The sequence below is a fragment of the Winogradskyella sp. KYW1333 genome (genome assembly GCF_003335675.1).
GTDB lineage: Bacteria > Bacteroidota > Bacteroidia > Flavobacteriales > Flavobacteriaceae > Winogradskyella.
The window spans coordinates 1-230,686 of record NZ_QPHL01000017.1; the positions used below are offsets into that span (position 1 = coordinate 1).

Genomic DNA, 230,686 nt, shown 5'->3' on the forward strand with positions numbered 1-230,686 from the left:
ATCTATGGTAGCACCATCCGTTGGTGCAGGATTGAACGTGAACAAACCGCCAGGTGTCGCCAATGGCTGGTCCACCAATGCGCCATCGCAGGTCACAGTGACAGTAAAGGATGAATCGTCTATGTCTAATACAGTCACATTTTGTATAGATGATTCAGGGCAAGCTCCTCCAGTAGTATATTCAACAAAATAAGTTGATCCAGGTACACCATTTGTTATTTCTCCTGTTGTGTTATTTATTATGGCGCCATCCCCTAAGTCAGGATTGAAAATAAAACTTCCACCAATGTCTCCTGTAATATTCGCAGTAGCACCATTACAATTAGCATCAAAAGTAAAAGAAGCATCTTCAGGTGGAATTAAATTTGCATTTACAGCTATTCTTGTAACTGAAACACAACCATTCGATAAATTAACTGCCTCTGCAAAATAAGTCCCTTGAGATGTTACCGTTAATACATTACTGCTTGATTGCAACAACATCCCATTATTTGGGGCATCATACCAATCCACAGAAATTCCTGTTGGCACCGAAACTTCTAATGTAGCATTGTTCAAACCACAACCAAAATCTACATCTCCACCACTTACAGGTACCGATGGGCTTTGTAAAACTTGTATGTCGTATATATCTGAATAGGTAATACAATCTAAGTTTGTTAAGTTGCTTGCAAATTCAGCAACTTTTGCTCGAAAAGAAGTAGTCACCGTTAATCCCGTAATACTTAAATCTTCATTCGTTTCTCCAGAAATATCAAACCAATTTACACCATCTGTAGTGCTTTGCCATTGGTAAAAATGAGAATTAAAAACAGTATTGTCTGGTATTGCAGTAATAATTTCCGAATAAGGCGTTTCTGAAGTACATATTGTCTCTGAGTTATTACCGCTACTATCTTCAGTAATTATTAAATCCCCACAACTTTTAAATACAATATCATCAATGGCAAGGTCATTACCACAGCCCCCGACACCATTATTTTTCATTTTTAGTATAACTGATGTCTGACCAGATAACGTTTGAAAAACTAATCCATATTGTTCCCAAGCAGGTGTGACCGAACTAAATATATTTCCTGTATCTCCACTTGCTAGCAGATTAGAATCCGTAATATCCCAAATCTCAAATTTTACATTTACCGGAATACCATTACCACCACATCCAGAAAGAGGTAAAATATTTATAAGCCATGAAGAAAATTCATAGGTTGTGTTTTCGCATAACCCTGTGATATTTGTTTTATAAAACTCGCCTGGAGTGGTACTTGCATTAACAATTAAAGCTTTACCATTTGTATCTCCAGGAGTATGATCACTAGGTAAATTCCATCCAAATAAAAAAGTACTACTTGCCAATGTATACTGTCCGTCCTGAGGGTTACTCTGTCCCCAGTAACCATAAGTAGTAGTACCAACTGGCAAAGGCGGGCCATTTGAAAGACCAGTTCCAAAGGTTTCCTCAAAAATTGGAGCCCCAGAATTACCTTGGCAGAATCCTAGTTGCGCATTGCTATATTTTGATAGAAAAATAAAACATGCCAGAATTAGATATTTTGCATGAGATAGCTTAATCATTAATATCTTTTCTAATATTTTTATAATTGAAAGGGGATAGATTTATAAGAACACCCTACAATATTTAATTCTAATTTTCTTAATTATATACTAAGTCTTTATAAAATTTATCTATTAAGATAAACCCAACCTGTTTTTGTTTTTGTCCCATTATTGTAAACAAAAGTATAATAATAAGTACCTACAGGTAGTTCTTCTCCATCATTAGTTTGACCTTCCCACTCATTGATATAATTTCTTTTTGTGTAAACTAAACGCCCGTACCTGTTAAATATTTTAAGATCATCAACTTCAAATCCACTTAAATCAAAGGTATCATTCAAACCTGGAGATACTCCAGGAGAAATACCTTGAGGGATGATACAATCACCAGTTTTTAGCTCCTCTAATACACTTATACTAACTCTAGTTAAAGAGGCACAACCTGATACTATATCAACAGCTTCAGCATAATAAGTCCCTAATTGATTTACTATTAACGATGTACTATTTGCTAAAATTAAATTACCGTCTTCAGCTTCGTCATACCAATTTACAGTTTCACCTGAAGAAACAGTAGCTATCAATTGAGCTTCATTTGTTTGGCAATCTATACCCGTATCACCATCAACTATGGGTGGATTTGGACTTTCAATTAACGCACTAACCTCAGTTCTAGTTTCTGAAATACAACCCGTTATTTCATTAACAGATTCGGCATAATAGTCTCCTATTTCACTTACACTCAAAATAGGGCTATTTACGCTAAGAATATTTCCCCCGGTTTCAGAATCATACCAATTCACAGAAATACCATTTGGTACTGAAACTTCTAGCGTAGCATTATTCAAATTACAGTCAAAATTACCACTCTGCGTAAACTCAGGTGGATCTGGTATTTCTATAATTACACTTACTTCTGTTCGATTAAGAGATATACAGCCCGTTATTTCATTGATTGCTTCTGCGTAGTAAAATCCCTCTTGATCAGCAATAAAAACATTTGAATTTACTTGTAGTATGTTACCACCACTAGGGGAATCATACCAATTGACAGCAATTCCTGAAGGAACTTGGACTTCCAAATTTGCCTCATTCAAATTACAGTTGTAGATGGATTCTCCAATACCTACAGGTGCATCTGGACTAATATTTACAGAAGCTTGAAAATTTTCAGAAAATAAAACACACTGATTATTTATTAAGTTATTTGCGAATTCAGCCACTTTAGTTCTATAGTAAGTTTGTGCATCTATGGACACATTAATACTCTGACTTGTTTCACCTATAATATCCTCCCAATTTGTACCATCATTACTCTTCTGCCATTGATAAAAATGAGAGTTAAAAACAGAGAAGTCTGGAATAGCTGTTAAAGTGGTTGAATAAGGAATTTCATTTTCACAAACCGAGACAGACGTATTGTTAAATTCATCATTAATAACTACCGAATCACCACAGGTTTTAAATTGAATATCATCAATTGCTAAATCATTACCACATCCTCCAACTCCATTATTTAACATTTTTAAAATTAGTGTTGTTTGCCCTGGTAGAGTTTGAAAAACTAAACCATATTCGTCCCACAAGGGAGATGCGGTTGCAAAAACATCACCAGTGTCGCCAGATGCCAAAAGATTTGTTCCCGACTCGTCCCAGATTTGAAATGTCACATTTATTGGAATTTCTATTCCCTGATCTATGCAAAAACCGGGGACTTTTAGAAAATTTAATACCCATGCTGAAAACTCATATGTTGTAGATTCACATAAACCGTTAATTGTTGTGGTGTAAAACTCACCCGGTGTAAAACCAGCATTGACTATCAAGAATTTACCATTGTTATCATCAGGAGTATGATCTTCAATTTCATGCCAATCATAAGGATTATTAAAGGAGCCGTTTGAAACTGAGTAAAACCCATCATCAGGGTATCCGGCTATGTAATTATAGGTAGTAGTTCCAGAGGGTAGTTGGGAAAAAGAATTTCCAGTTCCAAAATTTTCTTCAAAGATTGGTGCTCCTGAATTTCCCTGACAAAAGCTTAATTGCGCGCTTGTCGTTCTTGATAAAATAAAAACACAAAAAAATATGACTAATTTATGATCTAATTTTAAATTTTGCACGTTTAATATTTAATAGTTATGGTTGAATATATAATAATAACTCTAGAAGAGAAATAAAAACTACAATTGTATAGTAAATGTATAGGTCATTGAGATATATCAGACAACATAAAATGAAATCTGTAGTCATTTTACTCATGCTTATTGCCTATTATTTCTGTTTACCTCAACAATTATTTAAAGACCCGACAGCTACGGTTTTAACTAGTAGAACTAATGAACTATTAGGAGCACGAATTGCAGATGACGGCCAATGGAGATTTCCATCAAATGACAGCATCCCAGTAAAATTTAAAATTTGTATTCTTCTTTTTGAAGACGAATACTTTTATAAACACCCAGGTTTTAATCCTATTTCAATTTTAAAAGCGCTTAAACAAAATTTAGGCTCTGGGGCAGTTAAACGCGGTGGAAGTACAATAACACAACAAGTTATTAGACTTTCTCGAAAAGGACAACCAAGAAGTTATTTTGAGAAATTAAAAGAGTTGATTCTGGCAACACGTTTGGAATTTAGATATTCCAAGGATTACATATTACATCTTTATGCCAGTAATGCACCGTTTGGAGGTAATGTGGTTGGTATAGAAGCCGCATCATGGCGATATTTTAATCGTGATGCTTCAAATTTATCTTGGGCCGAGAGCGCAACTTTAGCTGTGTTACCAAATGCTCCAAGTTTAATCTATCCTGGCAAAAACCAGAAAAGATTATTTGAAAAAAGAAATCGCTTGCTAAAGAAACTATTTGAAAATGGTACAATTGATAAACTTACCTACGAGCTTTCTATTGAAGAAGAGTTGCCTGTAAAGCCTTATCCTTTGCCTCAAATAACACCTCATCTATTGCAAAAAACAGTTAATGAGCATAAAGGTAAACGTATAAAAAGCACCATAAATTTGGATATTCAGTCTCAAACTAATGGAATTATAAGACAACACTACAACAGATTAAGACAAAATGAAATCCATAATATTTCTGTTTTAATTTTAGATGTAAATTCTCGTGAAGTATTGACTTATGTAGGTAACTCACCAACAGATAAAGCACATCAAAACTATGTTGACATTGTAAATAAACCCAGAAGTACTGGGAGTATTTTAAAACCATTTTTATATGCCTCTATGCTGGATGCTGGTGATTTATTATCTCATACATTAGTTCCAGATGTGCCAACTCAATTTGGTAGTTATCATCCAGAAAATTTCAATAAATCGTATGATGGCGCCGTACCAGCAAACGAAGCTTTATCAAGATCTTTGAACGTTCCAGCAGTTAGAATGTTACAAGATTTTGGTCTAGATAGGTTTTATCATTATCTCAAACAACTTAATCTAAAAGACTTAAAATATAATGCTAATCATTATGGGTTATCTTTGATTCTAGGAGGAGCTGAAAGTAACCTTTGGGATTTATGTAGCAAATACGCATCTATGTCTTCAACCCTAAACCATTTTAATAATAATTCTAGCCAGTATTTCTCAAACGAATTTTGTGAACCTATTTATTTAAAAAACAAAGCTGTTGATTTTGGTCAGTTACAAAATGAAAAATCAATTTTTGATGCTGCTTCTATATATCTGACTTATGAAAGTATGAAACAGGTTAACCGTCCCGAAGAAGATGAAAGTTGGGAGATTTATGACTCATCACAAGAAATAGCATGGAAAACAGGCACAAGTTTTGGATTTAGGGATGCGTGGGCAATTGGCACTACAAAAGACCATGTCGTAGGTGTTTGGGTTGGTAATGCAGATGGTGAAGGTAGACCAGGATTAATAGGTGTACAAACTGCTGCTCCAATATTATTTGATATTTTTGATATTCTGCCTAAAAGTAAGTGGTTTGCAAAACCGTTTGATGACATGTTGGAAGTGAAAATTTGTAATAAAAGTGGTTACAGAGCATCGTCAATTTGCGAAGAAACCGAGTTAAGATACATTCAAATAAGTGGTAAAAAAACCAGACCTTGCCCGTATCATAGGTTAGTTCATGTTGATACACAAGAAAAATACCAGGTTAATTCTTCATGTGAGCCTATAGAAAATATTAAAAACAAACCTTGGTTTGTATTACCTCCATTGCAAGCTTTTTATTACAAGAATAAGAATCCGTTTTATAAACCAATTCCACCCTTTAGAGAAGGTTGTCTTAGCGACTCTGATATTTCAATGGAGTTTATTTATCCTAACCAGCATTCCACCGTTTTTCTTCCAAAGGACTTTAATGGCAAGACGAATGATCTAGTTTTAAAAGTAGCTCATTCAAAACCAGAACTAGAACTCTTTTGGTACGTAGATAATGTTTATATTGGCAGTACAAAAGAAATTCACGACATGGCAATTTTACCAAATCCAGGTGAGTATACCTTAACTGTTGTAGATGAATTAGGTAATGAGTTAAAACATAAAATAACGGTTGCAGATTAAAACGATTACTTCTCAAATCATTATTTTTGTAGTCAATCGAACTTAAAAAATTTATGGAAACCGTTCAGTTTATACATTCATATTGGGCCTATTTAGTATTATTTGTACTAATAATTGCAACTTTTAATGCAGTGTTCAAGTTTTTTGGTAATAAAGAATTTGACGCCAAAGACTTTAGGATTTCACTTTTTACTTTAATTACAATACACATACAATTATTGATTGGCATTATACTATTTTTCATGAAAGATTACTTTTCAACTATTGAACAAGTTGGTGGCATGGGTGAAGTAATGAAAAATTCAGATTTAAGAAATCTAATAGTTGAGCACCCAACCACTATGATTATTGCAGTGGCTCTTGTTACAATTGGTTATTCAAAACACAAGAAGAAATTAGTGTCTAAACCAAAATTTAAAATGCTAGCTATTTTTTACACATTAGCATTAATACTGGTGCTAGCTAAAATACCATGGAACCTTTGGTTCAGTTAAACAAAAAAGCATCTTAAATAGAGATGCTTTTTTGTTTTTGTAAATAATTTTATTCCGCCTCTTTAATGAGATAGACATAAACCGGAAAATGGTCACTAAATCCGTTGGTGAAACCACCATTAGCAAAACTTCTAAACGGATAGCCTTCCCATCGGCCTCTTTTATTAGATAAATAAGATTTATTATAAATACCTGCTTTCCAAAAACGATAAGATGTATAATCAGTTTCAATAAGAGGTTTCGTAACCATTATTTGATCAAATAAACTCCATGCATCTCTATATGCTGTAGTACCATATCCCTTTTCCGCAAACATTTTCTCAAATGGATTATAAATACCTTTTAATGGTACTTTTTTCTTGTCTTTTTTTGCCTTTAAAACCTTTTTTACACTTTCATTAGTTGGATCGTCATTAAGATCGCCCATAGTTAAAATTTTAGCATAAGGATTTATGGATTGTAACGAATCAATAATTCGCTTGTTTAATTTGGCTGCACCAACTCTTTTAGACCTACTTCTTGCCTCACCACCACTTCTTGATGGCCAGTGATTTACTATGATGTAAATTAAGTCACCATCTAACTTGCCACTCACTAAAAGCTGATCTCTCGTAAATACACGCTTTCTAGTTAAGTCATCATAAATTAATAATTCATGAGAACTTGATTCTACCGGTTGAAATAATGCTTTCTGGTATAATAATGCAACGTCTATACTTCTCCTGTCTGGACCTTCAAAATGAACTATACCGTAATCTTTAGAAAGTAAAAGTGGGTCATTAACTAAATCTTCTAAAACCTTACGGTTTTCAATCTCGCATACTCCAATTACAGCTGGCGAGTTGTTTACCATATCAGTTCCAATATTAGAAATAACACGAGCCATATTCTTAATTTTCTTCTCGTAAATTTCAGAACGATTGGCCTTAAGTTCCATTATAGGACTGGCCTCATCATACTTGAGTGGGTCATTAATTGTATCAAACAAGTTTTCTAAATTGTAAAAAGCGACGGTGTGAATTTTAAATCGTTTTTTATCTTGTGCGTTTACATTAAAAAAGCTTGTGAAAACAATTAAAAGTAGAAGCGTTTTTATTAAATTCATAGGATATTATTAACTTATTGTTATATGGTAAACAAATTGCCTGCCAAAATTATATAATAATTATAAATATAGTACATTTGAACGCCTTAAATAACTATAATTTAATCTAACATAAAAATCAATTTAAAATTAGGCATGAAAAAAAGTTTTTTACTATTTCTGTTTGGAATTGCCTTTACATTTTCAAGTTTTTCACAACAAACTATTGTAAAGGGAAGTGTTCTAGATGGAACTACAGGAGAACCTATTCCTGATGTAACGATTTCTATTGAAGAGACCGGACAAACAACTAAAACAGACGCTAAAGGTGAATTCAGTTTTACTGAAAATGTTCCCCTTGGTGAACAAGTTTTAAAGGTTGAAAAAATAGGCTACGTTACAAAACGTTACCCGATTATTGTAAATGAAGGACAAACCGTAGACATAAGCGGTATGACTTTAGATTTTGATGCGAGTGACAAAAAAGATCTTTTCATTATTTCAATTTCAGATGATAATTTAAATAGTGAAGATGATGGATTAACAGATAATATCTCAGGTTTATTACAAGCCTCTAGGGATGTATTTCTCAATGCGGCTGCTTTTGATTTCAGTGCAACCTTTTTTAGACCACGCGGTTTAGATAATGCCAATGGTAAAGTGCTTATCAATGGTGTTGAAATGAACAAGCAGTTTAGCGGAAGACCACAATGGGGAAATTGGGGTGGTTTAAATGATGTACAACGCAACCAAGAATTTTCAATGGGTATATCTGCAAATGATTATACTTTTGGAGATTTAGCTGGCACAAATAATATTATTATGCGTGCATCTATGTACAGAAGGGGTGGTCGAATTTCTTATGCTTCAGCAAATAGAAGTTATCAAGGAAGAGTAATGGCAAGTTATAGCTCTGGTTTGTTAGAGGGCGGATGGTCATACTCCGTTCTTGGATCTAGAAGATTTGGTGAGAATGGTTATATAGATGGTACATTGTACGATGCTAACTCTTTCTTTGTTGCAGTAGAAAAACAAATTAATGATAAGCACAGTTTGAACTTCACAGGTATCTATGCAAAAAATAGACGTGGACGATCAACAGCAATTACAGAAGAAGTGTACAATCTAAAAGGGCGCCAATACAATCCGTTTTGGGGAGATTTAAACGATGGGCAGCGCAATTCTCGAATGAGAGAAATTAATGAGCCAATATTGATGTTAAATCACTTTTGGGATGTTTCTAATAAGGTTAAGTTAAACACCAATATTGCATACCAATTTGGACAAATTGGAAACACGAGAATAGACAATGGTGGAACAAGGCTTGTCGAATTTAATGGTGAAGACACTTACATTGGTGGTGCACGAAATACTGATCCAACATATTATCAGAGACTACCAAGTTATTTTCTAAATAGAGATGATGCTCCAACTTCATATGATTTTGAACAAGCATACTTAGCAGAACAAGCATTTATTAATAATGGACAATTTAATTGGTTGGACGTTTACTCTGCAAATTTAATTTCTACAGCCAACGGTGATAATGCTATTTATGCGTTACAAGAGGATAGAATTGATGATCAGCAACTAACAGCAAATATTTTATTAGATGCTGAATTAGCAGAAAACATAAAACTTAATGGGGCAGTAAACTTAAGAAGTTTAAAAAGTGAGAACTTTGCTTCAATTAAAGATTTATTTGGAGCCAATGGTTATTTGGATGTTGACTTCTTCGCTGAGGAAACTGATCCAAATCAAAACCTGAGTAATTTGGCACAATCAGATACTAGAAACCCAAACCGTCTTGCTAGAGAAGGCGACCGTTATAAATATAATTACGAAATAGATGCTAACGTTATAAGTGCTTTTGCACAAGCTCAATTTAAGTACAATAAAATTGACTTTTATGTTGCGGCCAACGTTTCAAGTACGGATTACCAGAGAAATGGTTTATATCAAAATGGATATTTCGCAGATAACTCATTTGGTAAAAGTGAAAAAGCAGAATTCTCAAACTATGGATTAAAAGCTGGAGGTACGTATAAATTAAGTGGTAAACACTTAATAGATTTCAATGCAGGGTATTTAACCAAAGCACCATCCATTAGAAATACTTTTGAAAACGCGAGACAAAACAATGAGTTAATTAATGAATTAAATAGCGAGGTAATTACGACGTTAGATGCAAGTTATATTTTTAGATCACCAATAGTTAAAGCACGTATTACTGGTTATTATTCAACCTTTCAGGACGGCACAGATATAGGCTTCTATTTTACCGAAGGAAGTTCTGGAGCTTTCGTGCAAGAGGTCTTAACTAATGTAGATCGCAGACATATTGGCGGTGAGCTAGGTATTGAAGCGCAAGTGACTCCAACTATTAAATTAAAAGGCGCTGCCTCCGTTGGCCAATATATATTTACCAATAACCCTAATATGTATTTGTCAGGAGATGATTTTGAAAATGATCTTACCTATGGAGATGGAACTGTAGCCTTAAAAAATTACCATGTTGCAGGAGGTCCAGAGAGAGCATTTCAAATTGGATTTGAATATAGAGATCCGGATTTTTGGAATATTGGTGTAACTGCTAATCATTTCTCAAATGCCTATGTAGATGTAAATAATTTGAAAAGGTCAGGTCGTTTTAATACAAACTTAGATTTAATAACAGAGGAAAGATATAGAGAGGGAGGGAATATTTCTGGATATGGCTTTAGTGATTATGACCCTATAATCGCTCGAGAGTTGCTAAAGCAAGAACAATTTGACGATTATATGCTTGTGAATGTTATCGGTGGTAAATCTTGGAAAGTTGGAGATTATTTTCTTGGTTTCTTTGCTACTATTAATAATATTTTTAATCAAGAATATAGAACTGGTGGTTTTGAACAAGCTAGACGTGTGGACTATAGAAGTCAAAAACAAGAGCAGACAAATAAATACGGCCCAGTTTTTGGAAATCGTTATTTCTACGGTAATGGTACCACTTATTATTTAAACCTATACGTAAGATTCTAAAAAAATAAAATACAATCTTTAACTCTATAAAGAAAATTAAAATGAAAACAAATAAAATTAATAAATTAACGCTTTTACTAATTAGTCTATTAGTGTTTACATCCTGTGTAGATGATGACGAATATGATCTTCCTAATCTTTCAGTAGGTGAGGTAGAATTAGGTCCAAATGATCAAGTGATTGATATTGATGCTGTACAAGGTTTCTTTAATCAAGATAACGAACCCTATACATTTGAAGATAATCCGGATTTTGATATATATACTTCTGGTTATGTAATATCCAGTGATGAAGGTGGAAATTTTTTCGAAGAAATCGTAATACAAGATAAAGCTGAGAATCCTACAGCAGGTATAGTGGTTCAAATAGACGTCAATCCTTTATATACTTTATATGAATTTGGTCGAAAAGTATTTATTAAGCTTGATGGATTGACCATAGCTGAAGATAATGGTGTATTACAATTGGGGAGAGCTGCTGGTAACAGCATAGATAAAATTGCGGCCTCACAAAGAGCCGAACATCTAATATTAGCACCAGAAGTAGCAACCATAGTACCTTTAGATGTTGAGATTTCAGACTTTTCAAATGATTTAGAAAATCTGTTTATCCGAATAAATGATATGCAATTTAATCGTAACGATGTATTAGGTGATAATCCTTTAACTTTCGCGGCTGAAGATACAGATGAGTTTGATGGTGAGCGTACGGTTGAAAGTTGTGCTAATGGAACAACTGTTATTATGAGCACGAGTACATTTTCAGATTTCAAAGGCTTAACATTACCAGCAAATCGTGGTTCTATATCTGCTGTTCTAACTAGAGATTTCTTTGATGATTTTTATACTATCGTTATTAATTCACCTGAGGATATAGTTTTTGATAATGAGAATCGATGTGATCCTGATTTCTTAGAATGTACTGGCTCCTCTGGTGGAGGTGCCGTAATTTTTGAGGAAGATTTTGAGGGTTTTGGGACATATGCTTCCGAAGGCTGGGATAACATAAACATCAGTGGCACAAGCACGGATTGGTTTATCAGTAGCTTTAGCGGTAACTTCTATTCTCGTATCTCAGCATTTAGTTCGGGTAATACCGAAGCTAGTGTTTGGCTAGTAACACCACCTATTGACATGGACTCCACTACAGGTGAAGAAATTTCATTTGATATTCAATCTAATTTTGATAATGGTACTAACCTATCTGTTTGGGTTTCTACAGATTATGCTGGTGATCCGACTACCGCAACTTGGTCGCTTTTAGATGCAACTATACCTGTTGGGCCATCAAGTACATTTGGAGATTTTGAATCTGTTGGGCCAGTTAATATTTCATGTGTTGAAGGTACTGCAGTATTTGGTTTCTTTTATGAAGGATCAGATCCAAGTGCTACAACCAGATATCATTTAGATAACATAGTTGTTACCGGTAATTAAAATAAACCATATAAAATAGATTTAAAACCACATCTTTGTAATTAAAGATGTGGTTTTTAATTTAATGAGACATGCTTGATAATTATTACATATCGATACTACGACATTACAAAGAAAGATTGGGAAGGCGAAGTCTCTCTTTGGCCCTGTTTTATATTAATCTTTTAGAACTTTCTCTACTTTTATTATTAGGCACCTTCTTTATGGCCTTTGCTCGTCAAATGAAGTTAATAACCATGTCTTCTTTTAAATTCTGGACCTTATTTCTTTTAGTGAGTATTTTTGTGCTTTTTAAGAATTGGATGCGCTTTAATGGCAAAAAACGAAATGTGCTTAATGCAAAATTTAAGTCTAAGCCAATGTCTATATATTTAATCTGGACATTACCATTTGCTTGCTTAATCTTGGCCTTTGTTCTTTATCAAGTAAAATAAAAATGCCCTCCTAAAAAAAGGAAGGCATTTCAATTATAATGTTAAGGGTTATGTTACTTACCCTGTTTTTCTTTGGCACAACATGCTTTGTTGCAATCTTCTTTACACGCTTTCTTTTCAGCTTCCGTTTTATTAGCACAACATGCTTTGTCGCAGTCTTCTTTACAAGAAGCTTTCTTTTCACCTTCAAAGTTGTCCACCTTTTTCATGTCTTTAACTTTGTAAATATCGGCTACACTTGTAACTGTTTCTTCTAATGACTCCGGTGAAACTTTAGCCTCATCGTACTCTACCATAGCTAAACGCTTATCAAAATCTACTTTTGCAGACTTTACACCTTCCATTTTAGCCATTTTATTTTCTATGGTCTTTGCACATCCCATAGCGCAGGTCATACCATCAATACCAAACTCTACCTTGGCATAAGTGGCATTTGGATCCAATGTCTCTGAAACCTCTTTTTTGGCAACTTCAACATCAACAGTTTTAACTTCTGGCTGGGCATCGTTCTTACAAGCTGTAATAATAAAAGCCAGAATTAAAACGACAGAAAGATTCTTAAATGTGTCCATAAATTGCAAATCTTAAATTTGCGCTAAAACTAATAAATCTTGTGCTTACTTGGTAAAGAATTAACGATTTTTGTGATTCATTTACCTTGTTTTTGTATGAAAAACCCTAATACCAAGTGGATTTACCTTCTCATCCTGTCAATAATTTGGGGTAGCTCATTTATTTTAATAAAAAAAGCGTTGCTGGGTTTAACAGCATATCAGCTTGGAGCCTTACGAACAATAATCACAGGTTTGATTTTACTTTCTGTGGGTTACTACAAATTAAAAGAAATACCAAAGTACAAATGGAAATGGCTTTTGATTTCTGGTTTACTAGGCTCGTTTATACCAGCCTTCTTCTTTGCAATTGCAGAGACTGAAATAGATAGTGCAGTAACATCTATTCTCAATTCGCTTGTGCCACTTAATACAATACTATTAGGCTTTGCAGTTTTTAAAATCGCCTCAACCAAAAGGCAAATTCTTGGTGTAATAATTGGTTTTATTGGCACTGCAATATTGATTTCAAAAGGAGCTGAACTCAATCCCAATCAAAATTATTTATACGCATTTTTTGTAATCGCATCTACTTTAATGTATGCAGCAAATGTCAATATTATTAAGCGTTATCTTCAAGATGTAAAACCGCTTGCAATTGCTACTGGAAACTATGTGTTTATAATTATACCAGCTTTTATTATTCTAATGTTTACTAACTTCTTTACTGATGATACATTTCATCATCCTCATTTTGTTAGTTCATTAATATTTGTGACCATACTTTCTTTTTTTGGTACTGCGCTAGCAAAGGTGGTATTTAATAAATTAGTGCAAATATCAACACCTGTTTTTGCATCTTCTGTGACATATATTATGCCAATTATAGCATTGATTTGGGGTGTTTTAGATGGAGAATCATTTAGCTTTATACAAGGAATGGCTGCAATTTTAATATTGGTTGGTGTTTACTTAGCTAATAAACGAAATAAAGCATAAAAAAAGCCGGAGTATAACTCCGGCTTTTCATTATTATTTAATTAAAGAATTAATCAAAATCCTGGTCTGATACACCTTCGTTAATTTTCACTTCTTTCAATTTAAATTCAACCGACTGCCCCATCATTGTTGCAGCACGCGTTTCTGGGAATTTTAATCCGCTATATTCTTTATAGTCTTTTAACACAGCATCCTGACTCTGTGTTTGACCACCCATAGATGTTGTTTGTACCTCTTTAACTTTCAACCCAGACTCCACATCATAGTATAATGTATATGAGATTACTTCACCTGACACTTGTACAACATAGGCGTCTTTATCTTCAACCTTTTCAATGCCTGTTAATTTAGCATAATCAGAATTTAGTAGGTTAATTTCCATAAATAAACCAGCATTGATTTTAACATCATTAGTCATGTTTGCTGGTAAAGGTTGGTTGTTTGCCGTAGCACCTTCTTGAGTCATAGTCATTGACATCATTTTATTTCCACTCACGTAAATACTTTGATTGGTTTTACCATCAATACGCTTTTCTTCTTGCATTACTGCTCCCATGGGTGTAGTTGCCTCGTATTGGGTCATTACGGAAGTAATACTTTCCAAATTATCTTTCACACCGACCGCAGAAAGATAATTCTCAAGTACAGACTTTGCTGTTAACCCTTCAGGTAAAACAATTGTTTCGGGTCTATCTGTAGGATTTGCTTCCTTATCAAAATATTTAACTGGAAGTTTCTTCCCGTTCCATTCTATCTTCTCAACATTTTCTAAAACATCTGCTGCTTTACCAACAAGAACAATTCTTGCTTTATCATCCGATAAATACTTATTAGCCACGCGTTGAACATCTTCAATTGTAACTTTATCGATATTAGCGATATAGTTTTTATAAAAATCCTCTGGTAATTTATTTGTTCTAATACTTAAAGCACGTCTAGCTGCAACTGCCTTATCCTCTGATTCTAAAATAAAGCTTCCTAAAAATTTAGCTTTTGCATTTGCCAAAATTTCTTCATCTACTGGCTCAGTTTTAATACGCTTAATCTCTTTCAGGGTTTCTACAACAGCACTATCGGTAACCTCATTTCTAACTTTAGTTGTAGCTCTGAATGAAGAGTTATAGTATCTTCCTGTGCCTAGTGAAGATCTTGCCCCATATGTATAACCATTTGCCTCTCTTAAATTCATATTTAAATAAGAACCAAAAGCGCCTCCTAAAATATAGTTTGTAACTAAAGCTGCATGATAGTCTTCATCTGTCATTTTTAATGGAGAAACACTCATAACCGCTAATTCTGTTTGTACTGCATTTGGTACATCTACAAAATTGATTTCTGTAGTTGGTACATCGTAAAACGAAGGATATTCAGGTGTTTCTACACTTCCTTTATCCCAATCCCCAAAATATTTCTTAAGTAATGATTTTGCTTGTTTTTCAGAAATGTCTCCCGAGAATAAAATATAGCCATTTGATGGCTTAAATCTCTCTTTGTAAAAGTTGTTTACATCTTCTAATGTTACATTATTTACGGTTTCTTCTGTAATTATCTCGCCTGCCGCATGGTTTTTACCATATAATAATGCGCTTCTTACATTACCAGCAATAGCCGCAGCACTATTTTCACCAGACTTAATGCCTTCTATCAATTGTTCTTTTTCAAAATCTAATTCCTCTTGTGTGAATTTTGGCTGTAAAGTCGCCTCAGCAAATAAACTGAAAACTTGGTCTGTATATTTAGACAGACAAAATCCAAATCCACCATTTGGACTAACGTTCATGCTTGCGCCCAAGAAATCAATTTTTTCACTAAAATCATCTTTAGAAGTCAATTGAGTTTCCTTACCCATTAAAGCGCTAGTCAATGACTGAACACCAGCTTTATCTCCCTCATAAACAGGTGGGTTGTTAAGATTTAAATTCCAATTTAATGATGGTAGTTTTGAATCTGTAACTACCAAAACTGTTAAGCCATTCTTTAATTTAAATTCTTTAGCCTCACCAAGATTAACCTCAGGCATTGGTCCAGATTCAGGAATTTTTGTTCTGTCAACTTGAGCAGTTACGGTAGCTCCCATAAATACTGCTAAAAGTGTAAATATTATATATTTTTTCATGTTTATAATCTTATTATTTTATTTATCGCTTTCTGGTTCTGAACCTGCTAAATATTTTATTTCAACACGTTGATTAGGGTTTAAATATTTGTTGGCAACAGCTATTATATCTTCACGAGTAATGCTGTTGTAGATATCTAACTCCTTATTGATGCGACTAGCATCGCCTTGTAACATTTGGTATGTTGCAAGCGAGGAAGCGATACCTTCAATACGCGAATTTGCATTAACAAATCTAGTTTCAAATTGATTTTTTAATTTCTGATACTCTTTCTCTGAAATTAATTCGGTTTGAAGTTTTTTAATTTCTTCGTCCATTGTTGCCTTAAGGCTATCCCAGTCTGGTTCACCCTTAATTAAGGCTCCCATAGTATAAGTTCCGTAGTCTTGACTTGCTTGATTAAAAGCTAAAACTTGTAACGCAACTTTATCTTGATCTACCATTCTCTTGTACATTCTAGAACTATTTCCACCAGTTAATATTGAAGAAATATAGTCTAATACATAAGCATCCTTATCTACAGATTTTGGTGTAATATATGAAAATATGTACGCTGGTATTTGAATATTAGCATCATACTCTGTTGCATAACGTGTCTCCGTAATTGGATCTTCAACAACAGGCTTCCTAACATTAGCTTCAGCTTTATTTTCTATTGGACCAAAATAGTCCTGGATCATTTTTTTTGTTGCCTCAACATCAATATCGCCAGCTACAACCAATGTTGCATTATTAGGATTATAATATTGATCATTAAATGAAATAAACTCATCTAGTTTGGCAGCATTCAAATCATCCATTGAGCCAATTACTGACCTTCCGTATGGATGTTTCTTAAATAAGTGATTGTTCACACCTGTTCTGTAAATGATTTTACCATATGGTGCATTATCAATACGTTGTCTCTTTTCTTCTTTTACAACCTCATTTTGCGTGTCTACACCAACCTGTTCAATAATTGGGTGAAGCATGCGCTCACTTTCCATCCAAAGACCAATCTCTAATTTATTTGATGGGAAGGTTTCGTAATAATATGTACGATCTTGAGTTGTATTTGCGTTATTTCTTCCACCATTTGCAGAAACGATATTAAACCATTCTCCTCTTTCGATATTCTCAGTACCTTCAAATAAAAGGTGTTCGAAAAAATGAGCGAATCCTGTTCTTCCCTCTACCTCGTCTTTTGCACCTACTTGATACATCACACCTACAGTTACAATTGGTGCCGCATTTTCCTGATGTAAGATAACATGCAAGCCATTATCTAATTTGTACTCTTCAAATTCGACTTTCTGGGCTGTAGAATATAATCCTACAAACATAAAAAGCGCTAGAGTAAATAAGCTTTTTTTCATTATTTAATGATTTTTAAAATTAAATTATTTTAGTGTTTGTCTTCGTTTGAGTTGCTTTGTTACACAAAGCTCAACAAAAATAAAGAATCATTTCGCTGCAAGTACTAAATAAAATGTGAAAAGTGTGAGAATTAATTGACTTATTTTACTGGAATTAAATACTAGTACTTAAAATACTCTTGAAATCCCCTAAAACGTTTGTAGATTAAGAATTTAGGATTATATTTGCATCCGCTTTCTGAAAAAGAAGGCTATTTAATTTTTAAACAAAATAATAAAAACGTTACGCTATGTACGCAATTGTAGAGATAGCAGGGCATCAATTCAAAGTTGAAAAAGACCAAAAAGTTTTTGTTAATCGTTTATCTACAGAAGAAGGTAAGAAAGTTTCTTTCGATAATGTTCTTTTAATAGGAAACGGTAGCGATGTTACTTTAGGCGCCCCAGCTATAGACGGTGCACAAGTAAGTGCAAAAGTCTTAAAGCACCTTAAAGGTGATAAGGTAATCGTTTTCAAAAAGAAAAGACGTAAAGGTTACCGAGTTAAAAATGGCCACAGACAATCATTAACAGAAATTGTTATTGAAGGTATTACAGCTTCAGGTGCTAAGAAAGCCGCTCCAAAAAAAGAGGTAAAGAAAGTAGAACCAAAAGTTAAGGTTAAGGAAGAAGCAACTCAAGATTTGAGTAAAATGACAGTTGCTCAATTAAAAGAATTGGCCAAAGCTAAGGGTATTTCAGGTATTTCTTCAATGAAAAAGGCTGATTTAATTGCAGCGTTAAGTTAATATTAAAACTAGAATAAAATGGCACATAAAAAAGGAGTTGGTAGTTCTAAAAACGGTAGAGAATCAGAATCGAAACGATTAGGTGTTAAGATTTTTGGTGGACAAGCTGCCGTTGCAGGAAATATCCTCGTAAGACAAAGAGGTAACACGCACCATCCGGGTGAAAACGTATACCAAGGAAAAGACCATACTTTACATGCTAAAGTTGATGGTATAGTACAGTTTACTAAAAAGAAGGACAATAAGTCTTATGTTTCTATAGAGCCTTTTCAGGCTTAAGAAATAACTATAAATTATTCAAGACCCTTACTATTTTAGTGAGGGTTTTTTATTTATAATATTTCCATTTTTTTAAGTAAAAAGCTTGCATTCATGTTTTGACAAACGCCTTTTTTAAGTTTGTAATCAAAGTGTAATTCGTCATCTATAATCTGAGCATCAAAGAAGTAATTTTTAATTGGTTCGATCTCTGTTTCTATTTCTGTTAGACTTAAATCGTGTGTAGCAATTATTCCGGTCGCCTTAAGTTTAACCAAACGTTCAACAAACTTTTTTGACCCAAGTGCCTTGTCTGTGCTATTGGTTCCTTTTAAAATCTCATCTAAGATTACAAAATAATCGGAATCGTTCTCAATTGTATCTACGATAAATTTTAACCGTTTTAATTCACTAAAAAAGTACGAGCTGTCATCTTTTAATGAATCGGTTGTGCGCATACTCGTAACTAACTTAATAGGTTTATAGTTAGACTTTTCCACACATACAGGTAAACCCACATTTGCCATTACAATGTGAAGACCTACTGTTCTCAAAAATGTGCTTTTACCAGCCATATTGGCTCCTGTAACAATAAAGAACTGTTCCTTTAATAGTTCTAAATCACTATCTATCCTTTTCTCAGGGTGTATTAAAGGATGTCCCAAAGACTTTGAATAAATGGTGGTTGAATTATTAGTTATAGTTGGATATACAAATTCCTGGTGATTAAAAGCATATGTGCCTAAACTGTTATATGCATCAAAAAAGATAACAACATCAAACCAATCCTCGACCTTGCTTGAATATTCAGCTATCCATTGCTCTACATGGTAACTTTGCTTGATATCCCAAAGCAAATAACCATTACCAAAAATCGCAGAAATGAAATTATTTCTATTATCTAATAGATCCAAGGATTTGGTAAACTTTGTAAAGATTGCAGAAGCTTTAACTTCATCAACCTTAATTCTTTCTTGTTGTTTTTTAAGTAATACAGATTGAAAATCAAAATTTTCAATTTGATCTAACAGTAGTGCATATTGTTTAAAGGTATTCTTTGTTCGTTCAGTATTTTGAGTCAGATTGTTAATTTTCTTTAGGTAACGACCTGTTATTCCTAATCCAATTAGCAACCAGTAACCTGCAAATTCAATAGGTGCTATTTCCAGAACAACTAAACATAAAACTAGTATAGACAGAATACTAAATGATATTGATAACCAAAAATGAACCCCAGTTAAAAAAGGCGTGTAATTGTTTAGCCATTTAATAATATCGCCTGCCGAATATTCAACTGAAAATCCTTTTGCAATACCTGTATAGTATTGTCTCCATTCTGGAAGTTTAGCCAATTCTTTAACTGCCTCTTGGCGCAATTGGATATTATTAATGTTATTAGCCAACAGATTCTGAACAAGTTTATCCTTTGCTTCCGGAATTGTAGTTCTATTAATGTATTGAAAAAACGAACCATTCCCAAACATATCTATATCAAGGCTAAAATGATGTTTAGGATTTTGATATTTGATTCCGTTTGGTCTATGATAAAAATCTCCAGAGGCAATTCTTAATTCATCTTCATTAATTTTTACCAGTCGATTATATAGTGCTCTTTTATTTTTTAAATCAGTATATTTTGATAATAAGAATAAAAAAATACCTGTCCCTAACATGCCTATTCCGAGAGCTGACTTCCAATGGTTTCTTAGTAAGTAAATACCTATAACAGTTAATAAGAATGTTACGACTCTCAAAGTACTGAAAAGACTTAATTTCTTAAATACCTGTTTTGACAAAGTCTTATACTTCCTAATTTGATTTTCATAAAACTCTAGTGCATTCTCCATTTGAAATTTGATAAAAATAAAAATCCCAAGATAAGACATTACCTTGGGATAAAATGTTTAATATACCTGCAACAGCAGGCACTAGTTACCCTTTAAAACTTGCAACTAGGTATTCTCTATTCATCCTAGCAATATTCTCTAATGATATTCCTTTAGGACATTCTACCTCACAAGCACCTGTATTTGTACAGTTTCCAAATCCTTCATCATCCATTTGCTTAACCATATTCAATACACGATCTGTTGCCTCAACCTGTCCTTGTGGTAATAATGCAAATTGAGAGACTTTAGCAGATACAAATAACATTGCAGAAGAATTTTTACAGCTTGCAACACAGGCACCACAACCAATACAAGTTGCCGCATCAAATGCTTTATCTGCATTCTCCTTCTCAATTGGAATAGCATTGGCATCTTGGGTATTACCCGAAGTATTAACTGATATAAACCCACCTGCTTGTTGAATACGATCAAACGAGGTGCGATCAACAATTAAATCTTTAATGACAGGAAAGGCTTTTGCCCTCCAAGGCTCTATATAAATTGTGTCGCCATCCTTAAAACTTCTCATGTGAAGCTGACATGCAGTAATTTTAGTCTCAGGACCATGAGCTCTTCCATTGATATAAAGGGAACATGTTCCGCAAATTCCTTCTCTACAATCGTGATCAAATGCAACTGGTTGTTCTCCCTTTTCAATTAACTCCTGATTTAAAACATCTAACATTTCTAAAAAAGACATGTCAGGAGAAATATTACTTATTGGATAATCAACGATTTTTCCTTTATCATTTGCGTCTTTTTGACGCCATATTTTTAATGTTAAATTCATCATAGCTCTTTATTTGTAACTTCTCTCTTTCACTTCTATATTTTCGTATTCTAAGATTTCTTTATGGTGAACTGCTTCACTAGGTTGCCCTTTATATTCCCAAGCCGAAACATACTGGAATTCTTTTCGTCTCATGGCTTCACCAGTTTCTGTCTGAAATTCATCTCTAAAGTGCCCACCAGCAGATTCTTCGCGTTCTAAGGCATCCTTAGCAAATAACTCGCCTAATTCAAGGAAGTCAGCAACACGGCCAGCTTTAGCTAATTCTTCATTGTATTCATTCTCTGTTCCAGGAACAAATACATCTTTGTAAAATTCAACTCTTAGTTCTGCTATTTCTTGAATGGCCTCTTTTAAATCTTTTTCATTTCTTGCCATACCACATTTATTCCACATGATTTTACCAAGACGCTTATGGAAATGGTCTACGGATTTTGTTCCTTCATTATTGATTAATTTATCAATATCTCCTTTAACCTTTTGTTCTGCATCATCGAATTCTTTAGAGTCTGTAGGTATTGGACCCGTTCTAATATCATCAGCTAAGTAATCTCCAATTGTATAAGGTAATACAAAATAGCCATCTGCTAGACCTTGCATTAAGGCAGATGCCCCAAGTCTATTAGCACCATGATCTGAGAAATTTGCTTCACCAATAGCATAAAGACCAGGTACATTTGTCATGAGGTTGTAATCTACCCATAATCCACCCATTGTGTAATGCACAGCAGGATAAATCATCATAGGTGTTTCATATGGATTTTGATCTACAATTTTCTCATACATCTGGAAAAGGTTACCATATTTATTCTCAACTACCTCTTTTCCAAGTTTTGTAATAACGGCTTTGTCCTCAACATTTAATCCTTTTACAAATGCTTGCTCTTTCCCGTAGCGTTCAATTGCAGATGCAAAATCTAAGTATACAGCTTCACCTGTTTGATTAACTCCATATCCAGCATCACATCGTTCTTTTGCTGCGCGCGAAGCAACATCCCTAGGTACTAAGTTACCAAATGCCGGATAACGTCTTTCTAGGTAGTAATCTCTATCTTCTTCAGCAAGATCAGTTGGTTTTAAACTACCATTTCTTATTGCCTCAACGTCTTTTTTATGTTTTGGTACCCAGATGCGTCCATCGTTACGTAAAGATTCTGACATTAAAGTCAATTTAGATTGATGATTACCAGAAACTGGAATACATGTTGGGTGAATTTGAGTATAACAAGGGTTTGCAAAGAAGGCTCCTCGTTTATGTGCTTTCCATGCGGCAGTAACATTACTGCCCATAGCATATGTTGAAAGATAGAATGCATTTCCATAACCACCTGTGCCAAGCACAACAGCATGTGCGCTATGTCTCTCTATTTCACCTGTTACAAGGTTACGTGCAATTATACCTCTTGCTTTACCATCTACAATCACAACGTCTAGCATTTCGTGTCGCGTATACATCTTTATCTTACCACGACCTATTTGACGGTTCATTGCAGCATAAGCTCCTAAAAGCAATTGCTGTCCCGTTTGCCCTTTTGCATAAAACGTACGCGATACCAATACACCACCAAAAGAGCGATTGTCAAGTAAACCACCATACTCTCTCGCAAATGGTACACCTTGAGCAACACACTGATCAATGATATTCGTAGATACCTCAGCCAATCTGTAAACATTGGCTTCACGAGATCTGTAATCTCCGCCTTTTACAGTGTCATAAAATAATCTGTATGTAGAATCACCATCTCCTTGGTAATTTTTTGCTGCATTAATACCACCTTGTGCCGCAATTGAGTGTGCGCGTCTTGGTGAATCTTGAAAACAAAATGCCTTAACGTTATAACCTAATTCTGCAAGGGTTGCCGCTGCTGAACCACCAGCTAATCCAGTCCCTACAATTATCACATCTATTAAACGCTTGTTTGCAGGATTAACCAGGTTGATATCATTTTTATGTTTTGTCCACTTGTCCGCTAATGGACCTTCTGGAATTTTAGAATCTAATTTTGACATAGTGATTTTTTTTAGTGTGTAAAGTGATGGTAAACTGCGATGAAAATAAATAAAGCAGGAATACCAATAGAATAAACCTTACTAAAACCATTTAAACTCCGAACATACTTGTTATTGGCTCCAATTGATTGAAAAGCTGAGTTAAATCCGTGCAATAGGTGCAATGCTAATAACACAAATGCTACAACGTAAATACCAACTCTTACTGGGCTTACAAATTTTTCTCTTAACTCTTCATAATATCTGAAACCTGACTCAGCGTTGTTTGGGTCAATTAACCCACTCATGTCGCCTTCAACATACTTGACCGTCATTTCATGTACCCAAAAATCATACATGTGTAATCCTAAAAAGGCAAGGACTACTACTCCAGTTAATAACATATTTCTTGATACCCAAGTAGAATTATCTGATGCCGTATTACTGGCATATTTTATACTTCGGGATGACTTATTTTTTGCTTCTAGTATAATACCCATAACGAAGTGAAAAATCACTCCAATTATTAATATAGGTTGCATTAATCCTTGAACTAAAGGATTTGTTCCCATAAAATGGGACATTTCATTAAACAGCTCTTCGCTAAAAACTGAAGTGAAGTTGATGGAAACATGCATTACAAGAAAAATCATGAGGAAGAGTGCCGAAAGTGCCATGGCAAACTTTCTTCCAATCGACGAATTTAGAATTCCGCTCATTGTAGGTCTAATCTTTTTGTTAGTTGCACAAAAATACAGTAGAATCCACGCATTAGCAACTGACGTATGTTATAATTATTTATTTAGAATGATTATAATCTACATATCACAACAAGGATTGACAATTATATTATAATAAAAATATCGTTAAACGAAAGTTGTCTATTTTAGCTAAATAATATGTTGATTTCGAGTTCAATAAAATTGATGAAATTCATCTAAATTTAAATATATTACCTAATCTCCAATTTAGATATAGTGCTTCCTATTTGAACTTTATACCTTCCTTTTGGTAAGTAGTATTTTCCGTTGCTAGCCTTATTGATATCTATACTGGTATTTTCTTTCATTAAAGCTTTCCTACCTTTTTCAGTAATGTCTAAATTATAATAAACGTAGTTGAAGCCTTTATCTGAATTGATTGACAAACTATTTAATTCAGCACCTTTCTCAGATAATACCTTAAGGGTCTTACTACCAGAAGTATTACTATAAAACTGAATGGCCTTTTCAGGCTCAAAAGCGTCTAACCACTTACTCCAAGAGCTTCCCCAACGATCAGATTTACGTACAGGGCTTAAATCGAAAATTGTTATAGAATTGGATTTTAATTTTCCATTCATTTTTTGGAGGGGCGCAATATTTGCCTTATAAATACTACGACCATGCGTACCCAATAATAAATCTTTAGCTTCAGGTTGAACGACAATGTCATGAAAAGCTACATTAGGTAATCCATGAGAAAATATTTCCCAAGAATTCCCCATATCAAAAGATACGTATGCTCCATTATCAGTTCCAACATAAAGTAGTTTTTCGTTTTCAGGATCTTCCTTTATCACGTTTACCGGTGAAGCAGGAATATTATTGCTAATATCTTTCCAGTTCTGACCATAATCATCACTCATATAAACATATACCTTAAAATCATCCCAACGGTAACCATTTAACGTAACATAAACACGTTCTTTCTTATGCTGAGACGCAACAACTCGACTTACCCAAAGGTCCTTTGGAAATGAACTCGAAATGTTTGTCCAGCTAGCACCTGCATTCTTAGTTACTTGCACTAGACCATCATCTGATCCTGTATAAATCAGTCCAAATTGATATGGACTCTCACTAATAGAAGTTATAGTGCCATAGGCAACATTTCCTTTTTTGCCTCCGTTTGTTAAATCAACGCTTATAGCCTCCCAATCGTTACCTTGATTCATAGAACGCATTAATTTATTGCCTCCCAAATACAAAATATCTTGATTGTGCGGAGAAAGCAAAATTGGCGTTTGCCAATTAAATCGGTATGGGTTTTCTCCCAAAGTATGCTTAGGTTGTATATAAACTCTATCACCTGTCTCTAAATTGAGTCTGAAATAATTTCCAAACTGATAACCTGTATATACAATATTTGAATTTCTATTGTCAATTTGTACTTGCATGCCATCACCTCCCATAATAGATTCCCATGGATACTGACCACGCTGATGCCAGCCTTTATCTTCGCGGGCATTATTAGCACCCTTCCAAACCCCATTATCTTGCAAGCCACCATAGATATTATATGGTTTTTCATTATCAACATTGATGGCATAAAACTGTCCAACTGATGGTGAGTTGTTTTTTATCCAATTTTCACCATCGTCATATGTAATATTAACACCTCCATCATTTCCATCTATTAAGTGATTTGGATTTTTAGGATTTATCCATAATGCATGATGGTCTGCATGAACATTTTCTGCACTAATAGAAGACCAAGATTTTCCGCCATCTTTTGATTTTACAATCGGAACACCGTAAATGTAAATATCATTCTCATTTGTTGGAGAGACATGTATATGACCAAAATAATACCCATAACTAAAGTATATACCATCTAAATAATCCTCATGAGTTTTCTTCCATGTTTTACCTCCATCTGTACTTTTATAAACCTCAGCTCCTACAACAGGTGTGTCAAATAACATAGAATTTGCATCTTCAAGATACTTGGCTAAATCTACAGGTTTTACATTACCTGAGCGCACCATCTGTTTTACATTTTCAGCTCTATACTTTTCTTGAAAACCATTTGTTTTAAGAAATGTGTTAAGCTTTTTATCATCTAAGGCTAAAAAGTCTTTATTTGACATGGTTTTAAAATCTTCTTTGGTTAAACCACGCTTATCAGATTTCTTCTTTTCGTCCGGCCTTCTGAATTGACTATCATGTACAGCGTAAATAATATCATCATTAAAGACTGCAACACCAATTCTACCAACACCTTCGCCTGTTGGGAAACCACTATTCTCAGTTGATACTTTAGTCCAAGTTGCACCAGCATCTGTACTTTTATAAATGCCAGAATTTGAACCATTTCCTGTAAAGTTCCATGCTTTCCTGTCTTTTGTCCAAGAGGTAGCAAACATAACATTATAGTTGTTTGGGCTATGTTGTAAATCAATAATTCCACTCATATCATCAACATATAATGTTTGTTCCCAAGTTTTTCCACCATCTGTAGTTTTATATACTCCTCTTTCAGTATTTGGAGAATATAAATGACCCGTTACTCCTACAGTAACAACATTTGGATCGTCTGGATGAATAAGAATTGGTGCGAAATGGTGGGCATCCATCAAACCAACATTTTTCCATGATTCCCCATTGTTTGTTGATTTTAAAAGTCCTATCCCAGCATAAGAAGATCTCGACGCATTATTTTCACCTGTCCCAACATATATGGTTCTTGACGGCCAGTGCACTGCTATATCACCAACATTTTGAGTGTCAGAACTATCTAGGATTGGTGTAAATGTTGTTCCATTATTTGTAGTATGCCAAATACCACCAGAAGCATACCCAACATAAAATTCTGAAGGCATGTTAGGGTTAACATCCAAATCTACTACACGACCACTCATAATGGTTGGACCTATATTTTTAAAAGGTACGTTTTTAACTAATGACGTTTGTGTCATTGCTCTTTTTTGCTCTAAGGCATTTTTTATTGTCTCAGCAGAAGTTGCAGGCTGTTGTGCTTTTAAAAAAAGTGTCCAAAATATAAAGGCTAATGAAAGAAATTTTGAATAAGACATGATGGTTGGTTTTTACAAGATGAAAATTAACTAATCTAATATCCTGAACAAAATTTGCTAACAAAGTTTAACAGATTCTTGTACCTTTAAAGTTCTAAATTTTTTGAAAATGAAATACGATTCAATAGACTCTAAACTCTTTATAAAAAACCGCAAAAACTTCATGTCACAAATGAAGCCAAGTAGTTTAGCCGTGTTCAATTCTAATGATATTTATCCAATAAGTGCTGACAGTACCTTACCCTTTGCCCAACATAGAGATATCTTCTATTTAAGTGGTGTTGACCAAGAGGAAAGTATTTTAGTTTTATTCCCTGACTGTCCTAAAGAAAAGCATCGAGAAATTTTATTCTTAAAAGAAACCAGCGATCACATTGCAGTTTGGGAAGGAGAAAAGTTGACTAAAGAAAAAGCCTTTGAGACTTCTGGTATTAAGACAGTATACTGGTTGCAGGATATGGAAAAGGTCATGTTTGAATTAATGACGCAATGTGATACAGTATACATTAATACCAATGAACATTATAGAGCCAATGTAGAAACGGAAACTCGTGAGGATCGTTTTACAAAATGGTTGAAGGATAAATACCCAGCGCATTCAGTAGCAAAGAGCAATCCTATTTTACAGCGCTTACGCTCGGTAAAAGATCAAATTGAACTAGACTTAATGCAAAAAGCCTGTGATATTACCGAAAAAGGTTTTAAACGAATTTTAAATTTTGTAGAACCTGGAGTTTGGGAGTATAATATCGAGGCTGAGTATATGCATGAATTTTTGAATAATCGTTCTAAAGGATTTGCTTATACACCAATTATTGCATCTGGGAACAATGCTAACGTTTTGCATTATATAGAAAACAATCAACAGTGTAAAGCAGGCGATTTAATTCTTATGGACGTTGGAGCAGAATATGCCAATTATTCTAGTGATATGACAAGGACAATCCCTGTATCAGGTAAATTCACTGATAGACAAAGAGCCGTGTATAATGCAGTCAATAGAGTTAAAGACAATGCCACAAAAATGTTGGTCCCAGGAACCTTATGGGAAAAATACCATGTTGAAGTTGGGAAACTTATGACTTCTGAACTTTTGGATTTGGGCTTAATTGATAAGGCAGATGTGCAAAATGAAAATCCTGATTGGCCTGCCTATAAAAAGTATTTTATGCACGGAACGTCTCATCATATTGGTTTAGACACACATGACTATGGGTTATTACATGAACCAATGAAAGCAAATATGGTATTTACCGTTGAACCTGGAATATATATACCAGATGAAGGTTTTGGTATAAGGCTAGAGGATGATGTTGTGATTCAAGATTCGGGCGAACCATTCAATTTAATGCGCAATATCCCAATTGAAGCAGATGAGATTGAAGATTTAATGAACAGTTAGTAAGGATAACTTCATTATCTTAGCGTTCGATCTAAAAAAAATAGTTTGATTACAGAATTTTTAAAACATACAGGTGAATATCTTAGGCAATACCCACAAATTAGATTGTCAATGAAAGAAGAGTTCGCTGTAAGAGATTCTGTTTTGAATTCCTTAGGATTAAAAAACCTAAATCAACTTAGAGACCGTTACGAAGGACAAACATTTCTTGATAAAACTTTAAAAAATTACGGAGGTTTAGTATCGTGCCAAAAGCATTTAAACCTGGCGATCACAACAATTAATGAGCTTAACATAAAAGATTTTAAGCCACAACTTCTTGGCAAAGATGGTGTTTACGACATTAAAGTCTTCGATTTTGGCTCATTACCCGTTCTAGAGTTTAAAACTATACTAAACCCAATAGTCTTTGTGATTCAAAAAGACAAATCTACTTTTAGCATTTGCGGCTATGGTGATAAAGAAATGATTTTAAACAATTTGGTAGATTCTAGTAATGAAACTGTAAATTCTGTTAACCTAAAAAACTTTATTGGGTTCAGTGATCTAAAACCAATTGAGGAAATTATTTAACTGATGAGTACGTCTTATACGGTAGGGAGTTTATATGCTGGTGTTGGAGGTATCTGCATGGGATTTAAAAACAACGGATTCAGACTCTCTTGGGCCAATGAATTTGACAAAAATGCCTGCAAAACTTATCGCAATAATTTTAAACATCAACTAATTGAAGGTGATGTAATGGAATTAGATATTTCTGCTTTAGATGAGATTGATGTTTTAACAGCAGGTTTTCCTTGTCAACCATTTTCCGTTGCTGGCTACAGACAGGGCTTTGATGATAAGCGTGGTAATCATTTTTTTAAAATCTTAGATTTTGTTGATGAGATGCGACCAAAAGTGTTGTTTCTAGAAAACGTGAAGAATCTCGTTGGCCACGATAAGGGAAGAACTTTTAAAATTATAAAAGAACTTATTGAAAAACGCAATTATACGTTTGATGCCAGGGTATTAAACACCAAAGATTATGGTAACGTACCTCATAATAGAGAGCGCATCTTTATTGTCGCATTTGATAAGGAAATGGACACTTCATTTTTTAATGATTTTGAATTTCGATTTCCTGAAAAGGAGGAACTAACACAAACAGTACAAGATGTAGTATTGACAGAAAAAGTAGATGACAGATACTACTATGGTGAAGATAAGTATATGTACCCTATGCTCAAAGATGCTATGAAACGAGATGATACAGTGTATCAATTTAGACGCCAATATGTGCGCGAAAACAAGTCTAATGTTTGCCCAACACTCACAGCCAATATGGGTACTGGTGGTCATAATGTCCCTTTGATAAAAACACCTTATGGATTTAGAAAGCTAACACCACGAGAGTGTTTTAGATTTCAAGGGTTTGATGACAATTATAAACTACCAAATATCGCGATTTCTCATCTCTACAAACAAGCAGGAAATTCCGTGAGTGTTCCTGTGATTAATCGACTATCAAAGTATATTCTAGAAGTTCTTAATACGGTAGAGATAAAAACTGTAGATGACACATTAGAGACTGTTACAATATAAATCCATATCATCTTAAAGGTCTTATACTACCGCTGTTGTGTTTTCAAAAATATAACGTTGTAACTTTTGTAATGTTTCTAATTTATCACTCGTATTTACTAGTAAAGAAATATTATTATTACTGCCCCCATATGCAATCATTCTAACATTAACATCCTGAAGAACCTGAAACAATTCTGGAGTATCAGGATGATAAATTATCTGATTTCCCACTAGGCAAACAATACTCATATAATCATCAACCTCAACAGTTGCAAATTTTTGAAGTTCTTCAACTATTTGCCCTAAATATGTAATGTCATCAATAGTTAGTGATATCGCTATTTCTGAAGTTGTTACCATATCAATTGGCGTCTCATACTTCTCAAATACCTCAAAAACCTTCTTTAAAAAACCATGAGCCAATAGCATCCTTACCGACTTTATCTTTATCGCTGTAATATTATCCTTGGCAGCCATTGCTTTTATTCCTTCACCATGGATTTTATTAGTTATTAAAGTACCATGAGCGTCTGGTGCCATTGTGTTTTTTAATCGTAATGGAATATCAAGATTTCTTACCGGTAAGACAGTAAGAGGATGTAAAATTTTTGCTCCAAAATAGGCTAATTCTGCAGCTTCATCATAGGATAGTTTTGATATAGCAGAAGTTTCATTAACATATCTAGGATCATTGTTATGAAATCCATCAATATCAGTCCAGATTTGAACTTCATTAGCTTCAATTGCTGCTCCTATAATTGTTGCGGTATAATCACTGCCTCCACGTTGTAAATTGGTAATTGCTCCATCAGCATCTAAGCAAATAAACCCTTGTGTAACATATACATCAGCTTTATCTGAAGATTCTATCAAGCGATTTAGATTTTGTTTTATATAAAATAGGTCTGGTTCATTATTTCTATCAATTCTCATAAAATCTAATGCTGGTAATAATTGAGCATTTTTCCCTTCCTGCCTTAAAAACCGAGTGAACATATATGTTGAAAGCAATTCGCCATTAGCAAGTATCATATTATGAAGTGGCAAACTATAGTCTTGATCTACAGCATCTTTCAAACCTTTGAAAATATGATTAACATATGTTGTAACTTCATTTCGTAATTCGACATTACTTAATAAATCATATACCGTTTCATTATACTTTTCATGTAATACATCAATCTTTTCTTTAGCTCTTGAGCATTGCTCATTTTTAAAAAGCATCGAAATTTCGATCAGTGCATTTGTGGTCCCAGACATCGCCGAAAGAACCACTATTTTAGTCTGTTCTGAATCTATAATTTCCTTAACATGATTCATGTTAATAACAGATCCTACTGAAGTACCGCCAAACTTATAAACCAACATAATTCTACTTTTATAAAGCAAAAGTATAATGCGCTTGAAAGACAACTAAAAAAATAAAAGAAATAGTTTACTTTTACACAAATTGTTAATTAAATAACAAAATGAAAACAATAGCGTCTTGCGTAGAGGAAATTTTAATCACGCAACCATTTTTAGAAGAAGCTCTATTTAGAGAGATCATTAATTTCTCAGCATTGTCAGAGGAATTACAAGAACCAATAAGCAAAATGCTAAGGAAACCTGTAAAGACAGGTGCTATTATGATGGCATTAAGACGCTATAATCCACCCAGACATTTGAGGCAATCGCAACAACTTAAATTGGTTTTAAAGGAACTTGGAGATATTACTGTTCGTTCTAATTTATTGGATTTTACTTTTCAAAATTCTGCTACTTTAATAGAAAGCCATGCTAAGGTATTGGAAAACCTAAATCCAAAAGCTTTCTATGGTTTTTCTAGAGGAATATATGAGAGCAATATTGTGGTTTCAGAATCGGAAAAACAAATAGTACTTGACAGTTTTAAACAAGAAAATATGATAGGATCTCAAAACAATCTTTCTGCAATAAGCATCAGGTTACCCGAAAATAATTCAAAAATTTCAGGTTTATATTATCAGATTTTTAAGCGATTCGCATGGGAAAATATTTCACTATATGAAGTAATTTCTACGACAAACGAATTTACCGTCTTGGTAGAAAATCATTTGGTAGATAAAGCATTTTCTGCTATTAAGAGTTTGAATTCTTTTTAAGATTAACTAATACATTTCCAATTATAAATGCAATAATTGCTGGCAATATCCAACCAAGACTTTGGTCTGCTAAGGGTAATAGTTCTGTGATTGGTCTAAGCGAATTCTCAGGCAGGAAATACTTCAGGAAATCTGGAATACTAAAAATAAAAGTCACACTAACTACGATTCTAAATATGGTAATGCCTGCATATCCATCTGGTAAAATATTGAGTAGTATTAGTACAATTGAAATAGGATAAATAAACATTAATGCTGGCAAAGCAATATCAATGATAAATCTAACTTCATAGCTGCCAACAATTATTCCAGTAACACAACATATAATAGTTGTAATTACATATACTTTGCGATTGTTATTAAACAATTCCTCAAAAAAATCAGCAATAGATACAGTGATAGCAACAGCCGTTGTAAAACAGGCAAGTCCCACCAAAACACTTACAAATGTTGCACCAATGTTGCCTAAAGTCTTCACCGCAAGTCCAAACAATAAATCCGTTCTACTGACATCAGTAGGAAACTCGCCATTATAAATTGCGCCAATTGAGATAAGACCAGCATAAATAATGAATAAACCTAACATTGCCACAAATCCTGATTTGGCAATGATTTTCTTCTTTTCAGAATATGAAAATGAATTGTTTTTATTCAGTGAAATAATAATTACTCCACCCATAACCATACCTGCAAGTGCATCATAAGTTTGGTAGCCCTCCAACAAACCATCTACAAATGGTGTTTCAAATATTGGAGGATTCATATCTGAACTAGTTGAAACTAAACCTAAAATAATGATTAATAAAACCATTATTACAATTATTGGAGTCAAGTACTTACCCAAAATATTCAATGCCTTAGAACGGTTAATTACAAAAAGAAAAACTAAGGAGAAATAAATCAGGCTCGTCCAAATTGCAGGTGTGCCCAAAATTGGTTCAATGACCATTTCGTGGGTTACGGCAGCTGTTCTTGGTGAGGGTAATGCAACAATAATAAGATACATGACAATGCAATAAATCAAACTAAAAAGTGGTGATACCTTATTGCCAAATGCAAGCATTGTTCCTTGAAGTTTTGCATGTGCGAACAAAGACAAAAATGGAATTACTGTAGTTGTAATAATGAACCCAAAAGCAACTAACCACCAATCTGGACCAGAATTATATCCTAAAAGTGGTGGAAGAATTAAATTGCCAGCTCCAAAAAAACCTGCGAATAGCACAAAACCGAAAAGAAAAATTCGTTTTGTATTGTTCATTAATCTGTTTTTACGAGTTCTAAATCATGAAAATCGAAACTAAAATCAGTTATTGGTGCAATGTATTTCATAGATGCCGTAACTGCCTTTCCATTTTCGTTAAAAGTGAACTGAACAAAAACATCTGCATCATAACTTCTATCTTTCCATTTTGCAACAAAGGTGGTTGCATTATATGGTAATAATTCACCGAACAATCTTGGTGATCGTATACATTTTATCTCATAACCTTGTCCGTCATGACTAACTACAATATTACCAAACCAATCATCTGTATAAGTCCCAACTATTTGATCTGGTTTTGGAAGAATAGGATTCGCTTTAATTTTATCAACTTTTAAATACACCTCAGCTTTGATACTATCATTGTATTTTAAATATTTTGAATTTCTCTCTCTATAAAACTTTAACCAGTTTCTATCTTCATATCCTAAATAAGAATCTTTAATTGTATTGGTAATAGCATTGAAAGCTGATCCATTCATTTGGTTTGTAAGGACAACAATTGCCAATTCTAAGTCTGGTATCATGGTAAACTGTGTTACCGTACCTATTAGACCACCAGTGTGATAGACTTGTTTAAAACCACCTTTCACATCTGTAACAAACCAACCCAATCCATAGCCTCTAAAATTAGAATTATACCAATCTCCTGGTCTTACTTTGAGTGGCGTTTGTAATTGCCACAATTCATGAAACTGTTCTTTGCTTAACAAGCGCTCACCTTCTTCTGTTACAGCATCATTCATTAAAAAATTTGCCCAAGTAAGCATATCATTTACATTACTAACAATACCACCTGCAGCATTTGCGGTTTCACTCCAATCATGGGGAATCTGAATTACTTTGCCATCAGCTCTAGTATGTGCATCAATAATATTAGATCTATCCGAAACTCGATTATAAGAGGCTTTACTATTGGTCATACCAACAGGTTTCATGATTTTTTGTTCAATAAATTCTTCCCAGGTGAGGCCACTGACACGTTTTAATACTTCTCCTGCTATTATAAACATGTTGTTGTTATAAGCAAACTTACTTCTAAAGGAACTTTCTGGTTCTAAAAATTTTACGTTGTTTATAATATCATCAACCGTGAAATCATTCCCTTCTGGGAAAAACATTAAATCTCCTGCTCCTAGTCCCATACCACTTCTATGTGTTACCAAATCTCTAACAGTTAAATTTTCAGTCACCCATGAATCGTGTAACTGAAATTCTGGAATATGTTTTCTAACAGGATCTTCCCAATTCAATTTTCCCTCATCAATCATCATGGCCAACGCAAAACAAGTGAAACCTTTACTGTTTGAAGCAACACCTACTAAAGTATTATCATTCATATTTCCATTCTTAGTCAAAGATCTGACACCGTGACCACTTGCATAGACAACTTCACCCTCTTTTAATATCCCAACTGAAATCCCAGGAACTTCAAAAGTTTTAAGTGATTCATTAATTAATTGATCTAGTTCCGCTTCTTGTAGCTGAGCATTTAAAAAAAAGCTAATAGGGATAACCAACAGCAGTAATGATAGTTTTAAAAATTTCATTGAAGATTGATTTGGTTTGAAATCTCTCAAATATAACAAAATTGTATAGGATTGGTATTATATAAAATGGATAGCAAAATCTATATTTGCCTTAGTGATTTTACATTATAAAAACATTGATATACATTTTAAGGTTACAGGGGAAGGTAAACCTTTATTACTACTGCATGGTTTTCTTGAAAGTAAAGAAATGTGGGAGGAATTGATACCTCTCTTTTCTTCAAAGAATAAAGTAATTTCTATTGATTTATTGGGTCATGGAAAAACAGACTCAATAGGTTACATACACACTATGGAAGATATGGCCGGATGCGTTTTTACTGTTTTAAAACATGTAAAAGTTAAAAGTGTAAAAGTTATTGGTCACTCCATGGGTGGCTATGTGGCACTTGCATTGTCAGATCTTTATCCCAATCTTGTTTCAGATTTATGTTTGATGAATTCCACCTTTGAAGATGATTCTGAAGAGAGAATAAAACTGAGACTTCGAGCAGTAGAAATGGTATGTAAAAATTATAAACAATTAGTAAGAACTTCATTCGCAAATCTTTTTGCACCTGAGAGCAAAGAGAGATTCAAGTCTAAATATAATGATGCTCTTAAAGTAGCTCTAAAAACTCCTGTTCAAGGATATATTGCTGCTCAACGAGGTATGGCTCAGCGCAATCGCAGATTAAATGTTTTTAAAAACATACAGGGTAAAAAGGTAATACTAATTGGTAAAAAAGACAATCTTATTAATCCTAAGGCTTTAGCTAAATTAATCAAAAACACACCTATTAAATTGGTTGAATTATCTGGAGGGCATATGAGCCATATTGAAAATAAAACAGATTTATCTTACTTTTTAAAACATTTTATCGAAAAATAACACATTTTAGCGTTTTTATGTTGTTTTTTTATCTAAGTTTATTGTCCCAAAACAAATAATGAGATATAACACAAATCTACCATGACGCCTACCAAACTTTATTGTGATTTTTTTGGTCATAATTACCAACTATCTAAAAAGGTCACAAACCACGTGAAAGAGTATACATGTAAATGTTGTAAAAAACAATTGACAACCAATAGTAACGGTAAATTAATTGAGCTTACCCCAAAATATCAAGACATAAATTCCGCATTAGAACGTATCTATACAAGCAGATTAATACGTTTAAAGCAAAAAACATTCAGTTCATCGATTTATTAATTGTTAATAACCTGTGAATAACTAGTTTTTATATATTAGAACTCCCTATTTATCCTTAATCTACATAAAGAAAAAGACTACTAGTTAAATGAAAAACGTTTACTGCTCATTATTTGGCCACAACTACGTAGTGTCAAAAAACGTGACTTACCACGTTAAAGAATACAAGTGCAAACACTGCAAATCTGAAATGACAATTGATGGCAACGGAAAGTTTATCCCATTAACTCCAAAGTTCAAAGAAATAAATTCTGTTTTAAACCGTATACATAACAAACGATTAGAACGAAGTCAAAAAATATTTATGATTAGCTCGTAAGAGCATTCCATCCTTTTGCAATAATTGGAATTTTTTGTTCAGCTCTTGTAACTAAATACATTCCATTATTTTGATCTGTTATATATCCAATCACTGTTAAATTTGGATTTCCTTTTATTTTGGGATGGTCTTCTTGAGAAATTGTCATAAGCAATTCATAATCCTCTCCTCCATTTAAAGCAATAGTAGTACTATCAATATCAAACTCCTCACAAGTTGAAATAACCTGCGGGTCTAAAGGAATCTTATTTTCATATAGAGCAACACCAACATTACTTTGCTTACACAGGTGAATTATTTCAGACGAAAGACCATCACTTATATCAATCATACTGGTGGGTTTTACCTCAAGCTTTTCTAATAATTCTACGATGTCTTTTCTTGCTTCTGGTTTTAATTGGCGCTCAACAATATAAGCATACATAGATAAGTCTGGTTGATTATTTGGATTAACCTTAAAAACCTCCTTCTCACGTTCCAATACCTGAAGTCCCATATAGGCACCTCCAACATCTCCAGTTACTACCAAAAGGTCATTTGGTTTAGCACCAGACCTCAATACTTCATTGCCTTCTTCTACTTCTCCTATTGCAGTCACGGAAATAATTAATCCAGATGTTGATGAGGTTGTATCTCCACCAACTACATCAATGTTATAGATTTTTGCTGCAGTTTCAATCCCAGCATACAACTCTTCTAAAGCTTCAACAGGGAATCTGTTGGAAACGGCAATAGATACTGTAATTTGTTTGGCAATTGCATTCATTGCATAAACATCCGAAAGATTTACAATCACTGCCTTATACCCTAGATGCTTCAATGGCACATAGCTCAAATCAAAATGAACACCCTCAACCAACAAATCAGTTGTAATAACAATCTGTTTATTCTTAAAACTTAAAACAGCAGCATCATCACCAATTCCTTTTATTGTAGATTTTTGAGTTATACTAAAGTTTTGAGTAAGGTGTTCAATTAATTTAAATTCTCCTAATTCACTTAATTGCGTACGATGTGGATTCTTATCTTCTAACATATTGCAAAAATATTATGTTTTTTAAATACGTTAGGTATTTATGTCAATAATTAAGATGTTCTTTCTAACAAATGTAAAATTTACTGTAAATTGCTAAAAAAAGATTATGAAACGCTCCATAAAAATCACGACTAGCATGCTAGTTGTTTTAACCTTAACATTTCATTTATTTAGTTGTTCAGATGATGACACAACGTCTGATAATCCGATAAATTTTACTCCTCAATTTCCTTGTGAAAATGGTTTTGCAAATGGGCATCCATGTAATGGGGTTGATTTAATGAGTCTAATTCCTGTTGAAGAACTCGGTGGCGATGGTGCAGAAGGAAATGATTCTTGGGGTTGGACAGACCCTGAGACTGGAAAGGAATATGCTTTAGTTGGGACAACTACAAGTGCTGCCTTTGTAGATATTTCAGACCCGACACAACCTATATATTTAGGCAGAATTCCTACAGAAACCGTGAACAGTATTTGGCGCGATATAAAAGTTTATAATAATTATGCATTCATTGTAGCTGATTTTACTTCTAGTGTTCCTTTAGCAGACAGGCAACATGGCATGCAAGTATTTGACCTAACGAGACTGCGAAATGTTGCTAACCCACCTCAAATCTTTTCTCCAGATGTTATATATAACGGCTTTGGTAAAGCCCATAATATTGTAATTAATGAAGAAAGTGGCTTTGCATATGCTGTAGGTACTGAGACATTTTCTGGAGGTCCACATTTTGTAAACATTCAAAACCCATTAAATCCTCTTTCAGCCGGTGGTTATGCAGATGATGCTTATTCTCATGATGCCCAAGTAGTAACATACAATGGGCCAGATGTCGACTATACTGGAAGAGAAATATTAATTGGCAGTAACGTTAATGAAGTAGTTCTAGTAGATGTAACTGATAAGAATGCACCTACCCAAATTTCAACAATGAATTATAGTAACATTGGTTATACGCATCAAGGTTGGTTTACTGATGATATGACTTACTTCTTGTTGGGTGACGAAGTGGACGAAATTAATTTTGGTTTAAATACCAGAACAGTAGTTTTTGATTTTACTGATTTAGACAATCCTACATTTCAAATGGACTATTATGGTCCAACAGGAGCAATTGACCACAATGGTTATGTGGTAGGTGACAATTTCTACATTGCAAATTACTCGGCTGGCTTAAGAATAGTTGATATTTCTAATATTGCATCAGGTGTAATGACAGAATTTGCTTTTTTTGACACCTTCATCCCTAATGATAATACAGCTTTTAATGGCGCATGGAATATCTATCCATACTTTGAAAGTGGCAATATCATAATAAGTGATATTGAAGGTGGACTATTTGTGGTAAAACCAGATTAATATTATGAAATTAGGTAAGCTAAAATACTTGCTTGGTTTTTGCCTTCTCTTTAATTGTTCTGACGACGATCCATCTTCATTTCCGAATAATTTTGAAGTTGTGGTTGAAACTTTAGGCGGCTCTAATAACGATAGTGCTCAGTCAGTAACAGCTACAGTTGATGGAGGGTATATCATCTTGGGATACACGCAAAGTAATGATGGTGATTTAACTGATAAACAAGATACAAGTTTTGATTTCTGGGTAATTAAATATAGCTCGCAAAACACTGTTGAATGGCAAAAAACTTATGGCGGTTCTGGTGACGATAGAGGCAATAGTATTGTTCAAACCCAAGATGGTGGGTATGCGATTTTGGGATTCAGTTTTAGTGAAGATGGTGACGTTACTAATAATGAAGGACTTCAAGATTTCTGGTTACTCCGTTTAGATGCTTCTGGCAACCTAATTTGGCAAAATTCATTTGGCTTTGAAGGTTCAGATTCCGGCATTTCTTTAATTGAAACAAGTGATCTAGGATTTTTACTCTCTGGTATTATAGATATCTCTGCATCTGGAGGCCAAGGTGTAACCAACCGCAACGATAATAGACATGCAGGCGGAGATTATTGGTTGATTAAGGTTAATCAATTAGGAGAACTTGAATGGAGCAATTTCTATGGTGGAAATTTTACCGATACACCTTTCGGAATTGTACAAAAAGATAATAATGGCTTTTTGGTTGTTGGAAGTTCCGATAGTAGTGATACCGATATTTCAAATAATAAAGGCACTTACGATTTTTGGATATTAGATATATCACCTGAAGGTGCGCTTCTTAATGAAAAATCCCTAGGTGGAACACAAATAGATGAAGGTAGATCAATCATTGCTTCAGGAGATGGCAATTTTTTAATTACTGGTGATATCAGAAGTGATGATGTTGACGTTTCAAACAATAAAGGTGGCGCAGATTTATGGTTGGTAAAGATTACTCCTCAAGGCGAACTGATATGGGAAAAGTCTATTGGAGGTTCAAATTTTGATGTCGCCAGATCAATTAAATCTTCTCAAGATGGTAATTTTATTCTGTCTGGAAGTTCTCGTAGTAATGATTTTGATGTTAACAACAATAAAGGTCAAAATGATGCTTGGGTTTTAAAAATTAATGCAAACGGCGAAGTTCTCTGGGAAACGACCATTGGCGGTTCAAATATTGATTTTGCATATGATATTGCAGAATTAAATGACGGTTCAATAATCGCAGTTGGTGACACCTCTAGCATTGATGGAGACATAATTATTAATAAAGGATTTTCTGATTTACTTTTAATAAAAATAGAGGATTAATGAAAAAAATATTGGCTTTACTTGGTCTTATAGTATTGGTATTGTATTCCTGTGGAGAGGACAATGATGATAACCAGGAACCTCAAGTCTATACAACTTTTGAGTTTACCCATAATTGGGATGGTACCCTAATTACCAGCATTAATTTTAATGCAATTCAATATATTAATGAAAATGGTGATTTATTAAGTATCGAAAGATTAAGGTATGTTGTGTCAGATATTATTTTTTCAAATGAAGAAAGAACTATTGAATTAGACATTTACAATCTAATTGATGTTACAAATAATGATATGAGTTTTACTCCTCAAGAGCCCGTTCCAACTGGCACATATAATGTGTCATTTACTTTTGGATTGGATAATGAGGATAATTCTGAGAATTTGATTGACCTAAATTCTGAATCTTTCAATGTTCCTGATAATTTAGGTGGAGGTTACCACTACATGCAATTAGATGGAAAGTTTATAAACTCCAGTATGGAAGAACAAGGATACAACTACCATGCTATAAGAGCAGTGGAGAATCTAGGTCCAAATGCAACGTTTCCTCAAGACACGTTCTTTAGTGTTGATTTAGGGAATATTGTTATTAACGACAATGTTGAGGTTGAGGTTGAAATGAATATTGCAGAATGGTTTAAAACTCCTAATCTTTGGGATTTAAACGAATTGAATCAAATGCTTATGCCGAACACTTCCGCACAGATTCTTATGTATCAAAATGGTCAAAATGTATTTAGTTTAGGTAATGTTAACTAATAAAGGAACGCGACATATTATTTTCTTTTTCGGGCTATTAATTCTAAATTATAATTGTTCGAGTGATGATAGGACTCATATACCAAAATTACAACCATTAGAAATTCCTGAAATATTTTCAGATAATATTATTGATCCAATAATCCCATCTGATAACCCTCAGACCAAAGAGGGAATTGCCTTGGGTAAAAGATTATTTTTTGACAATATTTTATCAGCCAATGGAACAAAATCTTGTGCATCTTGTCATTCTCCTCAAAATGCATTTACAGATAATGCCCCAACAAGTTTAGGCATTGACGGAATTGCCGGAACACGCAATTCTATGCCTCTATTTAATATGGCTTGGAACTATAATGAAAGGTTTAATTGGGATGGTAAGGCATTAAGTCTCGAAACACAAGCAATCGAACCAGTTGAAAACCCAATTGAACTTCATAGTGATTGGGACAATGTTGTGGCGAGATTACAAGCTCATCCAGATTACCCTGAGTTATTTGATCTTGCATTTAATACACCTACAATAACAAAAGAGCTTACGACCAAAGCCATTTCACAATTTGAAAGAACATTGATTTCTGCCAATTCAAAATTTGATAACTACTTGCAAAATCAAGCAGTTTTATCACCACAAGAACTCAATGGACTAGATATTTTTATGCGTGAAGATAAGGGTGATTGCTTTCATTGTCATGGAAACCCTAATAATCCTTTATGGACTGATAATGATTTTCACAACAACGGTTTAGATAGTCAATTTACTGATTTAGGTCTTGGCGCAGTTACTGGTGACCCATCGGACAATGGTAAATTTAAATCACCTTCACTTCGCAATTTAGCCTATTCTCCACCATATATGCATGACGGTAGATTTTCTACATTAGATGAAGTTATTAATCATTACAGTGAAGGACTTCAGAACTCTCCAACAATTGATCCTTTAATGAAAAAAGTTGATGAAGGTGGTGTACAACTAACAGATCAAGAAAAAGCAGATTTAAAGCTATTTTTACTCACATTAACCGACCCTTCTTTTATTGCCAATCCGGATTTCCAGAATTAATTTTAAAGGTTTTTCTAAATATTTAGTGTCTTTCATCGAATATTTATGTATTTCAACCGTTAAAGGCTGAATTTTCACTACATTGTCTGCTCCCAAAGAAACTAATATTATGAAAACCTACCCAAATACAGCGCTACCATGTACAGCGTTTGGTCATAATTACATTAAAACTAAAATTAATAACGACCAAACTTCCGAATTAACTTGTAATCACTGCGGAATTGTAGTAAATACAGACACCAAAGGAAATTTTGAACACATTAGTAATCCCAACACTCACATTAAAAGAGTATTAAGAAAATTGTATCATTTAAGACTACAATCCGTTAAGGCAAAATTATCCGCATAGCTTATAGTCAAATCCTATGAAATCATATGCTAATATAATGTTAGCAATTATGGTTTAAGCCTTGTTATATCGTATATTTGCATTCAATTTAGAACGAATCTAGTTAAACGATATGATTAAAGTTTCTGAACAAGCGAAGAAAAAAGTCATGGAACTTATGACTGTTGACGGCTATAATCCAGATACTGATTTCATCAGAGTTGGTGTTAAAAGTGGTGGATGCTCTGGGCTTTCTTATGATCTTAAATTCGATAAAGAACATGCCCAAGACGATAAGATTTTTGAAGACAATGGTATCAAAATCATAGTTGACAAGAAAAGCTTTCTTTACTTAATTGGGACCACCCTAGAATATTCAGGAGGACTTAACGGAACTGGCTTTGTTTTTAATAATCCTAATGCCAATCGCACTTGTGGGTGTGGAGAATCATTTTCACTTTAAAATATACTAATGAGTAAATATACTGAAGACGATTTAAGAGAGGAGTTAAAAACCAAAGAGTATGAATATGGTTTTTACACAGATATTGAATCTGAAACATTCTCGAAAGGTTTAAATGAAGATATTGTAAAAGCGATATCCAAGAAAAAAGAAGAGCCAGAGTGGATGACAGAGTGGAGACTTGAAGCTTTTAGAGTATGGAAAGAAATGACTGAGCCAGACTGGGCAAATGTTCTTTACGAAAAACCAGATTTTCAGGCCATCTCATATTATTCTGCCCCGAATAGCAAGCCTAAGTACGATAGCCTAGATGAAGTAGACCCTGAACTTTTGGAAACTTTTGAGAAATTAGGGATTTCCCTAGATGAGCAAAAGAAATTAGCTGGTGTTGCTATGGATGTTGTAGTAGATTCCGTGTCTGTAGCCACAACATTTAAAAAGACATTGGCAGAAAAGGGTATCATATTCATGAGTATTTCTGAAGCCATTCAGAAGTATCCGGAATTAGTCAAAAAATATATAGGCACCGTTGTACCTCAAAAAGATAACTTCTATGCTGCATTAAACAGTGCTGTTTTTAGTGATGGTTCATTTTGCTACATCCCGAAAGGGGTTAAATGCCCTATGGAATTGTCTACTTATTTTAGAATAAATCAGGCTGGAACAGGTCAATTTGAAAGAACTTTGGTGATTGCAGATGAAGGTAGCTATGTAAGTTATCTAGAAGGTTGTACGGCTCCAAGTAGAGACGAAAACCAACTTCATGCAGCCGTTGTAGAATTGATTGCACTTGATAACGCGGAGATAAAATACTCAACTGTTCAAAACTGGTTCCCAGGAAATGCCGAAGGTAAAGGTGGCGTATACAATTTTGTTACAAAACGTGGATTGTGTGAAAAGAATGCTAAAATTTCTTGGACCCAAGTTGAGACAGGAAGTGCCGTAACTTGGAAATATCCTTCTTGTATATTAAAAGGAGACAACTCAGTAGGTGAATTTTATTCAATTGCCGTAACAAACAATTATCAACAAGCAGATACTGGAACAAAAATGATTCACCTTGGCGATAATACAAAATCAACCATTATTTCTAAAGGTATTTCTGCAGGTAAGTCACAAAATTCGTATCGTGGATTAGTTCAAATAAGCTCAAGAGCAAATAATGCTCGTAATTTTTCACAGTGTGATAGTTTACTAATGGGTAATGAGTGTGGTGCACATACCTTCCCATATATCGAAGCAAACAACAAATCGGCACAAATAGAGCATGAAGCTACTACAAGTAAAATTGGTGAAGATCAGATTTTCTATTGTAACCAAAGAGGAATTGATACAGAAAAGGCAATAGCTCTTATTGTCAATGGCTTTAGTAAAGAAGTTCTTAACAAATTACCTATGGAATTTGCTGTAGAGGCTCAGAAATTATTAGAAATTAGTCTAGAGGGATCAGTAGGTTAATACATAAAAAAGATGAAAAAAATTGTATTCATTCTAATTGCGATAATCAGTTTTTCAAGTTGTAAAAACGATGCTAAGCAAAATATAAATCTTGAGGAAAATAGAGCAAAATCATACGATGCAAATGATGGTTTTATTACAATGAAAGGTGATTTTGTGTACGATGCAAATAAAAATGCAGCGGTATTTCAAACAGGAAATGACATTTATGGCGTTATCGTAGACGATAATATGAAGGCCTTAAATGAAAAAGTAAAACCATTTAAGGAAGATGAATATACCTCTGTCCCAATTACGGTAAGAGTTAAGAGAATTAAAAATTCAAATAAGGCTAGCCTATGGACATATAATATTGAAATAAAGGAAATTTTAAAGGTGGAAGCACCTGACCCAAATAAAGACGACGTTATAAAACTAGCAAATTAAAGACAATGTTAAAAATAAAGAATTTACATGCGAGTGTAGAAGATAAGGCAATCTTAAAAGGTATAGATCTACATGTAAGACCAGGTGAAGTACATGCTATTATGGGACCAAACGGTTCAGGAAAAAGTACTTTGGCATCAGTAGTAGCTGGTAAAGAAGAATATGAAGTAGATGAGGGTGAAATCATTTTAGATGGAGAAAATATTGACGAACTTGGACCAGAAGAGCGTGCTCATAAAGGAGTATTTATGTCCTTTCAATATCCTGTTGAAATTCCCGGAGTTAGTGTTACGAACTTTATTAAAACAGCGATTAACGAGACGCGTAAGGCGAAAGGTTTAGAAGATATGCCCGCAAATGAAATGCTAAAGCTTATAAGAGAAAAATCTGAGCTTTTAGACATTGATCGTAAGTTCTTATCGCGCTCGCTAAACGAAGGTTTTTCTGGTGGTGAGAAAAAGCGAAATGAAATTTTTCAAATGGCAATGCTAGAGCCGAAATTAGCTATTTTAGATGAAACTGATTCTGGTTTAGATATTGATGCGCTAAGAATTGTAGCTAATGGCGTAAATAAACTTAAGTCTGAGGACAATGCTGTTATTGTAATAACACATTACCAAAGATTGTTAGACTATATAGTACCGGATTATGTACATGTTTTACACAACGGGAGAATTGTAAAAACAGGAACAAAAGATTTAGCTCACGAATTAGAAGCTAAAGGTTACGACTGGGTTAAGGAAGAAGTAAACGCTTAATATTAAGCAAATGGAATTAAAAGAAAAGTTAGTATCCTCATTCATGGCATTTGAAAATATGGTAGACATAGATTCACCAGTACATGATATTAGGACTGAAGCTATAAAGACTTTCGAAGTTGAAGGTTTCCCTACGAAGCGACAAGAAGCTTGGAAATACACCTCATTAAATTCGGTTTTAAAGCACGATTATAGTGTTTTCCCTAAGCATGAAAAAGCTCTTGAATTCAAGGATGTAAAGAAGTATTTTCTTCATGAAATTGATTCTTATAAAATCATCTTTATTGATGGGAAGTACTCATCACACTTGTCTCAAACGACACATGATGGAATTGATGTTTGTTTAATGTCTTCTGCACTTACGAAGCCAAAGTATCGTTTAATCATTGAGAATTATTTCAATAAAATAGCGTCTAATGATGGTTTATCTTCTTTAAATACGGCGTTTTCGGCAGAAGGAGCTTACATCCATATTCCAAAAAACAAGTTGGTAGAAAAACCTATCCAGATATTACATTTTTCTACTGGTAATGAATCTGCTTTAATGCTTCAACCACGTAATTTAGTTGTGGTAGATGAGAACTCTCATGTTCAAATTATTGAGCGTCATCAAAGCTTAACAGATAATCCAATATTAACAAATAGTGTAACAGAGATTTTTGCCAATAAAAGAGCGATTGTAGATTATTACAAGATTCAAAATGATAAATCCACTGCATCATTGATTGATAATACGTTTATAAATCAAAAACAAGAAAGTATTGCTAAAGTTCATACGTTTTCATTTGGTGGTAAACTAACACGAAATAATTTAAACTATTATCAAAACGGTGAACGTATTGACTCTACCATGAAGGGTATTACTATTATTGGAGATAAACAACACGTAGATCATAATACACTTGTTCACCATATTAAACCAAACTGTGAAAGCCATCAGGACTATAAGGGTATATTTGATGATAGGGCTACTGGTGTTTTTAATGGTAAGGTTGTCGTAGAGAAAGAAGCGCAAAAAACGAATGCTTTTCAGGCTAACAATAATGTTTTAATTAGCGATAAAGCGAGTATTAACACAAAACCACAACTAGAAATTTTTGCTGATGATGTAAAATGTTCTCATGGTTGTACCATTGGTCAATTGGATGAAAGTGCAATGTTTTATCTTAGATCTAGAGGCATTCCTGAAAAGGAAGCGAAAGCATTATTGATGTTTGCTTTTAGTAATAATGTACTTGACTCAGTAAAAATTCCTGTACTTAAAAATCGTATAACTAGAATTATCGCCAACAAACTGGGTGTTGACATTGGTTTTGATCTTTAAATAAAGTTGTTAGGAGAAGAAATGATATTTGATGTTAAGAGCATAAGAGAAGATTTCCCAATTCTTTATAGAAAGGTTAACGGCAAACCACTAGTTTATTTAGATAATGCAGCGACCTCTCAAACACCTCAGCAGGTGATTGACGTTATTGTAGATTACTATTCTAAGTACAACGCAAATATTCATCGAGGTGTACATACCTTAAGCCAAGAAGCAACTGATGCCTATGAGAATGCACGTAGGACAATTCAATCGCATTTCAATGCCAAACATCCTCATGAGATAATTTTCACTTCGGGCACAACCCACAGTATAAATATGATCGCAAATGGGTTTGCTTCGCTGTTAAAAAAAGGTGATGAAATTATCGTTTCTGCCTTAGAACATCATAGTAACATAGTACCATGGCAAATGCTCTGTGAAAAAACAGGGGCGACGCTGAAGGTAATCCCCATGAATTCAGAAGGGGAGCTGATAATTTCAGAATATGATATGCTCCTCAATGAAAATACAAAGTTGGTCTTTGTGAATCATATTTCTAATGCATTAGGCACAATTAACCCAATAGAAAACATTATTACTAAAGCACATGATGTTGGAGCGGCTGTTTTAATTGATGGTGCCCAAGCATGTCCACATTTAAAGCCAGATGTTCAGAAATTAAATGTAGATTTTTATGTGTGTTCTGCTCACAAAATTTGTGGACCTACTGGAATTGGTATGCTATATGGAAAAGAAGAATGGCTTCAAAAATTACCGCCTTATCAAGGTGGTGGTGAAATGATAGCTGAAGTCTCCTTCGACAAAACCACCTATGCAGATTTACCTCATAAATTTGAGGCTGGTACGCCTAATGTGTGTGGTGGAATTGCCTTTGGTGCCGCCATAGATTATATGAATACTATTGGATTCGAAACCATAGCACAATATGAGGGTGAACTTTTAGAATATGCAACAACAGAATTGCTCTATATAGATGGCTTAAAAATTTATGGCACTTCAGCTAATAAAACTTCTGTAATATCATTTAACGTAGGCAACATTCACCCATACGATTTAGGCACTCTACTTGACAAAATGGGTATTGCCGTCCGCACTGGACATCATTGTGCACAACCAATTATGGACTTTTATAAAATTCCAGGTACTGTCCGTGCATCATTTATGTTCTACAATACAAAGGAAGAAATTGACTTATTTATTTCTGCACTTAAAAAGTCAATTATGATGTTATCTTAAAAATTTGGCATTAAAAGTGTAACTTACATTCTCAACACTTTTATAATGAAAATACTACTATCTATATTCAGTTTTTTACTTCTTACCAATTCTTGTAACTCCAATAAAAATTCAATGAAAACCAAAAGCTTGGATCAAGAATCATTAGCAGGCACATATATAATTAAAGAAATGTATAATGAAATGATCAAAGGTCAAATATTAAAAATCACCTTTGAATCTAATTCTAATAGAGTGACTGGATTTGGCGGTTGTAATAGTTTTTTTGGTACTTACACCCTTGAAGACAATAAAATTAGTTTTGGTGATATTGCGTCTTCCAAAAAGTTCTGTGGTAAAGCTATTGGTGATTTAGAACGCAATTTCTTTTCAACACTGAATGGTTCAACTAAAATAGAATTGGATGAAAACTATCTCTTGTTTCATGTGGATGACAACGTTGTTGTAAAAGGGGAAAAGGCCGTTGCTGAAAAAAGTATGAAAAAAGCAGTTCCAAATCCTAGTTTAGTTTTGATTTATAAAGCTATATCTAGAGGGTACTTCGGATATATAAAAATCTCAAATTCTAAAATCAGTGTTTCTCAAGATAGAAATTTAAAAGTGTTTAGCGACTATAATTGTACGGAGGAGGAACAAAATCAGCTAATATCAATATTTGATCAATTAAATCTTGATGAATTAGAAAACCTGAGGGCTCCTACTGACAAACGCCTTTTTGATGGAGCACCAATTGCAACCTTAACAATTATTAAAAATGGTATTGAAAAAACAACTCCAAGTTTTGATCATGGCCATCCACCGAAAGAAATAGAAGCATTAGTTAATAAAGTGTTATCTATAAAAGAAAATATAGCTAAACAGTAGGGTTTTTGTAATTTTACGACAAAATAATTGATGATGACAATTGCAGAATTACAAAACGAAATTATTGACGAATTCTCAATGTTTGAAGACTGGGAAGAACGATATCAATACATGATAGACCTGGGTAAGACATTACCTCTTATAGACGAAATATATAAAACTGACGACCATATAATAAAAGGTTGCCAAAGTAAGGTTTGGGTACATGCAGAAATGGAAAATGACAAAGTCAATTTTACTGCCGACAGTGATGCTATTATAACTAAGGGAATAATAGCCATTTTAATTCGAGTTTTTTCCGGTCAACATCCAAAAGATATCATTGATGCTGATACTGATTTTATAGATAAAATAAGTTTAAAAGAGCACTTATCACCAACTAGAGCAAACGGTTTAGTTAGTATGATAAAACAACTTAAAATGTATGCTATAGCATACCAAACACAATTAAATTAAAATGAGCGAGACAACTATAGATACAAATGTGCTAGGAGAAAAGATTGTTAGAGTTTTAAAAACAATATACGATCCTGAAATCCCTGTAGATATATATGAACTAGGGTTAATTTATGATGTTTTTGTTAATGAGGATTACGATGTAAAAATCCTAATGACATTAACCACACCTAATTGTCCTGTAGCAGAAACACTTCCATTAGAGGTAGAAGAAAAAGTTAAGTCAATTAATGAGGTAAAAGACGCTGTGGTGGAAATAACTTTTGATCCTCCTTGGTCACAAGATTTAATGAGTGAGGAAGCAAAATTAGAACTAGGTATGCTTTAAATGGCAGAGGAAATTATAAATAGAGTTGCAAATAGTAAACTCAAAGTGATTGACTTAGAGGATTATTATCCAGACGGAAAACGAATCTTGTTTGATATTAAGGATTGGTTGCTCAAAGGACTTGTATTAAGAGAAAAAGAATTTAGAGCTTCTGTTTTGGGGCATGATTGGTCTCAATATAAGGATTGCTACGTAGCATTACATTGCTCAACAGAAGCAATTGTACCAGATTGGGCATATATGTTAATCACTATTCAATTAAATAATTTCGCTAAAAAAGTTGTTATTGGTAACCTAGACCATTTAGAGTCTATACTCTTTGCCTCTATTATTTCAAACCTTAATATTCGGTTATATGAGGATATGCCAGTTATAATTAAAGGTTGTTCTCATAAACCCGTTCCTTCGAATGCAATGGTAATGCTCACAGAAAGACTGCAACCCGTTGCTAAATCTATAATGTTCGGTGAAGCTTGTTCTTCTGTACCCCTTTATAAAAGAACATAATTCTGCAATATTTATGACTTAAACTAATTTTTTTGATCTAATTGATACAAGATGAGTGCCTTTTTAAATATAAAAAATACTATATTAAGTTATATTTGTAATAGAATCGACTAAACTTTATTAAATACACTTTAACTATGAAAAAAAAATTAATCTTTATGGCAGTTTTGATGCTAGCCATTTCTTTTGGTTTTTCACAAACCAAAGAAGAATTAGAAGCGCAAAAAGCTGAGAAACAAGCCGAGGCTGACAAATTTCAAGGAGAAGCAGATGCTTTACAAGCCCAAATTGATGCATTACCTGGTTGGCGTGTTGGTGCTTTTGGTACTATTGGTGGTAGTCTTTCCAACTTTAACAATTGGTATGCACAGGGCACACCTAACAACGCTTCCGGTAATATTGGTTTTACAGTCAATGCATATGCTAATAAAATTGAAGACAAGTATTTTTGGAGAAATACACTAACCACTAATCTTAACTGGGTAAAACTAGATGATAAAGACGATCCCTCAGACAAAGATAGTTTTGAAGCAACAACAGATGTTTTTAATCTTTCATCTCTTTATGGATATAAATTAAGCAAAAAATGGGCAGTCTCTGGATTGTTGGAATATAGAACTACATTATTAGATAACTTCAATGATCCCGGTTATTTAGATTTGGGTGTCGGTGCTACATGGACTCCAATTGAGAATATGATTGTTGTAATACATCCTTTAAACTACAACTTTGTTTTTGCTGATGACGACAGCGTATTTGAATCTTCTGCAGGTGCAAAAATAGTAGCAGATTATACGAAATCTATAGGTGCTGTTAATTTTAAAACTAACTTCTCTACATTTCAAAGTTATGAATCAGGAGACTTATCAAACTGGACATGGACTAACTCTTTTAGCTATACATTATGGAAAATGATTGGTGTTGGTTTTGATTTCGCATTGAGAAGCAACAAACAAGAAGCAGCAAATTTCCAAGGAGTTGATTTAGAAGATGCAGACAATGACCTGCAATCCTATTACACTATTGGTTTAAGTTATAAGTTCTAAGATAGAACTAATATTCATAAAAAAGAGGGCTAAAATAGCTCTCTTTTTTATGTAATATCTTCAACATCAGGATAAAGAAAATGATTGTATGGAAATCTTGTTATGTGTATTTCTCTTATTTCTTTATATACACGTTTTCTAAATTCTTCTAAGTTTTCCTTATTGAGAGCAGATATAAATAATACATTATCGCCTAGTTTCGCCATCCATGTGTTTTTCCAATCTTCAATTGTGTAATTGGCTTTTGTCCCTTCTAGTTCACCTTCGTCCTCATCAAGTGGTTCAGGTTTATAGGCGTCTATTTTATTAAATACCATAATAGTTGGCTTGTCTTTACTCTGAATTTCATCTAATATTTGATTTACAGATTCTATATGCTCTTCAAAATTGGAATGCGAAATATCTACCACATGTAATAACAAATCAGCTTCTCTCACCTCATCTAAAGTGGATTTAAAAGACTCTACCAATTGTGTAGGTAGCTTTCTTATAAAACCAACGGTATCACTTACTAAAAATGGCAAGTTTCCTATTACAACCTTCCTAACTGTGGTGTCTAGGGTAGCAAACAATTTATTCTCGGCAAAAACCTCACTCTTACTAATTACATTCATAAGAGTAGATTTACCAACATTAGTATATCCAACTAAAGCAACTCTAACCATTTTACCACGGTTGCCTCTCTGTACTGCCATTTGCTTATCTATGGTCTTAATCTTGGCCTTTAACAATGCAATCTTATCACGTACAATACGTCTATCCGTTTCAATTTCTGTTTCACCAGGACCACGCATGCCAATACCACCTTTTTGTCTCTCTAAGTGTGTCCACATTCCTTTTAATCGAGGAAGCAAATATTCACATTGAGCCAGCTCTACCTGTGTCCTAGCATAACTTGTTTGGGCTCGCTGGGCAAAAATATCCAATATAAGATTTGTTCTGTCTAATATTTTACAATTAAGAATCTTACTGATATTGCGTTCTTGTGCAGGTGATAATTCGTCATCAAAGATAACTGTGCCAACCTCATTTTCTTTAACAAAGTGCATAACATCCTCCATCTTACCAGATCCGATAAATGTTTTTGGATTTGGCACGTTCATTTTTTGAGTATAACGCCTTACAACTTCTCCACCAGCAGTAAAGGTCAAAAACTCTAGTTCATCTAAATACTCTTTAGATTTTTCTTGATCTTGATCTTGGGTGATAATACCAACGAGCGCAACTTTTTCTAGAGCTATATCTTTTTTTTCAATCATATATTCAATAAAGTACAAAGTTAAGCAAATGCTATATTCCAAATAATCTTTTAAAATCATATATTTATTGCCATGACTAATAAGCAAAAGCAGTATACCATTGCCTTTTATAATATCGAAAACTTATTTGATACTGTGAATGATCCTATGAGTGATGACGATGATTTTTTACCAACTTCCAGAAAACGTTAGACTAAAAAACGCTATTACAATAAATTGCGGAAAATTGGGTCCGTAATTTCGAAAATTGGGAATGATGATTCTGACGAAGCTCCTGTTATAGTAGGACTATCGAAAGTTGAAAATAAATTGGTGCTTTCTGATTTAATAAGCAGTGAAAATCTAAGAGATGAAGACTACAATTATGTTCACTATAATTCTTCTGACGAGCGCGGTATTGATGTAGCTCTTTTATATAAGAACGATATATTTGAAGTAGAACATTCTGATACTTTTTCAATCTATCTAGAAAATGAAGAGGGTTTAAGAGATTATACAAGAGATATTTTATTAGTCCAAGGGAAATTAAATGGAGAAACCATATCAATTATTGTAAATCATTGGTCCTCTAGAAGGGAGGGTAAAAAAGAAACTGAATACAAACGTATTGCAGCTGCAGAAAAGGTTAATTCAATAATTAACACCATTAAAGAAGACAGTCCTAATATGAAAATAATTGTTATGGGTGATTTTAATGACAACCCAAATAATAATAGTATGGAACTCATTGAAAAGGAAAGCAGTCTTTTCAATCCATTTAAAACGGTTTGGTCTAGAGATGTTGGAAGCCTAAACCATAATTTCCAGTGGAATCTATTTGATCATATTTTATTCTCAATAAACTTTTTTGATAACAATATTTCTTCCCTGTCTTTTGATGAAGCGGATGTATTTGATGTAAAGTCTTTAACACAATACCATGGAAAGTATAAGGGACAGCCATTTAGAACTAATGTAGGCAAAAAATATAAGGGTGGATATAGTGATGATTTTCCTGTTTTTATCAACCTAAAAGCTTCTTAATAGAGCAATTCCCTTTTATCGATTATAATTGTACTTAATCTATTAAAACACTGTTAACATAGTGTTGATAACCAATTTTTATATATTCGAATGAATATCAAAATTTCGGCTGTAAACCGAAATTTTTGTTCCCTATAGCCCCTTCATTTTTTTAAATAATTCAAATCCTTTGTAATCAATATTTTACAAAGGATTAAATAAGTTCTAACAAACCAATTAATAATGAAAAAAAGTACTTTACTACTATTTTCACTTTTTTTAATTTTATTCCAAATCAACGCCCAAGTGGCCATTGGTTCCGGTAATTTACAGGGTGAAAATGCGCCTTTTGAAGCTTATTATGGATACTCGTATACTCAAACGGTATACTTAGCTTCAGAAATCAATGCTTCTGGTGAAATCACTGATGTACAGTGGTATTACAGTGGTACGTCAGACCTAGCAAATAGTCAAGATTTAGTTATATACATGGCAGAATCTACCCGTACTGATTTTGCAAATACTGATGACTGGGAACCATCAACCTCTCTTGCTCAAGTTTATGCTGGTGGAATAAGTGTTACTCCTGGTGTTGAAGGATGGGTGACATTAACCTTAGATACACCTTTTACATATTCTGGAATAGACAATTTGATTATTGCTGTCGAAGAAAATAGTGCAGGGTATGATTCCTTTGGTGATGATTTTTACAATTCTCAAGTAAGTGCTAATCGAACTATTTCTTATTTCAGCGATTTTACAAACCCAGATCCTGTTGCTCCGCCTTCAGCAAGTAACATTGACGACACCATTCCTAATATTATAATAGGCGGTATTACTCAAGCCTGTGCCACTCCAAGTGACTTAGCTGCTTCTGGAATTACATCAAATGAAGCTCAGATTTCATGGACTGAGAACGGAACATCTACTTCTTGGAATATTGAAATTGTATTATCTGGAGATGCTCCAACAGGGACTCCTACAGCAACCGGAGTTTCAAATCCATATACAGTTATGGGTTTATCTGCAGTTACAACTTATGATGTTTACGTCCAGGCAGATTGTGGTACTGAACAAAGTGCTTTCGCTGGTCCCTTAACGTTTGAAACATTATGTGATATATTTATACCTGACTACTTAGAGAACTTTACAACTATAATACCAGATTGTTGGGATGAAGCTGATAGTGGTGATCCTACAACTGGACCATCAGACTTAGGTGCTGGTTCTTGGACAGCAGATGAATTTTTAAATACTGGAACTGGTGATGGCGCTTATAAAATAAATTTATTTACAACAGGTAAGAGTGATTGGATTATTTCTCCACAATTTGATTTAACAGGAGGCCCTTTCCAAGTTGAGTTTGATTTTGCTATTACAAACTGGAACAGTAGTACTGTTGCAGGGACTTTAGGTTCTGATGATGTTGTACAATTTTTAATGACGACTGATAATGGTGTGACATGGACCACCTTGCTAACATATGACAGTACCTCTGTTGTACCTATCCCTGGAATTCATCCAGTGGTAGACTTAACAGGGAATAGTGGGCAAACAGTACAATTTGCAATTTACGCAACAGAAGGAACAACTGATGACCCTCAAGATGTTGATGTATTTGTCGATAATTTTCAGGTAAGAAATATTCCTTCATGTCCAGAACCAACGGATTTAACAGTATCTAGCCCAACACCAGATGGTGCTGAAGTAGCTTGGACAGAATCAGGAACTTCTACTGTTTGGAATATTGAAATTGTTCCAGCCGGAGATACTCCAACAGGGACTCCTACAGCAACAAATGTTACTAACCCGTATTTCGCAACCGGTCTTAATGCTATTACAGCCTATGACGTATATGTACAATCTGATTGTGGTGGTACTGGCTTAAGTTCATGGACTGGTCCTGCAACTTTTTCAACATTGTGTGACATTTTTGTGCCAGATTATATAGAAAACTTTACAACCATAATACCGGATTGTTGGGATGAGGCTAGCAACGGAGATGCCACGACAGGTCCGACCGACTTAGGTGCTGGTTCTTGGGTTGCAGATGAATTTTTAAATATAGGTACTGGAGACGGTGCGTACAAAATTAATTTGTTTTCAACAGGTAAAAGCGATTGGATAATTTCTCCGCAATTCGATTTAACAGGCGGACCTTTCCAAGTAGAATTCGACTTTGCAATTACCAATTGGAACAGTAGTACTGTTGCCGGAACATTAGGTTCTGACGATACAGTACAGCTTTTAATGACTACAGATGGTGGTGCGACCTGGATTGAATTATTATTATACGATAACAGCTCTGTAGTACCAATCCCAGGTATTCATCCTGTAGTAGATTTAACAGCGTACAGTGGGCAGATTGTTCAATTTGGTGTTCTGGGTTCTGAAGGTACAGTTAATGACACTGAAGATGTAGATGTATTTGTAGATAATTTCCAAGTAAGAAATGTTCCTACGTGTCCAGAACCAAGTGATTTAACATCAACAAACCTCTCATTAACGTCTACCGAAATTGCCTGGACTGAGGCTGGCACCTCCACTGTTTGGAATATAGAATACGGACCTGCTGGCTTTGCTCAAGGCAGTGGTACTGTTGTTAATGGTGTTACAAACCCATTCGTTCTCACAGGATTGCTTCCTGATACATTATATGATTGGTATGTGCAAGCAGAATGTGATCCGTCAAATTTAAGTTCTTGGTCTGGTCCTAGTCAATTCTTTACTGGTTACTGTGAATCGATACCAACAAGTAATGATGGGCAAGGTGTTACTAATGTTACAATAGGTATTGTTGACTTTCCAAGTTTAGGAGACGTTACTTATGAAAATCAAACCTCACCGGTGGTTAATGTATTCCAAGGTGTAGATACTACAATAGAAATAACTTTCGCTACAGGATTTACATATGATTCCAATATCTGGATTGATTTTAATGATGATTTAGTCTTTGATGCTTCAGAATTAGTATTTCAAGGAGAATCTACAAATGCTAACCCAACAATATTAGATGCTTCTTTTGTTATGCCGGCTGCGGCTCCTTTGGGTGAACATAGAATGCGTATTGGTACAGCAGATTCTGGACAAGCAACACCAAATCCATGTTATAATGGTTCTTGGGGTGTTACCTTAGATTTCACAGTTAATGTTATTGAATTGACATGTACATTGCCAGAGGCTAGTTATACGACAGTACCAGATTGCGACAACGACCAGTTCTTTATTGATGTTGATATTACAAGTTTAGGTGATGCAACTTCTTTAGAGATTTCTAATAGCTTAGATATAATAACTATACAGGCAACTGCTATCGGTGTTTATCAAGCTGGTCCATTCCCTTTTGGTAGCACGGCAAAAGTGTTTGTTATGAACGAACAAGACAATAACTGTATTATCAGTAGCGATAATTTTACTGTTTTAGCCTGTCCACCTGATAATGACGAATGTGATATGGCGACTATCGCGGTTGTTAACGATATTGATCTATGTGAGCAAGTAACACCTGGAACAATCCTGGCCGCTACGCCTTCAGGCTTAGATCCTGGGTCTTGTACAGGAAATCCTAATGATGATGTTTGGTTTGAGTTCACAGCACTCGATGAAGTAGAATTCATTTCTTTAGGCAATATTCAAGGAGGAACAACTAATTTAGATCATGCAGTTTATGAGGGAACGTGTGGTAGTTTAACTGAACTTTATTGTTCAACTGAATCCGCAAGTATTACTCCATCTTTAATTGTTGGTAATACGTATTATATTAGAGTATTTAGTTCAGGTAGTGTTTCAGAGACCTCTACATTTGATTTATGTATCAGGGAAGCACCAACTAATGTGATTTGTGAAAATGCAGAAAATTTCTGTTCTGTTGGTGACGCCTTAGTAGGTTCAAATATCATTGGCCTTCCTGATCCAACAGATATTGCATGTTTATTCAGTGCGCCAAATCCAACTTGGAATATTATCCAAATTGGTGAGCCTGGTCTTATAGAAATAGAAATAAATCAATGGCAAGATAATAACAATAATGGAGTTCAAGATGGCGGAGAACCTGGCTTAGATGTTGATTTTGTCCTTTGGGGGCCGTTTTCAGACCCAGTTGATGCCTGCGATAATTTAGATAATGGTTGTCCAGACCCTAATGATTGCCCAAATAATACTACGAGTCCAGACTTTTATCCATTTGGTAATATTGTAGATTGCAGTTATTCTTTTATTTCTACTGAGAATCTAACTATTGATAATGCTCAAACTGGAGAAATATATATTTTATTAGTAACTAACTTCTCTAATGATCCCGGGACAATTTCAATTAATCAAACAAATATAGGGGGTACAGGAGATGGAACAATTGAGGCAGATATTTCTGCTGAGATTACAAGTAATGAAGTTGTTTTTGTAGATACAGATTCTGATCCAAGTACACCTGTTGAAGCTTCAGTTTGTGGTTTTGACACAGTAACAATTATAGCAGATTCACCATTTGCCGATAGCTATGTTTGGTATAAAAATGGTTTCGTAGTGCCAGGAGAAACAACAGACACATTGGTAGTTACAGAATCTGATCTTTACCAAGTACAGGCATTTGACGAACAATGTGGTGCAGATGCATTCTCACAATTTGTGGTAATAAATATGTACAATGACCCTGGTTCATTAGGCCCACAGGTTATAGAAGTTTGTGACGGACCTGAAAGTAATGGTAGTGAATCATTTGATCTTGATGCATTAACCACATCTCTAGGTTATGGACCAGATTTCACAGTTACCTATTATACTAGTACAGCAGATGCCAACCAGGCAATAAATGCAGTAAGTTCACCTTATGATTCATCTGGTGAAATACTTGTTATAAGAGTAGAAGATACAGATGCATTTAATAATGGTTTCTTAGGCTGTAGACAACTTTCAGAAGTGGAGTTGGTAGTTCTGGCAATACCCGTAATTAATCAACCTGCAGATTTTGTTGTATGTGATGATATCGATGGCAACGTTGATGGTATTACTGATTTTGATTTAACATCTATTGATGGCGAAATTACAACTGATACAGATGTAGCAATTACTTATCATGCTTCTCAGGCAGATGCTGATGCTGGAACTGCTCCTATTGCAAGTCCATATTCAAGTGGTGATGCTACCGTATACATACGAGCTGAAAATGCTCTTACAGGATGTTTTGTTACTACATCATTCAATTTAGTTGTAAATGTAGTGCCATTAGGTTCTATTGATACAAATCTATTTTATTATGATACAGATACCAATGAGTTTTTACTCTGTCCTGCCGCAGAATCTGGAGTAGTCCTTACAATAATTCCTCAAGGATTTAATACTTCTGATGTAACAGTTCAATGGGTATTAGATGGAAACGATGTTTCTGGTGCTAACGGTATTTCATATGAAGCATTTGAAGGAGGTGATTATTCAGCTATAATTACCTTTAATGCAACAGGGTGTTCAAATACAATTTCAAACATTATTGTTACAGAAATTGAAAACTGTGCGATTCCACAAGGGATTTCACCAGGAGTTTCAGCCGGATTTAATGATACTCTAGATTTAAGGTATTTTAATGTAACAAAACTTGAAATATTCAACAGAAATGGAACTTTAGTTTATTCAAAGAATAATTATTCTAATGAATGGGCAGGGCAAACCGATGATGGTGAAGAGCTTCCAGTAGGAACATATTTCTACACCATGGTATATGAGGGAGGAACAAAGTCTAAATCTGGATGGATTTATATTAATAGATAAAATTAACTGAATCAACTTATTATAATGAAAAAACTCACTATTATTGCGGTTTTGCTCCTAGCGCTACAAACCTATGGGCAACAAGACCCTCAGTACACTCAGTACATGTATAATATGAATATTATTAACCCTGCCTATGCGGGTTCAAGAGAAAACTTATCATTTGGGTTATTATATAGAAATCAATGGACGGCAATAGATGGAGGCCCTGAAACGGGTACTTTCTTTGGCCACTCACCAATTGGAAACAACCTAGGGTTAGGATTATCTGTAATTGCAGATCAAATTGGGCCGGTAAAAGAAACTAATACTTACGTAGATGTTTCTTATACACTTAAATTGGGAGGGGCACATAGACTCGCTTTCGGAGTTAAAGCAGGTGCTACATTCCACGATATTAATTTAACGAGTTCAAATGTTTCAGTAATAGATCAAAATGACCCATTCTTTGGAATTGGGATAAATGAGACAACACCTAATTTTGGTGCTGGTTTCTTCTATTATACTGATAATTATTACTTATCACTATCTGTACCTAATTTTTTGTCATCAGTTCATTTAGACGCTAATGGAAATAAAATAGGTTCAGAAACACAGCACTACTTTTTAACTGGTGGATATGTGTTTAATGTATCTCCTAACACAGAATTGAAACCTTCTTTTATGCTTAAGTCGGCATTTGATGCACCATCATCATTTGATATTAATTTAAATGCCCGGTTTTTTAAGAAGTTTGAAATCGGAGCTTCGTACCGTTTAGACGATTCCTTCTCTGGTTTAGTAAACTTTGCAGTTACACCATCAATTAGATTAGGGTATGCTTACGATGCTATTTCGTCAGATATTAAGGCCTATGCTCCAGCATCTCATGAAGTAATGCTGTTATTCGATCTTAATTTCCCTAAGAAAGTTTCACGTTCACCAAGATATTTCTAATCAGTTAAGCTAAACAAAAATGAAAAACTTAAAAACACTATTATTTATTACGTTGATGAGTAGCTTGTGCTTAACTGCTCAAAACAGCGACACAAAAAAAGCAGATAAACAATTTGCTAGGTATGAATTTGTAAAGGCTGCTGAAAGCTATAACAAACTTATAGAAAAAGGCAAAGGTGATACTTATGTATACGGTCAGCTAGCCGAATGTTATTACAACGTTTTTAGTACCATAGATGCAGAAAAATGGTATGCAAAGGCCTTAGATTCCTCTAGCGATCCAGAAATGATTTACAAGTATTCAGAAATGCTGAAAGCTAATGGTAAATACGACGAATCGAATACACAAATGGAAAAATTTGCTTCCATGCGTCCTTCTGATGATAGAGCTACTGCATTTAGAAAAAATCCAAACTATTTGCCTAAAATACTAGAACAGGGTAAAAAGTTTAATGTTCAAAATGCAGATTTCAATTCTGAGCAATCAGATTTTGGAGGCACTATGAACAATGGAAAACTGTATATAACTTCAAGTAGAAATGATAACCGCAAAACTTATGGTTGGAATCAAGAACCCTTTCTAGACATCTATTCTTTATCGAAAAATTCAGATGGTTCATACCAAGGGGCGACACTAATGAACGATAAGATAAATACAAGATATCATGAAGGCCTCGTGTCTTTTTCACCCGATGGAGAAACAATGTACTTTTCGAGAGAGAGCTATTTTGAAAAAGATTTTGAAAAGGACTCCCTTTCAAAAGTGAGATATAGTCAATTATATTTATTTAAAGCAGCAAAACTTGGATCTGATTGGGACATGGTTGAAAGTTTGTCAGTGAATAGCAAAAATTACTCTGTAAAGAACCCATCAGTTAGTTCAGATGGTAAGACTATATATTTTGCATCAAACATGCCAGGTGGTTATGGTAACTTTGATATTTACAAGGCATCTATTAATGATGATGGTTCAATCGGTGAACCTCAAAATCTTGGGCAAAAAGTAAATACGGAAGGCCAAGAAATGTTCCCGTATATAAGTAGTAATGGTACACTTTACTTTTCATCTAATGGTCATTTAGGCCTTGGTGGAATGGATGTTTTCTTTACTAAAGAAATTGACGGTAAAGTAGCACCTATTAGAAATGTTGGTATCCCAATAAACAGTAATGGAGATGATTTTGCATTTACTATTGATGAAGAAGCAGAAGAGGGATTTGTTTCATCTAACAGAGACGGAGGAAAAGGAAGCGATGATGTTTATGCCTTCAAAAAATTACAGCCATTATGTGATGTGCTTGTATTAGCTACAGTATTAGATGATAAGACACGTGAGCCTGTTAATGGTGCAAATGTAACATTGTTAGATTCTGAAAGGAATGTAGTTGTATCAAAAAGTTCAAATTCAGATGGATTAGCAGAATTCATAGTAGAATGCGAGCAAGATTTTGAATTGGAGATAACTATGGAAGATTACGACAGTAAAAAGGTATCTGTTAGTGGTACGAACGAGGAAGAGTTAGCTGTTCAAATCTCACTTGATCCAATTGAAAAATTAATTGTTGAAGATAAAATTGAACTACAACCAATTTATTTTGATTTCGACAAGTCTAATATTACAGCACAAGCTGCTTTTGAATTAGATAAACTGGTTCAAATAATGACTAAATATCCTGAGTTAGTTATAAAAGCAACCTCTCATACAGATACTCGTGGGCCTGCATCATATAATAACAGATTGTCAGAACGTAGAGCAAAATCTACTGTACAATATGTTATTTCAAAAGGTGTTGCCCAAGCAAGGATTTCTGCTGAAGGTAAAGGTGAATCTGAACTTAAAGTAGAATGCGGTGGAAGATGTACGGAAGAACAACATCAAGAAAATAGAAGATCAGAGTTTATTATTGTTAGTGGAGGACCACAAGGATAATAACTGATAAATAAATGTGCTAATGAAGAAAGCTCTGAAATTTATTCAGAGCTTTTTTTATCTTAATAGGAAACCTTTGGCTGCCCACCATGGATGTATTTCAATTACACATCTTCCTGCTTTTACCATTGGATTCGCATTGGTAAGGCTGTCTGCCATTTGCATATTTAGCACATTATATATTGTAATTCCTCTAATTTCACCATCGTCACCAAAAGGACCAGATTATATCAGCAAAAGTCTTTTTTTCATAATCTCCATTCTTTATATGGATGTTTACTTAACTGAGAGTTGTAGTATTTTATATTACCTGTTACTTCTTTGCCCAACCACAGTGGTTTCTCAAACTTTTCATCGATAGAATTTAATTCTATCTCAGCAATTGTCAACCCATCATTTTCACCAAAGAATTCATCTACTTCAATAATATGTTCTCCAGCCTTAATCTCATATCTTATTTTGTCAATGATCCCCTTTTCGCACAATCCTAAAAGAGACATCGCCTCTTCCTTTTTAATTTCTTTTTCCCATTCATAACGTGTTAAACCATCATCAGAAGATAATCCCTTAACTGTCAAAATCCCTTTATCGCCAACTAATCTTACCCTAACTGTCCTTTCTGGGTCAGAATTCAAAAACCCTTGTTTAATGCTGTAGTTATTATAGGCTTCCTCTTTATAATTAGAGGATTTCACTAAATATTTTCGTTCAATTTCTATCATGGTATTGCGTAAATTTACAGTATGCATAATGATTTACCAATAAGAAAAATAATTCATGTTGATATGGATGCCTTTTATGCATCTGTTGAACAGCTCGACAATCCGGATCTTAAAGGTAAACCAATTGCAGTTGGTGGTGGTGGTGCAAGAGGCGTAATAAGTGCGGCAAGTTACGAAGCTCGCAAATTTGGGGTTAAGAGCGCCATGTCTGGCAGGTTGGCAGAAAAATTATGCCCTAATTTAATTTTTGTAAAACACCGATTTGAGAGATATAAAGAAATCTCAAACAAAATCAGAAAAATATTTTTGGATTACACTGATTTAGTTGAACCATTATCACTAGATGAGGCATATTTGGATGTAACCGAAAATAAAATAGGGCTCCCTAGCGCAACATTAATAGCGCAGAAAATAAGAGATCGAATATTTAGTGAAGTTGGTTTAACAGCCTCTGCAGGCATCTCAATAAATAAATTTGTAGCGAAGATAGCTAGTGATTATAACAAACCTAATGGCCAAAAAACGGTTAATCCAGAAGATGTACTTCAATTTCTTGAAGAATTGGATATTCGAAAATTCTATGGTGTTGGCAAAGTAACTGCAGAGAAAATGTACCAGAAAGGCATTTTTACAGGTAAAGATTTAAAATCAAAGAATATTGAATATCTAGAAGACAATTTTGGTAAATCGGGTAAACAGTATTATTATATAGTGAGAGGTATTCATAACAATGAAGTAAGTCCAAATAGGATAAGAAAGTCATTAGCTGCAGAACGAACATTCAGTGAGAACCTGTCATCAGAAATCTTTATGCTTGAAAAATTAAATCAGATCGCAGAAGAGGTTTCTAACCGCCTAAATAAAAGTAAGGTGTCGGGTAAAACAATCACTTTAAAAATAAAGTATAGTGATTTTACACTTCAAACTCGTAGTAAAACTTTACCTTTTTTTATTAACGATAAATCAATTATTCTAGAGATTGCAAAGGAGTTACTATATCAAGATAGTTTAAAAAACTCTGTTAGGTTACTAGGAATTTCCTTATCAAATTTAAATACAGACAAAAAATTATCTGAAGACCCTATAGACAAGGAGAAGAAATCCGTTAGTGTTCAGTTAAAATTTGATTTTTAGATTAAAAACTACAGCTTTTAATTTCAGTTACCCGTAATGTATTTACCATACCTTTGTCTTGAATTGGCATTGCTGCTAAACTAATAAGCATATCACCAACTTCTAGGTAACCTTTTTTACAAGCAATTGCATTTACATCTTCAATAGTTTTATCTGTACTTACAAATCTATCATAGTAGAATGCTTTTACACCCCAAAGCAAATTCAATTGCGTTAAAATTCGCTTATTTGAAGTAAATACCAATATGTGAGCGTCTGGTCGCCAAGCAGATATTTGAAATGCAGTATAGCCACTATTTGTCAATGTAGAAATAGCTTTTGCATTTATCTCATTTGCCATATTTGCAGCATGGTAGCAAATAGCTTTTGTAATATACCTTTTAGTTCTAATATGTGGTGGTGATTGTGGTACCTCAATTAAATGAGAATCTTCTACGCTTCTAATTATGTTGGCCATTTGCCGTATTACTTGTACAGGATATTGCCCAACTGAAGTCTCACCTGAGAGCATTACAGCATCAGCACCATCCATCACAGAGTTAGCAACATCATTTACCTCTGCTCTAGTTGGTGTTAAACTTGTAATCATTGTTTCCATCATTTGAGTTGCAATAATTACAGGGATTCTGGCACGTTTAGCACGTAACACTAATTTCTTTTGAATTAGAGGAACCTCTTCTGCAGGTATTTCTACACCTAGATCACCACGAGCTACCATTAAACCATCACAATAGGCCACAATCTTGTCTATGTTTTCAACAGCTTCAGGCTTTTCAATTTTCGCAATTATTGGAATTTTATAATCACTATGTTCCTTAATTAACTCCTCTAACTGCATTAAATCTTCAGCATGTCTTACAAATGAAAGTGCAATCCAATCTACCTTTTGGCTTATAGCAAAAATTGCATCTTCAATATCCTTTTCAGTTAATGCTGGTTGCGAAATATTGGTATTGGGTAGATTTACTCCTTTTTTTGATTTTAAAGGACCTCCTTGTATAACCTTTGCTTTAACCTCACTCTTTTTATCGGTAGAAACAACCTCAAAAATTAACTTACCATCATCTAATAATATTCTTTCGCCTGGTTTTGCATCTTGAGGAAAGTTATCATAGGTCATATATACCCTTTCCTTGGTTCCTTCAAAACGGTCTCCTGTGGCAAAAATTATTTCATCTCCTTCATTTACAATCACCTCACCTTTCATTACTCCAACTCTCAACTTTGGCCCTTGCAGGTCTCCCAAAATCGCTGCGTTGTACCCAAATTCATCATTGAGTTCTCTAATAATGTTTATGCGTTCCTTCACTGCATCGTAATCTGCGTGAGAAAAGTTAATTCTAAATACATTTGCACCTTCATCAAGCATCTGTTTCAATATTTCCTTTGTGCTTGTCGCTGGTCCAAGAGTAGCTACTATTTTTGTTTTTTTATTTGACATCAATTTAAAAAATTAAATGGTTTTTAGATCTCAATTTCATTGGGTTTACAATGTAACTTGTAATTATCTGGGGAATATTTTGCAATTTGCTTAATATAGCCCTTTCACTAATATTTTGTATTTCCTCTGAGATCTTAATAAAATAATCAACTTTTTTATATTCAGATATTAAGTGAAATGTTTTTAAAACCTTGTTGGTGCTTTCAAATAATGTTCCTGAACTATATAAACTTGTTTCTTCCTTTTTACATACATTTGAAATTAAATTCCAAGTAACGTATTCTGTTTCATTCTTCCACTCAAAGAGACTATAAGAAGATTCCAAATATTTAAGATCTATATCCTCTTCTTTGCGCTTTAATTTTAAATCTAAATTTTTATTGAGTATATATGCTAGTCGATAATCTTCCAAACTACAATGAATAGCAATTAGCTTATAGGAGTCATCATAGAAATCATCAACTAGTAGTTTGTGCAAAGCCATATAATTATAACTTTTAACCGTAAATATAGGACAATAATAGGTTACATAGATTAACTTTTAATTAATCTTAACCCTGAAAAATTACGAAAACGTTGTAGTCCAAGTTAAATTTGAGATGCCTTAATTTCGGCTTTAGATTAATTTTGTCATTTGCTTTTGAAAGGCAAAAAATGCACGCTTTGATGCCTTTTCTTCTGCTTTTTTCTTTGAAGTTGCGCGTGCCTTTGAAACTACTTTATTGTTAATACTTAATTTAACAGAAAAATGCTTTAGTTCATCTTTTCCTGTGTCTTCATAAACCTGGTAATCAAAGGTGTTTTTTTCCTTTTGACACCACTCTATTAGCAAGCTTTTATAACTTATAACCTTACCTTCTAAAGTTTCAATATCTACGTACGGATAAATAACTCTTTTATATATAAATCGTTCACAAAACTTGTATCCCTTATCCAAATAAATAGCACCTAATAGGGCTTCAAAAAGATTACCATGAATGTTATTCCCAAAGCTTGATTTGGGTATTCGACTTTGAACCAAATCAATTAGATCAAGGTCTTTACCAAGTTCATTTAAGTGCTCTCTACTTACCACCTTTGAGCGCATTTTTGTAAGATACCCTTCATCACCGTGAGGCACCTGTTCGTACAAGTATGAAGCAATTACAGAGCTTAACATTGCATCGCCAACAAATTCTAGACGCTCATAATTTATGGCATTACCCATCTTGTCCTTAATATTCATTGAACGATGTGTAAATGCCTTAATGTAAAGTGATTTAGATTTTGGCTTAAAGCCCAAAATACTTTTAAGTTTCAAAAAAAAATCCCCGTCTCCATGAGAACGGGAATTTAGTATGTTACGAATGAAACCCATTCGGGATTTAATCTAATTTTTTAAATAATACACAAGCGTTGTGACCTCCAAATCCAAATGTATTACTCATTGCGACTTTAATATCTCGTTTCTGAGCTTTATTCAACGTTAAATTTAATTCTGGGTCAATATCTTCATCAACAGTTTCGTGATTAATTGTGGGTGGTATTACACCATTTTTCAAAGCTAAAATTGAAGCAATAGCCTCAATAGCCCCGGCAGCACCTAACAAATGACCTGTCATTGATTTAGTAGAATTAATATTTATATTCTTAGCATGGTTGCCAAATACTTCAGATATAGCCTTGAGTTCAGCAACATCTCCTAATGGTGTCGATGTACCGTGTGTATTAATATGATCTACATCTTCTGGATTTAAACCGGCATTTTCTAAACAATTTTTCATTACTGCAACAACACCGATGCCATCTGGATGAGGGGCTGTCATGTGATAAGCATCTGAAGATAATCCTCCTCCAACTACTTCAGCATAAATTTTAGCTCCTCTTGATATAGCATGTTCGTATTCTTCTAAAATGATTGATCCCGCTCCTTCTCCCAATACAAAACCGTCTCGGTTTGCATCGAAGGGTCTTGAAGCCGTTTTTGGATTGTCATTTCTTGTACTCATGGCGTGCATAGCATTAAAACCACCCATACCAGCTATTGTGACAGCCGCTTCGCTACCACCAGTAATTACAACATCACAATGTCCTAATCTTATAGTGTTTAGAGCATCAATCATTGAATTTGCTGAAGACGCACATGCGGATACTGTAGTATAGTTTGGGCCCATAAAACCATATTTAATGGATATGTTTCCAGGTGCTATATCAGCTATCATTTTTGGAATGAAGAAAGGATTAAAACGTGGACTGCCGTCTCCTGCGGCAAAATTTAACACCTCATCTTGAAATGTTTTTAAACCACCTATTCCGGCTCCCCAAATTACTCCTACTCTATATTTATTTAGTGAATCTATGTCAAGTTTTGAGTCTGCAATAGCCTCATCTGAAGCTACCATGGCATACTGTGAAAACTTATCCATTTTCCTTGCTAACTTCCTGTCAATAAAGTCAGTAACTTCAAAGTTTTTTACTTCACAAGCGAACTGTGTTTTAAATTTTTCCGCATCAAAATGCGTAACTGGCGCAGCACCACTTTTACCACTAATTAGTGCATCCCAATATTCATCTTTGGTGTTGCCTATTGGCGTAAGTGCTCCTAAACCAGTAACTACAACTCGCTTTAGCTCCATAAAAACGTTATTATTTTGCTTCTTCTATATAAGAAATAGCTTGACCAACTGTTGCAATATTTTCAGCTTGATCATCTGGTATTTGAATATCAAATTCCTTTTCAAATTCCATTATTAATTCAACAGTGTCTAAAGAATCAGCTCCTAAATCATTAGTGAAGCTTGCCTCTGTTACAACCTCGTTTTCATCAACACCTAATTTGTCTACGATAATCGCTTTTACTCTTGATGCAATGTCTGACATAATCTTTTAATTTTAAGTTTTTATTAGACCGCAAAAATAAAAAACTTTATTATAAAAAACATCTTTACCGATAAAATGTGCACATAGATGGCAAAATTCGATATATCTGTTAATGAATTGCGTCTAATTGTTAATTATTATTCTTTTTTTTGTTTCGAATAATAGTACATTGAATAGTAGTATATGAAACGTGTAGTAATTTTTGCGTCCGGTAGCGGATCTAATGCTGAAAATTTAATTAAGTTTTTTCACAACATTGATAATGTGTCTGTTATTCAGGTATTGACTAACAATCCTCATGCCAAAGTTTTAGACAGGTGTAAAAGACTAAATATTAGTGCTTTATCATTCAATAGAGTCGCTTTTTCTAAGTCGGAAGATGTATTAAATATTTTAAAAAAACAGAAACCAGATCTTATTATACTCGCTGGCTTTCTATGGAAATTTCCTAAATTTATTCTTAACCACTATGAAAATAAGGTGATAAACATTCATCCTGCGCTGCTTCCTAAATATGGAGGAAAAGGTATGTATGGTATGCACGTCCACAATGCTGTTGTAGCTAATAATGAAAAAAAAACAGGCATAACAATTCATTATGTGAATGAAAACTATGATGAAGGTTCAATAATCTTTCAAGCAAAATGCGACGTCTTGCCAACAGACACGCCTGAGGATTTAGCTTCTAAAATCCATCTTTTAGAAATGGAATATTTTCCTAAGGTTGTTAATGATTTGCTCAATGAGTAAGAAAAAGAAATACTATACGGTTTGGAAAGGTCATAATACAGGAGTATTTGAGACTTGGGAAGATTGTAAAGCTCAGATAAAAAACTTTAAAGGTGCTCAATACAAATCTTTTACATCTTTTGAGGCCGCCAAAAAAGCATACCAGGAAGGCTCTAAGGAGTATATTGGCAAATCTAAAACCTTTAAAAGTGAACTGTCAGAAGAACAGCTGAAAAAAATTGGTGAACCTAATCTAAATTCGATATGTGTTGATGCTGCTGTTAGCGGAAATCCGGGTAAAATGGAATATCGTGGTGTAGTGACAAAAACAAAAAAGCAATTATTTATTCAAGGGCCATTTGAAGAGGGCACTAATAATATTGGTGAATTTTTAGCTATTGTTCATGGATTAGCATTTTTAAAACAGAAGAAAAGTAACCGTATAATCTATACAGACTCTAGAACAGCCATGAGCTGGGTCAAAAAGAAAAAATGCAACACAAAACTCAACCGAAGCGATAAGAATAAATCTCTTTTTGAATTAGTGGATAGGGCAATAAAGTGGTTAAATGAAAATAAATATTCAACTACCGTTGTAAAATGGGAAACCAAGGCTTGGGGAGAAATTCCAGCTGATTTTGGAAGGAAATAAAATCTAATGGATTCTAATTATTACGATATTATTATAATAGGTGCTGGTCTATCTGGGATCGGTGCAGCATGTCACTTAACAAGAAAAAGTCAAGAAAAGTCTTATTTAATATTAGAATCACGAGAAACTCTTGGTGGTACTTGGGACTTATTTAAATATCCTGGTGTCAGATCTGATTCTGACATGTATACTTTTGGATATTCTTTTAAAACTTGGGATGATGCAAGGTCCTTTGCGGATGCGCCATCAATATTAAAATATCTCAACGAAGCATCAAGAGAATATAATGTTATTGACAATATTGCTTTTAACCAGCGTGCAATTTCTTATAACTATAGCTCTAAAGATAAACTTTGGCGTATAACATCGGCTGACACCAAAACTGAAGCTAAAATTACCTATTCAACTAGATTTATTTTTAATTGTAGCGGCTACTATAGTTATGATGAAGGCTACACACCTAAATATAAAGGTTTGGAAAATTATAAAGGAGATTTTGTTCATCCCCAAAAATGGCCAAAAAATCTAAAGTTGAATAATAAAAAGGTGGTCGTTATTGGTAGTGGAGCAACCGCAGTTACAATTGTTCCTAAAATTGCAAAAACTGTCAGTCATGTAACAATGCTACAGAGGTCGCCAACATATATCGGTGCACTACCTAATAAGGATGTAATAGCTAAGTTCTTAAAATTTATTTTGCCTAAAAAAATAGCGCATAAGGCCATTAGAATAAAGAATGTACTTTTAGATATGGCTTTTTTTAATGCTTGCAGGAAATGGCCAAATACCATGAAAAAGTATATTATTAAAAAGGCGCAAAAAGAATTAGGAGATGTCCCTGTGTACCCACATTTTACACCAAATTACAACCCATGGGAACAACGCTTTTGTTTGGCTCCTGATGGCGATTTATTTAAATCTATTAGAGAAGGTAGCGCTTCCATTGAGACGGCTAAAATAAATCACTTTAATCAAACTGGTATTGTATTAGATTCTGGAAAAGAACTTACGGCAGATATAATTGTAAGTGCCACAGGTTTAAGAATATTACCGTTAGGTGGAGTTTCAATTTCTATAGATCAACAACCTTTTGATATCTCTAAACTTTATGTGTACAAGGGTTGTATGCTAAGTGACCTTCCTAATTTATTCCTCTTTGTAGGATATACAAATGCATCTTGGACTTTAAAAAGTGATTTAACAAGTGAATACATTACACGGGTTTTTAGATATTTGAATAAACACAATTTTCAATCTATTTGCCCAAAAACTAAAGATGCCAGTCTTAAATCAACACCATTACTTAATTTAAATTCAGGCTATATTCATCGAGCAAAAAATATTCTGCCTAATCAGGGAGATAAAGCGCCATGGAGGGTTTATCAGAATTATATACTTGACTATAAGATGTTAAGAATTGATAATATAAATGACTCATTTGCATCATTCAATTAATGAAGAGAGTAATAATTTTTAAAGGAATATTTTTTACTTAAATTTGCGTCTTAATCAAACTTACTTTAATGGGTAAATTAGTGATTGTCGGTACTGTGGCATTTGATGCTATAGAAACTCCTTTTGGTAAAACCGATAAAATCCTTGGAGGTGCAGGAACATTCATTGGCCTTGCCGCTTCAAAATTCAATATAAATTCTGCCATAGTTTCTGTGGTAGGTGGTGACTTTCCTCAAGAATATTTAGACTATATGTCTGGTCAAAATATTGACGTATCGGGTATTGAAATTGTAGATAATGGCAAAACTTTTTTCTGGAGTGGAAAATATCACAACGACATGAACTCTAGAGATACTTTGGTAACAGAACTTAATGTGCTAGCAAATTTTGAACCTAAGGTGCCTGAAAATTATAAAGATGCTGATGTTGTAATGCTCGGTAATCTTCACCCATTAACTCAAATGAGTGTATTAAATCAAATGACTAGAAAACCAAAATTAGTGGTGCTTGATACTATGAATTTTTGGATGGACTGTGCATTAGAAGATTTACACAACACAATTAAACATATTGATGTTATCACAATAAATGATGAAGAAGCACGGCAACTAACAGGTGAATATTCATTAGTTGTTGCTGCAAGAAAGATCCATGATATGGGGCCAAAATTTGTAGTTATTAAAAAAGGTGAACATGGAGCCCTTTTGTTTCATCAAGACAGTGTTTTTTATGCACCTGCCCTTCCATTAGAAGAGGTTTTTGATCCAACGGGCGCAGGTGACACATTCGCAGGAGGCTTTACCGGCTATCTTGCAAAAACAGAGGACTATTCATTTGAAAATATGAAAAACGCTGTTATTTATGGATCTACTTTGGCTTCTTTTTGTGTTGAAAAATTTGGTACAGAGCGAATGCAGAATTTAGAAGATACCGAAATTTATAATCGTTTAGACCAATTTAAAAGTCTAACACAATTTGATATAGAATTAACGTAACTTGACGCGCTCGAAATTGAGCGCGTTTTTTATTACATAGAATGAGTGATGCAATTAAACATGAGTGCGGTATAGCACTTATAAGGCTTTTAAAACCATTAGAATACTATAAAGAAAAATATGGTAGTGCATTTTATGGTGTGAATAAAATGTATTTAATGATGGAGAAACAGCACAATAGAGGTCAAGATGGTGCTGGTTTTGCAAGTATTAAATTAGATACTAATCCAGGCGAACGTTATATTAGTCGGGTTAGATCTATTGCTCAACAGCCTATTCAGGATATTTTCTCCCAAATTAATGATCGCATCAATTCTGAGATTTCTCAAAATCCAGAGTATCAGAATAACGTCGAGCTTCAGAAAAAGAATATCCCCTATTTAGGAGAACTTTTACTTGGTCATGTACGTTATGGAACATTTGGAAAAAATAGTGTAGAAAGTGTTCATCCTTTTTTAAGACAAAACAACTGGATGCACAGAAATCTTATTGTTGCGGGCAATTTTAATATGACCAATGTAACTGAACTATTTAACAACTTAGTTGAGATAGGTCAGCATCCTAAGGAAAAGGCAGACACCATTACCGTAATGGAAAAAATAGGCCATTTTTTGGATGATGCGGTATCAAAAATCTATAGAGACCTAAAAAAAGAAGGTTATTCAAAAATTGAATGTTCTCCTTTAATTGCTGAGCGTTTAAAAGTTGGAAAAATTTTAAAACGTGCTGCAAAAAATTGGGATGGCGGTTATGCAATGGCAGGTTTATTAGGCCATGGAGATTCATTTGTTTTAAGAGATCCTGCAGGAATACGACCAGCATATTATTATAAAGACGATGAGGTAGTTGTTGTGGCGTCAGAAAGACCTGTAATTCAGACTGTATTCAATGTGCCCTTTGAAGAGGTCATTGAATTAGATCCTGGGCATGCAATAATTACAAAAAAATCTGGTCACATTCAAATTAAAAAAATTCTAGAACCATTAGAGCGCAAAGCATGTTCTTTTGAACGTATTTATTTTTCTAGAGGAAGTGATGCAGAAATTTATCAGGAAAGAAAAGAATTGGGAAGGCTACTTATGCCAAAGGTTCTTGAAGCAATTGAAAATGACACAAGAAATACCGTTTTCTCATATATACCAAATACCGCAGAAACTTCTTTCTACGGAATGATTGACACGGTAGAAGAACACCTCAATCATAAAAAAACTCAAGTAATCTTAACCGGTAAAAGAAGTCTTTCGGCTGATAAGGTTGAAGAAATTCTGTCTGAACGACCACGTATTGAAAAGATTGCGATAAAAGATGTAAAACTCAGAACCTTTATTACTGAAGATAGTGGTAGGGATGATTTGGTAGCCCATGTTTATGATGTAACCTATGGTGTTATTAAACCGACTGACAACCTTGTAATAATTGACGATAGTATTGTTCGTGGTACTACCTTAAAAAAGAGTATTATTAAAATGATGGACCGACTAGGTCCAAAAAAGATAATCGTTGTTTCATCAGCACCTCAAATAAGATATCCTGATTGTTATGGAATTGACATGGCAAACTTAGAAAGTTTAGTAGCTTTTAGAGCGGCACTTGAATTGTTAAAAGAAAACAACCAGTATAATATTGTTGATGAAGTTTACAACAAATGTATTAAGCAAGTAGGTATCAATGACAACAATGTTAAAAACTTTGTCAAAGAAATCTACAACAATTTCACAGACGAACAGATTTCAGATAAAATCTCAGAGTTATTAAGTGAGAACATTGTTAAAGCTGAGGTTAAAATAATATTTCAACCAGTAGAGAACCTTCACAAAGCATGTCCTAAAAATTTAGGCGATTGGTACTTTACTGGTAATTACCCAACCCCTGGAGGAAACAGAGTCGTAAATAAAGCCTTTATAAACTTCTATGAAGGTAATAAGGAGCGTGCGTATTAATTTCGATAAAATGGTGATTTTATCGGATAAAACCAGTATTTCATCTATAATTTACGCCGTTTATCCAATATTTGTTTCGTTTTAACAAATAAAATATACATTGGTACCACCATAACATAAGTAGGTTAAGTTCATGGTAGATTTGGGGCAAAAAAAGGTGAACGATGTTCACCTTTTTTTATGGGTCTAATTAAAGTTTTACTTTAAGTTGTGTCATTAATTAAATGAAAAGTGCGATTAACATATGCAAATATTGTTAGCGTTTTCCACTCTTAGACTAATATATAGGTCGTTTATCCAAAAAATTCATTTGTTAAATTATAGTCCACTTATATTTGAGTCACCATAACATAAGTAGGTTAAGTTTATGGTAGATTTGGGGCAAAAAAGGTGAACTCTCTGTTCACCTTTTTTCATTTTGTACATCTTCAAAAATATCCTAGTCCCAAACAAAAAACCCAAGCCTTAAAAGACTTGGGTAAATTGAAAAAGAATATTCTATTTATTTCGCTTCTGCGTATCTTCTTTCTATTTCGTTCCAGTTAATTACTTTAAAAAATGCCGCAATATAATCTGGTCTTCTATTTTGGTAATTTAAATAGTAAGCGTGTTCCCAAACATCCAATCCTAATATTGGTGCCCCTCCACAACTAACTCCTGGCATTAATGGGTTGTCTTGGTTAGGTGTTGAACAAACCTCTACCTTACCTCCTTTATGAACGCACAACCACGCCCAACCAGAGCCAAATTGAGTTGTAGCCGCCTTACTAAATGCCTCAATAAAGGCATCTTTAGATCCAAACTCTGCTTCAACAGCATCTTTTAGTTCTCCTGATAAATAGCCTCTATCTTCAGGATTCATTGCTTCCCAAAACAAACTATGATTGTAAAATCCTCCTCCGTTATTTCTAACCGCAGAATTAGACATATCCAGGTTTATTAATATATCTTCAATAGACTTTTCATCTAAATCAGTTCCTTCTATTGCTGCATTTAACTTTGTGGTGTATCCGTTGTGGTGTTTTGAGTGGTGAATCTCCATTGTACGTGCATCAATGTGCGGTTCTAGAGCGTCATAATCATATTTTAATTTCGGTAATTCAAAAGCCATAATTATTGATTTTAGATTAATAATACATTATTAACAAAATTACGATAATGAGAATAAGAAAATCTAAATTAATTATTAAGATTCCCTATTTTGGTATAAAATTAATCTTTTGCAATATTCTACGTTTAAAATATATAATGCTTCGGCTGGAAGTGGCAAAACATTTACACTCACTAAATCTTACTTAAAAATATTAATTGCCTCTGAGAATCCTGAATATTTCAAACACTTGTTAGCCATTACCTTTACCAATAAAGCTGTTGCGGAAATGAAAGAGCGTATAATAAAAATGCTTAAGCTTTTTTCATCACAAGATCCATCAGCAAAATCACATGAAATGTTTACTGCTATCTGTGATGAATTAAAAATTACTCCAATTGATTTAGAGATTAAGGCTCAAAAAATTTTAAAACGAATCATCCATAACTATGGCGCATTTGATATTTCAACAATAGATGGTTTTACACATCGTGTTATAAGAACATTTGCGAGAGATCTAAAGCTGCCTATAAATTTCGAAGTTGAATTAGATCAGGAGAGACTATTGGCCGAAGCTGTTGATAGTTTAATAAACAAAGCAGGAACCGATAAGGGCTTGACAAAAATTTTAGTTGACTTCGCTATTGAAAAGGCAGACGAAGACAAAAGTTGGGATGTAAGCTATGATTTTAATAACATTTCCAAATTACTTGTAAACGAGAATGACTTACAGGGAATTGAAGGTCTAAAAAATAAAACACTAGACGATTTCAAAAGGCTAAAGGATAGCGTTTACAACGACAAACAAAGTTTAGAAAATGACATTAAAAAGATTGCAAATAAAACCCTAACCTTAATTGACGAGTCTGGGTTAAGTTTTGAAGATTTTACCAGAAAAACTCTGCCAAATCATTTTTTGAAAGCGTCTAAATTAAATCTCAAGGATTTATACAAAAATAAACTTGAAGAAAATATTGAAAATGGCACTGGTCTATATTCTAGCAAATTAGAAAATCATATTGCTGAAACTATTCAAGCAATTCTTCCAGAAATAGAGCTTAACTACAAAAAACAGAAAAATTTAATTTATAATCTTAAGCTACTAAACGAAATACTTCGGAATATAACACCCTTATCTGTTTTAAACGCAATTAAATATGAACTCAAAACGATCCAAGAGGAAAAAAATATATTACTGATTTCAGAATTTAATACACTTATTAGCAATGAAGTTAAAGACCAACCTACTCCATTTATTTATGAGCGTCTAGGTGAAAAATTCAGACATTATTTCATCGATGAATTCCAAGACACATCTGTACTACAGTGGAACAATTTAATTCCGTTAGTTGATAATGCTCTTTCAACAAATAATGGGTCTTTAATGCTGGTAGGAGACGCCAAACAGGCAATATATAGATGGCGAGGCGGAAAAGTAGAGCAATTCATAGACCTTTACAACAAAAAGGGGAACCCGTTTCACGTTGATGCCAGAGTAGAGTCATTGGATACGAACTATCGAAGTTGTATTGAAATTGTAAAATTTAACAACGGATTGTTCAATTATTTAAGTCATTCTTATTTAGCCAGTGAAACTTATTCTGAACTGTTTCAAAATTCAAAACAGAATATAGCGATTAATAAATCTGGTTATGTTAATCTCAGTTTTATAGATGATTCTGAAAATGAAGAGGATAAGTCAGTAATGTACTCTCAGAAAGTCCTAGAAAAAATTCAAACTTGTCTTAAAAATGGATATGAATTGAGAGACATCTGTGTATTGGTTAGAAAACATAAAGAGGGTGTAGCCGTTTCAGATTATTTGACAAATAATTCTATTGAAATTACATCATCTGAAACCCTGCTCATTAAAAATTCTAAAAAAGTTGTATTTATTAATAATCTCATCAAGTTATTAATACAACCTGAGAATACCAGTGCCAAAATTGAATTCCTAACATTTATTTCTGAATTAAAAAACCTTTCTGACAAGCATTCATTTTACCTAACGCACAATAAATCTAATTTAAAAAATAGTCTCAACAGTCTAATATCAATTGGCTATTTTGTTAATCTTAAGGAATTATTACAGTTGCCTCTGTATGAATTAATTGAAGAAATAATAAGAACTTTTGAACTTAATAATGAACCTGATGCATTTTTGCAATACTACCTCGATTTTGTATTAGAATTTACTCAAAAGCAAAACTCTGGTCTAGGCCAATTTCTAGATTATTTTGAGCAAAAAAAAGATAAGTTAAGCATCTCTTCTCCAGCTAATTTAAACGCGGTAAGAGTTATGACAATTCACAAGTCTAAAGGTCTTGAGTTTCCTGTAGTTATTTTCCCATTTGCAGAGTTAAATATATATAAGGAAATCAATCCAAAAGTTTGGTTTCCTCTAGATAGAATTGAATCTGAAGGTTTTGATTCTCTATTAATCAATTATAACAATGATATTGAACAATTTGGAGAAACAGGTAAATCCATTTATGATACTCACCAACATCAATTAGAATTGGACAATATTAACCTACTCTATGTTGCCCTTACCAGACCAATTGAACAATTGTATGTAATCTCTAAAAAAGACTTCAATTCAAAAGGAGAGTTAAATACTAAGACATATTCAGGTATGCTTATTTCTTATCTTCAATCTATTGGACAATGGTCCGACAAAAAGACTGAATATAACTTTGGGCTAAACGAACAAAAAGATCATTCAATACAAATTGAGTCTGTAGATAAATCTATTTCATTAAACTTAATCTCCTCAAGAAAAGAGGACCATAATCTGCAAATTATAACTAAATCTGGCCTACTTTGGGATACAAAGCAACAAAAGGCTATTGAGAGAGGAAATTTAATTCATGAATTACTTTCTAAAATCAAAACACCTAATGACATTTCCTTCGCATTAGAGGATATGGTACTATCAGGCAATTTAACTAAAGAAGAATTAAAATCGCTCTCGTTAGTTATTGATGAAGTGATTAACCATGACGCATTGAAGCGTTATTTCTCTAATGAATATAATATCTTCAATGAAGTAGATATAATCACTAAGACAGGACGACAAATAAGGCCAGACCGATTAAATATAAACAAAAAAAATGAGGTTATAATAATTGACTATAAAACAGGTGAGCATAAGTCGTCTTACTCAAAACAATTGATTGATTATGAGTCTATTTTAAATGAAATGAATTATAAGGTAATTAATAAAATTCTGGTTTACATAAATGAAGAAGTGGGTGTTATTGAAGTCTAATCTATTGCTTGTATCTTTGACTCATAAAAAATTAAAATATGTACGGTTCTATAAAACACTATTTACAAAAAGAAATTGAATCAATTAAAGAGGCTGGCTTGTTCAAAGAAGAAAGAATTATAACGTCACCTCAGGGTGCAGAAATTACACTGAATACAGGAGAAAAAGTTTTAAACTTTTGCGCAAATAATTACTTGGGTTTGTCCTCACACCCAGAAGTAATTGAAGCAGCAAAAAAAACATTAGACTCACATGGTTTTGGTATGTCTTCTGTTAGATTTATATGCGGTACACAAGACATCCACAAAGAACTAGAGCAGAAAATTGCAAATTTTTACGGCACAGAAGATACCATTTTATATGCTGCAGCTTTTGATGCTAATGGTGGAGTTTTTGAGCCCCTTTTAGGAAAGGAAGATGCCATTATCTCAGATTCTTTGAATCATGCATCTATTATTGATGGCGTTAGATTGTGTAAAGCAGCCAGATATCGTTACCAGAATAATGATATGGGCGATTTAGAAAAACAACTTGTCACTGCAAATAAAAATGGAGCAAGGCATAAAATAATTGTTACGGATGGTGTTTTCTCAATGGATGGGTTAGTCGCTCCATTAGATAAGATTTGTGATTTGGCTGAAAAGTATGATGCTATGGTTATGATTGACGAATGCCATGCTACTGGATTTATTGGTAAAACCGGAATTGGTACACTAGAAGATAAAGGTGTTTTAGGAAGAATTGACATAATTACGGGTACGCTTGGTAAAGCAATGGGGGGAGCAATGGGAGGCTATACCACCGCAAAAAAGGAAATCATTGAAATATTAAGACAGCGCTCAAGACCTTATTTGTTTTCTAATTCTCTCGCCCCAGCAATTGTAGGTGCGTCAATAAAGGTTTTTGATATGTTAAAAAACGATACAACCTTAAGAGACAAGCTAGATTGGAATACGAAATACTTTAAGAAAAACATGAAAGAAGCTGGCTTTGATATAATAGATGGTGATTCGGCTATTGTTCCGGTTATGTTATATGATGCCAAATTAGCTCAAAAAATGGCAAATATGCTACTTGAAGAAGGCATTTATGTTATCGGATTTTTCTATCCCGTTGTTCCAAAAGGAAAAGCCAGGATAAGAGTACAATTATCAGCGGCGCACGGGGTAAATCAACTAGATAAAGCCATATCCGCTTTTGTTAAGGTTGGGACAGCTCTAAATATTATTTAAAATGGTTACAAACTCACTATTTTAGGGCATTTTTACAATATTTTTATATATTTGTCTTTGTTAATAAAATTTAACAACTTACTTTTGACGACAATTAACACTTAAAATTAAATTAATTAGAATATGAAAAATCTTAGCAGATTATTGTTTGTTACCGTGCTTTTAGTATGTTTTAGCACATCAAATGCGCAAGATAAAAACAATCCATGGGCCATTAGCTTAGGGACAAATGCAGTAGATGCATATCCTGTAGGTGAGGATTTACCTCAAGGGCCTTATTTCGATGAGTTTTTTAATGTATCAGATCACTGGAATATATTTCCAACTATTTCTAGAGTTGCAGTATCTAGATATTTAAGTGATGGATTTACTTTTACTGCGGGTGGTACTCTAAATACTATTGATAAATTTGGTACTAGATTAAACGCAACAACTGGAGAGGAAGAAACTAATCCTGTTAATGATTTATCATATTTCAGTTTAGATGGTACAATTTCTTACAGCTTTCAAGAAGTTTTAAATTCTAACAAATTTGAACCTTATTTAGGTGTTGGTGGTGGTTACACTTGGTTAGACAATGTAGGTGCTGGTACGCTTAATGGTAACTTAGGCTTGAGATATTGGTTTAATGAAAAGTTAGGTGTAGAAGTGCAAACTATGTATAAGCACGCTTTTGAAGATTACATACCAAAACACTTCCAGCATTCAGTTGGTTTAGTATTTAAATTCGGTGGTACTGACACTGACAATGATGGCATTTATGACCAAGATGATGCTTGCCCAGAAGAAGCTGGTTTAGAAATGTTCAATGGATGTCCTGATTCTGATAACGACGGTATACAAGATTCTAAGGACGATTGTCCTAACACTCCAGGTTTAGCTGAATTTAATGGTTGTCCTGATAGTGATGGAGACGGTGTTGTTGATAAAGATGATAAATGTCCAAATGTTGCTGGTCTTAAGGCATTAATGGGTTGTCCAGATGCTGATGGTGATGGTGTTGCAGATGGAGATGATAACTGTCCTAATGAAGCTGGTCCTGCAGCTAACAATGGATGTCCTTGGCCAGATACTGATGGTGATGGTGTTTTAGATAAAGATGACAAGTGTCCTAATGAAGCTGGTGAAGTTGCATTAGATGGATGTCCAAGACAAGCGCCTACTCCAGCAATAATGAAAACGTTGAACGATTACGCTAAAACTATTTTGTTTGATACAGGTAAATCATCCATAAAGGATCAATCCGAACAAGTATTACAAAATATAACGGCAATCTTAAAAGAATACCCAAATTCAAGATTTTCAATTGACGGACATACCGATAGTACTGGTTCGGCTTCATTGAATCAAAAATTATCTGAAAGCAGAGCTAATGCAGTAATAGATTTTCTAGTTGCTAATGGAATCGACGTAAGTAGATTAGAAGGAAAGGGTTATGGAGAAAATAGTCCTATTGCTGACAATAAAACTAGAGAAGGTAGAAGAGCAAATAGACGTGTTGAAGTTGTTCTTTTAAAGGAAGAATAGAATAATACGTTTTATTGGTTAAAAAAATAAAAAACGCTCCGTTTTATACGGAGCGTTTTTTATTTTTAAAACATGGTAAGTTTTATTGAGTCTGTACTAATTGATCTTAGGGATAAAAAATTGAATTTTGAAGATCTTCAATTCATCCTACCAAGTAAACGCGCAGGCGTATTTTTAAAACATCAATTAGCCGGATTAATTGATAAACCTATTTTCTCGCCAGAAATAAAAAGTATTGAGGAGTTTGTTGAGGAGTTGTCAGGATTAAAGGTATTATCTAATATAGATTTACTATTTAGTCTATATAGTACTTATAAAAGCATAACAAGAGATGGCGAAGTTGAACCTTTCGAATCATTTTCAAAATGGGCCCAAATCCTACTACAAGATTTTAACGAAATTGACAGGCATCTTGTAGAACAAAATCAAATTTTTGATTATTTAACTGCGATTGTTGAACTTAACCATTGGTCTAAGGAAGAAAACCAAACAGATCTTATAAAAATACACCTTAAATTTTGGCACAAACTCAAGGAATATTACTCTAAGTTTACAGAAAACCTGCTAAATTCAAAATTTGGATACCAGGGATTAATTTATAGAGAGGCATGTGATAATCTAGAGGTTTATATTGAAAACAAACCTTCTAAAACACATGTTTTTCTTGGTTTTAATGCTTTAAACAGAGCGGAATCAATAATTATCCAAGGTCTTCTTGAAAACGATCTAGCACATATTTATTGGGACGTAGACGAGACTTTCATTAATGATCCGATTCATGATGCAGGATTATTTTTTAGACATCACAAAAACTCATGGAATTATTTTAAAAAAGCACCTTTCAATTGGTTGCACAACAACTATAAAGAAAGTAAAAAAATCAAAGTAATTGGTGTCCCAAAACTAATAGGACAAGCAAAATATATAGGTCAGATATTAGAAGGCTTACAAATAAAGAATAAGACATTGTCTGATATTGCGATTGTTTTAGGTGAAGAAAATCTATTAATGCCTGTTTTAAATTCACTGCCAAAATCCATTGAAAAACTAAATGTTACAATGGGACTTGCATTAAAATATGTGCCGTTAGCATCTGCATTTGATGCATTATTTACAATTCATAAAAAAGGAGCTAGTTCCTATTATCATAAAGACGTGGCCCGCATACTATCACACCCATCCTTTTACCAATTATTTGAAACCGCCTCTGGCAACACGGCAAATGATATTTTAAAACATATACAAACTAATAACCTAACTTATTTATCTACCTTAAAGCTTAAGGAAATTTCGAAAGGAAACACTGATTTAATTAGCTTATTTTTTGATAGTTGGGAAAATAGCCCAGCTAAAGCATTGAAGAAATGCTCCGAAATTATTTTTGAAATTAAAAGTGTAATCGACAAAGAGAAAAAAAGAAATGGCCTTGAATTAGAATATCTATATAAATTCAATACACTTTTCAATCAATTAAAAGCCCTAAATGATAACCATAAACATCTCATTTCGGTTGCGGCACTTAACCCAATTTATAGAGAATTATTAAGTTCTGAAAGTATTGATTTTAGGGGTGAACCTTTAGAAGGCTTACAAATAATGGGGGTGTTAGAGTCTAGAGTATTAGATTTTGAAACTGTTATTATAAGCTCTGTTAATGAAGGTGTTTTACCCGCTGGTAAAAGTAATAATTCATTTATCCCATTTGATGTTAAAATCGAAAACGGTTTGCCCACTTTTAAAGAAAAGGATGCTGTTTATACTTACCATTTTTATCATTTATTACAACGTGCTAATAATGTTTATATACTTTATAACACGGAGAGTGATGCATTAAATGGTGGTGAGAAAAGTAGATTTGTCACCCAGTTGGAAATTGAAGGTATTCATAATATCGAACATTTTATTGCTTCTCCACATGTCCCGAAAATCGAAAATAAGTTACTGGAGATTCCAAAAACCGATATGGTTATACGGGAGGTCCATGCATTTGCGACAAAAGGATTTTCTCCGTCTTCTTTAAGCAACTACATAAGAAATCCGATAGATTTTTATTATCAAAAAATTCTTGGAATTAAGGAATTCGAAGATGTTGAAGAAAATATAGCATTCAATACCTTGGGATCTGTAATTCATGAGACCTTAAAAGATTTTTATGACCCAATAATTAATCAATACTTAACCCTCGATTATTTAGATTCATTATTTGCGTTAATTGAAGCGACCGTCACAAAACATTTTAAATTATTATATAAAGAAGGTGATTTTACGAAAGGCAAGAATCTTATCATATTCAATATTGCACAACATTATATCAAAACATTTATTGAAGATGAAAAAGAAAGTCTAAAGACAGGAAACAAAATAAAAATAAAGGCAATTGAAATAGAATCATCAATTGATATACAAGTAGATGGGTATGTCTTTCCTGTTAAATTGAAAGGAACTGTTGATAGGGTAGACGAATTTAATGGTGTTACAAGAATAATAGATTATAAAACCGGAAAGGTTGACCAAGGAAAAGTTGAAATAGTTGAGTGGTCCGACATAACATCAGACTATGATAAATACAGCAAATCCTTCCAGATTTTGTGTTATGCCTATATGTTGCACAAACAAAATGTAATTGAACTTCCAGTGGAAGCTGGCATAATATCATTTAAAAATCTTAAAAAAGGGTTTTTAAAATTTGGCACCAAATCATCTGCTAAATCCAGAACAAAAAACCAAGAAATAACCTTTGAAACTCTATCTAAATTCGAAGTTGAATTAAAGAAGTTGATGTCTGAAATTTGTAATCCAAAATTAAATTTTGTTGAAAAAGAACTAAATCAATGAAGATTTTAAAAAATATAGTATTAGAGAGAAACGGCAAAAAACCAATTTTATTAGATGTATTTAATTCAACGACTGAAAAGGAGTGTCCAATAGTTGTTTTTTGTCATGGATATAAGGGTTTTAAAGATTGGGGTGCATGGAACTTAATGGCAACACATTTTGCGAACACTGGTTACTGTTTCATTAAGTTTAATTTTTCTCATAACGGTGGCACGATTAAAAATCCTATAGACTTTCCAGATCTTGAAGCTTTTGGCAATAACAATTACACAAAGGAACTAGACGATTTAAATGATGTATTAAATTGGATTGAACATCATTTTCAAGATAATTCCAAAGTCAATTTAAATGAAATCACCCTCATTGGACATAGCCGAGGAGGTGGTATTGCCATAATAAAAGCTTCTGAGGACTCCAGGATCAAAAAATTAATTACTCTAGCCAGTGTCTGTGATTTTGGTAAACGAACTACTATAATTGGAAATTTACAGGAGTGGAGAAAATCTGGTGTTAAATACGTTATGAACGGAAGAACAAAACAGCAAATGCCACATTACTACCAGTTTTACGAAGATTTCAAAGTAAATGAGGAAAGACTCAATATAAAATCAGCTGTAAAAAAACTGACAATCCCTCACTTAATAATTCATGGTAACAATGATACCTCGGTAAGTTTAAAAGAAGGTAAAAATCTACACAAATGGAACCCGAATTGCGAATTAAATATTATTGATGGTGCAGATCACGTCTTCAACACAAAACATCCTTGGGAAAAGGGAATTTTATCTGCCCAATTAAAAGATGTAGCAAAATTAATTGAAGAATTCATAAATAAAAAAGCATAATTAAAATTACCCTTTAGTGGAGAAGAGCGGACTCGAACCGCCGACCTCTTGACTGCCAGTCAAGCGCTCTAGCCAACTGAGCTACATCCCCAAATATTATTTCATACCGCTTAAAACAAGGACAGGAATTTTTGAGCTATGAAAGTCTTTTTTCAAAATAATATTATTTTCCCAAAGTTTGGAGAAAAAACCACGTTTTCGTCTTACCACACACAATAAATCAGGGCTATGATTTTTATAGTGTTCTAAAACCGCTTGAAATGTTGTTGGGCTTTCTGCATAAGTAATGTTTGTGAGCATACCCTTTAATTCATCCTTTAATATAAAATCATCCTCTTTGTGATAAGGTGTTTTAACTAATAACGCATTAGTAACCGCCTTAAATTGATTCTTAATAGATTTTACAGGATTTAAAACACCCTCCTTTTTTATAATAGCAGACTTCATTGCTATTAATATTTTAACAATAGGTTTATACACATAGTTTTCTGGTACGATCAAAATCGGTATTTGGGTTCGTTTTACTATTTTTCCAGAGGTATTTCCTAAATAAACTTCATCCTTAATTGAATTTGTTCTTGGTTCTATAAGCATTAGATCTACATCTAAGGCGTTACAAATTTTTCTTAATGTATCAATTAATTTGCCTTTAAATGTTCTTGTGCTTAAGTCTACGCCTTTAGTGTCAATAGAAGAAACAAGGTCATCTAAAAAGTCTTTCGATTCTCTTTCAAGAATATGATCAATTTTTATCATGGTTCCTGCTTTGGTATAAACATTATATATTTGAACAACGTATAATTTAGCGCCAAATGCTTTTGCAAAATCTACAGCATATTGCAAATGAGATTTTGCATGTTTTGAAGACCCTACAGGAACAAGTATCGTTTTCATTGAATATAGAATTTAGGCAAAAGTACAATTTATTAATGATTAGAAAGGCTACACTAAAAGACATATCAACTATACTGCTAATAACTAAAGCATGTGCTAAATCAATGATAGAAAAGGGGATTTATCAGTGGAATGAACACTACCCGAATAAAAATGCCTTCATAAATGATGTAGCGCGTAATGAATTGTATGTGCTAGAGGTTAATGAAAACATTATAGGCTCTATTGTAATCTCCAATCTTATGGATGGTGAATATGAATCAATAAAATGGTTAACAAAAAATGAGAATAACATTTATATTCATAGATTGGCAATTCATCCAGGTAATCAGAGGAAGGGCTTTGCTCAAGTTCTCATGGATTTTGCGGAAAAATTTGCCATAGAAAACAACTATAGCTCTATTAGATTAGATACCTTTTCACAGAACAAGAGAAACCAAAAGTTTTACGAACTTCGTGGCTATAAAAGATTAGGGGATATTTTCTTTCCAAAACAAAGCAAATACCCTTTTCATTGTTACGAATTAGTCCTTTGAGCACCAAAATCACACTAAAGCAAATCAATAAATTGGCAATACCAGCTCTAATTTCTGGTATTTCAGAACCCATATTGTCCTTAACAGACGCTGCTATTATTGGTAATATGAATTTAAATGCCACTGAGTCATTGGCTGCGGTTGGTATAGTTACAACCTTTTTATCAATGCTTATTTGGGTTTTAGGGCAAACGCGTAGCGCTATTTCATCAATTGTGTCCCAATATTTAGGAGCAGACAAATTAGGTGAAATAAAAAATTTGCCAGCACAAGCTATTTTTTTAATAACATCATTAAGTGTCATTATTATTTTAGCTACTTATCCTTTTGCCTCCCAAATTTTCAAGCTTTATAATGCATCAGATCTTATTTTAAATTATAGTATTGTGTACTACCAAATTAGAGTTTTTGGCTTTCCATTTACCCTATTTACGATTGCTGTTTTTGGTACATTTAGAGGATTACAAAACACATTTTATCCAATGATAATCGCAATTGCAGGCTCTGTATCGAATATCATATTGGACATTGCCCTAATTTATGGTATTGAAGGCATAATACCTGCACTACATATTGAAGGTGCTGCATATGCTAGTGTTATAGCACAAATTATTATGGCAGGTTTATCTGTTTATTACTTATTAATCAAAACAGATATTCCTTTATTGGTAAGGTTCCCGTTTAACCCAGAGATTAAAAGCTTTGCTTTAATGATTGTTAATCTGTTTATACGAACCATTGCATTAAATGTAGCGCTATATTTTGGGACAAGCTTTGCTACAAAATATGGCCCAACCTATATTGCTGCATATACAATCGCAATTAATCTTTGGTTTTTAGGCGCATTTTTAATTGATGGTTATGCTAGTGCGGGAAATATATTATCAGGTAAGCTTTATGGTGCAAAAGAATATAAAAGCTTAATAGATTTGAGCAATAAGCTGATTAAATATGGAATATTAATAGGCTTAACGATTGCTATTATTGGAGGGTTGCTATACTTTCCAATAGGAAGTGTTTTTACGGATGATCAAAACGTTCTCAATGAGTTCTATAACATATTTTGGACTGTACTTGCAATGCAACCACTTTGTGCCCTAGCTTTTATATTTGATGGTGTTTTTAAAGGGCTTGGTAAAATGCAATATTTAAGAAATGTTCTGTTATTTTCAACTCTTCTAGTATTTATACCTGTGATTATTGCTGCTGATAATTTAGGCTATAAACTATATGGTATTTTCATGGCTTTCACAGTGTGGATTATTGCACGGGGGCTTCCTTTAATTATTAAATTCAGAAAAATATTCAGAACACTAGCCGAAAACACTTAAATTTGAACCAATCATTATTGGGTTAAATGAATAGGCTACTATTTATTACAACAAGTTGATATTACACAAAAAATCAAGGAAGCACCAGACGATAGTTACAGTATTGGTATTTTCATTGGAAGCATGTTACCTTTTATAATACTTGTGATAATTGTCTATTTAATTTACCGACATAACAAAAACAGAATAAAGAAAAAATAGATGGGAAATTATCTTTTTTTAATACTAGCAATTGTATTAATTGTTATTTATTTTATCAATAGAAATAAAAGACGCTAATGACTAACATTCGTATTACAAAACAGTTTTCTTTTGAAACTGGTCACGCACTTTACGGCTATGATGGTAAATGTAAAAATGTACATGGCCACAGTTACAGGTTAGATGTTACCGTTATTGGTGTTCCTATTTCAGATAATACCAATGTAAAATTTGGTATGGTGATTGACTTTGGTGATTTAAAGAAAATAGTCAAAGAAGAAATTGTAAATGTTTTTGACCACGCTACAGTTTTCAATAAAAACACACCTCATGTTGAACTGGCAAAAGAATTAGAAGATCGAGGGCATAATGTTTTGTTAGTGGATTATCAACCCACCAGTGAAATGATGGTTATTGATTTTGCAGACAAGATTAAAAAGCGACTTCCAGAAAACATAAAATTACATTCTTTAAAACTACAAGAAACTGCAACAAGCTTTGCTGAGTGGTTTGCTTCAGACAATGAGTAATTCAATTCACATAGAAGTTCCTTCTGGCAAGAAGGTTTATTTTGCTTCAGACAATCATTTAGGTGCTCCTACCAAAGAAGAATCACTCCCGAGAGAAAAAAAATTTGTGTCTTGGTTAAATGCTGTGAAAAAAGATGCTGCGGCCATTTTTTTAATTGGTGATTTATTTGATTTTTGGTTTGAATATAAAACAGTTGTGCCAAAAGGTTTTACTAGAACTCTAGGTAAATTAGCTGAGATAAGTGATTCTGGTATTCCAGTTTATTATTTTGTAGGCAACCACGATTTATGGATGAACGGCTATTTTGAAGAAGAACTTGGTATTCCAGTCTATCATAAAGCTCAAGAATTTATAATTAAAGATTCAAAGGTTTTTATAGGGCATGGCGATGGTCTTGGGCCAGGCGACAAAGGTTATAAACGAATGAAAAAGGTTTTTACAAATCCTTTTTTCAAATGGCTTTTTAAATGGCTCCATCCTGATATAGGTGTTAAAATAGCACAATACTTATCAGTAAAGAACAAATTGATTTCAGGCGACGAAGATGCTAAGTTTTTGGGAGAGGAAAATGAATGGCTTGTAAAATATAGTAAACGAAAATTGGAAAACAAACACCGTGATTTTTTCGTGTTTGGTCACAGACACCTGCCTCTTGAAATTGAATTAACAGACAGCTCTAAATACGTGAATTTAGGGGATTGGATTCAGTATTACACCTACGGTGAGTTTGATGGTAAAGAATTAAAACTAAAGACTTATGACGATTTAATATCTTCATAATGATCCTCAACATCCTTTCTTAAATCTAATTCTCTTAAAGGTTTATTCTTCAAGCCTATAGCCGTAACTGTTATTAGGGTAACTATTCCTCCTAATACTACAGCTAAAGGCGCTCCAAATATCCTCGCAGCAACTCCACTCTCCAAAGCTCCCAATTCATTTGATGACCCAACAAACATTGAATTAACTGCACCAACTCTACCTCTCATTTCATCAGGTGTTTTAATTTGTAAAATAGTTTGTCTCACCACCATAGAAATTCCATCAAAAACACCAGAAAAAAACAGCGCTAAAACACTCAACCACAATAGTTTTGAAGCGCCAAAAATTATCATAAATATACCAAATCCAAATACGGAGACGAGTAACTTCTTACCTGTACTCTTTGTAATAGGAATATAGGTTGTTGCCAGCATAGTAATAATGCTACCTGAAGATAACGCGGCATTTAATAATCCAAATCCTTCTGGTCCTGCTTTTAAAATGTCTTTTGCAAATACTGCAAATATTGCAACGGCACCACCAAAAAGAACTGCAATCATATCTAGTGTTAAAGCACCTAAAATAACCTTGTCATTAAACACAAACTTTAACCCAACCTTTAAGCTTTCCTTTACTGACTCATTAGTCTTTTTGTTCATGATTGGTTTTTTGTCAATTTGCATAACAAGCAACAACGCAAATAGTACCAGTAAAAATATTATGCCTAATGTTGCATTAATTCCTATCCAAGCAATAAAAACCCCGCCAAAAAGAGCTCCAAATACGGCTGCGCCTTTCCATGTACTGCTACTCCATGTTGCTGCATTTGGATATGTCTTTTTAGGAACTAACAGAGCGATAAGTGAAAAAATTGTAGGACCAAAAAAAGCTCTCAACACACCTCCAAAAAATACTAAACTGTAAATCCCAATAAGGATATAATTTGTACTCCATATGTCAGAAATATATTCTGATGACAACCAAAACAGACCAAAACTAATTAATGAAAATAAGGTTATGCATAGCGCAAAGAGGTTCCGTTTTTCTTTTCTATCCACAATATGTCCAGCAAATGGTGCCAAGAAAAAAGCGGGCAAAAACTCACACAAACCAATTATTCCTAAACTCAACTCATCATTAGTCAGAGAATACACCTGCCACTCTATAACTACAAATTGCATAGACCAACCAAATACCAAGGCAAAGCGTGCTAAAAGAAATACTTTGAACTCTTTAAATCTTAATGCTTCATACGGATCATTCTTTCCCAAAATCTACTCTTTTAAATCTTTTAGTTTTAATTGAATACTAATTCTACCATTCCAATGGTTTTCATCAATTGTATAGGCCACATTAAATAAATTGTTGTTCTTAATGACATCTAACTTGTCACCAAGACCAAAACCAATACAAACAATGTTTTCAGAACTATTTTGGGTTGCCGTAAGTCGAAGATGTTTATTGTCTTCGCCTACACATTTTCCCCAACCTGTATACTTAATATTTTGTGTCATAAAAACAGGCTTCATATTTCCAGGGCCAAATGGTGCAAATTGTTTTAAAATTCGTATTAATCTATTGTCTACCTGATGTAAATCAATTTCTAAATCAACTTTAAGTTCTGGTGTTAATAATTTTAGGTCTATTGATTCCTTTACAACTCTTTCAAAATTTATTTTAAAAGCCTCATAATTTTCAGGCAACAATGTTAAACCTGCAGCGTACTTATGCCCACCAAACTGTTCAATATATTGTGAGCAGGCTTCTAATGCATTGTAGACGTCAAATCCCTTCACGGATCTAGCAGATGCAGCTAGTTTGTTTCCGCTTTTAGTAAAAACCAGAGTAGGTCTGTAATATGTTTCTGTTAATCTTGATGCAACAATACCAATAACTCCTTTATGCCAGTTTTCATCATAAACAACCGTGGTGAACTTTTCTTGTTCGCTATTGTCCTCAATTTGAAGTAGGGCTTCTTCGGTTATTCTCTTGTCTGTTTCTTTTCTATCTGTATTAAATTGATCGATTTCTACAGCATAGGTCGCGGCTAGATTAAAATCTGTCTCAGTCAGCAATGTAACTGCATGATTTCCATGCCTCATTCTACCCGCTGCATTTATTCGAGGTGCAATAATAAAAACAACATCTGTAATTGTGAGTTCTTCTTTTTTTACCTCTGCTATTATAGCCTTCATTCCGGGTCGTGGATTAGCATTAATAACCTGTAACCCCAAATAAGCCAGAGCCCTATTCTCTCCAATTATAGGCACAATGTCTGCTCCAATAGCAGTTGCTACTAAATCTAAATATTCAATTAATTCTTCAACAGATTGTCCCTGATTGGCAGCTAAGGCAGAAATCAACTTAAATCCTACACCACAACCACATAATTCCTTGAAAGGATAATCACAATCCTCTCGTTTTGGGTCTAACACCGCAACGGCATCAGGAATTTGTTCTCCTGGTCTATGGTGATCACATATTATGAAATCAATACCCTTTCCTTTGGCATAATCAATCTTATCTATAGCTTTTATTCCACAATCTAAGGCAATAATTAAACTGAAATCATTGTCATCAGCAAAGTCAATTCCTTTAAAAGAAATACCATATCCTTCTTCATATCTATCAGGTATATAAGTGGCTACAGAATCTGTTCTTGTCTTGAGATAAGAAGACATTAAAGCCACAGCCGTTGTACCATCTACATCATAATCACCGTAGACCAAAATATTTTCACTATTTGCTATGGCTTCTTCAATTCTAGAAACTGCACATGCCATATCCATCATTAGATAAGGATCATGCAAATCATCAAAGCTTGGCCTAAAAAATGTTTTAGCATCTTCAAAAGTCTCAATACCTCGCTGCAACAATAGTGTGGCAACTATATCATCAACATTTAAGGCCTCTTTCAACGAATTGATTTTTGAAGCTTCAGGTTTTGGTTTTAAGGTCCAGCGCATAAAAAAGTGTAGGTATGGCTAATATTTTAGGTGTTGTGTATAGTAGCTATATGATAGATTACATTAGTTCTAATTTTTGCAAATTGTCTAAACATTTCCATTACACCGCAATACTTTTCCACTGATAAATCAACTGCACGTTGACATTTTTTCTTGTTTAGATGAGCTCCATAGAAATGGTATTCTAACTCAACTGAATGGTAATACCTAGGATGCTCATCCGTTAATTCTCCAGATACTTCAATTTTAAAATCATCTATTTCTTCATTCATTTTATTTAGAATTGATATGACATCCAAAGCTGAACAACCTGCTAATGAAGACAACATCATTGCTTTTGGTGATAACCCAAATCGTTCTGATTGGCCCTCAATATTAGTGTCCATTATTACAGATTTACCACTTGGATTATCTGATTCAAATATTAAATCACCTTGCCAGTGAGTTGTGACTTTATCAACCATATTTCTTAGATTAAATATTAGAACTCTTATCTTGTACATTCAAAAATACCACTAAAAAAACACATATGGCATTAGTATCTCCGTTATCTCCAGAACACGATATAGAAACCAAAAAACTTGCTGAATTCTTTAATGAAACGCTTGGATTTTGTCCTAATTCTGTATTAACAATGCAGAGAAGACCTGCAATTAGCAAGGCATTTATAAATTTGAATAAAGCAGTGATGGCAAATGAAGGTAGAGTTACCTCTGCATTAAAAAGAATGATTGCTTGGGTTAGTAGCAACTCAACCGGTTGTCGCTATTGCCAAGCCCATGCCATAAGAGCAGCTGAACGTTACGGTGCTGAGCAAGAGCAATTAGACAATATTTGGGAATACAGAACACATCCTGCTTTTTCTGAGGCAGAGCGCGCTGCTTTAGATTTCAGCCTTGCCGCTAGTCAAGTTCCAAATGCCGTCAATGCCGAAATTAAAGAACGCTTAAACAAACATTGGGATGAAGGTGAAATTGTTGAAATGTTAGGTGTAATATCTTTATTTGGATACCTAAATCGTTGGAATGATTCTATGGGAACAACAATGGAAGAAGGAGCTATAGAAAGTGGTAATCAGTTTCTTGGAAAACACGGTTTTGAAGTTGGCAAGCACGATGGATCTCAATATTAGGTGTTCTTTATTCTAAGATTCTCCTTATTATCAATTTAATTTCTGGCACAATGGATTCTTCAAACCACGGGTTTTTTGCACGCCAAAACCTATTTGTTGGTGGAGGATGTGGTATGGGAAAATATTTTGGTAAATAGCTTTGATAATCACCCACTCGCATTGTTAAGGTCTTTTTGTCTTTTAAATAATATTTCTGAGTATATGCACCAACTAAAATCACCAATTCAATATGAGGCATATTTTCTAAAAGCTTTTCATGCCACTGTGGCGCACACTCAGGTCTTGGTGGTAAATCACCCGTTTTTCCTTTTCCTGGATAACAAAAACCCATTGGTACAATAGCAAAGTTTTGGGTGTTATAAAACTGCTCATCGGTAACATTCAGCCATTGTCTTAACTTTTTACCGCTTTGATTATCTCAAGGAATTCCAGACTGATGAACCTTCGTCCCTGGTGCTTGGCCTATAATTACAATTTTAGAATTGGATTGTCCGGTTACAACTGGTCTAGGACCACGTGGAAGGTGTTGTTTGCAAATTGTGCACTGTTCGATGTCTTGAAATAAACCTTTCACCACTTCTTGCCTTCAACAATAACAACAATTTCGCCTTTTGGTGGTTTGCTAGTGTAATGATCTAATACTTCTTTTGCTGCACCCCTAACAGTTTCTTCATATATCTTGGTAAGTTCACGAGAAACTGAAACTAAACGTTGTTCTCCAAAGTATTCACAGAAATGACCTAGTGTTTTAACCAATTTATGTGGACTCTCATAAAAGACCATTGTCCTAGATTCTTCAGCTAAAAGCTTTAGCCTAGTTTGGCGTCCTTTCTTTACAGGAAGAAAACCCTCAAACACAAATTTGTCATTCGGAAGCCCACTATTGACTAAAGCCGGAACAAAAGCGGTTGCGCCAGGTAGGCATTCTACTTCGATCTCCTCTTCAATGCAAGCTCTAACCAATAAAAACCCAGGATCTGATATCGCAGGTGTACCAGCATCACTAATTATAGCTATAGTCATACCAGATTTTAATTTTTCAATTACATTGCCTACAGTTTTATGCTCATTGTGCATATGGTGGCTTTGCATTGGCGTATTGATTTCAAAATGCTTTAAAAGTTTACCAGATGTTCTTGTATCTTCCGCTAAAATCAAATCAGCTTCCTTCAAAACCTCAATAGCTCTTAATGTAATATCTTTAAGGTTTCCAATTGGTGTTGGCGCTATGAATAATTTTCCCATTCGATTTTAATTTAAAAATAGGAAATCCCAAATTATAACAAATTGAAATATTAAGAAAAATAGACTGCCCATCATTTGATACGAAATAACCGATTTAGCTATAGTTTAAATATTAATTGAATTTTCCCTCTAAAAGTTCCATAAATCGCTCTTCATACTCTTCTTTGCCAAGCCAATTATTATAATCTGGCTTAATGAAATCACCGATTAACTTTTGGGCTTCTTTTAATGACTTAGTGGTGTTTAATTGAGATATTACACGGTCATAGTCTTCACTACTTCCTTCAAACAAGTGCTTTATAAAGGCCAGCTTATCGTTTAATCCTATTTGAAGATTCTTGCCCTTCAATTTATCGTTTAGGGATTTGCGCTTCTGAGCTTCTTCAATGGGTTCAAATTCTGGTATTTCTGCGAAATCTGCAGCAATATTTTCAAATTCAATAGTTTTCGGTGTTTCTGGAATTATAGAATTCCCCAACAACGCATCCGTTTCATTAGAATCGTCAGCAGGCATGTGAGCAACCATGTCTTTAATTTTATTCATTACAGGCTCCATAATTCCATCGTCCTCTACCTCATCTAAATTGATATATGTCTTGTTTTCAATTTCAATATTATCACTCACTTTATTATTAAAAGCTGTGTCTAACATATCAAAAAAAGAAGAGTCATTACCTATAGTTGGCATTTTGTCTTCGAAATTTTCTTGAGCAAACTTCAGTACGGTTAACTTTTCATAAAGTTTCGATACTTCCTCGTGCATTCTGTCTACATCTTCTCTTCCTTTAAGCTTCAGAATTCGATGTGCGATACTTATTAATTCTGATTCTAATTTCTTTTTCATGACTTACTAATTGTGTGTTTTTTAAAGCCATCTGAAGCATCTTCATCTTGCTCCAATAAATAATTAGAATTAAATGATAGATGTTTCATTTTTACTTTTGATTTTTAATATTTTTGATTGACCTTTATACAAACGAATTATTACTACGTTTAGTGCTAAAATTACGAAATGTTTCTTGAAAATACAGTAAATCATAAAGAACAATTTGGGTGGATTGAAGTGATTTGTGGATCGATGTTCTCTGGTAAGACTGAAGAATTAATTCGAAGATTAAAACGCGCAAAATTTGCCCGTCAAAAAGTTGAAATTTTTAAACCAGCCGTGGATGTTCGCTACGATGACGATATGGTAGTTTCTCACGATGATAATGAAATTAGATCTACTCCTGTGCCTGCTGCGGCAAATATTCCAATATTAGCAGACGGATGCGATGTTGTTGGTATTGACGAGGCTCAGTTTTTTGACGACGAAATTATACGTGTTTGCAACGATTTGGCAAATAGCGGAATACGAGTTATTGTTGCTGGTTTAGATATGGATTTTAAAGGCAACCCGTTTGGACCTATGCCATATTTAATGGCTACTGCAGAATATGTCACAAAAGTACACGCTATATGCACTAAAACTGGTAATCTAGCACAATACAGCTACAGAAAGGCAAAAAGTGACGACCTTGTGTTACTTGGTGAGGTAGATGAATATGAACCATTAAGCAGAGCCGCATATTATAAAAGTATGTTACGAGATAAGGTAAGGCAAATGAATGTTAATGATGCTCAAGAAATTAATTCCAAACAACAAAAACCTGATGCCTAAAGCTCAAGAAACTGTTTTAGAAATTAATTTAGGTGCGCTCAGTCATAACTTCAATTATCTCAAATCTAAATTAAAACCAAATACTAAATTTTTAGCTGTTGTTAAAGCTTTTGCCTATGGTAGCGATGCCATAAGAATAGCTAAACATTTAGAAGAATTGGGTGTGGATTATTTTGCCGTTGCCTATGGAAATGAAGGGGTCTTACTTAGAGAAAATGGGATTAAAACCCCAATCTTAGTATTGCATCCTCAACCTGTAAATTTTAAATCTCTTATTGATCATTGCCTAGAACCAAGTTTATACAATGCTAAAGTCCTAAAAGGATTTGCAGATGTTGCTGAGGAGCAAAAGCAAAAAGACTATCCGGTTCATATTAAATTTAATACAGGGTTAAATAGATTGGGGTTTTGGGAAAGTGATGTAGATTATATCTCGTCTCAATTAAACGTTACTAATAGCGTTATGGTAAAATCCGTTTTCTCTCATTTAGCGGCAAGTGAAGATATAAATGAAAAATCATTTACTGGAAATCAAATTAATAAATTTAAGGCAATTGCAATGCATATTGAAACTAACCTCGGGTTTAAACCATGGTTGCATATATGCAATACATCAGGTGTTTTAAATTATCCTGAAGCTCATTTTGATATGGTTAGGTGTGGAATTGGTCTTTATGGTTTTGGAAACTCTGTTGTAGAAGACAAAAAGCTAAAACCAATTGCTAGTTTAAAATCCATTATTTCACAAATTCATAAAATTGAAAAAAACGAAACGGTAGGCTATAATCGTGGCTATAAAGCGTTAGGGTTTGAAAAAACAGCTACCATACCTATTGGACATGCAGATGGGATTAGTAGGATTTACGGGGGTGGAAATGGTTTTGTAATAATTAATAATCAAAAAGCTCCTATCGTTGGCAATGTTTGTATGGATATGTTAATGGTCAATGTTACTAATATTGAATGTAAAGAAGGAGATGAGGTTATAGTTTTTGATTCCAATTATAAAGCTTCTGAATTGGCTGAATCTGCTAACACAATTTCTTATGAAATTTTAACTGCAATATCCAATCGTGTGAAACGATTGTACATTAAATAGTTTGTGAATGTTAAAATTTATGACTTTTTAATTAAATTAGTGTCAAACTAACATATTTCACTAACTATTAATACACTACTATTATGTTAAAAGAATTCAAGGATTTTATTATGACTGGCAATGTGATTGATTTCGCAGTTGCAGTAATCATGGCTGGTGCTATAGGCGCGGTTATTAACGGATTTGTTTCAAACATCGCAATGCCATTCGCTGGATATTTTGCTGGAGGGATGAATTTTGAAGACCTTCATTATGCAATGGACGGTAAAGAGTATGCTACCTTAGCGGCGGCAAAAGAAGCTGGTGCAGCGGTAATTGCTTACGGTGCATGGATTAACACTATCATTAATTTATTAATCGTTGGATTAGTTATGTTTATAATTGTTAAAGCATATAACAAGACTAAGAAGCCAGCAGAGGCTCCAGCTCCAGCAGGACCATCTGAAGTTGATTTATTAACTGAGATTAGAGATGCTTTAAAAAAGTAATCTAAGTTTAGCGACACCGCTACACTATAATTAACAATCAAACCCAGGCTAAATAGTCTGGGTTCTTTTTTAAAATAAAGTTAATTAATTAACATCTCGATTTTTTTTGTTAAAAGCCTTGATATTATTTAAAAGAAGGAATTGTTTTTGTTTAATTTTACGGCATAATTATTAATTATAAAAAATGAAAGTAGCTGTTGTTGGTGCAACCGGATTAGTAGGTAATGTAATGCTAAAAGTGCTAGAAGAGCGTAATTTCCCAGTAGATGAATTATTGCTGGTGGCTTCTGAGCGTTCTGTTGGTAAGAAAATTGACTTTAAAGGAAATCCTATTGAGGTTATTAGCATTCCAACAGCAATTAAAGAAAAACCTGATATTGCATTATTTTCTGCTGGAGGTGGTACGTCATTAGAGTGGGCTCCAAAATTTGCAAAAGTTGGAACAACAGTAATAGATAATTCTTCCGCATGGCGAATGGACCAAACTAAAAAATTAGTAGTTCCAGAAATTAATGCAACTGAATTAGGTAAAGAAGATAAAATAATTGCAAATCCTAATTGTTCTACCATACAAATGGTTATGGCGTTAGCGCCACTTCATAAAAAATACAAGATTAGACGTATAGTTGTTTCAACCTATCAATCCGTTTCAGGAACAGGTGTAAAAGCTGTGGAACAACTAGAAAATGAAATTGCCGGCAAAAAAGGAGATATGGCCTATCATTATCCTATACATAAAAACGCTATTCCTCATTGTGATGTATTTGAAGATAATGGTTATACCAAAGAAGAAATGAAATTGGTAAGAGAGACTCAAAAAATCTTAGACGATAGAACAATTGCCGTAACTGCTACAGCAGTACGGATACCAACTGCAGGCGGACACAGTGAAGCTGTCAATGTAGAATTTGAAAACGATTTTAATCTAGATGAGGTTAGATCATTATTAAACAACACAGAGGGTGTAACCATACAAGACAATCTTGATGTGAATGTCTATCCAATGCCAATGTTCGCAAATGGTAAAGATGATGTATTCGTAGGCAGAATAAGAAGAGACACCTCTCAGCCTAACAGCTTAAATCTTTGGGTGGTTAGCGACAATCTTAGAAAAGGCGCAGCAACCAATACAGTGCAAATTGCAGAGTATCTTGTTAATAATCGCCTGGTGTAACTAAATCCCTTAAACCCTTAGTGTTCTTTTATAACGAACCCAAAAGGTGAGTTGTTTTTCTCATTCAGCATTTATGAGTTTTGCTATTGATTAAAAGTTAGTAAATGGTTATATTGTCTGTTAGCATTTTTAATCAATTGAAATTCTGAAGTATGAAAAAAACACTCTTTTTCTCTGCCCTAGTATTTATTTTTGTATCATGCAAAAATGAATCTAAATCTTTGAAAACCGTAAGTGTAAATTATCCTGAAACCAAAAAAGTCGATACCATTGACACTTATTTCGGCGAGCAAGTTGCCGATCCTTATCGTTGGTTAGAAGACGACAGAAGTGAAGAAACAGAAAAATGGGTTAGCCAACAAAACGAAGCAGCCTTTGGGTTTTTGGATAACATTCCTTATCGCGAAGAATTAAAGGAACGTCTAACGAAATTATGGAACTATGAAAAAATTGGTGCTCCATATACAGAGGGAGATTATACCTATTTTTCAAAAAACGATGGTCTTCAAAATCAATCAGTAATTTTTAGATATAAAAAAGGAACCGATGCCGAAACTGCAGAAATTTTCATTGATCCTAATAAGTTTAAGGATGATGGCACTATTTCACTTGGAAGCTTAAGTTTTTCTAAAAACGGGCAAATACTTGCTTATTCAATTTCCGAGGGCGGAAGTGATTGGAGAAAAATTTTGGTGATGGACGTTGAATCTAAAGAGATTATGGAGGATACCTTAGTTGATATTAAATTCAGCGGTATGTCTTGGTATAAGGATGAGGGGTTCTATTATTCTAGCTATGACAAACCAAAGGGAAGTGAGCTTTCCGCAAAGACAGATCAGCATAAAGTATATTATCATAAGTTAGGAACAAAACAGTCTGAAGACCAATTAATTTATGGTGGTACACCTGAAGAAAAACACCGTTATATCTATGCTGGTGTAACTGAAGATGATAAATATTTAGTAATTACGCCTAGAGTTTCTACTTCTGGTAATAAGCTTTATATAAAAGACCTTTCAGAAGCAAATGCACCTTTAGTTGAAATATTGGGGCATACTGATTCAGATTCTAATATTATTGAAAATGAGGGCTCTAAGTTATTTATAATGACAAACCTTAACGCACCTAATCAAAGAGTGGTTACTGTTGATGCTTCAAATCCTTCACCTGAAAACTGGATGGATTTTATTCCAGAAACAGAAAACGTGTTAAGACCTTCAACTGCTGGCGGATATTTCTTTGCCGTATATATGATAGATGCGGTTTCAAAGGTTTTTCAATATGACTATAAGGGTAGTTTGGTGAGAGAGGTTGAATTACCTGGTGTGGGTTCGGCAGGAGGTTTTGGTGCAAAAAGAAAAGAAAAAGAACTTTACTTTTCCTTTACAAATTATACCACACCTGGAAGCATTTATAAATACAATATTTCAAATGGTACTTCAAAACTATTTAGAAAACCAAATATAGATTTTGATTCTGAAAATTATGAAAGTACGCAAGTATTTTATTCGTCTAAGGACGGAACAAAGGTCCCTATGATAATTACTCATAAAAAAGGGTTAGAATTAAATGGCAAAAACCCAACAATACTATATGGTTATGGAGGATTTAATATTTCTCTTACTCCTAGTTTTAGAATTACTAATGCGGTTTGGATGGAGCAGGGTGGTATTTATGCGGTACCTAATTTACGTGGTGGTGGTGAATACGGTAAAGCGTGGCATGATGCAGGAACCCAAATGAAAAAACAAAACGTATTTGATGATTTTATAGCCGCTGCAGAATATCTTATTGATAACAATTACACATCTTCGGAATATTTAGCAATAAGAGGTGGTTCTAACGGTGGTTTGCTAGTTGGTGCTACGATGACCCAAAGACCGGATTTAATGAAAGTAGCTTTACCTGCGGTTGGCGTTTTAGACATGTTGCGTTATCATACATTTACCGCGGGTGCTGGTTGGGCCTATGATTATGGTACAGCACAAGACAGTAAGGAAATGTTTAATTATTTAAAAGGGTATTCTCCGGTACATAATGTAAAGAAGGGTGCTGAATATCCAGCTACATTGGTAACAACTGGCGATCATGACGATAGAGTTGTGCCGGCACATAGTTTTAAGTTCGTTGCAGAATTACAAAGCAAACAAGCAGGGAAATCACCAACACTTATTAGAATTGAAACTGATGCTGGTCATGGAGCAGGAACTCCTGTCTCAAAACAAATTGAGCAAGCAGTTGATATTTTTGGCTTCACGTTATATAATATGGGCTTTGATGTGCTCCCAGGTAAATTAAACAAGAAGATTAAAGGATAGGTTTAAATAGGGCCCATATACTTGAGCTATTAGCAATTTAGCAAAAAATGATTAGCTTTATAAGCTTGTTCCCTAGCAATAATTAGGGATATTATGGTTAATCCTGTTTAATTATTTTGCTATTGTCTTTCTTTACATGAAAAATAAATACGATATATTTTTATTTTCGATCCTAACCCTTTTGCTGCTTACGTGTGGTACAGATGATGGTAATAGCGTATTAGAGATAGAAACAAATTCAGACACTGTAGTAATTGAGCAAAATTCACAAATTGAAATATTTATTTTTCAAAATGACAGTAATATTCCTAATTCAGGACAATTAACTATTACAAGCCCAAGCAAGGGAAATGCACAAATTAATAATAATGCTACTCCTAGTGACTTAAGTGATGATAGCATAATTTTTAGTACAATTGCAAATTTGGTTGGTGAAGATAGTTTTCAATACACTATATGCGATGAATCTGGTAATTGTCAGACAGAAAATGTTTCCGTTACAATTACATCGTTATCTGTAGTTAATGTTTTTGAAGATACACCTCATCAAACATTATCAGAATATAACTTTTTTGAAGGTAATTTACGTGAGCTGAACCCATCATTTGGCGTTATCCCTTATGATTTAATATCACCTTTATTTTCAGACTACGCCAAGAAAAAACGGTTTATATGGATGCCTAACGGAGTAAGCGCCAATTATGTTGAAGATATTTCGCCTATTCGGTTTCCAGAGGGAACATTCTTAATTAAAAACTTTTACTACAATTCAATTCAACCAAATAATACAACTCGGATTCTAGAAACGAGAATAATGTTTAAAACAAGTGATGGATGGGATTTCGCTAATTACTTGTGGAACGACGATCAATCCGAAGCTTTTTTCAGTAACGAAGGTGATTTGGTGGATTTAACATGGCTACAAGGTGAAACTATAAAAAGCACAACTTATAGAATACCATCCAGAGCCGAGTGCTTTACTTGTCACAATCAATCTGATAGTCCAACACCGATTGGATTAAAGCCTCAGAATATTAATAAAAATTACAATTATTCAACAGGAATAGAAAACCAGATTAGAAAATTAATTGATGTTGGGTATTTAAATTCTGATATTCCAGGCAATATTAATTCCACAGTTGGATGGGATGATGACTCACAGCCATTGGAGCTAAGAGTAAGATCTTATTTAGATATTAATTGTGCACATTGTCACTCTGACAATGGTTATTGTAATTATAGACCAATGCGTTTTGCTTATGGTTTAACCGATAATCGTGAAAATATTGGTGTTTGTGTAGAACCTGAGACTCAATTCATTCCAAATTCTGATATTGTAAAACCTAACGATACTGATCTTTCAATTTTATATTTTAGATTGAGTACAACTGATGAGTCATTTAGAATGCCTTTATTAGGCAGAACAATAAACCATGACGAAGGTGTAGAGCTTATTGAAGAGTGGATAAACTCACTGACGGATTGTGAATAACTATATAACTATGAAAAAAATTACTTTAATAATTGTTGTATTCACCACATTATTCTCTGTAAACGCGCAAGTTTTAAATGAGTCTGCAGATTGGCCAAATTCTAATTGGTCAATCACAGGAACGTATGATGCAACTTATCTTTACGAAGACCCTACAACAACTTCGTCTAATTTCTCCTTTGACGATGATGACGCCAATAGTGGATCAAATAATGACTTGGCTGCTGAATCACCTGTTATTAATTTAACCAATGCTTTTAATGCTGGGGAAATATGGATATCAATGGACACAGATTATGTGTTAAATATATTTCAAACAGAAACGCTTACAATTCAATATTGGGATGCTGACACCTCACAGTGGGAAAATTGGAGTAATGTCTATGACACAAGTACTGCTGGAGCGCCAAATCAAAACTTCTGTTCCGGACCATTTGTTTCATTAAATCACCCAATCTTAAATATTGCAGCATTTAGTGAAAACCAATTAACAAACTTTAGGTATAGGATCTATTATCAAGATAATACGTCTTGGGGGTGGGGATTCTGTATAACTTCTCCTGTTTTAACTTCTGCGACACCACCTACTTGTCCTGAGCCTATAAATTTAAATGCAATTAATATCACCGAAACGACGGCTGATTTGCAATGGACAGAAAATGGAACAGCAAGCTTATGGAACCTAGAATGGGGGCCCGCGGGCTTTACTCCTAGCACTGGAACCATGGTTAATGGTTTAACAAGTACAATTTATAATTTAACTGGATTATCTCAAGGTGTTACATACGATTTTTATGTGCAAGCTGATTGTGGTGGGGGTGACACTTCTTCTCTAGTTGGGCCATTTAATTTTATCACTAGTGCGCCAGGAGCTACCTGTAGTTCTGCATTTAATATATCTGTTAATGTAGATTGCAACAGTGCTGCACCAACTTCTTTTGATTTTAGTACTGCCACTGATATTGATGCAAACAACGAAAACCCAACCTGTGACGGGTCAGGGAATTATGGTTACTTTATCAGTTTTCAAGCTCCTGCAATTGGATCAGTGGTTGTAAGGTTTAGTGGCGCTGCTAATAGTATAGGATTAGAGGTTTATGACTCTTGTGGCGGTAATTCAGTATCAACTTGTACCAACAATGATTTTAACTCAGGCGACAGTTCAGGAGAAATAACAGGATTAACAGCTGGCAATACTTATTATGCTGTAATATGGAGAGATCAACAAAACGGCACGGCAGATATCTGTATTGAACAAGGATCTACTTGCCCTTCACCAAGTAACTTAAATGCTTCAAGTGTTACTATTGATTCCGCTACGTTAAATTGGGTTGAAAACGGTTCAGCACCAGCATGGAATCTAGAATGGGGAACTTCTGGATTTACACTTGGAACAGGTACAGCAATCAACGATTTAAGTGCTACAAGTTATGCCCTTTCTGCATTAAGTTCGGGTACCTCCTACGATTTTTATGTACTGGCTAACTGTGGTAGCGAAACTTCAAATTTCACTGGTCCATTTACTTTTACAACTCAATCTCCTGCGAGAATTAATTTTAACCCACAACCTATAACCGTGAGTGGTACTTATGATATGGCTATTGTTGATATGGACGGTGATTTTTTAGATGATATAGTTACAGTTTCAGCTTCAAATATTAATATTCAGAAACAAAATAGTGATGGTTCATTTACCAATATCAATATTGCAACTCCAAACGCAAATTTTTTACCAAGTTGGAGTATTGCTGCGGCAGATTTTGATGCTAATGGTAAAACAGATTTGCTTTATGGTGCTGGTAGTGGTGTTTCGTTTATGCAGGCCAGTAATGATGGTATGAGTTTTACTCAGCAGGCAACCACTCAATATACTTTCTCTCAACGTTCTAATTTCGTAGATATTAATAATGATGGAAATTTAGATGCCTTTGTATGTCATGATGTAGAACCAAACGTTTACTTCATAAATGACGGAACAGGAAACTTGACATTCTATCAGTCAGATATCACAACTGGCGCGCCATATTCATTGGGTAATTTTCCTTCTGGAGGTGACTATGGGTCTATCTGGATTGATTACAATAACGACAGAAATATAGATTTGTTTATTGCAAAATGTGGAGGGTCTGAAGAAAGACGTACGAATATGATGTTAACTAACAATGGTAATGATTCATATAGTGAAAATGCTGCCGCAATTGGACTAGCCGACCCAATGCAAACATGGTCATCAGCTTGGGGTGATTTTGATAATGATGGTGATATGGATGTTTTTGTTGGCGCAAGTTCTGGTGATCACAAATTGATGAGGAATAATGGATTTACTGATGACGGCAACCCAAATAATGATTACACATTTACTGATGTAACTATTGGCGCTGGAGTATCAACTGCTCCAACTGGCTGGGAAAGCTCTGCCTTTGATATAGATAATGACGGATACTTGGATATTATTGCAAATGGCACAATACTTTATGGGAAAGGCGATTTAACTTTTGAAGATGCCGACCCAAATCAAATAAATTATAAAAATGGTGCCTTTGGCGACTTAAATAATGATGGGTTTATAGATACTTTTTATAACGGAATTAGATACTATAATCAAGGTAATTCTAACAACTGGGTAAAAATTAATACAGTTGGAAACGTAAGTAATATCAATGGTATTGGCGCTCGAGTTGAAGTACACACTCCTAATGGTGTACAGATTAGAGATGTGCGTAGTGGTGAAGGATTTGAGTTTATGAGTAGTCTGAACACACATTTTGGACTAGGCTCCGAAACACAGATTGACAATATCATTATTTATTGGCCTTCAGGTATAATTGATAATATACCTAACCCAACTAGTAATACAACACATAATATCATTGAGGGCGCTTTCTTAAGTGTGGATGACGAAACAATTACTGATTTCACAGTTTATCCAAATCCTGTTGATGATGTTTTGAATATTAATTCTATCAATGATCTTTCTGAAGGTGTCGTTACAATATTTGATATTCAAGGCAAGGTTGTTTTGAATCAAAAACATGAAATAGATAAATTGGATGTGTCAAATCTTGAAGCAGGTATTTATGTCCTTAGACTTGAAAACCATGGTAAACTGAGCATTCAGAAGTTTGTGAAAAAATAATATTTATACACTTATTCTTAAAACCGTTTGAGAAATCAAGCGGTTTTTTTGTGGTATTTTTGCAATATGCTTCAAGTTAAAAATGTCTCTTTCACTTATACCAAAAGCAAGGTTTTAAATAATATAAGCTTTGATCTTGCTAAGGGTAAAACTTTAGCTATTATCGGAGAAAGTGGTTCTGGGAAAAGCACCTTATTAAAGCTAATTTATGGTGAATTTGATTTAAAAGAAGGTGAAGTGTGGTGGAATAATAAACAGGTCTTAGGTCCAGCATTCAATCTTATTGTAGGTTATGATTTTATGAAATATGTTACCCAAGAATTCGACTTGATGCCTTACACCACAGTTGAAGAAAATGTTGGGAAGCACCTTTCGCGCTTTTATCCAGAACAAAAAGAAAAACGAACTAAAGAATTGCTCAGAGTTGTAGAACTTGAAGCTTTTGCCAATACCAAAGTGAAAAATCTAAGTGGTGGACAAAAACAACGTGTGGCCTTAGCTAGGGCATTAGCAAAAGAACCCGAAATATTGTTATTAGATGAACCCTTCAGCCATATAGACAATTTTAAAAAACAATCTTTGCGAAGAAGTATTTTCAGTTACTTAAGAAAAAACAGTATCAGCTGTCTGATTGCTACCCACGATAAAAATGATGTTTTAGGGTTCGCTGATGACATGATTGTTCTAGATGAGAAAAAAATTGTAATAAAAGATACACCACAGAACGTATATCGTAATCCAAAACTACCTCTGGTGGCTTCGTTTTTTGAGGAATTTTCAATCATTGACGGAGTAATATATTATGCTCATCAACTACAAATTGTAGAAAATTCCAAACATGAAGCTGAGGTTAAAAGATCCTATTTTAATGGGAAGAATTGGTTGATTGAGGCTACGCACCAATCCAATTCTATTTTTATTGAACACCATTGCAAATTAAAACCGAATAGCTCCTTATTTTTTAAAATATTCCAGTAGATTATTTATCCAACTTCTTCAATAGAGCAGGTAAATAAAAGGTGTCTGTAATTAAGGCCATGGCAACTGTTACGGTACAAAGCAAGCCAAAATCCTGAACAGAAGGTGTTGCGCTAGACGCTATAATTAAAAACCCTCCAACCAAAGCAATCGTTGTTGATATTAAAGCACTACCTGTATAGCGCATAGCATTGTCCATGCGTTCTTTTGGCGAGCCAGTAATATATTTACTTCGCCTGTATTTATGTACTAAGTGAATCGTGTCATCCATAGCAATTCCCAACATAATAGGTGTTATCATTGCTGTTGTAACATCTAAGGGAATGTCTAGCAAACTCATAAATATAGCAAGTATAGCTAGTGGTAAAATATTTGGTATGAGTACTAATATGGTAGTTCTCAGATTCTTTATAAACACCCAAAGACATAGAAATGCCACAAAAAATGCTGCAAAGAAGGACTTAAACTGAGTCTCTAAAATAAAGTTGTTCAATTGCGCAAAGACAACTGCAAAACCATTTATTTTCAAATCATAATTATCAGTATCGAATGACGATTTAAAGGCTTGTTTAATATCATCAAGCGCTTGTTCTAATTCTGATGTTCGCATTTCCATAAGGGTTAGCGTAAAACCGGCTGTTGATAGGTCTTCTGAAAATAATTTAAAAAAACTGTTTTCTCTAGCATCAACATCTTTAAGTGTATTCTTTAGTTTCACCTCTGATATATCAGATTGAAATAAAACAGGTGTGCGTTGTTCTAGGAAGGATTTTATGGTAACCACCGAAACTGGATTTGATATCAGTGGGTTTGCTTCAAGCTTATTCTGAAAATCCTCTAATCTTTTAATAGCATCTTTATTCAATATTGCGCGGCCATCTTTTGTAGCTATATTTATTTGAAGTCGGTTACTTCCGCCCAGCTCTACTTCAACTGCTCTTAAGTCTTGTTTTGCCTTGCCTTCTGCCAATAAATCTCTGGAATTGGTGTCGATCTTTACCTGAAATACAGAATAAATACCAAATATTAGCACAGCTGTAAATGATACAATCAGGGTGTTCTTATATTGGCTTGTAAAACCATTTAACCATTCAATAAAGCCAGATTGAGAAAAAGTTTTAAAACTTAAAATTGGTTTAGCTTTTTCAAAATTTAAATTCATAAAACTAAAGCCGATAATAGTAATTACATATACCAATAAAAAACTCAGAATTAATCCAATACATGTAAAAACACCCATGTTTTTAAATGCAGGTAAAGGCGATAAATAAAGTGCAAAATAGCCCACAAGGGTTGTAAGGGTTGTATAGAAACAAGGTGTTAAACTCTTTCGTATTGAAATTGCCAACAAATCAACCTCTGAAAAATTGGTGTTAACAAGTCCTTCTTTGTGGTAAATGTTTATAATATGAACCGCATCACTAACGCTATACACCATTAGAATAGTTGGGATAAGCATAGAAATCATATTCAATGCAAAACCAAGAGAAGTAATTAATCCAAAAAGTAAACTAACCGGAATCGCAACCGACAGTAATGCTATTAGTAGATAACGTTTACTTGGTAGTAGAAATAAAAGCAATACCGTAATGACCAAAACAGTTAGGATACCAAATATTAGACTTTCTTTATAAATGCCTTTGCTATAAGCCTCATTTAATACTGGTGGTCCTGTTAGATAATAATCTGAATACATCTGTCCAACTACACTTTCAACTTCAACAGCTATTTCTTGTCGGTCTTCCTCAATGGTCGGTGTAGGTTTCATTTGGATATAAAACAGCTGGTTTTTATAGTCCTTAGTTACCAATTGTGAACTAATGTTGGATAGTTTAGAAAACAGGTTTTTCAATCCTTTTTCACTTCGTCTTGAATTATATAAATCGTGAAATCTGATGTTATTATTTGCGTAGATTGGGTATTTAGCCTTGGCCAAGCTAAAGGTTGTTTTTACGTAGGGCAATGCTTCAATAGATTGCTGTAATTCCTTTAACTTGTTTACTTCTGATTCACCAATTGCATTTTCAACTGGTAGCATGATAATAAAAATCTCATCTGATCCAAAATTCTCCTGGAAATCTATGTATGCCTTGTAACTCGGATCGTCCTCTAAAAACCATATTGAAAGTGAATTGTCAACACTTAGTTTATTAAGTGTTTGATAGGCAGATAATACCATTAGTATCACCAAAATTGCGATAATGGATATTCTGAATTTAATAATAATAGGTATAATACGCTTCATTCGTTCCATAACTATGCTCTTACATAAGCACCATATCGCCCATGGTGGGATAAGCTAACGTGAAAAAGCTCTTTTCCATTACTTAATATAGGTACATCAAACGCATTCTTTTCTATGCGAAACTTTGAGTCCAATGAATCTATAAGTTTAGCTTTTAATTCATCGCTCTGCCCGGCGTAACCCAATGAAACAAATTCAATAATTTCAGAATTGAGCTTTTGTTTCTTTAAACTCGCTTCTGAAATAATATAATTAGAAGTAATCTTTGATTGAACGAAACAGGAAAAGTTTTTATATTTCACCGTGCCCAAATCTTTCTTAATCGTACACTGAAATGCTTTAGGGTTATAGAAACGACTTGGTGCAATTTGTGTGTATAATTTATAAGAAGCCTCTTTCATACTCCACAACCGCCAAACCATTTTAAAAGCCTTTTCCGCACTATTGATATAGGCTTGCTCCTGTTCAGAAAAAAGTTTATCCAAAAACCTTGGGCGTTGCCAATTTGAGGCCCGACTTGCTTCATTTAAATCAACAATGTCATTGCCAACCATTAATCTGCAAGTTTTGAAGTCACAATGCTCATAGCAGACTTTACATCTAGCATTTTTTCCATGTCCTCATTTTCTAAACGAATATTAAATTCATCCTCAATATCTAAAATGATATCAACTAGATTGGCTGAGTTTATCTTTAGATCCTTTACAAAATCTGTGTCTTCTGACAGGTTTTTAAACGCCTTCTCATCTTGTATATAAGGCGCTACAATAGTCTTTAATTTGGTAATTAATTCTTCCTTGTTCATAACATAACTTTGATTTGTAAAGTTACGCTATAAATCGCTTAAATAAAACACAGGCATTAACATCACCAAAACCAAAACTTGCTTTGGCAATGGTGTCAAACTCCTGATCAATTTTTTTATGTGGTATTTTTTCGGGTGAAACTAATTCTTCAATACCAGGATGTAAATCGTCACAATTGATATTAGGCGCAATAAATTGTTCCTTAAGCTGAATGATACTAGCCACACACTCTATTGCACCAGCCGCTGCCAAACAATGGCCAACTAATGATTTGGTTGAATTAATAAAGGGGAAGTTCTTACCTTGCCTTTGTAAGGCTTTGGTCCAATTTTCAATTTCTAGAGTATCTTTAGAGGTGGCGGTAAGATGCCCATTAATGACCTCTATTTCACTAGAAACTATTCCAGAATTTTGTAAGGCGTTTTTAATACAGCGATGAACTGCTTCTGGGTTTGGTGCTGTTAATGTACCTCCTTGACGTTGACCACCAGAGTTTATCTCACCACCCATAACCTCAGCATAAATAGTTGCACCACGCTCCAATGCACTTTCTAACGATTCTAAAACTAAAGCACCCGCACCACTTCCTGGTACAAAACCAGAAGCTGACACGCTCATAGGCCGTGATCCTTCTGTTGGGCTGTCATTATGTTTGTATGTCATAACTCGCATGGCATCAAACCCTCCCCAAATATATGGTCCATGGTCACTACAACTACCAACCAGCATGCGTTTAGCTTTTCCGTATTTAATCCTCTCGTAACCCATTAAAAGAGCTTCGGTACCCGTTGTACATGCTGAAGAATTTGTGGTGACCTGATTGCCAAAACCAAGCATACCGCCTAAATAAGCGCTTATACCACTTGCCATGGTTTGTAAAACAACTGTACTTCCTAAGCGCCTAACATTGCCTTCGTCGAGCTTGTGAATGGCTTCCCTAAATTTTTCTACTCCTGAGGTTCCTGTACCAAAAATGAGCCCAGTATCATAATCTAACTCACTTTTAGAATTTAAATCGAATCCTGCGTCTTTCCATGCATCCATACCCGCTATACAACCATATAAAATGCCAGAACTGTTAAACCCACGTAACTGTAGGTCCGTAAAATATTTAGATATTAATTCATCCGTAATTTGAGGTATGCCTCCTATTTGACAAGAAAAATTAAGGTCTTTTAAGTCTTGGTGAAATCTGATGCCAGATGTTCCGTTTTTTAAGGCTTTGGTAAAATCCGATAAACCTACGCCATTTGGTGCGACAATACCTAATCCTGTTATGACTACTCGTTGCTTCATGCTTTCAACATTCCTGATATTACACCTCGTGCCACCAATTCCCCCTTTTTATTTAACATCTTAACCTTGCACTTTAATTTATTGAATCGGAATACTTCTTTTTCTGAATGAACAATGACCTTTTCTCCTGGTAAAACCGGTAAATAAAAATCTATTTTATTAGAGGTTAGTGCTACCTGAGGTTTCTTGGCGTTCTGTAATTCATCTTTCAACAAGAAAATACCAAAACAAACCAATCCAATTTGTGCCATACATTCCGTTAATATCACTCCTGGCGTGATTGGGTTATCTTTAAAATGTCCTTTATAGAAATATTCGTCTTTCCTAAATGTATAATGTCCACGTATTTCATTTTCAGAAACAGTATCTATGGCATCTACAAACAAAAATGGTCTTTGGTATGGTAAAAGTTCTATGATATTTTGTTCTTCCATTTTTTAAATTAAATGTTCTCCTCCATCTACAGGAAGAACTGTCCCTGTTATCCAAGAAGCTTCGTCTTTAGTTAATAAATAAACAACATTAGCGACATCTTCTGGTGTAGTTAGGCGTTTATTAGGGTTGCGCTGTGATGCATATTTAATAATCTTTTCAACATCTGGAATCATACGTAAAGATTTGGTGTCAGTAATACCCGCTTGAATACAATTGGCCTTTATACCAAAAGGCGCAAACTCTAATGCTATACTTCTAGTTATCGCTTCTAAAGTTACTTTTGCTGCTGAAACAGCTGCGTAATTTTTCCATGCTTTTGAATTACCCTGACTTGTAAAACTAATAATCCGTGAATCTTCAGCAAATAAATTTGCTTCAAAAACCACTTTAACCCAATCATACAAACTTATTCCCATGGCTTGAATGGTAAGCGCAAAATCATCATGTTTTAATTCATTATTATCATCTGATACCATGGGCTTCAAATTTCCTTTTGCTACACTATGAACCATGGTTTTTATTTTTTGATTATCACCAAGCAAAGACTTCAATTCTTGAATAATCATGTTACGTTTGTCTGGATTAAAGGCGTCGCTATTAAATGACTTAAATTGAACGCCTTCTTGCTTTATTGATTCAAACTCTTTTAAAATAACTTCTTCTTGCATTCTTGGATTGCGATGAACAATACAAACATTCATGCCGTGTTTGGCGAGTTTCTTTGCAGACGCCAATCCAAGACCACTGCTACCACCAAGTACTAAGGTCCAAAAGTTTTTATCTTTAAATTCTTTCATATCACCATTCTAATAATATCCTCTGAGCGGAAAAACCAGGTCCAAAACTCAGCATAATACCTTTATCCCCTTTAGGTAAATTTCTGTCCGTAAATCGCTCTAATACATATAGTACAGTGGCGCTACTCATATTACCATATTGTCTTAGAACCTCTTTTGTGTCGTTTATATTTTTGCCTAAATCACCAAATAATTCCTCAACGGTTTGTACAATTTTCTTTCCTCCTGGGTGAAAAACTAAATGATTAATATCCTCAATTGTTAGATTGTTACGTTCTAAAAATGGATGAATAATATCTGGGAAGTGATCTGCGATTGTCTGTGGCACAGATTGGTCTAAAACCATTTGCAAACCTGTATTTCTTAATTTAAAACCCATCATATGCTCTGTATCAAAAAAATGATACATAGCCTCATCTTTGATTTCAGGTCCTTTTTCGTCTTCATAAGAAGACAAAATAACACTTGCGCAACCATCTCCAAAAATTGCGGCACTTACAATGTTAACCATCGAATAATCATCTAATTGAAATGTCGCTGTTGGCGACTCTACCGCAATAACAACTGCGCGTTTATTGGGGTTTGCTTTTAAAAAGTTCTTTGCGTATAAAATACCCGAAACTCCTGCCGCACATCCCATTTCTGTCACGGGTAAACGCACAATATCTTGTTTCAACTTTAAACTATTAATAAGATATGTATCTAAAGATGGAATCATTATTCCAGTGCAACTCACTGTGATGATGTAATCTAGATCAGTTGGCTGTAATTTGGCTTTATCTAAAGCTTTTACCAAACTTTCTTCTGCCAGCTTTATGGATTCTCGCGTGTATATATCGTTTTTTTCTTCAAAAGATGTTTTTAAAAATACCTCTTCAGCATCCATTATGGAGTACCGCTTGTCAACAGCTGCGTTTTCAAAAATCTTAAGGACTTTTCTTTTAAAACGCTCTTCTTGCCCATCGAGCCAAAGTTCTACATAAGGTAAAATGTCTTTGGTTTCTCTAGTATATTTTGGAAGTTGCTTTGCAACTGATGTAATTCTTACTGCCATTTAAGTTTTAATTAGCCATTGGTAGCGGAATGCCCATTTCCAACAAATTTGTGATTTAAGGTTCAATTGTTTAGAGATATTTTCTAACTCATAGCGTTTAAATGCTCTTAATATAGATGTTAATCCGTCTTGCACAATCATATGGTTCGAAATCACCAAACCTAATAATTTAAATAAACCATAAGCAACTTTATTACGGTGCAAATCATTTACAACAATACCTAATTTTGCCTTTGATGTTATTATTTTTAAAAGGTTGTGAATTTCATCCTGATTAAAATGATGTAAAAACAAAGTTGAAAGTACAACATCATAATCTAAGTCTTGGAATTCTTCTGAGAAAATGTCAATGTTTTCAAAGGTTAGTTCTTCATAATCTTGAGATAATTCAATTGCGTAATCAATAGCGTCCTGATTAGCATCAATTCCGATTAATTTGAACTTATAGCCTTCTTGTCTTCCATAATCTCCTATTAGCCTTAAGATTTCTCCATGACCACAACCCAAATCTATAATGGTAATCAATTTGTTTTTTGGTTGATCGATTAGCACTTTTTTAAGGCCGTTTAACGTGACGTGGTTTCCCCCAAGCCATTTGTTTATCTTACCGAGTTTGTCCAATGTATCACGAAGCAACTCGCCCTTCATGGAAAAATCATCCATAAGTTCAGGCTCATTACTTCTGTATGTTGTATCAACAAATAAACTCATTAAACTTTCATGGATTTTCCATGAGTTATTTTAATTATTAATGGTACCAAAAAAGGCAATCGTCTTAAAACAAAAAGTAATTTTGGCGCCAACCATTCTTGTCTAAATAAATAGGCAATACTGTGACCAACTTTTAATCTCAAGCTAAAAGTTCTATTCCAATTTCTTGAATACTTCCGCTCTAATTCAACTCTGCTTTTTATTTTATTTTGAAGATAGTCAATAACAAGCTCAGATGCTAATTGTGCGCTTCTAATGGCCATTCCCATCCCGTTTCCACATAGTGGATGAATCATTCCGGCGGAATCACCACACATTATCATATTATTTTCAATAGGGTTTTTAGTTTCAAAAGAAATCTGACTGATGGTTAAGGGCTTTGTAAATTGAAGTTTAGAACCTTCAAATACGTTTTTTAAAGCCTTATTCTTATATACAACTTGCTCTTGAAACGTTTCTATATCCATATATGTTTTGAAAGTTTGATAGTTAGTGATATAGCACAGGTTAATATGGTTGTTTTCAACTTTTGAAACACCGCAATACCCTCCTTTGAAATTATGAAGCGCTACTGTATCTTCTGGGAAATGACCAGAGACATGAATTTTGACACCTAAATAAGGTGACTTCTTTTTAATAAAATTACGATTAAATTTTACATCTATATTTGATCGCTTACCATAGGCTCCTATAGCAATTTTTGAAGTAAAGATGTGATTTGATTTTGTTTGAATATGAAATTGATCGTCGTCAAAAACAACATCAACAACAGTATCTTTAATGACTGAAATACCATGATTCAAAGCTATTTGAAAGAGTTGAAAATCCATTTCATATCGACTCATGCCGAATCCACCTAAAGGCAAATTGGCTTCAATGTTTTTATTATTATGTGTTGTTAATTGGAATTTTGAAATGGTCTTGGCACCAAATTCAAATGGGTTAAATCCTAAATAATTTAAATAGGGTAAGACTTCATTAGACACGTATTCTCCGCATACCTTGTGTTTTGGATAACTGTTTTTCTCAATAAGCAAAACATCAATGCCTTGTTTTGATAAGTGGATCGCACTACATAGTCCAGCCAAACCGCCACCAATAATTATAACATCGAAATTTTGTTTATGCATTAGTAATCTTGATAATGCTTCACATTAATTTTTACTGTTTTACCTAATATAAAACTACCTCCTCCTACATCATAATCCCTTCGATTGATTTCAAAATAAGAAGTTATTTTATAATTATCATCTGACTTAAGTACTGTGACAGGAAAAGTAATTTTCTTTGCTTTACCTTTTATAGTTAGAACAGCGATTACTTTATAATTATTTGGGCCTACATCTTTAATTTCTGAGCTTGACAAGGTAATGGTTGGATGCTTTTTTGCATCAAAATAATCCTCTTCCAAAATATGCTCATCCCTACTATCAATACCTGTTTCAATCGAAGAAACATTAATCGTGCTTGTAATGCTTATTAGCTGTCTTTCATTGTCAAAACCAGCAACAATTTTAAAGGAATTAAAGTGACCATCTACATTAACTCCAAGATTTTTAATTACAAAATCAACACTTGATTCTTGTGTGTTTGTATAACAAAAACTGAATAAGCACAAAAAGTGTATTAATAAACGTGACATCTTTTTTGTTTTTCAAGTTACTGCACAAGCAGAAAAGGGTAAAGTGATTTAACGTTTTTCTATAGTACTTTTAAAATCTGAAATTTTCGATTATTGAATTGAATAGTATCGCCTTTTGTCTTAGATAGCAATAATCTACCGATTGGTGTGGCTGGTGAAATCGCAAAAAATGACTGACCATCCACTTCAATTTCTCCAGTACTTATTGCTAAGAAATAATTTGCTTGAATAGTAAAGACTACCGAACCCAATGCTATTTGCTTCTGCCTAGAATCTGTATTTATTTTGTTGAGTAGCTCAAACTGTTTTTGAATTTCAGCCAGCTGTTGACCAGCTTTTTCTCGCTCTAACTGAAGCATAGCACGTCCTGTTTCATGCTTATCTCCTGCAGAACTTTTAGTTTCTGATTGAAGATTAGTTTCAATATCTGAAATGGTTTGTTGTAAAACCTTTAATCGAAGGTTTAAAGCGTTCTTACATTCATTATACAGACTCTCTTTAATACTAATCATAACAGATCTGCCAATTCCTTACCCACTAAACTTCCTATGGCAACACCCATACCGCCAAGTCTTACACCACAAAATACGTTATTACTGATTTGTTTTACAATTGACTTTTTCTGATTACCAACTCCCATAATACCAGACCAACGATGGTCTATCTCAAAATCAATGTTTGGAATAATTGTAGTCCTTAAAAGATCTTCTAGTTTTTCTTGAATTAACTCTGTCTGTCCGAATTCAGTGGTTTCTTCACCTTTAAAATCTAAATTTCTTCCACCTCCAAAAAGAATTCTATCCTCTATATTCCTAAAATAATAATAGCCTTTATCTAAATGAAATGTTCCTTTTATATGAAGGTTTTTAATAGGTTTTGTAATTAAAACCTGAGCTCTGGCTGGTGCTACTTTTTGATTAATGAGTTGCGAAGCAAAACCATTGGTTGCAATTAAAACTTTATTCGATTTAATTTCAAAATTATTGGTTTTTATAACCGCTGAATCATTGTTCTCACTGATTTCATTTACCAAACAGTTATTTAGAATTTTAATACCTGATGACTGCGCTTTTTTAAGAAGTGCATCCATCATTTTGCCAGTATCTATTTGACCTTCAAATTGATTGAAACTTAATTGTTCGACTGCATGGTTAAAGCCAAATTCATTAGGTTTGAATGAAAAGACCTCCTCATAAAATAAAGGTTTCAGCAACTTATTTATTGTATCCTTTTGTGATTTACATTTTAAAAAAAGAGATTCATCATTTTTTAAAAACAACTCATAACCACCAAATGGCTTATAGTCTAATTGTCTATCACCGACGGTTTTTCGAAGTAATTGCAACCCATTTACACGCTTTGCGACAAGATCAATAACCTCTTCTTCTGAGTGGTTTTGTAAATCGTCAATGATTTCGCTAAGACTGCCAAAACAAGTAAAACCTGCGTTTTTAGTACTTGCGCCTTGTGGTAGCATGCCTTTTTCTAAAACAATAATCTTAGCTTGAGGATATTTGCGTCTTAGCTCCAAAGCACAACTTAAGCCCACAATACCACTTCCAACAACAGTAAAGTCTACATTAGTAAGCCAAGTCTTTATTTCCCAGTATGATAAATTCATTGTATAAAAAAAGCCCCTAAAGTTAGGAGCTTTTTATTTAATCTTCTATTTCTTCTTCCATTTCAAAATCTTCCATAAATTTTGTGGTATAGTTACCAGCTAAATAATCTGGATGATTCATCAATTGTCTGTGAAATGGAATTGTTGTTTTTATTCCTTCGATAACAAATTCATCTAAAGCACGCTTCATTTTATTTATAGCTTCTTCTCTAGTTTGTGCTGTTGTGATCAATTTAGCGATCATAGAATCGTAATTAGGTGGTATACTATAACCAGCGTATACGTGTGTGTCTAATCTAACACCGTGTCCACCAGGTGCGTGAAGAGTAGTTATTTTACCTGGAGATGGTCTAAAATCATTATAAGGATCTTCAGCATTAATTCTACATTCTATAGAATGTAAATTCGGCGTATAATTCTTCCCTGAAATAGGAACACCTGCAGCAACTAAGATTTGTTCTCTAATTAAATCAAAATCTATAACCTGCTCTGTTATTGGGTGTTCTACTTGGATACGCGTATTCATTTCCATGAAGTAGAAGTTTCTATGTTTGTCTACCAAAAATTCAACTGTTCCTGCTCCTTCATATTTAATATATTCAGCAGCCTTTACTGCCGCTTTACCCATTTTATCCCTTAGTTCATCTGTCATGAATGGAGAGGGAACTTCCTCAGTTAACTTTTGGTGACGTCTCTGAACAGAACAATCTCTTTCAGATAAATGACATGCTTTTCCCCTCGAGTCTCCAACAATCTGAATTTCTATATGTCGAGGTTCTTCAATGAGTTTTTCCATGTACATATCATCATTCCCAAATGCTGCTTTCGATTCTGTACGAGCAGATTCCCAAGCGCCTTCAAGTTCTTCTGGTTTCCATACTGCTCGCATACCTTTTCCACCACCACCAGCAGATGCCTTAAGCATAACAGGGTAACCTGTTTCTTTTGCTAATTTTTCACATTGCTCAAATGACTCTATAACTCCATCACTACCAGGAACACAAGGTACTCCGGCAGCCTTCATGGTTGCTTTAGCATTTGCTTTGTCTCCCATTCTGGATATCATCTCCTCAGAGGCTCCAATAAATTTTATTCCATGTTCTTCACAGATTTTAGAGAACTTGGCGTTTTCAGATAAAAATCCATAACCTGGGTGAATTGCATCAGCATTTGTTATCTCAGCTGCCGCAATTACATTTGACATTTTTAGATATGACTCACTACTTGGGGCTGGACCGATACAAACCGCCTCATCAGCAAACTTAACATGCAAACTATCTGCATCTGCAGTTGAATAGACAGCTACGGTTTTAATACCCATTTCTTTACAGGTTCTAATAACGCGTAGCGCTATTTCTCCTCTATTGGCAATTAATATTTTTTTAAACATCATTTTTGTTTTAAAAAATTCTATTTCCAAACACCTAATTCCAATAAACTGGTCTTGGATTTATGAATTGGAATTTTCAATTGTTATGATGGGTCAACCAAGAATAACGGTTGATCAAATTCTACTGGAGAAGCGTCATCTACTAATACTTTAACGATTTTACCAGTAACCTCTGATTCAATTTCGTTAAACAATTTCATTGCCTCAATAACACATAGGACATCACCTTCTTTTATGTTCGTACCAACCTCAACAAATACTGGTTTGTCCGGAGAAGGCTTTCTATAAAATGTTCCAATTATTGGAGACTTGATCGTAATATATTTTGAATCATCAGATGATGTCGCTGGTGCAACAGGAGCTTCAGGAGTCGCTACAGGTACTGGTACTGGAACGTGTTGCTGAACAACCGGTGCAGATGCTTGAACTGGAACTTGTTGAACAATTGTAGTTTCGCTATCAGAACCCGTTCTAATTGTAATTTTAACATCATCCATTTCTAGCTTAACCTCGCTCGCACCAGACTTGGCAACAAATTTAATTAAGTTTTGAATTTCTTTTAAATCCATAGTATTTAGACATTTTTGTTAGTTAGTTAATTTTTTTAGGAATTATAAGCCCACTTAAAATAAATTGAGCCCCAAGTAAATCCGCCACCAAAAGCGGCAAATATTATATTATCCCCTTTTTTAAGTTGAGATTCATAGTCATATAAAAGAAGTGGCAAAGTCGCTGATGTTGTGTTTCCATACTTTTGGATATTCATCATGACTTTGTCTTCTTCAAGATTTATTCTATTTGCAGTAGCGTCAATTATTCTTTTATTTGCTTGGTGCGCTACTAGCCAAGCAATGTCTTCATTTGTTAAATTATTTCTCTTAAGGATTCTCTCTGCAACATCTGCCATGTTAAAAACGGCATTCTTAAAAACTGTTTTGCCATCTTGATAAACATAGTGTTTACCTTCGTTGAAAGTGTTTTCATTGATTGGATAAGATGACCCTCCATAAGGGGCTTGTAAAAATTCTCGTCCTTCACCGTTACTTCTCAACAACTCATCTTGCAGTCCTAGACCTTCTTCATTTGGCTCAAACAAAACTGCGCCAGCCCCATCTCCAAAAATAATGCACGTCGCCCTGTCTTTATAATTAATGAATGAGGAGTTTTTGTCTGCTCCAATTAGAAGAATTTTTTTGTATCGGCCAGATTCAATGTAAGCTGCCGCTGTAGACATTCCAAAAAGAAAGCTCGAGCATGCCGCTTCTAAATCGTATGAAAATGCATTAACCGCACCTATTTCAGTCGCGGTAAAAGCTGCTGTTGATGCGGCTTTCATATCAGGTGTTGCCGTACTGACAATTACCAGTTCTATCTCCTTAGGATTTAAGTTAGTTTTTTGAAGTAAATCTTGAGCCGCTTTTATTGCTAAAAAAGAGGTCCCCTTGCCCTCTTCTTTCAGAATTCTTCTTTCTTTTATCCCAGTTCGAGTAGTAATCCACTCATCATTAGTGTCCACCATTGTTTCAAGAACTTCATTAGACAAAACAAAGTCTGGAACATAGCCTCCTACAGCTGTAATTGCCGCCGTGATTTTACTCATTATTAGCTTTTAGATTAATTAAAAGTATTGAAAAAAGGCAAAAACCAATCGATTTTGGTCTTTTTTCGGCATTTTTTGGCAAATAATCATGCAAATTAAGTGGTTTTTGCCCTAATCAGGAAATTTATATAAAAAAAACGCCCACAAGTGAGCGTTTTATTATATGCTTGCATAATACTTATGCTAAATTCTCTTCTTCTGAAGTATTATCTATTAACACTTGGCCTCTGTAATACAGTTTTCCTTCATGCCAGTGTGCTCTGTGGTATAGGTGTGGCTCACCTGTTGTTGGGCAAGTTGCTATTTGAGGTACAGAAGCTTTGTAATGTGTTCTTCTTTTATCTCTTCTTGTTCTAGATATTTTACGTTTAGGATGTGCCATTTTAAATGTTATTTATCCGTTAATAGTTTTTTTAAATTATTCCAACGAGGATCAATATCCTCAGATGATTTTATCTTTTCTCCCTTTTCAGGACTTAATTCTTCTAATTTTGAGAGTATATCAGACTTTAAGGTTCCGTCTTCTATACCAGGATGTACCCGTTTTGCTGGTACAGCTAAAATGATAAGTTCATATATGTACTGAGAAATATTTATCTCATACTCTCCGTGAGGTATAATTATTATGTCTTCGTTATCATCATTGTATAAGTCACCAAATTTAATTACCAATTTATATTCATCTGAAATTGGCTGGTTGTAGGGCTCGTTAGTAAGATCACAATTGACATTTACTTCTCCTTTAGCTTTAAAATACAACTCTAAAAGTGTTGTCTTTTTTAGAAACTTAAGGTCAATTTTTACACTTACTTCATTAAACTCGTTATATTCAAAATTATTAAAGAACGTATTATCTATATGATAATCAAAATGATGCTCTCCTGTTTTTAGACCTATAAAAGGAATAATATAATCTTTCATTGCCTTCATTACCCACTCATTTTGAGCCTGCAAATATATAAATTTTACTTTATTTACTTATAGATATTAACAAAAAATGTTTATATCTATTTTTTGACCTTTTCTAAAGGATTCTTGCTGTAGTGTTTGTGCTGTTTTCTATTACGGAAAATCTGTATTGCTTTATTTATTGCTTGTTTAAAAGAACTTTCATCTGCAACACCTTTTCCAGCTATTTCATATGCTGTACCATGGTCTGGGGAAGTCCGTACCTTGTTCAATCCAGCGGTGTAATTAACGCCCTCACCGAAAGCAATGGTCTTAAATGGAATTAGGCCTTGATCATGATAAGATGCAATGACCGCATCAAACGAATTATATGTGTTTGATCCAAAAAAGCTGTCAGCGGAATATGGCCCGAAAACCAAAGCATTGTCATTCCTAATTTTTTCTATTGCGGGTTTCAATACCTCATCATCTTCTTTGCCAATAACGCCGTTGTCACCGGCATGTGGATTTATTGCTAATACCGCAATTCTTGGTTTTCTAATACCAAAATCTTGTTTTAATGAATTTAAAACCGTTTTTAATTTTTCATTTATTAACTCTTCTGTTATATGTTCAGAAGCGTCTTTCAACGGAACATGGTCCGTTAACAGCCCAACCCTAAGATCATCAGAAACCATAAACATTAGACTTTTTCCTTCGAGGGTTTTGGCAAGGTAATCTGTATGACCAGGGAAATTAAATTCTTTTGATTGTATGCTGTGCTTGTTTATGGGCGCTGTAACCAATACATCAATTTGGTTGTTTTTTAATGCATTTGTTGCGCTGGATAATGATTTAATTGCGTATTCACCTATTTTTTTGTCAGGTTTACCAAATTCCACTTTTACTGGTTCCTTCCAAACATCGACAACATTTACCTTGCCATGAACTAGTTTGTCTGGAGAATCTATATTGAAAAAGTTAATTTTGCTTTTAAAATGGTTCTTAAAAAACTGCATTGTTTTCCCAGAGGCAAAAATTACTGGTGTATTTAACTCCAGTGTTCTTGGGTCTTCATAGGTTTTAATAATAATTTCTGGCCCAATGCCATTTAAGTCTCCAACTGATATTCCAACAATAATCTTTTCCTCCCTTTTCATAACGACTGCTTATACTATTTTTTCTATAAAATTAATAGCGGATTTGTGCTTTGTCCTTAACTTTGCGAATACAAATTTAACTAAATAAAGTACAACGATGTTCACGGGAATAATTGAAGATTTAGGAACAATTGAAAAATTACAAAAAGAAGGAGGTAACCTAAACCTCACCATTAGTTCTTCGATAACCACAGAGCTGAAAATTGATCAAAGTGTTGCACACAATGGCGTGTGTTTAACCATTGTTGATATTGATAACGAAAAATATACCGTAACGGCAATACAGGAAACCTTGGATAAAACGAATTTAGGTATGCTTGATAAGGGCGATAAGGTAAACTTAGAAAGAGCCATGAGGTTAGGAGATAGGTTAGATGGGCACATTGTGCAGGGTCACGTAGACCAAACCGGTACATGTATTTCCGTTACTGAAGAAAACGGTAGTTGGTTTTACACTTTTGAATACGGGTCTGTTAAAGACAATATAACTATAGAAAAGGGGTCTATCACCATTAATGGTGTTAGTTTAACGGTAGTAAACTCAAAACTGAATGAATTTTCTGTTGCAATAATTCCTTATACCTACGAACACACAACATTTCATTCTATTAAGGAAGGCGACAAAGTTAACCTAGAGTTTGATGTAATTGGAAAATATATAAAGCGCTTAAACGAATTAAGAAATTAAGTTTCTTTCTTATTAATTCGCATAATTTTTAATGCCCCAAAAATTATAGCAACGAGAAATAAAACTTCTACTCCACCATCGATAGGAAAACCTGGCGGAGGCGGTGGCCCCTGTGCTATAGACATAAAGCCTATCAGAGAAAATAAGATTGAGGCTAACATATTTTTATTCTCCATAATTTAATAACGGTGTAAAAATAATAAAAATACAGCACCAGCAAAGCAATTTCAACCCAAAAAATCTTTAAGACACCGTTACTGTAGACAAACGGTGTGGGGTGGTAAATATTATAGGTGAATGGCTAATATTTTGCCCTGACTTTTAACTTACAAATTGTATGAAAATATATAGCCCATAACTTAAAAACCCTTCGGCTGAAGGGTTTTTTGTGGTCCCACCTGGGCTCGAACCAGGGACTTTCTGATTATGAGTCAGATACTCTAACCAACTGAGTTATAGGACCTGTTGGGTATGCCAATGTCTTTATTTCTAAAGAGTGTGCAATATTACTATATATTTTAATACCCTACAAGAAAAAAAATCCAATTTAATCTTCAATATCTTGGCATAATTCTATCAAAACACCATTAGTAGATTTAGGGTGTAAAAAAGCAACAATCTTATTATCGGCGCCTTTTTTAGGTTTATCATGAATCATACAAAACCCGCTAGATTTTAATCGTTCAATTTCCTGATATATGTCTTCTACCGCAAATGCAATATGATGAATACCCTCACCTTTTTTCTCAATAAATTTTGCAATTGGGCTATTTTCATTTGTTGCCTGTAGCAATTCTATTTTGTTTGGCCCACATTTAAAAAACGAAGTTTTCACACCTTCGCTTTCTACCTCTTCAATCTTATAATGTGGTTTATCAAAAAGAAGTTCAAAAAGATTGTTTGAGGCTTCGATGTCCTTAACGGCAATACCAATGTGTTCAATTTTTTTCATTAAAACTTTATTTAGTCTCCGAAAGAACGGAAATCTGAAGGTTATAAAACATGATTTTTGTTATATAAAAATACTATTATCTTTAAATATCATCTACTTTTGCATCATGGAAAGTAATAGACAAAAAAAAATAGCTACAGTTATACAACAAGACTTAGTTGATGTTTTACAGCGGGCCGCATCTAATGGAGGATTAAAAGGTGTAATTATTTCAGTTAGTAAAGTCAATGTAACAGTAGATTTGTCTGTGGCTAGAGTTTATTTGAGTATTTTTCCAAACAAGGAGGCAAAGTCTTTGCTAGAAGGTATTAGGTCTAACACACCTCTTATTAGACATGAACTTTCGCAACGCACAAGACATCAATTAAGACGTATGCCGCAATTGGAGTTTTTTATTGATGACTCATTAGAATATATTGATAGAATTGAGCGTTCTCTTGAGGGTGATGACGACCCTATTAACAATCCGGATTTGTTAGGTAAGCGCAAAAAATCTTAAGTGAATTTCTCTTTATATATAGCGAGGCGATATCTTTTTTCAAAAAGCAGTAACAATGCTATTAATATTATGACTTTGATAGCTTCTGGTGGCGTAATTATAGCTTCGGCATCGCTATTTATTGTATTGTCAGTGTTTACTGGTTTAAAAGATTTTAGTCTTCAGTTTTCCTCGTTTGTCGACCCAGATATTAAGTTACTCTCACGCAAAGGGAAATCGTTTATGATCACAGAAGAAGATCTGTCTAAACTTATAAAAATTGAAGGAATATATGATTACTCAATGGTTATTGAGGAGCGTGTTATTATTAAGTCTGAAAATAAAAACTTACTAGCGACTCTAAAGGGAATTGACAAGAATTATCTTAAAGTAACAAATGTAGATTCCATGATGGCTAGAGGAAACTGGATTACATTTGGAAATAACGAAGTGGTCTCTGGGTGGGGAATTTCTAACAAGCTTTCTTTTGGGGTTTTTGATTTTTTAAAACCTTTGTCGTTATACGTTCCAAAAGCAGGTAAAGGTCAATTCAGCTCATTAAGAGGTGCTTACAATTCAGTCTATGTGAACAATGTTGGTCTCTTCGATATTAATGAAGAATTAAATAACGAGTACGTTTACTCCGACATTTCTTTAGCGAGAACTCTATTAAACTATAACGATAATCAGTATACGTCTATTGAGCTAAAACTAACCGAAGGAACAGATGAAACTATAGTTAGAGAAGAAATTGAAAATAAGTTTGCAAACACCTTTGTAATTAAAAACAGGGAGCAGCTCAATGATGCACTCTATAAAATGTTGAATACTGAGAATTTAGCAATCTATCTAATCTTTACTCTGGTAATCATTATTGCGCTATTTAATGTCATTGGTGCCATTATCATGATGATATTGGATAAGAAACGCTCTCTAAACACACTATTTAATTTAGGTGCCGAGACCAAATCTATAAAATCTATTTTCTTTTTACAGGGAAGTTTAATGACAGTAATTAGTGGAATTATTGGTGTAATCTTGGGGCTAGTAGTAGTGTTTCTTCAACAAAATTTAAATCTAGTGATGTTAACACCCGACCTACCTTATCCGGTGGGAATCAAATTTTTAAATGTTATCATTGTATTGGTTACAATTTTTGTTTTAGGAATTGTTGCTTCCAGAATTGCTTCTGCACGTATAACCAAACAGCTAATTAAGACCTAACTAAACGAATTGATAATCTGAAAATTTTTCTAAAACTTCATCAAAGGAGGCGAATACATCTTCAGAATGATCGCTTGTAACCATTTTCATTCGATATTCTTTAAAATTTGGAATTCCTTTAAAATAATTGGTGTAATGTCTTCTAGTTTCAAAAACACCAAGTTTCTCACCTTTCCAATCTATGGACATTTGAAGATGTCGGCGCGCTGCTTCAACCCGTTCTTGCAAAGTTATTGGCTTTAAATACTCTCCGGTATTAAAATAGTGTTTTACTTGCTTAAAAAACCATGGGTTACCGATAGAAGCCCTACCGATCATAGCGCCATCCAATCCATATTCATCGCGCATTTCTACAGCTTTTTCGGGGCAATTTACATCACCATTGCCAAAAACTGGAATATGCATTCTAGGATTATTCTTTACCGCAGCTATTGGCTTCCAATCAGCATTTCCTTTATACATTTGGGCTCTAGTACGGCCATGAATTGCTATTGCCTTTATCCCAACATCTTGCAATCGTTCAGCAACCTCAACAATTTTAATAGAATCATGATCCCAACCCAAGCGTGTTTTCACAGTAACTGGAAGGTTGGTACGCTTAACCATTTCAGCCGTAAGCTTTTCCATTAAACAGATATCCTTCAAAATTCCTGCTCCAGCTCCTTTGGAAACAACTTTTTTTACCGGACAACCAAAATTTATATCAATTATATCTGGATTAGATTTCTCCACAATATCAATTGTCCGAAGCATGCTATCCATATTTGCTCCAAATATTTGGATACCTACAGGGCGTTCCTTTTCGTAAATATCGAGCTTCATCACACTTTTGGCTGCATTGCGTATTAACCCTTCACTAGAAACAAACTCTGTGTAAACCACATCGGCACCTTGCTCTTTGCATAATGCCCTAAACGGTGGATCACTTACGTCCTCCATAGGTGCAAGGAGCAATGGAAAATCTCCCAATTCTATATCACCAATTTTTACCAATGGTCAATTTTTTGATGCAAAACTAAAGCTTTTTAAAAAACTGACTAATAGTTAACATCTATTATACCTACTGACAACGTGAGTTCTTCGCCCTGAGCACTGATGACAGTTCCTTCAAAAACAGCATTTAAAGAAAAGTTGCTGCTAATAAGTGTGTTAAATCTAAAATTATTTACTCCGGGATAATACGGAAAATAGTCAACGCCATCAACTTTTATGACAAAATTCAAAAAAGTATCGATTCCAGTTACATATTCTGGCACTTCAAAGGAGAGGCTGTGGTTGCCAAAAAGGGCAGATCCATAGACCGAAATTACTTCGTTAGAATAGGAAATTGTTTTGTTCGCAAAATCAATATTCTGCAAGCCTGCCGTAACCCTCAACACATCTGCGGATAATCGTCCACAATTACCTAATTCTTCTATGGTGTCGGATAATCTTCCATCAGGATCTCCGCATTCTACAATCTGATCCTCTAAGGCGCGTCTATAATCAAGGCATAATTGAATATCCTCATTGCTTTGGTTATAGGCTATTTCAGCTTGGCGTGTGGCATCCCTCAAATCACAAGAAAATATAGTCAAATCTTTGATCCAAATTGACGATGTTCTTTTTGTAATCGTTCTTCCTTCTGGAACAGTTGCGTTAGAATCTGTTAATGTTTCATCCTGAAAAAGTATTAAAGTTTCTCCATTTTCTGAAACAACAAAACTATTTTTCTGTTCCCCTTGTAAATAAAATGTGTTTTCTTCCTGGGTGGTAATGTCAAAAGGGGACTCTTGTAAAATAATCTCATCATTGTCTACTGAATATCCATAAGTATAATCAACGTCTTCATTGGTATAGAAATTACTCGTGTCTTCTATTCCGTTGATCTTTAACCTAGAGTTGTAGGTGTATTCTCCGCTTACTCTGAAACTGTTTTCGTCAAAAAATATTGAATAAGCAGAGGAGGTGCTAAATATTCTGGTTTCTGTCGTTGCGGATTGATTATCAGTGTTAGGTAATGAAGAAACTTCAGAGTCAAACTCTACGAGATACCACTGCCCAAGTAATCTTGGGTTTACATCCAAAGCACTAAAATCAAAATCTACGGGTTCATTATCACAATTGAAGGTAGACAATAAAACAAATAGACAGCACAATAACTCTATCTTTTTCATTTGAAGAAAAGCAATCTTTTTCTTCAAATTTAAATAAAAATAAGTTATGCCTTTTTTTGGCTATTTTTAGAATTTAGCCTTTGTCTCTATCTTCTCCTCTCCTCGGATTATCGTAATGTCTGCTTCATCTCCTTTGTCAAAAACAGAAAGGGCTCTCATGTAACTCATCATATCTGTCACAGTACTATCGCCAAGTTTTACAACAACATCTCCTTTTTGTATGCCAGCGTTGTGTGCTGGAGTATCCTCGCGTGTTCCATCAATACGCATTCCTTTACCATCATACAGATAATCTGGCACCACACCTAAACCAACTTTAAATCTTGGTGTTTCTTCGCTTTCATTCTTTGTTTTTCTGAATACGAGCTCTGCATTATCGTCAAGATCGCTTATTATGTCAAAAATATAATCTGAAATAAGTTTCATTCCCTCATAATTCAATTTATCAGAATCATCGCTTGGCTTATGATAATCTTCATGTTGGCCTGTAAAAAAATGTAATACAGGTATATCAATTAAATAAAATGAGGTGTGGTCACTTGGCCCCACCCCACTTTCGTTTTCAATAAGTTTAAATTTTTCATTATTGGCTTTAAGCGTTTGCTTAAACATTGGTGAAGTACCTACACCATATACGGCTAAAGTACTATCCGCTTTCATACGACCAACCATGTCCATATTAATCATATAGTTTATCGATTGGGTATCTATAGTTGGGTTTTTGGAGAAATAATTAGACCCTAATAAGCCCATTTCTTCTCCAGAAAATGCTATAAACAAATAGTTGTTATTGTCTTTAATTTCTGCCTTGCTGTTTTTTACTTTCAACCTATCTGCTAAATTTAATAAGACCGCTACACCACTGGCGTTGTCATCAGCGCCATTGTGGATTGCTTTTTCTTTTTCTCTGTGTAACGATCCCTCACCACCATATCCTAAGTGGTCATAATGCGCTCCAATTACAATTGTTGTCTCAGCATTATTATCTATGTAACCCATAACGTTGTTACCTGTTATTGTGCTGTCTACATTTTTTGTGAATTCAACCTCCTTGTGTGGGTCTGTTTTTGGTTTGAATGAAAAAGGCTGGAGAAAATCTTTGGTTCCTTTAGCCTGAAGGCCGATTTCTTTAAATCTCGAAATTAGATATTCAGAGGCTTTTGCTTCTCCTTGCGTGCCTGTTTGTCGGCCCTCAAGCTTGTCATCTGCTAAAAACGCAACATCCTCTTCAATTTTGTTTTGAGCAACCTTAGGCTCATTCTTGCAGGTCCATAATCCTACTAAAACAAATAAAAACACTAATTTTTTCATATTGAAGTCTTATTTTTACACAAAATTAGGCATTAAATGCCATTTATGATAATTGTTAGAGATGAATAGAATTGCTGTTTTGTTGTTGGTTTTAGTTTCTTTTTCGTCGTGTAAAAATGATGTCAAAAAATCATCAGAAAATATAATTGGTAAGGAGGTAGATTCGGTTGTCAAAAATCCATTAATTTATCCGGAAGAAACACATTTTAAGTCTTTACGTCAAGTCACATTTGGAGGTGATAATGCTGAAGCTTACTGGAGTTTTGATGACAAACAATTGGTATTTCAATCTAATAATACTAAATGGGATGTGAGGTGCGACCAAATGTTTTTAATGAATATTGATGAAACTTTTATGGACAGTATTGCTCCTCCAATGATAAGTACTGGTAAAGGCAGAACTACATGCGCTTACTTTTTACCAGACAACGAGCACATAATTTATGCTTCTACACATTTGAAGCAAGACGAATGTCCAGAAACACCTTTACGAAAAAACGGTAAATATATATGGCCAATCTACGATAGTTATGACATTTTTGTTGCAGATCTAGAGGGTAATATTGTAAAACAATTAACCAATGATGTTGGTTATGATGCTGAACCAACAGTTTCTCCTAAAGGAGATAAAATTGTATTTACCTCAACACGCAGTGGTGATCTTGAGTTATACACTATGAATCTAGATGGGTCTGAGGTTAAACAAATTACAAATGAGCTGGGTTATGATGGAGGCGCATTCTTTTCACCAGATGGATCAAAATTGATATTTAGATCGTCAAGGCCAAAAACGGAGCAAGAGATTAAAGAGTATAAAGAACTTCTTGCAGAAGGATTGGTTGAGCCAACAGAAATGGAACTATACATCTGTAATGCGGATGGTTCTGGCCTGCGCAAACTTACCGATTTGGGTAATGCAAATTGGAGTCCGTTTTTTCATCCTTCAGGAGAAAAAATCTTGTTCTCGTCAAACTTTGAGGCAGACCGTGGATTTCCTTTTAATCTTTACATGATTGATATAGACGGGAAAAACTTAAAAAGAGTTACCCATGGTGAAACCTTTGATGCATTTCCGGTCTTTTCAAATGATGGTAAATATTTGGCTTTTTCCTCTAATAGAAATAATGGAGGGGGAAGAGATACCAATCTTTTTATAGCCGAGTGGCAAGATTAGTTGAGGTCTTTTAATCTCTCGCGCTCTTCTGCATCAGTAGTGCGCTCATTTGTAGATAGTTTTGTGTTTCCAAATTTATAACGGAACCCTAGGCGCACGAAACGGTTGTCCAAATTTTGAAATCTTGTGCTAGATTGGTTTAAATAGGCAATTGAAGTTTCAAAATCTTGATAATTGAAAATATCCTCAACACTTAAGGAGATTACACCTTTATTTTTGAATATAGTTTTTGAGATATTAATAGACGAGATAAGCCTATTCTCTACTGTTTGAAAATCCATTAGATTTTTATTTGACCATTCAAGATTTACATCAATATTTAAACTGTTGTCCTCTAAAAGTGTCAAATTGTTTTGTAGAATACTATAGTTAGACCATTGCTCCTGCTTTACAAACCCTTCTCCAAAATCAGATTCCTCTGTCATTTTATAAAAAGAGGTTAGAGCATAAAGGCTCCATCTGTTTGAAATACTATAATCAAAAACCAAGTCTATGCCATAATCTACTTTCTTGTCTAGATTGGTTGGGGTATAAGCAATAATATTTGTAGTGTTATTTTGTCTTGGAAGCTCAATAATGTCACCGTCATAGTTTATGTAATAGGCTTCTATTGTAAAATGATCCAAGAAATTAACTCCTAGTTTAAAACTATCAAAGTAAGCAGGCAATAAGTCGGGGTTTCCAACAACAACAGTATTTTCGTTTATAAAAAAAGTAAAGGGATTTAAGCTTTTAAAATCAGGGCGACCGATGCTTCGTTTGTAGTTGCTGTAAATTGAAAAATTATCAGAAATACTATGAGATACGCTTGCATTGGGAAACCAATTAAAATAGTTTTGAGTATTCTTTTGAGTCAAAGATAATGATTCGCCATCAATATTTGATTGTTCTACCCTTAAGCCTAAATTTATATCCCAGGCATCCCAAGACTTACTATAATTAACATATCCTGCAACAACTTTTTCGTCGTATGTAAAAGCATCAGAGTTGTCAGAACTAACAACCTCCTGGTTGTTGATTATATCAACTCTAGTAATGCCGCTGTCGGTTTTTACATTGGAGTATTTTAACCCAAGGTCTAAACTTGAGCTTTCATCGGTTGCAAAATTAAAATCCATGCTTCCTGTAAGAATGTTTGTATCTTGGTTAGCAAGTGTATTAAATTCCGAATCATTAATAAACGTATTGTTAGCATCAAAAAAATTACTCAATACATTTTGGTCTCTTTCATAGCTGTACGTCGTATAGTGACCATTTAGTACCATGCTTGCTTTATCACTAAACCGATGGCTAAATATTAAGTCTGTACCAATATTAAATTTATCGTCTCTAGATAGGTTGTCGGCCGTAAAGCGAGATAGAAAACTTTCTCCGCCATCAAAAATGTTTGTGCTATTTGCAATTTTATATTTAAAATACGGGGTATAAAGCGTTGTACTAGTTAGACTAATAGTGCTATTTTCGTTTATAAAAAAATCAAAGTTTAAATTAAGATTGTGATTTTGAGACCAGGTATTTCGATTGACTTTAGACTTCCAAATTTCATCTATGTCATTGTTAGTGTCAAGGAAGTTCACTTTATCATCTTGGTCTCTGTTAATCTTATTCTGTGAATAACTATAATTAAGGTTGAAGTTGATTTTGTTATTCTTAAAATAATGGCTAGTGCCTGAATTATATCTTGGAAAAACACCTTGGGTATAATTAGTAAAAATTGAACCTCTATATCCAGTTACCAAATTCTTGCTCATTACAATATTTACAACCGACCCACTGTCAGCTTCATAACTGGCGGGAGGATTTGTTATAACCTCAACCGATTTAATGCTGTTTGCTGGCGAGCTTTCTAATAGTTGAATCAACTCATTGGGTGTTAATTGTACCCTTCGATTATTTATGTATACTGTTGCAGGTGTGTTTTTTATGTTAATACCTCCTTCGGAAACAATAACTCCTGGTGTGCTTTTTAGAACGCCTAGCGTAGAGCCTTCCGTAAGTGCAGTATTCTCAATATTGAAAATTAAACGATCTGGTTTTCGCATTACTGTCGGTTTTGTGGCAATGATATCAACCTGCTGTAATGTTTCTGACGACTCATTTAAAACGACTGTCTTTAAATTTAAATTACCTGTTAGAATTATTCTTTGCCTGAATTCATTATATCCAATAAAAGAAATGACTAAATCATATGTGTTAAGAGGAAGGTTCCTGAGTTGAAATTTTCCCGAATTATCTGTTGAGGTTCCATTAACAATATTTCCATTAGAATCGTTTACTACAACATTGGCAAATTCTACAGGGTTATTTTCAGGGTCAACTACAGTTCCTGAAATAGAAAACTCTTGAGCTTTCACACTGTGAAAACACATCAAAAATATAGTGAACAATAGAATTCTCTGGAGGGCTGTCATTAGTTAGGTTTGAGTCGCAATATAAAGATTGTTTTTTAGTTTTAATTACGGTTTTTACGTAATTCAATATGGTTTAAATGTAGATTATAGTAGCGCTATGCATTATAAATGAATTATATTTGCACCCGATTATTCCTTTAGAGAACGATAAATGAAGAACATACGTAATTTTTGCATTATTGCACATATTGATCATGGTAAAAGTACACTTGCGGATAGGCTTTTGGATTTTACCGGTTCAGTTACGGATAGAGAGAAACAAGATCAGCTCCTTGATAATATGGACTTGGAACGTGAACGGGGCATAACTATAAAATCCCATGCTATCCAAATGGAATACACGCACGAAGGTGAAGAGTATGTCTTTAATCTTATAGACACTCCAGGCCATGTTGATTTTTCTTATGAAGTTTCAAGGTCAATTGCCGCATGCGAAGGTGCGTTATTAATCGTTGATGCCGCTCAAAGCATACAAGCACAAACTATTTCTAATTTATACCTTGCGTTAGAGAATGATTTGGAAATAATTCCGGTCCTTAATAAAATAGATCTGCCTAGTGCAAACCCAGAAGAGGTTACAGATGATATAGTTGATTTACTTGGTTGTGACCCTTCAGAAGTGATACCTGCTAGTGGTAAAACAGGTTTGGGTGTAGAAAATATTTTAAAAGCAATTATTGACCGAATTCCTGCTCCTGAAGGAAATCTAGATGAACCATTACAAGCTCTAATTTTTGACTCTGTCTATAATCCATTTAGAGGCGTGGAAACTTACTTTAGGGTAATTAACGGATCAATTACAAAAGGGCAGCATATTAAGTTTATAAACACAGGAAAAACTTATTTTGCAGATGATGTTGGGACGTTAAAATTAAATCAAGTTCCTAAAAAAGAAATTAAGGCGGGTGACGTAGGCTATTTAATTACTGGAATAAAAGACGCTAGAGAGGTAAAGGTTGGAGATACCATAACAGATGCTAAAAAGCCTACCACAAATGCTATTGAGGGTTTTGAAGACGTAAAACCAATGGTTTTTGCAGGAATTTATCCTGTGGACACAGAAGACTACGAAGAACTTCGTAATTCAATGGAGAAACTCCAATTAAATGATGCATCATTAGTATTTCAACCCGAAAGTTCTGCCGCGCTGGGGTTTGGATTTAGATGTGGTTTCTTGGGTATGTTGCATCTTGAAATTATACAAGAGCGTCTTGAGCGTGAGTTCAACATGACTGTAATCACTACGGTTCCAAACGTAAGTTATTACGCATATACCAACAAAAACCCAGATGAGATTGTAATTGTTAACAACCCTTCGGATTTACCAGAACCATCGACTCTCAATCGCGTTGAGGAACCATATATTAAGGCTATAATCATTACAAAATCAAATTTTGTTGGTCCTGTGATGAGTTTGTGTATTGAAAAACGTGGTCAAATCACCAACCAAACCTATCTTACAACAGAACGTGTTGAGCTGAGTTTTGATATGCCGCTTGCTGAAATTGTTTTTGACTTTTACGACCGTTTAAAAACCGTTTCAAAAGGCTATGCTTCTTTTGATTATTCGCCAATTGGTATGCGAGCCTCAAAACTGGTTAGGGTAGATATTCTACTAAACACCCAAACGGTGGATGCGCTTTCTGCGTTGGTACACGCTGACAATGCCTATACTATTGGGAAGAAAATGACGGAAAAATTGAAAGAGCTTATTCCGCGTCAACAATTCGACATTCCTGTGCAGGCAGCAATTGGTGCAAAAATAATCGCTAGAGAAACCATTAAAGCGCTTCGTAAAGACGTAACAGCAAAGTGTTATGGAGGTGATATTTCGCGTAAACGAAAACTGCTTGAAAAACAGAAGAAAGGTAAAAAGCGTATGCGCCAAGTTGGTAATGTAGAAATACCTCAGCAGGCATTTATGGCGGTGCTAAAGCTAAATGACTAATTCACCTTACTTCCTAAATAAACAATTTTACTGTTCGAATCTATTTCGTTCTCTATTTGATAATCAATAGATGGTATAATATGGATTTCACCCTTTCTGGTTTTAAGGAATAATGGAATTTGAGCTTTGTTTGATTTAATGTTCTCTAGTAGTTTATTATAATCCTCAACATCCTTAATCGCTGCTTCATGGATTTCAGGAAATTCTTCAACAACCTTCATTAAATTATTGAAATCGTCAGACAAAGTAAAGAGTCCGTTTTGGGGAGAGATTTCTCTCCCTTCAAGTTCTTTCTTAGAGGCTAATCTAAACGAGCCATTTTCACCAAATTGTTTCCCAAATTTCTCAACGGCATACCTGTTAATATCAGCATTACCCGTAAGAGCCAACAAATAACCGACATCATTAAGCTCAACGTTATCCGTTAAATTGTCAGAATAAATGTTTTCAGTATAGGCCTCGATTCCGAGGGCTTCTGCTTTTTGAACGTTGTTTTGATTACTATCTACCAGTACAACATGTCTTCCATTATCAGATAAATATTGGGCTATTAATTGAGACACTTTTGAGGCGCCGATAATTATTATACCTTCTGATTTGGTTAAAAACACACCTGATATCCGTGCAAACAATCTTGCTGTTGTAGCATTTAACAATACGGTTCCCAGCACAATCATAAAGACCAAAGGTGTAATATATTCTGCCCCAACAACATGTTCTGCGCTCAACTTACTGCCAAAAAGTGAGGCAATACCCGCGGCAACAATTCCTCTTGGGCCAACCCAGCTTATGAACAGCTTTTCATTGATTTTTAATTTCGAGTTCGACGAGCTTAAAAACACAGCAATTGGACGTATGATAAAGGCTAGTGCAAAAAATAACGCAGCTGTTTCCCAACGATATAACAACAGTAAATCTTCGTAATTAATATTGGCTGCCAAAAGAATGAACAAGATTGAAATAAGTAATACGCTTAGAGACTCCTTGAAATAAAGTAATTCCTTAATGTTGTCTAGCTTGCTATTTCCAACTACCATTCCCATCACAACTACAGCTAAAAGACCAGACTCGTGTGCAAATATTTCAGACTCCACAAAAACCAATAAAACAACGGAAAGGGAGACTACATTTAACAAATAGTGGGGAATAAATTTTCTGTTTATTGCAAAAACCAGAGCGTGGGCAAATGTAAAACCAAAGGTGGTTCCGAATAAAACAATCTTTCCAAATTCTACAAGTGCAGTTTTGGTAAAGCCCACTTCCCCACCTACAAAAATAAACTCAAACACCAATACAGCTACCAAAGCACCAATTGGGTCTATTAGAATTCCCTCCCATTTAAGAACTGTTGAGACGTCTCTTTTTAAAGGTATATTTCTCAAAATTGGAGTTATAACAGTTGGCCCAGTAACAATTATTAATCCCGAAAATAAAAAACACAAGTCCCAAGTCAGTCCAAACAAATAATATGCTAATACAGCCCCTCCAAAAAAAGTAACGCCAGCCCCTAGAGTAATTAACTTTGTGATAACAGGCCCAACGTTTCGTATCTCGCTTCGTTTTAATGTAAGCCCTCCTTCAAATAAAATTATACTAATTGCAAGAGAAACAAAATAAAACAACCCTTCTCCGGGGAATAAGCCCTTTTTGCCATTCCAGATGGGCTCAATCCACTTTGCGCCATCCTCACTTAAAAATTCTGCAGCTATTGGGCCAACCAATAGCCCTATTAAAATAAGGGGTAATATGGCTGGAATCTTAAACTTCCAAGCTACCCATTGTGCTAAAATCCCCAATATAATAATGCCTGCTAATTCAACCATTTATTGTAGTTTTTGATATACCCGAAAATAGGATTTTTTTTTCCAACTCTAAAAACCCTAATAAAACCTAAACATTAAAGGTGATTAAATACTATTTTGGTAAATTGCGCAATTATGACATTATACCCCATAAATGCCGGTAACTTCAAGCTTGATGGTGGCGCTATGTTTGGCGTTGTGCCTAAGTCTTTATGGCAACGTACAAATCCTGCCGATAGCAATAATATGATTGATATTGCGGCACGTTGTTTGTTAATTGAAGATGGAGATCGATTAATTTTAATTGACACGGGGATGGGAGACAAACAAAGTTATAAATTTTATAGCTACTATTATCTTTGGGGAGATGACACTTTAGATAAATCATTATCTCAATACGGATTTAATAGGGAAGATGTCACAGACGTTTTTATGACACATCTTCATTTTGATCATTGTGGGGGCAGTATTCAATGGAACAAAAATAAGGAGGTATTAGAGCCGGCCTTTAAAAATGCTTATTTTTGGAGCAACGCAGACCATTGGAAATGGGCCACGCAACCAAATAAACGTGAAAAAGCGTCATTTTTAAAAGAAAACATTCTACCGATGGAAGAGTGTGGTCAACTAAAGTTTGTTGATCTTCCCAGCCATAATATTTTAAACGACTCATCTCTAGGTTTTGATATTTTTTATGCAGATGGTCATACAGACAAACAAATGATTCCCATGATAACCTACAAGGGAAAAACCATTTGTTTTATGGCTGATTTATTACCTACAGCTGGTCACTTACCAATTCCTTTTGTGATGGGATATGATACACGTCCACTCTTAACGCTTGATGAAAAAGAGAAGTTTCTCAATTTAGCCGCAGATAATAATTTTTATCTTTTTTTAGAGCACGATGCTCACAACGAAATAATAACAGTACAACATACCGAGAAAGGCGTTCGTTTAAAAGAAACCCTTTCTTGTAACGATATATTTAACTAAAAACAATGTTTATGAATTTAAGTAAGAGCAAGAAGCTTATTGGATCCTTAATGTTAATGGCGACGATAGTATTGGGTTGTGGTAGCACAGCAGATATTTTGTCTACACCGATTGAAAATATCGACACTTCTCCATTAAAAGTTACTGAACTAACAGAGTCAGAAAAGAAAAATTGGGGCCACCTAGATTTGGAAAGAGACACTATTCCTGGTATGGCGGTTGACAGGGCATATACTGAAGTTATTAAAAACAAAAAGGGGCAAAAGGTTATTGTTGCTGTAATTGATTCTGGTATTGATATTGACCATGAGGATTTAGATGATGTTATATGGACAAACAAGGGCGAAGTCCCTAACAACGGAAAAGACGATGATAAAAACGGATATGTTGACGACATACATGGTTGGAATTTTTTAGGTGACACCTACAATGAACAATTAGAATTTGTAAGATTAATCGCTTCTGGTGACACATCAAACCCAAGATTTGAAGAGGCCAAAAAACAGTACGAAGAAGATTATCAACTGTGGACAAATAGAAAAATTCAATATGATCAAATTGCTCAAGCAGTAAAAAACGCTGATGAAACACTGGTAAAAGTTCTGGGCAAGAAGGATTACACTATTGACGAGGTAAATGCAATTAAGTCTGAGGACAAAAATGTTATGCAGGCTGTGCAGATAGCAAACAACATTAATGCGAACGGGTTAAAAATGCAGGACGCAAAAACAGAAATTGATGGCGCCCTTGTGAGCATTAATGAACGCCTTAATTATAACTTAAATAAAGACTTCAAAGGAAGAAAATTAAATGATAACATAAACGATTTGTCAGATACTGGTTATGGTAATGGTAATGTAAAACCAATGGTGAAAGACGAATCACACGGTACTCATGTTGCGGGTATTATTGCTGCCGAAAGAAATAATGGTCTTGGCGCAAATGGTGTTGCTAACAACGTAGAAATAATGGCCCTCAGGGTGGTACCAAACGGTGATGAATACGATAAAGATGTTGCACTTGCGATACGTTATGCTGTAGATAATGGCGCAAAAGTTATTAACGGGAGTTTTGGCAAATCATTTTCGCCTTATAGTGAATGGGTAAGAGACGCGATTAAATATGCGGGGGACAATGATGTAGTTTTTGTTCACGCGGCCGGAAATGATAGTAATAATGTTGATGTAGAACCAAATTTTCCTGATGATAATGTGAACTTTGTTGAGGTGTCGGATAATTACATACGGGTAGGTTCATTAACTCAAAATTATGGGTCAAAAATGGTGTCTGGTTTTTCAAACTATGGTAAGAAAAACGTTGATGTTTTTGCGCCGGGTTCATCAGTTTATTCAACAACACCAGAAAATGAATATGACTTTAAGGGTGGCACCTCTATGGCTGCTCCGGGAGTTGCTGGAATAGCTGCCTTAATTAGGTCACAATACCCTAATTTATCGGCCTCACAAGTTAAACAAGTAATACTAGATTCTGGCCTACCCTTAACCACAAAAGTGGTTGTGGGTGGAGACGCGTCTAATGTAAAGGCGTTTTCAGAATTATCAAAGTCGGGTAAAATTGCTAACGCGTACAATGCGTTAATAATGGCCTCAAAACTAAAATAAAACCATGAAGAAATTTTTTATGTGTCTTTTTTGCGCTACAATAATTTTTGTTTGTGACGCAGATGTAGACAGTTTAAACAGGGCTCACCAAATACAGCCATCCAATTCAGGATATTGGCAACAACACGTAGATTATTCTATGGAAATTGATATGGATGTTAATTCTTATCAGTATACAGGCAAACAAACTTTAGTGTATACTAATAACTCTCCAGAAGTACTAAACAGGGTTTACTATCACTTGTTTTTTAATGCCTTTCAACCCGGAAGCGAAATGGATGTGCGCTCTAGAACTATTGCAGATCCAAGCACTAAGATCGGTGATAGAATCAGTAAACTAAAACCTAATGAAATAGGATACATAAAGGTAAACTCACTAGAGCAAAATGGGAATTCCGTTCAATTTGAAACCGTGGGCACTGTGTTAGAGGTGGATTTAAATCAGGCAATTAAACCAGGAGAAAAAGTTACATTTTATATGGAATTTAATGCCCAGGTTCCTGTACAAATCCGTCGTTCTGGAAGAAACAACAAAGAAGGCGTGGCCCTTTCTATGGCGCAATGGTATCCTAAAATGGCTGAATATGATGATGAAGGTTGGCATGCGGACCCATATATAGCAAGAGAGTTTCATGGTGTTTGGGGAGATTTTGATGTAAAATTGGCAATTGACGCTAATTACGTTGTTGGCGGAACCGGTTATTTACAAGGTGCGCCAAAAAGTAAAGGCAATAAAAAAGAATATCATTTCATAGCGCCAAGAGTTCATGATTTTACTTGGGCTGCAGATCCTGATTTTCAGCACGATATATTTGAAATGCCAAATGGTCCAAAGCTTCATTTTTACTATAAAAAAACAATGAGTAAAAAATATCTGGACAACTGGAAGAAACTTCAGCCCGACACCGCAAAGCTAATGAAGTTTTTTAGTGAAAACGTCGGTAAGTATCCTTACGATCAATATTCTGTTATACAGGGAGGTGATGGCGGTATGGAATACGCCATGTGCACTTTAATAACTGGTGAGCGAAATTACGGAAGTCTACTTGGTGTTACATCACATGAAATGGCGCACACATGGTTTCAGTTTTTACTGGCTAGTAACGAAGCAAAGCACGAGTGGATGGACGAAGGGTTTACAAGCTATATTTCAACATTGGCTATAAATTCATTAAAAGGCAACACCGGAAAAAATCCGTTTAAAAATTCTTACAGGCGATATGTATCTTTAGCTAATTCAGGCTATGAACAGCCTTTGACTACTCATGCAGACAGGTACGCTTACAATCAGGTATACGGAACCGCTGCATACAGTAAAGGCTCGGTGTTTTTGTCTCAACTTGGATATGTGATTGGAGAAGAAAATCTTAAAAAAACGATTAAAAAGTATTTTGATGATTTTTCATTTAAACACCCTAAACCCATGGATATTGTGCGAACAGCCGAGCGTGTTTCGGGTTTAGAGCTTGATTGGTATCTCATTGATTTTGGGCAGACCACAAACACAATTGATTATGGTATAAAGTCCGTTGATGGTAATATAATCGTTTTAGAGCGTATTGGGTTAATGCCTATGCCTATTGATTTGACGGTTACCTATGTTGATGGTTCGCAGGAAGCGTTCTATATACCGCTTCAGATGATGAGGGGTGAAAAACCGACTGATGCTACAGTAGCTTCTGATTGGGCCTGGGCCATACCCACCTATAGCCTTAAAACAAATAAAAATGTAAAAGTTGTTGAAATTGACAGCTCTGAATTTATGGCAGATGTAAAAAGAGAAAACAACACGTACGGCTTAGAAAAATAATACCTAAAAAATATAAACCACATCTAATAGGGGTTCGGTTATCCAATATTATTTTACTTGTTTTTTTAATTTCTTTTTGCCCTTTTTGTTGACTTTTTATAGTAAATCTTCAAATTTTTTTTGGAGTTTATAAAAACAGTTGCCTTCATGTTTTATGGGGTCTGAATTAATCTCTAGATTGTGTTTTTCTATTTCTGTAGTGAAATGATCGTCATTTATAGCCTCTAAAATTTCAATATTATTGTTCTTTGGAAAATAACATTCAGACACAATACAGAATTCTTGTTCTGCACCAATTCTAATAGGCTCTTCTTCAATCAATCCTTTATTTAACATAATATCTAAAGCTTACAGATCTTTTACTAAATGGTGAATATATAATGCTTTATCTTTAGGGCTTTTAAGTTGTTTGACGTTTAAATGTCCCATTTTTAAGGTGAGCTATTGATTAACCTATGTAATTTAGTCTAATTAAAAGACTTAAACATGATTTTTATTGTGGCTGACCTACAAACCTATTTGATAAAACAAATTACAATTCTATTTTTACAACCAATAATTCCTTGTAATGTCCTTAAAATACGGTAAAAAAGACAAGTTGAAAAGTAAAAAAACCATCGAGCGCCTCTTTAATGAAGGTAGGTCGATTACGGTTTATCCTTTGCGCTTGGTATATTTAGAAACCGAATTCAAGGATAGTAGTATCCTTAAAACAGGGGTTTCTGTAAGTAAAAAACACCACAAAACAGCAGTTTCTAGAAATAGAATTAAAAGACTTTTAAGAGAAGCTTACAGGCTTAACAAGCAAAAATTCTTTAACAATAGTTCAACATCTTATGCGTTTATGATTTTGTACCTTAGGAAGGAAGGAACAAATTCTGCAGATATTAATAATGCTATGAAAATGTTGTTTCAAAAATTTCTTGATAAAACCTCAAACTAATGAAAAAAAATCTACACAAAAGATTAATAGTACCAGGCTTGGCATTGGTTTTGTTTGTGAGCACCACAGCATTTAAGAGTGACTTTTTCGAAATTGCTAAACAAATTGAGATTTTTACTACTCTTTTTAAGGAACTCAACATGAACTATGTTGATGACACCAACCCTGGCGATCTTATGGATACGGCAATAAAAAGCATGTTAGATGATTTAGATCCGTATACACAATTCTACAACGAACAAGATGTAGAGGCTTCTAGAATAAATAATGATGGAGATTATACTGGAATAGGTGCGAAGGTATTAACGCTTAAAGATAAACTAGTAATTATAGAACCTTATAAAGGCTATGCGGCTGATAAAACTGGTCTCAAAGCTGGTGATGAAATTATTAAAGTAGATAATGTTATAGTTTCTGATTTTAAGGACGATATAGCTAATTTGTTACGAGGTGCTGCTGGTACTGAGGTAATGATAACCTATAAACGCCAAGGACAAACCAATACTGTAAAAATTATTCGTGAATCACCAGAAATTAAAGCTGTGCCACACTACTCTATGGTGGATGAGAAAACGGGCTATATAGTGTTGCGTAAGTTTAACGATAAAGCATCTTATGAAACCATAGGTGCATTAAGAGCTCTAAAAAATCAAGGTGCTTCCCGATTAATTCTAGATTTACGAGGAAATCCAGGCGGACTATTAAACGAGGCGGTTAATGTCACAAACATATTTGTGCCAAAAAATCAATTGGTGGTAACAACTAAATCTAAGGTTAAAAAGTATAACAAAACCTATTACACCAGACGGGATGCTGTTGATACGGAAATTCCTTTAGTTGTATTAATTAACGGTAGTAGTGCTTCCGCAAGTGAAATTGTGTCTGGTGCGCTGCAAGATGTTGATCGCGCGGTTGTAGTTGGTACTAGAAGTTTTGGAAAAGGATTAGTTCAAAGGCCAAAGGCACTTACCTATGGAACACAAATGAAAATAACCATTTCTAGATATTACACACCTTCTGGCCGTTGCATACAAGCTCTTGATTATTGGAATAGAGATGAAAGCGGTAACGCTACAAGGGTGAAAAAAGAAAACTACAATACCTTTACAACACGTAATGGGAGAAAAGTCTTTGATGGTGGTGGTATTGAACCAGATATAGAAGTTAAATTTACTAAACAAACACCATTAACAAAAGCAATATTAAATGAAAACTTGATTTTTAATTTTGCTACGGATTATTATTATAAGAATACATTAAATGACCTAAATACCTATAAGTTTCCCGAAACTGAATTTAATAAATTCAAAAACTATCTAAAAAATTCAGGGTTTGATTTTGAAACTGAGACAGAAAAGGCGCTTAATAAAGCTATGGTTGTTGCTGAAGGGGAAGAATTAGATGGCGTAGTTGATTCCGAATTTCACAATATCTCCGCTGCTATCCAAGCCTATAAGTCAAACGCCATTGATGCAAATAAAACACAATTAAAATCACTTTTAACAGACGAAATTATTAAAAGATATTTCTACAGTGAAGGATTATATATATACTACAAGGCTAATAATCCTGAGATAAAAAAAGCTTTAAGTATTCTTAATAATCCTTCGCAATACGCTAGTATTTTGAGATAAAACTTAAAATTATTTATATTTAACATTATAGAATTTCTGAATATTAAAGAAAATCAAACGAAATGAAATATGTGACCGTTTTAATATGCCTTTGTTTCCAGCTCTCTTTTTCCCAAAAAGAGTTGAAGCATCAGGTATACTTTGAAACGGATAAATATGAGGTACCTGAAACAGAACATAGTAGATTGCTACTGTTCTTGTCTAATATTGAAAATCTAGATATTGAAAAGGTATCGATTTATGGATTTTGTGACGATAGAGGTAGTGATTCTTATAATCTTGTTCTTTCTCAGCAACGAGCAGACGCTATAAAAGAAATATTCTCTAACAATGAATTTGATGAGTCAAAAATTACAAATGTCGATGGTAAGGGTGAAATATTAGTAAATATTGTTCACGAAGAAAATTTAAATAAAATACGAGGACTAAACCGTAAAGTAGAAATTATTGTGCAGCCGTATGATCCTCCAAGACAACTAGTTTCTAAACCAGTCAAGAAAACAACTGAAGAAAAACTACAGGGTGATTTAAAAGAAGGAGATAAAATCCTTTTAGAAAATATCTTGTTTAAAACAGGTTACAGTTATTTAACAAAAGAGTCTAAAATTCGTTTAGATAGAATCGCTGATGTACTTGTAGAGAGGAAAGATATATATTTCACCGTAGAGGGTCATGTGTGTTGTACTTATGGAGCTCGTGATGCTATAGATAGAAAAACTAAAAAGCGAAATTTATCTGTGGCAAGGGCTAAAACAGTCTATGATTTTCTTGCTAGAAAAGGAGTAAGTAGATCTAGAATGCGTTATGTGGGTTTAAAACGGAAATATCCACTAGGTGGAGAACCTGCCTATGATAGACGTGTAGAAATACAAGTAACACAAATAAATAAAACTACTAATTAGTTTTTAACATATTAATATGCTGTATACCATCTTCAAGGTACTCCTCTCCTACTTCTATAAATCCTAAATTATTATAGAAACTCTTTAAATAGGTCTGTGCAGAAATTCTAATTTCTGAGACATTATACTTTTGTAAAACAGCTTGTATTGAAACTTCCATAATATAATTACCGTACTTATGATGTCGTTGTGTTTCTTTAACCACTACCCTGCCAATACCTGCTTCTGCAAAATAATCACCTGGTTTAAACATTCTTGTATAAGCAACTAACTTATTCTCTATATAACCTAAAACATGTAGTGCTTTCTGGTCTTTTCCATCAACATCTTGATAAACACAGTCTTGCTCTACAACAAATACTTCACTACGTAGTTGAAGTAAATCGTACAGCTCTTGTGTTGTTAATTCCTGAAATTTTTTAACTAAAGTTTTAAGCATAATTTAATCTTGAACAATAACATCTTTAGCATCGCATTTACCATATTCTGGTTGAATATTAATATGGTTAATATCATACTTATGGTAAATTAATTCTTCAATAGAATTTAAAATTACATCAAATTGTGATAATGTAATATCCTCTTTAAAATCAATATGAGCTTCGAGATGAATTTCTTCCTCATTTAATTGCCATATATGCACATGATGTACATTTTTTACAGCATCAATAGTTTGAATATCCTCTACTATAGATTTTACCGAAGTTGAATCTGGTGTAAATAACATTAGTACTTTAAACGAATTTTTTAATAAATCCCATCCCATTACAACCAGGTAAACTGCTATTGCTAATGTTAACACACTATCTATCCACCAGATTTCATAATATTTCATCAATAATCCACCTATAAGAACTGCAACACTTGCTAACATATCTGTTAACAAATGAAGGTAAGCACTCTTGAGATTCATATTGTTATCTGCATTCTTTTTAAGTAATAAAACACTAAAACCATTACCTAAAATCGCAATAATAGATAACCATATAACAAGATTAGATTCTATTTCTTGAGGGTTTCTAAAACGTTCAATTGCCTCAAAAATTAATAAAACCGCCACAACTATTAATGTCGCAGCATTAATAAAAGCAGCTAAAATTTCAGCTCGTTTATAGCCGAAAGTACGTTTTAACGAAGCTTTTTTCTTAACTAATTTATTAGCTATCCAACTAATAATTAAAGATATAACATCACTAAAATTGTGAAGCGCATCACTTAATAAAGCTAAACTACCAGAAACTATCCCACCAATTACTTGAGCTACAGTAATAGTAATATTTAGAAATATAGAAATTAATAAATTTCGACTATTTAGATCGTGGTGGTGGGAATGGTTATGAGAGTGAGAATGACCCATCTAACATGATAATGGGATTTTATCTATACGTCTTTTATGACGACCTCCTTCAAATTCTGTTTCTAAAAATACATCTACCATTTTAATAGCTTGTGGTATAGAAGTAAACCTTGCTGGTATACAAATTATATTAGCATTATTATGCTGTCTAGCTAATTCGGAGATTTCACTATTCCAACATACACCTGCTCTAACATTTTGATATTTATTAGCTGTCATACCAACACCGTTAGCTGTACCACAAATTAAGATCCCTAGATCCACCTTTCCGTTATTGACATCACTTGCAACAGGATGAACAAAATCTGGATAATCTGCACTATCATTTGTATCTGTACCATAATTTTTTATAGTATATCCCTTAGTTTTAAGGTGCTCTATAATTGCAGATTTATACTCTGGTCCTGCATGATCGTTACCAATTGAAATAGTCATTTTTTCACTATTAATTATAAAGCACAAATTTACAATTTTTTAAAACTGGTTAATAGAATATATCATTACATGTTAATAACTGTTTACAACTATTTAAAATATTAATTAGGAATATTTAATAATTTTTTCAAACTAAAACTTAATATTAATAACCAAATAAGTTAGCTATTATTTTAAATGAAGTTATCAATATATCAAATAAAGGAAATGAACAAAAACTATGAGAAATATTATCAATAAAAACTATTAACATCTATTATCAACAGATGTTTACAATAAATAAAAATAACCTATTAATCAATTAGTTAATTATAATTAATGTGTTAATTACAGACTAATAAAGTGTAAACTAAATTCTTTCAAAATAAAATTTATAAAACTTATACGCACTATTAACAGACTATAATAACCATTATTTATTTTTTAAAATCTTAAAAGAAAAATGATAATAGTATATATAATTGTGGATAAGTGGTTTTAAGTTTTTAAAATTTACTAAATACTATCTAATATTATTAATGTAGCTTTGTAAAGAACTTAATATCTTCACTTCCACCTATATTAAGTTTAAAATGAAGAATTCCTAACACTTTTTAGGAAATGAATATGATTATAAATTTAAATGACAAGAAAGAAAAAAAGGAGATCTAGAAACAATAAGATTTCCAACCTTACAAATACGATTCTAAGTATTTTAAAAAAAGAAAGAAATAAGACTTTTAATTATAAACAAATAGCTTCAAAACTCGGTGTAAATGACGCGAGTAGTCGAAACCAAATTATCAAAAAACTAGCCCAATTAAAGGTAAAAGGTGAGATAGAAGAAGTAGATAGAGGAAAATTTAAAGCTATTGTCAATACTGAGTATCACATTGGAATATTAGATTTATCTGCTAAAGGAAATGGTTATATAATTAGTGATGACTTTGAAGATGACGTTTTTGTGGCTTCTAATAATATTAACAAGGCTTTAGATGGAGATGAAGTAGAATTTTACGCCTATAGAAGAAAGCATCGAGGTAAACAAGAAGGTGAGATCACCAATATTATCAAACGAGCAAAATCAGATTATGTAGGTACTATCCAAATTCAGAATAGTAAAAAGTTTGCATTTGTAGTAGCTGATAGTCCAAAAATGTATACAGATATTTTTGTACCTATAAATAAAATCAAGAAGGCTGAGGATGGAGATAAAGTTTTAGTAAAACTTACTGACTGGCCAGAAAATGCAAGTTCTCCTTATGGTAAAGTAACTGAAGTATTAGGTAAACCAGGAGAGCACAGTACTGAAATACATTCTATTTTAGCTGAGTATGGATTACCACACCAATTCCCTCTAGAAGTTGAATCCTATGTTAATAAATTAGACACTTCTATTACTGAAGAAGAAATTGCAAAACGTAGAGATATGCGTAAGGATTTAACCTTTACGATAGACCCAAAAGATGCAAAAGATTTTGACGATGCACTTTCATTTAAGGATTTAGAAAACGGACTTTATGAAATAGGGATTCATATTGCAGATGTATCACATTACGTTAAACCAGATACGGTTTTAGATGACGAAGCTTATGAAAGAGCTACATCAATATACTTAGTAGATAGAGTAGTACCTATGCTACCAGAGATTTTATCAAATGGTGCATGCTCCCTGCGACCACGTGAAGAAAAATATACCTTTTCTGCAGTGTTTAAAATGAATGATAATTGCGAAATTAAGGATCAATGGTTTGGTAGAACCGTAACTTATTCCGATGCTAGATTTGCATACGAAGAAGCACAGGCGATAATTGAAACAAAAAACAGTGTTATACCTCAAGAAGTTTCTTTAACTGGTGAAACCTATAACACGGATCAGTCAATCACAGAGGCTATTTTAAAATTAGATGAATTAGCTAAGAAAATGCGTACCAAAAGAATGCGTACTGGTGCAATTTCATTTGATAAGGTTGAAGTTAAATTTAATCTAGACGAGCAAGCAAATCCAGTAGGTGTATTCTTTAAGACTAGTAAAGATGCGAATAAGCTTATAGAAGAGTTTATGTTATTGGCAAATAAAAAAGTAGCTGAGTTTATTGGTAAGCAGAATCCTAAAAAGACATTTGTTTATCGCGTACATGATGAACCAGATGATTCTAAACTTGCTCAATTACAAACTGTTGTTGGTCGTTTTGGACATAAGTTAAATTTTAAGGACAGAAAAAGTGTTGCCTCTTCCTTAAATAAACTATTAACAGATGTAGTTGGTAAAAAAGAACAAAACCTTGTAGATACTTTAGCTATAAGGACTATGTCTAAGGCAGAATACACAACACAAAATATTGGCCATTATGGTCTTGCGTTTCAGTATTACAGTCATTTTACATCACCGATAAGGCGTTATCCAGATGTTATGGCACATAGATTATTACAACACTATCTCGATGGTGGTAAGTCAGCAAATGAAGATATCTATGAAGAGAAATGTAAGCACAGTAGTAATATGGAATATTTAGCAACTAAGGCTGAAAGAGATTCTATCAAATACATGCAGATTAGATTTATGCAAGACCACCAAGATGAAGAATTTTTAGGTGTAATTTCAGGTGTTACCGATTGGGGAATTTATGTAGAAATTATATCAAATAAATGCGAAGGTATGGTGAGCGTTAGAGATATGAAAGATGATACATATGATTTTGATCAGGACCATTACGCTATGATTGGTCGTTATAACCATAAAATGTATCAACTTGGAGAAGAAGTTATTGTTAAAGTTAAGAATACAGATTTAGTAAAAAAGCATTTAGATTTTTATCTAGTTGGAAAAGCAGTTAATGAAGATTAATTTTGTGTAACAATCCATTATTATGATTTTAACAACAACAAAATCTATTAAAGGTTATAAAATAGCTAATTACCTTGGTATTGTCACCGGCGTAGCAATAAATAAAAAGAAGTTAGCTATGGGTTTCAGTATTTCTAAGTATTATTAAGCAGTACAATCTAGTATTGATGAATTTAAAGAAAATGCGTTTCAAACACTAACGGAAAATGTCAGAAAATTAAACGCTAATACTGGTCGTTGGTATAAAAGTTGAAATAGAATTAACAACAAGTAATTATGCAATGGTCTCAGTAACCGGAACCGCTGTAAAAGTCTCAGAATAAAATATAAATTTAGCTATTATGAAAAAATTCGCATTAATCCTATCCCTTGTTTTTAGTATTACACTGTTTGCTCAAGATACTGTTGAGAAAACAATTGGAGAATTCACGACCGTAAAAGTTTATGATTTAATAAACTTAAACATGATTCAATCAAAAGAAAACAAAGTTGTTATTTCTGGTAAAAACAGAAAAGATGTAGAAGTAGTAAATAAAAACGGAAAACTTAAAATAAGAATGAATATTGAGGAAATTTATGATGGCAATGATACTGTTGTAAATCTATATTACACCTCAATTGACGAGATTGATGCTAATGAAGGAGCTAAAGTCGTTGTTAAGGACACTATAGAACAATTTGAGATTGAATTAAGAACTCAGGAAGGTGCTGAAATTACTGCAGAATTAAAAACGAGTTTTGCAACAGTTAGGGCAGTAACAGGTGGAATAATTAATGTTACTGGCCAATCTAAAAATCAAGATGTATCTATTTATACAGGAGGTATTTTAAATGGTGAGGAATTTGTAACAGAAAAAACGGATGTAAGTGTAAATGCCGCAGGTGAAGCTTACATAAATGCTATAGAATTTGTTGATGTTAGAATAAGAGCGGGTGGAGATGTTTTTATTTACGGAAACCCTAAAAAAGTAGATGAAAGCCGTGTATTTGGCGGTCGTATTAAACGCATGTAATCCTATAAGATTTATTACTTTTGTTGAAACAGCAATGTTTACATGATCGATGATATATTAACAGCAATTCCTTTTGGTATAATACTAGCCTTTACAATTGGCCCAGTTTTTTTTGTTCTATTAGAAACAGGAGCAACCAAAGGATTTAAAAGTGCTGTTATTTTTGATTTGGGCGTAATTTTCGCTGATGTTGTTTTTATTGCCTTAGCCTTTTTTAGTACTAATAAACTTGTAGATAAAATAAAAGACGATCCCAATTTTCTCATTTTTGGAGGAGTGTTATTGGTCGTTTACGGCATTATATCTTTTATTAAAACCTCAAGATCCTTTCGTTCTATAGTTAAAGAATATAGTAGGATTGAATTACCCAAAAAGGACTATGGTAGACTTTTTATAAAGGGATTCTTATTGAATTTTATAAATATTGGAGTGCTTTTAGGGTGGTTAGGATTTATAGTTGTTGGCACTTCATTAACAACTTCAGAGAATGGCGTAATTATTTTTATTTCCACTATGTTGCTTACGTATTTTTTAACAGATTTAGTAAAAATTGCATTAGCTAAGAGACTTAAAAACAAGTTAACACCGAGACGTGTATTCAAGACCAAAAAAATAGTAGCCCTGGTAATTCTAGGCTTTGGGGTTTTATTATTGAGTCAGGGTCTATTCCCTGAGCTTTATGAGAAAAGTAAAGAGCGAATCGAAAGGGTTAAACCTAAAGATCTCAACATAAATTAAATATTATGAAAAAGAGTTTATTAATAACCACATGTACCCTTTTTGTTTTTAGTGGATTCTCACAAAGTAGAACAGAACATTATGTGTTGCCAGAATTTACAGAAGGCATTGTACTTTTAAAAAATGGCGAAAGGAGCAAAGGTATTTTAAACTACAATGCCCTAACAGACAATATTATTATACAGAAAGAAGGTAAATTAGTGCCATTAAATAATAACCTCGCGAGAAATACGGATACACTTTATGTAAGCAACCATAAGTTTGTGAATAGACACGGCAAGTTTATGGAGCTTTTATTAAACGCTAATGGCGCTTTGTTAGTTGAATATTATTGTGTTTTAAAGTCAAACACAGAAGATAGAAATGCCTATGGAAGCTCAAGTCAAACCAGCACAACTGTTGTAGCCTCACAAGTTAGAAACCAAGGCGTGTTGTATAATCTTGAATTACCAGAACTATATGTTGCAGAATTAAAGTTGCGCTACCACTTTATCAAAGATGGTAGGGAATCGGGTTTTGAAACAATAAGAGACATAAAGAAGTTTTATGCAAACCGTAAAAAAGAATACAATTCTTTCAAGAAATCAAATAAGGTGGATTATAAGAACCCTAAGAGCGTTGCCGAATTGGTTTCATATCTAAACTCTTTATAATAATAAAAACCCCTTTATTAAAGAGGTTTTTTTTGAGGCGTCTAGCGGATTCGAACCGCTGTACAAGGTTTTGCAGACCTTTGCCTAGCCACTCGGCCAAGACGCCTTTTATAAGGTGAGCAAATATAAAAATTATAAGTTATTTTTTGCGTTTCTGTGACATTTTTATAGTCACCATCTCAACATCTCCGCCTATAGGAGGATTAATTTTACTAACACTCACAGTAGCTTTTTTTACTAGTTGATCTTCATTAATTATTCTATCGAGTATTCTTTTAGCAACAGTTTCCAGTAATTTAGACGGAATAGACATTTCTTCTCTCACAATTTTATTTAAAAAAACATAATCAACCGTGTCGTTGAGTTTGTCTGATTTTGCCGATTCTGAGAGGTCTGCACTTACTTCTAAATCCACTCTGTAGTCACTACCAATTACGGCTTCTTCTTTTAAACAACCATGGTTGGTAAAAACCCGAATATTTTCAACTTTAATAGTTCCCATGAATCAAAAATACTATGATACTATTAAATATCCTTTATCTCAAATGATTAGTTTGTGAAGAAATCAAAAATGTTGCTAATAGCACTGGTTTTTGTCTTAAAAAATTCTGTGTAGGTACACTTTTTACATGTTACTGATGTGAATTTCTGGTTTTGCACATCAAAGATTTTTGAGAGCGTACCACCAGTCGCTCTCATTTCTCCGACATTATAAGTTGTGTTGTCACACTTTGGGCATTTATAACTCATTATTTTTTGGTATTGGTTTTGTCTATTCTATAGGTAGGCAATAGTGCTTTAATGTTACAATTTGTTTAATTTTACGGTTTAAAATTTTGAGATGTCAGAAGATATAAAATCACTCAACTTTATTGAGCATATCATAGAAGAAGATTTAGCTAATGGTTTGCTAAAAGACAAATTAAGATTTCGTTTTCCGCCTGAACCAAACGGTTATTTACACATTGGCCACACCAAGGCTATCGGAATTAGTTTTGGCCTGGGCGAGAAGTATGGTGCACCTGTAAACTTGAGGTTTGATGACACTAACCCAGCCAAGGAAGAACAAGAATATGTTGATGCAATTAAAAGGGATATTGCCTGGCTTGGCTATAAATGGGAAAACGAACTCTATTCATCTGATTACTTTGACAAGCTTTATGATTGGGCTGTAAAAATGATTAAAGACGGGAGGGCATATGTAGACAGCCAAACATCAGAGGCTATGGCAGAACAAAAAGGAACGCCAACCCAACCCGGAACTAATAGTCCATATCGAAATAGAAGTATTGAAGAAAACTTGGATTTATTCAATAGAATGAAAGCAGGAGAATTTCCGGAGGGCACCCATGTTTTAAGAGCCAAAATAAACATGGAAGATCCTAATATGTTGATGCGAGACCCTATTATGTATCGCATTTTGTATGCACACCACCACAGGACGGGAGATAAATGGTGCATTTACCCAATGTATGATTGGACGCATGGTGAAAGCGACTATATTGAACAAATATCTCATTCACTCTGCTCTCTTGAATTTAAACCGCACAGAAAGCTTTATAACTGGTTTAGGGATAATGTTTATGAATATTCGAGCGATTCATTACCTCTACCGCCAAAACAGAGAGAATTTGCGCGTTTAAACCTTAGTTATACTATTATGAGCAAACGCAAGCTCTTGCGTTTGGTTAACGAAGGATTGGTGTCGGGCTGGGACGACCCTCGAATGCCTACGATTTCTGGCTTAAGACGCCGTGGCTATACGCCAAATTCAATAAAAAACTTTATTGAAAAAGTTGGTGTGGCAAAACGAGAAAACATTATAGATGTGTCCTTGTTGGAGTTCTGCATACGAGAGGACCTAAACAAGACCGCAAACAGGGTTATGGCGGTTTTAAAGCCCTTGAAAGTTGTTATAACAAACTATCCTGAAAATAAAGAGGAGTTGCTTGAAGCAGAAAATAATCAAGAGGATGAATCTGCAGGGTTTAGAAAAGTTCCTTTTTCAAGAGAAATTTATATTGAAAAGGAAGATTTTAAAGAAGAAGCCAACAAGAAATTTTTTAGATTAAAATTAGGCGGAGAGGTAAGGCTCAAGAATGCCTATATAATAAGAGCCAATAGTGTTGTTAAGGATGATAATGGCGAAATAATGGAAGTGCATTGCACTTACGATACTGATACCTCAAAAAGAGTTAAGGGTACACTACACTGGGTGTCAATAAAATATGCAATTACAGCAGAAATAAGAGAATACGATAGGTTATTTATGCATGAGTCTCCAGATGGAGATAAGGAAAAGGATTTTATAGGGTTTTTAAACCCAGAATCTTTAAAGATTAAAACCGGCTACTTGGAGCCAAGCCTTTCTAGAGCCAATATTGGAGATAGGTTCCAGTTTCAAAGATTAGGGTATTTTGTGGTAGATAAAGACTCAAAAGATAACAGATTGGTTTTTAACAAAACCGTTGGGCTAAGAGACAGCTGGGCAAAACAAAAGCCAAACCCCCAAAACAATAATCAAAATAAACCAAATCAGCCACCACAGAAACGTTCTGCGATAAGTCTTCTTCAACAATTAGGTAAAAAGTATACAAACCTTCCTAAAGAAAAACAACTTAAAGCAAAAGCACAGATTCTCAATTTAGCAAAAGAAATCTCATATGAAGAATTAGAACCGCTTTTCGGTACGGCCGTTAAAAAGTCTGGTACTCGAATCGCAACAATGATTGTTTTAAAGGAATTACTAAAAAAGGGCTTATCAAAAAACGACAGCATCGATGAGTTTATTGCCAAAGCGCTTGAAGACAAGAACCAATTACTGGTTTCTGAGGCAAGTGAAATATAAGTCAAGTTACGACCGATTGAAAACCCTTAAGATTTCCTCTTAAGGGTTTTTTTGTACCTTAGAGACACTAACTATAAATCAATTTTAATTATGGAACTACCTATTAATCCAATTGCGATAGGTGTCGCGGCGGTTACCGCATTGCTTATTGGCTCTGTTTGGTACAATCCAAAAATGGGCTTCGGAAATGCTTGGATGAGAGAATCTGGAATGACCAAAGAAAAAATGAAAGGCGGAAATATGGGAATTATTTTTGGCTTAGCTCTAGTTTTTGCTGTTATGCTAAACTTTTTATTAATGCAATTTACAAACCATCAATGGGGTGCTTTAGGCATGATTGGAGGCGATCCGGAAAATGCAAAAGCCTCGTTTGAAGCTTTTATGGCTGATTACGGTCATGCGCATAGATCTTTTGGGCACGGCGCACTACACGGTGGAATATTTGGTGTTTTTGGAGCATTGCCTATAATTGGCACAATTGCTTTATTTGAACGAAAAAGTGCCAAATACATATTTATTAATGCGGGCTATTGGATAGTCACCCTAGCTGTTATGGGCGGTATTCTTTGTACATGGCACTAAAATTAAAACCCCGAAGCTTAACTTCGGGATTTTATTTCTATTTTGGTTTTTTAGATTGAGCATTTTTCATTGCCTCACCAATCTGGTTACTAGCAGTAAAACTTGCAACCATGTCGTTAAGCATGTTACTGCCCGCCTGAGGTGAATTTGGCAATAGAATTAAATTACTATTTGTTTCACCACCGATTGCCTGTAAAGTGTCATAATGTTGTGTAACTACAATTAATGCCGAGGCTTCTTGAGAGTTAATCCCAACTTTATTTAAGACTTCCACGGACTCTTCCAGTCCACGTGCAATTTCGCGTCTTTGATCTGCAATACCTTGACCTTGTAAACGCTTACTTTCAGCCTCTGCTTTAGCTTTTTCAACTATAAGTATACGCGCTGCATCACCCTCAAACTGGGCGGCAATTTTTTCGCGTTCTGATGCATTTATACGATTCATTGCGGCCTTAACCTGGGCGTCTGGATCTATATCAGTAACTAATGTTTTTATGATGTCGTAGCCATATTCAGCCATATATTGTTGTAAATCTCGTTTAACGGCAATTGCTATGTCATCTTTTTTTACAAATACATCATCTAATTTCATTTTTGGAACTTCTGCGCGGACCACGTCAAAAACAAATGAAGTAATTTGATCATGAGGATATTCTAGTTTATAAAAAGCATCATAGACATCATTTTTTACTACCATAAATTGAACCGACACCTTTATTTTTACAAAAACATCATCAAGTGTTTTGGTTTCAATTAGAACATCTAGTTGTTGAATCTTTAGGCTTAGCCGCCCAGCAATTCTATCTACTAAAGGAATTTTCATTTGTAACCCCGACTGTCTTATGCTTTGGTACTTTCCAAAGCGTTCTATTATAGCCGCTGTTTGTTGTTTTACAATGAAAAATGAAGAAATTAAAATAACAAGTCCGAAAAAGATAATCGGAACCAGAATAAATTGGCCCATAGCATTATTGTTTTAGGTTAGTGAATATGAATTATTAAAAGTAAGTAATATTAAATTATTTTAGTTAGGTTTGTTTAATTAGCCGTAATCTCCATGAACAACCCCAATACATCCTATTAGTAGTAATTTACCTATCATTTGTTACACTTGTTAACGCCCAGCATAGACGTTATGTTATCAAAAATGGAATAGCAATCGGCGCAACATTAGGTTTGGGTGCATTTAAGTTTAGGGCTCAATATGTCTATGGCTTTACCAATATTTTGAATAAACTTAATGGGAACGAAGCTGAGTTTGGACCTCATTCTGGCAATACAGACTTTAAAGGAAATCAGGCCATGATTAACTTTATGGCCTTAATTACTTTTTAGACCCCTAGAAGGATTCAACAGCAATTTCAATCCTTTTAATGGTTTCGTCTCTGCCTATCATAAACATTATGTCAAACACATCAGGGCCCTTTAAGGCTCCAACCAAGGCTAAGCGTAAGGGCATCATCACTTTGCTAAAGCCAATTTCTTTAAAAGTGATCCAGTCTTTAATTGCAACGCTAAGTGATTCAGCCGAAAAGGCTTCGGTTCCTTCTATTACAGAAACCAATTCTCGCATTAGTTCGTCCGTGTCTTCCTTCCAGGCTTTTTTTGCCGCTTTTTCGTTATACCCTTCTGGTGCTTTAAAAAAGAAATGGCTCAAGTCCCAAAAATCGTCAACAAAAGTTGCCCGCTCTTTAACTAAACCAACAACAAGTGCTATATAGTTTATGTCAATTTGCTCAAGAGTGTCGTGAGAAGCCTTAAATTCTTTGGCTAACTCAAGATCTAATTGCTCTTGCATATAGTGGTGATTAAACCACTTGGTCTTATCTGGATCAAAACGCGCACCGGCTTTGTTAACTCGCTTTAAATCAAATTCACTTACAAGCTGGTCAAGGTTGAAAATTTCTTGTTCAGTACCCGGGTTCCAACCTAAAAAAGCAAGGAAATTTATTACAGCTTCCGAAAAATACCCATCTTCCCTATATCCTCTTGATGCCGATCCGTCAGGCGCGACATATTCTAGAGGAAATACAGGGAAACCCATTTTATCACCATCACGTTTACTTAATTTTCCCTTTCCGGTTGGCTTTAGTATTAAAGGAAGGTGAGCAAATTGTGGTGCTTTCCACCCAAACGCATCATAAAGAAGCTGATGCAATGCCAATGACGGAAGCCATTCCTCACCCCTTATCACGTGGGATATTTCCATTAAATGATCGTCTACAATGTTAGCTAAATGATAGGTTGGCATACCGTCACTTTTAAACAGTATTTTGTCGTCTAAGACATTGGTATCAATAGTTATTTCACCACGAATAATGTCTTTTAGATTCAAAGTTTTATCCTGCGGGGATTTAAACCTCACCACATAGTCTTCGCCGGCACCAAGTTTTGCTTTAGTCTCTTCTTCTGAGAGAACCAAAGAGTTAACTAGTCGACCCCTTTCCCTGTTGTGCCAATTATAAATAAAGGTTTTACCTTTTGCCTCGTGATCTTTTCTGTGTTTATCTAATTCTTCTGAAGTGTCAAACGCATAGTAAGCCTTTCCATCCTCAATTAATTTATCGGCATATTGTTTATAAAGGTGTTTGCGCTCACTTTGTCTATATGGACCAAATTTTTCGTTTTTGCCAGGACCTTCATCAAAGGGAATGCCGCACCAATTTAATGCGTCAACAATATATTGTTCCGCACCTTCGACATATCTGTTTTGGTCAGTATCTTCAATCCGAAGAACAAATGCACCACTGTGTTTTTTGGCAAATAAATAATTGAAAAGAGCAGTTCTTACACCGCCTATATGCAATGGGCCTGTTGGGCTTGGCGCAAAGCGCACACGAACGTTTTTAGACATAATTCTAAATTATACCGCAAAGATAGTTTGATAAGACGTGACAACAAAGCGATTAACAATCTAAGAAACCATCATTTCTTTTGGTATGCGCTTGTTCATAATTTTAAACCAAAGCGGCGGCAGCATTGCCAAGACCATTGACGTTGGATAACCAAAAGGCATCTGGGGACTTTCTTCATGGCAATCTAAAACCTGATATTTTTTTGAGGACTTATAGTGATGATCGCTGTGTCTTGTTAATTCATATAGTACAATTCTACCGACAACGTGGTTAGAATTCCATGAGTGTACCTCTTTAACACGCTCATAGCGCCCGGATTTGGTTTGCTGACGCAACAGCCCATAATGTTCAATGTAGTTTACGGTTTCAAGAAGTATAAAGCCCACAACTCCTGTAGCAACAGCAAAAACAAACGTTGTAATGCTAAATAATGAAAATACAGCTAATAAGTAAGCTAGCTGTAAAATTGTAAACCAGAGCATATCGTTTTTTAAAGAAATAAATGAAAGATTGTTGTTTTTTAGCAGTTTGATTTGAATTTTCCACGCACTGAAATATTGTCTAATGGTTGATGTAAACCAAAAAGAATAAACAGACTGATTGAACCTTGCTGTCGCTGGGTCTTCTGGTGTTGCGGCATGCAGATGATGACCGTAATTGTGTTCTATGTAAAAATGCATATAAAAAGACGGCAGGAGCAAAGCCTTACCAATGAACCTTTCGTTTGTGGTTTGTCTATGTCCCAATTCGTGCCCAACATTTATGCCGTTTACACCCAATACTATACCAACAGAGACGATCAAGCCAATAATCTCATATGTTTCAAGAGGTGATATTGAAACCAACAGTAGACCATATATCAAAATGCTATATACAACAGGAAGGTTAAAATAAAGCAACCAATCAAAAATGTTTTTTTTTAATTTAGTATCAATTTCATTGGGCTCTAAGTTTTTATTGTCAATCGGAAAAACCAATTCCAAAACTGGTATACAGACGAACGCAAATATCGGGGTTGCCCATACCCAAACACCTTTAAATATAAGCCCAATAATAGCCATTAATGGAATTGAAAACGCTGCCAGATACTTCAGATCTTTCATCTATCTTAACAAATTAGAACTTTAATTAACAGAATCTTACCAAATTTACGGAAATACCAATTAAAATAAAATTGTAGATTAGTAAGTTATTATTACCATATGAGTAATTTTGAAACCATAAAAAGCAAGCTTGAGGCATTCATTAAGAAGTTTTACACGAATGAACTTCTTAAGGGCACTATACTATTTTTTGCAATAGGAATGTTTTATTTAATAGTGGTTCTTTTTGTAGAGTATATGTTGTGGCTTAGTTCAGTCGGAAGGACCATTTTATTTTGGGCATTCATAGCTGTTGAGTTGGGACTGTTTATAAAATTTATAGCTATTCCCTTAGCCTATTTATTTAAACTTAGGAAAGGCATTAATTATGAAACAGCCTCAAAACTAATTGGAAGTCATTTCTCTGAGGTAAATGACAAACTACTCAACATCCTACAGCTAAACCAAAACCCAATACAGTCTGATTTAATAATTGCAAGTATCGAGCAGAAAGCTATAGAGCTTAAGCCCATTCCTTTTCAGTTGGCCATAAATTTTAAATCAAATCTTAAGTATTTAAAATATGCGACTATACCAATTACTATAATAGCTTTATCCTTTTTGTCAGGTAAACTAAATTGGTTTAGTGATAGTTACGAACGGGTCGTAAACTATAATACGGCATATGAACAACCAGCACCATTTCAATTTTTTGTTGTAAACGAGTCGCTTGAAGCAATAGAAAATAAAGGTTTTAAATTAAGGATTAAGGTTGCTGGAGAGGTGATTCCAGAAAACGCACAAATTAATTTTAGTGATCAATCCTATTTTTTACAACCAGTAGCAACGGGTGAGTTTCAATTTGTATTCAACCTATTAAAGCAGGACACAGAATTCATACTGTCAGCCAACGGAGTTACCTCAAAACCATATAGTATAAACGTGCTGAATACGCCTAATTTGGTGAGTTTTAATATGGAATTAGATTATCCAGCATACACTAAAAAACAAGACGAGATATTAAAAAGTAGTGGGTCAGCAATAATACCAGAAGGCACAAAGGTTACTTGGAAAGCGTCAACAAAATCAACTACCGAGGTTAATATTTATGCAGAGGACACCTTGAGGTTTACAAAAGAAGAAAGTGGTTTCAGCGCACAGAAACGCCTGTTTAATAACTATAACTATAGCATCTCTACGAGCAACAATCAACTAAAAGACCATGAAAATTTAGCCTATAGTATAAATGTTGTGAAGGATGCTTATCCCGAACTAAAGGTTGAAGTCCAGAAGGATACTTTAGGTGATCAAACGCTTTATTTTTATGGACAAGCGAGTGATGACCACGGGCTCAGTAAGCTACAACTAGTCTATTATCCATTAAATAATGAGTCAAATAAACACACAGAACCAATTTCTATTTCAAATTCTAATTTCAGTGAGTTTATAAGTTCGTTCCCCGATCAATTAGAATTAAAAGAAGGTGTTGGTTACCAGCTTTACTTTGAGGTTTTTGATAATGATGGTATAAATAGATATAAACGCACCAAAAGTAGTGTATTTAATTATAGAAAATTAACTGCAGAAGAAGAGGAACAAAAGCAATTACAAGAGCAGAATAAGACTATAAACGATATTAGTAAAACGTTTGAAAAACTTAAAGAACAGGATAAGATATTAGAAGAATTTTCAAAAACACAAAAGGAAAAAGATCAACTTAATTTTAATGACAAAAAGAAATTTGAAGAATTTCTGAAACGACAAAAGCAACAGGAGGAGCTGATGAAAAACTTCAACAAAAAACTACAAGACAACCTTGAAGAATTTCAGAACGAAAAGAAAGAAGAAGATCAGTTTAAAAAAGAATTACAAGAACGCCTAAAAGAAAATGAAGAAAAGCTTAAACAAGACGAGGAACTATTAAAAGAACTTGAGGAATTAAAGGATAAGATAAACAAAGAGGAATTCACTCAAAAGCTTGAAGAACTTGCAAAGCAAAACAAAAACAAAAAACGCAGTATGAAACAGCTGTTGGAGCTCACAAAGCGTTTTTATGTTATGAAAAAGACCGAAAAGATTGCGAATCAATTGGAGGATTTAGCAAAAAAACAGGAAGAGTCAGTTAAAAAGAAAAATGAAAACACAAAAGAAAACCAAGAGAGGTTAAACGAGGAATTTGAAAAAATTCAGAAAGATATAGACGCGCTAAAGCGTGACGACAGAAGGCTTCAGAAGCCTATGAGTGTTCCAAGGGACGAATTCATAGAAAGCGAAATTAACTATGACCAAAAAGAGGCCAAGGAGTCTTTAGAAAAAAAGGAAGAAATTGAAGGTGAAAAGGGTGAGCCAACACCAGAATCGGAACAGGAGCTTAACAAAGCGGGAGAGCGTCAAAAAAAGGCCTCCAAGAAAATGAAACAGCTGGGCGACATGATGAAACAGTCATTATCTGGAGGTGGAGGCGGTGGCGACCAAGCTTCTGAGGATATTGATATGTTGAGGCAAATTCTCGAAAACCTCTTGTTGTTTTCCTTTGACCAAGAGGCATTAATGAACACATTTGAAGAAATAAATATTAACAATAATAAATACGGGAAATATATAATTGAACAGAGCAATTTAAGAGAGCATTTTGAACATGTTGACGACAGTTTATTCGCATTATCACTAAGACAACCTAAGATTTCAGAAAAGGTTAATACACAAATAACAGAGGTTTATTTTAACATTGATAAATCTTTAGATCAATTAACCGAGAACAGATTATATCAGGGGATTGCCTCTCAGCAATATACGATTACCGCTAGTAATGAAATATCTAGCTTTTTGAGTGATGTATTGGATAATATGGAAATGGCCATGAACCCTTCTCCTGACTCTGGAGGTGGTCAGGGAGAACAGTTGCAGGATATTATCATGTCGCAAGAGGAGCTAAACAAACAGATGGAGGAGGGCGTAAAGAAGAATGAAAGTGGAAAGCAAGGCGAAGAAGGTAGAGAGGGTGAGGGTGAAAAAGAAGGCGAAAAAGGAGATAAAGGACAAAAGGGTCAGGGAGAAAAGGAAGGAAAACAAGGTAAAAGTGGTACGGAGGGTCGGTCGGGTGAACAAGGCAACCAAAATGGGGGCCAACGTAAAAATGGTGCTGTTGGACAACAGAACGGTGAAGGAGACTCAAACAATAACATGGAGGGTGAGAGCGGTAAAGATGTTAAAAACGGTAAATCAGGTAATAGTGGAAATGGTACAGAAGAAAAGAATGATGGCTATGGAGAGGGCGGTAATGAAGAACAAAACGCGGAGTTATTTAAGATTTATCAACGCCAGCAACAGTTAAGACAGGCACTAGAAGATAAAATTGTAAAAGATGGAGAAATACAATCTGCAGGAGAGTTAATTAAAGAGATGGAGGAAATTGAATTGGATCTTCTAAATTATGGTTTTACAAATCAAACATTACAGAAAATGATGGATCTTCAGCATCAGTTACTTAAACTTGAAAACGCTACTTTTTTACAAGGCCAGGATTCTAAGCGAGAATCTAAAACAAATACAGAAGATTTCAATAAAACGAACATAAATCAAATCCCAACAGCAAAACAATATTTTAACACTACAGAAATATTGAACAGGCAAGAACTACCTTTGCGAAATCATTTAAAGATGAAAATTCAAGAATATTTTAAAAGCACAGATGATAAATTTTAATTTCGAAACTATTTTACATCTAGAAGAAGAAAAGAGATTGAAAGAATGGATTGCTGAAGCAGTAGCTGCGGAGGGATTTCTTGTAGGCGAAATAAATTACGTGTTTTGTACAGATGAATACTTGCACAAGATTAATCTTCAGTATTTAAATCACGATACGTACACAGATATTATTAGCTTCGATTATAGAGTAGGAAAACAGCTACACGGTGACATTTTTATTTCTGTAGATCGAGTTAAGGAAAACGCCACGAAATTTGAGGTTGATTTTAATTCTGAATTATTACGCGTTTTGATACATGGTATTCTACATTTTTGTGGCTACAAAGATAAGTTAGATAATGAGGTCAACGCTATGCGGGCCAAAGAGGATTACTACGTTGCTCGGTATTAGTGTTTATTAGCTTTTCAATGTATATTTGCAAAATTTTTATTTAGAACTAATTTTTGTTCCACGTGGAACAGTTTAACCAGAAAAGAATGTTTAGTGATGTTTATGATGTTATAGTTGTAGGTGCGGGTCATGCAGGAAGCGAGGCGGCGGCTGCGGCGGCTAACATGGGAAGCAAAACCTTGTTGATTACAATGAACCTTCAAAACATTGCTCAAATGTCATGTAATCCCGCAATGGGTGGAATAGCCAAAGGGCAGATTGTTCGAGAAATAGATGCTTTGGGTGGTTATAGCGGTATTGTTTCTGACACATCAGCCATTCAATTTAAAATGCTTAATAAATCTAAAGGCCCCGCCATGTGGAGCCCCAGAGTGCAAAGTGACAGAATGCGTTTCGCGGAAGACTGGAGGTTGTTGCTTGAGAAGACACCTAACTTAGATTTTTATCAAGAAATGGTTTCCGGGCTTTTATTAGAGGGTGACAAGATTGTTGGTGTTAAAACCTCTCTTGGAATTGAGGTTAAGGCTAAATCTGTCGTACTAACCAATGGCACCTTTTTAAATGGATTGATTCACATAGGCGACAAGAACTTTGGTGGTGGTCGTGCCGGAGAAAGGGCCGCAACGGGAATAACGGAAGAGCTTATAGAAATTGGTTTTGATTCTGGACGAATGAAAACAGGCACACCCCCTCGAGTTGATGGTCGTTCTTTAGATTATTCTAAAATGATAGAACAACCTGGCGACAAAGACCCTGAGAAATTTTCCTATTTAGATATTACAAAACCACTGACAAAACAAAGGTCTTGTCATATGACTTATACTAGCACAGAGGTTCACGATTTGTTGAGAGAAGGTTTTGATCGTTCACCAATGTTTAATGGCAGAATTAAAAGTGTGGGTCCTAGATATTGTCCTTCCATTGAAGACAAAATAAACAGATTTGCCGACAAGGACAGGCACCAGTTGTTTGTTGAGCCCGAAGGTTGGAATACTGTTGAGGTTTATGTAAATGGTTTTTCAACCTCTTTGCCAGAGGATGTGCAGTTTAAGGCATTAAAATCAGTTATTGGTTTTGAGAATGTGAAATTTTTTAGGCCTGGTTATGCAATTGAGTATGACTATTTTCCACCAACCCAACTAAAACAAACTTTGGAAACAAAGTTGGTTGATGGGTTATTTTTTGCTGGGCAGATAAATGGAACAACAGGTTATGAAGAAGCGGCTTCGCAAGGTCTTATGGCGGGAATTAATGCTAGCTTACAGGTGCAGGAAAAAGACCCCTTTACCTTAAAAAGAGATGAAGCATACATTGGTGTACTTATAGATGATTTAATCACAAAAGGAACAGAGGAGCCCTACAGAATGTTCACCTCAAGAGCAGAATACAGGACATTGCTTAGACAAGACAATGCAGATTTTAGATTAACACCAAAGGGGTATGATCTTGGCTTGGCATCAGAAAAGAGGCTAGAGCGAATGGAGGAGAAACAAAAGAAATCAGATGCCTTTGTTCAGTTTTTTAGAGAAACAAGCGTAAAGCCTGAAGAGGCAAACCCTGTTTTAGAATCAAAAAATTCTGCACCCGTAAAACAACAAGACAAGATGTTCAGGCTTTTTGCTAGACCGAATATTACAATTGAAGATGTTAGAAAGTTCAAAGCAGTAGATCAATATATCCAAGAAAACAATTTAGATCTTGAAGTTATTGAGCAGACAGAAATTCAAGTTAAGTATGCGGGTTATATTGAAAAGGAAAAAAACAACGCTGACAAACTGAATAGGCTAGAAAATCTTAAGATCCCTAAAGGGTTTGATTATTCAAGATTAAAATCTATGAGTATGGAGGCTAGGCAAAAATTAACAGAAATTCAACCAGTAACCATTTCTCAAGCGTCAAGAATTAGTGGTGTATCACCAAACGACATTTCTGTTTTATTAGTTTATTTAGGGAGATAATTAATGTTCCACGTGAAACATTTAAACTTATATGTTTAAAAAATGAATGGAAAAATGAACCGATTAACTTATTTAAAGGTAAAAGACCATTCAGTTTCTGGAGAAGAATTTCAATTGATTTTTAATGAGGACACGGAAATACTTGAAACCTTTCCAGCGCCAAATGAGGATCAATTATCTAAATACTATAAAAGTGAAGATTATATTTCACACACGGATTCTAAGCGAAATTTATTTGAGCGTGTATACCACATAATTAGATCCAGAGCCTTAAAAAAGAAATTGCGGTTAATCAATTCCTTTGGAAATGAATCAAAACAACTTTTAGATGTTGGATGTGGCACGGGCGATTTTTTAAAAATTGCGTTAACAGATGGCTGGACAGTTACTGGAATTGAACCTAACGAGCAAGCAAGAAAAATTGCAAATGTCAAAACCAATCAAAACGTTTTTGAAATTGACCACCTTGACAATCTGAAAGAACACACCTTCGATGTTATTACGCTTTGGCATGTCTTAGAGCATTTGCCGAAATTAGATACTCACATTCAACTTTTTAGAAAGCTGTTAAAACCAAACGGATTATTGATTATAGCAGTTCCCAATTATAAAAGTTATGACGCTGCCCACTATAAAGAGTTTTGGGCGGCATATGATGTTCCAAGACACCTGTGGCATTTTTCAAGAAAATCAATCAATAAATTATTTCAGAAGGAGAACTTTACACTTATTAAAACTATACCATTAATCTTTGACGCCTATTACGTTAGTTTGCTTTCTGAAAAATATAAGACAGGATATATGAATCCGTTAAAAGCATTTTGGGTTGGTCTGAAATCTAATTACCGGGCAAGGCACAATAATGACTACTCTTCTTTAATTTATGTCTTAAAACAAACCAATTAACGCTAAAGAATCATTTTAATGGCTTTTTAGCCCCACCAGCAACACGTTAACCGCCCAATTTAAAAAGGGGTGTTAAACAGCTTTATTTGGCCCCAATTTTTATTGAAATTATTAATAAGGAACTTAATATTTATTGATTTTGTATATAGTTGTAAAAAAGTCTATTTCACACTCTAACTTTTTTACATTTGCAAAGATTTATACGAAAATGAAATTATGAAAAATTTAATCCTTTTATTGTTTATTACCTTGACAACTATGGCTTGTCAAGAGGAACAAAAAATAGCTTTTGTAGATAACGCTAAAGTTGTTAATGAATATCAAAAGAAAAAAGACTTTGAGGAGAAATTCAAAGCGAAAATAGAAACCTTTAATAAAAAAGCTGACAGCTTGCAGCAAGCAATTCAAGTTGAGGCACAATTGTTTCAATCGCGCGCCTCTAAAATGAAACAAAACAAAGCAGAGGAAGAGTACAATGCACTAGTTCAGAAAAAACAAATGCAGGATTATCAACTTGGTAATGAGGAAAAGCTATTACAGGCAGAAGGACAAAAGGAAATTGATACTCTGGTTAAACAAGTAAAAACGTTTATAAAAGACTACGGAAAACAAAATGGATATACGTTTATACTAGGCGCCAATGAAGCGGGTAGTGTTCTCTATGGGTCTGACGCTAAGGATATTACAGATAAAATTATAGCAGAACTTAATAAGGAAGAGGATAGTTCTGGCACAAAAGAATAGATTAAGTTTATATAAAATTAAAGCCAAGCTTATGCTTGGCTTTTTTTATGAAGTAGTCGAGTTAATTTAATAGACAAGTCCATAAGAATTATCTTAGAATTTCCATTTCGCTCAATATGGTATACAGCATCTTGAATTTCTTTTGAAATTTCCAAAATATTATTATCGTGGACAAAAGGAGCAAATTTCTCTAATTTGAAGTTTTCAGATTTTGGTTCAAGATATACCAACTCATTTACTTTGTAATTAAGCAATAAAGCTTGCCTAAAATAATTCAGACAAAACCTTAGAAACTTTTTTTGTGTTTCCCTACCGGTTTTGGCTATTTCCTCTGACCATGATATAAGATCATGGATAGCACTTTTATTTCCTTTGGCTTTAAAAGCAGATCGAATCCAAACAACAAACCACTTTTCAAACTGAATATCTTCACTATCTTGGTAAATTAAGTCACAAGCCTTGTTATAATTACCGTTTGATTGGTGGGCTATTTTTGAAGCTACTGATTTTTCAATATGAAAGTTTTTTACCAAACCGCTGGCAATAGTTTCTTCTGGTAACAAAGGAAAATGTAGAACTTGGCATCGCGACTTTATGGTGTTGATTATTTGTTCTTCATCTTCTGCGATCAATATAAAAACAGTCTTTTCTGGCGGTTCTTCTATAAGCTTTAATAATTTATTTGCACAAGCTGTATTCATTTTCTCAGCCATCCATATTATCATTACCTTATAACCACCCTCATATGATTTTAATGATAGTGATTTAACTATTTCATGAGCCTCATCTACACCAATTTGCCCCTGTTTATTGTCTACACCCAATAGATTATACCAATCAAATAAATTACCATAAGGTTGTTGTTCTAATAATTGTCTCCATTCTTCTAGATAGAAGTTAGAAACGGGTTTGCTTTTAACTTTATGGCTTGTAGTTACAGGAAAAGCAAAATGTAGATCAGGATGAGAAAAGTTGTTAAACTTTAGATTGCAGGACTCATTACCCCCTAAATTTTCACCCCGTACATTTCCACATAGTAAATATTGAGCATAAGTTAATGCCATGGGCAAGGTGCCTGAACCTTCTGGCCCAACAAACAATTGTGCGTGTGCAATCCTCCCCTCATCAACGCTTTTTGTTAAGTGACTTTTAATATGTTCCTGCCCTAAAATATCTGAAAATAGCATGAAACAAAACTATGCATTTTTTCTACTAACCAAAATTTTAAAAGCATTGATATAATAGTGAATTCAAATTTTTTTAAAAACCTTAAAATGCTTGATGTTTATTATAGGTTTTTATTGGTTCTAATCTTTATATTTGTTTCTTAAACAATATAAAATGAAGACATTAAAAGATTTTAATTTCCAAGATAAAAGAGCATTAATAAGAGTAGACTTTAACGTACCGCTTAATGAAAATTTTGAGGTAACAGATGCCACGAGAATTGTTTCTGCCAAACCAACAATCATTAAGATATTAGAAGACGGAGGAAGTTGTGTTTTAATGTCTCATTTAGGAAGGCCAAAAGGTGTGCAAGCCGAATTTTCGTTGAAACACATTATAACAAAAATTGAAGATGTTTTAGGGGTGGAGGTGAAGTTTGCTGAAAATTGTGTTGGCGAGGAAGCTGAAGCTATGGCTAACACACTTCAGCCTGGAGAAATATTGCTGCTGGAGAATTTACGATTTCATGAAGAGGAAAAAAAAGGCAATTTGGAATTCGCTGAGAATTTATCAAAGCTTGGTGACATTTATGTTAATGATGCATTTGGTACAGCTCATAGAGCCCATGCCTCAACAACTATTGTGGCCCAGTTTTTTCCTGAAGCAAAATGCTTTGGGCACCTTTTGGCAAAGGAAATTGAAAGCATTAAAAAGGTATTGGAAGATGGAGAAAAACCAGTGCTTGCAATATTAGGTGGCGCTAAGGTTTCATCAAAAATCACGGTTATTGAAAACATTTTGGATAAAGTAGACCATCTTATTATTGGTGGCGGAATGACATTCACCTTTGTGAAGGCCCAAGGCGGAAGTGTTGGTGAGTCTATTTGCGAAGATGATAAAATGGAACTTGCACTAGATATATTGAAACAAGCTGAGGCCAAAGGAGTAAAAATTCATTTACCAATAGATGTTGTTGCGGCAAACAGCTTTAGCAATGATGCAGATACGCAAGTAGTAGATGTAAAGAGCATTCCTGATGGCTGGCAGGGATTAGATGCGGGGCCAAGATCTTTAGAGAATTTTGACAACGTAGTTAATGAAAGTAAAACTATTCTGTGGAATGGACCGTTAGGGGTTTTTGAAATGGAAACATTTTCCAAAGGAACAATAGCACTTGGCAACTCAATAGCCAAGTCAACAAAAGGCGGCGCTTTCTCTTTAGTGGGTGGAGGAGATTCAGTAGCGGCAGTAAAGCAATTTGGGTTTGAAAACAAGGTAAGCTATGTAAGTACTGGTGGTGGAGCAATGTTAGAAAGCCTTGAAGGAAAGACGTTACCGGGCATAGTTGCAATACTGAATTAAAATTCCAACACTATACTATAGTAAAAACGCGTTACATTTAATGCGTTAAATAATTTGAACCATGAAGATAAAGGGTAATATTACAATCTACATGTGCTTTATTGTGTGCGTGACATATGCTCAAGTAGATAGTACAGCAACAAGCAAGAATGTACCCTTAAGGATTGGTGATTCTATTATAGATGGCAGAATAATAAGCACACAAAACAAAATCCCAGCTGAATTAGATTCCCTTGAAATTAAGAACCTGCAAGACTTGACCGAAGCCAAGGAATTAGATCAGAAATGGTTGGGGGAACTGTATAGTAACTCGCTTTATGATACAATTTACAAATCTGTTTCAGAATTAACCTACGAACCTATTGATTATCCCGAATTGACAACGGACACATTGAAGGCAAGGCTTGAGCGACTCAACGCTAGAACACCATTCAATATAGAGTACAATCCCTCTTTAGAAAGTGTAATTAGGCGTTTTTTAAAACAAAGAAGGTCCTCGGTAGAACGACTTATGGGGCTAAGTCATTTTTATTTCCCAATGTTTGAGCAAGAATTTGACAATTATAACATTCCGCTAGAAATGAAGTATTTGGCAATTGTTGAATCCGCATTAAAACCCAGAGCACGATCCAGGGTTGGCGCTACAGGGCTTTGGCAATTTATGTTTGCAACCGGAAGGGAATACAAATTAGATGTTAGCAGCTATGTAGACGAGCGGAGCGATCCGATTAGATCTACAACAGCAGCGGCACAATACTTATCTAGATTATATAAAATATTTGGTGATTGGGACTTAGCATTAGCGGCATATAATTCGGGACCTGGTAATGTTAATAAGGCAATAAGACGATCTGGTGGTTATAAAAATTATTGGAATATAAGATCTAATTTGCCAAGAGAAACAGCTGGGTATGTCCCATCTTTTTTAGCCATTATGTATATTTTTGAATACGCAGAAGAACACGGATTTAAACCCGAGAGACCAGCTTTTCAGTATATTGAAACAGACACTGTACATGTAAAGCAAATGATTAGTTTAGACCATGTTTCTGAGGTGACCGGAGTAAATATTGAGGAGCTTCAATTTTTAAATCCATCATATAAATTAGATATAATTCCAAAAGTAGAGGGCAAAACTTACGCACTCAGATTGCCTCGAGAAGCCATTGGAGTGTTTACGTCTAATGAGGATAAAGTTTATGCTTTCGCCCAAGCGGAATTTAATAAACGTGAAAAACCACTACCTCAACTTTTTAATCAAGATTCTAAAATTAGGTATCGTGTAAAGAGTGGAGATTATTTAGGAAAGATTGCAAGACGATATGGCGTTAGAGTAAGCCAGATAAAACACTGGAATGGACTAAGAAGCAATAATTTAAAAATAGGCCAACGACTTACCATATACCCAAGAAATCCAGTTGCAACACCACCGCCAAAGACCACTAAAAAACCAACAGAAACTAAGGGTAGAATAACTTATAAAGTAAAAGAGGGTGATTCCCTTTGGAGTGTTGCGCAAAAATTTTCTGGAGTTTCTGTAGAGAATCTTAAAGATTGGAACGATATTAGTGGTAGTAATCTTAAAATAGGAATGACGCTAATAGTGTCTAAATAAATACCAAAAAATTTAAAAGATATGAGAGCAGTCTATACTGTATTAATGTGTATGCTTTTTCTAACTTGTGGCGAAGGCAAAAGCGATGGAAAGAAAGTTTATTTGCCAGCGTCTAACGGAAATTTAAATACAATATCTGTGGTGGTAGATAATTTGCTCTGGGATAATAAGGTTGGAGAAAGTATAAGAAACATTTTTGCCGCACCTTTAAATGGATTGCCAGTAGACGAACCATTATTTAAACTTCATCAAATCCCAACTCAGGTTTTTGATGGTTTTACTACTCGAAGCAGAATTGTTCTTAAAATAGAGAAGGGTAATTTGCAACCAACGACCGAAATCGTTAATGAAGCTTTTGCAAAACCACAAACAGTTGCGGTAATTAGAGGCAAAACAGATGCAGAAATAATTAATCAACTTCAAGAAAATAAGGATAAAATTATTGATGCATTTAACAAAGAAGAAGTAAAAGAAAAACAAAGGCGAATAAAGCTGTCTTTACTTGTCGATGAAAAAATAGAGGAAAGTTTAGGTTTTACAATAAACATACCTTCTGCATACAGAATAAGCAAAGCAACAGATGATTTTTTCTGGGTAAGAAAAAATATAAGCAACTCAAAAACAATGGAGTTTATGTTTTATGAAATTCCATTGGAAACAATTTCAAAGGGAGATAGTACGATTGTTGATATTGTTAAAATGAGGGATCGTGTATCAAAAACGAAAATACCTGGAGAAGACAATATTTACATGAAGGTGGAAGAAGCATATGCACCCTCAATGTTTAACACCATAATAGACAACAAACCAACATACGAGGTTAGAAGTGTTTGGACAATGAATGAATATCCAATGGCCGGGCCATTTATCACCTACTTAATAGAGGACAAAATTAATAGCCGTTATTTGGTTGCAGATGGTTACGTATATGCACCATCTCTTAGTAAACGAGATTTAGTGTTCGAGTTAGAATCGATAATAAAATCAATAAAGATTAAATAAAATAAAAAAAGCCAGCTAAGATGCTGGCTTTTTTTGTGGTGTTATTTTTTATTCTTTTTCCTCGTTTGAAGATTCATCTTTGCTGGCATCCTTAAACTCTTTCAATCCACTGCCCAGCCCTCTCATTAATTCAGGAATTTTTCTCCCACCAAAAAGGATTAAAATTACTACCGCTATTAATACCACTTGGGGCCACCCAATAGCTAAGGGTATTGTAACAAAACTCATAATTTTTAATTTAGGCTACAAAGTTAATAATTAAACTTAAATAACAACGTTGTTTAGCTAACTTTAGCACTTAATAACAATAAGGTTTCAGTATTTTAACTAATTTTGTTTCGATGGCAAAAAAGAAAAAAAAAGAAAAAAAATTAGCCAAAAAATTACTACATCAGTATCGACTTGTAATCTTAAATGAAGATACTTTTGAAGAGCGCTTTGCTATAAAGCTTACCAGGTTAAATGTCTTTGTTTTGACGTCAATTTCTGCTATTGTATTAATCTTCTTCACCACCTTACTTATTGCGTTTACACCTCTAAGAGAATATATTCCAGGATATTCTTCTGCAAGATTAAAAAAAGAAGCCTCCTTATTAAACTATAAAACCGATTCGCTAGTAAGAGAGCTTGAGCTGAACAAACAATATTATTCCTCAATCAGAAAGGTGCTAACAGGAGATATTGCCTCTGTTGAATTTAATAGAGATTCAATAATGGAACTCGCAAAGAATGATTTAGATTATTTAGAAGTAGAGAAGAACAAAGAGGACTCCATTTTGAGGGCAAAAGTAGAAAAAGAGGATAAATATAATTTATTCGAATCCTCAATTGACCCATCCAATTTTGTGCTATTTCCACCAGTTAACGGAACAATTTCTGATGATTACGATATAAAAGAAAAACATTATGCAGTAGATGTTGTTGTCGCAACAAATACACCAATTAAAGCAGTTGCCGATGGCACTGTGATTTTTGCAGAATGGACAGTAGAAACAGGGTATGTGGTTATTATGAAGCATAATCAGGAATTAATTTCGGTATATAAGCACAACTCTGCCATTACAAAATCACAAGGTGATTTAGTAAAAGCGGGCGAAGTAATTGCTATGTCAGGTAATACAGGCGAATTGAGCACAGGTCCACATTTGCATTTTGAGCTATGGAGTAAGGGCTATCCGGTTAACCCAACCAATTTTATTGATTTTTAGTAATGTCTTCTATAAAAGAAAAACTTTCCAAACCATTTGCTAGCCTGGTGGCAAAGCGTATAGAAAAATGGGCTAGAAATCCTGAAAAAACTCAACAAAAGGTATTTCGAAATTTAATTAGCTCCGCAACAAACACATCATTTGGTAAAGACCATAATTTTAAAAAGATAAACACCTATGAGGATTTCAAGTCCAATGTACCAATAAGAGATTATGAAGACCTGAGACCTTATGTGGAAAGGATAGTGAAAGGAGAAGACAATGTGCTTTGGAAAGGAAAACCGTTGTATTTTGCCAAAACATCAGGGACTACTTCTGGCGCTAAATATATTCCTATTACCAAAGAGAGTATGCCAACTCACGTTAAAGCAGCAAGAAATGCGATTCTCATGTATATTCACGAAACCGGCAACACTCAATTTGTAGATGGTAGAATGATATTCTTACAGGGAAGCCCGATTCTAGAAGAAAAAAACGGGATAAAACTTGGACGCCTTTCAGGTATTGTTGCTCATTATGTTCCAAAGTATCTTCAAAAAAACAGAATGCCTTCGTTTGAAACCAACTGCATTGAAGATTGGGAGGCAAAGGTAGAAGCTATTATTGATGAAACGCTGAGGGAGGACATGACTATTATTTCAGGTATCCCATCTTGGGTACAAATGTATTTTGAAAAACTGATTGAAAAAACAGACAAGAAAGTAGGTGAAGTCTTTAAGAACTTTAGTCTATTTATTTTTGGAGGAGTTAATTATGAACCATATCGCGCAAAGTTTGAAAATTTAATAGGACGAAAAGTAGATAGTATAGAATTGTATCCTGCAAGCGAAGGTTTTTTTGCATTTCAAGACAAGCAAGATGAAAAAGGGATGCTTTTGCAGCTTAAGTCGGGTATTTTTTATGAATTTGTAGAGGCAGATAGATTTTATGATGAAAACCCCGAGCGAATTACAATTAAAGACGTAAAACTTGAAGTAAATTATGTTATGATAATATCTTCAACCGCAGGATTATGGGCATATAATATTGGTGACACCGTGCAATTCACCTCTTTAAAACCCTACCGTGTCATAGTTAGTGGTAGAATTAAACACTTTATATCAGCATTTGGAGAGCATGTTATTGGTAAAGAGGTTGAGCAAGCATTTAAAGAGGCAACAGAAAACACAAGTATTACAGTAAATGAGTTTACTGTAGCGCCACAAATTAATCCTAGTAATGGCCTACCTTATCATGAATGGTTTGTTGAGTTTGAGAATTTACCCGAAAATGAAGCGAAGTTTATAGAAGCTTTGGACAATTCATTACAGCAACAAAACAGTTATTATTACGATTTAATAGCTGGTAAGGTGTTACAACCACTGAAACTAACTAAGATTAAAAAGGACGGTTTTCAAAATTATATGAAATCTATTGGGAAACTAGGAGGGCAAAACAAAATACCTAGACTTTCTAACGATCGTAAAATTGCGGATAAGTTATATGAACTTCAATTGACTAAATAAGCTATATTTGCAGGTTAAACAAAACAATGAGCAAAAACAATAAAAATCATAAAAGAACTAGAGCCCAAGAAAGTTCTAATGCCATAGAGCGCATGTATATTACAATGCGCCATTTGTTTAATCGCGGTTTTTACAAACCAATGGGTGTTTCTGGAGAGACTTTGAGAGAGGCCCTTCTTTTATTAAGGCCCGAAATTTACGGCTCAATAGCTGATGAAAAGGCAGAATTAGAAGGACTACTTTACGTAATTGATAGGTTGCCTCAAGGAATTGAAGAATGCTCATATATTAATTTAACAAGTGATGAAGGCTATGCTAATTCGCATTTCACGCCGATAATTCCTGAAAAGCGAAGAAGAAATTGTTATCGTATTGATGACGAACAGATGAACATTGAGATTACCAGGGGGCGATCTGAAATATATGATATTTTAACACACTTAACATTTTTGTTTGTTGAATCTCACAAAATTAGTGAGCGTGTATTAATTAATGAACGCGGTGATACGACTCGAGATTGGAAAAAGTTGGAGAAAGCAGTAATATCAAATAAAAAGCTTATCCAAAAAGAACGTGAGATTGCCATTACACACACGGCAAACATCTTAGGACGGACCTTTAATGAGTTGACCGAGGCATATCCTAATTTTGCTTCAGAGGGTCAGCCTGAGCGATTATTACATATAATTTATTGGTTGGGAAAATTAGCAATCGAAGAAAAAATTAACAACAACAAAAGAACAATCACGTTTAGTCCAGTATTAAGAGAACGGCTTGGGCACCATATACATGGAGAAATATGGGCAGACAAGATAAAAAGTGTTTTACATAAAAACAACTTACTTGAAAGGCCTATTCATATCATAAGCGCAAATATGCACAGCGTTATGAATTCTTTTTTTGCAAAATCTACGCTTAAGACCAAAGATTCTAAGAAGGATATTTTCGGCTATTATGAAGCTTTAAGCAATTCTAAAAACGGTGAAATGCGCAATAAAGTTGAGAAAACAGCGTTGCAAAACGGAATGATTTATATAGAAGATAAATCAGGCACCAACATTGATGTTCAGATTTTTGATACGGATAAAATAGATTTTTCTAAAACAGGATTTACCTATTCAGAGGCAGATAAAAATAACAAAGCAGTTATATTTGTAATGGACTATGCATTTGGAGAGCAAGCCTATGAAACTTTAGATGAATTTCTTAAGCCAATAAAGGTGAATGGAAAGAAAGTTCATTTAGATGTAAAATCTATTTCAATTATGGGTAAGGCAGGTATTTTAGAGGGCGAAAAAGGAGATGTCATGATTCCTTCGGCGCATATATTCGAAGGTACTGCAGATAATTATCCGTTTAAAAATGAACTGAACAAGGAAGATCTTGCGGATTGTAGTGTAAATGTTTATGAGGGCACAATGGTTACAGTTTTAGGGACTTCTTTACAGAATAAAGAGATTTTGAAATTTTTCAAGAACTCAACCTGGAATGTAATTGGATTGGAAATGGAAGGCGCTCATTATCAAAAAGCAATTCAATCAGCTTCAAAAGTGAGAGGAAATATTAATGGAGATGTGAAGGTTAGATATGCCTATTATGCCAGCGACAACCCTTTAGAAACAGGTAGTACTTTGGCGTCAGGAGGACTGGGAACATCTGGTGTTAAACCAACATACGTAATTACAAATAAAATTTTAGAACAAATATTTAATTCATAGAACATGAGTGAAAATTTACCAAAAGGACCACAAAACGAAGAAGTAGATTTAGGGCAACTTTTTAATGCAATTGGAGGGCTTTTCGAACGACTATTTACTTTTATTGGAAAAACCCTAAAAGGAATATTTAAGGCTATAATATACGCTTTAAAACCTTTTGTAAATAACTTTAAAGTTATATCCATAATTTTATTTATCGCTACCATACTGGGTTTTACAACAGAAAAATTATCTGGCCCAACGTATGTTTCAGATATGTTAGTTAGGCCATATTTTGACTCAAAATATCAATTGGCTAATAATGTAGACTATTTTAACGCATTGATTGAGGCAGAAAATTTTCAAGAATTATCACAGATATTTGAAATTGACACAATTAAGGCCAGTCATCTTAAAGGTTTTGAAATGGAAATAGGGCCAGAAACAGAAAATGATTTATTGCAACAATATGATAACTATATAAAAACAATTGATAGCACACTGGCTTTAGATGTGACTTATGAGGAATTTATTGAAAATAGAGATATTTTAGCGGCGTCTATTTTTTCAATAAAGGCAAGATCAAGCACTCACGATATATTTCCAAGTCTTGAACAAGGTTTCGTTAAAACATTTGAGAATGAATATTCCAGGAAGCTTAAAAGAATAAGAGATTCGACAGTTATACTTAAAAAATCTTATCACCAAATAGAACTTAGACGTGTAGACAGCCTACAAAAGGTTTACTTGAATATTTTAGAAAAGGAATCGGATAAAGACCAATTATCTATGGGAGAAGGCGGTTTGTTTCCAATAACACAAGAACGATCTGTAACAAGGGAGTACGAGCTGTTTCAGGAAGAACTTAAGGCAAGAAATGCTATAAGTAATTTAGATCAAAAATTGATTGAAGAAAGTGACTTTTATGATATATTATCAGGATTTGAAGAAGTGGGAACAGAGGATAAGGATATATTTGAAAAATACTCTATTATATTTCCATTGACAGTACTTGCCCTTATGATTATTACTTTTTTATTGTTTAGAGTTTTTAATTTCATTAAAAAGTATGAATAATCACAGAAAGAAAATCTTAATTACTGGAGGAGCGGGTTTTATTGGTTCTCATGTTGTTAGATTGTTTGTTGAAAAATATCCAGATTATCACATCTATAATCTTGACGCTTTGACCTACGCAGGAAATTTAGAAAATCTTAAAGATGTTGAAGACAGGCCAAATTATAGCTTTATTAAGGGAGATATTAATAACGAAACCTTTATTAACACTATTTTTAAAGAGAGTCGATTTGATGGAATTATTCATTTAGCAGCAGAGTCTCATGTAGACAGATCTATTACAGATCCATTGGCATTCGTACGAACTAACGTTTTGGGAACCATGAATCTTTTAAACGCATTTAAAAACACATGGGATAATAATTATAAAAATAAATTATTTTACCATATAAGCACAGATGAGGTTTATGGTTCTCTAGGAGAATCAGGTTTGTTTACAGAAATCACATCATACAACCCAAATTCACCGTATTCAGCCTCTAAAGCAAGTTCAGATCATTTTGTAAGAGCATATGGCGAAACTTATAGATTGCCTTATATTATTTCAAACTGCTCAAATAATTATGGGCCTAATCAATTTCCAGAGAAGCTGATCCCTCTGTTTATCAATAATATATTAAATAAAAAACCACTACCGCTTTACGGAGATGGTAATTACACAAGAGACTGGCTTTTTGTTTTGGACCATGCAATAGCTATAGATTTAATTTTTCATAAGGGTAAACTAAAGGACACCTACAATATTGGAGGGTTTAATGAATGGAAAAACATCGATTTGGTAAAATTGCTATGTGAACAAATGGATAAAAAAATCAATAGAGAAAAAGGGTCTTCCGAAAAACTTATTACATATGTTAAGGATCGTCCCGGACATGATTTAAGATATGCAATAGACGCATCCAAAATAAACAAGGAGTTAGGATGGGAACCATCGGTTACTTTTGAAGAAGGTCTTTCCAAAACAATAGACTGGTATTTGTCCAATGAAAACTGGCTAAAGAATGTTACTTCTGGAGATTATCAAAAGTATTATCTAAAACAGTATAGTTAAATGAAAGGAATCATACTTGCGGGTGGATCTGGAACTAGATTACACCCTTTAACCTTAGCCGTAAGCAAGCAGTTAATGCCTATTTATGATAAACCTATGATTTATTATCCATTGTCTACTTTAATGTGGTCAGGAATAAGGGATATTCTTATTATTTCTACACCTCAAGATTTACCATTATTCGGCCAACTTTTAGGAGACGGTAAGAAGTTTGGTTGTAACTTTGAATATGCTGTACAAGAAGAGCCAAATGGTTTAGCCGAGGCATTTATTATTGGCGAAAAATTTATTGGCAACGAAAAAGTAGCGTTAATATTAGGCGATAATATCTTTTACGGAACAGGATTGTCGAAACTGTTACAAGACAACAATAATCCAGATGGAGGTGTAATATACGCTTACCATGTTCATGACCCTGAGCGCTATGGAGTTGTTGAATTTGATAACAGCGGAAAGGTTATTTCTTTAGAAGAAAAACCTGATGTCCCAAAATCAAATTTTGCAGTTCCAGGCATATATTTTTATGACAATTCTGTTGTGGAAACAGCTAAAAACACACAGCCTAGTCACCGAGGAGAGCTTGAAATAACAGATGTAAACAAGGAATACTTAAAACAAGGTAAATTAAAAGTAAGTGTGTTAGATAAAGGGACCGCTTGGTTGGATACAGGCACCTTTAATTCGCTTATGCAAGCCTCACAGTTTGTTCAGGTAATAGAAGAGAGACAAGGGCTTAAAATTGGAGCTATTGAGGAAGTCGCTTATAGAATGGGTTTTATTAATAGAGATCAATTTAGAGAGCTTATTAATCCACTGATTAAAAGTGGATATGGTAAGCATTTATTAAGTATACTAGAGAGATAAAAAATGAACGCAACAGAGACCAAACTTAAAGGGTGCTATATATTGGAGCCAAAAGTTTTTAATGATGACAGAGGTTATTTTTTGGAAAGTTTTAATTCTAAAAAATTTAATGAGTTACTCGGTGTGGATATTAAGTTTGTTCAAGATAACGAGTCATTCTCGTCAAAAGGTGTTTTAAGAGGCCTTCATTATCAGCTGGGACAGCATGCCCAAGCAAAATTAGTCAGAGTAGTAAAAGGCGAGGTCTTAGATGTTGCTGTTGACATTAGAAAGAAGTCTAAAACATTTGGTCAATATATTTCAGTTGTACTTTCTGAGAATAATAAAAAACAACTATTTGTCCCTAGAGGGTTTGCCCATGGTTTTATTGTCCTGAGCGAAACCGCAATTTTTTCTTACAAATGTGATAACCACTACAATAAACAATCAGAAGGTGGCATCATATATAACGACCCTAAATTAAATATTGATTGGAAATTGCCAAATAATGAGTTTATTCTTTCAGACAAAGATTTACTTTTACCCACCCTTGATAACGCAACGTTATGATAAATATATTGGTAACAGGATCAAATGGCCAATTGGCATCTAGCATTAAGGGATTGGCGACAAAATATGATAACTTAAACTTTATATATACGGATTATCAAGAATTAGACATCACTGACTATCAGAAGTTGCGGATATTCTTTTACCAATCTGAAGGAATTGATTATTGCATAAATTGCGCAGCATACACAGCTGTTGATAAAGCAGAGGAGGAAGAAAAATTGACAGATGAAATAAATTCTAAAGGCGCAGGCAACCTTGCTCAAGTATGTAGCGAAAGCAATACTACTTTAATCCACATATCGACAGATTTTGTTTTTGACGGTGAGAATAATCGACCGTATGATGAAGAAGATACTACAAACCCCTTGAACGTTTACGGTAAGACTAAATTGGATGGAGAAATTAAGGTTTCAAATAGTAGTTCGAAATATTTTATAATTAGAACATCTTGGCTTTATTCTGAGCATCAAAATAACTTTATGAAGACGATGCTGGAGCTTGCCAAAAACAGAAAAGAACTAAGTATTATTTCAGATCAAATAGGCACACCTACTTATGCCTTGGATCTAGCCACTGCTATTTTAAATATTATTATCTCTAAAAATAAAGACTATGGCACATACCATTACAGCAATGAGGGTGTAGCCAGTTGGTATGATTTTGCAAAGGCAATATTCGAAATTAATAATGTAAAAGTAACTTTAAACCCGATAAAAACTGAAGCATATCCAACGCCTGCCAAGAGACCCCATTACAGTGTTTTAGATAAAACAAAAATCAAAAGTAAATTAAAGTTAGATATTCCATATTGGAGGGATAGCCTAATAACCGCATTAAAGAGACACAATGAATCAAGACATTCTTCATACAGCAATTAAGGCCTCATTGAGTGCAGGAAACGCCATAATGGAGGTTTACAACTCAGTAATTGAAGTAGAATTTAAAGATGATAAATCTCCTCTAACAGAGGCAGACAAAAGAGCAAATGACATAATTAATTCATATTTGAAACCAACCAATATTCCTATTATTTCAGAAGAAAACAAACAAATTGATTTTGAAGAAAGGAAAAGTTGGGAAACATGTTGGATTGTAGACCCTGTAGATGGAACAAAAGAATTTATTAAACGAAATGGAGAGTTTACAGTGAATATAGCAATGGTGAATGAGGGTTTGCCCGAGTTTGGAGTTATTTATGTCCCAGCGACAAAAACAATTTATTTTGCAGAGGTTAAAGAAAAAAAGGCATTTAAATCTACTATAAAATCTCATAACGCCTCTATAGATGATGTGATTTCGAATTCAAAACTGATAAAACCAAAAAAGCAATCAAACACTATAGAAGTTGTTGGCAGCAGGTCACATATGAGTCAAGAAACTATGGATTTTGTTGAAGATTTGAAATCTTCCGGGAAAGAAGTAGAAATCGTTTCAAAAGGGAGTTCCTTGAAGTTCTGTATTGTGGCTGAAGGTAATGCCGATATATATCCTAGATTTGCACCAACTATGGAATGGGATACTGCGGCAGGACATGCAATATGTAATGCAGTTGGGTTAGAAGTAATTTCAAAGGAAACCAATAAGCCTCTATTATATAACAAAAAGAACTTGTTAAATCCCTGGTTCATAGTCTCAAAAAGATAAAACTAGAATGACAACCTACAAAAAAGAATCACATATACGAAGCCTTTTAAAAGGCATATCGTGGAGGATAATTGCGACTGCAGACACAATACTTATTGTGCTTCTCATAACATGTCTTCAGGGTCATTGCAGTATCGATCACGCTATTAAGATTGGCTTAGTTGAATTTTTGTTGAAACTAGTGGTCTATTATGTGCATGAACGAATTTGGCAAAGAGCCTTGAGTGACGGTGTTGTCACCAAAAAAGAGACTCTTTTCAAAACAATTTCCTGGCGAATTATTGCTACAACAATGACCTTTTTAATATCTGGGGCAATCCTAAATGCCTATGATGAAATAGCTCTATATATTGCACTTACAGAATTATTCACGAAATTTATGTTGTATTATTTACATGAAAGACTTTGGCTTAAATTACCACTAGGAAGAATTAGAAAATACCTTTTTGGAAAAAAGAAATGATATGTCAGAAAATATTATTGAACACAACTATCATATATCACAAATAGACAGATCAAAAGGCAACAACCACAAGCCTATTTTAATATGGTTTACGGGCTTATCGGGCTCTGGTAAATCTACAATAGCAAATTTGGTTGAATATACACTTTTTAATGAGGGAATAAAAACCTATTCATTAGATGGAGACAACATAAGAAAAGGAATAAATAATGACCTTAGTTTTTCGCCAGAGGATCGAATGGAAAATATTAGGCGAATAGCAGAAATAGCTAACCTAATGATTGATGCAGGTTTGGTGGTCTTAGCTGCATTTGTGTCTCCCTATAAAAAAGACAGAGAGAATATTAGAACTATCGTTAAAGATGTTAACTTTGTCGAAATTTATATTAACACTAGTCTAGAAGAGTGCGAGCGTAGAGATGTTAAAGGACTTTACAAAAAAGCAAGACTTGGAGAAATAAAGAATATGACTGGTATTTCAGCCCCATATGAAGCGCCTGAAACACCAGATTTAGAAATCAAAACTGAAAATGAAAACATCGATGCTTCTGTTAAAAGAATAGTCGATTTTATAAAACCTAAACTAAATCTCGAAGATGAGTAAATATTATTTAAATTATTTAGATGAATTAGAAAGCGAGGCAATTTTTGTCTTACGAGAAGTATGGGCCCAGTTTGACAATCCTGTGATTTTATTTTCAGGAGGTAAAGACTCCATAGTTGTGGCCCATTTAGCGAAGAAAGCTTTTCACCCATCTAAGATTCCATTCCCGTTAATGCATGTGGATACCGGTCATAATTTCCCTGAAACGATTAAGTTTAGAGATGATACTATAAAAAATTTAGGTGTTCAACTTATTGTTGGATCTGTCCAAGAATCAATTGATCAAGGAAGAGTGGCAGAAGAAAAAGGTAAAAACGCTACAAGAAATGCTTTGCAAATTACGACACTTTTGGACGCAATTGAATACAACAAAATTGATTGTGCAATTGGAGGTGGTAGAAGAGATGAAGAAAAAGCTCGTGCAAAGGAGCGCTTCTTTTCACACAGGGATGACTTTGGGCAATGGGACCCTAAAAATCAGCGACCAGAACTTTGGAATATTTTTAATGGGAAACATTTTGAAGGAGAACATTTTAGAGCATTCCCAATAAGTAATTGGACTGAAATGGACGTTTGGAATTATATAAAAAGAGAAAACATAGCCATTCCTTCTTTGTACTTCGCCCATGAAAGGGAGGTGGTTTGGCGTCAAGACAGCTGGATTCCAAATTCTGAATTTTTAATCTTGGAAGATCACGAAGAAATTGTTACAAAAAAAATACGTTTTAGAACCTTGGGCGATATCACCATTACTGGCGGCATTGAATCAGATGCAGATACCTTAGAAAAAATTGCTGATGAAGTCTCCAGCATGAGAAAAACAGAACGCGGTAACAGAAGCGATGATAAACGCTCTGAATCGGCAATGGAAGACAGAAAACGTCAAGGATATTTTTAAAAAATATAACATGTTAGATAATAATCAATTACTTAGATTTACTACGGCAGGTAGCGTAGATGATGGGAAGAGCACCTTGATTGGCCGTTTATTATATGATTCTAAATCGATATTTGAAGATCAATTACAGGCAATCGAAAATACAAGTAAAAAGAAGGGCCACGAAGGTGTGGATCTTGCTCTTTTTACCGATGGACTGAGAGATGAAAGAGAACAAGGCATAACCATAGATGTTGCCTATAGATATTTTACCACTCCAAAACGAAAGTTCATTATTGCTGATACTCCCGGACACATTCAGTATACCAGAAACATGGTTACAGGTGCATCAACAGCGAATGCGGCAATTATTCTTGTAGATGCTAGACACGGTGTAATAGAGCAAACAAAGCGACACTCTTTTATAGCTTCATTACTGCAGATTCCACATGTAATTGTATGTATCAATAAAATGGACTTAGTTGATTATTCAGAGGGGGCCTACAACAAAGTTATTGAGCAATTTGAGGAGTTTTCTTCTAAAATGCTTGTTAAGGATGTTAGATTCATACCAATTAGTGCATTAAATGGAGACAATGTTGTAAACCGATCTGAAAATATGGATTGGTACCAAGGAGCGCCATTATTACACACTTTAGAAACAATGCACATTAGTAGTGACATCAATAAAGTAGATACAAGATTTCCAGTACAAACAGTGCTTAGGCCTCAAAGTGAGGAACATAGAGACTACAGAGGATACGCAGGAAGAGTTGCTAGTGGTATAATACGAGTAGGAGATGAAATTACTGCATTGCCATCAGGATTTACCTCTAAAATTAAATCTATAGACACCTTTGATGAATCTTTAGACGAGGCATATGCACCAATGTCTGTTTCTATAACACTAGAAGATGATATAGATATAGGTAGGGGCGACATGATTGTTAGAACCAAGAATCAACCAGAAACATCCCAAGATATTGAAGTTATGTTGTGTTGGCTTCACAACAATCCTGCTAAACCAAGAGCAAAGTACACTATTAAGCATACCTCAAATGATCAGAAAGCAATGATAAAGGAGGTTATTTATAAGTATGATATTAATACATTAGACAGGGAAAAAGAAGATAAGCAACTCAACATGAATGATATCGCTAAAGTAAAAATAAGAACTACAAAACCAGTGATGGTTGACCCTTATAGAGAAAATAGAACTACAGGTAGCCTTATTTTGGTTGATGACACAACCAATGAAACTGTTGCCGCTGGGATGATCATATAAACAACACTATTAAATGAGAAAATTAATCACCATATTAACTTTCGCTATCATTAGTCTTTCGTGTAATAAGTCAGAAAAGAAACACTCTAGTCTTGCTGAAATTAATACTGATAGTCTGTTGAAAAAAAGCCTAAAACTCGAGTTTATTTATAGAACAAATAAATCAGACGTTTTTAAAATAATGATGAATAACATAGAGGTGGATGAATTACAAAAAAAACATATTCATATATCTGAGAATGTTGAGCCATCAAGTAATGATGATTATATCATTGCTAAATTTGACCCAGACAATCTCTCAAAACAAATAGTTATTTCCTTAGGAAACAATAATGAAAAGGAAGTCATTATTAAAAGTATTATTGTTTCTTATGGAGACAAACAATTTAATTTAATAAGTCCTGAAGACTTAAATTCTAATTTAGTGTTTAATAAATTTATTATTAGAGACTCTACATCTAACGTTATTTCTACAAAAAGAATACAAGGTAAACTCAACCCAACAATTAGACTAAAAAACAGTCTAATAAATCAATTAGAAAGAGAATAGTATAGTATTTAATTTTAGCTTAAATTAGAGACACAATACATTTCAATGCGTAATGACCTTTAACACAACTAAACTTAAAAATATTCTTGTAGATTCTGATTTTAAAGAAATTTTAAGTAAAGGACTTTCTTACATATTAATAAGAGGTTTTGGAATTGTAATTAGTTATGCATTTACAGCGTATATAACGAAAAATTTTGGAGCTTCTATTTTCGGTTTGTTTTCAATTGCAATTTCAATTTTTATGATTGCAAGTGTTGTAGGTCGCCTAGGAGTTGATATCCATTTAGTTAAGTTTTTTTCAGTTAAGGATAATTTAAATGATACCGGCCTTTTCTATAAGTCATTACTTAAATCTTTTTTTATTTCTGGGCTTATCAGCATAGTAATTTACCTCCTCAGGTTTCAAATTGCTAACGAATTGTTTAAAGTTCCCAAACCAGAGGTTATTCCTTATTTGAATTGGATTTTGTTGAGCATTCCTTTTTGGTCCATCACCTTGATTAGTTCTAGTGTTTCAAGAGCTCAAAAGAACATTAAGTGGTTTTCGTTTATAAGCCTGGTGAGCCGATTCCTATTTAGTTTTATTGTGTTGTTAGTTTTAGTGAGTTTTACTTCGGATCCTATTATTGTAGCTAAAGCTCATTTTTGTGGCATAGCAATTACGTCTGTACTTTCGATTATTCATACCGCAAATAGCCTTAAGACAATTTCAATTAAATCCAAAACGAATTCTTGGGCTTTTTTAAAAGATTCACTGCCAATGATGCTTTCGTCTTCAATATTAATTTTTTTAGGATGGATGGATACATTTGTAATGGGTGTTTTTGAATCCGAGAGCAATGTTGGAATTTATAATGTATGCATAAAAGTAGCCACAATCACAAGTTTTACTTTGCTTGCTATCAACTCGATCCTGGCTCCAAAAATCGCTAATAGCTATGCTGAAAAAGATGAAGATAATTATAAAAAACTCATTCGTTTTTCAACCAAATTAAATTTTTTGGTTAGCTCATTTGTTCTCTTGGGGATTTTAGTTTTCAACAAGTTTTTATTATCCATTTTTGGCGAGGAATTTATCACCGGCCAAGCAGTATTATTCATATTATGTGGAGGCCAAATTGTCAATTCCTTTGCGGGTTCTGTTGGAATTATTTTACAAATGATAGGTAAACAAAGGGTTTATCAAAACTTTGTAATTACAGCACTATTAATTAATTTAATATTGACTATAATTTTAACACCCATTTATGGAGGGGTAGGAGCCGCGATAGCAACTGTAATAAGTATGGCCTTTTGGAATTTAGGATGCGCGATATATCTTAAAATCAAATTACAAATTACTTCTTATTACAATCCGTTTTAGCGCGAATTTGAATGAAAATGAAAAACAACACGATAGATTTTTTTTTAGTCGGGGCAGCAAGATGTGGCACAACAACACTATATAATTATCTTAATAATTCTAATGATGTTTTTTTACCAAGAGTAAAAGAGCCGAACTTTTTTTCTGAAGTGGACTCTCCAAAGACTGAAGATTTTAAACCTCCAGTTCCAGGGATAAAATACCATGCAAAAATAATTAATGACGTTAATGTGTATAATGAATTGTATACAGAAGCATCAAACACACAATTAAAAGGAGATACATCACCATCTTATATATGGGACACGAATGTTGCTAAAAGAATATTTAAACACAACCCCAAGGCAAAATTAATTATAAGTTTAAGACACCCAGTAGATAGAGCTTACAGCCATTATATAATGAACTATTATACAGGTGTTGAAAACGCAAGTTCATTTGAAGAAGCTCTCGATGCTCCGAAGAACCTTGTTTGGGGAAGTTGTAATCAATATCTCGAAATGGGACGCTATTACAACCAGGTAAAGGCGTATTATGATGTTTTTCCTAAGGAACAAATTAAGGTTTTAATTTATGAAGAATGGACAAAAAATTTGGAATCTGAAATAAAAGAACTTTTTAATTTTTTAGGATTAATGGCTGAAGATTCTGTTTTTAGAACTCCTGTTGATAGCAATAAAATAGAACCATTAAAGAAAAAGGCTCTGTTAAATGTTCTTAGACAGAATAAGATAAAAGCTTTAATAAAAAACGTGATTAGTCAAGAACGAATAGACGCATTAAAGTCTAGTTTTTTTGGTGACAATTCCAAAAAAATTGAGAAAATTAATCCAGAATTAAGGCAAGAATTAAGCTTAAAATTTAAAGAAGATATCCGACAGTTAAGCGAATTAACAGGAGTTGATTTCAGAGAAAAATGGCAATAATTTTAAGACTATTCTGGAAAACTATAATTAAATTCTTCAAGCTCCCATTTATACCTTTTATATACTATTTTTTTTGACTTTTCTGAATAATAATCGACCACACTTTTTTTCCTTTTTCTAACATTTTTTTTTACCACTTCAAAATCTGTAGGCAAATCAATATTTAAGGCTTCAAAAAGTTTAGGGATTTCTTCATTAAAATTTTCTAAGCAAATAATTTTATCAACAAGAATAATTCCATCGTCATCACTAACATAATTTTTTAAGGAATAAGTGCCATACATTCTCCATCGATCATAGTTTTTTCCACCACCACCCTTACCTTTTGTCCTGGTAGATTTTAGCCAAATGTCAAAAGGAGGTTTAACAGGCCATTTTCTAAAAATCATTTCATACAGAGACACTAATCTATTAAATGGGTTTCTAGTACAAACAATTTTGTAATATTCATCAAAGTCTAACCCCTTATCAGTAAATATTTTCTTTACTTCTAATGGGCTTATATGAGAATAAAAGGGGTTTTCTTTAGTTGTCTCTTTATACGTAACATCTAAAATGTCAGAGTAAGGTGTCAACATTTCTCTCAAACTTTCAGACCCTGTTTTGGGATTGCTAAAAAATATAAACTTATTTTTGTGAGATATTCTCATGGATTAAAACATTAATTAAAAATCTGAAAGATATTAATAAAAAAACAGAAAATGCCTCAGTTAATTCTTAAAGCAGCATTATTACTATTAATATTTGTTTTGTCTTTTTACTCAATTGAATTATCTTTTGTGGTCTCAGTGCTCATATTATTAATATCCATTACCAAAACAGTCTCTTTTAACATACTTATATCCTCCCTTTTACTTTTGAGCATAGTGTTTATAGGAATTATTTCGAGTTACGAACTAAAACACTCATTTTATGAATTTCTTAAGGATAATATTTATTTTATTAGACCAGTAACCATATTAACTGCAACATATTTTTCCGTTAAAAGAATAAAGACTAAAAATTATGTTTTTAATGCTCTTGTTATTGTGGCATTATTTTTTGCTGTCAATCATTTATTTAAAATAATAATTAACATTAATAATATAAACTCATATATTTATTTAAGAAATTTAGGGGGCAAACAAAACCACATCGAAGCGATAGCTCTCGTGTTTCTTTGGTTCACTCCATACGTTACTGTATTTGCTAGATATAGAAAATTAATCATATTTGTTTTATTGGTTTCTTTCGTCCTTTATTTATCAAGGACTATGTTTATAATTTTATTTATATACTTTTTAGGTTACAAAGGGTATTTATTTTTAAACAAGCGCTTTATCAAAGCTATATTTGCTTTTGCTTTTACCATAGCCACATTTGGATTTATAGTTACAAATATTGAAACTAATAGAGATTCAAAAGGGTTAAAAGCATTTATATATAAAACCCAGAATAGCCTTACAGAGTTATTTGAACCGATTGACACCAAAAACATTTTAAAAGATAGAAGGGTTTTGTGGGAGCATTGGAGAGCTTATGAAGCAATTAAAGCAATTGATCAAGTTAACGGCAATGGATTTAAAGCTTGGATTATTGGGATGGGATTTGGCTCTCAAATTGAGTTGGATACTTATGTAAATTTGGATGGTAAAAAGTTCACAAAGTTGCCTTCAATTCACAATGGATTTATTAATGTTTTATTTAAATCGGGAATTTTGGGTTTGATGTGCTATGTTTTTTTCATTTTTCACATATTTTTTGCTCATCAAAAAATATTAACAAAAGACAGAAATATTTCTCTTATGCACAAACTCATCATTGCATCAAGTCTATATATGCTAGTTAATAGTTTTGTTATTAATGGTATTTTTAGACCCGGAGAATTTTCTATTTTTTTGTATGGCGCTTTAGTAGCTTCAATATATAAATTTAAAAAATCAGATAGCACCACCTAATTATAATAAATAAATTCATGCCTTTAAAACTACTTGTGGACGCCCACACATTTGACGAAAACCATCAAGGAATAAGAACTTTTTTAAAGGGGATTTATGGTACCGACGCAGTTAATAGTTCAAACAATTTGATGATTTACCTTGCGTCCCACAATATTGACAATTTAAAAAAAGAATTCAAAGACCAATCAAATTTTAAGTTTATTAAATTAAAATTTAGAAACAAATATATTAGGTTACTCTACGAACTTCCTAAAATTATAGCCGAACATAGTTTTGACTATATACACTTTAATTACTATTTACCCTTTTTCTTGAACAGAAAATGTAAATATATAGTCACAATTCACGATGTTCTATTTATTGACTTTCCAAAATATTTCCCAGTTAAATATAGACTAATAAATAGTTTTTTATTTAAAAGATCAGCACGTAAGGCTGATTTTTTAACAACAGTTTCTAAATATTCTGCAGATAGAATTAAAGAAAATTTTAATCTTGGAAATAAAAAAATAACTGTTTTACCTAACGCGATAGGTGAAAGTTTCAAGGTTTTACGGAATAAAAGAGATGACAGGGATTATATTAAGAAGAAATATGGTATTGATGAATTTATTATTTACGTGAGTAGAATTGAACTAAGAAAAAATCATTTTAGATTGATTAAAGCTTATCAAAAACTAAAACTTTGGCAAAATAATATTCATTTGGTTTTAATCGGTAAACGAAGTTTTAAGGACAATAAATTAGATTGTTTAATTGAAGAGGTCAATTCCGAATCGAAAGGTGGTGTTATTGAATTCAATAATGTTTCAAACGATGAATTAGTTGTTTTTTATAATGCGGCAAGGCTTGCTATTTTTCCGTCTCTCTGTGAAGGTTTCGGAATTCCTCCAATAGAGAGTGGCGCTTTACAAACTCCAACAATCTGTTCTAATTCTTCAGCAATGAAAGATTTTAGTTTTTTTGAAGATAATTTATTTGACGCAAGAGATGAGAAAAATATAAGATTAAAGATTAAAGAGGTAATTAAGAGAGAGAATGACACTGTTTTTTTGAAAAAAGTATCAGATAAAATCAGAGAAAAATATAATTGGGAGAACACGGCAAACAGGTTGTTAAATTTAATATTGAATGACAAGTAATAAATTGAAAATTGCAATTCTTGGAACTAGAGGTATTCCCAATTATCATGGAGGGTTTGAACAATTTGCGGAATTTTTTTCGGTCTATCTAGTTAAGGAAAATCATGAGGTATACGTTTACAATTCTAATAAGCATCCCTACAAGAAAAAGCTGTTTGATGGGGTTAATATTATTCATTGTTTTGACCCCGAAGATAAAATTGGTACAGCTGGACAGTTCATATACGACCTTAATTGCATATTAGACTCTAGAAAAAGAGGTTTTGACATTATACTTCAGTTGGGCTACACTAGTAGCACAATTTGGCACAAGTTATTGCCTAAAAAGCCAATAATCATAACTAATATGGATGGTTTAGAGTGGAAGCGATCTAAGTACTCTGAAAGAGTTCAACGATTTTTAAAATACGCCGAAAGGCTTGGTGTAAAATCTAGCGATTTTCTTATTTCAGATTCTCGTGGAATACAGAACTATTTAAAAAACACTTATAAGGTAGATTCCAAACACATTGCTTATGGTGCGAAACAATTTACAGCACCAAACTCTGAATTCTTAAGTTCATTTAATTTAAAGCCATTTTCGTATAATATGTTAATTGCTAGATTAGAACCCGAGAATAATATTGAAGTTATATTGGATGGTGTAGTGTTGGCAAATAATGAGACTCCGTTTTTGGTAATCGGTAAATATGATGTGAATAAATTTGGGAAGTATTTAAAGGAAAAATTTAAGGACCAGAAGAATATAAATTTCGTCGGAGGAATTTATGATTTAAATATTTTAAATAATTTGAGGTATTATTCTAATCTCTATTTTCACGGCCATTCAGTTGGAGGAACTAACCCTTCACTACTCGAGGCAATGGCATCAAAAACATTAATAATTGCCAATGAGAATGAGTTTAATAAATCCATTTTAAAAGGCAACGCTTATTATTTTTCTACAGAATTGGATGTTAAAAAACACCTCTTAACCCTATCTAAAAAAGATGAATATGATAAGGTAGATAATTGCTATAAAGAAATTGAACTGAAATATAACTGGGAAATAATCAATAAAAAGTACTTAGACTATTTTTATGAATGTACTAAGCAAATTAGGTAATATCATTAATCACAATGACTTTTTAACTTACCTTTTAGCGATAACAGTTTCTACGATACTTGTTGGGTATGCAACAAGTAGTATTTTCCTAGCTATTTTTAGCATTTTTGTCTTAAGATACAATATACAAAACCCGACAAGAGTAGTTTTAAATTTAGGGTTAATTTTAAGTATAGCATTCTATTTTTTTTGTGCATTGACATATTTTTGGTCTGTTGATAAAGGTTATACTAATAGAGGTTTAGGAAGGCTTTCTGTCTTTTTTATAGTTCCAATAGCTATGAGTGCTATACCACATATGACCCCACGTTCGTTTAAAATAATATTAAATAGTTTTACAATATCAAATTTAATTTTGGGCTTGTTCTTCTTGGCTACGGCAAGTTACCATTATATAAATTCTAAATCCCTTTCGGTTTTTACCTACCATGAGCTAGTGCAAGCTCTAGATTTAAATGCAATTTATGTTTCTGTATTTTACTTTATAAGTTATTTCTACCTGCTAACCAAAATTAAAAAATCCAAATATGATTTTCTTGGATTATTATTTTTAGCAATTTTTATTATGTTGCTGTCTTCTAAAACAGTTACGGCAACATTTATATTTTGTAACCTATTATATTTCTTGTTATTTGTTGGGTTAGGAAAATTGAAATCCATCAAAGGCATCAGTTTGCTTTTAATATTTTTAATGATGCTTTTCTTTAGTTCTAAGAAAGTTATCGAACGTGCTGTTGTTGAGAAAGCATCTAATATTGAGGAAGTTTGGAAAAGCGAAAAGTTTAATAGAATTTACCCTTGGACAGGCACAACAATTAGGTTACTTCAATTAAGAAATTTAAAAAATCAAATAAAGGATGATAAGATTTTCTGGACAGGTTTTGGTTTATTCGGTTCACGAGAAAACTTAAGACAAAGACATTTAAAATTCAACACATATTATGGATATCATAGTTATAACTATCACAACATGTATGCACAAGCCCTATCAGAACTAGGAATAGTGGGGTTATTATTTCTTTTGGGCATTTTGTTTGTTGGGTTTAAGAAAGCTATTTCTGAACGCTCCTTTTTTATGTTTACTTTTTATTTTATTATGTTTACAATTTTTATAACGGAATCATTTTTATGGGTTCATAGGGGGGTGTTTTTGTTTGTGATATTTAATACGTTATTTTTCACAGTGAATATTCAAAAACTGAATCAGGTGGAAAATAAAATTTTGTAAAATGCACTTTAATAAAATAATAATTATAAAAAGATAGGCGCAATTTGAGTTTATTTAAACAAGGTAGATATTCAGGGTTTTTAAGACCTATTTCATACTTAATTGATTTGATTATTATCAATTTGCTGGGTGTACCCTTCCTTTTGCAAGACAAAAACCCATTAATTTTTATAGCTTTTATCTCAATAGGTTGGATTTTACTTTCGATATATTCTAGGTTTTACGAAGTTTATAGATATACCAGGCCTATATATATATTTGCTTTGATTCTAAGGCAATCTATTCTTTTTCTACTTTTTGTTTTCGCATTTTCAGGACTCTATCATGAATTAAAAATATACCCTCGCCCCATTGTAATATATATTGTAATATGTTTTTTTTTAATTTCAATTTTTAAATTTGCAATATATTATCTACTACAAAGATATAGGGTTTCTTTTGGCGGTAATTACAGAAAAACCGTAATACTTGGTTTTAATAAAAAGACCCACGCCCTCGAAAATTTCTTCAACAAGAAACCGGAATATGGATATTCTCACCAAAAGACATTTGACATTAAAAAAGATGACATTCCCCTTAAGGAATGCTTTAAATTCATTTTAGAAGGAGGTATTGAAGAAATTTATTGTTCGATATCAGAATTAACTAACAGTCAGATTGCAGACGTCGTTGATTTTGCAGACAATAATTTAAAAATATTAAAATTCATACCAGATAGTAAAGAGATTTATTCTAAAAGATTAAAGTATGAATACTATGATTATATACCTATTTTAACACTACGGACAATACCGTTGGAAGATTATTTCAATATGATTTTAAAACGAGGCTTTGATATTATTTTCTCAAGTATTGTTATAGTTTTTGTGTTATCGTGGCTTACTCCACTGATAGCAATTTTGATAAAGCTAGAGTCAAAAGGCCCAGTTTTCTTCAAGCAATCTAGAAATGGTTTTAATTACAAAGAATTTGACTGTTATAAATTTCGTTCAATGACTCCAAACAAGGTTGCAAATTTTCATCAAGCTACAAGAGGTGATCAAAGGGTGACAAAAGTTGGTAAGTTCATTAGAAAAACTAGTATTGATGAATTACCGCAGTTTTACAATGTTTTATTCGGAGACATGTCCGTGGTTGGCCCAAGGCCTCATATGGTAAGCCATACAAACATGTACGCTAAAAAGATTGATAAATTCATGGTGAGACATTTTGTAAAACCAGGAATTACAGGTTTGGCTCAAGTCAGTGGATTTAGAGGTGAAGTGGAAACAGATAAGGACATCATTGGTCGAGTTAGATATGATATTTTTTATATTGAAAATTGGTCTTTATTACTTGACATGAAAATTATATTCCAAACTTTTATAAATGCTATAAAAGGGGAAGAAAAGGCATATTAATTCTTATATTGTGCAACCACTAGTTTCTATAGTAACACCAATCTACAATAATGAAGGGGTTATTGGGGAAACAATACAAAGCGTTTTGGATCAGTCCTATACCAATTGGGAACTTCTTCTGGTAAACGATGGGTCGATTGATAATTCTAGTGAATTAGCGAATGAACATGTCGCGAAAGACCCAAGAATACAATTATTTGAGTTCATTGAAAATAGAGGAGCCGCTGAAGCCAGAAACCAAGGATCTGAAATGGCAAAGGGTGATTATATTGCCTTTTTAGACGCAGATGATTTATGGCACAATCAAAAGTTAGAAATTCAATTAAAATTAATGACCGAGAAAAATGTAGACGTATGTTTTGGGGGTTACGAAATGATAGATGCAGAAAGCAAACCTCTTAATATTAAAGTCAATGCACTTCCTGTCCTAACTTATGAGAAATTACTAAAAGCAAATTACATAGGTAATTTGACAGGTATGTACAACTGTAAAAAACTCGGTAAAATTTACACAAAAGATTTAAAGAAAAGACAGGATTGGCTCTTGTGGATCGAAGCTTTAAAAAGAAGTCGAAAACCGGCTCATGGTATTTCCGAAACTATCGCGTATTATAGAAAATCAGACAATTCGCTTTCCTCGAATAAAATGAAATTAATAAAACATAATTTCAATGTGTACAGAAAAGGTGTAAGATTCAATTTTATTAAATCATGCTTTTATCTACTATTATTCTTCTATGAGCATTTCTTTATTAAATCAAGGCTTATAAAACCTATAGCTTAGAAACAAACTGCTTTAATTTCCCTGCTTTTGTCCTTTTAAGGACCTTGACTTTTTTAAAATCGATTTTTAATCCTGGCTCCAGATAAGTTTCTATTTCATTTGAGACATTAGACTCTTGCTCATCTGTAAGCCTATTTTTACTGACATATTTCACCATGAAATTATCAAGAGTAATTTGTTCAATAATAAATTCTGAAACGTTTCCATCGTTTTCAATAACACTTTTTGTTATGTAGTAAAATGTTAATCCGGCAGCTTTTTTACCACTAGGTAAAATCACAATGTCGTTAGTTCTACCAGTAAGTTTTTCTAAGACGGGTTGCCTTGCCGTACTTTGTTGTGATAAAGATCCTATATCACCAATATCATATCTAATAAATGGATGGGCTTTATTATAAAATGAAGTAATAACTACACGACCATCTTTTCCGTGAGGCACTAAATTTCCACCTGCATCAACTATTTCAACTAGAATTGTTTCGGTATTAACAACCCAATCACCTTTTGGGTTTTCAAATGCAATCAAATCAAGCTCGGATGCGCCATATTCGTTTACCACAGGAATTCCAAATTGAGTTTCCATTAAAGTTTTATCTATACCAAACAACATTTCAGACGTAACAATACAAACCTTTAAACTAGGGCATATATCTGTTAATACAATCTCTTTTCTCTTTAAAAACTTTGCAAATTGAACAATAGGGCTAGTATAACCATTAATAAACTCAAATGAAGTGGATTTAAATTTTTGAAGTGTTTTCTCAAAGGACTCGTCACTCAGATCAAAAATGGAGAACCGATATCTATTACTAAAAAAATCTTTGATTCTTTCTTTGTAATAGCCTTTTTTATCGAGCGGTATACCGTAAAACCGTGCTTGTTTAGAAGAATTAAAATCTATATTATACCACGAAAACCTATCCATTATTTGAGCCCAAGTCATGGCGTGGCACCATTTATCTTTAACAAAAATGAAAGGATCTCCAGAGCTACCAGAGGTTTTATTTAAATAAACATTTTCGGCAGTAAATTCTTTCGAAAGACGTTGTTCTATTGGTTGTTGCAAATGACGCTTGGTCATGATTGGGATAGACTCCCAATTTTCAATATCTATATCTTTCCCAAAAGATTTATAAAATGGATTTTGCTCTAAATGATGTTTTAGTATTTCCCGTTTTTTGATATCGACATAAGTTTTAAAGTCGCTGTCTGATTTTTTTTGAATTTCAGCCAAAACCTTCTTGGCCTTGTCAATTTCAAAGCCATTTATTTTAAGCGAAATGTCAAATAATCTCAAACGTATATTGATATTTAAGGTTTATGTAAATTAATTGTTTTTTAATCTTAAAACCAATTATTTTTGCCCAAAGAAAATTACAGCATGAATATTTTAGTACTAGGTTCAGGAGGAAGAGAGCACACATTTGCTTGGAAGATAGCTCAGAGCGATTATTGCGATAAATTATTTGTGGCACCTGGCAATTCAGGCACCTCTGAAATTGCAACCAATCTGGATATTGGAGTAACTGATTTTATGGCAATAAAAAATGCTGTAATAGACCATAAAATTGATTTGGTCGTTGTTGGTCCTGAAGACCCGTTAGTACAAGGTGTGCATGATTTCTTTTTAAAGGATGACCAATTAAAACTCATTAGTGTTATTGGGCCTCAAAAGGCCGCTGCTGAATTAGAGGGTAGTAAAGAATTTGCTAAGGAATTTATGATAAGGCATAATATACCTACGGCGGCATATGAGAGTTTCACAAAGGATAATGTAGAGGATGGGTATAAATTTTTAGAAACATTAAATCCTCCATACGTTTTAAAAGCAGATGGTTTAGCGGCGGGCAAAGGTGTATTAATTCTTAATGATTTGGATGAGGCCAAATTAGAATTAAAGCAAATGCTTGTGGAAGCTAAATTTGGTGATGCAAGTACTAAAGTTGTTATAGAAGAATTTCTTGACGGAATTGAACTGAGTTGTTTTGTGCTTACTGATGGTAAAGATTATAAAATACTTCCAACTGCAAAGGATTATAAACGCATTGGCGAAGGAGATACAGGTTTAAATACTGGTGGTATGGGTGCAATTTCACCAGTACCATTTGCAACAAAAGATTTTTTGGATAAGATTGAAGATAAAATTGTAAAGCCAACAGTTGAAGGATTAGCCAAAGATGATTTGCCTTATAAAGGATTTATATTTATTGGATTAATAAAAGTTGGAGATGAACCTAAAGTCATTGAATATAATGTGAGAATGGGTGATCCCGAGACTGAGGTTGTATTACCAAGGTTAAAAACGGATTTGGTAAGACTATTCAAAGCAATTTCAAATCAAACGCTTTCGGATATTCAATTAGAAATCGATGATAGGGCTGCAACTACCGTAATGCTTGTTTCTGGCGGATATCCTGAAGCCTACGAAAAGGGTAAGGAGATATTAGGTATAGAAAATGTAAAAGAGTCTTTAGTGTTTCATGCAGGGGCAAAGGAAGAAGATGGTAAAATAGTTACTTCAGGAGGTAGAGTAATGGCCGTAACATCTTATGGGAACACATATCAGGAGGCCATAAAAAAATCTTACCAAAGCATAAACAATATATGTTTTGATAAGATGAATTATCGTAAGGATATTGGATTTGATCTATAGATAAGAGTGTGCTGTTACACTTTTATCTTCTTCGTTGTTGCTGTTGTATTTAGCTAATTGCATCATCCAATATACAAAGGCAACTAAACCGATAATTGAAAATATCCAAGACATTATATTCGCAGAGAACCAGCTTTCTAGTTCTAACGCTCTTAAGGCATCAAATGGAGTGAATAGTACATTGACAAATAAATCTTCTATTCCGTAAAAGAAATCCTTCATAACTTTTTAAATTTACGAAGCAAAAATACAAAAAGAGTTAATGATTACAAGTGTTTTTAATAAATCTAAGCCTATAAATTTTATTCTAGTTCTAGTATTCGTAATATCAGTTTTTATGATTGCAAATTTTAATGCTCTTTTTAATTTCACAGAGAGCATTTTAAAAATACTATCTAAATTTCTTCTGATTGTTTTTTTAGTTTTTTTATTGGATTTCATTGTTTCTAAAAACAACCTCACACAGAGAAATAGTTATGCTATTATGGCTTTTGGGATCTTACTTGCATTGTTCCCAAACATATTAAATAATATGGATTTACTACTTGCTAACCTTTTTATTGTTTTTGCTATGAGAAGAATAATTAGTTTAAGCTCAAAGAAAAGTATTAAAAAGAAATTATTTGACGCATCCTTCTGGATAGCACTTGCTACACTTTTTTATTTCTGGGCAATATTGTTTTTTGCCATTATTATTGTGGCATTAATTTATTATTCTCAAAATGACTTAAAGAATATTATCATCCCATTTGTTGGCATAGCCACTGTCGCTATGTTTTTATCGATTTACAATATCATATTATACGATGAATTTATAAGACAATCAAATTTTGAACGTTTCGCTAGTTTAGATTATACGGCATACAATAGTAGTGAGTACATTTTGAAACTAACTGTTTTATTTACCTCTTTTATTTGGACAGTTATTTACTATTTTAGATCATTATCTGAGAAGAATAAAAAAAACAGACCTTCATTTTATCTCATTGCTTGGGCTTCTATAATTGCAATCTTAATAAGTATAATTTCACCCACTAAAAATGGTAGCGAATTTATTTTCCTGTTGGCACCGTTTTCAATTATTTTAGGCAATTACATTGAGGCGATATCTGAAAAGTGGTTTAAGGAAGTGTTTGTTGGTGCTTTAATAGCTACACCAATAATTGGTTTAATTCTGTAATTTACTGCCAAAGGCCAAATCACCCGCATCACCTAAACCAGGTATGATATATCCTTTTTCATTTAGATCGTCATCTATAGACGCAATCCAAAGATGAATATCGTTATCCACTTTGCTATCAACATAAGCCACTCCATCTTTAGCACCAATCACGCTTATTATATGAGTTTCCTTTGGTGCCCCAAAGGGTTTAAGGGCTTCTAAAGTGGCATAAATTGACTGACCTGTCGCTAACATAGGATCTGCAACTAACAATGTTTTACCCTCTAACTCTGGGCAAGTTAAATATTCAATAATGATTTCAAAATCATTAGTAACGTCGTTGTGTTTTCTATAAGCTGAAATAAAAGCATTTTCTGCATTATCAAAATAATTCAACAACCCACTGTGAAGTGGTAATCCCGCTCTCAAAATAGAGCAAATGACAATGTCGTTTGAGTATAAATCTTCTTTTGAAATTCCCAGGGGGGTTTCTGTTTTTTGAGGAGAAAAGTTTAAAACTTTGCTTAATTCATAGGCTAGTATTTCTCCAATACGCTCAATATTTCTCCTAAACCTCATACTGTCCTTTTGGATATTTTTATCTCTTATTTCAGACATGAAAGTATTTAACAATGAAGGGGTTTCGGAGAGATTGTGTATTTGCATTTTAAGACTGTTTCAGTAATGGCTAAGTTAATAATTCAAACTATATTTGCATATCCAAATATTAGTACAGATATGTTTTCAGATAAAGCTAATGCTATTTTTAAAGATGTAATTAAAACTTACAAGGTTTTAAACACTGTAGACCAGCCATTTACTAACAAATATCATAGAAATGAAGATTTAATTTCACATTTATTATATAGAAAAAGTTGGATTGATACCGTGCAATGGGCATATGAAGATATCATTAGAGATCCGAATATAGATCCTATTTCCGCGTTAGAATTAAAACGTAAAATTGACGCATCTAACCAGGACAGGACCGATACTGTTGAGTATATTGACGGTTACTTCTTGGAAAAGTTTAATGACGTTGAAGTAAAACCATATGCTAAAATAAATTCTGAGAGCCCTGCGTGGGCCATAGATAGATTATCGATTCTCGCATTGAAAATTTATCATATGCATTTAGAAACTGTCAGAGAAGATGCGAGTGAGACACACAAGGAGGCCTGTGAGAAAAAATTAAATGTTTTGTTAGAACAAAGAGTAGATTTGAGTAAGGCCATTGACGATTTACTTACAGACATTGCCAACGGAGATAAGTACATGAAAGTTTACAAGCAAATGAAAATGTACAATGACGATGAGCTTAATCCTGTTTTAAGAGGCCAGAAATAAAATCTCGACTACAATTGCATGTAATACAAATATGCCAAAACCAGAACACATAATTCTTATAAGGTTTTCGGCCATGGGAGATGTAGCTATGACTGTTCCAGTTCTTAGTGCTCTCAATGAAAAATATCCACAGTTAAAAGTTACAGTCTTAACCAGAGGTTTTTTTAAACCTCTATTTGAAGGGCTAAATAATGTTGAGGTTTTTTCTGCAGATTTAAAAGGGCGTCACAAGGGCCTTTTGGGGTTATATAATTTATCTAAAGAGTTAAAGCTACTAGGTTTTGATGCAGTTGCTGATTTACACAATGTATTACGCAGTAAAATCCTTAAGTTCTTTTTTGCTGGTAAAAAAGTTGAACATATAGATAAAGGCAGGGTCGAAAAGAAAGCATTAATAGCCGGCAAAATATTTAAACAGATAAAAACTACACACCAGAGATATGCTGATGTGTTTGAAAAGTTAGGTTATCCAATTGATTTAGCTAAGCCAAAGTTTCCCTCGAAACGAATAATACCAAAGGAAATTTCAGAACTGGTAAAGCAAGATTATTCAATAGTTGGAATTGCACCTTTTGCAGCGCACAAGGGTAAAATGTATCCTTTGGATAAAACGGAAAAAGTCATAGAACAACTTTCCAAGCAAAATCAAGTTTTTTTATTTGGAGGAGGGAAAAATGAAATTCAAATACTAAATGAGATATCTGCTAAATATGAAAATGTTGTTTCTGTTGCGGGGAAATTGTCATTTATGGAGGAGCTCAATTTAATCTCTAATTTAGATGTGATGCTTTCTATGGATTCAGGAAATGCACATTTGGCTGCGATGTTTGGTATTAAGGTTATAACCATTTGGGGAGTTACACATCCATTTGCTGGTTTTGCCCCATTTAATCAGTCAGAATCTAATATACTGTTGGCTGATAGAGAACAGTACCCCTTAATACCAACTTCAATATATGGGAATAGATATCCAAAGGAATATGAGGATTGTGCAGGGAGTGTATCTGTAAAAAAAGTAGTCGAAAAAATAATGTCTACAATTTCGAATACTTAACTAAACATCGTCATAGTCAACAACAACAGAATCAGAAGTTGGATGAGCTTGACAAGTTAAAACCAACCCTTCAGCTACTTCATTATCGGTTAAAATATTGTTATGCCTCATTTCAGTTTGGCCTTCTGTAACTCTGGCTATACAACTACTACAAATGCCACCTTGGCATGAATAAGGCGCATCAATATCCTTTTTTAAAGTTGCTTCGAGAATAGTTTGATTATTAGACATTTCAAATTCAAACTCCTCTTCATCGACAATTACTTTTATTTTAGAATTACCATCAGATACAGAGACAGTTGATTTTTCATTCGACTCAACAGGCACAGTAAACAATTCAAATAGGATGTCATTTTCTTTAATGCTATTTTCAAGCAGCACATCTTTAACAGTATGAATCATCTGTTCAGGACCACATAAATAGAACTTCTCAACAGTTACATCCTTGTACTTGTTTTTTACGATAAGATTAACTGTACTTTTTTCTATACGGCCAAAAAGCGCGTCTTCTTCCTGAGTTTGACTATAGATAAAGTGAACATGAAATCGATTTCCGTATGTTTCTTTAAGTTGTATAAGGTCATTAGAAAACATGGCATCACTTAAAGATTTATTCCCGTAGACTAAAATTAAATTGCTAAATGGCTCATCTTCTAAAAGTGTTTTTGCAATACTTAAAATAGGTGTTATACCACTTCCAGCAGCAAAGGCCACAATAGTTCTTGTTTTAGCATTATTTGCTTCAAACACAAAACGACCATTTGGTTCTGCAACATCAATAATATCTCCAGCATTTAATTCATTATTAGCGTAGACCGAAAATGAACCTCCCTCAACTGATTTAACCGCAACAGTTAATTTTCTGCTACTTTTAGAAGAACATATAGAATAATCTCTTCTAATTTCTTCACCGTTAATCTCAGTACGAAGTGTAATATATTGACCCGCCTCAAAAATAAAGTTGTCTTCTAAGTCTTCGGGCACATCGAATGTAATAGCCACCGACTTATCAGTAACTTTATTTATAGATTCAATTTTTAATGGATGGAATTGTGACATTGCAATAATTTTTTGTAAAAATAATGAAGCCTAACATTAAAGTAATCTTTGTTTGTAACAAATTAACAATTAAGTTTACTAATAGAAAAAACTAACCAAAACAGCTATGATTAAGCATTTTATTAATTTAGAGTGGAAACAATATTTTCGCTCCTCCTATTGGCAAAAGAGCTTAGGGCTTAATATACTTCTAGTATTTTTTGCACTGTACTTTATAGTTGTCTTTTTAATTCTAGGCTTTGGGCTTTTACCTATCCTCAAGAAAGTATTTCCTGATCAAGATCCATTTGTTGTTGCCAATGGATTTATTTTTTTCTGGTTAATGATTGATCTATTGATGCGGTTCTTCTTACAAAAACTGCCAGTAATGAGTGTAAAACCGTTATTAACACTGCCCATTAAAAGGTCAACTGTGGTTCATTATGTTTTAGGGAAGTCCGCCTTATCGTTTTTTAATTTCTTGCCATTATTCGCCATAATACCATTCAGTATTATGCTAATCGTTAATGATTACTCCACATCAACTGCATTAACATGGATGTTTACAATGATAATTGTAGTGTTAATTGGCAATTTTTTAAACTTTATTATTGAAGCATTTTCTGCAGAACTAGAATTTTCGTTTCTACCATTAATAATTTTTGTTGGCACATTATATGGTTTAGATGCTTTTGGAATTGTTTCTATGACATCCTTATTAGGAGATGCGTTCTTAGGTATTGCAAATAACCCCATTTTTATTTTAATTCCAATAGCAATACTTGCGCTTTGTTATTCTTTTAACTTTAAACTTCTGAAGGACAAATTGTTTTTAGATAGTTCCTTAAAATCCAAAGTTACTGAAGTAAAAGCAGCAGATTTATCTTGGACAAAACGCTTTGGTGATATAGCTCCATTTATGCAATTAGATCTTAAACTTATATGGAGAAATAAGAGAACAAAATCATCGGTATGGATTATGCTCATTGGTCTACTCTATGGTATGTTTTTCTACCCACAGCCTATGTATAGAGACATGGTATGGTTATTTCCGTTTATTGGAATCTTTGTAACAGGTATTTTCCTAATAAATTTCGGTCAATTTATACCAGCTTGGGATAGTGGTTATTATAAAATGCTAATGAGTCAAAACATTAAGTATGAGCAATATTTAAGATCAAAATTCATACTTATGGTTTTAAGTGTAGCTATAATATTTGTACTGAGCATACCTTACGTATATTTTGGTTGGAAAATCTTAGTTGCTCATTTTGCCGCGGCCATATACAATATAGGAGTTAACTCACATATTATGTTATATGGAGGGTCGTTTAACAGAAAGAAAATTGACCTCAACCAAAGAGCTGCATTCAATTATCAAGGGACAGGTGCAGTGCAATGGATTATAGGATTACCACTTATGATTTTACCGATGATTATTTTTGCGGTTCTTAACGCCCTATTTGGGTTTGAAACAGGCATAATCGTACTTATTTTCTTAGGTATAGCCGGAATTGTTTTTCATAAAAAACTTATGCGAATGATTACTCAACGCTATCTCGATTCAAAATATAAAATGATTGACGCTTTTAGTCAAGATAATTAATACAAAGACTAACCATGATATATACAAAAGACATTTCAAAAGCATATAATGGAACTACGGTTCTTAAAATTGATGAGCTCAATATTCCAAAAGGCCAAAGTTTTGGTTTAGTTGGAAATAATGGAGCAGGTAAAACCACATATTTTAGCTTATTGTTAGATTTAATAAAACCTACAACAGGCAGTATATCAAATGGAGAAATAATTGTAGATCAAAGCGAGGACTGGAAACCTTACACCTCATCCTTTATTGATGAGAGTTTTTTAATTGGCTATTTAACACCGGAGGAATATTTCTATTTTATTGGTGATTTGCGAGGCCAAAATAAAGCAGACATTGATGCTTTAACGTCAAAATTTGAAGATTTCTTTAATGGAGAAATTATAGGCAAGAAAAAATACTTAAGAGACTTAAGTAAGGGTAACCAGAAGAAAGCCGGTATAGTTGCTGCTTTAATTGGGAATCCTGAAGTTATAATATTAGACGAACCTTTTGCAAATTTAGATCCAACGACTCAAATCCGTTTAAAACAGATTCTCAAAGATTTAGCAGAAAAACAGGGAGTTACCGTTTTGATATCTAGTCATGATCTAATGCATGTTACTGATGTATGCGAGCGTATCGTTGTATTAGAAAAGGGTGAGATTATTAAAGACTTAGAAACTAATCCAGCAACATTAAAAGAACTTGAAGCTCATTTTGCTGGCAACCTTGAATCTGTTCAAGAGGAAGAGTAGAATTTAATTATAAATAATTAAGAAACTCATGTCATTTTAATGTTATGAGTTTTTTTGTTATCGCGGGTTCCTATTTCTGAAAAACCCATATAAAACCTCATAAATTCAAAAAGATGTTTATTTTTACCAAATAGCACACTAAACACCCAAGATTTTAGTTATCTATTAATCAAATAGAATAAACGTTGAAGACCTATATAAAAATCTTTCTACCTCTTATTTGTATTGCGATAATTGCCCAAAGTTGTTCTCGTAAGAAAGACACATTTATCAATAGGAATTTTCATGCATTAGGCACAAAATACAATGTGCTTTACAACGGTAATCTTGCCTTAGATCGTGGAATCGAAACGGTTAATGACGCATATTCGGAGAATTTCTGGGAACTACTTCCTGTTGAACGAATGAATATAGAAGATGATGTATTTCTTCCGGGTCAAACAAAAAACGCAGATTTTGAAAGAGCAGAAGAAAAGGCTATAAAGGCAGTTCAAGTTCATGGAATGAACATAGAAGGCAAGGAGAAGAACCCGCAAATTGATGAGGCTTACCTTCTATTAGGGAAAGCTCGTTATTATGATCAACGTTTCGTACCGGCACTTGCAGCCTTTAATAATATCCTAAATAAATATCCAACTAGCGATAAAATCAATCAAGTAAAGATTTGGAGAGAAAAGGCAGACATGCGCTTAGACAATAATGAAATTGCTATTAAAAAACTTAAGCGATTATTAGAGGAAGAACAACTTGAGGATCAAGATTTAGCAGACGCTACGGCAACTCTCGCGCAGGCTTATATCAACACCAAATCTAAGGATAGCGCCATGGCTCAGCTAGAAATTGCTGCAGAAAACACTAAGATTAAAAGAGAAAGAGCGCGCTACCTTTTTATTAAAGGACAATTATATAATGAATTTGGCAAAAAGGATAGTGCCAATATGGAGTTTAACAAAATTATTGAAATGCATCGTCAGGTTCCTCGAGCATTTTATATAAATGCGCATTTAGAAAAGTCTAAGAATTTTGACGAGCTAAATGGAGATATAGTAGCGTTTCAGGAGTATTTAATGGAGTTAGAAGAAAACCGTGAAAATCGTCCTTTTTTAGACAAGATTTATCATAGGATAGCTGAGTTTCATAACGGTAATATGTCCGACAGTTTAGCTGAAGCTTATTATAACAAGTCCCTGAGGAAAACAACTGCAGATCAGTATCTAAAAGCACTAAACTACGAGACCTTAGGCAATATGTATTTTGATAAAAACAGCTATAAAACGGCAGGGGCATATTATGATAGTACCATGGCGGCCATGGAACCAAAGACCAAGGAGTTTAGGATATTAAAACGCAAACGCGAAAACCTTGATGATGTAATTTATTATGAAGGTATTGCTGAGGTAAATGATAGTATTCTGAAAATGGTAAGTTTACCCAAGGAAGATCAAATAGCATTTTATGCAGAATATATTGAAATACTTAAGGTCAAAGCTGAAGAGGAAGAAAAATTAAAAAAAGAGCAGTCTCAAAGGCAATCTAATTCTGGTAATATTCAGATTGCAGATAATAAAATAAATAACCGACTAGGTTCTAACAAAAACCCTGGTGGAATACCTGGAAGTATTGGTGGAAATAAGAGCAGTTTTTATTTCTACAACCCAACCACAGTTGCTTATGGAAAGAATGAATTTCTAAAACTTTGGGGAGATAGACAATTACAAGATAATTGGAGATTATCAGATCAACGTAAAAGAATAAGTAATACAGAGCAAAGTGAAGTCGTTGCTTCAGAAGATAAGGACAATACTCTGTCACCAGATTTTTACATTGCTCAATTACCAACTGAACAAAAAGAAATAGACAGTATCGCCAAAGAAAGAAATTACGCGTATTATCAATTGGGTGTTATTTATAAAGAAAAATTCAAGGAGTTGAGTCTTGCAAAATCTAGATATGAGACCTTATTAAAAAACGAGCCAGAAGAACGCTTAATATTGCCATCTAAATATAATTTGTTCCGCATTTATGAAGAACTTGGCTTAAATCGCAAGGCAGAGGCAATGAAGAATGATATTGTAGAAAACTATCCCGATTCTAGATATGCTGAAATCTTGTTAAATCCTCAACTTGAATTAGCTAAGGACGAGAACAGTCCAGAAGCAATTTACACGAATTTGTACAATAAGTTTAATGAGCAAAAATATGCAGAGGTAATTGCTGAGGCAGATGAGAACATAGGAAAATTTGAAGGGGATGATTTCGTTCCGAAATTTGAAATACTGAAGGCATCAGCAAGGGGAAGGCTATTCGGTTTTGAAGCATACAAGGAAGCCATCAATTTTATTGCTTTGACTTATGCAAATGCAGAGGAGGGTAAAAAAGCACAAGAGATTATGGATAATGCTATACCGGCCCTAGCTAAAAAAGATTTTATTGCAGATGACGCCTCTAAAAACTTCAACGTTATCTATCAATTTAATAAGGATTCTGGAGAAGATGTAGATACTTTTATTAAAGTTCTAAACGAGGAAGTTACCAAAGTAAAATATTTTGACCTTACAACCTCTAGAGACGTGTATGACGAAAACACTACTTTTGTTGTAGTGCACGGTTTAAAAAGTATTTCTGGAGCTCGTGGCTTTGCAGAATTGCTTAAAACAGAAGAAAAGGATAAAAGAGGAAGACCAATCCCTCCAAAAATTACCAAACCATTCTTTCCTATTTCATCGCCAAATTATGCTATTATTCAACGACATAAAAACTTAGAAACTTATTTAGAACAACAATAAACGCATACAATTATGTTTTCTTCAGAAGCTAAGAAATCTAAAAAACATATAACTATGGAAACAAACACACAACAGAATATTATAGCGCATGGGACTAAGATTGTAGGAGATATAACTAGTCAAGGCCCTTTTAGAATTGACGGTACAGTTGATGGAAATGTAAAAACATCCGGAAAGGTCGTTGTTGGAAAATCTGGATATGTTAAGGGTACCTTACAGGGAGAAAATGCTGATTTTGAAGGGAAATTTTCTGGCAAACTTGTTTTATCAGGAACACTATCCTTAAAATCAACAGCACATATTGAAGGCGAAGTACACACTAGCAAACTTGCTGTAGAACCAGGAGCAACATTTAATGCAACATGTAGCATGAAAGGTACAGTAAAAGCACTTACAAATGAGCCTATCAAACAACAACAAACAAGTCAAAGACCAGAAAAACAGGCTTAATTCTTACTCGAGATTATCTGGTTTGGTCATACAGATGATAGCTATAATTGGTGTCGGAACATTTGCTGGAATTAAATTAGATGAAGCATATCCAAACGAAAAAAATCTGTGTACCTTAGGCTTAACATTAGCAGGAGTTATTTTATCTATTGTTTATGTAATAAGGCGTATTATTGCATCTTCAAAAGAATAACTTTTTAATATATCATGGGAGAGTTTAAGAAAAGACAAGGCGTATTCTTACTTCAATTAATTGGTGTGACTGCAGTATTATTTGCTGTACACAGTTATTTACTCTATCATTTTGCTAAGGATATCATTTTCTTTTTTCCTGTTTGGCAGATTTACGCCTTCCATGTATTAATTACATTGATACTTTATTCCGTAATAAACTATAGATTTTCATCTGGGAAAAAAGATATTTTTAATTTGTTTATGGTAATGACATTTTTAAAAATGTTTTTGGCTATTCTTTTTTTATTGCCATTATTACTTTCAAGTTTTGAAAATAAGCAACCAGATGTTTTCAACTTTTTCATTCCATATTTTTTATATCTATTCTTTGAAGTTTTTGCATTAACAAGATTCCTGCAAAAGCCTTAAATTTTCTTTTTTTACCCTTAAGGCAAACCAATAGATTTTATAGACAAAAAACTTTACAAATTAAGGCTGAAATAATGTTTGTCAATTCATATAATGTGTGTACATTTGCAGCGAATTTAAAACAAGGTATTTTAAAGCCGTAAAGAATGACATTAAGCACCTTTAAACGTTTAGCGTTAACCGTTCTGTTTTTATCAGTGAGTTTAGTTGGTTTTGCTAGAGACTCTAAAGAAGGAGGAGACGACGAAAAATTCGACCCAAAAGAAATGATTTTGCATCACGTAAAGGATGCTTACGGAATGCACGTCGCAACTCTTAACCAAGGTAAGGAGAATGAATTCCACATTACAATTCCTCTTCCTGTCATTGTTTATACAGACAAAGGATTAACAACTTTTTCATCATCTGCGTTTCACCACGATTACCATGGTCATGAGATAGTAGAAAGAAATAGGCAGCGATTCGTAAATGTTCATGAGAAAGTTTATGTCATGGATGATGGCGCCTCAGAAGTGACTTTTGATGCAGAGGGTCATCCCACAAATGCTCATAGGCCAACATTCGATCTATCAATTACAAGAAATGTTTTTATGATGTGGGTGTCAATTGCAGTATTGTTATTGATTTTCCTTTCAGCCGCACGCAGATATAAAAAATCTGATGATTATGTACCATCTGGTATCGCAAGTTTTGTAGAGCCTCTGATTGTTTTCGTAAGAGACGAGATAGCAAGGCCAATGATTGGAGAGCATAAGTACAAAAAATACATGCCATATTTGTTGACCATATTTTTCTTTATATGGATCAATAATATTTTTGGACTGATTCCAATACTTAATGGTGCGAATGTAAGTGGTAATATCGCATTTACATTTACCTTGGCAGCTATCACATTTATAATTACAACATTTAGTGGTAATAAGCATTATTGGCAACACATTTTCTGGATGCCAGGCGTGCCTGTACCAATGAAAATATTTTTAATGCCCATAGAGATTATAGGAATGTTTGTAAAACCAATATCACTAATGATTCGTTTGTTTGCAAACATTACAGCGGGCCACGTTATTATCTTGGCATTAATGTCTTTAATCTTTGTATTTAAGACTGAGGCTATGGCACCAGTGTCTGTAGCATTTTCATTATTTATAACTGTTATTGAAATTGTTGTTACAGCAATACAAGCATATATATTTACAATCTTGTCAGCCTTATATTTTGGTATGGCAACAGAAGAAGCACATCATTAATTTAAATTTTATATTATGACTATTACAGGAATTGCAGCGATTGGAGCTGGATTAGCAGCTATTGGAGCTGGTATGGGTATCGGAAGAATTGGTGGGTCAGCTATGGAAGCTATGGCACGTCAACCTGAGATGCACGGAAAGATTCAAACTTCTGCATTAATTTTAGCAGCCTTCGTAGAAGCGGTAGCACTATTTGGTGTTGTTGTTGCTTTCTTACAAGGGTAAAAAGTAAAATACAGAAGTAACGGTTGGTTGCTTCTGTATTTTTAAAATTTAAGTTATTTAAATAGAACAGAATGGATTTAATTACACCAGAATTTGGACTTGTTTTTTGGACTTTAATAACGTTTTTAGTCTTACTTTTTATATTAAGAAAATTTGCATGGAACCCAATCTTAGGAGCGGTTAGCGAAAGAGAAGAAGGCATCAAAGATGCTTTAGCCTCTGCTGAAAAAGCGCGCCAGGAAATGGAAAACCTTCAAGCTGATAACGAGCGTATTTTACAAGAAGCTCGTGCAGAACGTGAAGCAATGCTAAAAGATGCTCGTGAGATGAAAGCTAAGATGATTGCTGATGCAAAGGACGAAGCTCAATCTCAAGCAAGTAAAATGATACAGCAAGCTCAAGCAGCAATTGAAAGTGAGAAAAAAGCAGCAATGGCAGAATTGAAAAGCCACGTTGCAGGTCTATCTATTGAGATTGCAGAAAAAGTTGTCCGTGATGAACTATCTAACAAGGACAAGCAGTTAAAGCTTGTTGAGAATATGTTAGGTGAAACAACTTTAAATTAATAATTGATGGCAGGATCAAGAGCAGCAATACGATATGCTAAAGCAGTACTTAGTTTAGCTTCCGACAATAAAGTGGCTGACAAAGTCAATGCAGATATGAAGCAAATTGCTTCTGCAATTGCTACCAATAGTGATTTGAATGCTATGCTTCAAAGCCCCGTAGTTAGATCTTCAGATAAATTGTCTGTTTTAAAGGCTGTGTTTGGAGACGCTAATAATGCAACTACAAACTTGATTAATACCTTAATTACAAACAAGAGAATTGCTTTGTTGGGTGATGTGGCGAACAAGTACAATCATTTATATGATGCACTTAGAGACACTCAGGTTGCAAAAGTTACCACAGCAACTCCTTTAACTAAAGACTTAGAAAAGAAAGTTTTAGCTAAAGTGAAGGAACTCACCGGTAAATCAACAGAGATAATGAATACAGTAGACGAGTCTATTTTAGGAGGGTTCGTTTTGCGAGTTGGTGACTTACAGTATGATGCAAGTATTGCCAACAAATTGAATAAATTAAAAAGAGAATTTACATTAAATTAAAAGCTTACAGTAGTAGCTAAAGACTAAAATAAAATGGCAGAAGTAAAACCAGCTGAAATATCAGCAATCTTAAAACAACAACTTTCAGGTTTTGAAGCAGGTGCTTCATTAGACGAAGTAGGAACAGTATTAACTGTTGGTGATGGTATTGTACGTGCTTATGGACTTTCTAATGCACAATACGGAGAATTAGTAGAATTCGAAGGTGGATTAGAAGGAATTGTACTTAACCTTGAAGAAGATAACGTTGGTATCGTATTATTAGGTCCTTCAAAAGAAATTAAAGAAGGCGCTACGGTAAAGCGTACTAATCGAATCGCATCTATTAAAGTAGGTGAAGAGATGGTTGGACGTGTAGTTGATACATTAGGTAACCCAATAGATGGTAAAGGACCAATAGGAGGTGAATTATACGAAATGCCATTAGAGCGTAAAGCTCCAGGTGTAATTTTCCGTCAACCAGTTGATGAGCCATTACAAACAGGTATAAAGTCTGTAGATGCTATGATTCCTGTAGGTAGAGGCCAACGTGAATTGGTAATTGGTGACCGTCAAACAGGAAAGACTACTGTTTGTATTGACACTATTTTAAATCAAAAAGAGTTTTATGATGCGGGTGAGCCCGTATTTTGTGTATATGTTGCTGTAGGTCAAAAAGCTTCAACAGTAGCAAACATTGCTAAAACCTTAGAAGATAAAGGTGCACTAGCCTACACTGTTATTGTAGCAGCAAATGCATCAGATCCTGCTCCAATGCAAGTTTATGCACCATTCGCAGGTGCAGCAATTGGTGAGTATTTTAGAGATACTGGTAGACCAGCATTGATTGTATATGATGATTTATCTAAGCAAGCGGTAGCTTACCGTGAGGTATCTTTATTATTACGTCGTCCTCCAGGACGTGAAGCGTATCCTGGTGACGTTTTCTACTTACACTCAAGATTATTAGAGCGTGCTGCTAAGGTTATTGATGATGATAGTATTGCTAAGAACATGAATGATTTACCAGAATCATTAAAGCCAATAGTCAAAGGTGGTGGTTCTTTAACAGCGCTTCCAATTATTGAAACACAAGCTGGTGACGTATCTGCATATATTCCAACAAACGTAATTTCTATTACAGATGGACAGATTTTCTTAGAATCAGATTTATTTAACTCTGGTGTACGTCCTGCAATTAACGTTGGTATATCTGTATCTCGTGTAGGTGGTTCAGCTCAGATTAAGTCAATGAAGAAAGTAGCAGGTACTTTAAAATTAGACCAAGCTCAGTTCCGTGAATTAGAGGCTTTTGCTAAATTTGGTTCAGATCTTGATGCCGCAACTCTTAATGTAATTGAAAAAGGTAGACGTAATGTGGAGATCTTAAAGCAAGCTCAAAACGACCCGTTTACTGTTGAGGATCAGGTAGCAATTATTTATGCAGGTTCTAAAAACCTATTGAGAGAAGTACCAGTTGAGAAAGTAAAAGAATTTGAAAGAGACTATATAGAATTCTTAAATGCTAAGCACAGAGGTGTTTTAGATACATTAAAGGCTGGTAAATTAACAGATGAGGTTATAGACACATTGACAAGTGTGGCTAAGGACATGTCTGCTAAGTTTAATGCTTAATTAAATAGAAATGTCACTCTGAGCTAAAGCAAGGAGTCTTTATAAACTAAAGAATGGCAAATTTAAAAGAAATACGTAACAGAATATCATCCGTATCTTCTACGATGCAGATTACCAGTGCTATGAAAATGGTTTCTGCTGCTAAGTTGAAGAAAGCACAAGATGCTATTACTGCAATGCGTCCATATTCTAACAAATTAACAGAGTTATTACAAAACTTAAGTGCAACCTTAGATGTAGATAGTGGAAGTAAATTCGCAAACCAAAGAGAGATAAACAATGTTTTAATTGTTGCTATCACCTCTAATAGAGGTCTTTGTGGAGCATTTAACTCTAATATTATCAAAGAGGTAAATACTCTAATGGGCGATACTTATGCTGATAAGAATGTTTCAGTTTTAGCGATTGGGAAAAAAGCAAATGATGCTTTTTCAAAAACAGGAAATGTTATAGCAAACAAAAGTGAAGTCTTCGACGACTTAACTTTTGATAATGTTGCTGAGATTGCAGAGATGATCATGGATAAGTTTATTCATGCAGAATTTGATAAAGTAGAATTAGTGTACAACAGCTTTAAAAATGCTGCAACCCAAGTCATAATGACAGAGCAATTTTTACCAATTGTCCCTGTAGAAAGTGATGCAAGTAATAACTCAGATTATATCTTTGAACCTTCTAAGCAAGAAATTGTAGAGACATTAATTCCTAAATCCTTAAAGACTCAATTATTTAAAGGAATTAGAGATTCTTTTGCTTCTGAGCATGGTGCGCGTATGACAGCGATGCATAAAGCGACAGATAATGCAACAGAGTTAAGAGATCAGCTTAAGTTAACATATAACAAAGCACGTCAAGCTGCAATTACTAATGAAATCCTTGAGATAGTAGGTGGAGCTGAAGCATTAAATAATTAATAGTCAATAACTGTTAAAAATATTAGATAAACCCAACTCAATTGAGTTGGGTTTTTTCATTTTAAAAACCCTATTTTTAGCACAAATTAATCAATTCTTGAGCGCATTCAAATCACTTTTTAAGCAAACATTTATTTATGGTTTGGCCACAGTCTTACCAAGAATGTTAAGTTTTTTATTGGTACCATTATATACTAGTGAAGCGGTATTATCAAGTCCAGCTGAATACGGGAAGGTGTCCGTAATATTCTCATACTTTGTCTTATTTAATGTCATATTGGCCTATGGTATGGAAACAGCCTTTTTCAGGTTTTTTAACAAGGAGGAAGACAAGGAGAAGGTAATTGGTACCTCGACAGTTTCATTACTAATTTCGTCACTAGGGTTTTTTGTTATTGCGTTGCTTTTACAGGATCAAATTTCCAATTTCATTGATATAGATGTAAAATATATTAACCTAGTTATTTGGATATTACTTTTAGACGGCTTGGTAATTATTCCATTTGCATGGCTAAGAGCAAATGAAAAACCAACGCGATATGCCATTATTAAAATAATGAATGTATGTGTTAATATTGGTCTTAACCTATTTTTCTTGTTAGCACTTAAAAATGTTGCATCTACAAGTGGTTTATTAGAAACAATTTACAGACCTAATTTTGAGATTAGTTACATCTTTATAGCCAACCTTGTTGCTAGTGGGTTTACATTGGTTTTAATGGCATCATTTTATATAAATCTCAAATATAAATTTGATAGAAAATTATGGAAACAAATGATGCGTTATGCATTACCAGTTTTAATTGCAGGGATTGCCTTTTCAATTAATGAAACCTTTGACAGAATCCTATTAAAAGAGTTATTACCGTCTGATATTGCAGAAAATGAAATAGGAATGTATTCCGCATGTTATAAATTAGCCTTGTTTATGACGCTTTTTGCAACGGCTTATCGTCTAGGAATAGAACCCTATTTTTTCAGTCATGCACAAACTGAAAACCCACAAAAAAACTATGCAAATATCCTAGAGTTTTTCGTGGCATTTGGCTCAATAATATTGTTGACAGTAGTTGTATTTGCTGATGTCTTAAAACCATTTATAATTAGAAGTCAGGCATACTGGGAAGCCATGTGGATTGTGCCAATAATACTATTAGCTAATTTCTGTTTAGGAATTTACCATAATCTATCAGTATGGTATAAGATAACTGACAGAACAAAGTTTGGCGCCTATATTTCTGCATTTGGTGCACTTGTAACTCTAGTTATTAATCTAATGTTTATTAAGACTTATAGTTATAAAGCTTCTGCTATTGCGACACTTATCGCTTATGCTTCGATGATGATGTTATCCTATTATTTTGGAAGAAAATACTATCCAATACCTTATAACTTAAAAAAAATAGGATTGTATTTATCTGTTTCAATTGGTTTATCAGCCATGTCATTTTACCTATATCGAGAGAATTATGTTATAGGAATTGTAATGTTAGTTGTATTTTTGGGAATGGTTATTTTGTTGGAAAAGAACCAACTAAAAGAAATCTTAAAACAATAATTCATGAAAATTAAAATTATAAATAAATCCAGGCACGACTTGCCACATTACGAAACCATGGCCTCTGCTGGCATGGATTTAAGAGCAAGTTTAACTGAAGCCAGAATATTAAAGCCTTTAGAACGCACCATAGTTGGTACAGGACTGTTTATTGAACTACCCATTGGTTATGAAGCACAAGTAAGGCCTCGAAGTGGATTAGCAGCCAAAAAAGGAATTACGGTATTAAATGCACCTGGTACTATCGACGCAGATTACAGAGGAGAAATAGGAGTAATTTTGGTGAATTTGTCTAATGAAGATTTCACTATTCAGAATGGAGAACGAATTGCGCAATTAGTAATTGCCAAACATGAGAGAGCAGAATGGGAGTTGACAGAAACACTTACTGATACTGAAAGAGGAGAAGGTGGTTTTGGAAGTACCGGCACCAAATAATCAACCAATCAAATTAAAAAATTCTAAAATGAAAATAATAGTCCCAATGGCAGGTCGAGGCTCACGTCTTAGACCACACAGTTTAACAGTTCCAAAACCTTTAATACCCGTTGCGGGGCAACCTATTGTCCATCGTTTAGTAAAGGATATTGCTAAAGTCTTGAAACAACCTATTGAAGAAATCGCATTCGTATTGGGTGACCCAGCATTTTTTGGCGATGATGTAGTTGATAGCTTAACTGTTTTAGCTGAAGATTTAGGTGCTAAGGCCTCGATTTACAGACAAGATCAACCTTTAGGTACAGGTCATGCCATTATGAGTGCAAAACCATCCTTGTCAGGCCCTGCGGTTATCGCTTATGCAGATACTTTGATTAGAGCGGATTTTGAGTTAGACCCTTCAGCAGATAGTGTTATATGGACAAAACGTGTTAACAATCCAGAAGCATATGGTGTTGTAAAGTTGGATGGTAATGAAAACATAGTTGAACTCGTAGAAAAGCCTCAATCTTTTGTAAGTGACCAAGCAGTTATTGGGATATATTACTTTAAAGATGTTTCTGTTCTTAAGGACAAACTTCAAGAGGTATTAGACCAGAACGTTATGAACGGCGGTGAATATCAAATAAACGATGGTATTAAGCGTATGATGGCAGACGGCAGAATTTTTAAAACAGGTGCTGTTGATGAATGGATGGACTGTGGCAATAAGACTGTAACTTTAGAAACTAATTCAAAGATGTTGGCTTTTTTAGAAGCCGATAAGGAAGAGCAACTAGTAGATAATTCAGTAGTACTAGAAAATTCTACAGTAATAAAGCCATGTTTCATAGGTAAAGGGACTGTTTTGCGCAATACAACTATTGGCCCAAACGTTTCTATTGGTACGGATTGTATAATTGAAAACAGTAAGGTTAAAAATAGCTTAATTCAAAACCAAACAACCATTATAAATGCTAATTTAGACGAAGCTATGATTGGCAATCATGTTAAGTATAATGGTGAGTTTACTAAAATTAGTATTGGAGATTATACTACAATGGAATAAAATTTGAAGTCTACATTTTAATATTAGACAAAATGAAAGGTGAAATCAGCTAAATACATATTTATATTTCTAATCGGTATTTTTTTAATGCCTCATATATCTTTTGCTCAAGTAGACTTTAACAAAAGACCCGATGACGATTTAGGAAATGTTGAAGACGAATTTCAAGAATACTTTTTTGAAGCCCTAAAGCAAAAGGGTATTGAAAATTACGATAGAGCAGTTGATGCACTCCAAAAATGTTTAAACCTAGACAGTAAGAGACCTGTAATTTATTTTGAACTTGGCAAAAATTACAACAAGCTTAAGAATTATGGTGTCGCCGAAGATGCCTTAAAAAAAGCAGTAAGCATGCAACCTGACAACGAATGGTTTTTAGATGAACTATACGACGTTTACTTTCAACAAGACGATATCAATAATGCCATTAAAACCATTAAGCAATTGGTAAAATATCATCCCGATTATAAGGAGGATTTGGCCGCCTTGTATGTAAGAGAGAAAAAATACAAACAAGCGTTAGATATATTAGATGAACTAGACGAACAATATGGTCTTAGCGAAGCAAGAGATGTAATGCGCAATGATATATACAGCATTACAGGAAATTCAGGTGACCGAATTGAAAACTTAGAGCAACGCATAGCTAATAATCCAAATAATGAAGAGAATCATCTCAAATTAATATATAGATATAGCCAAACTGGTGATAAGAAGAAAGCCTATAAAGCAGCTAAGAATTTATTCAACATTAAGCCAGATTCAAAGTTTGTTCACTTGGCTTTATACAAGTTCTATTTACAGGATGGAGAAGTAGATAAGGCTATTAATTCGGTGAAGATTGCGCTGAATAGCCCAGAAATTAGTGCAGATGCAAAAGCAAAAGTACTTAAGGATTTTGTGAGTTTTGTTTCAAAAAATCCAGAATATGAAGCAGATCTTGTTGAGATAACCTCTCAAGTAGACGATAATAAAGACGCTCAAACATATTCTGATTTAGGTCAATATTATTTAAAGGCCGGAGATAAAGTTAAAGCACTTGCAAACTTTAAAGAAGCATTAAAACAAAATCCTAATGACTTTAAGTTGATTAGGGATGTGTTGCTTTTACAACTTGACATGAAGGATTATAAATCAGTAGTTACAGTAAGCAATGAGGCATTAGAATTGTATCCTGCACAACCAATATTATACTTGGTAAATGGCGTTGCCAAAAATCAATTAGGTCAAAATAATGAAGCTATAGAAAGTTTAGAAACGGGTATAGATTTTCTTATAGACAATCCAAAAATGGAGGCTGATTTTTACTCAGAATTGAGTTTAGCATACAAAGCCTTGAATAATATTACCAAATCAGAAACGTTTGTTAAAAAGGCACAAGCTATTAAAGCACAACAATAAATGAAATTTACCCAAGCATATAGATACTTTACCTTGATCTTACTAGTTGTTGGATTTATTTCGGTAGTTGGCTGTAAGTCTGCTAAAAGTGTTATTGCCTCAGGAGAGGCAAGTGACAAACTTTCTGCGAAACAGGTAATTAAACAGCACCAAAAAAAGGATGCTAATTTTAAGACCATGCAATCCAAGGTTAGAATAGATCTAAGACAAGGCCAAAAAGAACTAGGTCTTACGTTTAACTATAGAATGGAAAAAGATAAGGCCATTTGGTTAAGTGCACCGTTAGGGTTGGCAAGGATGATGATAACTCCTGACAAGGTGAGATTCTATAACAAACAAGACAATGAATATTTTGATGGTGATTACGCTTTGCTTAGTGACTTTGTAGGTGTTGAATTAGATTTTGATAAGGTTCAGAATATTTTATTGGGTCAGGCCATTTATAATTTAAAGGAAGAACCACATATGGTTGAGGTTTCAGAAAATTCATATGCATTACAGCCAAAGGATCAAAACACTCTTTTAGAATTGTTCTATCTCATCAATCCATCTCATTTTAAAATGGATAGTTTGCAATTGTATCAACAATTGAAAAAACGATTTTTACAAGTAGATTATGCGTCTTATCAAGAAGTAAAATCTCAGATACTTCCAAAGGATATTAAAATTATTGCGGTTGAAGGTGCTGATGAGGTTGATGTATCCTTAGAATTTAAGTCCGTGTCTATTAACGAAGCAGTTAGATTTCCATTTAAAATTCCCGCTGGTTATAAAGAAATAGTGATAAAATAATGATTATCACTCGCACATATCTTCTTGTCTTATTTAGCCTGTTTCTTTCAATGAATTTTGTCCATGCTCAAAGTGCAAAACAAAAAGCATTAGAGGCAGAAAGACAGCAGAAACTTAGGGAAATAAAACAAATTAATGCTTTATTATTTTCTAATAAAAAGGAACAAAAATCTGTAATTACCCTTATTGAAGATATTAACTATAAAATTAGCGTTAGAAAAAATCTAATAAGAATCACCAATGAACAGGCTAATTTACTTACGCGCGAGATAAACTCCAATCAAAAGGAAATAACAAGCTTGAGAGCACAATTACAAGAGTTAAAAGACGATTACGCCGCAATGATTGTAAAATCTTATAAGAGTAAATCTGAGCAAAGCAGAATCATGTTTTTATTGTCTTCAGAAAACTTTAAACAAGCCTATAAGCGCTTACAATACTTCAAGCAATATACAGACTACCAAAAGGAACAGGGAGAAGCCATAAAAGCAAAGACCGAAGAGTTACAAGAATTAAATATTAAACTCACGCAACAAAAAAAGGACAAGCAAAAGTTAATTGAAGAAAATAGAGTTGCCAAACGAAAGCTTGAAGATGAACTAAAAAACCGAGAGGTATTAATGGCGTCTATAAAATCTGATATGAGCAAGTTTAACGCTCAGATCAAGAAGAAAAGACAAGAAGTAAGGGAGTTAGACAAAGAAATAGACCGACTCATTAAAGAAGCCATCGCGACCTCTAATAAGAAAGCTGGTAAAAAGACATCAACAGGTAAATTTGTATTGACACCAGAGGCTAGGAGACTTGCCTCAAATTTTGAATCTAACAAGGGTAAATTGGGTTGGCCAGTTTCTAGAGGAGTAATTAAAGGAAAGTTTGGAAGACAACGTTCTTTAACTGATAATACCGTCACCCAAAACTATAAGAGTATTTATATAGCTACTGAAGAAAATGCGGAGGTTAAGTCTGTTTTTAATGGTGAGGTTTCAGGGATACTTGTTGTTAAAAACGGAAATCCTGCAGTGATGATAAGACACGGTAATTATTTATCAGTTTATATGAATATGTCCAAGATATATGTAAAGAAAGGAGATAAGGTTACCACAGGACAAGCCATTGGTCAAGTTTTTACAAATAGAATTAAAGGAGAAACCTTGCTTGGGTTTAGAATATATAAAAACGATCAGGTTATTAATCCAGAACCTTGGTTGGCTAAATACTAAAAAAATTCCCTAACATTTCACTAGGGAATTTAACTACTGAACTAACTCAAACTAAAATTTAGACACGGACTACTACAAAACCGTTCCTGGTTTTTCTATGGTGTTTCCCATTAAAAACGTAGTAGCGTTTGCCGTTAACACGAACAATTTTATATTGACTTGGTAATTTCCTTACAACCGTTACTGTTGCTGGTTGTTTTACAACCACATGTCTTGCGCAAGATTTAGCACTTAGCGCAAAAACAAAAACAAAAGCATAAACTAGGTATTTCATCATTAATAAATTTGGTTTAATGATAAGACTGAAAATTAATAAAAAGGTTTAATAACTACTCAAAAATGGCTTTCAATTCTGTAGCATCTTGTGGCTTCATCTTACCGGCAAGTACAAGGCTTAATTGCTTTCTTCGCAATGCGCCATCGAAGCGTTCTTTTTCAAGATCTGTTTCTGGTATCAGTTCAGGGACTTTAATAGGTCTTCCTGTTTCGTCTACAGCAACAAAGGTGTAAATAGCTTCATTGGCTTTGATACATTCACCAGACTCTCTGTCTTCTATCCAAACATCGAGATAAACTTCCATAGAGGATGAAAAAGCACGAGATACCTTGGCTTCAACTGTAACAACACTTCCTAATGGGATGGCTCGGTTAAAAGCAACATGATTAACGGACGCTGTTACTACAATGCGCCTAGAATGGCGCCTTGCAGCAATACTCGCAGCTCTGTCCATACGTGCTAATAATTCACCACCAAAAAGATTATTAATTGGGTTTGTTTCACTAGGTAAAACGAGATCCGTAACTATGGTTTTAGATTGAAATGCTGTTTTGGGTTGCATAAAGTCTTAAAATTTATGCAAAGATAAAGTGTTTTAAGATAAAGCAGGTCTTATGATGAGGTTAATGTAAATTAATGTTGGTGAATGGAAATATGAAAATGGAAATACATCTTTGGTTTTGAGATTAAAAAAGGAACTTCACTACCAGATTTCACAGAACTCCAATTATGAAGACCTTTTAGTTGGTGAATATAAATATGTTGAAAATGGAGTAGTAAAGGCAAACACCTTAAGTAATTTTGACAATCCTATTATAGCCGGTTATGACCATAAGATCAGCGGTGGTGTATTTGTACACTTTTCACCAAATAATTGCCTTGATTCTAGTGAGAGTCAAGAGATAAAGGTTGAATTGTTCATTGAAGACCCAAGTGATGAAAATATCGAAGGACTACTCATACTCAGGTATGTTGTAGAAAACGGCATTGAAAAATTACAAACATGTATTTATGATTATACAACGTTATCAGATGATGTTAACGACAGAATAATTATACCAGATGGATATTATGTATTTGAAAAACAGTAATTAATAAGCACAAAATAAAAATGCCCTTTAATTATTAAAGGGCATTTTTATTTTATATTAAATATTTTAATCTAATTTCTTAATCAATAACCAAGCGTCACGGTTATGTTCTCTTCGGATTTTGCGCAATGCACGTTGTGCTTCGGCTCTAGTTTCAAAACTTGCATAAACCACTTCATGCAAACCATATCGATTAACGCCAATTTTTCTGGCCTTATACCCTTTAGCCTTAAGCTGATTTACTTTTTTCACGGAATTAGCCTCAATTCTAAAAGCACCTGCCACAATATGGTAATTACCACTTTGTTTTTCAAGTGAAAGCGTTGCGGCTGGTAGTGGATTACTTATAACAAAAGTAGCTTCCTGTACTTTAGCGTCTAATTGAGCATTTGCTTCTTCTTGGGCAATCTGGTTATGATTTTCTATACTATTGTTATAATAGTTATAACCAAAATAACCACTCAAACCCAACACCAATACTGCAGCTGCAGCATATTTTAACCAATTGGTGTTTGATCGTTTCTCTGGTGTTAATGCAATCGGCGCAACCGCCTCTAATTCTTCCGCCTTTTCCTTATAAACTCCTCTCGTGATGGCTTCTGAAGAGTAGTGTGCTAAACCAAAGGCATCTGTTAAATAATTAATGTGGTTAGAAGGTTCAAAAACAATCTTGCCATCATTATTTAAAATAAGGTCACCAATATTTTCAAACTGAATGGTTTCGCCCTCAATTAAATAAGACTTAATTGAACGCACTTGTTTAGAAACTTTATTCAACGCATTATTGTATGGTATTTTCTCTACTTCAGCAATGTAATTAGCTAAGAGCCCATCATTGTTTTGCAATTGCTCGTTAAAAGACAATACTTTTTTGGGAGGATAAAACGTATGTGTAGACTCATGTATTTTTGCCGAAACACTATTGGTTAAAAAAGCACCAAAACCTGGCACTGTAACACAGTCGTAACGGTATAATAAATCACTTATGTAAGTTTCTAATTGCATGCGCTTAGTTGATAAAAACGCAACTCTTATTGCGTCTCAACTTTAGTTATTAATTAAAGAATATCTAAAATGCCAAATCTCGATTATCGAGTAAAACAAAGTTAAAAATTTTTGTTTCTGATGAAAGTTTGTTGAAGTATAGTTATTAACATCAGAAAAATTTAGTTTCTTGCGTTTTGCAATTCAGCAACGTACTAATGACCGAACAACAACTAATTTATACTCTTGCGCTTCAACATGTTCCTAAAATAGGAGCAACTACAGCCAAGAAACTCATAAATCATTGCGGTTCTGCAGAGGCAGTATTAAAGGAAAAGAAGTCTAACCTTCTAAAAATTGATGGTATAGGAACGATTACCATCGATGGGCTTTTTGATGCAGTTCACATTAAAGAGGCAGAGTATGAGCTCAAATTCATTAAAGATAATAATATTGAGACCCACTATTTTAATAGTGATTCTTATCCCGAAAGATTAAAGCATTGTATAGATGGTCCCATAATTTTATTTCAGTCGGGTAACATAAACTTGAAGGAAAAACACATAATTAGTATTGTCGGCACTCGTAAGATTACTACAAACGGGATTGTATTTTGTGAGAAATTAGTTGAAACCTTATCTCCTTATAATCCTATAATAGTGTCAGGCTTTGCTTATGGTACAGATATTACAGCTCAAAAAGCTGCAGTAAAACACAATTTACAAACTATTGGTTGCTTAGCTCATGGATTAAATCAGATATATCCTAAGGTTCATAAAAAATATGTGGCTGATATTGAACGTCATGGTGGGTTCTACACTGATTTTTGGAGTACGGATAATTTTGATAGAAACAACTTTCTAAAGCGTAATAGGATAATAGCTGGCCTGTCTGAAGCAACGATTGTTATTGAATCTGCAGAAAAGGGCGGAAGTTTAGTCACTGCAGATATTGCCAACTCGTACAATAGAGATGTATTTGCCGTACCAGGAAGAACCACAGATAGTCAAAGTGTAGGTTGTAATAATCTTATTAAACAACAGAGAGCACATTTATTATCCGATCCTTTAGACGTACCCTATTTATTGAATTGGCAACTCGATACTAATGAAAAACCGACAGTACAAAAACAGTTATTTGTAGAATTAGATGATAATGAGAAAATCATCTATAATTATTTAAAGCACAAAGACAAGGAATTATTAGATGTCATTGCGGTAGATTGTGATATCCCAAGTTATAAAATTGCAGGATTATTATTGAACATGGAACTGAAAGGTGTAATTAGATCGTTACCAGGTAAATTATTTGAGGTCATTTAGAAGATTTTATCGGTTTAATTATATAAATAATACTGGCTATTATAATTACTAAGGCCACATATGCCAGCCAATCCATTTTTTGAGCATCTATTATTCTAGACATAATTAGCAGAATCATTGCAAGTATTGTCAATAATGGACTTATCAATTCTTTTTTCATATAAAATTAATAGCCTACTTTATTCCTTACACGTTTTAACACTGAATCAGCAACTAACTTTGCTTTAGTAGCTCCCTTTTCTAACGCAACATCAATTTCGTTGAGGTTATTCATATAATAGGCATACTTTTCTCTTGGTTCTGCAAAACGATTTATTATAAGCTCAAATAAGGCTTGCTTAGCATGACCGTATCCATAGTTACCACCTTCGTAATTTGCTTTCATGGTTTCAACCTCAACCTTACTAGCCAAGATGTTATAAAGTCCAAAACAATTGCACGTTTTCCAATCCTTAGGATCCTCTAAAGGTGTACTATCTGTTTTAATAGACATTATTTGCTTTCGCAATTTCTTTTCAGGCAAGAAAATATTAATAGTGTTGTTTTTACTCTTACTCATTTTTGCACCATCTGTTCCAGGAATAAGCATTGTATCTTTTTGTATATCTGCCTTTGGCAAAACAAAAGTTTCGCCACCCATTTTAGTATGAAAACGAGATGCAACATCACGTGTCATTTCAATATGCTGCTCTTGGTCCTTACCTACAGGGATTATATCAGAGTCGTATAACAATATATCTGCAGCCATTAGCATAGGATATGTAAAGAGCCCTCCATTTACATCATCTAATCGATCTGCTTTATCCTTAAAACTATGGGCAAGTTCTAACCGTTTAAAAGGGAAAAAGCAATTTAAATACCACGCAAGCTCAGTAACCTGAGGAACATCGCTTTGCCTGTAAAATACAGTGCTGTCTATGTCTAAGCCAAAGGCTAACCAAGTCGCAGCAGTAGAGTAGGTGTTGTTACGTAAAACTTCGGCATCCTTTATTTGTGTTAGCGAATGTAAATCTGCAATAAACAAAAAGGAGTCATTTGCTTCATCCTTGGCTTTTTCAATAGCTGGGATAATAGCACCTAAAATATTTCCCAAATGTGGTGTTCCTGTACTCTGAATTCCTGTTAGTATTCTTGCCATGTCAACATCCTGTTTTAGCAGGATTCCTTTTTTATGTTAAACGAAGAGCAAAGATAATTTTTTTAAAGGAACTATTTAATTAGTTTTGAAGCTATGGCAATAATAAAGTATCCATTTTGGATTTTTTATAGAGTGTGGTTTTATGTACTTGTTGCATTGCCAATTATTCTATTGCTTCCAATTCTTCTTATTTCAATTTCGAGAGAAAAGTGGTATCCATTTTTCTTTAAAATAGCACGTTTTTGGGCAAAGTTTATTCTAATAGGAATGGGTTTTAATTACAAGATTATTAGAAATCAGAAATCCGAACCTAAAAAGAGTTATATGTTTATTGCCAATCATACCTCAATGGTTGATATTATGTTAATGTTGGTATCCGTAAAGAATCCGTTCGTTTTTGTGGGGAAAAAGGAACTGGCTAAAATTCCGCTATTCGGTTTTTTCTATAAGCGTACCTGTATATTAGTAGATAGAAGTAGCGCTAAAAGCAGACAGGCAGTTTTTTTGAGGGCCCAGAAGCGACTAAAACAAGGGTTGAGTATTTGTATTTTCCCTGAAGGAGGAGTACCTGAGGAGCACGTTGTATTAGATAGTTTTAAAGATGGTGCTTTTAGATTGGCTATAAATCACCAAATCCCAATAGTGCCAATGACCTTTTATGATAACAAAAAACGATTTTCTTATACTTTTTTTAGTGGAGGTCCTGGTAGGATGAGAGCAAGGATCCATGAATTTTTATCTACAGAAAGTTTAACGATTGAAGACACTAAAGCACTAAATGAAAAGTCGAGAAAAATAATTTGGGACGAATTACATAAACCTTTAAAAACATAAAAGCTACCCTAACCACGAGTAGCTTTTGTCATCATTGCTTTCTGTATTGCAATAACCTAACCTAACTTAAATTTACCTAAAACTTAAAACTTAATCCTGTATACACTCCAATAAAGAATGGTCTAAAATTACCAGACGTATTATTAAATGTATTCAGTTGATACTTGAACGTTGGTTCAAGATTAAAATTCCATTTTTTGGACAGGCTATAATCTAAACCTAATCCAAAGTTTGCACTAAAACTTGTGCTATTAATATTGTTTGCCTCACCAATGAGAGTAGAACTACCATTGATATCTGCGTATATTTCATTTTCACTTAAGAAGAATGTACTAAAGCCACCAATAAAGTTAACGCCAAAACGTGAGTCTAATAATCTATATTCTAACTCAAATGGTACTTCAATAAAACCAAACCTTTGATCTAAATCACCAACAAATTGAGTGTTAAATGCCTCTGGCATTGTCGCTCTATTAATCATAGAAGTACTAACCAAGGAAACAGATTGTACACCGTTACTTAAATCTACATTGCTTAATTGTGCGTTAACACCTCTAGAAACAGCATCAGAACCAACAAATCCAATAACATCTGCTGTAGTATAATTTAGATTTACTCTATTAACACCTGCTCTAACTTTTAGCCTTTCAGTAATTGCGTATGAGCCAGCAATACCATAGCTCATATTAATGTCACTGCTCTTTGAGTTTTCGTTAAATTGACTATGCACAGGAGAGCCTTGTCCTAAAGAACTAAAATAAACAGGTGCAACATTAGGCGCTATGCTCCACCTGTTTTGCTTATCCTTTTCTTTTTCATTATTGGCTTTATCGTTTTCCGCAATAGCATTTTCTACAGATTGTTTGTTCACCTCATCAAATATTGAAACCGCATCTTCATTTTTCTCACCTGAAGCAGAATTGTCTTTTAAATTATCGACGGTTTCATTGGTATTATTTTCAGCAACCGCATTTTTAGATTTCTCTAATTCATTTTTAACAACATCTTTCATTTCAGTATTTGAAATGACAATTGAGTTATCAATTTGCTCTTTATTAATATATGTAGTATTTGAAGCAACTTTTGTTGCTGACTTGTTGTTTGCAACATCTAAAAGTTCATTGACAGAATTCGGTTTCTCTGGTTGTTGAGATGTCTTGTTAGAATTATCAGCAACCTTAGTTTTCTGTAGTTTATCTGAAGTAATATTATTAATTAGTTGTTTGGTATTTTGAGAAGCATCTTCTTTTGAAGATTCCGAAGCGTTCTCATTTGTATTATCAGCAACTTTCGACGTATTTTCATCTGTAGAGATCAGCTCTTCTTTCTTAGAGATAATCTCGTTTGTATTATCGTCAGACACATCTTCTGTAGATTCAGAATTATTTTCTTCTCCTTTAATTTCAACGTCTACTATAGGTGTATTTTGATTTTCCGTTGGGTTATTATTGAATACTGAAACACCAACAGTTAATAATAAAGCAATAACCGCAGCCACGCCACCTATTTGCCACCATAACGCAACTACTCTGCGCTTATTCTTTTTATTAGGCAAACTTTCACTAATGCGATCCCAAACCGCATCATTAGGCGTAACTTCAAAATCCTTAAACTTTTCTTGAAAAAGCCTATCTATGTTTTTCTTATTACTCATTTTATATTGATCGCGAATTTATATTCGCTTTATAATCCTCTATTTTTTCTTTCAAAATCATTCTAGCTCTCGCTAAGTTAGATTTTGATGTTCCGGTTGAAATGTTAATCAATTCGCTAATTTCCAAATGTGAATAGCCATCTAACACATACATATTAAAAATCAATCTATAACGATCTGGCAATTCTTGTATAATCTGTAATAAAAAATCTATACTAACATCACCATCATTAATATCAACACTTACATCTTCTATTCGTTCTTCATTAACAATGTCAAATACACCAGCACTATCTCTATAGCGTTGTAATGATGTATTAATCGCAATTCGTTTTAACCAACCTTCAAAAGAACCTTTATTATTGTACTGATCTATTTTACTAAATACAGTTATAAATGCATCATGCAGATTGTCCTCTGCTTCAGCATAGTTTTTAGAATACTTAAGACAAAGCGAAAATAATTTACTTGCAAACTGCTTGTATAATTGGCTTTGTGCTTTAGCATCTTGTTTTATACAATTATTTATGAGTTGCTCTAAACTCACATTTTTTCGGTAATTAATTAATAATTATTGTACTACTGGTACTTCTACCAAATAATACTGGTCTTGTCCGTTACTATCTTTGCCCTGATAAAATTTAAATATGTAGGTTTCGGTTCCTGTTACAGAAAACTCAAAACTTACAGTTACTTCTCCAGACTGCTGTGCACAATCAAGATTAGTATATACAGAGTTAACAACCGCTATGGTTCTCTCATGCCCATCAATATCGTAGGCAAAATTATTAAACGCATAACAAAATGTAGGGCGCGTATAGGTTAATAGAATGTCATAGGTCTCACCATACACAAATTCCTCTGGCATTTCTACAGAATCAATTGACATTACTTCAAGGTAGTAAGACGATTCATCTTCATCCTCAAGACTACATGAGCACAAAAATGTAAACAGTATTACAGCTATTAAACCGAACCTTTTCATAAATAATTTTAATCAATTACATGCTGTAGATGCAAAAAACCTAAAAGGGTTGCGTCCTAAAACAAAAAAATCCTGAAATTTTTCAGGATTTATTTTTTTAATTAGAATTATTAATGAGCGCCCTCACTTTTTCTTCTAATTCATCCATTAAATCCGGATTATCTTTTATAAGAGATTTTACAGCATCTCTTCCTTGGCCAAGTTTAGTGTCTTCGTAGCTAAACCACGATCCGCTCTTCTTCACAATGTCATGTTCTACCGCTAAATCTAGTACTTCACCAACTTTAGAAATTCCTTCGCCATACATTATATCAAATTCAGCAGTTCTAAATGGTGGAGCAACCTTATTTTTTACAACCTTAACACGAGTTTTATTACCCATAACGTTACTGTTGCTGTCTTTTATTTGTGTAGAACGTCTTATATCTAAACGCACAGAAGCATAAAACTTCAGTGCATTACCACCTGTAGTCGTTTCAGGGTTACCAAACATTACACCAATTTTTTCACGCAATTGGTTAATGAAGATCATAGTACAGTTTGTTTTACTAATTGATGCAGTAAGTTTTCTTAATGCCTGAGACATTAAACGCGCATGCAATCCCATTTTTGAGTCTCCCATTTCACCTTCAATCTCACTCTTTGGCGTAAGTGCTGCAACAGAGTCAATTACTACAATATCAATTGCACCAGAACGCACAAGATTATCTGCAATCTCTAAAGCCTGCTCACCATTATCTGGTTGAGATATGATTAGGTTTTCTAAATCAACACCTAATTTTTCTGCATAGAAACGATCAAAAGCATGTTCTGCATCAATAAAGGCTGCAATTCCACCTGCTTTTTGCGCTTCAGCAATAGCATGTAACGTCAGTGTAGTTTTACCAGACGATTCTGGGCCATAAATTTCAATTACTCTTCCTCTTGGATAACCTCCTACACCCAATGCAATATCCAATCCTAGTGAACCAGAAGAAATGGCATCTACATCCTCTATTGCCTGGTCACTCATTTTCATTACAGTACCCTTGCCATATGCTTTGTCTAACTTATCTAAAGTTAGTTTTAGCGCTTTTAATTTTGCATCTTTTTCACTACTCATCTATACGTTTTTCTTAATTAATTGAACATCAAAAATACCACTTATTTTAATTATTTCAATTTTATGACGCAACCATTTTACACTTTTTGCATCTATTATATGAAAAAGGAAATAATTGCTATGAAAGCCTTTTAAAAAGTTGAGATAAGTCTTTTAAATTCTTCTACTTTTTAAATAAATCAAGTTAGCAAAGCATTAGGTGTTTCAGCTACTGTATTAAGACGGTAGCTGATAACCGATGTAGATTAACCTTTTTAATTAGTTTTAGTTATAGTTAGTTAATCTAAGTAAAGCACTTTAATACTTTTAAGGTGCTTTTTTAATGCCGTTAAGTGAAAAAAATTACCTTTGCGCTTTGTTCTTTAACCTTAAAACATTGGTATAGCATGCAACTGTACAATAACTTAAGTGCTAAGGAAAGAGCGGAGTTAATTGAAAAAGCGGGAAAAGAACGCTTAACAATCTCTTTCTATAAGTACGCCAAAATTGGCAATCCAGAACTTTTTAGAAACCACATGTTCCTAACGTGGGACCAATTAGAAGTCCTTGGTAGAATTTATGTTGCAAATGAAGGTATAAATGCCCAACTTTCTGTGCCAGCAGAAAATTTTGAAGTGTTTAAAAACCACCTTGACACCATTTCTTTTTTAGAAAATGTAAGATTGAACATTGCTGTTGAGCACGACAATTTTGCCTTTTTAAAACTAAAGGTAAAAGTGCGGCATAAAATAGTAGCAGATGGCCTAAACGATGATTCCTTTGATGTAACAAATAAAGGAAAACACGTAGATGCTGAGCAGTTTAATGAGCTTATTGAAGATCCAGATACGATATTGGTTGATATGCGAAATCACTACGAAAGTGAAATAGGCCATTTTAAAAATGCCGTAACTCCAGATGTAGATACTTTTAGAGAATCTCTAGATTTAATCGAAGAAGATTTAAAAGAACACAAGGAAGACAAAAAGCTTGTAATGTATTGTACAGGTGGAATTAGATGTGAAAAGGCCAGTGCCTACTATAAGCACAAGGGATTTAAAAATGTTTACCAGTTAGAAGGAGGTATTATTAATTATGCCAGACAGGTTGAATCTAAAGGTTTAGATAACAAGTTTATTGGTAAAAATTTTGTCTTTGACCAGCGTCGCTCAGAACGAATAAGTAATGACGTAATAGCAAATTGTCATCAGTGTGGTAAACCAGCTGATTTGCATACAAATTGTGCGAACGAGGGATGTCATTTATTAT

Annotated in this window: 207 protein-coding genes, 3 tRNA genes and 3 pseudogenes (1 of these 213 cut by a window edge); 131 read left to right on the forward strand and 82 right to left on the reverse strand. The window is 34.0% G+C overall.

Annotation, left to right across the window (positions count from 1 at the left end; translation table 11 throughout):
* Window positions 1–1,575: hypothetical protein (locus DUZ96_RS09770; protein ID WP_114301770.1), on the reverse strand; the 1,575-nt coding region annotated here is incomplete at its 3' end.
* Between the two features lie 107 nt (window positions 1,576–1,682).
* Window positions 1,683–3,680: a gliding motility-associated C-terminal domain-containing protein gene (locus DUZ96_RS09775; RefSeq protein ID WP_114301771.1), complete on the reverse strand. Its 1,998-nt coding sequence runs from the start codon at window positions 3,678–3,680 to the stop codon at window positions 1,683–1,685.
* Window positions 3,681–3,757: 77 nt separating this feature from the next.
* On the opposite strand from DUZ96_RS09775, the gene pbpC reads away from it, so the two are divergent.
* Both pbpC and DUZ96_RS09785 read left to right on the forward strand, forming a co-directional pair.
* Window positions 3,758–6,109: a penicillin-binding protein 1C gene (gene pbpC, locus DUZ96_RS09780; RefSeq protein WP_114301772.1), complete on the forward strand. Its 2,352-nt coding sequence runs from the start codon at window positions 3,758–3,760 to the stop codon at window positions 6,107–6,109.
* A gap of 53 nt (window positions 6,110–6,162) precedes the next feature.
* Window positions 6,163–6,603 (forward strand): hypothetical protein, encoded by a 441-nt coding sequence (locus DUZ96_RS09785; RefSeq protein ID WP_114301773.1) that lies wholly within the window; start codon window positions 6,163–6,165, stop codon window positions 6,601–6,603.
* Window positions 6,604–6,652: 49 nt separating this feature from the next.
* Here DUZ96_RS09785 and DUZ96_RS09790 read toward each other — a convergent pair whose 3' ends face one another.
* The gene (locus DUZ96_RS09790) at window positions 6,653–7,708 is read right to left on the reverse strand and encodes an endonuclease/exonuclease/phosphatase family protein (protein WP_114301774.1); all 1,056 of its coding nucleotides are present in this window, start codon (window positions 7,706–7,708) and stop codon (window positions 6,653–6,655) included.
* Between the two features lie 135 nt (window positions 7,709–7,843).
* Between DUZ96_RS09790 and DUZ96_RS09795 the strand changes: the two genes are divergently transcribed.
* Window positions 7,844–10,711: a TonB-dependent receptor gene (locus tag DUZ96_RS09795; protein ID WP_114301775.1), complete on the forward strand. Its 2,868-nt coding sequence runs from the start codon at window positions 7,844–7,846 to the stop codon at window positions 10,709–10,711.
* Window positions 10,712–10,752: 41 nt separating this feature from the next.
* Window positions 10,753–12,147, forward strand: a complete 1,395-nt coding sequence (locus DUZ96_RS09800; protein WP_114301776.1) for a DUF5689 domain-containing protein — start codon at window positions 10,753–10,755, stop codon at window positions 12,145–12,147.
* A gap of 487 nt (window positions 12,148–12,634) precedes the next feature.
* Here the strand turns inward: DUZ96_RS09800 and DUZ96_RS09810 are convergent, their stop codons facing one another.
* The gene (locus tag DUZ96_RS09810) at window positions 12,635–13,153 is read right to left on the reverse strand and encodes a cation transporter (protein WP_114301778.1); all 519 of its coding nucleotides are present in this window, start codon (window positions 13,151–13,153) and stop codon (window positions 12,635–12,637) included.
* Window positions 13,154–13,249: 96 nt separating this feature from the next.
* Between DUZ96_RS09810 and DUZ96_RS09815 the strand changes: the two genes are divergently transcribed.
* A complete protein-coding gene (locus DUZ96_RS09815; RefSeq protein ID WP_114301779.1) occupies window positions 13,250–14,131 on the forward strand; it encodes a DMT family transporter in 882 nt (293 codons plus the stop codon).
* Between the two features lie 49 nt (window positions 14,132–14,180).
* Here the strand turns inward: DUZ96_RS09815 and DUZ96_RS09820 are convergent, their stop codons facing one another.
* Window positions 14,181–16,247, reverse strand: coding sequence for a pitrilysin family protein (locus DUZ96_RS09820; RefSeq protein ID WP_114301780.1), 2,067 nt, complete (start codon window positions 16,245–16,247; stop codon window positions 14,181–14,183).
* An 18-nt stretch (window positions 16,248–16,265) separates the two neighbouring features.
* Window positions 16,266–17,603, reverse strand: coding sequence for a pitrilysin family protein (locus DUZ96_RS09825; RefSeq protein WP_114301781.1), 1,338 nt, complete (start codon window positions 17,601–17,603; stop codon window positions 16,266–16,268).
* Between the two features lie 290 nt (window positions 17,604–17,893).
* Here DUZ96_RS09825 and rplU point away from each other — a divergent pair, with 290 nt between their 5' ends.
* Window positions 17,894–18,391 (forward strand): 50S ribosomal protein L21, encoded by a 498-nt coding sequence (gene rplU, locus DUZ96_RS09830; RefSeq protein ID WP_114301782.1) that lies wholly within the window; start codon window positions 17,894–17,896, stop codon window positions 18,389–18,391.
* An 18-nt stretch (window positions 18,392–18,409) separates the two neighbouring features.
* On the forward strand, window positions 18,410–18,670 hold the full coding sequence (rpmA, locus tag DUZ96_RS09835) for a 50S ribosomal protein L27 (protein WP_114301783.1): 261 nt from the start codon (window positions 18,410–18,412) through the stop codon (window positions 18,668–18,670).
* Between the two features lie 53 nt (window positions 18,671–18,723).
* Here rpmA and DUZ96_RS09840 read toward each other — a convergent pair whose 3' ends face one another.
* The 5 genes from DUZ96_RS09840 to DUZ96_RS09860 all read right to left on the reverse strand — a co-directional run bounded on the left by DUZ96_RS09840 (window position 18,724) and on the right by DUZ96_RS09860 (window position 27,113).
* Window positions 18,724–20,496, reverse strand: coding sequence for a MutS-related protein (locus DUZ96_RS09840; protein ID WP_114302326.1), 1,773 nt, complete (start codon window positions 20,494–20,496; stop codon window positions 18,724–18,726).
* An 85-nt stretch (window positions 20,497–20,581) separates the two neighbouring features.
* Window positions 20,582–21,328 carry a succinate dehydrogenase/fumarate reductase iron-sulfur subunit gene (locus DUZ96_RS09845; RefSeq protein WP_114301784.1) on the reverse strand — a complete coding sequence of 249 codons (747 nt, stop codon included), beginning with the start codon at window positions 21,326–21,328 and terminating at the stop codon, window positions 20,582–20,584.
* A 9-nt stretch (window positions 21,329–21,337) separates the two neighbouring features.
* A complete protein-coding gene (locus tag DUZ96_RS09850) occupies window positions 21,338–23,338 on the reverse strand; it encodes a fumarate reductase/succinate dehydrogenase flavoprotein subunit (protein WP_114301785.1) in 2,001 nt (666 codons plus the stop codon).
* Between the two features lie 11 nt (window positions 23,339–23,349).
* Window positions 23,350–24,036, reverse strand: a complete 687-nt coding sequence (locus DUZ96_RS09855; RefSeq protein WP_114301786.1) for a succinate dehydrogenase cytochrome b subunit — start codon at window positions 24,034–24,036, stop codon at window positions 23,350–23,352.
* A gap of 233 nt (window positions 24,037–24,269) precedes the next feature.
* The gene (locus tag DUZ96_RS09860; protein WP_114301787.1) at window positions 24,270–27,113 is read right to left on the reverse strand and encodes a YCF48-related protein; all 2,844 of its coding nucleotides are present in this window, start codon (window positions 27,111–27,113) and stop codon (window positions 24,270–24,272) included.
* Window positions 27,114–27,222: 109 nt separating this feature from the next.
* On the opposite strand from DUZ96_RS09860, the gene DUZ96_RS09865 reads away from it, so the two are divergent.
* The 3 genes from DUZ96_RS09865 to dcm all read left to right on the forward strand — a co-directional run bounded on the left by DUZ96_RS09865 (window position 27,223) and on the right by dcm (window position 30,099).
* Window positions 27,223–28,515: an aminopeptidase P family protein gene (locus tag DUZ96_RS09865; protein WP_114301788.1), complete on the forward strand. Its 1,293-nt coding sequence runs from the start codon at window positions 27,223–27,225 to the stop codon at window positions 28,513–28,515.
* 111 nt (window positions 28,516–28,626) lie between these two features.
* A complete protein-coding gene (locus tag DUZ96_RS09870; RefSeq protein WP_147267076.1) occupies window positions 28,627–29,088 on the forward strand; it encodes a hypothetical protein in 462 nt (153 codons plus the stop codon).
* 3 nt (window positions 29,089–29,091) lie between these two features.
* Window positions 29,092–30,099, forward strand: a complete 1,008-nt coding sequence (gene dcm / locus DUZ96_RS09875) for a DNA (cytosine-5-)-methyltransferase (protein ID WP_114301790.1) — start codon at window positions 29,092–29,094, stop codon at window positions 30,097–30,099.
* A gap of 21 nt (window positions 30,100–30,120) precedes the next feature.
* Here dcm and DUZ96_RS09880 read toward each other — a convergent pair whose 3' ends face one another.
* Entirely contained in the window at window positions 30,121–31,449 is a 1,329-nt protein-coding gene (locus DUZ96_RS09880) for an aspartate kinase (protein WP_114301791.1), read from the reverse strand.
* A gap of 101 nt (window positions 31,450–31,550) precedes the next feature.
* Here DUZ96_RS09880 and DUZ96_RS09885 point away from each other — a divergent pair, with 101 nt between their 5' ends.
* Window positions 31,551–32,204 (forward strand): hypothetical protein, encoded by a 654-nt coding sequence (locus tag DUZ96_RS09885; protein WP_114301792.1) that lies wholly within the window; start codon window positions 31,551–31,553, stop codon window positions 32,202–32,204.
* Here the strand turns inward: DUZ96_RS09885 and brnQ are convergent.
* Both brnQ and DUZ96_RS09895 read right to left on the reverse strand, forming a co-directional pair.
* Entirely contained in the window at window positions 32,182–33,465 is a 1,284-nt protein-coding gene (gene brnQ, locus DUZ96_RS09890) for a branched-chain amino acid transport system II carrier protein (protein ID WP_114301793.1), read from the reverse strand. The genes DUZ96_RS09885 and brnQ overlap by 23 nt on opposite strands.
* A complete protein-coding gene (locus DUZ96_RS09895) occupies window positions 33,465–35,018 on the reverse strand; it encodes a serine hydrolase (RefSeq protein WP_114302327.1) in 1,554 nt (517 codons plus the stop codon). The genes brnQ and DUZ96_RS09895 overlap by 1 nt, the downstream gene beginning before the upstream one ends.
* Before the next feature lie 94 nt (window positions 35,019–35,112).
* On the opposite strand from DUZ96_RS09895, the gene DUZ96_RS09900 reads away from it, so the two are divergent.
* Window positions 35,113–35,889 carry an alpha/beta fold hydrolase gene (locus DUZ96_RS09900; protein WP_114301794.1) on the forward strand — a complete coding sequence of 259 codons (777 nt, stop codon included), beginning with the start codon at window positions 35,113–35,115 and terminating at the stop codon, window positions 35,887–35,889.
* 632 nt (window positions 35,890–36,521) lie between these two features.
* On the opposite strand, the gene thiL is transcribed toward DUZ96_RS09900, so the two are convergent.
* Entirely contained in the window at window positions 36,522–37,568 is a 1,047-nt protein-coding gene (thiL, locus tag DUZ96_RS09915) for a thiamine-phosphate kinase (protein ID WP_114301797.1), read from the reverse strand.
* A gap of 106 nt (window positions 37,569–37,674) precedes the next feature.
* On the opposite strand from thiL, the gene DUZ96_RS09920 reads away from it, so the two are divergent.
* The 16 genes from DUZ96_RS09920 (at window position 37,675) to DUZ96_RS09995 (ending at window position 51,279) form a co-directional block, all read left to right on the forward strand.
* Window positions 37,675–38,928 carry a choice-of-anchor B family protein gene (locus DUZ96_RS09920; protein ID WP_114301798.1) on the forward strand — a complete coding sequence of 418 codons (1,254 nt, stop codon included), beginning with the start codon at window positions 37,675–37,677 and terminating at the stop codon, window positions 38,926–38,928.
* A gap of 4 nt (window positions 38,929–38,932) precedes the next feature.
* Window positions 38,933–40,258 carry a hypothetical protein gene (locus DUZ96_RS09925; RefSeq protein ID WP_114301799.1) on the forward strand — a complete coding sequence of 442 codons (1,326 nt, stop codon included), beginning with the start codon at window positions 38,933–38,935 and terminating at the stop codon, window positions 40,256–40,258.
* Window positions 40,258–41,019: an MbnP family protein gene (locus DUZ96_RS09930; RefSeq protein WP_114301800.1), complete on the forward strand. Its 762-nt coding sequence runs from the start codon at window positions 40,258–40,260 to the stop codon at window positions 41,017–41,019. Before DUZ96_RS09925 ends, DUZ96_RS09930 begins: the two co-directional genes overlap by 1 nt.
* On the forward strand, window positions 41,009–42,082 hold the full coding sequence (locus DUZ96_RS09935; protein WP_114301801.1) for a cytochrome-c peroxidase: 1,074 nt from the start codon (window positions 41,009–41,011) through the stop codon (window positions 42,080–42,082). The genes DUZ96_RS09930 and DUZ96_RS09935 overlap by 11 nt, the downstream gene beginning before the upstream one ends.
* A gap of 109 nt (window positions 42,083–42,191) precedes the next feature.
* A complete protein-coding gene (locus DUZ96_RS09940; protein WP_114301802.1) occupies window positions 42,192–42,431 on the forward strand; it encodes a hypothetical protein in 240 nt (79 codons plus the stop codon).
* 112 nt (window positions 42,432–42,543) lie between these two features.
* Window positions 42,544–42,873: an iron-sulfur cluster assembly accessory protein gene (locus tag DUZ96_RS09945; RefSeq protein ID WP_114301803.1), complete on the forward strand. Its 330-nt coding sequence runs from the start codon at window positions 42,544–42,546 to the stop codon at window positions 42,871–42,873.
* A gap of 9 nt (window positions 42,874–42,882) precedes the next feature.
* On the forward strand, window positions 42,883–44,331 hold the full coding sequence (sufB, locus tag DUZ96_RS09950; protein ID WP_114301804.1) for a Fe-S cluster assembly protein SufB: 1,449 nt from the start codon (window positions 42,883–42,885) through the stop codon (window positions 44,329–44,331).
* A 12-nt stretch (window positions 44,332–44,343) separates the two neighbouring features.
* A complete protein-coding gene (locus tag DUZ96_RS09955; protein ID WP_114301805.1) occupies window positions 44,344–44,757 on the forward strand; it encodes a hypothetical protein in 414 nt (137 codons plus the stop codon).
* A 5-nt stretch (window positions 44,758–44,762) separates the two neighbouring features.
* Window positions 44,763–45,515 (forward strand): Fe-S cluster assembly ATPase SufC, encoded by a 753-nt coding sequence (sufC, locus tag DUZ96_RS09960; protein ID WP_114301806.1) that lies wholly within the window; start codon window positions 44,763–44,765, stop codon window positions 45,513–45,515.
* A 10-nt stretch (window positions 45,516–45,525) separates the two neighbouring features.
* Complete coding sequence (gene sufD / locus DUZ96_RS09965; protein WP_114301807.1) at window positions 45,526–46,839, forward strand: Fe-S cluster assembly protein SufD; 1,314 nt, start codon at window positions 45,526–45,528, stop codon at window positions 46,837–46,839.
* Window positions 46,840–46,863: 24 nt separating this feature from the next.
* Entirely contained in the window at window positions 46,864–48,078 is a 1,215-nt protein-coding gene (locus tag DUZ96_RS09970; protein WP_114302328.1) for an aminotransferase class V-fold PLP-dependent enzyme, read from the forward strand.
* A 114-nt stretch (window positions 48,079–48,192) separates the two neighbouring features.
* Complete coding sequence (locus tag DUZ96_RS09975; RefSeq protein ID WP_181855266.1) at window positions 48,193–48,942, forward strand: META domain-containing protein; 750 nt, start codon at window positions 48,193–48,195, stop codon at window positions 48,940–48,942.
* Between the two features lie 33 nt (window positions 48,943–48,975).
* Window positions 48,976–49,398, forward strand: coding sequence for a SufE family protein (locus tag DUZ96_RS09980; protein WP_114302329.1), 423 nt, complete (start codon window positions 48,976–48,978; stop codon window positions 49,396–49,398).
* A gap of 1 nt (window position 49,399) precedes the next feature.
* A complete protein-coding gene (locus DUZ96_RS09985; RefSeq protein WP_114301809.1) occupies window positions 49,400–49,726 on the forward strand; it encodes a DUF59 domain-containing protein in 327 nt (108 codons plus the stop codon).
* Window positions 49,727–50,233, forward strand: coding sequence for a DUF2480 family protein (locus DUZ96_RS09990; protein WP_114301810.1), 507 nt, complete (start codon window positions 49,727–49,729; stop codon window positions 50,231–50,233).
* 137 nt (window positions 50,234–50,370) lie between these two features.
* Window positions 50,371–51,279: a DUF3078 domain-containing protein gene (locus DUZ96_RS09995; RefSeq protein ID WP_114301811.1), complete on the forward strand. Its 909-nt coding sequence runs from the start codon at window positions 50,371–50,373 to the stop codon at window positions 51,277–51,279.
* A 47-nt stretch (window positions 51,280–51,326) separates the two neighbouring features.
* On the opposite strand, the gene hflX is transcribed toward DUZ96_RS09995, so the two are convergent.
* On the reverse strand, window positions 51,327–52,538 hold the full coding sequence (gene hflX, locus DUZ96_RS10000) for a GTPase HflX (RefSeq protein ID WP_114302330.1): 1,212 nt from the start codon (window positions 52,536–52,538) through the stop codon (window positions 51,327–51,329).
* A gap of 72 nt (window positions 52,539–52,610) precedes the next feature.
* On the opposite strand from hflX, the pseudogene DUZ96_RS10005 reads away from it, so the two are divergent.
* From DUZ96_RS10005 to DUZ96_RS10020, 4 genes and pseudogenes are all read left to right on the forward strand, one after another.
* Window positions 52,611–53,561: pseudogene (locus tag DUZ96_RS10005) on the forward strand (endonuclease).
* Window positions 53,562–53,783: 222 nt separating this feature from the next.
* Entirely contained in the window at window positions 53,784–59,300 is a 5,517-nt protein-coding gene (locus tag DUZ96_RS10010; protein WP_114301812.1) for a fibronectin type III domain-containing protein, read from the forward strand.
* A 24-nt stretch (window positions 59,301–59,324) separates the two neighbouring features.
* Entirely contained in the window at window positions 59,325–60,236 is a 912-nt protein-coding gene (locus DUZ96_RS10015; RefSeq protein WP_114301813.1) for a type IX secretion system membrane protein PorP/SprF, read from the forward strand.
* Window positions 60,237–60,255: 19 nt separating this feature from the next.
* Window positions 60,256–62,166: an OmpA family protein gene (locus DUZ96_RS10020; protein ID WP_114301814.1), complete on the forward strand. Its 1,911-nt coding sequence runs from the start codon at window positions 60,256–60,258 to the stop codon at window positions 62,164–62,166.
* Between the two features lie 57 nt (window positions 62,167–62,223).
* Here the strand turns inward: DUZ96_RS10020 and DUZ96_RS13245 are convergent.
* Window positions 62,224–62,391, reverse strand: a pseudogene (locus DUZ96_RS13245) (YciI family protein); the annotation flags it as partial.
* A gap of 23 nt (window positions 62,392–62,414) precedes the next feature.
* Entirely contained in the window at window positions 62,415–62,888 is a 474-nt protein-coding gene (locus DUZ96_RS10025; RefSeq protein WP_114301815.1) for a CYTH domain-containing protein, read from the reverse strand.
* 21 nt (window positions 62,889–62,909) lie between these two features.
* On the opposite strand from DUZ96_RS10025, the gene dinB reads away from it, so the two are divergent.
* A complete protein-coding gene (gene dinB / locus DUZ96_RS10030; protein ID WP_114301816.1) occupies window positions 62,910–64,022 on the forward strand; it encodes a DNA polymerase IV in 1,113 nt (370 codons plus the stop codon).
* 1 nt (window position 64,023) lies between these two features.
* Here dinB and pyk read toward each other — a convergent pair whose 3' ends face one another.
* From pyk to DUZ96_RS10055, 5 genes are all read right to left on the reverse strand, one after another.
* Window positions 64,024–65,466, reverse strand: a complete 1,443-nt coding sequence (gene pyk / locus DUZ96_RS10035) for a pyruvate kinase (protein WP_114301817.1) — start codon at window positions 65,464–65,466, stop codon at window positions 64,024–64,026.
* 1 nt (window position 65,467) lies between these two features.
* Window positions 65,468–65,947 (reverse strand): IPExxxVDY family protein, encoded by a 480-nt coding sequence (locus tag DUZ96_RS10040; RefSeq protein WP_114301818.1) that lies wholly within the window; start codon window positions 65,945–65,947, stop codon window positions 65,468–65,470.
* Window positions 65,948–66,079: 132 nt separating this feature from the next.
* A complete protein-coding gene (gene rnc / locus DUZ96_RS10045; RefSeq protein WP_114301819.1) occupies window positions 66,080–66,820 on the reverse strand; it encodes a ribonuclease III in 741 nt (246 codons plus the stop codon).
* 7 nt (window positions 66,821–66,827) lie between these two features.
* Window positions 66,828–68,078, reverse strand: a complete 1,251-nt coding sequence (gene fabF / locus DUZ96_RS10050; RefSeq protein ID WP_114301820.1) for a beta-ketoacyl-ACP synthase II — start codon at window positions 68,076–68,078, stop codon at window positions 66,828–66,830.
* 10 nt (window positions 68,079–68,088) lie between these two features.
* Window positions 68,089–68,322 carry an acyl carrier protein gene (locus DUZ96_RS10055; protein WP_008269813.1) on the reverse strand — a complete coding sequence of 78 codons (234 nt, stop codon included), beginning with the start codon at window positions 68,320–68,322 and terminating at the stop codon, window positions 68,089–68,091.
* 183 nt (window positions 68,323–68,505) lie between these two features.
* On the opposite strand from DUZ96_RS10055, the gene DUZ96_RS10060 reads away from it, so the two are divergent.
* The 5 genes from DUZ96_RS10060 (at window position 68,506) to DUZ96_RS10080 (ending at window position 74,093) form a co-directional block, all read left to right on the forward strand.
* Window positions 68,506–69,072 (forward strand): phosphoribosylglycinamide formyltransferase, encoded by a 567-nt coding sequence (locus DUZ96_RS10060; RefSeq protein ID WP_114301821.1) that lies wholly within the window; start codon window positions 68,506–68,508, stop codon window positions 69,070–69,072.
* Complete coding sequence (locus DUZ96_RS10065; protein ID WP_114301822.1) at window positions 69,065–69,703, forward strand: viroplasmin family protein; 639 nt, start codon at window positions 69,065–69,067, stop codon at window positions 69,701–69,703. The genes DUZ96_RS10060 and DUZ96_RS10065 overlap by 8 nt, the downstream gene beginning before the upstream one ends.
* A gap of 6 nt (window positions 69,704–69,709) precedes the next feature.
* Window positions 69,710–71,158: an NAD(P)/FAD-dependent oxidoreductase gene (locus DUZ96_RS10070; protein ID WP_114301823.1), complete on the forward strand. Its 1,449-nt coding sequence runs from the start codon at window positions 69,710–69,712 to the stop codon at window positions 71,156–71,158.
* A gap of 68 nt (window positions 71,159–71,226) precedes the next feature.
* Window positions 71,227–72,153, forward strand: a complete 927-nt coding sequence (locus tag DUZ96_RS10075) for a PfkB family carbohydrate kinase (RefSeq protein WP_114301824.1) — start codon at window positions 71,227–71,229, stop codon at window positions 72,151–72,153.
* A 41-nt stretch (window positions 72,154–72,194) separates the two neighbouring features.
* A complete protein-coding gene (locus DUZ96_RS10080) occupies window positions 72,195–74,093 on the forward strand; it encodes an amidophosphoribosyltransferase (RefSeq protein ID WP_114301825.1) in 1,899 nt (632 codons plus the stop codon).
* 502 nt (window positions 74,094–74,595) lie between these two features.
* Here DUZ96_RS10080 and DUZ96_RS10085 read toward each other — a convergent pair.
* Window positions 74,596–75,204, reverse strand: a complete 609-nt coding sequence (locus DUZ96_RS10085; protein ID WP_114301826.1) for a superoxide dismutase — start codon at window positions 75,202–75,204, stop codon at window positions 74,596–74,598.
* Window positions 75,205–75,313: 109 nt separating this feature from the next.
* Here DUZ96_RS10085 and DUZ96_RS10090 point away from each other — a divergent pair, with 109 nt between their 5' ends.
* The 5 genes from DUZ96_RS10090 to DUZ96_RS10110 all read left to right on the forward strand — a co-directional run bounded on the left by DUZ96_RS10090 (window position 75,314) and on the right by DUZ96_RS10110 (window position 84,893).
* On the forward strand, window positions 75,314–78,454 hold the full coding sequence (locus DUZ96_RS10090; protein ID WP_114301827.1) for an exodeoxyribonuclease V subunit beta: 3,141 nt from the start codon (window positions 75,314–75,316) through the stop codon (window positions 78,452–78,454).
* Window positions 78,455–78,492: 38 nt separating this feature from the next.
* Window positions 78,493–79,686: a glycine C-acetyltransferase gene (kbl, locus tag DUZ96_RS10095; protein WP_114301828.1), complete on the forward strand. Its 1,194-nt coding sequence runs from the start codon at window positions 78,493–78,495 to the stop codon at window positions 79,684–79,686.
* Between the two features lie 123 nt (window positions 79,687–79,809).
* Window positions 79,810–81,213, forward strand: a complete 1,404-nt coding sequence (locus DUZ96_RS10100; protein WP_114301829.1) for an OmpA family protein — start codon at window positions 79,810–79,812, stop codon at window positions 81,211–81,213.
* A 72-nt stretch (window positions 81,214–81,285) separates the two neighbouring features.
* Window positions 81,286–84,048: a PD-(D/E)XK nuclease family protein gene (locus DUZ96_RS10105; RefSeq protein ID WP_114301830.1), complete on the forward strand. Its 2,763-nt coding sequence runs from the start codon at window positions 81,286–81,288 to the stop codon at window positions 84,046–84,048.
* Window positions 84,045–84,893 (forward strand): S9 family peptidase, encoded by an 849-nt coding sequence (locus tag DUZ96_RS10110; RefSeq protein ID WP_114301831.1) that lies wholly within the window; start codon window positions 84,045–84,047, stop codon window positions 84,891–84,893. Before DUZ96_RS10105 ends, DUZ96_RS10110 begins: the two co-directional genes overlap by 4 nt.
* A gap of 17 nt (window positions 84,894–84,910) precedes the next feature.
* Here DUZ96_RS10110 and DUZ96_RS10115 read toward each other — a convergent pair.
* Together DUZ96_RS10115 and DUZ96_RS10120 are read right to left on the reverse strand one after the other, a co-directional pair.
* Window positions 84,911–84,984, reverse strand: a tRNA-Ala gene (locus DUZ96_RS10115).
* 5 nt (window positions 84,985–84,989) lie between these two features.
* A complete protein-coding gene (locus tag DUZ96_RS10120) occupies window positions 84,990–85,787 on the reverse strand; it encodes a universal stress protein (protein ID WP_114301832.1) in 798 nt (265 codons plus the stop codon).
* A gap of 35 nt (window positions 85,788–85,822) precedes the next feature.
* Between DUZ96_RS10120 and DUZ96_RS10125 the strand changes: the two genes are divergently transcribed.
* The 4 genes from DUZ96_RS10125 (at window position 85,823) to DUZ96_RS10140 (ending at window position 89,166) form a co-directional block, all read left to right on the forward strand.
* Window positions 85,823–86,323 (forward strand): GNAT family N-acetyltransferase, encoded by a 501-nt coding sequence (locus DUZ96_RS10125; RefSeq protein ID WP_114302331.1) that lies wholly within the window; start codon window positions 85,823–85,825, stop codon window positions 86,321–86,323.
* Window positions 86,320–87,654: an MATE family efflux transporter gene (locus DUZ96_RS10130; protein ID WP_114301833.1), complete on the forward strand. Its 1,335-nt coding sequence runs from the start codon at window positions 86,320–86,322 to the stop codon at window positions 87,652–87,654. Before DUZ96_RS10125 ends, DUZ96_RS10130 begins: the two co-directional genes overlap by 4 nt.
* A gap of 278 nt (window positions 87,655–87,932) precedes the next feature.
* Entirely contained in the window at window positions 87,933–88,385 is a 453-nt protein-coding gene (locus DUZ96_RS10135; protein ID WP_114301834.1) for a 6-carboxytetrahydropterin synthase, read from the forward strand.
* Window positions 88,386–88,395: 10 nt separating this feature from the next.
* Window positions 88,396–89,166, forward strand: a complete 771-nt coding sequence (locus tag DUZ96_RS10140) for a UDP-2,3-diacylglucosamine diphosphatase (RefSeq protein WP_114302332.1) — start codon at window positions 88,396–88,398, stop codon at window positions 89,164–89,166.
* Here DUZ96_RS10140 and DUZ96_RS10145 read toward each other — a convergent pair.
* The 3 genes from DUZ96_RS10145 to DUZ96_RS10155 are packed head-to-tail and all read right to left on the reverse strand — an operon-like array spanning window position 89,142 to window position 92,578.
* A complete protein-coding gene (locus DUZ96_RS10145; protein ID WP_114301835.1) occupies window positions 89,142–90,419 on the reverse strand; it encodes an MFS transporter in 1,278 nt (425 codons plus the stop codon). The two genes, DUZ96_RS10140 and DUZ96_RS10145, sit on opposite strands and share 25 nt — an antisense overlap.
* A gap of 3 nt (window positions 90,420–90,422) precedes the next feature.
* The gene (gene recJ, locus DUZ96_RS10150; protein ID WP_114301836.1) at window positions 90,423–92,114 is read right to left on the reverse strand and encodes a single-stranded-DNA-specific exonuclease RecJ; all 1,692 of its coding nucleotides are present in this window, start codon (window positions 92,112–92,114) and stop codon (window positions 90,423–90,425) included.
* Between the two features lie 26 nt (window positions 92,115–92,140).
* Window positions 92,141–92,578 (reverse strand): OsmC family protein, encoded by a 438-nt coding sequence (locus DUZ96_RS10155; RefSeq protein WP_114301837.1) that lies wholly within the window; start codon window positions 92,576–92,578, stop codon window positions 92,141–92,143.
* A 65-nt stretch (window positions 92,579–92,643) separates the two neighbouring features.
* On the opposite strand from DUZ96_RS10155, the gene DUZ96_RS10160 reads away from it, so the two are divergent.
* Window positions 92,644–93,246, forward strand: coding sequence for a carboxymuconolactone decarboxylase family protein (locus DUZ96_RS10160; RefSeq protein ID WP_114301838.1), 603 nt, complete (start codon window positions 92,644–92,646; stop codon window positions 93,244–93,246).
* 7 nt (window positions 93,247–93,253) lie between these two features.
* Here DUZ96_RS10160 and DUZ96_RS10165 read toward each other — a convergent pair.
* The 3 genes and pseudogenes from DUZ96_RS10165 to DUZ96_RS10175 all read right to left on the reverse strand — a co-directional run bounded on the left by DUZ96_RS10165 (window position 93,254) and on the right by DUZ96_RS10175 (window position 95,335).
* A pseudogene (locus DUZ96_RS10165) lies at window positions 93,254–93,820 on the reverse strand (uracil-DNA glycosylase family protein).
* Window positions 93,817–94,491: a 16S rRNA (cytidine(1402)-2'-O)-methyltransferase gene (gene rsmI, locus DUZ96_RS10170; protein WP_114301839.1), complete on the reverse strand. Its 675-nt coding sequence runs from the start codon at window positions 94,489–94,491 to the stop codon at window positions 93,817–93,819. The pseudogene DUZ96_RS10165 and the gene rsmI overlap by 4 nt, the downstream one beginning before the upstream one ends.
* Window positions 94,492–94,603: 112 nt before the next feature.
* A complete protein-coding gene (locus tag DUZ96_RS10175) occupies window positions 94,604–95,335 on the reverse strand; it encodes a hypothetical protein (RefSeq protein WP_114301840.1) in 732 nt (243 codons plus the stop codon).
* A gap of 168 nt (window positions 95,336–95,503) precedes the next feature.
* Between DUZ96_RS10175 and DUZ96_RS10180 the strand changes: the two genes are divergently transcribed.
* The 8 genes from DUZ96_RS10180 (at window position 95,504) to DUZ96_RS10215 (ending at window position 106,836) form a co-directional block, all read left to right on the forward strand.
* Entirely contained in the window at window positions 95,504–96,151 is a 648-nt protein-coding gene (locus DUZ96_RS10180) for a thymidine kinase (protein WP_114301841.1), read from the forward strand.
* Window positions 96,144–97,250 carry an alanine racemase gene (alr, locus tag DUZ96_RS10185; RefSeq protein ID WP_114301842.1) on the forward strand — a complete coding sequence of 369 codons (1,107 nt, stop codon included), beginning with the start codon at window positions 96,144–96,146 and terminating at the stop codon, window positions 97,248–97,250. The genes DUZ96_RS10180 and alr overlap by 8 nt, the downstream gene beginning before the upstream one ends.
* 83 nt (window positions 97,251–97,333) lie before the next feature.
* Entirely contained in the window at window positions 97,334–97,738 is a 405-nt protein-coding gene (gene mscL, locus DUZ96_RS10190) for a large conductance mechanosensitive channel protein MscL (RefSeq protein WP_114301843.1), read from the forward strand.
* A 184-nt stretch (window positions 97,739–97,922) separates the two neighbouring features.
* On the forward strand, window positions 97,923–98,912 hold the full coding sequence (locus DUZ96_RS10195; RefSeq protein WP_114301844.1) for an aspartate-semialdehyde dehydrogenase: 990 nt from the start codon (window positions 97,923–97,925) through the stop codon (window positions 98,910–98,912).
* A 152-nt stretch (window positions 98,913–99,064) separates the two neighbouring features.
* Window positions 99,065–101,230, forward strand: coding sequence for a prolyl oligopeptidase family protein (locus tag DUZ96_RS10200; RefSeq protein ID WP_114301845.1), 2,166 nt, complete (start codon window positions 99,065–99,067; stop codon window positions 101,228–101,230).
* Window positions 101,231–101,411: 181 nt separating this feature from the next.
* On the forward strand, window positions 101,412–102,722 hold the full coding sequence (locus tag DUZ96_RS10205; protein ID WP_258774366.1) for an Ig-like domain-containing protein: 1,311 nt from the start codon (window positions 101,412–101,414) through the stop codon (window positions 102,720–102,722).
* A 10-nt stretch (window positions 102,723–102,732) separates the two neighbouring features.
* Window positions 102,733–105,858, forward strand: a complete 3,126-nt coding sequence (locus tag DUZ96_RS10210; protein WP_147267077.1) for an FG-GAP-like repeat-containing protein — start codon at window positions 102,733–102,735, stop codon at window positions 105,856–105,858.
* Window positions 105,859–105,924: 66 nt separating this feature from the next.
* Window positions 105,925–106,836 (forward strand): ABC transporter ATP-binding protein, encoded by a 912-nt coding sequence (locus DUZ96_RS10215; protein ID WP_114301848.1) that lies wholly within the window; start codon window positions 105,925–105,927, stop codon window positions 106,834–106,836.
* Window position 106,837: 1 nt separating this feature from the next.
* Here the strand turns inward: DUZ96_RS10215 and DUZ96_RS10220 are convergent, their stop codons facing one another.
* The 18 genes from DUZ96_RS10220 to pdxA all read right to left on the reverse strand — a co-directional run bounded on the left by DUZ96_RS10220 (window position 106,838) and on the right by pdxA (window position 122,481).
* Window positions 106,838–109,090, reverse strand: a complete 2,253-nt coding sequence (locus tag DUZ96_RS10220) for an RND family transporter (protein WP_114301849.1) — start codon at window positions 109,088–109,090, stop codon at window positions 106,838–106,840.
* A 2-nt stretch (window positions 109,091–109,092) separates the two neighbouring features.
* Window positions 109,093–109,635 (reverse strand): 4'-phosphopantetheinyl transferase superfamily protein, encoded by a 543-nt coding sequence (locus DUZ96_RS10225; protein ID WP_114301850.1) that lies wholly within the window; start codon window positions 109,633–109,635, stop codon window positions 109,093–109,095.
* Complete coding sequence (locus DUZ96_RS10230) at window positions 109,635–109,886, reverse strand: acyl carrier protein (protein WP_114301851.1); 252 nt, start codon at window positions 109,884–109,886, stop codon at window positions 109,635–109,637. Before DUZ96_RS10230 ends, DUZ96_RS10225 begins: the two co-directional genes overlap by 1 nt.
* Window positions 109,887–109,908: 22 nt before the next feature.
* Complete coding sequence (locus DUZ96_RS10235; RefSeq protein WP_114301852.1) at window positions 109,909–111,183, reverse strand: beta-ketoacyl synthase; 1,275 nt, start codon at window positions 111,181–111,183, stop codon at window positions 109,909–109,911.
* Window positions 111,180–111,617: a 3-hydroxyacyl-ACP dehydratase FabZ family protein gene (locus DUZ96_RS10240; RefSeq protein ID WP_114301853.1), complete on the reverse strand. Its 438-nt coding sequence runs from the start codon at window positions 111,615–111,617 to the stop codon at window positions 111,180–111,182. The genes DUZ96_RS10235 and DUZ96_RS10240 overlap by 4 nt, the downstream gene beginning before the upstream one ends.
* Before the next feature lie 3 nt (window positions 111,618–111,620).
* Window positions 111,621–112,415 carry an enoyl-ACP reductase gene (locus DUZ96_RS10245; RefSeq protein ID WP_114301854.1) on the reverse strand — a complete coding sequence of 265 codons (795 nt, stop codon included), beginning with the start codon at window positions 112,413–112,415 and terminating at the stop codon, window positions 111,621–111,623.
* Between the two features lies 1 nt (window position 112,416).
* Window positions 112,417–113,469: a type III polyketide synthase gene (locus DUZ96_RS10250; protein ID WP_114301855.1), complete on the reverse strand. Its 1,053-nt coding sequence runs from the start codon at window positions 113,467–113,469 to the stop codon at window positions 112,417–112,419.
* Window positions 113,470–114,180, reverse strand: coding sequence for a methyltransferase domain-containing protein (locus DUZ96_RS10255; protein WP_114301856.1), 711 nt, complete (start codon window positions 114,178–114,180; stop codon window positions 113,470–113,472).
* Window positions 114,180–115,310, reverse strand: coding sequence for an NAD(P)/FAD-dependent oxidoreductase (locus DUZ96_RS10260; RefSeq protein WP_114301857.1), 1,131 nt, complete (start codon window positions 115,308–115,310; stop codon window positions 114,180–114,182). Before DUZ96_RS10260 ends, DUZ96_RS10255 begins: the two co-directional genes overlap by 1 nt.
* On the reverse strand, window positions 115,310–115,822 hold the full coding sequence (locus tag DUZ96_RS10265) for a YceI family protein (protein WP_114301858.1): 513 nt from the start codon (window positions 115,820–115,822) through the stop codon (window positions 115,310–115,312). The genes DUZ96_RS10260 and DUZ96_RS10265 overlap by 1 nt, the downstream gene beginning before the upstream one ends.
* 59 nt (window positions 115,823–115,881) lie before the next feature.
* Complete coding sequence (locus DUZ96_RS10270) at window positions 115,882–116,334, reverse strand: 3-oxoacyl-ACP synthase (RefSeq protein ID WP_309484651.1); 453 nt, start codon at window positions 116,332–116,334, stop codon at window positions 115,882–115,884.
* Entirely contained in the window at window positions 116,331–117,443 is a 1,113-nt protein-coding gene (locus tag DUZ96_RS10275) for an FAD-binding oxidoreductase (RefSeq protein WP_114301859.1), read from the reverse strand. Before DUZ96_RS10275 ends, DUZ96_RS10270 begins: the two co-directional genes overlap by 4 nt.
* Before the next feature lie 37 nt (window positions 117,444–117,480).
* On the reverse strand, window positions 117,481–118,833 hold the full coding sequence (gene accC, locus DUZ96_RS10280; protein WP_114301860.1) for an acetyl-CoA carboxylase biotin carboxylase subunit: 1,353 nt from the start codon (window positions 118,831–118,833) through the stop codon (window positions 117,481–117,483).
* An 83-nt stretch (window positions 118,834–118,916) separates the two neighbouring features.
* Window positions 118,917–119,402: an acetyl-CoA carboxylase biotin carboxyl carrier protein gene (accB, locus tag DUZ96_RS10285; protein WP_114301861.1), complete on the reverse strand. Its 486-nt coding sequence runs from the start codon at window positions 119,400–119,402 to the stop codon at window positions 118,917–118,919.
* Between the two features lie 35 nt (window positions 119,403–119,437).
* Window positions 119,438–120,433 carry a beta-ketoacyl-ACP synthase III gene (locus DUZ96_RS10290; RefSeq protein WP_114301862.1) on the reverse strand — a complete coding sequence of 332 codons (996 nt, stop codon included), beginning with the start codon at window positions 120,431–120,433 and terminating at the stop codon, window positions 119,438–119,440.
* 178 nt (window positions 120,434–120,611) lie between these two features.
* A complete protein-coding gene (gene rpmF / locus DUZ96_RS10295) occupies window positions 120,612–120,815 on the reverse strand; it encodes a 50S ribosomal protein L32 (RefSeq protein WP_114301863.1) in 204 nt (67 codons plus the stop codon).
* Window positions 120,816–120,823: 8 nt separating this feature from the next.
* Window positions 120,824–121,363: a DUF177 domain-containing protein gene (locus tag DUZ96_RS10300; RefSeq protein ID WP_114301864.1), complete on the reverse strand. Its 540-nt coding sequence runs from the start codon at window positions 121,361–121,363 to the stop codon at window positions 120,824–120,826.
* 77 nt (window positions 121,364–121,440) lie between these two features.
* Window positions 121,441–122,481, reverse strand: a complete 1,041-nt coding sequence (pdxA, locus tag DUZ96_RS10305; protein WP_114301865.1) for a 4-hydroxythreonine-4-phosphate dehydrogenase PdxA — start codon at window positions 122,479–122,481, stop codon at window positions 121,441–121,443.
* A gap of 97 nt (window positions 122,482–122,578) precedes the next feature.
* Between pdxA and DUZ96_RS10310 the strand changes: the two genes are divergently transcribed.
* Entirely contained in the window at window positions 122,579–123,169 is a 591-nt protein-coding gene (locus tag DUZ96_RS10310) for a riboflavin synthase (protein ID WP_114301866.1), read from the forward strand.
* A 389-nt stretch (window positions 123,170–123,558) separates the two neighbouring features.
* Here the strand turns inward: DUZ96_RS10310 and DUZ96_RS10320 are convergent.
* Together DUZ96_RS10320 and mce are read right to left on the reverse strand one after the other, a co-directional pair.
* A tRNA-Ile gene (locus tag DUZ96_RS10320) sits at window positions 123,559–123,632 on the reverse strand.
* A gap of 84 nt (window positions 123,633–123,716) precedes the next feature.
* Window positions 123,717–124,121 (reverse strand): methylmalonyl-CoA epimerase, encoded by a 405-nt coding sequence (gene mce / locus DUZ96_RS10325; RefSeq protein ID WP_114301868.1) that lies wholly within the window; start codon window positions 124,119–124,121, stop codon window positions 123,717–123,719.
* A gap of 106 nt (window positions 124,122–124,227) precedes the next feature.
* Here mce and rbfA point away from each other — a divergent pair, with 106 nt between their 5' ends.
* Together rbfA and DUZ96_RS10335 are read left to right on the forward strand one after the other, a co-directional pair.
* On the forward strand, window positions 124,228–124,620 hold the full coding sequence (rbfA, locus tag DUZ96_RS10330) for a 30S ribosome-binding factor RbfA (RefSeq protein ID WP_114301869.1): 393 nt from the start codon (window positions 124,228–124,230) through the stop codon (window positions 124,618–124,620).
* 69 nt (window positions 124,621–124,689) lie between these two features.
* A complete protein-coding gene (locus tag DUZ96_RS10335) occupies window positions 124,690–125,823 on the forward strand; it encodes an FtsX-like permease family protein (RefSeq protein ID WP_258774367.1) in 1,134 nt (377 codons plus the stop codon).
* Here the strand turns inward: DUZ96_RS10335 and dusB are convergent, their stop codons facing one another.
* From dusB to DUZ96_RS10350, 3 genes are all read right to left on the reverse strand, one after another.
* On the reverse strand, window positions 125,824–126,816 hold the full coding sequence (dusB, locus tag DUZ96_RS10340; RefSeq protein ID WP_114301871.1) for a tRNA dihydrouridine synthase DusB: 993 nt from the start codon (window positions 126,814–126,816) through the stop codon (window positions 125,824–125,826). It lies immediately after the preceding gene.
* Between the two features lie 44 nt (window positions 126,817–126,860).
* Complete coding sequence (locus DUZ96_RS10345) at window positions 126,861–127,979, reverse strand: hypothetical protein (RefSeq protein WP_181855267.1); 1,119 nt, start codon at window positions 127,977–127,979, stop codon at window positions 126,861–126,863.
* 66 nt (window positions 127,980–128,045) lie between these two features.
* Window positions 128,046–129,290, reverse strand: a complete 1,245-nt coding sequence (locus DUZ96_RS10350) for a M28 family peptidase (RefSeq protein ID WP_114301873.1) — start codon at window positions 129,288–129,290, stop codon at window positions 128,046–128,048.
* 61 nt (window positions 129,291–129,351) lie between these two features.
* Between DUZ96_RS10350 and DUZ96_RS10355 the strand changes: the two genes are divergently transcribed.
* On the forward strand, window positions 129,352–130,464 hold the full coding sequence (locus tag DUZ96_RS10355; protein ID WP_114302334.1) for a PD40 domain-containing protein: 1,113 nt from the start codon (window positions 129,352–129,354) through the stop codon (window positions 130,462–130,464).
* On the opposite strand, the gene DUZ96_RS10360 is transcribed toward DUZ96_RS10355, so the two are convergent.
* Window positions 130,461–132,875 carry an outer membrane beta-barrel family protein gene (locus tag DUZ96_RS10360; RefSeq protein WP_114301874.1) on the reverse strand — a complete coding sequence of 805 codons (2,415 nt, stop codon included), beginning with the start codon at window positions 132,873–132,875 and terminating at the stop codon, window positions 130,461–130,463. The two genes, DUZ96_RS10355 and DUZ96_RS10360, sit on opposite strands and share 4 nt — an antisense overlap.
* Before the next feature lie 151 nt (window positions 132,876–133,026).
* Here DUZ96_RS10360 and lepA point away from each other — a divergent pair, with 151 nt between their 5' ends.
* Complete coding sequence (lepA, locus tag DUZ96_RS10365; protein WP_114301875.1) at window positions 133,027–134,823, forward strand: translation elongation factor 4; 1,797 nt, start codon at window positions 133,027–133,029, stop codon at window positions 134,821–134,823.
* Here lepA and DUZ96_RS10370 read toward each other — a convergent pair.
* The gene (locus DUZ96_RS10370) at window positions 134,820–136,646 is read right to left on the reverse strand and encodes a sodium:proton antiporter (protein ID WP_114301876.1); all 1,827 of its coding nucleotides are present in this window, start codon (window positions 136,644–136,646) and stop codon (window positions 134,820–134,822) included. The two genes, lepA and DUZ96_RS10370, sit on opposite strands and share 4 nt — an antisense overlap.
* 114 nt (window positions 136,647–136,760) lie before the next feature.
* Here DUZ96_RS10370 and DUZ96_RS10375 point away from each other — a divergent pair, with 114 nt between their 5' ends.
* From DUZ96_RS10375 to DUZ96_RS10385, 3 genes are read left to right on the forward strand one after another with little or no spacing between them, the layout of a single operon-like run.
* Window positions 136,761–137,621, forward strand: coding sequence for an MBL fold metallo-hydrolase (locus DUZ96_RS10375; protein ID WP_114301877.1), 861 nt, complete (start codon window positions 136,761–136,763; stop codon window positions 137,619–137,621).
* An 11-nt stretch (window positions 137,622–137,632) separates the two neighbouring features.
* Complete coding sequence (locus tag DUZ96_RS10380; RefSeq protein WP_114301878.1) at window positions 137,633–139,243, forward strand: S8 family peptidase; 1,611 nt, start codon at window positions 137,633–137,635, stop codon at window positions 139,241–139,243.
* A 4-nt stretch (window positions 139,244–139,247) separates the two neighbouring features.
* On the forward strand, window positions 139,248–141,053 hold the full coding sequence (locus DUZ96_RS10385) for a M1 family metallopeptidase (RefSeq protein ID WP_114301879.1): 1,806 nt from the start codon (window positions 139,248–139,250) through the stop codon (window positions 141,051–141,053).
* Window positions 141,054–141,149: 96 nt separating this feature from the next.
* On the opposite strand, the gene DUZ96_RS10390 is transcribed toward DUZ96_RS10385, so the two are convergent.
* Window positions 141,150–141,389, reverse strand: a complete 240-nt coding sequence (locus DUZ96_RS10390; protein WP_114301880.1) for a hypothetical protein — start codon at window positions 141,387–141,389, stop codon at window positions 141,150–141,152.
* Between the two features lie 232 nt (window positions 141,390–141,621).
* Here DUZ96_RS10390 and rnpA point away from each other — a divergent pair, with 232 nt between their 5' ends.
* The 3 genes from rnpA (at window position 141,622) to DUZ96_RS10405 (ending at window position 144,532) form a co-directional block, all read left to right on the forward strand.
* Window positions 141,622–141,996 (forward strand): ribonuclease P protein component, encoded by a 375-nt coding sequence (gene rnpA / locus DUZ96_RS10395; RefSeq protein ID WP_114301881.1) that lies wholly within the window; start codon window positions 141,622–141,624, stop codon window positions 141,994–141,996.
* Window positions 141,996–143,630: a S41 family peptidase gene (locus DUZ96_RS10400; RefSeq protein WP_114301882.1), complete on the forward strand. Its 1,635-nt coding sequence runs from the start codon at window positions 141,996–141,998 to the stop codon at window positions 143,628–143,630. The genes rnpA and DUZ96_RS10400 overlap by 1 nt, the downstream gene beginning before the upstream one ends.
* A gap of 122 nt (window positions 143,631–143,752) precedes the next feature.
* Window positions 143,753–144,532: an OmpA family protein gene (locus tag DUZ96_RS10405; protein WP_258774368.1), complete on the forward strand. Its 780-nt coding sequence runs from the start codon at window positions 143,753–143,755 to the stop codon at window positions 144,530–144,532.
* On the opposite strand, the gene DUZ96_RS10410 is transcribed toward DUZ96_RS10405, so the two are convergent.
* The 3 genes from DUZ96_RS10410 to rpiB are packed head-to-tail and all read right to left on the reverse strand — an operon-like array spanning window position 144,525 to window position 146,324.
* The gene (locus DUZ96_RS10410) at window positions 144,525–144,971 is read right to left on the reverse strand and encodes a GNAT family N-acetyltransferase (protein ID WP_114301884.1); all 447 of its coding nucleotides are present in this window, start codon (window positions 144,969–144,971) and stop codon (window positions 144,525–144,527) included. The two genes, DUZ96_RS10405 and DUZ96_RS10410, sit on opposite strands and share 8 nt — an antisense overlap.
* A 3-nt stretch (window positions 144,972–144,974) precedes the next feature.
* Window positions 144,975–145,889 carry a cation diffusion facilitator family transporter gene (locus tag DUZ96_RS10415; protein ID WP_114301885.1) on the reverse strand — a complete coding sequence of 305 codons (915 nt, stop codon included), beginning with the start codon at window positions 145,887–145,889 and terminating at the stop codon, window positions 144,975–144,977.
* Window positions 145,890–146,324: a ribose 5-phosphate isomerase B gene (gene rpiB, locus DUZ96_RS10420; RefSeq protein WP_114301886.1), complete on the reverse strand. Its 435-nt coding sequence runs from the start codon at window positions 146,322–146,324 to the stop codon at window positions 145,890–145,892.
* A gap of 622 nt (window positions 146,325–146,946) precedes the next feature.
* Here rpiB and rnr point away from each other — a divergent pair.
* The 5 genes from rnr to DUZ96_RS10445 all read left to right on the forward strand — a co-directional run bounded on the left by rnr (window position 146,947) and on the right by DUZ96_RS10445 (window position 151,555).
* Window positions 146,947–149,151 (forward strand): ribonuclease R, encoded by a 2,205-nt coding sequence (gene rnr / locus DUZ96_RS10425; protein ID WP_114301887.1) that lies wholly within the window; start codon window positions 146,947–146,949, stop codon window positions 149,149–149,151.
* Window positions 149,152–149,173: 22 nt separating this feature from the next.
* Window positions 149,174–149,299 carry a heavy metal-binding domain-containing protein gene (locus tag DUZ96_RS13145; RefSeq protein ID WP_258774369.1) on the forward strand — a complete coding sequence of 42 codons (126 nt, stop codon included), beginning with the start codon at window positions 149,174–149,176 and terminating at the stop codon, window positions 149,297–149,299.
* Window positions 149,300–149,492: 193 nt separating this feature from the next.
* Window positions 149,493–150,164, forward strand: coding sequence for a head GIN domain-containing protein (locus DUZ96_RS10435; protein WP_114301888.1), 672 nt, complete (start codon window positions 149,493–149,495; stop codon window positions 150,162–150,164).
* A 42-nt stretch (window positions 150,165–150,206) separates the two neighbouring features.
* A complete protein-coding gene (locus DUZ96_RS10440) occupies window positions 150,207–150,902 on the forward strand; it encodes a LysE family translocator (protein WP_114301889.1) in 696 nt (231 codons plus the stop codon).
* Between the two features lie 5 nt (window positions 150,903–150,907).
* Window positions 150,908–151,555 carry a hypothetical protein gene (locus DUZ96_RS10445; RefSeq protein ID WP_114301890.1) on the forward strand — a complete coding sequence of 216 codons (648 nt, stop codon included), beginning with the start codon at window positions 150,908–150,910 and terminating at the stop codon, window positions 151,553–151,555.
* 35 nt (window positions 151,556–151,590) lie between these two features.
* On the opposite strand, the gene DUZ96_RS10450 is transcribed toward DUZ96_RS10445, so the two are convergent.
* The 3 genes from DUZ96_RS10450 to DUZ96_RS10460 form a co-directional block, all read right to left on the reverse strand.
* A tRNA-Cys gene (locus tag DUZ96_RS10450) sits at window positions 151,591–151,661 on the reverse strand.
* Window positions 151,662–151,694: 33 nt separating this feature from the next.
* Window positions 151,695–152,057: a dihydroneopterin aldolase gene (gene folB / locus DUZ96_RS10455; RefSeq protein ID WP_114301891.1), complete on the reverse strand. Its 363-nt coding sequence runs from the start codon at window positions 152,055–152,057 to the stop codon at window positions 151,695–151,697.
* 47 nt (window positions 152,058–152,104) lie between these two features.
* Entirely contained in the window at window positions 152,105–152,305 is a 201-nt protein-coding gene (locus DUZ96_RS10460; protein ID WP_114301892.1) for a zinc ribbon domain-containing protein, read from the reverse strand.
* A gap of 91 nt (window positions 152,306–152,396) precedes the next feature.
* Here DUZ96_RS10460 and DUZ96_RS10465 point away from each other — a divergent pair, with 91 nt between their 5' ends.
* Together DUZ96_RS10465 and DUZ96_RS10470 are read left to right on the forward strand one after the other, a co-directional pair.
* The gene (locus DUZ96_RS10465; protein ID WP_114301893.1) at window positions 152,397–154,403 is read left to right on the forward strand and encodes a glutamine--tRNA ligase/YqeY domain fusion protein; all 2,007 of its coding nucleotides are present in this window, start codon (window positions 152,397–152,399) and stop codon (window positions 154,401–154,403) included.
* Window positions 154,404–154,493: 90 nt separating this feature from the next.
* Window positions 154,494–154,985, forward strand: coding sequence for a DUF1761 domain-containing protein (locus DUZ96_RS10470; RefSeq protein WP_114301894.1), 492 nt, complete (start codon window positions 154,494–154,496; stop codon window positions 154,983–154,985).
* Window positions 154,986–155,022: 37 nt separating this feature from the next.
* On the opposite strand, the gene DUZ96_RS10475 is transcribed toward DUZ96_RS10470, so the two are convergent.
* Complete coding sequence (locus DUZ96_RS10475; RefSeq protein WP_114301895.1) at window positions 155,023–155,949, reverse strand: SPFH domain-containing protein; 927 nt, start codon at window positions 155,947–155,949, stop codon at window positions 155,023–155,025.
* A 212-nt stretch (window positions 155,950–156,161) separates the two neighbouring features.
* Here DUZ96_RS10475 and DUZ96_RS12945 point away from each other — a divergent pair, with 212 nt between their 5' ends.
* Window positions 156,162–156,320, forward strand: a complete 159-nt coding sequence (locus DUZ96_RS12945) for a hypothetical protein (RefSeq protein ID WP_181855268.1) — start codon at window positions 156,162–156,164, stop codon at window positions 156,318–156,320.
* A 4-nt stretch (window positions 156,321–156,324) separates the two neighbouring features.
* On the opposite strand, the gene gltX is transcribed toward DUZ96_RS12945, so the two are convergent.
* The gene (gltX, locus tag DUZ96_RS10480) at window positions 156,325–157,839 is read right to left on the reverse strand and encodes a glutamate--tRNA ligase (RefSeq protein WP_114301896.1); all 1,515 of its coding nucleotides are present in this window, start codon (window positions 157,837–157,839) and stop codon (window positions 156,325–156,327) included.
* Window positions 157,840–157,899: 60 nt separating this feature from the next.
* Window positions 157,900–158,943, reverse strand: a complete 1,044-nt coding sequence (locus DUZ96_RS10485; RefSeq protein ID WP_114301897.1) for an alkane 1-monooxygenase — start codon at window positions 158,941–158,943, stop codon at window positions 157,900–157,902.
* Between the two features lie 99 nt (window positions 158,944–159,042).
* On the opposite strand from DUZ96_RS10485, the gene DUZ96_RS10490 reads away from it, so the two are divergent.
* The 5 genes from DUZ96_RS10490 (at window position 159,043) to DUZ96_RS10510 (ending at window position 166,629) form a co-directional block, all read left to right on the forward strand.
* Window positions 159,043–162,627: a DUF4175 family protein gene (locus tag DUZ96_RS10490; protein ID WP_114301898.1), complete on the forward strand. Its 3,585-nt coding sequence runs from the start codon at window positions 159,043–159,045 to the stop codon at window positions 162,625–162,627.
* The gene (gene ybeY, locus DUZ96_RS10495) at window positions 162,614–163,021 is read left to right on the forward strand and encodes an rRNA maturation RNase YbeY (protein WP_114301899.1); all 408 of its coding nucleotides are present in this window, start codon (window positions 162,614–162,616) and stop codon (window positions 163,019–163,021) included. Before DUZ96_RS10490 ends, ybeY begins: the two co-directional genes overlap by 14 nt.
* 86 nt (window positions 163,022–163,107) lie before the next feature.
* A complete protein-coding gene (gene mnmG / locus DUZ96_RS10500; protein WP_114301900.1) occupies window positions 163,108–164,979 on the forward strand; it encodes a tRNA uridine-5-carboxymethylaminomethyl(34) synthesis enzyme MnmG in 1,872 nt (623 codons plus the stop codon).
* Window positions 164,980–165,033: 54 nt separating this feature from the next.
* Window positions 165,034–165,885, forward strand: a complete 852-nt coding sequence (locus DUZ96_RS10505; protein WP_258774370.1) for a bifunctional 2-polyprenyl-6-hydroxyphenol methylase/3-demethylubiquinol 3-O-methyltransferase UbiG — start codon at window positions 165,034–165,036, stop codon at window positions 165,883–165,885.
* 216 nt (window positions 165,886–166,101) lie between these two features.
* Window positions 166,102–166,629 carry an OmpH family outer membrane protein gene (locus DUZ96_RS10510; protein WP_114301902.1) on the forward strand — a complete coding sequence of 176 codons (528 nt, stop codon included), beginning with the start codon at window positions 166,102–166,104 and terminating at the stop codon, window positions 166,627–166,629.
* Between the two features lie 29 nt (window positions 166,630–166,658).
* On the opposite strand, the gene DUZ96_RS10515 is transcribed toward DUZ96_RS10510, so the two are convergent.
* Window positions 166,659–167,816: a DNA polymerase III subunit delta' gene (locus DUZ96_RS10515; RefSeq protein WP_114301903.1), complete on the reverse strand. Its 1,158-nt coding sequence runs from the start codon at window positions 167,814–167,816 to the stop codon at window positions 166,659–166,661.
* 154 nt (window positions 167,817–167,970) lie between these two features.
* Between DUZ96_RS10515 and DUZ96_RS10520 the strand changes: the two genes are divergently transcribed.
* The 3 genes from DUZ96_RS10520 to DUZ96_RS10530 all read left to right on the forward strand — a co-directional run bounded on the left by DUZ96_RS10520 (window position 167,971) and on the right by DUZ96_RS10530 (window position 171,775).
* Entirely contained in the window at window positions 167,971–169,158 is a 1,188-nt protein-coding gene (locus tag DUZ96_RS10520) for a phosphoglycerate kinase (protein ID WP_114301904.1), read from the forward strand.
* A 61-nt stretch (window positions 169,159–169,219) separates the two neighbouring features.
* Complete coding sequence (locus DUZ96_RS10525) at window positions 169,220–170,773, forward strand: LysM peptidoglycan-binding domain-containing protein (RefSeq protein ID WP_258774371.1); 1,554 nt, start codon at window positions 169,220–169,222, stop codon at window positions 170,771–170,773.
* Window positions 170,774–170,794: 21 nt separating this feature from the next.
* Window positions 170,795–171,775, forward strand: coding sequence for a DUF4837 family protein (locus DUZ96_RS10530; RefSeq protein ID WP_114301905.1), 981 nt, complete (start codon window positions 170,795–170,797; stop codon window positions 171,773–171,775).
* A gap of 48 nt (window positions 171,776–171,823) precedes the next feature.
* Here DUZ96_RS10530 and DUZ96_RS10535 read toward each other — a convergent pair whose 3' ends face one another.
* Window positions 171,824–172,003 carry a twin-arginine translocase TatA/TatE family subunit gene (locus DUZ96_RS10535; protein WP_114301906.1) on the reverse strand — a complete coding sequence of 60 codons (180 nt, stop codon included), beginning with the start codon at window positions 172,001–172,003 and terminating at the stop codon, window positions 171,824–171,826.
* Between the two features lie 113 nt (window positions 172,004–172,116).
* On the opposite strand from DUZ96_RS10535, the gene DUZ96_RS10540 reads away from it, so the two are divergent.
* From DUZ96_RS10540 to DUZ96_RS10615, 16 genes are read left to right on the forward strand one after another with little or no spacing between them, the layout of a single operon-like run.
* The gene (locus DUZ96_RS10540) at window positions 172,117–172,983 is read left to right on the forward strand and encodes a M23 family metallopeptidase (RefSeq protein WP_114301907.1); all 867 of its coding nucleotides are present in this window, start codon (window positions 172,117–172,119) and stop codon (window positions 172,981–172,983) included.
* Window positions 172,984–172,985: 2 nt separating this feature from the next.
* Window positions 172,986–174,488, forward strand: coding sequence for a GH3 auxin-responsive promoter family protein (locus DUZ96_RS10545; RefSeq protein WP_114301908.1), 1,503 nt, complete (start codon window positions 172,986–172,988; stop codon window positions 174,486–174,488).
* 26 nt (window positions 174,489–174,514) lie between these two features.
* Window positions 174,515–176,206 carry a DUF6909 family protein gene (locus DUZ96_RS10550; RefSeq protein ID WP_114301909.1) on the forward strand — a complete coding sequence of 564 codons (1,692 nt, stop codon included), beginning with the start codon at window positions 174,515–174,517 and terminating at the stop codon, window positions 176,204–176,206.
* A gap of 3 nt (window positions 176,207–176,209) precedes the next feature.
* Complete coding sequence (locus DUZ96_RS10555; RefSeq protein ID WP_114301910.1) at window positions 176,210–177,262, forward strand: hypothetical protein; 1,053 nt, start codon at window positions 176,210–176,212, stop codon at window positions 177,260–177,262.
* Complete coding sequence (rfbB, locus tag DUZ96_RS10560) at window positions 177,255–178,313, forward strand: dTDP-glucose 4,6-dehydratase (RefSeq protein WP_114301911.1); 1,059 nt, start codon at window positions 177,255–177,257, stop codon at window positions 178,311–178,313. The genes DUZ96_RS10555 and rfbB overlap by 8 nt, the downstream gene beginning before the upstream one ends.
* Entirely contained in the window at window positions 178,314–179,177 is an 864-nt protein-coding gene (rfbA, locus tag DUZ96_RS10565; protein WP_114301912.1) for a glucose-1-phosphate thymidylyltransferase RfbA, read from the forward strand.
* A gap of 3 nt (window positions 179,178–179,180) precedes the next feature.
* Window positions 179,181–179,726 (forward strand): dTDP-4-dehydrorhamnose 3,5-epimerase, encoded by a 546-nt coding sequence (rfbC, locus tag DUZ96_RS10570; RefSeq protein ID WP_114301913.1) that lies wholly within the window; start codon window positions 179,181–179,183, stop codon window positions 179,724–179,726.
* On the forward strand, window positions 179,723–180,607 hold the full coding sequence (gene rfbD / locus DUZ96_RS10575; protein ID WP_114301914.1) for a dTDP-4-dehydrorhamnose reductase: 885 nt from the start codon (window positions 179,723–179,725) through the stop codon (window positions 180,605–180,607). Before rfbC ends, rfbD begins: the two co-directional genes overlap by 4 nt.
* Window positions 180,576–181,373 (forward strand): 3'(2'),5'-bisphosphate nucleotidase CysQ, encoded by a 798-nt coding sequence (cysQ, locus tag DUZ96_RS10580; RefSeq protein ID WP_114301915.1) that lies wholly within the window; start codon window positions 180,576–180,578, stop codon window positions 181,371–181,373. The genes rfbD and cysQ overlap by 32 nt, the downstream gene beginning before the upstream one ends.
* Before the next feature lie 7 nt (window positions 181,374–181,380).
* Window positions 181,381–181,836 (forward strand): DUF2061 domain-containing protein, encoded by a 456-nt coding sequence (locus DUZ96_RS10585; RefSeq protein ID WP_114301916.1) that lies wholly within the window; start codon window positions 181,381–181,383, stop codon window positions 181,834–181,836.
* A gap of 1 nt (window position 181,837) precedes the next feature.
* Window positions 181,838–182,440, forward strand: coding sequence for an adenylyl-sulfate kinase (gene cysC / locus DUZ96_RS10590; RefSeq protein ID WP_114301917.1), 603 nt, complete (start codon window positions 181,838–181,840; stop codon window positions 182,438–182,440).
* A complete protein-coding gene (gene cysD, locus DUZ96_RS10595) occupies window positions 182,433–183,338 on the forward strand; it encodes a sulfate adenylyltransferase subunit CysD (protein ID WP_114301918.1) in 906 nt (301 codons plus the stop codon). The genes cysC and cysD overlap by 8 nt, the downstream gene beginning before the upstream one ends.
* A 10-nt stretch (window positions 183,339–183,348) precedes the next feature.
* A complete protein-coding gene (gene cysN, locus DUZ96_RS10600) occupies window positions 183,349–184,602 on the forward strand; it encodes a sulfate adenylyltransferase subunit CysN (protein ID WP_258774372.1) in 1,254 nt (417 codons plus the stop codon).
* Between the two features lie 13 nt (window positions 184,603–184,615).
* Window positions 184,616–185,152 carry a hypothetical protein gene (locus DUZ96_RS10605; RefSeq protein ID WP_147267079.1) on the forward strand — a complete coding sequence of 179 codons (537 nt, stop codon included), beginning with the start codon at window positions 184,616–184,618 and terminating at the stop codon, window positions 185,150–185,152.
* Window positions 185,153–185,204: 52 nt separating this feature from the next.
* Window positions 185,205–186,518: a flippase gene (locus tag DUZ96_RS10610; protein WP_114301921.1), complete on the forward strand. Its 1,314-nt coding sequence runs from the start codon at window positions 185,205–185,207 to the stop codon at window positions 186,516–186,518.
* Between the two features lie 17 nt (window positions 186,519–186,535).
* On the forward strand, window positions 186,536–187,444 hold the full coding sequence (locus tag DUZ96_RS10615) for a sulfotransferase (RefSeq protein WP_181855269.1): 909 nt from the start codon (window positions 186,536–186,538) through the stop codon (window positions 187,442–187,444).
* 8 nt (window positions 187,445–187,452) lie between these two features.
* Here the strand turns inward: DUZ96_RS10615 and DUZ96_RS10620 are convergent, their stop codons facing one another.
* On the reverse strand, window positions 187,453–188,094 hold the full coding sequence (locus tag DUZ96_RS10620) for a sulfotransferase family 2 domain-containing protein (RefSeq protein ID WP_114301923.1): 642 nt from the start codon (window positions 188,092–188,094) through the stop codon (window positions 187,453–187,455).
* A 603-nt stretch (window positions 188,095–188,697) separates the two neighbouring features.
* Here DUZ96_RS10620 and DUZ96_RS12830 point away from each other — a divergent pair.
* The 6 genes from DUZ96_RS12830 to DUZ96_RS10650 are packed head-to-tail and all read left to right on the forward strand — an operon-like array spanning window position 188,698 to window position 195,043.
* Window positions 188,698–189,381, forward strand: a complete 684-nt coding sequence (locus DUZ96_RS12830; protein WP_147267080.1) for a hypothetical protein — start codon at window positions 188,698–188,700, stop codon at window positions 189,379–189,381.
* Between the two features lie 17 nt (window positions 189,382–189,398).
* Window positions 189,399–190,526, forward strand: a complete 1,128-nt coding sequence (locus DUZ96_RS10630; RefSeq protein ID WP_114301925.1) for a glycosyltransferase family 1 protein — start codon at window positions 189,399–189,401, stop codon at window positions 190,524–190,526.
* Window positions 190,516–191,631, forward strand: a complete 1,116-nt coding sequence (locus tag DUZ96_RS10635) for a DUF1972 domain-containing protein (RefSeq protein ID WP_309484652.1) — start codon at window positions 190,516–190,518, stop codon at window positions 191,629–191,631. The genes DUZ96_RS10630 and DUZ96_RS10635 overlap by 11 nt, the downstream gene beginning before the upstream one ends.
* Window positions 191,606–192,859 (forward strand): O-antigen ligase family protein, encoded by a 1,254-nt coding sequence (locus DUZ96_RS10640; RefSeq protein WP_114301926.1) that lies wholly within the window; start codon window positions 191,606–191,608, stop codon window positions 192,857–192,859. Before DUZ96_RS10635 ends, DUZ96_RS10640 begins: the two co-directional genes overlap by 26 nt.
* 44 nt (window positions 192,860–192,903) lie before the next feature.
* Complete coding sequence (locus DUZ96_RS10645; RefSeq protein ID WP_114301927.1) at window positions 192,904–194,259, forward strand: undecaprenyl-phosphate glucose phosphotransferase; 1,356 nt, start codon at window positions 192,904–192,906, stop codon at window positions 194,257–194,259.
* Window positions 194,260–194,269: 10 nt separating this feature from the next.
* Entirely contained in the window at window positions 194,270–195,043 is a 774-nt protein-coding gene (locus DUZ96_RS10650) for a glycosyltransferase family 2 protein (RefSeq protein WP_114301928.1), read from the forward strand.
* Here the strand turns inward: DUZ96_RS10650 and DUZ96_RS10655 are convergent.
* On the reverse strand, window positions 195,033–196,340 hold the full coding sequence (locus DUZ96_RS10655; RefSeq protein WP_114301929.1) for a phenylacetate--CoA ligase family protein: 1,308 nt from the start codon (window positions 196,338–196,340) through the stop codon (window positions 195,033–195,035). The genes DUZ96_RS10650 and DUZ96_RS10655 overlap by 11 nt on opposite strands.
* Window positions 196,341–196,424: 84 nt before the next feature.
* Here DUZ96_RS10655 and purD point away from each other — a divergent pair, with 84 nt between their 5' ends.
* Window positions 196,425–197,696 (forward strand): phosphoribosylamine--glycine ligase, encoded by a 1,272-nt coding sequence (gene purD, locus DUZ96_RS10660; RefSeq protein ID WP_114301930.1) that lies wholly within the window; start codon window positions 196,425–196,427, stop codon window positions 197,694–197,696.
* On the opposite strand, the gene DUZ96_RS10665 is transcribed toward purD, so the two are convergent.
* Window positions 197,691–197,918 carry a DUF6341 family protein gene (locus DUZ96_RS10665; RefSeq protein WP_114301931.1) on the reverse strand — a complete coding sequence of 76 codons (228 nt, stop codon included), beginning with the start codon at window positions 197,916–197,918 and terminating at the stop codon, window positions 197,691–197,693. The two genes, purD and DUZ96_RS10665, sit on opposite strands and share 6 nt — an antisense overlap.
* Window positions 197,919–197,958: 40 nt before the next feature.
* Here DUZ96_RS10665 and DUZ96_RS10670 point away from each other — a divergent pair, with 40 nt between their 5' ends.
* Window positions 197,959–198,876: a DUF6427 family protein gene (locus DUZ96_RS10670; protein WP_114301932.1), complete on the forward strand. Its 918-nt coding sequence runs from the start codon at window positions 197,959–197,961 to the stop codon at window positions 198,874–198,876.
* Here DUZ96_RS10670 and upp read toward each other — a convergent pair.
* Complete coding sequence (gene upp, locus DUZ96_RS10675) at window positions 198,865–199,524, reverse strand: uracil phosphoribosyltransferase (RefSeq protein WP_114301933.1); 660 nt, start codon at window positions 199,522–199,524, stop codon at window positions 198,865–198,867. The two genes, DUZ96_RS10670 and upp, sit on opposite strands and share 12 nt — an antisense overlap.
* A gap of 72 nt (window positions 199,525–199,596) precedes the next feature.
* Here upp and DUZ96_RS10680 point away from each other — a divergent pair, with 72 nt between their 5' ends.
* Window positions 199,597–200,205, forward strand: coding sequence for a DUF4254 domain-containing protein (locus DUZ96_RS10680; RefSeq protein ID WP_114302337.1), 609 nt, complete (start codon window positions 199,597–199,599; stop codon window positions 200,203–200,205).
* Window positions 200,206–200,236: 31 nt separating this feature from the next.
* Window positions 200,237–201,259 carry a glycosyltransferase family 9 protein gene (locus tag DUZ96_RS10685; protein WP_258774373.1) on the forward strand — a complete coding sequence of 341 codons (1,023 nt, stop codon included), beginning with the start codon at window positions 200,237–200,239 and terminating at the stop codon, window positions 201,257–201,259.
* Here the strand turns inward: DUZ96_RS10685 and DUZ96_RS10690 are convergent, their stop codons facing one another.
* Window positions 201,260–202,318 carry a ferredoxin--NADP reductase gene (locus DUZ96_RS10690; RefSeq protein WP_114301934.1) on the reverse strand — a complete coding sequence of 353 codons (1,059 nt, stop codon included), beginning with the start codon at window positions 202,316–202,318 and terminating at the stop codon, window positions 201,260–201,262.
* A 106-nt stretch (window positions 202,319–202,424) separates the two neighbouring features.
* Here DUZ96_RS10690 and DUZ96_RS10695 point away from each other — a divergent pair, with 106 nt between their 5' ends.
* From DUZ96_RS10695 to DUZ96_RS10780, 18 genes are all read left to right on the forward strand, one after another.
* On the forward strand, window positions 202,425–203,903 hold the full coding sequence (locus DUZ96_RS10695) for a DUF5687 family protein (RefSeq protein WP_114301935.1): 1,479 nt from the start codon (window positions 202,425–202,427) through the stop codon (window positions 203,901–203,903).
* Window positions 203,904–203,917: 14 nt separating this feature from the next.
* Complete coding sequence (locus DUZ96_RS10700) at window positions 203,918–204,640, forward strand: ABC transporter ATP-binding protein (protein ID WP_114301936.1); 723 nt, start codon at window positions 203,918–203,920, stop codon at window positions 204,638–204,640.
* 185 nt (window positions 204,641–204,825) lie between these two features.
* Window positions 204,826–207,426 (forward strand): tetratricopeptide repeat protein, encoded by a 2,601-nt coding sequence (locus DUZ96_RS10705; RefSeq protein WP_258774374.1) that lies wholly within the window; start codon window positions 204,826–204,828, stop codon window positions 207,424–207,426.
* A 12-nt stretch (window positions 207,427–207,438) separates the two neighbouring features.
* Window positions 207,439–207,876, forward strand: coding sequence for a polymer-forming cytoskeletal protein (locus DUZ96_RS10710; protein ID WP_114301937.1), 438 nt, complete (start codon window positions 207,439–207,441; stop codon window positions 207,874–207,876).
* A complete protein-coding gene (locus DUZ96_RS10715; RefSeq protein ID WP_114301938.1) occupies window positions 207,824–208,069 on the forward strand; it encodes an AtpZ/AtpI family protein in 246 nt (81 codons plus the stop codon). The genes DUZ96_RS10710 and DUZ96_RS10715 overlap by 53 nt, the downstream gene beginning before the upstream one ends.
* Window positions 208,070–208,083: 14 nt before the next feature.
* On the forward strand, window positions 208,084–208,479 hold the full coding sequence (locus DUZ96_RS10720) for a hypothetical protein (RefSeq protein ID WP_258774375.1): 396 nt from the start codon (window positions 208,084–208,086) through the stop codon (window positions 208,477–208,479).
* Between the two features lie 146 nt (window positions 208,480–208,625).
* A complete protein-coding gene (atpB, locus tag DUZ96_RS10725; RefSeq protein WP_114301940.1) occupies window positions 208,626–209,729 on the forward strand; it encodes a F0F1 ATP synthase subunit A in 1,104 nt (367 codons plus the stop codon).
* 15 nt (window positions 209,730–209,744) lie between these two features.
* Window positions 209,745–209,954 carry an ATP synthase F0 subunit C gene (gene atpE / locus DUZ96_RS10730; protein ID WP_181855271.1) on the forward strand — a complete coding sequence of 70 codons (210 nt, stop codon included), beginning with the start codon at window positions 209,745–209,747 and terminating at the stop codon, window positions 209,952–209,954.
* 71 nt (window positions 209,955–210,025) lie between these two features.
* Window positions 210,026–210,520, forward strand: a complete 495-nt coding sequence (locus DUZ96_RS10735) for a F0F1 ATP synthase subunit B (protein ID WP_114301941.1) — start codon at window positions 210,026–210,028, stop codon at window positions 210,518–210,520.
* A gap of 6 nt (window positions 210,521–210,526) precedes the next feature.
* Window positions 210,527–211,063, forward strand: coding sequence for an ATP synthase F1 subunit delta (gene atpH, locus DUZ96_RS10740; RefSeq protein WP_114301942.1), 537 nt, complete (start codon window positions 210,527–210,529; stop codon window positions 211,061–211,063).
* 33 nt (window positions 211,064–211,096) lie between these two features.
* Window positions 211,097–212,677 carry a F0F1 ATP synthase subunit alpha gene (gene atpA, locus DUZ96_RS10745; protein ID WP_114301943.1) on the forward strand — a complete coding sequence of 527 codons (1,581 nt, stop codon included), beginning with the start codon at window positions 211,097–211,099 and terminating at the stop codon, window positions 212,675–212,677.
* A 53-nt stretch (window positions 212,678–212,730) separates the two neighbouring features.
* Entirely contained in the window at window positions 212,731–213,591 is an 861-nt protein-coding gene (atpG, locus tag DUZ96_RS10750; RefSeq protein ID WP_114301944.1) for an ATP synthase F1 subunit gamma, read from the forward strand.
* Between the two features lie 97 nt (window positions 213,592–213,688).
* A complete protein-coding gene (locus DUZ96_RS10755) occupies window positions 213,689–215,149 on the forward strand; it encodes an oligosaccharide flippase family protein (protein ID WP_114302341.1) in 1,461 nt (486 codons plus the stop codon).
* A 3-nt stretch (window positions 215,150–215,152) separates the two neighbouring features.
* Window positions 215,153–215,587 carry a dUTP diphosphatase gene (gene dut, locus DUZ96_RS10760; protein ID WP_114301945.1) on the forward strand — a complete coding sequence of 145 codons (435 nt, stop codon included), beginning with the start codon at window positions 215,153–215,155 and terminating at the stop codon, window positions 215,585–215,587.
* Between the two features lie 28 nt (window positions 215,588–215,615).
* Complete coding sequence (locus DUZ96_RS10765; protein WP_114302342.1) at window positions 215,616–216,635, forward strand: sugar phosphate nucleotidyltransferase; 1,020 nt, start codon at window positions 215,616–215,618, stop codon at window positions 216,633–216,635.
* 87 nt (window positions 216,636–216,722) lie between these two features.
* Entirely contained in the window at window positions 216,723–218,036 is a 1,314-nt protein-coding gene (locus DUZ96_RS10770) for a lipopolysaccharide assembly protein LapB (RefSeq protein WP_258774376.1), read from the forward strand.
* A complete protein-coding gene (locus DUZ96_RS10775; protein WP_114301947.1) occupies window positions 218,037–218,828 on the forward strand; it encodes a DUF4292 domain-containing protein in 792 nt (263 codons plus the stop codon). It begins immediately after the preceding gene.
* A gap of 50 nt (window positions 218,829–218,878) precedes the next feature.
* Window positions 218,879–220,051: a murein hydrolase activator EnvC gene (locus tag DUZ96_RS10780; protein ID WP_258774377.1), complete on the forward strand. Its 1,173-nt coding sequence runs from the start codon at window positions 218,879–218,881 to the stop codon at window positions 220,049–220,051.
* A gap of 58 nt (window positions 220,052–220,109) precedes the next feature.
* On the opposite strand, the gene DUZ96_RS10785 is transcribed toward DUZ96_RS10780, so the two are convergent.
* On the reverse strand, window positions 220,110–220,325 hold the full coding sequence (locus DUZ96_RS10785; protein WP_258774378.1) for a DUF6515 family protein: 216 nt from the start codon (window positions 220,323–220,325) through the stop codon (window positions 220,110–220,112).
* Between the two features lie 55 nt (window positions 220,326–220,380).
* Window positions 220,381–220,890 (reverse strand): acyl-CoA thioesterase, encoded by a 510-nt coding sequence (locus DUZ96_RS10790; RefSeq protein ID WP_114301950.1) that lies wholly within the window; start codon window positions 220,888–220,890, stop codon window positions 220,381–220,383.
* A 70-nt stretch (window positions 220,891–220,960) separates the two neighbouring features.
* Here DUZ96_RS10790 and DUZ96_RS10795 point away from each other — a divergent pair, with 70 nt between their 5' ends.
* On the forward strand, window positions 220,961–221,419 hold the full coding sequence (locus DUZ96_RS10795; RefSeq protein ID WP_309484656.1) for a DUF6705 family protein: 459 nt from the start codon (window positions 220,961–220,963) through the stop codon (window positions 221,417–221,419).
* A gap of 66 nt (window positions 221,420–221,485) precedes the next feature.
* On the opposite strand, the gene DUZ96_RS10800 is transcribed toward DUZ96_RS10795, so the two are convergent.
* Window positions 221,486–222,424, reverse strand: coding sequence for an SPOR domain-containing protein (locus DUZ96_RS10800; protein WP_114301952.1), 939 nt, complete (start codon window positions 222,422–222,424; stop codon window positions 221,486–221,488).
* Window positions 222,425–222,621: 197 nt separating this feature from the next.
* Here DUZ96_RS10800 and dprA point away from each other — a divergent pair, with 197 nt between their 5' ends.
* Window positions 222,622–223,725 (forward strand): DNA-processing protein DprA, encoded by a 1,104-nt coding sequence (gene dprA / locus DUZ96_RS10805; RefSeq protein ID WP_114301953.1) that lies wholly within the window; start codon window positions 222,622–222,624, stop codon window positions 223,723–223,725.
* 166 nt (window positions 223,726–223,891) lie between these two features.
* Here dprA and trpS read toward each other — a convergent pair whose 3' ends face one another.
* On the reverse strand, window positions 223,892–224,863 hold the full coding sequence (gene trpS / locus DUZ96_RS10810) for a tryptophan--tRNA ligase (protein WP_114301954.1): 972 nt from the start codon (window positions 224,861–224,863) through the stop codon (window positions 223,892–223,894).
* A gap of 93 nt (window positions 224,864–224,956) precedes the next feature.
* Between trpS and DUZ96_RS10815 the strand changes: the two genes are divergently transcribed.
* Window positions 224,957–225,697, forward strand: coding sequence for a 1-acyl-sn-glycerol-3-phosphate acyltransferase (locus tag DUZ96_RS10815; protein WP_114301955.1), 741 nt, complete (start codon window positions 224,957–224,959; stop codon window positions 225,695–225,697).
* Between the two features lie 76 nt (window positions 225,698–225,773).
* Here the strand turns inward: DUZ96_RS10815 and DUZ96_RS10820 are convergent, their stop codons facing one another.
* The 4 genes from DUZ96_RS10820 to recA all read right to left on the reverse strand — a co-directional run bounded on the left by DUZ96_RS10820 (window position 225,774) and on the right by recA (window position 229,438).
* Entirely contained in the window at window positions 225,774–227,351 is a 1,578-nt protein-coding gene (locus DUZ96_RS10820) for a hypothetical protein (protein ID WP_114301956.1), read from the reverse strand.
* 1 nt (window position 227,352) lies between these two features.
* Window positions 227,353–227,898, reverse strand: coding sequence for an RNA polymerase sigma factor (locus DUZ96_RS10825; RefSeq protein WP_114301957.1), 546 nt, complete (start codon window positions 227,896–227,898; stop codon window positions 227,353–227,355).
* 24 nt (window positions 227,899–227,922) lie between these two features.
* Window positions 227,923–228,336 (reverse strand): hypothetical protein, encoded by a 414-nt coding sequence (locus tag DUZ96_RS10830; protein ID WP_114301958.1) that lies wholly within the window; start codon window positions 228,334–228,336, stop codon window positions 227,923–227,925.
* A gap of 97 nt (window positions 228,337–228,433) precedes the next feature.
* Window positions 228,434–229,438, reverse strand: coding sequence for a recombinase RecA (gene recA, locus DUZ96_RS10835; protein WP_114301959.1), 1,005 nt, complete (start codon window positions 229,436–229,438; stop codon window positions 228,434–228,436).
* Window positions 229,439–229,824: 386 nt separating this feature from the next.
* On the opposite strand from recA, the gene DUZ96_RS10840 reads away from it, so the two are divergent.
* Window positions 229,825–230,686, forward strand: partial view of a rhodanese-related sulfurtransferase gene (locus DUZ96_RS10840; RefSeq protein WP_114301960.1) — the 5' portion only. It continues 206 nt past the right edge of the window; the window shows 862 of its 1,068 coding nt (coding positions 1–862); it begins with the start codon at window positions 229,825–229,827; its stop codon lies off the right edge, out of view.

Coding starts and splice junctions, on each gene's coding strand:
- pbpC (WP_114301772.1), top strand. CDS start 3,758: ATGTATAGGTCATTGAGATATATCAGACAACATAAAATGAAATCTGTA.
- DUZ96_RS09785 (WP_114301773.1), top strand. CDS start 6,163: ATGGAAACCGTTCAGTTTATACATTCATATTGGGCCTATTTAGTATTA.
- DUZ96_RS09790 (WP_114301774.1), bottom strand. CDS start 7,708: ATGAATTTAATAAAAACGCTTCTACTTTTAATTGTTTTCACAAGCTTT.
- DUZ96_RS09795 (WP_114301775.1), top strand. CDS start 7,844: ATGAAAAAAAGTTTTTTACTATTTCTGTTTGGAATTGCCTTTACATTT.
- DUZ96_RS09800 (WP_114301776.1), top strand. CDS start 10,753: ATGAAAACAAATAAAATTAATAAATTAACGCTTTTACTAATTAGTCTA.
- DUZ96_RS09810 (WP_114301778.1), bottom strand. CDS start 13,153: ATGGACACATTTAAGAATCTTTCTGTCGTTTTAATTCTGGCTTTTATT.
- DUZ96_RS09815 (WP_114301779.1), top strand. CDS start 13,250: ATGAAAAACCCTAATACCAAGTGGATTTACCTTCTCATCCTGTCAATA.
- DUZ96_RS09820 (WP_114301780.1), bottom strand. CDS start 16,247: ATGAAAAAATATATAATATTTACACTTTTAGCAGTATTTATGGGAGCT.
- DUZ96_RS09825 (WP_114301781.1), bottom strand. CDS start 17,603: ATGAAAAAAAGCTTATTTACTCTAGCGCTTTTTATGTTTGTAGGATTA.
- rplU (WP_114301782.1), top strand. CDS start 17,894: ATGTACGCAATTGTAGAGATAGCAGGGCATCAATTCAAAGTTGAAAAA.
- rpmA (WP_114301783.1), top strand. CDS start 18,410: ATGGCACATAAAAAAGGAGTTGGTAGTTCTAAAAACGGTAGAGAATCA.
- DUZ96_RS09840 (WP_114302326.1), bottom strand. CDS start 20,496: ATGGAGAATGCACTAGAGTTTTATGAAAATCAAATTAGGAAGTATAAG.
- DUZ96_RS09845 (WP_114301784.1), bottom strand. CDS start 21,328: ATGAATTTAACATTAAAAATATGGCGTCAAAAAGACGCAAATGATAAA.
- DUZ96_RS09850 (WP_114301785.1), bottom strand. CDS start 23,338: ATGTCAAAATTAGATTCTAAAATTCCAGAAGGTCCATTAGCGGACAAG.
- DUZ96_RS09855 (WP_114301786.1), bottom strand. CDS start 24,036: ATGAGCGGAATTCTAAATTCGTCGATTGGAAGAAAGTTTGCCATGGCA.
- DUZ96_RS09860 (WP_114301787.1), bottom strand. CDS start 27,113: ATGTCTTATTCAAAATTTCTTTCATTAGCCTTTATATTTTGGACACTT.
- DUZ96_RS09865 (WP_114301788.1), top strand. CDS start 27,223: ATGAAATACGATTCAATAGACTCTAAACTCTTTATAAAAAACCGCAAA.
- DUZ96_RS09870 (WP_147267076.1), top strand. CDS start 28,627: ATGAAAGAAGAGTTCGCTGTAAGAGATTCTGTTTTGAATTCCTTAGGA.
- dcm (WP_114301790.1), top strand. CDS start 29,092: ATGAGTACGTCTTATACGGTAGGGAGTTTATATGCTGGTGTTGGAGGT.
- DUZ96_RS09880 (WP_114301791.1), bottom strand. CDS start 31,449: ATGTTGGTTTATAAGTTTGGCGGTACTTCAGTAGGATCTGTTATTAAC.
- DUZ96_RS09885 (WP_114301792.1), top strand. CDS start 31,551: ATGAAAACAATAGCGTCTTGCGTAGAGGAAATTTTAATCACGCAACCA.
- brnQ (WP_114301793.1), bottom strand. CDS start 33,465: ATGAACAATACAAAACGAATTTTTCTTTTCGGTTTTGTGCTATTCGCA.
- DUZ96_RS09895 (WP_114302327.1), bottom strand. CDS start 35,018: ATGAAATTTTTAAAACTATCATTACTGCTGTTGGTTATCCCTATTAGC.
- thiL (WP_114301797.1), bottom strand. CDS start 37,568: ATGTTAGAAGATAAGAATCCACATCGTACGCAATTAAGTGAATTAGGA.
- DUZ96_RS09920 (WP_114301798.1), top strand. CDS start 37,675: ATGAAACGCTCCATAAAAATCACGACTAGCATGCTAGTTGTTTTAACC.
- DUZ96_RS09925 (WP_114301799.1), top strand. CDS start 38,933: ATGAAATTAGGTAAGCTAAAATACTTGCTTGGTTTTTGCCTTCTCTTT.
- DUZ96_RS09930 (WP_114301800.1), top strand. CDS start 40,258: ATGAAAAAAATATTGGCTTTACTTGGTCTTATAGTATTGGTATTGTAT.
- DUZ96_RS09935 (WP_114301801.1), top strand. CDS start 41,009: ATGTTAACTAATAAAGGAACGCGACATATTATTTTCTTTTTCGGGCTA.
- DUZ96_RS09940 (WP_114301802.1), top strand. CDS start 42,192: ATGAAAACCTACCCAAATACAGCGCTACCATGTACAGCGTTTGGTCAT.
- DUZ96_RS09945 (WP_114301803.1), top strand. CDS start 42,544: ATGATTAAAGTTTCTGAACAAGCGAAGAAAAAAGTCATGGAACTTATG.
- sufB (WP_114301804.1), top strand. CDS start 42,883: ATGAGTAAATATACTGAAGACGATTTAAGAGAGGAGTTAAAAACCAAA.
- DUZ96_RS09955 (WP_114301805.1), top strand. CDS start 44,344: ATGAAAAAAATTGTATTCATTCTAATTGCGATAATCAGTTTTTCAAGT.
- sufC (WP_114301806.1), top strand. CDS start 44,763: ATGTTAAAAATAAAGAATTTACATGCGAGTGTAGAAGATAAGGCAATC.
- sufD (WP_114301807.1), top strand. CDS start 45,526: ATGGAATTAAAAGAAAAGTTAGTATCCTCATTCATGGCATTTGAAAAT.
- DUZ96_RS09975 (WP_181855266.1), top strand. CDS start 48,193: ATGAAAACCAAAAGCTTGGATCAAGAATCATTAGCAGGCACATATATA.
- DUZ96_RS09980 (WP_114302329.1), top strand. CDS start 48,976: ATGACAATTGCAGAATTACAAAACGAAATTATTGACGAATTCTCAATG.
- DUZ96_RS09985 (WP_114301809.1), top strand. CDS start 49,400: ATGAGCGAGACAACTATAGATACAAATGTGCTAGGAGAAAAGATTGTT.
- DUZ96_RS09990 (WP_114301810.1), top strand. CDS start 49,727: ATGGCAGAGGAAATTATAAATAGAGTTGCAAATAGTAAACTCAAAGTG.
- DUZ96_RS09995 (WP_114301811.1), top strand. CDS start 50,371: ATGAAAAAAAAATTAATCTTTATGGCAGTTTTGATGCTAGCCATTTCT.
- hflX (WP_114302330.1), bottom strand. CDS start 52,538: ATGATTGAAAAAAAAGATATAGCTCTAGAAAAAGTTGCGCTCGTTGGT.
- DUZ96_RS10010 (WP_114301812.1), top strand. CDS start 53,784: ATGAAAAAAAGTACTTTACTACTATTTTCACTTTTTTTAATTTTATTC.
- DUZ96_RS10015 (WP_114301813.1), top strand. CDS start 59,325: ATGAAAAAACTCACTATTATTGCGGTTTTGCTCCTAGCGCTACAAACC.
- DUZ96_RS10020 (WP_114301814.1), top strand. CDS start 60,256: ATGAAAAACTTAAAAACACTATTATTTATTACGTTGATGAGTAGCTTG.
- DUZ96_RS10025 (WP_114301815.1), bottom strand. CDS start 62,888: ATGATAGAAATTGAACGAAAATATTTAGTGAAATCCTCTAATTATAAA.
- dinB (WP_114301816.1), top strand. CDS start 62,910: ATGCATAATGATTTACCAATAAGAAAAATAATTCATGTTGATATGGAT.
- DUZ96_RS10040 (WP_114301818.1), bottom strand. CDS start 65,947: ATGGCTTTGCACAAACTACTAGTTGATGATTTCTATGATGACTCCTAT.
- rnc (WP_114301819.1), bottom strand. CDS start 66,820: ATGGGTTTCATTCGTAACATACTAAATTCCCGTTCTCATGGAGACGGG.
- fabF (WP_114301820.1), bottom strand. CDS start 68,078: ATGGAGCTAAAGCGAGTTGTAGTTACTGGTTTAGGAGCACTTACGCCA.
- DUZ96_RS10055 (WP_008269813.1), bottom strand. CDS start 68,322: ATGTCAGACATTGCATCAAGAGTAAAAGCGATTATCGTAGACAAATTA.
- DUZ96_RS10060 (WP_114301821.1), top strand. CDS start 68,506: ATGAAACGTGTAGTAATTTTTGCGTCCGGTAGCGGATCTAATGCTGAA.
- DUZ96_RS10065 (WP_114301822.1), top strand. CDS start 69,065: ATGAGTAAGAAAAAGAAATACTATACGGTTTGGAAAGGTCATAATACA.
- DUZ96_RS10070 (WP_114301823.1), top strand. CDS start 69,710: ATGGATTCTAATTATTACGATATTATTATAATAGGTGCTGGTCTATCT.
- DUZ96_RS10075 (WP_114301824.1), top strand. CDS start 71,227: ATGGGTAAATTAGTGATTGTCGGTACTGTGGCATTTGATGCTATAGAA.
- DUZ96_RS10080 (WP_114301825.1), top strand. CDS start 72,195: ATGAGTGATGCAATTAAACATGAGTGCGGTATAGCACTTATAAGGCTT.
- DUZ96_RS10085 (WP_114301826.1), bottom strand. CDS start 75,204: ATGGCTTTTGAATTACCGAAATTAAAATATGATTATGACGCTCTAGAA.
- kbl (WP_114301828.1), top strand. CDS start 78,493: ATGTACGGTTCTATAAAACACTATTTACAAAAAGAAATTGAATCAATT.
- DUZ96_RS10100 (WP_114301829.1), top strand. CDS start 79,810: ATGAAAAATCTTAGCAGATTATTGTTTGTTACCGTGCTTTTAGTATGT.
- DUZ96_RS10105 (WP_114301830.1), top strand. CDS start 81,286: ATGGTAAGTTTTATTGAGTCTGTACTAATTGATCTTAGGGATAAAAAA.
- DUZ96_RS10110 (WP_114301831.1), top strand. CDS start 84,045: ATGAAGATTTTAAAAAATATAGTATTAGAGAGAAACGGCAAAAAACCA.
- DUZ96_RS10120 (WP_114301832.1), bottom strand. CDS start 85,787: ATGAAAACGATACTTGTTCCTGTAGGGTCTTCAAAACATGCAAAATCT.
- DUZ96_RS10125 (WP_114302331.1), top strand. CDS start 85,823: ATGATTAGAAAGGCTACACTAAAAGACATATCAACTATACTGCTAATA.
- DUZ96_RS10135 (WP_114301834.1), top strand. CDS start 87,933: ATGACTAACATTCGTATTACAAAACAGTTTTCTTTTGAAACTGGTCAC.
- recJ (WP_114301836.1), bottom strand. CDS start 92,114: ATGCGCTGGACCTTAAAACCAAAACCTGAAGCTTCAAAAATCAATTCG.
- DUZ96_RS10155 (WP_114301837.1), bottom strand. CDS start 92,578: ATGGTTGATAAAGTCACAACTCACTGGCAAGGTGATTTAATATTTGAA.
- DUZ96_RS10160 (WP_114301838.1), top strand. CDS start 92,644: ATGGCATTAGTATCTCCGTTATCTCCAGAACACGATATAGAAACCAAA.
- rsmI (WP_114301839.1), bottom strand. CDS start 94,491: ATGGGAAAATTATTCATAGCGCCAACACCAATTGGAAACCTTAAAGAT.
- DUZ96_RS10175 (WP_114301840.1), bottom strand. CDS start 95,335: ATGAAAAAGAAATTAGAATCAGAATTAATAAGTATCGCACATCGAATT.
- DUZ96_RS10180 (WP_114301841.1), top strand. CDS start 95,504: ATGTTTCTTGAAAATACAGTAAATCATAAAGAACAATTTGGGTGGATT.
- alr (WP_114301842.1), top strand. CDS start 96,144: ATGCCTAAAGCTCAAGAAACTGTTTTAGAAATTAATTTAGGTGCGCTC.
- mscL (WP_114301843.1), top strand. CDS start 97,334: ATGTTAAAAGAATTCAAGGATTTTATTATGACTGGCAATGTGATTGAT.
- DUZ96_RS10195 (WP_114301844.1), top strand. CDS start 97,923: ATGAAAGTAGCTGTTGTTGGTGCAACCGGATTAGTAGGTAATGTAATG.
- DUZ96_RS10200 (WP_114301845.1), top strand. CDS start 99,065: ATGAAAAAAACACTCTTTTTCTCTGCCCTAGTATTTATTTTTGTATCA.
- DUZ96_RS10210 (WP_147267077.1), top strand. CDS start 102,733: ATGAAAAAAATTACTTTAATAATTGTTGTATTCACCACATTATTCTCT.
- DUZ96_RS10215 (WP_114301848.1), top strand. CDS start 105,925: ATGCTTCAAGTTAAAAATGTCTCTTTCACTTATACCAAAAGCAAGGTT.
- DUZ96_RS10220 (WP_114301849.1), bottom strand. CDS start 109,090: ATGGAACGAATGAAGCGTATTATACCTATTATTATTAAATTCAGAATA.
- DUZ96_RS10225 (WP_114301850.1), bottom strand. CDS start 109,635: ATGGTTGGCAATGACATTGTTGATTTAAATGAAGCAAGTCGGGCCTCA.
- DUZ96_RS10230 (WP_114301851.1), bottom strand. CDS start 109,886: ATGAACAAGGAAGAATTAATTACCAAATTAAAGACTATTGTAGCGCCT.
- DUZ96_RS10235 (WP_114301852.1), bottom strand. CDS start 111,183: ATGAAGCAACGAGTAGTCATAACAGGATTAGGTATTGTCGCACCAAAT.
- DUZ96_RS10240 (WP_114301853.1), bottom strand. CDS start 111,617: ATGGAAGAACAAAATATCATAGAACTTTTACCATACCAAAGACCATTT.
- DUZ96_RS10245 (WP_114301854.1), bottom strand. CDS start 112,415: ATGAAAGAATTTAAAGATAAAAACTTTTGGACCTTAGTACTTGGTGGT.
- DUZ96_RS10250 (WP_114301855.1), bottom strand. CDS start 113,469: ATGGCAGTAAGAATTACATCAGTTGCAAAGCAACTTCCAAAATATACT.
- DUZ96_RS10255 (WP_114301856.1), bottom strand. CDS start 114,180: ATGAGTTTATTTGTTGATACAACATACAGAAGTAATGAGCCTGAACTT.
- DUZ96_RS10260 (WP_114301857.1), bottom strand. CDS start 115,310: ATGCATAAACAAAATTTCGATGTTATAATTATTGGTGGCGGTTTGGCT.
- DUZ96_RS10265 (WP_114301858.1), bottom strand. CDS start 115,822: ATGTCACGTTTATTAATACACTTTTTGTGCTTATTCAGTTTTTGTTAT.
- DUZ96_RS10270 (WP_309484651.1), bottom strand. CDS start 116,334: ATGATTAGTATTAAAGAGAGTCTGTATAATGAATGTAAGAACGCTTTA.
- DUZ96_RS10275 (WP_114301859.1), bottom strand. CDS start 117,443: ATGAATTTATCATACTGGGAAATAAAGACTTGGCTTACTAATGTAGAC.
- accC (WP_114301860.1), bottom strand. CDS start 118,833: ATGTTTAAAAAAATATTAATTGCCAATAGAGGAGAAATAGCGCTACGC.
- accB (WP_114301861.1), bottom strand. CDS start 119,402: ATGGATTTAAAAGAAATTCAAAACTTAATTAAATTTGTTGCCAAGTCT.
- DUZ96_RS10290 (WP_114301862.1), bottom strand. CDS start 120,433: ATGAGTAAAATCACGGCGGCAATTACAGCTGTAGGAGGCTATGTTCCA.
- rpmF (WP_114301863.1), bottom strand. CDS start 120,815: ATGGCACATCCTAAACGTAAAATATCTAGAACAAGAAGAGATAAAAGA.
- DUZ96_RS10300 (WP_114301864.1), bottom strand. CDS start 121,363: ATGAAGGCAATGAAAGATTATATTATTCCTTTTATAGGTCTAAAAACA.
- pdxA (WP_114301865.1), bottom strand. CDS start 122,481: ATGAAAAGGGAGGAAAAGATTATTGTTGGAATATCAGTTGGAGACTTA.
- DUZ96_RS10310 (WP_114301866.1), top strand. CDS start 122,579: ATGTTCACGGGAATAATTGAAGATTTAGGAACAATTGAAAAATTACAA.
- mce (WP_114301868.1), bottom strand. CDS start 124,121: ATGAAAAAAATTGAACACATTGGTATTGCCGTTAAGGACATCGAAGCC.
- rbfA (WP_114301869.1), top strand. CDS start 124,228: ATGGAAAGTAATAGACAAAAAAAAATAGCTACAGTTATACAACAAGAC.
- DUZ96_RS10335 (WP_258774367.1), top strand. CDS start 124,690: ATGACTTTGATAGCTTCTGGTGGCGTAATTATAGCTTCGGCATCGCTA.
- DUZ96_RS10345 (WP_181855267.1), bottom strand. CDS start 127,979: ATGAAAAAGATAGAGTTATTGTGCTGTCTATTTGTTTTATTGTCTACC.
- DUZ96_RS10350 (WP_114301873.1), bottom strand. CDS start 129,290: ATGAAAAAATTAGTGTTTTTATTTGTTTTAGTAGGATTATGGACCTGC.
- DUZ96_RS10355 (WP_114302334.1), top strand. CDS start 129,352: ATGAATAGAATTGCTGTTTTGTTGTTGGTTTTAGTTTCTTTTTCGTCG.
- DUZ96_RS10360 (WP_114301874.1), bottom strand. CDS start 132,875: ATGACAGCCCTCCAGAGAATTCTATTGTTCACTATATTTTTGATGTGT.
- lepA (WP_114301875.1), top strand. CDS start 133,027: ATGAAGAACATACGTAATTTTTGCATTATTGCACATATTGATCATGGT.
- DUZ96_RS10370 (WP_114301876.1), bottom strand. CDS start 136,646: ATGGTTGAATTAGCAGGCATTATTATATTGGGGATTTTAGCACAATGG.
- DUZ96_RS10375 (WP_114301877.1), top strand. CDS start 136,761: ATGACATTATACCCCATAAATGCCGGTAACTTCAAGCTTGATGGTGGC.
- DUZ96_RS10380 (WP_114301878.1), top strand. CDS start 137,633: ATGAATTTAAGTAAGAGCAAGAAGCTTATTGGATCCTTAATGTTAATG.
- DUZ96_RS10385 (WP_114301879.1), top strand. CDS start 139,248: ATGAAGAAATTTTTTATGTGTCTTTTTTGCGCTACAATAATTTTTGTT.
- DUZ96_RS10390 (WP_114301880.1), bottom strand. CDS start 141,389: ATGTTAAATAAAGGATTGATTGAAGAAGAGCCTATTAGAATTGGTGCA.
- rnpA (WP_114301881.1), top strand. CDS start 141,622: ATGTCCTTAAAATACGGTAAAAAAGACAAGTTGAAAAGTAAAAAAACC.
- DUZ96_RS10400 (WP_114301882.1), top strand. CDS start 141,996: ATGAAAAAAAATCTACACAAAAGATTAATAGTACCAGGCTTGGCATTG.
- DUZ96_RS10410 (WP_114301884.1), bottom strand. CDS start 144,971: ATGCTTAAAACTTTAGTTAAAAAATTTCAGGAATTAACAACACAAGAG.
- DUZ96_RS10415 (WP_114301885.1), bottom strand. CDS start 145,889: ATGGGTCATTCTCACTCTCATAACCATTCCCACCACCACGATCTAAAT.
- rpiB (WP_114301886.1), bottom strand. CDS start 146,324: ATGACTATTTCAATTGGTAACGATCATGCAGGACCAGAGTATAAATCT.
- rnr (WP_114301887.1), top strand. CDS start 146,947: ATGACAAGAAAGAAAAAAAGGAGATCTAGAAACAATAAGATTTCCAAC.
- DUZ96_RS13145 (WP_258774369.1), top strand. CDS start 149,174: ATGATTTTAACAACAACAAAATCTATTAAAGGTTATAAAATAGCTAAT.
- DUZ96_RS10435 (WP_114301888.1), top strand. CDS start 149,493: ATGAAAAAATTCGCATTAATCCTATCCCTTGTTTTTAGTATTACACTG.
- DUZ96_RS10440 (WP_114301889.1), top strand. CDS start 150,207: ATGATCGATGATATATTAACAGCAATTCCTTTTGGTATAATACTAGCC.
- DUZ96_RS10445 (WP_114301890.1), top strand. CDS start 150,908: ATGAAAAAGAGTTTATTAATAACCACATGTACCCTTTTTGTTTTTAGT.
- folB (WP_114301891.1), bottom strand. CDS start 152,057: ATGGGAACTATTAAAGTTGAAAATATTCGGGTTTTTACCAACCATGGT.
- DUZ96_RS10460 (WP_114301892.1), bottom strand. CDS start 152,305: ATGAGTTATAAATGCCCAAAGTGTGACAACACAACTTATAATGTCGGA.
- DUZ96_RS10465 (WP_114301893.1), top strand. CDS start 152,397: ATGTCAGAAGATATAAAATCACTCAACTTTATTGAGCATATCATAGAA.
- DUZ96_RS10470 (WP_114301894.1), top strand. CDS start 154,494: ATGGAACTACCTATTAATCCAATTGCGATAGGTGTCGCGGCGGTTACC.
- DUZ96_RS10475 (WP_114301895.1), bottom strand. CDS start 155,949: ATGGGCCAATTTATTCTGGTTCCGATTATCTTTTTCGGACTTGTTATT.
- gltX (WP_114301896.1), bottom strand. CDS start 157,839: ATGTCTAAAAACGTTCGTGTGCGCTTTGCGCCAAGCCCAACAGGCCCA.
- DUZ96_RS10485 (WP_114301897.1), bottom strand. CDS start 158,943: ATGAAAGATCTGAAGTATCTGGCAGCGTTTTCAATTCCATTAATGGCT.
- DUZ96_RS10490 (WP_114301898.1), top strand. CDS start 159,043: ATGAGTAATTTTGAAACCATAAAAAGCAAGCTTGAGGCATTCATTAAG.
- ybeY (WP_114301899.1), top strand. CDS start 162,614: ATGATAAATTTTAATTTCGAAACTATTTTACATCTAGAAGAAGAAAAG.
- mnmG (WP_114301900.1), top strand. CDS start 163,108: ATGTTTAGTGATGTTTATGATGTTATAGTTGTAGGTGCGGGTCATGCA.
- DUZ96_RS10505 (WP_258774370.1), top strand. CDS start 165,034: ATGAACCGATTAACTTATTTAAAGGTAAAAGACCATTCAGTTTCTGGA.
- DUZ96_RS10510 (WP_114301902.1), top strand. CDS start 166,102: ATGAAAAATTTAATCCTTTTATTGTTTATTACCTTGACAACTATGGCT.
- DUZ96_RS10515 (WP_114301903.1), bottom strand. CDS start 167,816: ATGCTATTTTCAGATATTTTAGGGCAGGAACATATTAAAAGTCACTTA.
- DUZ96_RS10520 (WP_114301904.1), top strand. CDS start 167,971: ATGAAGACATTAAAAGATTTTAATTTCCAAGATAAAAGAGCATTAATA.
- DUZ96_RS10525 (WP_258774371.1), top strand. CDS start 169,220: ATGAAGATAAAGGGTAATATTACAATCTACATGTGCTTTATTGTGTGC.
- DUZ96_RS10530 (WP_114301905.1), top strand. CDS start 170,795: ATGAGAGCAGTCTATACTGTATTAATGTGTATGCTTTTTCTAACTTGT.
- DUZ96_RS10535 (WP_114301906.1), bottom strand. CDS start 172,003: ATGAGTTTTGTTACAATACCCTTAGCTATTGGGTGGCCCCAAGTGGTA.
- DUZ96_RS10540 (WP_114301907.1), top strand. CDS start 172,117: ATGGCAAAAAAGAAAAAAAAAGAAAAAAAATTAGCCAAAAAATTACTA.
- DUZ96_RS10545 (WP_114301908.1), top strand. CDS start 172,986: ATGTCTTCTATAAAAGAAAAACTTTCCAAACCATTTGCTAGCCTGGTG.
- DUZ96_RS10550 (WP_114301909.1), top strand. CDS start 174,515: ATGAGCAAAAACAATAAAAATCATAAAAGAACTAGAGCCCAAGAAAGT.
- DUZ96_RS10555 (WP_114301910.1), top strand. CDS start 176,210: ATGAGTGAAAATTTACCAAAAGGACCACAAAACGAAGAAGTAGATTTA.
- rfbB (WP_114301911.1), top strand. CDS start 177,255: ATGAATAATCACAGAAAGAAAATCTTAATTACTGGAGGAGCGGGTTTT.
- rfbA (WP_114301912.1), top strand. CDS start 178,314: ATGAAAGGAATCATACTTGCGGGTGGATCTGGAACTAGATTACACCCT.
- rfbC (WP_114301913.1), top strand. CDS start 179,181: ATGAACGCAACAGAGACCAAACTTAAAGGGTGCTATATATTGGAGCCA.
- rfbD (WP_114301914.1), top strand. CDS start 179,723: ATGATAAATATATTGGTAACAGGATCAAATGGCCAATTGGCATCTAGC.
- cysQ (WP_114301915.1), top strand. CDS start 180,576: ATGAATCAAGACATTCTTCATACAGCAATTAAGGCCTCATTGAGTGCA.
- DUZ96_RS10585 (WP_114301916.1), top strand. CDS start 181,381: ATGACAACCTACAAAAAAGAATCACATATACGAAGCCTTTTAAAAGGC.
- cysC (WP_114301917.1), top strand. CDS start 181,838: ATGTCAGAAAATATTATTGAACACAACTATCATATATCACAAATAGAC.
- cysD (WP_114301918.1), top strand. CDS start 182,433: ATGAGTAAATATTATTTAAATTATTTAGATGAATTAGAAAGCGAGGCA.
- cysN (WP_258774372.1), top strand. CDS start 183,349: ATGTTAGATAATAATCAATTACTTAGATTTACTACGGCAGGTAGCGTA.
- DUZ96_RS10605 (WP_147267079.1), top strand. CDS start 184,616: ATGAGAAAATTAATCACCATATTAACTTTCGCTATCATTAGTCTTTCG.
- DUZ96_RS10610 (WP_114301921.1), top strand. CDS start 185,205: ATGACCTTTAACACAACTAAACTTAAAAATATTCTTGTAGATTCTGAT.
- DUZ96_RS10615 (WP_181855269.1), top strand. CDS start 186,536: ATGAAAAACAACACGATAGATTTTTTTTTAGTCGGGGCAGCAAGATGT.
- DUZ96_RS10620 (WP_114301923.1), bottom strand. CDS start 188,094: ATGAGAATATCTCACAAAAATAAGTTTATATTTTTTAGCAATCCCAAA.
- DUZ96_RS12830 (WP_147267080.1), top strand. CDS start 188,698: ATGTTTATAATTTTATTTATATACTTTTTAGGTTACAAAGGGTATTTA.
- DUZ96_RS10630 (WP_114301925.1), top strand. CDS start 189,399: ATGCCTTTAAAACTACTTGTGGACGCCCACACATTTGACGAAAACCAT.
- DUZ96_RS10635 (WP_309484652.1), top strand. CDS start 190,516: ATGACAAGTAATAAATTGAAAATTGCAATTCTTGGAACTAGAGGTATT.
- DUZ96_RS10640 (WP_114301926.1), top strand. CDS start 191,606: ATGAATGTACTAAGCAAATTAGGTAATATCATTAATCACAATGACTTT.
- purD (WP_114301930.1), top strand. CDS start 196,425: ATGAATATTTTAGTACTAGGTTCAGGAGGAAGAGAGCACACATTTGCT.
- DUZ96_RS10665 (WP_114301931.1), bottom strand. CDS start 197,918: ATGAAGGATTTCTTTTACGGAATAGAAGATTTATTTGTCAATGTACTA.
- DUZ96_RS10670 (WP_114301932.1), top strand. CDS start 197,959: ATGATTACAAGTGTTTTTAATAAATCTAAGCCTATAAATTTTATTCTA.
- upp (WP_114301933.1), bottom strand. CDS start 199,524: ATGCAAATACACAATCTCTCCGAAACCCCTTCATTGTTAAATACTTTC.
- DUZ96_RS10680 (WP_114302337.1), top strand. CDS start 199,597: ATGTTTTCAGATAAAGCTAATGCTATTTTTAAAGATGTAATTAAAACT.
- DUZ96_RS10685 (WP_258774373.1), top strand. CDS start 200,237: ATGCCAAAACCAGAACACATAATTCTTATAAGGTTTTCGGCCATGGGA.
- DUZ96_RS10690 (WP_114301934.1), bottom strand. CDS start 202,318: ATGTCACAATTCCATCCATTAAAAATTGAATCTATAAATAAAGTTACT.
- DUZ96_RS10695 (WP_114301935.1), top strand. CDS start 202,425: ATGATTAAGCATTTTATTAATTTAGAGTGGAAACAATATTTTCGCTCC.
- DUZ96_RS10700 (WP_114301936.1), top strand. CDS start 203,918: ATGATATATACAAAAGACATTTCAAAAGCATATAATGGAACTACGGTT.
- DUZ96_RS10710 (WP_114301937.1), top strand. CDS start 207,439: ATGTTTTCTTCAGAAGCTAAGAAATCTAAAAAACATATAACTATGGAA.
- DUZ96_RS10715 (WP_114301938.1), top strand. CDS start 207,824: ATGAGCCTATCAAACAACAACAAACAAGTCAAAGACCAGAAAAACAGG.
- DUZ96_RS10720 (WP_258774375.1), top strand. CDS start 208,084: ATGGGAGAGTTTAAGAAAAGACAAGGCGTATTCTTACTTCAATTAATT.
- atpB (WP_114301940.1), top strand. CDS start 208,626: ATGACATTAAGCACCTTTAAACGTTTAGCGTTAACCGTTCTGTTTTTA.
- atpE (WP_181855271.1), top strand. CDS start 209,745: ATGACTATTACAGGAATTGCAGCGATTGGAGCTGGATTAGCAGCTATT.
- DUZ96_RS10735 (WP_114301941.1), top strand. CDS start 210,026: ATGGATTTAATTACACCAGAATTTGGACTTGTTTTTTGGACTTTAATA.
- atpH (WP_114301942.1), top strand. CDS start 210,527: ATGGCAGGATCAAGAGCAGCAATACGATATGCTAAAGCAGTACTTAGT.
- atpA (WP_114301943.1), top strand. CDS start 211,097: ATGGCAGAAGTAAAACCAGCTGAAATATCAGCAATCTTAAAACAACAA.
- atpG (WP_114301944.1), top strand. CDS start 212,731: ATGGCAAATTTAAAAGAAATACGTAACAGAATATCATCCGTATCTTCT.
- dut (WP_114301945.1), top strand. CDS start 215,153: ATGAAAATTAAAATTATAAATAAATCCAGGCACGACTTGCCACATTAC.
- DUZ96_RS10765 (WP_114302342.1), top strand. CDS start 215,616: ATGAAAATAATAGTCCCAATGGCAGGTCGAGGCTCACGTCTTAGACCA.
- DUZ96_RS10770 (WP_258774376.1), top strand. CDS start 216,723: ATGCCTCATATATCTTTTGCTCAAGTAGACTTTAACAAAAGACCCGAT.
- DUZ96_RS10775 (WP_114301947.1), top strand. CDS start 218,037: ATGAAATTTACCCAAGCATATAGATACTTTACCTTGATCTTACTAGTT.
- DUZ96_RS10780 (WP_258774377.1), top strand. CDS start 218,879: ATGAATTTTGTCCATGCTCAAAGTGCAAAACAAAAAGCATTAGAGGCA.
- DUZ96_RS10785 (WP_258774378.1), bottom strand. CDS start 220,325: ATGAAATACCTAGTTTATGCTTTTGTTTTTGTTTTTGCGCTAAGTGCT.
- DUZ96_RS10790 (WP_114301950.1), bottom strand. CDS start 220,890: ATGCAACCCAAAACAGCATTTCAATCTAAAACCATAGTTACGGATCTC.
- DUZ96_RS10800 (WP_114301952.1), bottom strand. CDS start 222,424: ATGCAATTAGAAACTTACATAAGTGATTTATTATACCGTTACGACTGT.
- dprA (WP_114301953.1), top strand. CDS start 222,622: ATGACCGAACAACAACTAATTTATACTCTTGCGCTTCAACATGTTCCT.
- trpS (WP_114301954.1), bottom strand. CDS start 224,863: ATGGCAAGAATACTAACAGGAATTCAGAGTACAGGAACACCACATTTG.
- DUZ96_RS10815 (WP_114301955.1), top strand. CDS start 224,957: ATGGCAATAATAAAGTATCCATTTTGGATTTTTTATAGAGTGTGGTTT.
- DUZ96_RS10820 (WP_114301956.1), bottom strand. CDS start 227,351: ATGAGTAATAAGAAAAACATAGATAGGCTTTTTCAAGAAAAGTTTAAG.
- DUZ96_RS10830 (WP_114301958.1), bottom strand. CDS start 228,336: ATGAAAAGGTTCGGTTTAATAGCTGTAATACTGTTTACATTTTTGTGC.
- recA (WP_114301959.1), bottom strand. CDS start 229,438: ATGAGTAGTGAAAAAGATGCAAAATTAAAAGCGCTAAAACTAACTTTA.